Origin of the sequence: Neisseria sp. Dent CA1/247, from assembly GCF_022870825.1 — a bacterium.
Classification (GTDB): domain Bacteria; phylum Pseudomonadota; class Gammaproteobacteria; order Burkholderiales; family Neisseriaceae; genus Neisseria; species Neisseria zoodegmatis.
The window spans coordinates 1-230,686 of sequence record NZ_CP091522.1 but is presented as its reverse complement, the minus strand read 5'-3'; the positions used below and the strand labels follow the sequence as shown (position 1 = coordinate 230,686).

The window sequence follows — 230,686 nt, the reverse complement described above, 5'->3', positions numbered from 1 at the left end:
GCGTATCGTTGGCATAGGCATACTCCGCCCGCGTGTTTTTCACAAAAAACACCGTGCTGGGCAGCACCTGCAATACAGGCGCAAACATGTTCAGGCTGCGGATAAAGTCGTTTAAATCTTCCGGCTGAACCGAGGGCGGGAGAAAGGCGGGTAGCATGGCGGATTGGGTCGGGTTGCGGTTTCTTTATTGATGTTACGGGTTCAACAGCTTATGCTGAATGCGGATAAACTCGTCCAACAAAGCCTGCTGGATTTCCAAACGCTTCTGCAAGGGCGAGGCAAAGCGCACGACGATGTGATACACCTTGTCATCATGCGGCACGCGGGTGATGCGCGGTTGCGCTGCGGGCGTGATAAACAGTTTCTGCGTTTGCACTTCTTCAAGCTGGCGTTCGATGGCGGCGATGTAAGGCATGCACAACTGCTCCAGCAGCTTTTCCAAGCCGGGCACGATGGCGTCGGAATCGAGATGGATGGGCACGGGGATTTCCAGCGTGTGAATCACATACATACCCAACACGTTATCGCGCTGCACCGAATGGGAAAGCAGCAGGCTGTTGGGAAAAGAGACGGTTTTGCCGCTCAACTGCCCGACCAGCGCATGCGGGCCGATCTGCATCATCAGGGTATTGAGCAGATTGATGTCCACCACCCGCCCTTTCAAGCCGTTCACTTCAATATAATCGCCGACCGAATACTGGTTGGTCGATGCGCGCAGCAAACTGCCCGACAAGCACATAATCAGCTCTTTGGTCGCCAACACAATCGCGGCGGCCACGGCAAACATGGATAATGCCAGCGTTTGGATTTGCGCCGCCCAAATAACCGCCAGCCCGAACACGGCAAAAATCAGCGTGAAGTTGCGGCTCACCACCACCCAACGCCGTTTTTCTTCGATTTCCATCGCCGGATTTCTGCGGAAATGGGCTTGCAGAATCACGCCCCGCAAAATCAGTATGCCGACGATCATCAGCACCGATTCGAGTATTTCGGCCTTTACCGGCCCGTTTTCAATATATTGGTGTATGGTTTCCCACATAATCCATTCATTCCGTTACGCGTTTCATGCTATCAAGATAAATATCAGGCAGTATATAGCAAAGCGGCCGGGCATATCTCGGCCGTCTGAAAAATCCCCTGCGGCAAGACGTGTAAAAGTTTGCTGGCATGATTGTAAACGCTTCCGCCACCGCTGCCGAGACGGCTGCCCAAACGGCTGTCAATTTGGAATCTGCCCCGTTATCCGCTAATATCCGACTAATTTTACTGTGTTAGATTGCCCGGGCAGGCCGTCTGAAACTACCTGCACACAACATTGTCCAACCCCGGAAAGGATAGGAAAATCATGTTTAAACCCTCAATTCTCAGCCGTATGCTGGCCGTATCGATCGCCTGCGCCATGCTTCCGGCCTGCGCCGACAACAGCGGCAGCAACAGCAAAACCGAACAAAAACAAAACAGCCAAGCCGAAAAAAGCGATAAAGCCGACAGCCGCTACCACCTGCAAAACATTTACGAGCCTTCCGGCGCCATCCAGCTTTCAGACGGCCGCGTTTTGGTAGTAGAAGACGAAGCCAAACGCGCCTTCAACCTGCTCTCGTTTGAGCAAGACGGCAATGTTAAAGAAGACGAAGCCGCCGATGCCGAACTGATGGGCAGCTTCAAACACCCGCACAGCGATTTGGAAGCCCTCACCCAAGACCCGCAAGGCTGGATTTATACCGTCAGCTCGCATTCCGAAACCAAGCAAAACGAGCGCCTTACCGACCGCGAACACTTTTTGCGCTTTAAGATCAACGGCAACAAAGCCGAACAAATCAGCTACGCGCCCAATTTGAAAGACGCACTCGGCAATGCCCAATCCCTGCTGCAAAGCATCAAAAAACAAACCGGCCGCACCCTCGACTTCCACACCATGAACGTCGAAGGCATGCACTACGACCAAGCCACCAAGCGCCTGCTGCTCGGGTTCCGCGATCCTTTAAGCATGATCGTGCCGATTGAAAACCCAGACGACGTATTCGGCAAAGGCGCCGTACCGCGCTTCGGCGAACCGGTGGTTCTCAAACTGCAAGGCGGCGGCATCCGTTCTCTGACTTACGATCCCGTACTCAAAGCCTACCTGTTGGCCAACGAAGTAACCGGCGAAAACGGCAAAGGCCAATCGCAGTTGTGGACGTGGGACGGCAAAGCCCAATCCGCACCCGTGGCGCTGAACCTGCCTGAAAACGTGAAGCTGAAAAACATCGAAGCCGTAGAATCCGTAACCGTCAACGGCAAACCCCGCCTGCTGCTGATGGGCGACGAAGGCAGCGTGAAAAAACAACGCCCCGCCCGCTACCTGCTGATCGATTACGCTGATCTCAACAAATAATCCCGATGAGTGCTTTGAGGCCGTCTGAACATTTCAGACGGCCTCAATTGTTACCCGCCAAGCCAAGCGGCGCACACCCAAGCCACATAGCAAGCCCTTATAAAATTCAGTACAATACGCACCTGATTTTTAAGATTGAGACGAATAAAGAGAACATCATGATTGAAGCCGAAATCGTCAACCAACTAAACGGTATGCTCAACGACCTCGCCGCACGCAGCAAAGACATCCGCGGCTACCTCGACTACGACGGCAAAAAAGACCGTTTGGAAGAAGTAGTCGGCCTTTCCGAAGACCCCGATTTGTGGAACGACCCTAAAAAAGCCCAAGAAATCGGCAAAGAGCGCAAAGTGCTCGAAGGCATCGTACTCACGCTCGACAACATCGCCGCCGGCATCGACGACAACCGCGAGCTGCTGGAAATGGTGGTGGAAGAAAACGACGAAGAAGGTTTTGCCGCCGTGCAGGCAGACATCGCCAACCTCGAAAAACAAATGGGCGAGTTGGAGTTTAAACGTATGTTTAACCAGCCGGCCGACGTGAACAACTGCTTTATCGACATCACCGCCGGCGCGGGCGGCACCGAAGCGGAAGACTGGGCGGGCATGCTCTACCGCATGTATCTGCGCTATGCCGAGCGCAAAGGTTTCAAAGTGGACGTGCTGGAAGAAGACGAAGGCGACATCGCCGGCATCAACCGCGCCACCATCAAGCTCGAAGGCGAATACGCCTACGGCCTTTTACGCACCGAAACCGGTATCCACCGCCTCGTGCGCTACTCGCCGTTCGATTCCAACAACAAACGCCACACTTCGTTCTGCTCGGTATTCGTTTACCCCGAAGTGGATGACAGCTTTGAAGTGGAAATCAACCCCGCCGATTTGCGTATCGACACCTACCGCGCTTCCGGCGCGGGCGGCCAGCACATCAACAAAACCGATTCGGCCGTACGGATTACCCACAACCCGACCGGCATCGTGGTTCAGTGCCAAAACGACCGTTCGCAACACCGCAACCGCGACGAAGCGATGAATATGCTGAAAGCGAAGCTGTTTGAATTGGAAATGCGCAAGCGCAACGAAGAAAAACAATCGCTGGAAGACAGCAAATCCGACGTAGGTTGGGGGCATCAAATCCGCTCGTATGTGTTCGACCAATCGCGCATCAAAGATTTGCGCACTTCTTACGAAGTCGGCAACATCAAAGCCGTGATGGACGGCGATTTGGACGGCTTTATCGAAGCCAGTCTGAAACAGGGCGTTTAAACTCCACCCGCTTCTGCACCACCTCTTGCTGCCGCGCAGCCGTTATTGAACAGGCAGGCCGTCTGAAAAAAGATTTCAGACGGCCTGCAACACCGGAAAGCCGCATCATGTCTATATCTTCCAAACTCCTGCTCCCCCTGCTCCTACTGCCCTTAACCGCCCAAGCCGCCGTGAAGATTCAACGCTGGCACACCGCCGACGGCACGCAAGTATTGCTGGTCGAACGACATGAAAACCCCATCGTCGATGTCAACATCAGCTTTAAAGGCGCGGGCAGCACATCCAACCCGGCCGACAAAAGCGAAGTGGCCGAATTTACCGCCGCCATGCTGACCACCGGCACACAGCAGCTCGACGAAGAAGCCTTCCACGCCCGCATCAACGATTTGGCCGCCTCGCTCAACAGCAACAGCAGCGAAGAAGGCGCATCCGTTACCTTGCGCAGCCTCAGCAAAAACGGCAGCCTGCAACCCGCCGTTGCCCTGCTCAACCAATCGCTGACCCAACCGCGCTTTGCCGAACCCGTATTCGAACGCCTGCGCAAACAAAGCATTACCGCCCTGCAACAGCAGGAAACCGACCCCGGTTTCATCGCCAACCGCGCGCTTGCCCGCCTCAATTACGGCAACCACCCCTACGGGCGTTCGGCGCAAACCAGCGTCGAGAGCATCCGCAAAGTTACCCTCGACGACATCCGCGCCTTCCACCGCAGCCGCTACGGTAAAAACAACGCCGTCGTTGCCGTGGTCGGCGACCTCAACCGCCGCCAAACTGAAGCCTTGGTTGCAAAAGCCCTCAAAGGGCTGCCAGCACGCAGCAGCGCCGTGGAAAACGTGCCTGCTGTTCCCCGACACCAAGCCGCACTCCGCCGTATCCCGTTTGCCGGCGAACAGGCGCAAATCGTGATGGGCATGCCTTTAATCAAACGCCACGACCCCGATTATTACGCGCTGGTGGCCGGTAACTACGTGCTTGGCGGCGGCGGTTTCGACAGCCGCCTGATGAAAGATTTGCGCGACAAACACGGCTACACCTACGGCGCATACAGCAACCTCGCACCTTCAGGCGAAGCCGGCCCGTTTACCGTCAGCTTCTCCACACAAAAGCCGAACACAGACGCCGCTTTGACCTCCGCCCGCAAAGTGCTGGCCGGTTTTATCCAAGAAGGCCCGACCGAAGCCGAGTTGAAACAGGCCAAAGCCAACATCACCGGCAGCTTCCCCCTGCGCTTCGACACCAACGCCAAACTCTTGGGCTACTTGAGCCTGATCGGATTCTACAACCTACCCGACGACTACCTCGAAGCCTACCCCAAAGCCGTGTCCGCCCTTACCGCCGAACAAGTCAAATCCGCTTGGCAACGGCGCGTGAATCCTGAAAACATCAATATCGTGGTAGTCGGTGCGGACGGCGGCGGGCAAAAAGCCAAACCGTAACACGGTTGGCAGGCCGGAAAGCCCGTAACCATTATCGAGGCCGTCTGAAAAAGTTTTTCAGACGGCCTCTATTTAATCAGCACACATAAACCGGCTTCTTCTCTTGTTCCGTCATACCCGTGCTTGACCCGAGTATCTTCCAATCTTACTGAAACTTCGAGATACTCGGAGCAAGGCCGGGCATGACGTGTTTACTGCTCACATTTACTTGTTAAGCCGATCGACACCGTCAGGTTTTACAGCACTTTGCCCTGCCGCCTCTTGAACCGCCTTACCGCTTCCATTAAGCTGAGGCCGTCTGAAAAACCATACAAAGGAGAACCGCGATGACCGTAACCGCCCATACATTGGAATACCGCACCGAAAACGGCCTAACCTTGAAAAGTACCCTGTATCTGCCCGCGCAAGCCGTAAGCGGGCTTTCCGGCGTATTGGTTGCGCCCGAATGGTGGGGCATTACCGAACATGCCAAAAATGCGGCCAAACGTTTGGCCGAACAAGGCTATGCGGCATTGGCGATGGATTTATACGGTGACGCCCGCCTCACCGACGACGCGGCACAAGCCAACGAATGGATGACCGCCGTTTTGTCCGACCCCGCCGCCCTGCCCGAGCGCACCCGCTTGGGCTTTGAAGCATTGGCCGCACGCCCCGAAGTCAACCCGCACCGCATCGGCGCCGTCGGCTTCTGCTTCGGCGGCAAAGTGGTGCTTGATATGGCGCGGCGCGGCGACGATTTGAAAGCCGTTACCAGTTTCCACGGCATTCTCGCTACGGCGGTACCCGCACAAGAAGGCTTTATCAAAGGCGAGCTGCTGATCGAACACGCCGGTAAAGACGTGCTGGTCAGCGACGCCGATCTCGCCGCGTTCCGCCAAGAAATGGATGCCGCCAAAGCCCGCTACCGCATCGATGTTTTCCCCGAAGCCAAGCACGGCTTTACCAACCCGCAGGCAACCCGCAACGGCGAGAAAAACGGCGTTGATTTGGCCTACAACGAAACCGACGCCCAACAGGCTTGGCAAAATATGCTGGATTTGCTGGAACGCAATTTGTAACAGGTTGAAAGCAACCCATAGAAAAGGCTGTTGCACCACCATGCAACAGCCTGAACTTTCAGACGGCCGTCTGAAAACCGAATGCTAAAAACGCGGCAAAGCCCAAGCCACGCGGTAGGCCCACAGTCTCAACGCATAGCCGCCAAACAGCAACACATTCAACATCAAGGGGTTAATCCAACCCGCCTTATCCAGCAGATACATCGCCAAGCCGATAATCACCGACACCGTTCCGTAAAAGTCTTTACGCAGAATCATCGGAATGTCGTTCACCAGCACATCGCGCACAATGCCGCCGCCGACTGCCGTCACGAAGCCGAGCATTACCACGCCGAAAATATTCAAATCCAAAGCAAGGCCCACCTGCGCACCGGTAATGGTAAAAGCCACCAAACCCAGCGAGTCGGCCAGTAAAAAAGCCGTCGCCAACTCGCGCTTACGGCTTTTCTGCAATTTAAACAGCCACGAAAGCAGCAGCGTAATACCGATAACGATCCAAGCCGTGTTTTCGACAAACACCACGGGAATGCGCCCGATAACCGCATCACGGACAATACCGCCGCCCACCGCCGTAAGCAAAGCGGCAATCAGCACACCAAGCACATCCAAATGCTTGCGTACGCCGACCAAATAGCCCGAAACGGCAAAAGCAGCGGTGCCGATAATGTGGATAATTTCAGTAGCAGTCATGTGAATAAACTTCAAAAATAAGATGGCGGATAAAGCAAGCCTTGATGAGCAAGCTTAAGGCCGTCTGAAAGTAAACTTAACGGGTTTCTCTAAAGCAAACAAACGGTTTTTAATACGCAACAAGCCGAAAACAGTAAGCAGTACGGACTTGATTCTGTTGCCGCTTTAGCTGCTTACAAAACCGTTCTCCCCAAGCCAAGGTACGGCAACAACATAGCAAGTTAAGTTTATGTGCGATAAAACCAGCCTGCCATTCGGATTCCACCAAACCTTCTGCCGAGCAACAAACAGTTTCGTAGGGGCGGATTGTATATCCGCCCGCCGGTAGTATTTCAAACGCCTTGAGAAATAAAAAATGAAATTCAGAATCAAAACAAAGGCGGATGATTCATCCGCCTTTGTTTTGATTGCACCCTAATCAGTTTGCGATTGCATTTTGCCGAATCAGCGGCAAGACCTGCGGTTCAGTCTGCCGTAACGATCTACCACATTCTGAATGGCTTGAGCATTTTTATCGTCTACGCCGAAGAAAGTAACGTACATTTTGGCAACGCTCAGGCTTCTATCGTTACCGTTACCGCCGTTATCTCCACCGCCTTGTTCTTGGATGCGTGTGCCGCCGAATCCTGCGGTGGAAAGCCGTGAAATCAACACTTGCGCGGCCGAGCGGCTGCCGACCACACCCACGCTAATGTCACCTTCGTAAAGAGAGCCGCTGAATCCTTTCGCAGCCAGCCTGTCAAGCTGTTCAATAGCATCACCGCCGGCAGATACCAACACGCGGTAGGTTTTTTCAGACGACCCGGTAGATTTTTTACCGTTACTGCGTTTTTCTACCGTGCGCGACGCGGCGTGCGGCCATTGTTGGAGCAAGCCTTTAATGCGGTGGTAGGCATCTTCGTCCAAAGTGATGGAAGCAGTAGAAACGCACTGCCCGCTGCTGCGGCTGTGTTCTTTTTTCTCTTGAGCAAGCTGTTCGGCTTTTTCACGGGCGGCACGTTCTTTTTCCAGCTGCTCGCGTTTGGCCTTTTCTTCACGTTCTTTTTTCTCTTTAGCCGCCTCTTCTTCTTTCACTTTCTGTGCCAACGCCGCAAGCACTACTTCATCATCCAAAGGCTCCGATGCCACGGGGCGCGGCTCGTTTTTGTTGATCCAGTCGGGATAAAGAGTTTCAGGCTGTTTGTCCGGCGGGAGAGTGGAGGGCGGACTCAGCTCTTGTTGCGAACCCGCCGCAATCGGCACGGTTGGCGCAACTGCGGTTTTCTGTTTTTCTGCTACACGGCTGGCAACCATTCCCCCGAAAACAATGATGTTTAATGCCACCAGCACAGCAAATAGCCATTTCATTTTTGTTGTATCCAGTTAAGTAAGCCGTAAATCACAAGATTATCTACAATTTTAACCGTGTTGTCCAAACCAAAAACAGACGGTAGTGCTTGGACGACTTTCGGTGCACCGCCACCGGTAATGATAAGGTCGACCGGCTTGTCTTCACCCACTTTTTCTTTCAGTCTGGCGTGCATCAGCAAAATCGATCCGCATACGGCATCCATAATTCCGCTGGCCAAAGCATTGGCCGTAGTGGTAGGAAACGGGTAAATGCGCCCGAGCGGGCGGTTGAGATTGGCGGTTTTCAAAGCCATGGCTTCTTTCATCAAATGAAAGCCGGGCATGATGGTGCCGCCAAGATAATGGTTGTCGTCTGTGAGCGCATCTACTGTAACGGCCGTTCCGCAACTCACAACAACGCAGGCATTGCAGGTAAAACGACGGCTGCCGAGCGCATTAAACCAGCGGTCGGCACCGTGTTCTTCGACATTGCGGTAATGGTTGCGGATACCGAGAGCTTGAGACATGGAGGTATACCATTCCACCGGTTTCGGCAGCTGTTCTGCCACCAAAGCTTTTTTGGCTTCACCGCACACGGCACATCCTACGATACGGATATCGAGGCCGTCTGAACGCTCCCGCCACTCCTCTCCGAGCAGGCTCAAGTCGCGGTAAGGCGAACGGCCGGTATGAATAATCGCGCCGTCCTCCACCCATGCCCATTTCAATTGACTGTTGCCGCCGTCGAGCAGCAGATAACGGCAGGAAGAGGCCGTCTGAACCGGCTGCGGTCGGTTATCGGGGCGCAGACTGATTTCGCCGCTGACAATAGTCCGCTCCGTCGAGCCGGCCTGCAAACGCAAAGCACCTTCGGCCGTTACGCCCGCCATCACGCCTTCACAGACGATTTCATCATTTTGCAGCAGGCACACGGGGCGGCGGTAATCACGGTTGGCGGCAAGATAATCGTCCGCCAAGACACCGAATCCGTTTCTCTCAAACTGTGCCAATACGCTGTCCAACTCGCCCAATAAGGCCGACAACAAAGCATCTGCGCTCACAGCAGATGCAGATGAGGCCGTCTGAAAAACCGCCTGCACCGACGTTGCGTTTTCCACCTCTTTCGGCAAAACAAAATTAATGCCGATGCCAATCACCGCCACGGTTTTGCCGCCGCTACGCACGGTTTCAATCAGAATCCCGCCGAGTTTGTCGCAGCCCACCATCAAATCGTTCGGCCATTTGATTTGCGCGGGCACGCCGAGTTTGAACAAAGCATTTCGGCACGCCAAAGCCACCGCCAAGGCCAATGCACCTAACTCGTGCTGTCTCTGCTCAAACACTCTGCCGAAGCTGAACATCAAGCATTCACCCAAACGATTGTGCCATGCCCGGCCTTGTCTGCCGCGTCCTTTGCTTTGCTGATGCGCCACCACCAACAAGCCTTGAGCCTGATCCGGCACATTTTTAGCCGCGTCCAATACAATGTCGTTACTGGACGTGCATTCATGATACAAGGCCGTCTGAAAACCGTGTTCGGCACCGATTTTCTGCAAACGCGTTTCATCAAACACCGCCAAAGGCCGCACCAAACGCCACTGTCCATCATGCTGCCGCAACAATCCGCGCACATGCGGCGGCATCTGCTGCCACAAGCAATTGATTTGATGCGGCTTCAAGCCGATATTTTTGCTTAAAGCCGATACATGTTGGGGCAGGCCGTCTGAAAGAGCGGCAAGCAGCTTCCAATGCTGCTGTTTGATCGCAGTCATTTATTCTCCGCTGCTTCAACCGCGCGGATTTTCGCCAAAGTCTGCGTAGTAGAAGTTTGATGTAAAAAAGGAATCGAATACACCTTACCGCCACGGGCAAGCGTTTCCTGCGCCCCGACAATTTTCTCCACCGGCCAATCACCGCCCTTAATCAAAATATCCGGCTTCACCAACTCAATCAAAGCCGCCGGCGTATCCTCATCAAACCAAGTAACCAAATCCACGCTGGCTAAGGAAGCTGCTACTGCGGCACGGTTGGCCAAAGAATTAATCGGACGATCGCTGCCCTTACCCTGCCGTTTTACTGAAGCATCGGTATTTAAAGCCAAAATCAACGCCGCCCCGGCAGAACGCGCCTGTGCCAAATAAGTTACATGCCCCCGATGCAGAATATCGAAACAGCCATTGGTAAAAACCAACGGACGCGGTAAAGCAGCAAGGCTTTCCGCCAACCGCTCCGGCGGACAAATTTTTTGCTCAAAATCAGGTAAAGACCAGTTTTGCATAATGAACTTCCAAACGGAAAACAAGATGTCGGAATGATACCGAAGCACAAGGTTTAATGAAAGATGCGGGGGATATTAATGAATTTTTCAGACGGCATCAGATGTTGGAAAAGGTCAGGCTATTTATATTTTTTATACTAAACAGCTTTTGTTTTTTGCTGAAATGATTGTTTCGTGACTTTTGAGCATTTTCAAGAATAATGCCTTTCCGCATTCTTGACAACCCTCACAAATCCCTGAATAGATCTTCAAGCAAAAACAAAAAGTGTAAACAACGCAGGGATTTTCTATGCAAAAGAATTTCATTCATTACAGTGCTACCAAATACCCCACCAGCCACTGTATCAGTTACAACGTTCCAGGTTTCAGACAACCCATCGTCACCCCCACCTTCTATCTCTCTTCCGTCAACAGTAAGAGATTGAATGTTGGTAACGTCAGCAAGGATGAAATAAAGCCTCCTTCCCTTACAGCCACTATTGAACTACTTTGCCGGTTATGGATGGCATCAGCCACAACGCTCCGGCGGGTTTCAGACGGCCTCCCGCTTTCCCGTCTTCGCTTCAAGCGCCTTCCCCAGCACTGTCGTCCTTCTGCCGTTACTTTTTATAACGCATTAGAACCGACACCCGCTTTCTTTTCCCGCCCCAAACGAAGCGGCCGGACACTCCCGCATCCGGCCGCTCTCTATACTATGCCCACTGCCAACCAAACAACACCAATCTGCCAATTCAGTCAATAGCAAACCTAGGCTCTATCAGCGCTTCTCTTTAGCCTTCTCCTTCAGCGCCGGCACCGCCGCTTTGGCCGGCTTCTTACCGCCACCAACCGTCGCCTCATCGCGCAACTTCGCTAAAATACCCTCGCCGATACCCTTCACATTCTTCAAATCGTCAACACTCTTAAACTGACCGTTGTGCTGACGGTACTCCACAATCGCCGCCGCCTTCGACGGACCGATACCCGGCAACGCCTTCAATTCCTCCGCCGTCGCCGTATTGATATTCACCGCCGCCAGCGATACCGCCGACCACAACAGAGCCAGCGCACCCGCTAAATATTTCTTCATCTTCTAAATCCTTCTTGATGGTTTTCCGTAATGTGTCATACCTGAGGCCTCTACCAACAGGCAATATACCTCACACTGCCCGCACAGGCAGTCCGAACCATCATAAACAGATTCCCAACACCCTTCAAATACTTTTAACTCTGGTTACTATATACATAGAGAACATTGTCGCTCCCCAACAACACGCTGTCTTTCCATTACCACTCCGCCCCCCTTTGATCCGCCATATACCGGCCTTCTCGGCTTCTGTGCCTATTGCGCACAAGCCTGCCGGCAAACTAACCTTATGAGCCGTCATCCGAACCCAATAAATTTTCCTGTCCACGACCGCAATACTAAAACCCCCGATACACAAGTATCGGGGGTTCGGAATAAGTGTCTGGCAGTGACCTACTTTCACATGGGTATCCACACTATCATCGGCGCTGAGTCGTTTCACGGTCCTGTTCGGGATGGGAAGGCGTGGGACCAACTCGCTATGGCCGCCAGACGTAAACTGTACAAATCGGTAAGCCGTTATGGAAGCTCGCTTCCACTTATTTATTCTTTAATCAACGGTGATGTGTATCAGTCTCACAAGACTGATGCAAGCTTATTCAAAGAAACTATCCAAAGTCCTTCAAATGATAGAGTCAAGCCTCACGAGCAATTAGTATCGGTTAGCTCCACGCATTACTGCGCTTCCACACCCGACCTATCAACGTCCTGGTCTCGAACGACTCTTTAGTGCGGTTAAACCGCAAGGGAAGTCTCATCTTCAGGCGAGTTTCGCGCTTAGATGCTTTCAGCGCTTATCTCTTCCGAACTTAGCTACCCGGCGATGCGACTGGCGTCACAACCGGTACACCAGAGGTTCGTCCACTCCGGTCCTCTCGTACTAGGAGCAGCCCCCGTCAAACTTCCAACGCCCACTGCAGATAGGGACCAAACTGTCTCACGACGTTTTAAACCCAGCTCACGTACCACTTTAAATGGCGAACAGCCATACCCTTGGGACCGACTACAGCCCCAGGATGTGATGAGCCGACATCGAGGTGCCAAACTCCGCCGTCGATATGAACTCTTGGGCGGAATCAGCCTGTTATCCCCGGAGTACCTTTTATCCGTTGAGCGATGGCCCTTCCATTCAGAACCACCGGATCACTATGTCCTGCTTTCGCACCTGCTCGACTTGTCGGTCTCGCAGTTAAGCTACCTTTTGCCATTGCACTATCAGTCCGATTTCCGACCGGACCTAGGTAACCTTCGAACTCCTCCGTTACTCTTTGGGAGGAGACCGCCCCAGTCAAACTGCCTACCATGCACGGTCCCCGATCCGGATCACGGACCTGGGTTAGAACCTCAAAGCCACCAGGGTGGTATTTCAAGGACGGCTCCACAGAAACTGGCGTCTCTGCTTCTAAGCCTCCCACCTATCCTACACAAGTGACTTCAAAGTCCAATGCAAAGCTACAGTAAAGGTTCACGGGGTCTTTCCGTCTAGCAGCGGGGAGATTGCATCTTCACAACCATTTCAACTTCGCTGAGTCTCGGGAGGAGACAGTGTGGCCATCGTTACGCCATTCGTGCGGGTCGGAACTTACCCGACAAGGAATTTCGCTACCTTAGGACCGTTATAGTTACGGCCGCCGTTTACTGGGGCTTCGATCCGATGCTTGCACATCTTCAATTAACCTTCCAGCACCGGGCAGGCGTCACACCCTATACGTCCACTTTCGTGTTAGCAGAGTGCTGTGTTTTTAATAAACAGTCGCAGCCACCGATTCTCTGCGACCCTCCAATGCTTACAGAGCAAGTCTTTCACATCAAAGGGCATACCTTCTCCCGAAGTTACGGTATCAATTTGCCGAGTTCCTTCTCCCGAGTTCTCTCAAGCGCCTTAGAATTCTCATCCTGCCCACCTGTGTCGGTTTGCGGTACGGTTCAATTCAAACTGAAGCTTAGTGGCTTTTCCTGGAAGCGTGGTATCGGTTACTTCATGTCCGTAGACACTCGTCATCACTTCTCGGTGTTAAGAAGACCCGGATTTGCCTAAGTCTTCCACCTACCGGCTTAAACAAGCTATTCCAACAGCTTGCTAACCTAACCTTCTCCGTCCCCACATCGCATTTGAATCAAGTACGGGAATATTAACCCGTTTCCCATCGACTACGCATTTCTGCCTCGCCTTAGGGGCCGACTCACCCTACGCCGATGAACGTTGCGTAGGAAACCTTGGGCTTTCGGCGAGCGGGCTTTTCACCCGCTTTATCGCTACTCATGTCAACATTCGCACTTCTGATACCTCCAGCAACCTTCTCAAGTCACCTTCATCGGCCTACAGAACGCTCCCCTACCATGCACTAGGTGCATCCGCAGCTTCGGTTACAGATTTGAGCCCCGTTACATCTTCCGCGCAGGACGACTCGACCAGTGAGCTATTACGCTTTCTTTAAATGATGGCTGCTTCTAAGCCAACATCCTGGCTGTCTGGGCCTTCCCACTTCGTTTACCACTTAATCTGTCATTTGGGACCTTAGCTGGCGGTCTGGGTTGTTTCCCTCTCGACAACGGACGTTAGCACCCGCTGTCTGTCTCCCATGATTGCACTTTCCGGTATTCTTAGTTTGCCATGGGTTGGTAAGTCGCAATGACCCCCTAGCCATAACAGTGCTTTACCCCCGGAAGTGATACATGAGGCACTACCTAAATAGTTTTCGGGGAGAACCAGCTATCTCCGAGTTTGTTTAGCCTTTCACCCCTATCCACAGCTCATCCCCGCATTTTGCAACATGCGTGGGTTCGGACCTCCAGTACCTGTTACGGCACCTTCATCCTGGCCATGGATAGATCACTCGGTTTCGGGTCTACACCCAGCAACTCATCGCCCTATTAAGACTCGGTTTCCCTACGCCTCCCCTATCCGGTTAAGCTCGCTACTGAATGTAAGTCGTTGACCCATTATACAAAAGGTACGCAGTCACCCAATTAATAGGCTCCCACTGTTTGTATGCATCAGGTTTCAGGTTCTATTTCACTCCCCTCCCGGGGTTCTTTTCGCCTTTCCCTCACGGTACTGGTTCACTATCGGTCAATGATGAGTATTTAGCCTTGGAGGATGGTCCCCCCATATTCAGACAGGATTCCACGTGTCCCGCCCTACTTGTCGTATACCTAGTACCACTGATGAAATTTCGAATACGGGGCTATCACCCACTATGGCCAAGCTTCCCAGCTTGTTCTTCTATCTCAACAGCTATCATATACAGGCTCCTCCGCGTTCGCTCGCCACTACTTACGGAATCTCGGTTGATTTCTTTTCCTCCGGGTACTTAGATGGTTCAGTTCTCCGGGTTCGCTTCGCTTATCCTATGTATTCAGATAAGGATACCGTACAAAATACGGTGGGTTTCCCCATTCGGACATCACCGGATCATAGCTTTATTGCCAGCTCCCCGATGCTTTTCGCAGGCTTACACGTCCTTCGTCGCCTATCATCGCCAAGGCATCCACCTGATGCACTTATTCACTTGACTCTATCATTTCAAGAACCTCTCTGACTTCGTTGCTTCGGCGTTGACTACCTACGCAACTTGAAGACTCTACTTTGACAAAGCTTACTGCTTGTTGTGTACCGAACTGTGCCTTTTGTGTTTCACAATCCGGTCAATACAATCATCACCCAAATACTGCGGCTTACCTGTTACAGTAAGCCGACATTGTCTTTGTTTGTTGATTTCGGCTTTCCAATTTGTTAAAGATCAATGCGTTTATATGAAACAAACTTTTGTCTCAAACTTCGCAAATTAAAATGAGCTGCGCATTGTAGCAGCTAACTTTAATTTGTAAAGTCTTTAAATGTTTGGTGGAGGCAAACGGGATCGAACCGATGACCCCCTGCTTGCAAAGCAGGTGCTCTACCAACTGAGCTATGCCCCCATACTCTTACTCAAGTATCGATACTGCTTACTCTTGCTTTGAGAATGTCTGGTGGGTCTGGGAGGACTTGAACCTCCGACCCCACGCTTATCAAGCGTGTGCTCTAACCAGCTGAGCTACAAACCCAAGGTCTCTTTGCTTTCCAATATGCCAACAACCATCCTTCTTAATCCGAATAACCTTTTCGGTCATGCTCGGCTTAAAAGTAATTCATGCAGCACATCTTCAAGCTTAAACGCATCTTTAATATCACAGTTTACCGATAAGTGTGAGTGCCTCTCAGCCTCTTTTCTCTAGAAAGGAGGTGATCCAGCCGCAGGTTCCCCTACGGCTACCTTGTTACGACTTCACCCCAGTCATGAAGCATACCGTGGTAAGCGGGCTCCTTGCGGTTACCCTACCTACTTCTGGTATCCCCCACTCCCATGGTGTGACGGGCGGTGTGTACAAGACCCGGGAACGTATTCACCGCAGTATGCTGACCTGCGATTACTAGCGATTCCGACTTCATGCACTCGAGTTGCAGAGTGCAATCCGGACTACGATCGGTTTTGTGGGATTGGCTCCACCTCGCGGCTTGGCTACCCTCTGTACCGACCATTGTATGACGTGTGAAGCCCTGGTCATAAGGGCCATGAGGACTTGACGTCATCCCCACCTTCCTCCGGCTTGTCACCGGCAGTCTCATTAGAGTGCCCAACCAAATGATGGCAACTAATGACAAGGGTTGCGCTCGTTGCGGGACTTAACCCAACATCTCACGACACGAGCTGACGACAGCCATGCAGCACCTGTGTTACGGCTCCCGAAGGCACTCCTCCGTCTCTGGAGGATTCCGTACATGTCAAGACCAGGTAAGGTTCTTCGCGTTGCATCGAATTAATCCACATCATCCACCGCTTGTGCGGGTCCCCGTCAATTCCTTTGAGTTTTAATCTTGCGACCGTACTCCCCAGGCGGTCAATTTCACGCGTTAGCTACGCTACTAAGCAATCAAGTTGCCCAACAGCTAATTGACATCGTTTAGGGCGTGGACTACCAGGGTATCTAATCCTGTTTGCTACCCACGCTTTCGGGCATGAACGTCAGTATTATCCCAGGGGGCTGCCTTCGCCATTGGTATTCCTCCACATCTCTACGCATTTCACTGCTACACGTGGAATTCTACCCCCCTCTGACATACTCTAGTCACCCAGTTTCAAACGCAGTTCCCAGGTTGAGCCCGGGGATTTCACATCTGACTTAAGTAACCGCCTGCGCCCGCTTTACGCCCAGTAATTCCGATTAACGCTCGCACCCTACGTATTACCGCGGCTGCTGGCACGTAGTTAGCCGGTGCTTATTCTTCAGGTACCGTCATCAGTCATGGGTATTAACCACAACCTTTTCTTCCCTGACAAAAGTCCTTTACAACCCGAAGGCCTTCTTCAGACACGCGGCATGGCTGGATCAGGCTTGCGCCCATTGTCCAAAATTCCCCACTGCTGCCTCCCGTAGGAGTCTGGGCCGTGTCTCAGTCCCAGTGTGGCGGATCATCCTCTCAGACCCGCTACTGATCGTCGCCTTGGTAGGCCTTTACCCCACCAACCAGCTAATCAGACATCGGCCGCTCGAATAGCGCAAGGTCCGAAGAGCCCCTGCTTTCCTTCTCAAAGCGTATGCGGTATTAGCCATCCTTTCGGACAGTTATCCCCCACTACTCGGTACGTTCCGATGCATTACTCACCCGTTCGCCACTCGCCACCCAAGAAGCAAGCTTCTCTGTGCTGCCGTCCGACTTGCATGTGTAAAGCATGCCGCCAGCGTTCAATCTGAGCCAGGATCAAACTCTTATATTCAATCTCTAACTTTTTAACTTCTGGTCTGCTTCAAAGTAACTGACAGACAATGTATAATCTTGTCTCTCTGTTTTTTGTCGCAGTGTGAGGCCCAAAGACACTCACACTTATCGGTAATCTGTGTTGTTAAAGAACGGTTGCCGCTGTGTCAGCAGCGAAGAAGCCGAACTATACACACCCGCCCGCAGCCCCGTCAATAACCACAACGCAAAAAATTACACCCAAAATCACATATCGCTGTTTATTATGGGAATTATTTTAGACAACTTTACCCAACGCTTGCACAAAACCGCAAACTTTTAATTTAGACGCCAACACACCACCCATCAATCCAAATGCGCCAAACACTCAAAGGCCGTCTGAAAAAAGAATTTTTCAGACGGCCTCAATCTACCTAAACACTCTCATCCTTGTACGGATGAATGAATTTTAAAGTTTGCCTTCTTCACGTTGTCTTCCATAATCTGCGGCCGCAGTAAAGAGTACATCAGTAGATGAGTTCAACGCGGTTTCAGCTGAATCTTGTACTACGCCGATAATAAATCCTACTGCTACAACTTGCATGGCAATATCATTTGGGATACCGAACAAACTGCACGCTAAAGGAATTAACAGCAATGAACCGCCGGCTACGCCTGAAGCACCCGCCGCACTAACGGTAGCAACCAAACTCAACAATAAAGCTGTCGCAAAATCCACTTGAATGCCTTGAGTGTGTGCGGCTGCCATTGCTAACACGGTGATGGTGATGGCCGCGCCCGCCATGTTGATGGTCGCGCCCAAAGGAATAGAAATCGAATATGTATCTTCGTGCAAACCGAGTTTTTTGGCCAACGACATATTAACCGGGATATTGGCTGCGGAAGAGCGGGTGAAGAAAGCCGTTACACCGCTTTCGCGCAAGCAAGTCAACACAAGCGGATAGGGATTGCGGCGGATTTTCCACCACACAATCAACGGATTCGCCACCAAAGCGATAAACAGCATACAGCCTACCAATACAGCCAGTAATTTCGCGTAGCCTGCCAAAGCACCGAAACCGGTTTCGGCAATGGTGGAAGACACTAAACCGAAGATACCTAAAGGTGCAAAACGGATAACCCATTTGACAACGGTTGAAACGGCATCCGCCAAGTCTGCAATCATGAGTCTCGTTTGCTCGGACGCATGACGCAAGGCAAATCCCAACACCAAGCCCCATGCCAAAATACCGATGTAGTTTGCATTCGCAAGGGCATTAATCGGATTGGCTACCAGATTCAACAGCAAGGTTTTCATGACTTCTTTAATGCCTGAAGGAGGCGTAGTAGTAACGTCACCTGCACTTACCAATACGATTTCGGTTGGAAACAGAAAACTTGCAATCACAGCAGAAAGCGCGGCGGTAAACGTACCGATGGCATACAACACAATAATAGGTTTGATGTAAGCCTCATTGCCTTTTTGATGGCTGGCAATGGCACTCATGACCAACACAAACACCAGCACGGGTGCAACTGCTTTCAATGCACCCACAAAAAGCGTTCCCAACAGCCCAGCCGCCAAACCGGCAGAAGGCGACAGTGCCGCCAGTGCTGCACCTAACAGCAGCCCGATAATAATCTGCTGCACCAAACTAACGCGATTAACGGCATCAATAACCGGATTTCCACTTGCCACGACACATCCTTATATAAGGTTAAGAATAGCTAACATTCTAAAATAAAACGCTTTGAATGGATAGAAGCCGTTAATTAAGCTGCTAAATTTTTATAAACCTCATTTTTTAGTGTTTTATTTCAATTTAAATCAAATTTTAATATTTTATTTTTATAAAATATCTCATCACGAAGTACACCCTTTTATTCATCCGTAACATCATTTTCTTTTTCAGGCGTTTTCAGTTTGTTCGCTTTCATTTTTTAGAAAATCTGTAAAATTTGCTATAAGAATAAATGCTTACCGATAAAAAAATCTTTCTTGGTTTAATGATGCCGCCTGCTGAAAATAATAAAAAATGCTAGAATCGGCCTTCGCAGACGCTGCTATCGTTTTAAAAAATTAAAAACTGGTTTAAGAAGTTATGAAAAAACACACCGTTAAGCTTTTACTGCCCGCGCTTTCGCTTGCCTGCACACAGGCTTTCGCCTATACACCTTCGCCTGAAGACTATGTGCCTATTAAAAAAGAAAAAAAAGAACCGCAACAAGCTGAAAGCAACGGTAAAAAGCTGCCGGTAAAGTATCCGATCCGTATCAATGTGAACGATAAAGAAGTCAAAGAGATGTTGGAAGAGCATTTGCCTTTGATTTCCCAGCAAGAAGAAGAGGAATTGGATAAAGAACAGCTGGGCTTTTTAGCTGAAGAAACGCCTGACAACGTTATCACGATGTTGAAAACCAAAGGGTATTTCAACGGCAAAGTTACGGTAGAACCTTTGGGCGAAGGCTATCAAGTTAATGTTACCACCGGCCCGCGCACGAAAGTGGATAACGTCGGCGTGGCGATTGTGGGTGATGTGCTGCAAGACGGCGATTTGGCGCAATACTATAAAAGTGCTTTGGAAAACTGGGCCTTGCCGGTAGAAAATCCTTTCGACCAAAGCGGCTGGAGCAGCAGTAAAACATCGGTGCTTTCAGCGGTAACACGCAAAAAATATCCTTTGGCCCGACTATCCCATTCTCAGGCCACCATCAATCCCTACAACAATACCGCCGATTTAAATGTGGTCGTAGAGAGTAACCGGCCGATTTATTTCGGCGACATCCAAATCAGCGGCACCAAGCGCTATCCTGAAAGCGTGGTGCGTGGGATGGCCAAGTTCCAACCCGGTTCGCCTTATGATTTAGACCAGCTTCTCGATTATCAGCAGGCGCTGGAGCAAGACGGCCATTATTCCGGCGCGTCGGTACAAGCCGATTTTGACAATTTGCAGGACGACAGAGTGCCGGTCAAAGTGGCGGTATCGGAAGTCAAACGGCACAAACTCGAAGCCGGTGTACGCTATGATTCCGAATACGGCTTGGGCGGGCGCATCGGTTATGACTACTACAACCTGTTTAACCGCGGCTACATCGGTTCGTTCGTGGTGGACACCGACAAATACGAAACCACCGTGGCAGCCGGTGTGAGCCAACCGCGCAAAAGCAACGGCCATTATCTGACTTCCAACGTTTCCTACACCCGCTCCACCACTCAAAACCTTGAGAAACACGCTTTACGCAGCGGCATTTGGCGCGTGCGCGAGCGTAACAACATCGAATCGCGTATCGGCGTCGAATACCTGACCGAAAGCAGCCGCGTGCCGGACACCAATTACGATTTAGGCCGCAGCCACGCCACGATGGTAACGGCTTCGTGGAAACGGCAGGAAATGTCTACGCTGCTGCGTCCCGAAAACGGCTATTACCTCGACGGCAAAATCGGCTCTACACTCGGCTCGCTGCTGTCGTCCACCAGCATTGCACGGGCGCGGGCAAGTGCGGGTTATTACTTCACGCCGGAAAACAAAAAAATCGGCACCTTTATCGCGCGCGGACAAGTGGGCTATGTGTATGCGCGTGAAGATCAGGAAGTACCCTCTTCTTTAAGGTTCCGCACCGGCGGCGCAACCTCTATCCGCGGTTATGAATTGGACAGCATCGGCTTGGCAGGCCCCAACAATTCCGTGCTGCCCGAGCGAGCCTTAGCCGTGGCCAGCTTGGAATACCAGTATCCGATCAACAAAAGCTTTTCGGCAGCGGTATTCCACGACATGGGTGACGCAGCTTTGAACTTTAAGAAAATGTCGTTGAAGCACGGCACGGGTCTCGGCGTGCGCTGGTTCAGCCCGGTAGCGCCTTTCTCGTTTGACATTGCCTACGGCCATCACGACAAAAAAGTACGCTGGCACATCAGCTTGGGTACACGTTTTTAAACCGACCCATCAGGCCGTCTGAAAAACTTATGCTTACAGCGAACGGATCACCGATATTTTCAGACGGCCTCACACTATATATACATATACGATATACGAACCTACGGTCGGCAAGCCAGCAGCCTCCGACCTACCCCAAGATGCACAGGTTAATACAAGATGACAGACCATCAGGATAATAAAAACACCGAACAACTCCGGCAAAACGGGCATACCGAAACGCTTCCCGATACGAGGCCGTCTGAAAAGCAGCCGAAAAAAAGAAAATGGCTCAAAATCACAGCGGTATTGTTTGCCTCGCTGTTGTTTGTTTTCAGTGCGCTGGCAGGTGGCGTGGTGTGGCTCGCCGGCACCGAATCCGGTCTGCGCTACGGTCTGTATAACATTCCCTCATGGTTCGGCGTCAACATCCAATCCAAAAACCTGAAAGGCACACTTTGGAAAGGCTTTACCGGCGACGAATGGCGCATCGAAACCGAAGGCGCCGACATCGAAATCAGCGCCTTAACTTTCGACTGGCAGCCCGACGAACTGAAACAGAAAAAACTGCACATCCGCCAAATCCTCGCCGGCGACATCAGCGTCATCACCAAGCCCACCCCGCCCAACGAAAAACAGCCCCCGCAAGGCTTGCCCAAAAGCGTGAGCCTGCCTTTGGAAGTGCTGGTCGATAAATTGGAAACCGGCAAAATCAGCGTCGGCCCGCGCGCCAACAAGCAAACCGTTTACCTCAACCACCTTTCAGCCTCATACGCCTACGACCACCAGCTCCACAGCCTCAAGCTGGCCGACATCAACACCCCGTGGAACAGCGCATCGGGCAACGCCACCTTGGGCGTGAAAAGCCCGTTTTCCCTCAACGCGATTCTCAACGGCAGCGGCACGCTGGATAACGATTACATCGTAGCCGCCACCCGCCTGACCGGCAGCCTGCAAGACGTAGAAACCGACATCCGCATCGACGGCGACAACGTGCGCCTGCATGCCACCTCCGTGCTGCACCCCTTTGCCGAAAAACTGAACGACAAAATCAAGCTCGCGCAGGTTAAAGGTTTCAACATCAACCCCAGCGCTTTTTTATCTTCCCTGCCCAAAGCCAAGCTCGAGTTTGATGCCACCATCGTGCCCTCTTTCGAAAAAGGCATCGGCTTGGAAGGCTCGATAGATTTGCTCAACAGCGCCGCCGCACCCGCCGATGCACAAGGCATTCCGGTACGCAAACTGTTGTCGGACTTCACCATCAACGATGAAGGTCTGATCCGCATTCAAGATACCGAAGCCCAATTGATGAATAAAGGCACCGTAGGGCTGGCCGGCACCATCGACACCGCCAAGCAAGAGCTTGCCCTCGCCGCCTCCCTGCGCGACATCACCGCCGCCGACGTAGTCAAACAAAAACTCGACGGCAAATTAAACGGCACCATCAAAGTCGGCGGTGCCTTTAAAAACCTCGAAACCGCTTGGGAACTCGATACCGGCAACGCCCTTTCAGACGGCCTCATCCAAATGCACACCGACGCCAAAAACGGCCAGCAAACCCTGCATTTCAAACAAGCCCGGGTACGCCCGACCAACGGCGGCGAAATCAATGCCACAGGCTCGCTGGAGCTGTTTAAAAACCAAGCGCTCAAGCTCGCCGTGGTCAGCAAAAACTTCAACCCCGGCAAGCTGAACACGCAGTTCCCCGCCGGCAGCGTCAACGGCACGATTAACCTCGACGGCGAAATCGCCAACCAAAAATACAGCGGCAAAATGCAGTTCGGCCCCAGCACGCTTTCCGGCGTACCGCTGAAAGGCAGCGCCGATGTCGTTTATGAAAAAGCCCACCTCTCGCGCGCCGTGGCCGACATCCTGCTCGGCAACAACAGCATCAAAACCAACGGCAGCTTCGGCAAACAGGGCGACCGCTTGAATGTAGACATCAACGCGCCCGATTTAAGCCGCTTCGGCTTCGGACTCAGCGGCTTGATTACCGCCAAAGGCTACATTGCCGGCGACCCCGCCAAGCTGGAAGCCGATTTAGTCGGACAAGCCCGCAGCCTGCGCGTTGCCGATGCCGTGCAAATCAACGACCTCAACTTCAAACTACAAGGCTCGCCCGATTACAGCCGCCCCTTAAACGTCGAACTCAAAGGCAACCGCATCAGCATCCTCGGCGGCGGTTCACCCACCGTGATCGACAGCGTCGATTTATCCGTTAACGGCACAGGCTTGAGCCACCGCATCCGTGGCGGCGGCAACATGTCGCTCGGCGGCAAACCCTACACCCTCGCCGTCGATGCCAACGGCGGCTTAGACAACAAACAGCAATGGAAAGGCACGCTCAGCGTGCTTGACATCGGCGGCGCCTTCAACCTCAAGCTGCAAAACCGCATGAACCTCGAAGCCGGTGCCAACCGCGTAGCCATGAGTGCTGCGCGCTGGTCTGCCATGGGCGGCAGCCTGAACATGGAAAATTTCGTTTGGGACAAGAAAAACGGCATCACCACCAAAGGCAACGCCGTCAATCTGGATATGTCGCAACTGCATAATTTCTACACGCCGCCCGTGAAACACAATCTCGTTTTGGCCGGCGACTGGGATTTGTCGTACAGCCAAAACGCCCGCGGCTACCTCAACATCCGCCGCCAAAGCGGCGATGTGGAGTTGCCGTACCGCAAACAAATGCTCGGCTTGGGCGCACTTTCCCTCAATACTACCTTCCAAAACGGCCGTATCGACAGCAAACTCGACGGCGTTACCGGCTACGGCAACATTAACGGCAACGTCGTGATCAGCCAGCAGTTTGGTAACGACATCAAACTCGCACCCATCAACGGCAAAATCAGCATCGGCGCGCCCAATCTCGAAGCCTTCCGCAACTTCTTGCCCGTGGGCCAAACCCTGCGCGGCAACCTCGAAGGCATCGCCACCATCGGCGGACGCGTCGGCCAGCCCCAATTCAACGGCACGCTCAACGGCAACGACCTCTATTACCGCAACCAAGACTTAGGCTTAATCCTCGACCACGGCGTATTGCGTTCGCGCATTCAAGGCCAATCGTGGCTGATCGACAACCTGCGTTTCCACCGCGGCGGCACCGTAGAACTGAAAGGCACGGTAGGCTTAAACAACGCCGAGCCTAACGTCAACGTTGATGTTTTATTCAACAAATACAACGCGCTGGATAAAGCCAACCGCCGCCTGACCCTCAGCGGCGACGCCAAAATGCTCTACACCGAAGCCAACGGCGTTATCCTCACCGGCACGCTCAAAGCCGATTCGGGCTATTTCGGCTTCCAAAAATCCGGCATGCCCACTTTGGACGACGATGTGGTCGTGCTCGGCGAAGTGGAAAAACCCAAATCCACGCCCACGCCCATCAGCATGAATCTGGTGCTCGACCTCAACGACAACCTGCGCTTCAGCGGCGAAGGCTTGGACGTTACCCTCGGCGGCCAACTCAACCTGACTGCCAAGCCCGGAGAGGCCGTACAAGGCGTCGGCACGGTGAAAGTCATCAAAGGCCGCTACAAAGCCTACGGACAAGACCTCGACATTACCAAAGGCCAAATTTCCTTCGTCGGCCCCTTGTCCGACCCCAACCTCAACATCCGCGCCGAACGCCGCCTGTCTGCCGTCGGCGCCGGTGTAGAAGTGCTCGGCAGCCTCAACAACCCGCGCATTTCACTGGTAACCAACGAGGCCATGAGCGAGAAAGACAAACTGTCGTGGCTGATTCTCAACCGTGCCAGCAGCGGCAGCGACAGCGACGAAGCCGCCCTTTCCGCCGCAGCAGGCGCCTTCCTCGCAGGCCGCGTCAACGACAAACTCGGCTTGGTGGACGACTTCGGCTTCACCAGCAAACGCCGCCGCGACGCCCAAACCGGCGAACTGAACCCCGCCGAACAAGTGCTGACCGTCGGCAAACAGCTCACCAACAACCTCTATCTGGGCTACGAATACGGCATCAACAGCGCGAGCCAGTCGGTCAAACTGGTTTACCAGCTTACCCGCGCCATTCAGGCCGTTGCCCGCGTCGGCAACCTCTCGTGGGGCGGCGAAGTGAAATACAGCATACGTTTCGACTAACCGCCATGAGGCCGTCTGAAAGCACTTTTTCAGACGGCCTTTATCATGTTTTGAGGCCGTCTGAAAAGCCGCTTTGATGTATAATTGCCGACAATTTCACATCATTGCCGGCTGTTTTCAGACGGCCGCATATCCCCCAATCAAACAGGAATCCGCTATGATCAACCCCATTTCCGCCCTTTCCCCGCTTGACGGCCGCTACGCCAAATCCGTAGAAGCCCTGCGCCCGATTTTCTCCGAATACGGCCTGATGAAAGCCCGTGTGAAAGTTGAGCTGAGCTGGCTCAAAGCATTGGCCGCCGAACCGAAAATCGCCGAAGTGCCCGCATTCAGCGACTTCACCGTTGCCGAAATCGACCGCGTGATCGCCGAATTTTCACTGGAAGATGCCGCCGCCGTGAAAGCCATCGAAGCCACCACCAACCACGACGTGAAAGCCATCGAATACTGGTTGAAAGAGCGTTTTTCGGGCGTGCCCGAAGTTGCCGCCGCCAGCGAATTCATCCACTTCGCCTGCACCAGCGAAGACATCAACAACCTTTCCCACGCCCTGATGCTGCAAGAAGCACGCGAAGCCGTGTTGCTGCCAAAGCTGGCCGAAATCACCGCCAAACTCACCGAAATGGCGCACGACTTGGCCGCCGTGCCGATGATGAGCCGCACCCACGGCCAACCCGCCACACCTTCCACTTTGGGCAAAGAAATCGCCAACGTCGTTTACCGCCTGCAACGCCAAATCAAACAGCTTGCCGCACAAGAATTCTTAGGCAAAATCAACGGCGCGGTCGGCAACTACAACGCCCATATGGTCGCCTACCCCGACGTAGATTGGGAAGCGCACTGCCAAACATTCGTCGAGCAATCGTTGGGTCTTACCTTCAACCCCTACACCATCCAAATCGAGCCGCACGACTACATGGCCGAGTTTTTCCAAACCCTCAGCCGCATCAACACCATCTTAATCGACTTCAACCGCGACGTATGGGGCTACATCTCCCTCGGCTACTTCAAACAAAAAGTCAAAGCGGGCGAAGTAGGCAGCTCCACCATGCCGCACAAAGTCAACCCCATCGACTTCGAAAACTCCGAAGGCAACTTGGGCATGGCCAACGCCGTGTTGGGCTTCCTTTCGGAAAAACTGCCCGTTTCCCGCTGGCAGCGCGACCTCACCGACAGCACCGTGCTGCGCAACATGGGCGTAGGCGCAGGCTACACCGTGCTGGGCTTGGTCGCCCACCTGCGCGGCCTGAACAAACTGGAAGCCAACCCCGCCGCCTTAGCCGCCGACTTGGATGCCACTTGGGAACTCTTGGCCGAACCGATTCAAACCGTGATGCGCCGCTACGGTGTGGCCAATCCGTATGAAAAACTGAAAGACCTCACCCGCGGCAAAGACGGCATCACGCCCGAAGTGCTGAAAGTGTTTGTCGAATCGCTGGACATCCCCGCCGATGCCAAACAGCAGCTGCTGGCTTTAACACCTGCGCTGTATGTGGGCAAAGCCGAAGAACTGGCAAAACGCATTTAAGGCATTTGAAATGATAAGAGGCCGTCTGAAAACTTTTTTCAGACGGCCTTCTTTAATTTACAATATCATGACAAATTAATCTTTCTTTATACATGGAATAACAAACAAAGGACAATTGAAATGACCTCAAGAGCAATAATACGGGTGGGAGATAGAACTACACATGGCGGACGTGTTATGGAAGGATTTGAAAACATCATCATATACGATAAACCTGCTGCGGGAGTAGGGTACACAGGCTATTGTCCGCAATGCAAAACAATGTTCACGATTATCCAAGGCTCAAATAAGCTTTTTTATCTAGGTAAAGAAATTGCACTTGAAGGAATGAAAACTTCTTGTGGCGCTATTCTCATTGCATCACAATCTCAAGCCTATATAGATGATGAAACAAATAACATACAAATGATGTCTGCTACCCCACCAGTAGAGAACTATACAAATAAAGCTGAAGAAAAAGTCAAGCAAATAATAGAATTATATTGGTCGTATGGGGAACAGCAAGTTCGATTAGATGAGTTTTCAAAATACTATACAGATTTAAACTTACATATCATTACACGAAACTATTTAATAGGAGAACCTGTTGAAGTCACCATCAAAATAGATAATGAGGAAGATGAATTGTCAGAACAATTTACCGTTACCGGAATAATCGGTTCAGACAATTGCGCAGTAATAAAAAATATTTTCGACGGAAAAAGCATTGTTATTTAAGAAGGATATCAATATGAGCATATCTGCATCTGCACAAGGACAGACTAGTTCTGTTACTGTTAAGAGACCAAAATTTTCTGACTTATGGAATGCTTACCCGATAAATTCAACTGCGGAACAAGCATACAGGTTAGTTGGAGGTTCTCCATTAGCACATTACGAAGAAAATCCCAGAGGATATGCTAATGCGTGTGCGATCCGATTAAGCAGGTCATTTAATCATGGAAACTTTCCCCTAACGCGCCAAAGACTCTCTAAAGTCCCACGTTATTACGCATTATCAGGAGGGGACGGTAAGCCTTATTTATTAAGAGTAAACGATATAATTAAATACGTTCAGAATAATTTAGGCAACCCAGATATCGAGCTTGTAGCTGATGGAACAAATCAAAGTAGAAGATTTGCAGGAAGAAAAGGAATCATCATATTTATCATCAGCGGATGGGGAGATGCCACCGGACATGTAACATTATGGAATGATTATGAATGTGGAGATAAATGCTATTTTCAACCAGATAATGCAAAACTTATAAAAATATTATTTTGGGACTTAAAGGACTAGGAGATGAAATGAAGCAAATGTTGTCTATATTTCTGTTGTTAGCAATCTATATTTTGCCCGCCCATGCCCAACAAGATTCATTATTGGAAAGAAGAAAACTTTTGCAAAACTGGGGGTTCAGCCATTGCTTATATCATTTCGGTGAAGGTAAATGGTTGAAAGAAGACGTTGGAGCAGCCAGCGGGGTTTATTTTCAGGCTGGAGGCCACCAAGCTCCAGCTTATCAAGCAATAAAAAAATTCATCAATAATGCAATGATAAATTCAAAAGAAACCGACTCCCAAAACAATAAATTGATATTTTACAAATGCTTAAAGATTTACAACTCAAATGAATACAAAAGAATGATTAAGAAAATGGATAAATACTCGTAAAGTACAACTTCAAAAGTTAGATGTGTTTTTTACATATATCAATCAACTATCAATCAACACGCAACGATGTAAAGTGATTGATATAAAATAGAAGTTACTGCGGGTTGGCGCTGATTGACATTCTATCCAAACAAATAAGCAGCACATACTCAAGAGGCCGTCTGAAAATTTTCAGACGGCCTCAATTGCCTATTTAACAAGCAATCAAATCATAGGAACGATGGGATCGTCCGATACGGAGGCCGTGGCCGTATTTCGATAGGCGTAATCTGTTCCGGCGGCAGGCTGGGCGGCTTGGGTTGCGGTTTCGGCGGGTGTGCCGAGCGCTGCTTCCAGTTTGCTGTTGATTTTACTTTCCAGCAAATCATAGGCAACGGCTCCCGAGTCGAACACAAATGATTTAACGGATACGTTTTTTTGGTTGTCGAGCTGTTTTTCAATGGTAAGCATGTCTGCGCAGTCCTTGAAGCCGATTACCCAATCGGTCTGCATGCCTGACGGATGGGTGATTTTTTTGAGCGTTAAATCTTGCGGGGTAATGCCTTTGCTGAAACGGACGATGTTGCTGCCTTCCCAATCGCTGATTGTGTCTCTGCCGTAATCTTTTCCGAAGATATAGGTGTCGTTGCCGGCTCCGCCGTAAAGGGTGTCGTCGCCCTCGCCTCCGTTGAGGGTATCGTTGCCCCACAAGCCGTGCAGCAGGTCGTCTCCGTTGCCGCCTGTGAGCAGGTTGCCGTTTACGTCGCCGAAGAACATGCGGTCTTCGGGGTCGGGTAGGTCTTTCAGGGCGAATTTGATGGTGTGGGTGGCGTCGTCGCTGAGGGTGCGTTCGGGGTCGAACGAGTGGAATTTAAAGCGAATTTCGGCTTCGCTTGCGCCTTTGTTGGGAATGAACACCAAGTCTTCGCTGTCTGAAACGTAGAAGCGGTCTGCTTTTACCCATTGCCGTATGCTGCCGTCTGAAGACATATAAGCCAAACGGCCGCCGATGACTTTTTCGATATCGTAGCTGTGCTCGGGATGCTCGTTGCCTGCGCCGACGCCGAAAACGGCTTCGCTGAGGCGGTAGGCGTTGTTGTTGTCGATGGCAACGGTTTTGGTATTGCCTTGAATGCCGACGGCGGATTCCAAATCCCAAGGCGTATAAACGCCGGAATCAAATTCAAACCTCTGAACGGCAGCATCGTCGCCGTGTGCGTTTTGATTGCGGATGTGCAAAACGTCTTGCGTACCTTTGATACCGATTTTCCATGTATCGCCAATCCTGCCGTCTTCCCACACATCGGCCTTGATCAGCAAATCTTCGGGGCGGATGCCCGGGCCGAATTTAACGGTATTGATGCCTTCGGAATCAAACAGGGTTTCCACGCCGGGGATTCGGTAGTCGATGATGGTATCTTTGCCGTAGCCTCTGTCGAAGAAGTAGGTGTCGTCGCCTTTGCCGCCGAAGAGTGTGTCGTTGCCTTTACCGCCGTCGAGATAGTCGTTGCCGTCGTTTTTATCGCTCCAAACCTCCCAACCTGCTTGGTTGGTAACGGGACGGATATATGTGCCGCCGATCAGTCGGTCGTTTCCTTCGCCGCCGTACAGTTTGTCGCTGCCGTCGCCGCCGCGCACATCGTCGTTGCCGCCTTTGCCGCGGATAACGTCATCCCCGCCGCGGCCTTGTATGAAGTTGTTCGAAACATTGCCGGAAATGGTGTTGTTGTCGTTGTTGCCCGTGGCTTTGATGGCTTTATCGCCCACTAAAGTCAGGTTTTCGACATGCTCGGGTAAAACATAATCGGCGCTGCTGAATACGCTGTCGGTGCCTTGATTAACCAATTCGATAATTTTGTCGTTGGAGTCGTCCACTTGATAAATATCGCTGCCGGTGCCGCCGACCATCAGGTCTGCGCCTTTTCCGCCGTCTAAATAATCGTTACCGCCGTAGCCGTATAAATCGTCTTTGCCGTCGTAGCCCATCAAGCGGTTGCGGTTTTCATTGCCGACAATGGCGTTGTTCAGCTCGTTACCGGAGCCGTCGAGCGCAGCTTTGCCGACTAAAAACAGGTTTTCGACATTTTTCGGCAGGGTGTAAGGTATACTGCTGTATATGGTGTCTATGCCCCGGTTGATCTTCTCAATCACGCGGTCTTGCGGATGGGTAACGCGGAAAATATTGTCGCCGTCATCGCCGTACATCACTTGAGGAGAGCGGCTTACCTGCTCTGATTTCAAAGCCTTTGTATCGGGTTGCCCGTCTTTTGCGGCCACTACTGAAGTTTTTTTGTTGCTCATGATACTTCCTTATCAAAAAATCAAGTTGAATCTTCATTCGTGAGACAAGACGAGGCCCTTAAGGTTTGATGTAAAACATCTAATTGAAATAATATTAATATTGAATATATTTATGTTGATATTATAATGTACAAATATTTGTAATCATAAGAGATTTTTATTATTTATTTTCAAACAATAACAAAATGGCAAGCAAAAAAATTTCCTGCAAAAAGCCAATTTGAGCAGGGAAGTTTCAGCCGTTTTGAAACATGAAGGCCAACAGTTTTTTCAGATGGCCTCGAAGCAGGATTTTCCGGCTTTATTGAGCCAAAGCAATACACACATGACTTTTACGGCTTAGTCCGTTGTTAAATATCGTGCAAAACTGAGCCAGGGAAACGGGGAGTTGTGCTCCAAAAGTGAGCCACTCTCCGTTTGTTATAAACTGCTCCGCTCTATCACACAGCGGAGCCCAACCTGGATGTTATGCATGGAAACCATCGCAAAAGTGCACCGGCTTTTTCACCGACAGAAACTCTCACAACGTGAAATCGCCAAACAACTCAAACTCTCCCGCAATACAGTCGCCAAATATCTGCAGCACGCCACAGTCGAACCCCCCGTCTACCGCAGAGAACAAACCCATTACCCCAAGCTCGGTCCTTTTCTTGACGTGTTGACCCAACAGTTGCTCCAAGAAGCCCGGCTGCCCAAACAGCAACACCTTTCTGCCCGTCGACATTTCGAACGCCTCAAAGATGCCGGTTATGCCGGACAGTACAGTGCCGTTGCCGTATTTATCCGCAAATTCCGCCAACAGCACCAACCCAAGCCGGTTCCGGTCTTTATGGCTCAGGCTTTTGCTCCGGGTGATGCTTATCAGTTTGACTGGAGTATCGAAACCGTTTGTTTGGCCGGACAGACCGTTAAGGTAAATATCGCTCATTTCCGCTTATGCCACAGCAGGGCTTTTTTCGTTTGTGCTTATCCCAATCAGAAAGCTGATATGTTGATGGATGCGCACAACCGCGCATTCGCTTTCTTCGGCGGCGTACCTGCCCGCGGTATCTACGACAATATGAAGACCGCCGTTACCCGAATCGGCAAAGGTAAGGAGAGAGAGTTTAACGCACAGTTTTTACAGATGATGACCCACTTTCTCATTGAACCGGTTGCCTGTACCCCGGCCTCCGGCTGGGAGAAAGGCCAGGTCGAGCGGCAGATACGCCACCTGCGCGAAAGATTGTTCAAGCCGACTTTGGCTTTTGATTCCTTTACCTCTCTCAACGACTACCTGCAACAGCAATGCCTGCGGCTGATGCGGCAGCACAAACATCCCGAATACAGGCAGCCGGTTAACGACATATGGGAAAGGGAGAAGCATTCGTTGGCTGCTTTCCGTCCCTATCCGGCAGAACGTTTGGAGATACTCAAAGTCAGCAACCAATCTTTGGTTACCGTCGAACGCCACCGTTACAGCGTACCGGTCGAATGGGCGGGCAATACGGTTAGGGTTTATATCGGCGCACAGACCGTCCGCTTTTGTAGCGATACCGACTGTATTGCCGAACATCCGCGCAGCTTTGTGAAAGACGGCATCAGCTATAACCCTTGGCATTTTTTGCCCTATCTGCAAAAGAAACCCGGAGCGTTAAGAGACGGCAGGGCTTTTATCGGCTGGGTACTGCCGCCCGTCATAGAGCGTCTGAAAGCCTGTTTGCTTAAGCAGCCCAAAGGAGACCGGGTAATGGTCAAACTGCTGAACCTGATGGCCGAATACGATGCCGACTTGGCATTGACGGCAGCGGAATTGGCATTGGACGAAGGTATGCCGACTCCGGAGGCAGTCTTGAACATCATCAACCGTCTGAAAGAACCGCCTCCACCCCGTTTCCATATTAGGGACATCCCGCTTACCGTCCCGCCGTCAGTTGATTGCAGCCGTTATGACCGCTTACTGAGTCTGTCGGGCAAACAAACGGATACGATGAAGGAGAAGCATCATGCAGCATGAACGTCTGGCCGGACTGTTGAAAGAATTGAAACTCGGTGCGATGGCGGAGCAGTGGGATGAAATCGTAGTGGACGGCATCCGTCGCAAACGGGGTACGCTGGATATTCTGGAGCGGTTGTTGACTGCCGAACATATAGCCAAAACCGCAAGGAGTATCCAAAACCGGATTAGCCAGGCAAGGTTTCCGCAACACCGCAGTTTGGCCGACTTCGATTTTGAGCAGAGTTTGATACACCGTCCGGCATTGGAACTGCTTTTGGGCGGGGACTATATCAGACAGAAGCGTAATGTGGTGTTGGTAGGCGGACCGGGTACGGGCAAAACGCATATTGCCACAGCATTGGGTATCGAAGCGGCGACACAAGGATTTAGGGTACGTTTTTGGAATGTACTGGACTTGGTCAACAAATTGGAAGCAGACAAAGACGAAGGCCGTCTGAAACTGACCGAGCAGCAATGTCGGTACGATTTGTTGATTCTTGATGAGTTGGGGTATCTGCCGTTTAGTCAGAAAGGCGGTGCGCTGCTGTTTCATCTGATGAGCCAACTGCATGAAAGGACGAGTGTTGTCATGACAACCAATTTGGCCTTTAGCGAATGGGTGAAACTGTTTATGGATGAAAAGATGACGGGTGCTTTACTGGACCGCCTGACTTATTGCTGTGATATTTTTGAGACGGGCAATGATTCTTACCGGATGAAACACCGCTCATAGGGTGGCTCAATTTTAGACCACAACTGTGGCTCAGTTTTGGAATGGAATTGACAGTCCGTGAAGTTATACGTATTTTGCTATAAAATACCCGTACATAAAAGTAATTAACGACTCACACTATTCGGGTTAACCGACTCACAAAACCAACCGGGAAAACCGCAATTCAGCCAAGCTTTCATGCCGTTTGCGCCCGAATCCCTACGAAACCGGCCTAAAACTGTACAATGGCTCAAGTTTCACGGCAGTAAAACGCATACTGCAATCCCTATCATTCTTTTACCTACCTTTGTCCACTGGAGCGCCGCAACATGATGGCCGTCGGTTCCTTCTTTACTACCTTGCTGCTGGCTCTGCTGCCGCTCGGCTTTTTGGCCGTGATGGTGGCCGCTCCCTTGCTGGCATTGGCTGCGTATGAAAACGAAGGTATGGTATGGGCAACCTTGCAAGACAGCTACATTCAGATGCGCATCGGCTGGACAACGCTTCAAGCCGCCATCACCTGCGTCCTCACTTTACTCTTGGGCGTGCCGGTTGCGTGGACATTGGCACGTTTCGAATTTCGCGGCAGAAGATGGATTCTGCGCCTGCTGATGCTGCCTTTCGTAATGCCCACACTTGTAGCGGGTATGGGCGTTTTAGCCCTGTTCGGCCCGCGCGGATTATTGTGGCCGGGCTGGGAAGACACGCCTTATCTGCTGGTTTACGGTAACGTTTTTTTCAACCTGCCCGTACTCATACGCGCCGCCTATCAAGGTTTCCTGCAAGTGCCCGCCGCCCGCCTTCAGACGGCCCAAACACTCGGCGCCGGCAGATGGCAGCGTTTTTGGCATGTCGAGCGACCCGTACTCCAACCGTGGCTGGCCGGCGGCATGTGCTTGGTGTTTCTCTACTGCTTTTCAGGTTTCGGACTGGCCTTGCTGCTGGGCGGCAGCCGCTACGCCACCATAGAAGTGGAAATCTACCAACTGATAGCCTATGAACTCGATATGGCCACAGCGTCGATCTTGGTATGGCTGGTGTTGTTCATCACCGCATCCGCAGGCATCGCCTATGCTTGGCTGAGCCGCCGCGCCGCCTCCGGCAGAAACATCCGCCCCCTAACGCCCGAACCGCCGCGCACCCCGGTCGAAAAAACCATGCTCGCCTGCACGCTTGCCCTGCTGTGCCTGTGCTGCGCCCTGCCCCTTGTGGCCGTGTGCCTCCAAGCCGCGTCGGCAGGCTCTTCATGGCAAGTATGGCGCGAAGCCGAAACCCTGTCCGCCGCATGGAATACCTTGCGCTTCACCTTTTCCGCCATGCTGCTCGCCCTCATACTAGGCATCACCCATGCCGCACTCGCACGCCGAGCTGCATGGGTACGCGGGCTGACCTTTCTGCCGTTTATGGTGTCGCCCGTATGCGTTGCCTTCGGCCTGCTGTTGCTCTACCCTGAATGGACGGCCTCGCTGCCGCTACTCGTCTCCACCTACGCCCTGCTGGCCTACCCCTTTATCACCAAAGACATCCTCGCCGCTTGGGACGCACTCCCCCCCAACTACACCGCCGCAGCACGCAGCATGGGCGCAGGCCCTTTTCAGACGGCCATTCACGTTACCGCCCCACTACTATTGCCCTCCCTGCGCCGCGGCCTTACCCTCGCCGCCGCCACCTGCATGGGCGAATTTGCCGCCACCCTCTTTTTATCCCGCCCCGAATGGCAAACCCTCACCACCCTCATCTACCGCTACCTCGGCACCGCCGGCAGCGACAACCACGACCGCGCCATGGTACTGACCGCCATCCTGATGCTGCTCGCCTTCATCGTCTTCCTCCTGCTCGACTCCGCAGAAAAAAAAGAGAAGGCCGTCTGAAAAAAGGAAAACCTATGCTGCAACTCAAACACATAAACAAACACTACGGCAGCAAAACCGTGGCCGACAACATCACCCTCCAAGTAGAAAACGGGCAAATCCTCGCCATACTCGGCCGCTCCGGCTGCGGCAAATCCACCCTGCTCAAAACCACCGCCGGGCTAGTACAACCCGACAGCGGCGAAGTTTGGCTCAACAACCAAAACATCACCCGCACCCCGCCCGAACACCGGCACATCTCACTCGTATTCCAAGACTACGCCCTCCTGCCCCACCTCAACGTTATCCAAAACGTCGCCTTCGGCCTCAAAATGCAAGGCATCAACCAAGCAGAAGCACACCCGAAAGCACAAGCCATACTCACCGAAGTCGGCCTCGCAGACGAAGCACAACGACGCACCCACAGCCTTTCCGGCGGCGAACAACAACGCGTCGCCCTCGCCCGCGCCCTCGTAACCGACCCCAAACTCATGCTGCTCGACGAACCCTTCTCCAGCCTCGACACAGGGCTGCGCCAACAACTGCGCCAGCTCACCGCCAACCACATCCGCCACCGCAACATCCCCGCCCTCCTCGTTACCCACGACCCCGAAGAAGCCTTCGCCCTTGCCGACCAAATCGCCCTCATGCACCAAGGCAGCATCATCCAGCTCGCCCCGCCCCAAACCCTCATCAGCGCCCCCACCGACGCCCGAGCCGCCCGCCTCATCGGCGCCACCAACGTCAACGACATCCGCTACATCCCCCAACACGCCATCCACTTCAACCACCCGCAAGGACAAAACGCCAAAATCACCGCACACACCCGCCTACCCGACCGCAGCCTGCTGACACTCATCCACCCCCAACACGGCGAAATACAACTCCACCTCGACCCCGCCGAAACCAGCGGCCTCAACCTACACCCCGGCAGCGAATGGCCGCTTTGGGTGAACGCACGGAAAATTGTTTGGTTTCAGCAGGATACGGATTTTCAAACGTACTAAAAAAGCCGAGAGGCCGTCTGAAAATATTTCAGCTAATTCATTTAGTTTGTAGCTGGATTTTTAGGTATTTGGGAATAGATGATTTTTCAGACGGCCTCAGATAAATCGTCTGTTTATTTTGGGGATTTAGAACGGTAAAGTTTGAATTTTTCAATGATTAGGCGGCTGAGGGCGGCTGACGATTTTTTTCAAGTTGGCCGGCTTGTTTTTGTAGTTTCAACACACAGCCGCCCGAAGGCGGCTGATTTGCCGCGCAGATGTTCCAGTTCGGCCATCTTTGTTTCAACACACAGCCGCCCGAAGGCGGCTGATATCCCGCCGCGCCGTTGCCCTGCTCGAAAAGCTGTTTCAACACACAGACGCCCGAAGGCGGCTGATTGTAATAGTTCTCGCATCCATTTCAGCCTGTTCCTGTTTCAACACACAGCCGCCCGAAGGCGGCTGACCATGCAAAAGGCGTGGATGATTAAGGCGGGCAGTTTCAACACACAGCCGCCCGAAGGCGGCTGATTGAATTCGGTCATCAAAAATACCAAATTAGCTCAAGTTTCAACACACAGCCGCCCGAAGGCGGCTGATGTGATGGAATTAAACCAAGAATCTAAGGCTTCTGTTTCAACACACAGCCGCCCGAAGGCGGCTGACAAGACACCAAGCTGCGCGGCATGTGCAAGGCAGCAGTTTCAACACACAGCCGCCCGAAGGCGGCTGACCGTATGTGTGTTTATGGAATCGAATATGAAATACGGTTTCAACACACAGCCGCCCGAAGGCGGCTGAACGTGCATCAAGACATTCAGACGGCCTATCAGCAGTTTCAACACACAGCCGCCCGAAGGCGGCTGAGTCGCCTACCGAGTTCTTGACGCTCAATACTTCGGTTTCAACACACAGCCGCCCGAAGGCGGCTGATTACCGCGTGGCTACAAAGTTTCAGGCCATCTGAAGTTTCAACACACAGCCGCCCGAAGGCGGCTGAGTTCCCGATTGTTCTATCCGAGGACTTAAGCCGGCGTTTCAACACACAGCCGCCCGAAGGCGGCTGACCGTAGCAATAATAATGCGGACTATGAATAATTTAAGTTTCAACACACAGCCGCCCGAAGGCGGCTGATTGAGTATGCCATCCGCTTTAACACCTGCGGGCTGGTTTCAACACACAGCCGCCCGAAGGCGGCTGACTTGTATTCGTTGTCTGCATCTGCAGTAAACATGTTTCAACACACAGCCGCCCGAAGGCGGCTGACTGCCACTCCGTCAACGACCGTTCGGAAACGCCTGTTTCAACACACAGCCGCCCGAAGGCGGCTGAACCCAACATCCAAGCTTTTTAGATTCCTTCGTCCGTTTCAACACACAGCCGCCCGAAGGCGGCTGAACGTGCCGGATTAACGGCACTTTTATTTTAGAGACGTTTCAACACACAGCCGCCCGAAGGCGGCTGAGGGTGTATAGTACTATTGTACTTACTAAATATCAAGTTTCAACACACAGCCGCCCGAAGGCGGCTGATAAGAGCCTATATCAACATCTTTTTTCAAAGACCCGTTTCAACACACAGCCGCCCGAAGGCGGCTGAGGTATATCTCGTTTTTTTACCGTTATAGGTAGATGGTTTCAACACACAGCCGCCCGAAGGCGGCTGACGATGCCTCCACGGGCGGCAGCGACAACAGCGGCGGTTTCAACACACAGCCGCCCGAAGGCGGCTGACGAAGCATGAGCAGCAAACTGCCGCCGCATGTCGTTTCAACACACAGCCGCCCGAAGGCGGCTGACAAATGCTAACTAGATGAGCGTTTGCTAAGTAGTGTTTCAACACACAGCCGCCCGAAGGCGGCTGACAAAGCTTCCCCCTTGACACCTTTCCAACTCCGTGTTTCAACACACAGCCGCCCGAAGGCGGCTGATATCGGGCGGTGCGCAAAAACTTAGCGGCCTTTGTTGTTTCAACACACAGCCGCCCGAAGGCGGCTGAATTAACGCATTACGCGCTTCATCAAGGCAAAGGCGTTTCAACACACAGCCGCCCGAAGGCGGCTGACCAACGGTTATGCCCAATTGGCATCGGCCACAAAGTTTCAACACACAGCCGCCCGAAGGCGGCTGATTGCCGACGGCATGGAGAAAGTCGCCGGAGCGTCTGTTTCAACACACAGCCGCCCGAAGGCGGCTGACTACTATGATGCTTTGGTTAAAACCATAGGGGCAAGTTTCAACACACAGCCGCCCGAAGGCGGCTGAGTAAAGTTGCTGCTCGGGAATGCTCATGAGTTTAGTTTCAACACACAGCCGCCCGAAGGCGGCTGACGTTTGCCCCCGAAAACGGCTTATTCACTTATTTTGTTTCAACACACAGCCGCCCGAAGGCGGCTGAAAGCTATCAAAACAGACAACAAATTAGTAGATTTGTTTCAACACACAGCCGCCCGAAGGCGGCTGAAGCGGATGCCATTTCAACAACTCAAAAAGGGCGTGTTTCAACACACAGCCGCCCGAAGGCGGCTGACTCAAACTTGCAAAAAAACTTGCAATGTTTCACGTGTTTCAACACACAGCCGCCCGAAGGCGGCTGAGCGGTGTAAGGTTGCTTAACATTTATACTAAGCCTGTTTCAACACACAGCCGCCCGAAGGCGGCTGAGCAGCAAATTGTTCATCCGATGCGCTACCCTTGTTTCAACACACAGCCGCCCGAAGGCGGCTGAGGGTCATCCAATCCTTTTCGCAATCCTGCGATGCTGTTTCAACACACAGCCGCCCGAAGGCGGCTGACAACGATGCCGAACCTTTCCGGCTGCGAAACCGTGGTTTCAACACACAGCCGCCCGAAGGCGGCTGATTTCCTTAACCAGCTCGCCGACTTCACTCACGCCGTTTCAACACACAGCCGCCCGAAGGCGGCTGACGGGTAAACCATTCCAACCCCGCGCTTAATGCACCGTTTCAACACACAGCCGCCCGAAGGCGGCTGACACCATAGAAACAGACAGCACGGAATACCGTATCGAGTTTCAACACACAGCCGCCCGAAGGCGGCTGATTTGATATTCAAGGCAGCTCGCAGGAACTGATTAGTTTCAACACACAGCCGCCCGAAGGCGGCTGAGTGTTGAAAACGCCCGAAAAATAAAAGGTTTCGGTTTCAACACACAGCCGCCCGAAGGCGGCTGACCCGCTATATAGAGTATGTTCAAAGCATCATCGGGGTTTCAACACACAGCCGCCCGAAGGCGGCTGATTGCGAGCAGCGCGGGGGGCAGCGCTCATGAAGATGTTTCAACACACAGCCGCCCGAAGGCGGCTGACTACTGCCCTGCCCGCTATCGCTCACGCAAATGCGGTTTCAACACACAGCCGCCCGAAGGCGGCTGACACCATGCAAAGACATTTCCCAACATGCCTTATAGTTTCAACACACAGCCGCCCGAAGGCGGCTGACGGCCAAAGCATACCACGCCTTACCTATGGACTTCCTGTTTCAACACACAGCCGCCCGAAGGCGGCTGAGCGTTTCCCGATTCCCGAAGGCTGGCGTATTGATAGTTTCAACACACAGCCGCCCGAAGGCGGCTGATGAAGGTTCGAGTAGCAAAGATGAGCTGTTTGTTGTTTCAACACACAGCCGCCCGAAGGCGGCTGATTTCAGCGATACGCATTTTAGTTTCACATTGCTGTTTCAACACACAGCCGCCCGAAGGCGGCTGAGCCTCACGTTTGCCGTGCGAAGACGTGGCCGAACGTTTCAACACACAGCCGCCCGAAGGCGGCTGACGACTAAGCCGACATGGCCGCCGCCTTTGCGCTCGTTTCAACACACAGCCGCCCGAAGGCGGCTGAGCTTGCCTTTTTCGTACACGCGTACAAAACGGCTTGTTTCAACACACAGCCGCCCGAAGGCGGCTGAACTTTTTCAGACGGCCTGATAAAGAACATAGCTGGTTTCAACACACAGCCGCCCGAAGGCGGCTGAAATGCAGCAGGCGGAGCGTCGGCATACAGTGCGTTTGTTTCAACACACAGCCGCCCGAAGGCGGCTGAGCCGTTGCTTCGACGCTCAACAACTTGGTCTATCGTTTCAACACACAGCCGCCCGAAGGCGGCTGACGTGATTCTATTAACATAGCTTATTAGAAGTCAAGAGTTTCAACACACAGCCGCCCGAAGGCGGCTGAGGAAGTGGTGTTTAACGCCATTTCCGGCGCGTCTGTTTCAACACACAGCCGCCCGAAGGCGGCTGAAACGATGCCGAACCTTTCCGGCTGCGAAACCGTGGTTTCAACACACAGCCGCCCGAAGGCGGCTGACGAATTGGCTAAAAAGATTCATAAAGAGTATGCTGGTTTCAACACACAGCCGCCCGAAGGCGGCTGAGCCATAAAACGAGTTTTGTTAAAACAATCACAATGTTTCAACACACAGCCGCCCGAAGGCGGCTGACGTCTTATATCTTCACGGGTGTTTACGATTAAATGGTTTCAACACACAGCCGCCCGAAGGCGGCTGAGTGTTTCGAGTTCGGCTACATATTCAGGCACTTTTGTTTCAACACACAGCCGCCCGAAGGCGGCTGACGCCGTTGAGCCATATCTAAAAAAATATGCCGTTGTTTCAACACACAGCCGCCCGAAGGCGGCTGAATACGGGCGCAGCGAAAAAGAAGTGTTGATGCCGAGTTTCAACACACAGCCGCCCGAAGGCGGCTGATATCAACAACAGGAGCATTTAAGCATGACACCTGTTTCAACACACAGCCGCCCGAAGGCGGCTGACCGCCGTCTTTAAGCATCAGATTGGGCAGGCCATGTTTCAACACACAGCCGCCCGAAGGCGGCTGAAAGTCCCTGAGGGCAAGACTGAGGGTTGTAACAGGTTTCAACACACAGCCGCCCGAAGGCGGCTGAAAGTCCCTGAGGGCAAGACTGAGGGTTGTAACAGGTTTCAACACACAGCCGCCCGAAGGCGGCTGATGTATGGGCTATCGTGTCGGTTTCCAATGTTTTGTTTCAACACACAGCCGCCCGAAGGCGGCTGAAAAAGCAAATGATTGCGCTTGGTGCAAGATTGACTGTTTCAACACACAGCCGCCCGAAGGCGGCTGAAGCCTTCTCGGAAACCTTTATCCATCAAGGCTTGCACGGCCCTGATTCGCTAAAACTCTCCGAAAACGCGAAAAGCGAGTATAACACAGCCTTATTCCGCCACACCCGCTTTCCTAATTTCCTGATTGTTAAAGAACAATCCTGCATCGCTAACCACCCCGCATTTTCATGAGAACCACGGGTTAGCGATTCACACGATCAGCGTATCCTGAAACACATCCACCGCCGCCTTCGCGCCGTGATGTTCCACCTTTCGCCGCCATTTGCTACCCAGATGGTAAAAGCGCAGGCTGTCGGTTTCGGGCTGGTAAGTGTCGAGCAATTTGGCCTTCAGTTTTACCCACTGATCAGGCGTTACGTCGCACTCGAATACCGAATATTGCACGCGCACGCCGTAATCCAAGCAATGTTTGGCGATGCGCCGCAGCCTCGCCTGCCCTGCCGCGTCTTCCAGCGAAATATCATAAGTAATCAACATCAACACACTATTTCCCCTTATCCATTTTTCAGACAGGCATTTCAGACGGCCTCCAAGATTACCCGAAAGGCCGTCTGAAAATGCCTGTCTGAAAAACTCAACGCATCAAAAACGGCGGATACTCCGCCAAATCCCCGCGCAGATGCCGCGCCAGCAGCATCGCCTGAATATACGGCAACAGGCCGATTTCCACGTCTTCTTGCAAAAACGGATGGATAATCTTCTCCTGCTTTTTCGCCTGAAGAGCCTGAAAAACCAGTTTGCGCGCTTCGGGTTTGATATTCACCGCGCCGCTGGCCTCATGCACAAAATCCTGTGGCTTGATTTGCCCGCGGTTAATCAGGGAAAGCACCATCCTGTCCACCCACCACGCGCGGAATTCCTCCAAAATATCCTGCGCCAAACTGTCGCGTCCCGGTCGGTCGGCATGCAGAAAACCCACCTGCGGATCCAAGCCCACGCCCTGCAACGCGCCGCTGATGTCTTTGCCCAAAATGCTGTACACAAAAGACAGCAGCGCATTCACCCCATCACGCGGCGGACGGCGGTTGCGGCCGTCAAAATCAAAACCGCTTTTCTCCGCAAGCAAATGCCGGAACACCCCGAAATAACGCGCCGCCGCATCGCCCTCAATCCCGCGAACCTTGTCCAAACACTCTGCCCGCTTCAGTTGCTGCAAACTGAAATTCAACGCCGTTACCGCCGCCTGCACCTCCGCATGCTCGCCATGATTGCGCAAACGCCGCTGCAACACCCGCTTGGCCGACTGAATCTTCGCCGCAATAATATGCTGCGCAATCGGTACGGGATTTTGCTCTGACAGCCGATATTGCGCCCGCCGCAACAACACATTACCGCTCTGCCGCCCCTGCAAACGCCCCAAGAACCGCCCGTTCTCGGTAAAAAACGCCAGATTCACATTGTTTTCACCGCAAAACCCCATCAAAAAAGGCGACACCAACACGTTACCGAAACAAAAAATATGCCCGATCGCATGCACCGGCAACTGCGCCACCTTCTTGCGCTCCTGCTCCACCACCAGCGTTTCCCGCTCCTTATGCAGATAACTACCTTGGGTGGTGATGTAGAGCGTGTTTTGAAGTTTGCGCATTATAAAAACTCCTCGGATTTTGAGCGCACTCTTAGGGATTGATGCTTAGGCTACCTGAAACAGGGTAGGTCGGATTCTTGAATCCGACATTTTCAAGATTACCGCAATAATTAAAGACAACAGTAATATCAAACATTTGTCAGATATGTAAGTATATGAACTAATCTGACACTCGTAGCAACTGTGTTACCAACCCGTCGGTCAGCAACAGCAAACACAGGTAATTAAGCGCATTGCAGGTTGTTTGAATGCAGGTAATCCCTTACCCGGGCATTCAGAATACGCAGCAGTTTGTGCATACACGCATTGATGGCTACTTTGAACGGTTTTCCGCGTTGCGTTAGCCGTTCGTAAAACGCCTTAATCTTCGGTTCAAAACGGCTGGCGGTTAAGGCCGCCATATACAGCGCATTACGTACTGCCATTCTGCCGCCAATACAACCTGTCTTGGTTTTGGATTCCCCGCTTTCATTGGGTGGCGGCACCACACCTACCAGCATAGCAATGCGTTTGTGCGATAGTTTTCCCAATTCGGGCAGCATCGCCATTAAGGTGGCGCAGATATTTTTGCCCACGCCTTTAATTGAGCAGACAGTATCTCCCTTTTCATTGAAACCACCACCGTACCTGTCGATTTGTTTATCTAGATCGGTGATTAGGCGGTCAAAGTGACGGATAAGGTCTGCAACGCTCTGCTTTTGGCTCTCGTGAATCTGATGGTGGCGGTTCTTCTCCACCGCTCGCATCTCTACCAACTGGCTGCGGCGTTTGACCAAGGCTTCGAGCGTTTCTTCTTCGGTAGAAGGCGGAATATAGCGCATATCGCCCACCAATCCTTTAGTCTCGATGGCTTGGGCGAAATCGGCCAACATTTTAGCGTCTTTGGCATCGGTTTTGCCTAAAGAAAAAGATTGGGAATAGGAATGTGTTTGGCGTGGGTTGGCGATGACAACACGCAATCCTGCATGGTGCAACGCTTTGGCTAGAGGGATTTCTAACCCGCCGGTACTTTCCAGTACAACCAAATCGACATTGTGTTTGCGCAAATAGTCGACGGTATGTTGGAAACCTTTGGCATTATTGGTTTCGGTTTTGGTTTTGGCCTTACCGGTAATACCGATGACGAAGTTCTTTTTGGCTACGTCTATGCCGCCATAATTTTGGGTGCTCATCAATAAACCATCCTTGTATTCGGTTGTAGGGTCTTGCAACTGTTCGGTTGTGTTGATGATTGGCCGTCTGCTCGTTTGGCTACAATACGGGTGCGGAAGCCCAAGGGTGTGTTCGGAGGCAGACGGCCTGTTTGCTTGCCATGGTACATTAGTTTCAACATACAAGGGTGTGTGGCGCAGCCACGCACGCGTTTTGTCGTTAACGACTCTATAAGGCCGTCTGAAAAAATCAGACTCTCAAACAGTAGTAGATAAACCATCTGCACGTGCGTGTCCAAGGGCACACACCCTACGCTTGCTATTGGGAATATCAACAGTTATCAGATACAAGTATCCAACTTCCGCGAGCTTATTATCTTATCTAAACACCTATTGCCAATGAGTGGAAAATAAAATTTTCCAATTCCTTGTTACTAGAAAAAGTATAATATGTGGCCATCCTTACGATAAAAAAACCATCTACACTACGCATAGGGATCATAACTTCTACTTGATAAAATATTCCAAGCACACGGCCATGAAACTTATAATCGTTATTCTCAAACTTTTGGAACATCTTTCTAAATTCCAATTCCATCAACCCTTGCAGCATGGCAGAAAAAATTTGTTGAAAATTTCTATCTGAAAGAATATCAATCTCTTCCCGCCCAATAGCCTCATAATGCTTGATAAAAGTATCCATAACAGGGGAAAGCAATTTACGATATTCTGCAACATCAAATACATTTGATAAATTAACAGCGATAACTCCCAAGCCTTTATTTGCATTTAACTTTAATTCAAGCTGTTTATTTGCTTTTCTTATATTTTCCTCAAAAGATTTATCTGAATTTATATTTTTACATTCAACAAAAATTTCAGCATCACAGCAAGAGCTTTTAAAAATAATATCTGTATTCTCATTTAAGTTTATATCTTCAAAATCTTCTCTATTGATGAATCTTCTAGCCATATCAATTTCAAAAAAATAATCACTAGACCTATCATTTTTGCTACCCTGACCACCAGATAACATTTTTGTAATAGTATCTTTTTTGATTACATCGGATTTGTTTTTAAAAGTTTGCATTGCCCTAACATATTGTCTAAGCTGAAAAAAATACTCAAACTTATCCACGTTTTTAACGTTAGGATTACCCACACAGTCAATCCATTTTTGGATCTTGGAGCTTCTGATTTTTTTGTAGTCAAAATGTTCTTCATAAAATGAAATTAACTCTTTCATTTCTGTAACTAATTTATCTATTGCAAAACTATCTACTATTAATTGACCATTCATAAAATTGCATTCCTCTTATTCCCCAAACAACCCTGCCACATACCTTTTCGACCGATCCCTCTCCATCAATTTCGGCTGGCAAACCTCAATCAACGAACAGGCTTTGCAGCGTTTTCCGTATTCCGGCGGCGGAGTGATGCCGCTTTCCAAAAGCCCGCGCACTTGTGCGATGGTATGCAGCGTTTCCGCCCTGAGGCCGTCTGAAAATACAATCGGCACGCGGTGGCGGGTTTGCATGTACCACAAAGCTCCCTCTGCTACCGTTTGCCCGGTCATTTCCTCCAGGCACAGGGCTTGGGCGCAGAGCTGGATTTCGTCGAACGGTTCGGGCTTGGGTTTGCCGCGTTTGTATTCGACGGGTTTCAGACGGCCTGTCTGAATATCGCGCTCGACCATATCCAGCACGCCGTGCACGCCCAAATTTTCCGCCGACACATGCACGCTGCGCTCGAGGCGCACGCCCTTGCGGGTTTCCGGCTCGCCGCCATCCACCCGCTCATGCAACGCACGACCTTGTGCGGTCAAAAAATTCTCCGCCCATACTTGTTCGTTATGAATCAAAGCACACTGGCGCGGACAAAAGGCGTAGTGTTGCAGGGCGGAGAGCGGGATGGAACGCATGGTTAACCGAGTTTGCGGTATAACTTGGTGGCCGCCAGATCTTGCTCATTGACGCTTACCGTGTAGTCATCAAAACTGCGGGCAACGTTGACACCTTCTTTTTTGGCTACTTGAATACGCTTGAAGAGGCTATCGGCAGGCGCATCACCCAAGCTGCTGCTATGCTCGAAGACATACAGACCACGTGCGTTCATTTGCCCGCGCGCGGCGGAATGATCATGATCAAACATATTGATCAGCGCATCCCAAAACAGGTTTAGGTCTGCTTCGCTGAAGCCGGTTTGCTTGGCAAAATGGGCAGAGACGAAGCCGTGACAACGATAGAGGCCATAAGGCACGGTGAATTTGCGTCCCATGGTGCGGTTATCACCGGTTGCGCTGGCATCCTTTTCGTTGGTCACAGCCATGCGGGTGATGCTATGCTCCAGCGTGATAATAGGATCAATGGAGCGCGAGAAGGTAAGCTGCACAGGGCCGCGCACCTGGCCAGCATTTTTGCCGGTGGTCATTACCGCGCCAAAGGTACGGATATCGTAGTAACGCTTGCACATATATTGACGGGCAGCCTCGGTTTTTTCGCCTTTTTCTTTGCTTTTAACGTTATCTTGCTCATGCGCTTCGTCAATCAGGTTATTCAAAATCCCTTTTTCGCGGATAAAAATATCGTGCTGCTCCGGGCTTTGTGTCATTTGCACAAAATTTCTCACTTTGCGTTTCAGGCAAACATCAGTAACCAAACCCATGCCAGTTTCAGGATCGATGCGCGGCAAATTTCCTGCATCGGGGTCTCCATTGGGATTACCGTCTTGTACATCAAACAAAAAAACAAAGTCGTAACGTTTTTCAATAGTCATTTGAATCACTCCTTAGCAGATTTGGCTTGGTTGAACAGATCTTTCAAAGCATCTTTGGTAAATAAAAATTGGGTTTCATGGTAATAACCAATAGCGAACAAACCTTGTTGTTCGAGATTGAGATGGCTGGGAAAGTGTTGACATTGATCTAAAATCTGCCGAATTTCCCATTTCAGCTGCACAGCACGGCCTTCATGTTCGAGCTTGCTCAAATGGTGCGGCACCAAGCGCATCAATGTGCCGAATACTGCGACAGGCGTGCTACTGGCCGAACCAAAATAGCGGTCGCCGATGGTGGCATTCAAATTTGGATTGGCCTCCCCCTGAGCTTTCTCCAGTACGGCAAACAACCGCCCAAGTACATAACCAATATCCCCTCTTTCTCGGTCTAAACTCATTGTCAACTCCTTCATGTTTTTCAAACTACCCGCCCGGACAGCGCGGTTTAAATAAGCCTTAATCAATGATGCTCGTCCATAAGTTACTTTTTGCTCGGCCTTGTTACGGCGCAAAGCGATTTGCAACAGGCTAACTGGCAACGGACGATTACTTAAAGCGCTTTGGGTAACCTGTGCAATCAAATCCGGCGGCAAATTTTCCGCCTTGCCTTCCAATACCAAATTGCACAGCAAGCGCATTAACGGCATAAACTCGGGATAAAGTGATTTTTCGCCGCGCACCATCTGCAAATCGTCATACCAGCGGACAATATTTTCCGACAATGCTGCTACCGTGGTCTCATGCCAGAAACGTACTACAATCCGCGCCGCGTTCGGCGACAAACCCAACAGGTAAAACTTGTCCTTGGCATTCGGCTCAGTATATTTTCCGTTGAGCAAGCTCTTATAAAGCGACTTCACTTCGTCGATATGCGCGTCGGGATTGTCTTTGCCGCCGCCATTAATCATGAAAGCAACCCGACTCTCCAAAGGCGTGGGTTTTTCGCTCCAGCACACGACGGTCACATCACCAATACGAAAGCGGTTATCACTGGCGAGCAGCATATTGAGCGCAGTGGTGTATTCAAACATCGCCTGCTCGCCGACAGGAAAAATAAATCCCTGCGCCTTACCGTACGACTCAAAAGCCGCCAAATTAACCGAAGCAAAAGGAGACGGCTTGGCATTTACCCCCTTGATGGACGAATGCAGGCGAGCAATCGGCGCCTTCTGACCGGTAACCAAGCAAATTCCTTCCTGCTGGTCACTCTCCTCTCCTTCCTTCTCTGCCGCCAAGTAATTTTGCAAGGCTTTTGATTGGCAAACCAAAGCCGAAACCTCATCAACTAGACGGAAACTCAAATTACAGCCTTTGATTTTCAAGCACTCAGCCCAATTTTCCGATTGGAAAACCTTTGTTTTTTCTTCCGTCGATGCCAAAAACGTAGCCACTGCCGCAATACCAAAATCATCCGGCAACGCTTCTTTCAGCTCATCAACCTTGGCCACAAAACTTGCATGCTGGTTATCTGCCAATATACGGTTTTTTTCAGCCTCAGCCGCCGCCGCATCCGGCATTTTTTTGGCTATGCCGTCAACTTCCTTGGCTGCAGCCAACACATACCCATAGTGATCCCACAAAACATTGCTGGTTTCGTAGGATTTGGAGCCACTGCGCGCAGAAGCCTTGGGCACCAAGTAAGCACGGCCAACCTTTTTTTTACCTCTCGCTTCACGAGTATCTTCCAACTGGATGAAGCGTCCATGTCTATCGAGAACAATTACAAAGGGAATCTCTTTTTTCTCAAATCCTTCCGGAGCCACTCCACCTTCTGAAACGGCTTTACGCTGATAATAGCGAGTCAAGGCATGAAGCATCATCGCTTCACCTCCTCACTACCGGCAGGCGGCACAATAATGACGCCATGCTCGGCCTTGCATTGATAAAACATTGGCTCGGCGCGATTGGAATCGCGCGGATCGGATTTACTGTAATCCATGTCATACAGCATAAAGCCGAAATCCTGGGTAATGTCTTCACGTGGCAGTCCGTCTTCCGCTTTTTCCAATAATCTAAAATTACAAGGAAACTCCCGACATCCGAGATAAGGCTGATGAAAATATTGTCCTTTTATTGCACGGCGTTCGAACATTTCTACAAACTTTTTACGATTATCACCCTGCCCCACTTCATCGGTCATATCGAAATCGGCATGAATGCGATAGGCCACATCGCGCAACAGCATTGATGCACGCTGTTGCCTGCTATCTTCGATATACAAACCCTGACTACGCTCGCTCATTTTACTGCCCACTTCGTTACGGCGAATATTGACCCACTGAATCGGCTTCAATATTTCAATCTTCAACACCCGCCAACGGATAGCCGGTTTCCATAAGATGGCCATTAGAATATTGCGCGCAGCCGAAGGCGTAATCACCGGATAGCTGACACGCTCTACCTTGAGCTCCGGCCTGGTAAAGCAGGCAAAATCACCGCTGACTTCTAGAATAAAGCTCATTACCCTTCTCCTTTTAATTCCATGAATGTATATCATTCAAACGTAACCATACCTGTCAAACACAATTTGTGGCTTATTGATGTCACCTGTACAATGTTGATTCATTTTCCTTGCATGAAAATGTGTGTTGAAACCATGAACGTATTTTGGAATATTCCATGATAAAAAACGCCCCTTCCCAATTAGGGGCGTTTCCTTTACATAACAGAACACTCAGGAGACATCAACCAATTGTCATCCATACTTGCTCCAAGCACCTCATCATAATATCCGACGTCCAGCACCAATAACCCTGCCCGTTCCACCACAGCATTTACCGGCAGCTTTTTCAACTCGTTTTCATGTACGGTAATCGTGTGGCGCTGCAACTTGCGGTATACCCATTTGTACTTTAGTGGATCACTTTCCAAATACGATAACCATGTCTCAAACGGCTCGGGTAAAGGTGGTTTATCCGTTTTTCCGAAGTGTTCATCGAGAGTAGATGGACAGCGCCGTTTTTTTAATATGTCTTCCCACTCATCAACCGGCACCCCGTCCAGGCAATGTTTAAAAAATTCAGGCAGTTCATGTGTCTTAACGATGTTAGGGAGGTTTTCTCTTTCCTCCCAAACTAAAGGAATAAACGGCACAATCAGAGCCACGCCTTGACCATCAATCAAACGGAATTTTTCTGCGGCGGTACGGAATTTAATAGCCAATGGATTTTGTTCGCTGGGTTGCTCCATCATCAGATATGTGGAAATTCCGTGCTGATCACGCTCCCCTTTCTTATTGAAACGTCGAAAATATTCTGCAAATGCATCGGGCGATAAGGGATCGTTCAACCAACCTGCCGCCAGCATTTCCTCGGTAATGTCCTGTCCTTGTTTCAAACTGCCACTGGGCGCACCCTCCTCTGCTCGGAACACCACCACCTCTCCCAAACCCGGCAGCTTTCCTTCGCGATTGCAGCGCCCAGCCGCCTGCGCAATGCTATCCAAACCTGCCATGGCGCGATAAACCACCGGAAAGTCCAAGTCGACACCTGCCTCAATCAGCTGCGTACTGACCACCCAAAGCGGTTGCGCAAGTTTGCCATCGCCATAAAGCTGCAAATAGCGGCGAATCAGAGCAATTACTTCCGCCCGATGTGCGGCACACATATTGGCAGACAAATGCAGCTTGATGCCATCTGCAGGCAGGGCGGCAAACAACTTACGAGCATGTTTGCGCGTGTTGACCACAGCCAGCACGCAATTGCGCTCGGCAATTTCATCACCAACCTGTTGCCAGCTTTTCTTGGGATCATCTTTTTCAGGTAGCCTAATGCGAACACGCTGCAAACGCTTTGCCAATGCAGCTTTATCCGCAATGATTTCGTAAACCTGCGGCAACCCCTCCAATAAAACTCTTCCAAAAACATCGACGTCCTTACCTAACTCGGGCGGTGTAGCGGTACACAGCACAAACGTCACGCCATAATCACGCGCCAACACTCGCATCACATCTGTAATCGGTTTTTGGAATGGCCGTGGAATTTGCTGCGCCTCATCTAAAATCACCACACTGTCAGCAATATTATGGATTTTCCGGCAACGACTGGGACGAGCAGCAAAAAGGCTTTCAAACAATTGCACATTGGTGGTCACAATCAGTGGCGCATCCCAATTTTCAACAGCAAGACGATTGCGTGCCGTTTCCTTTTTTTCATCCACCTCCAGATTGCTGTGATGCTCCAGCACCACCTCATCACCCAACACCTTGCGAAATACATTGGCATTTTGTTCAATAATACTGGTAAACGGAATCGCATAAATAATGCGTCTTTTATTAAACCTCAATGCATGCTTGAGTGCAAAACCGAGGCTGGCCAAAGTCTTGCCGCCACCAGTTGGCACCGTCAAACCAAAAAATGACTCATTCCATTCAGCCGCCTGAAAACATTGCATCAAAATTTGATTGCGTTCCTGGTTGAGTACAGAAGTCTTATCAGTCGTTGCTGCCAATGCTTCCATATACGCCTGATAGCGACTATGCAACTCCGACAACTCAGGAAAACTTGGTCGCAGGCCGGCTTGCCTTGCCATCTCCGCATCCGCATAGCCATTCATAAACGCTTCGGTATCCAAGAAATCGGCATCCACCAAACAAGAAAACAAAAACCGAATCCAGACATGAAGTTCGGCTAAAATTTTGTCGTTTTCCGCAAAAAACGACTGAAAATCTGCCAACAGATCATCATCGGAAAGATTTTGGATTTCCTCATCAAATCCAGCTTCTCTTGCTCCCAGCAACGCACTCTCTAATTCCTGATCCGCCTGTTGTAAACGATGCTTTAAGCCCCCTTTATCATTCCAATCTGCCAAACCCGCATGATGTCCAGCAATCAAATACGCCAATAAGTGCCCAAAAAATGGATCAAAAGCCCCCACCGCATACTTGGCACCCGCCGTCGAGTGCGAAATCTTGGCTGCTACTCCCCTTTCCTCCAAGTTTTCTAGATGAGCATCTTCTTTCTTAAAGCCACTGACTCTTTCAATATAATCCTGAAAAGCCGCTTGAAACTTGCCTAAATCATGCAGCAGACCTGCATAGTGAGCAAAGACTCTCCCTCGCTCACCAGCAAATTGAGCGGCAAGCTTGGCTACTTTTTGCAAATGTTTTCTGACATCATGAATTTGAAACTTGTCGATATCGCTAACGCGCACATGCGCCATAAATACTTTCATCGGCATCCACCATATTCCTTACTTATCTACTACCAAAGCGATACCATAATGAGAAGCAATACATAGCCCCAGCATCTGCCCGCATAACTCCCCTCCACCCTGACGAACGCCAAACTGCTTCAAACGGCAATAAACCCATTGCGCACCGGCAGTTGAGTGATCTACTTTCACACCACCCGGCGTACTTTCTTCTTCGTCCAAGTCCGGATTAATCAAACCCGTGGCATCGTGAATGTATTTCTGGAATTTCAAAGAATACTTGCCGAAGTCATGCATTAATCCCAATAGTTCACCCGACAGATCCAAGCCTAATTTCCCAGCCAACAGCTTAGCAATCGCAGCAGTTTCGGTAAGATGGGTGGCCACAGATTGAGGCGTATTATCGGAACGGCGGACGTGGGCAATAAAATGTTCAGCCATTCATCTTCTTCCTAATTAAGTTAAATTTGCATAAAAAAGCGGCAAACCTTGACGCCATCTCTTCATAGTTAGAGAAAAGGCTTTGCAAGGTTTGCCGTTTTTGTTCAGGCCGGTTTTCGGCGGAATGGGCGTAGTAAGTTCGGATAAGCCGAGTATCCACAGACATTCTCCAATGTATTTTTATTATTTCTGCATTAACTACCAAGTGAGAAATATATCATAACGGTTTAAAATTTTGCACTCCCTTTCACTACAAAAAAGAGGCCGTCTGAAAACATCGCTTCGATCAAGTTAAAGCTGTTTTCAGACGGCCTGAGACCTTTGCAAAACCCTCAGATGTGGATGCAGTTCAAGGCGTAGCAGCGCAGCGAGTGCAGACATATCATATAGATAGGCAAACGAGCGAGCAGCGCACAACGCAGAAATGCGCCGCAGATGGGGGTTTTGCAAAGGTCTCGGCCTCTGTTGTATGAACCCTAGCAAACTAATGTTGCTGCCGGTATTGCTTTTTGGCGGCTTTCTTTGCTGCGCGGTACCAGCGTTTTTGGGTGCGCAATGTCGGGCGGTCGGCGGCGTAGAGCCAGTGTTCGTATTGTTTGAGCAGGCGGGTGAGTTCGGGGCTTTCGATGCCGTTGCTGTTGAGCAGTTTTTGCAGTTCGCCTGCGCTCACGGCGGGGGCGGTTTCGTCTTCTTCGCCCAGCAAGGCGGTTTTGAGTTGTGTGAAGCCTTCGTTTAAGTAGTCGCGTTCGCAACTGCGGTTGCCGAACCACCATTTCAGCAGGGGCAGCAACGCCAGTGCCATGCCTGCGGGCAGCACCAGCAGCAGGGTTTTCCAGTTGAATCCGCCCAAGCCGAGCAGTTCGAAGAGGTTGTTTTGTTTGCTTTGGTCGTAGTTCACCACCCATTGCTGCCAGTAAAATTGGCCGGTATCGCGCCAGCGGGCGAAGAGGCTGTGGCCGTCTGAAACCATTTTGCGTTCGGCTTCGGGCAGGGCTTGGCTGATGCCGCTTTCGGCGCGCACGGAGGAGACGGGGGCGGTGGGATCGACACGCAGCCATGCTTGTTCTTGCGGCAGCCACACTTCCGCCCATGCGTGTGCGTCTTTGGAACGGATTTGCCAGAATCCGGCTTGTTCGTTGTATTCGGCTCCTTGATAGCCGGTTACCACCCGTGCGGGCAATCCTGCGGCGCGCATCATCACGACGAAACTCTGCGCGTAGTGTTCGCAAAAGCCTTGCTGCGTGCGGAACATGAATTCGTCGATGCCGTTGCGCCCGGGCGTGCGCGGCGGTTGCAGGGTGTAGCTGAATTTTTTGCTGCGGTAGTGATGCAGCACTTTGTCGATAAACTGACGTGCGCCGGCGGATTGTTTGGCTAGGGCATCGGCAAGCAGGCGGGTTTTCGGGTTGCCTTCGGGCAGGCGGGTGTAGAAAACCCGTTCGCCTTCGGTGAGCTTGTGGGGCAGGGTGTCGCTTAACGATGCCTGCAAGGTAATGCGGCGCAAACCTTCGCGGCTGCGGTGGGTGCGTACAATCTGTCCCATGCGTTTGGTGAGGCTGTCGGGCAATGAGCCGACGGGGTAGTCTAAAGCGGGCAGCGCGCCGTTTTGGTCGCGGATAATCATTTGATATTCGACGGTGCGCGCGGGGTTGGTGGCGGTGCGGGCTTCGTCTATATAGGTGTTGTCGAGCGCGCGCCAGCGGGTGCCGTCAAAGTCGGCCATGATGATGGCGCGCCAATACATATCGCTGCGCTGCGGCTTGAGGCCGTCTGAAAAGGTAATGTTCGCCACCCATTCGTCGCTCTGCACCAGATTGCTGATGCTGCCCGGCTCCATCGAATCGGACAAACCGGTTTTGGCCTGCCCCTGCTGGGGCTGGGGAATGCGCCATAAAGGTTCGTTCAAACGCGGCACCGCCACAAACAACACGGCAGTCAGCGGCAGGGTAAGCAGCAGGGCTTGGCCGGTGTGTTTGGCCGCTTCTTTAACACTCAACCCGCACAGCACGGCGAAGCATATGCCCGCCATCGGCAAGGCGAGCAGCAGCCATATGCCGATGATCAGGCTTTGGTCGAACAGCACCGACGAGCCGATTAAAAACAGCATGGCCAGCAGCAGCACCTGCCAGTCGCGGCGGGTATTGCCTTCGAATGCCTTGAGCATCACCATCAACAGCAGAAACGACACCCCGCCGTCGCGCCCGATCACCGTGCCGAGCTGCTGCCACACCAGCGCGCCGCCGATAACCATCAGCAAAACCAATGCCGGCAGCGGCAGCTTGGCCACACCCAGCCGCAGTAAAACCAAGCGCAGCAGCCACATACCGCCGAACACGGCCACCACTGCGGCAGGCAGCGAAGACACCAGCGGCAGCGCCGCCCACAGCAAAGTAAACAGCACGGCAGACGCAACGGCGCGCGGCGGCGGTTGTTGGAGAAAGGCGGGATTGAGAATCAGCATGATAGATGAGACGTAATGTGTTTTATCGTGCGGCTGCGTTGTGTGCATCTTCGTGCCTAAGCAACCGCTGTTTATTATTGATTATTCGAGACTTCAAACCTTCGCCGACAACGGCAGCCGAAGTAATCTCTTTATTTTTTGTTTTTTATCATCAACATCGGGCAGATCGTCTGCGGCGGTGTTTGTCGGTGTTTTTAAAGCATACCGCCTTATCCGCAGCGGTATGCTTAGTGTTTGCCTGCTGTTTTCAGACGGCCTAACCGCCCTGTTTCGCCGCCCATTCTTCAGGCGTTGCAGCCGTCGTAATCGACAAAGCATGCAATTCATTGCTGGCGAGCTTGTCGGCCAAACCGTCTTTAATCAGGCGGTGGCGGGCAAGGCGGGCTTTGCCTTCAAATTCAGACGACACGATTTGGGCAAAGAAGTGGTGGCCGTCGCCTTCTACGGCAACATATTCGCAGCGGGCTACGGCTTCAATCATATTTTTTACTTGTTCGGGAGAAAGCATGGCAGAGGTTCCTTTCAAAAATCAGCTTTCAGACGGCCTCGGCAGACAAGGCCGTCTGAAAAATAAGTGTGCATTATATAGGGAGGCATAAACAAACGACAGACACAAGCCCAAACCCCGCCCCATTCCAAGCACCCAAACCGGCCGGTTTCCGGCTTAACCGCACACCTCCGCCAAGCAACTTTCTCCCGCAAGCCCCGCCCCGCCGCCAACACACGCACACATCCGTCCACCCGCCGCAAACAAACCGCACCCGCCCAAACTGCATACAGAAAACAACAAACACCCCCGCCACGCCGCTCCACAATAAAAATATTCCGTCTGCCTGAGCGCGGCTGAAGCACGGCGCATTATTCGGTATAATCTCAGCCTGAGACTTCCGCCCTTCTTTTTCAGACGGCCCATGCCGTCTGAACAGCAACTTCAACGAGAAAACCTATGATCCGTTTCGAGCAAGTTTCCAAAATCTACCCCGGCGGTTTTCAAGCCCTGAAAAACGTCAGCTTCAAAATCGACAAAGGCGAAATGATTTTCGTGGCCGGGCATTCCGGCGCCGGCAAATCCACCGTACTCAAGCTGATTTCCGGCATCACCAAGCCCACCAAAGGCAAAGTATGGATGAACAACCAAGACATCGGCAGCCTCAACGACAACCAAATCGGCTTCATGCGCCAGCACATCGGCATCGTCTTCCAAGACCACAAAATCCTGTTTGACCGCAACGTATTGCAAAACGTATTGCTGCCCCTGCGCATCATCGGCTACGACGCCAAACAAGCCGAAAAACGCGCCCGTGTCGCCATCGAAAAAGTCGGCTTGGGCGGACGCGAACTCTCCGACCCCATTACCCTGTCCGGCGGCGAACAACAACGCCTGTGCATCGCCCGCGCCGTTGTCCACCAACCCAGCCTCCTGATTGCCGACGAACCCTCCGCCAACCTCGACCGCGCCTACGCCCTCGACATTATGGAACTCTTCAAAACCTTCCACGAAGCAGGCACCACCGTGATTGTGGCCGCCCACGACGAAACCCTGATGGCAGACTACGGCCACCGCATCTTACGCTTGCAGGAAGGCAGGTTTGCATCATGAATCACTACCTATCCCTACACCTCGAATCCGCCGTCAACGCCATCAAGCAACTCTGGAAGCAGCCCGTCGGCACCCTGCTGATCCTCGTCATGCTCGCCATCGCCATGACGCTCCCGCTCACCCTCTACCTCGGCGTACAAAGCTCGCAGGCCGTATTGGGCAAACTCAACGAGTCGCCCCAAATTACCCTATACATGGAACTTAACGCCGACCAAGTCGATACCGAAGCCGTCAAATCCCTGCTGGCCAAAGACACACGCATCACCAAGAGCGAATTCGTCGGCAAACAAAAAGGCCTCGAAGAACTCCAAACCAGCATGGGCGGGCAAGACCTCGTTTCCATGCTCGATGAAAACCCCCTGCCCGACGTATTCATCGTTACCCCCGACCCCGCCACACCGCCCGCGGAAATGGAAGCCCTCAAACAAGATTTAGACCAACTGCCCATGGTAGAAAGCGCCACCCTCGACACCGAATGGATGCAAACCCTCTACCAAATCAACGACTTCCTGCACAAAATCTTCTGGTTCCTCGCCGTAACCCTCAGCGTCGCTTTCGTTTTGGTCGCACACAACACCATCCGCCTGCAGATTCTGAGCCGCAAAGAAGAAATCGAAATCACCAAACTGCTCGGCGCACCCGCATCATTTATCCGCCGCCCGTTCCTCTACCAAGCCGTATGGCAAGGCATCTTAGCCGTCGGCGTCAGCCTCGCCCTGTGCGCCTGGCTCGTCAACGCCTCACAGCCGCTGATCAACCGCATCTTCAAACCCTACGGCCTGCACATCGACTGGCGCTATTTCTACGCATGGGAAATCCTCCTCATCATCGCAGTCGTCTCAGCCCTAGGCGTCGCCGGCGCATGGCTGGCCACCCAGCAGCATTTATTGGGGTTTAAAGCGAAGAAATAAAAAGCACTTAAGTGTTTTTGAATGAAACGGAAAGGCCGTCTGAAAAATAACTTTTCAGACGGCCTTTCTTATGATTTCTTATTTAAGTTTGCTTATTTAGGCAATCCGGTTTGCGGATTCAACCCCGCCTGCTGCGCCAGTTTGCGTACCAACTCATCGGAAGGTTTCGCCGGTGCCGGGCCTTCGACAAAGCGCTGGATAGCTATTTTACCGTCCCATTTGGGTAGTTGAGCCGGTGGTAACGGTACGATTTCATCCAGATCGTGGACGTTGAGTTCGGGTTTTAGATGTGCATGACGAGTAAGGTAATCAGAAATAATTTTGTATCTTCTTGAACGCTCTTTATCTTCCGGAATACCCCATTGTTTGTAGCGGCTTTTGGGATTATCTGTATAAAAAGCTTTGCTCGCCACCTGTGCAGAAGAATCTTTCCCCGCCTTAGTACCCTGATGGGAATAAAACAAAGCTTTTTCATATTCTTTTAAATTTCTATATGCGGCTGTTGCCATCTGCGCAGCATCGTCATCAGGAAATTGTTGTGTTGCGGCACATTCTTGTAGTTTGTTGCGTATTTGTATTCTAAATTGATGACTAGCATCATCTTGAATTCTCATAATCAACTCTCGTACCGCAAACTGAGCTTTGGCATTCCCTAAATCAGCAGCCTTACGCAGATAAATCATCGCATCGTCTGAACCATGCTTAGGGCCGTAACCGACAGCAATATAGCGTGACCACCAATAATGGGCACTGGCCGGTAAAACCTTCATTAGCTTTTCGTTCCAATAAATACCTTCGCCGCGCCGTTCTGAAGTAGAAATATTAATATCTTTGCTTTTGAGCAGGATTTCCTGCAAAGTCAGATTGGCCTGCCAATGACCGTTGGCGGCAGCAATACGGTAGTAAGGCAGATAGCGATCCAACACACCCTCTTTCGGCAACCAGCGGTTTTTAAAATCGTGGTAAAGGGCATATTTATATAGTTGGTCTGCTTCCTGAGGCAACGAAGGAAACTGCTCTTTTACACAGGTAAAGTCAAGATTGTCCAACTTGGGCGAACGGCCGGGCAAAATGTCGTTTAACGACCAGGCCTGAGCATGACCTATGTAGGCCATACCTAAGCACATTGATATCAATAGGGTTTGTGATAATTTATTCATGGTTCTTTTAAGAGGCCGTCTGAAAATAACTTTTCAGACGGCCTTGATATTGGTTTGCTTATTTAGGCAATCCGGTCTGCGGATTCAATCCCGCCTGCTGTGCCAGTTTGCGTACCAACTCATCGGAAGGTTTCGCCGGTGCCGGGCCTTCTACGAAACGCTGGATGGCTATTTTACCGTCCCATTTGGGTAGTTGGGCCGGTGGTAACGGTACGATTTCATCCAGATCGTGGACGTTGAGTTCGGGTTTTAGATGTGCATGGCGGGTAACCCAATCAGCAATTTTTTGATATCTAGCAGCACGCTCTTTATCTTCTGGGATACCCCATTGTTTATAACGACTTTTCAAATTATCAGTATAAAAAGCTTTACTTATCGACCGTGCTGGGGCAGTTTTTCCTGCTTTAGCACTCAAATGGTAGAAATAAATAGCATCTTTAAACTTACTATCGTTATCATATCCAGCTCCTGCCATTTGGGCAGCATCACCATCAGGAAATTCCTGTAATGCAGCACACTCTTCCATTTTAGAAGCAATTTTGACTCTAAAGGGAAGGCTTGATTTATCCTTTATCTTCATGATTAATTCACGAACTTCAAACTGTGCCTTGGCATTTCCCAAATCAGCAGCCTTACGCAGATAAATCATCGCATCGTCCGAACCGTGCTTAGGGCCGTAACCAACGGCAATATAGCGTGACCACCAGTAATGGGCGCTGGCCGGTAAAACCTTCATCAGCTTTTCGTTCCAATAAATGCCTTCACCGCGTCGCTCTGAAGTAGAAATATTAATGTCTTTGCTTCTCAGCAGGATTTCCTGCAAAGTCAAATTGGCCTGCCAATGGCCGTTAGCAGCAGCGATACGGTAGTAAGGCAGATAGCGATCCAATACGCCCTCTTTCGGCAACCAGCGGTTTTTAAAATCGTGGTAAAGGGCATATTTATATAGTTGGTCTGCTTCCTGTGGCAATTGAGGAAATTTTTCTTTTACACAGGTAAAGTCAAGGTTGTCCAACTTATGCGAACGGCCGGGCAAAATGTCGCCTAGCGACCAGGCCTGAGCATGACCTATGTAAGCCATACCTAAGTACATTGATACTAATAGGGTTTGTGATAATTTATTCATGGTTCTTTTAAGAGGCCGTCTGAAAATAACTTTTCAGACGGCCTTGATATTGGTTTGCTTATTTAGGCAATCCGGTCTGCGGATTCAATCCCGCCTGCTGTGCTAATTTGCGTACCAACTCATCGGAAGGCTTCACCGGTGCCGGGCCTTCTACAAAACGCTGAATAGCTATTTTACCATCCCATTTGGGCAACTGCGCCGGAGGCAACGGTACGATTTCATCCAAATCGTGGACATTGAGTTCAGGTTTTAGATGCCCATGACGAACGAGAAAGTCACGAATGATGGCATATCGTTTTGCCCGCTCCCTATCTTCTGGAATACCCCATTCTTTGTGTCGATTTCTCGCATTCTCAACATAAAAAGCCCTACTAATTATCAATGCAGAAGAACTATTTCCTGCTTTGGTAGATTGGTGACTATAAAACATAGCTTTTTGATAGTCTCCTCTATTGTCATATGTGACAGCAGCCATCTGGGCAGCACTACTATCAGGAAATTGTTGAGTAGCAGCACATTCTTGCAACTTGTTACGAACTTGCAACCTAAATTGCAAGCTATCCTTATCTTTAATCTTCATAATCAATTCACGCACAGCAAACTGAGCTTTAGCATTTCCTAAATCAGCAGCCTTACGCAGATAGATCATCGCATCGTCTGAACCATGCTTAGGGCCGTAACCAACAGCAATATAGCGTGACCACCAGTAATGCGCACTGGCCGGTAAAATCTTCATCAGTTTTTCGTTCCAATAAATACCTTCGCCGCGCCGCTCTGAAGTAGAAATGCTGATATCTTTGCTTTTGAGCAGGATCTCCTGCAAAGTCAGATTGGCCTGCCAATGACCGTTGGCTGCTGCAATGCGGTAATAAGGCAGATAGCGGTCTAATACACCTTCTTTCGGCAACCAACGGTTTTTAAAATCGTGGTAAAGGGCATATTTATATAGTTGATCTACCTCTTGTGGTAGTGGCGGGAACTGTTCTTTTACGCAGGTAAAGTCAAGATTTTTTAGTTTTTCAGAACGGGATGTCATAATCATGCTTCCTGTTTTGGAATCTTTAATAATATCGCTAGTTAATTTGATAGTATTTTTGGTTAAATCACAACCAGCTAGAGTTGTAACAATAAATAACAAAGGGTACAATTTTTTCAACTTAATCATAATTCCTAATCCCAATCTACTGTAGGTACTTTATTTACATCAGTTAAATCAAATTCTAAAAGTGGCATCATTCTAAGTTGTTCGGATTCTTTCATTTCTTTATTCATTTGTAACAAATGTGTCCATATATCAAAAATCTCATTTGAAATAGCAGGATCAATCAACTGATCACTTGGATTCATTACTGGTTGCCCACCCGTATGCCAATCCCAAATATCATACCGCATCTTATGAGCAACAGGCTGACTTTCAATCGCAACATTCAACTCACTGTCTATCTGCATACTACGTGTATTGATGTTGGTAGAGCCAAGCGTTGCAAAGGTATCGTTAATCAAACATAGCTTGGAATGGATATAGATTTCTTCCCAATCTTCGGCAACCAATGTGCAAATATGTACTTTAATGCCTTCTTTTTCCAAGTCCTCTTTTAAAATCTCGCGAAGTTCATCAACATCTTTGGTTTTCTTAACTTTTTCTGCAAGCTCTCTGTTTTTCACTTCGCGCTCGTTTAAGCCTTGAATCGGTTTCAGCGGCGGAGGTGGCAAAATGTAATCGGGTAGGATTTTGCGCCAAATGCTGTCTGCTGGAAGGTTGGGAAACATACGCTGGATTTTGTTGCCGTATCCGGCTTGTTCCAAAATACGCTCCCGGGCAACGGAAGGCATCACATCTCGGCGACCCAAGGCTTCGAGCATGCGGTCGGTATTGACCACGCCGGGACCTAAACCTTCTTGCGAGGAGTTGGTCACTACAAAAACGCAGAGAGGCTGCATATGGGTGGTATCAATGCCTCTGCTGGCGGCAAATTCTTTACGTTCTTTAAATCCGTTACGCAACGCTTCTCCGAATGGCGGGAAACGGAAATACTGATTTTCAAAATAGATATAGGAAGTAGCCATTTTGAAATTCTGTTCGTAAAGCGCGTGTACATTGTCCTCTTGATATTCAGGTTGTGTGCGCAGGATTTGGGCAAACAAGGGCTCTCCGCCTTCTTTGTTTTCTTGAGGCCGGCGGGGTTTGAATTGCTCTCTCTTTACGCGTTCCGTCGGGGTAATCGGTTGGTGTTCTATTCGATAGTAGCCGTTATCTTGCAAAGCTTTGTTCCAGCCTTGTACAAAATTGGCATCAATGTCGTAAAGCACTTTTCCGGTGAGCTTGCAGGAAACGTCTTGGCGCGGCGTGCCGAAAAATGCACCGGCGCTGGGATTTCGTCCGCGCATTTGGCTTTCATCTATGTTTTCCAGCTTGGAATGTTCATCCACTTCGCCGGGGCCATCTCTGCTGGTGGTATAGGTTTTGTACTCATCCGGCAAAGCGTAGTGTTCGTTGGTATCCCAATAACGGTCGAGCATGTTATGTCCCATCACAAAACCGACCGCAGATTTCGGATCTTCGTAATCTATCATGACGGTTTTTTGATGATGGGTAGGTGTAAATTTTAAGATGTCTTTAGATAAGTCTGATAAGCCTTTATCTTTAAAAGGAAAGCTTTCGGGGAAAATCGCCGGATTGATTTCGCGGGTTACAAAAGACACTTTTTGTTTTCTGCTTTTAAAATCTCCCTGATTTCTCAAGCGCATAAAGGCTAATGTATTGGGGTATTTTTTTTCGTTTCTCAATAAAAAGTGGTAGTTCATGCAATTGACGTAATCACGCACTACATGAAAATCAAACAAGGCATCCACTACATTTTCCATATTGATTTCTATACCACCTTCCCCACCCGGTTTTTTTAAGAAAACACCTTGTTTTAATTTGGGAAGAGCAGAGCCGATAAGACCGATCGTTTTGTCTTGTGTTTGGTCGATTGGATGAATCGGTCCTGTGGCTTTAACATCTTCTGCCGCTTTTTCAAAAAGTTTATTAAATAAAGCGATACGCACTTCATCCACGGTATCCACCGAACCGTCAGGATTGATGCCCGCCAGCTTCGAACCTTTGCTGATCATATCTTTGCCCATTTTGGTGTTTCGAGCATTGTATATTTCGTGAGAAAACTTATGCACATGGTTCAAAAGCTCATAATGAATCGCTTCTTTAAGCTCGAAGCGCATATTTCTCCATTCATTTCTGAGGTCTTTGAATGATTTGGGCAGAAGATTGGTTTCAAAAAACTCTTTCAATTCGTCTATCGCAGTACCGATTTGCTTTTTGATTTTTAAAATGGTGCCGACAGTTCCCCATCCCGAACCATGAATATAGTCGTGCATTCTCTGGAATTGAGCCATTTTCCGATGAAACTCTTCATCATTTTGAATGGTGTTGTAACCCTCCACCGCATCGTACCAAGCCCAATCGAAGCGTCTTTGCTCCACAGAATGGCTACGCTTTTTCTTATAAAAACTGTGTCGTTGTTTAGAACCGACTTTGTGAAGAGCAATTTCCGGCTCTAAAAACTTTTCTTTCTCGAGTTTCTCAAAATGCTCTTCAATATTGGCGGGCTCCAAAAGAAAGTCCAAGAAATAGCCGTATGCCAAATATTCGTGCAAAAACAATAAAGTACTTCTACCCGGTGTGTTGTCTTCAAGAAATTTTTCTGTTGCAAACGGTGCTGTTTGCCAACACAGAATTTTCACATCCACATTGTCTTGAATAAAACGCTCCATGAGCAGTTCGCCGATAGGCGCACCGGCGGAATTAACCCCCCTCTTGAAATACATCGAAGGCTGAAAAGCCCAGCAGACCATTTCTACACTTTTTTTTGCTTTTTGGATCGAGTCATACAATTCCCCAAAGGCAGCTTCTCCGTTTACAAGGGGAAGAAAGGTAGCTTGCTCGGCAGACGGCACATTTTTTTTGCCCTTTCCAACAAACCAGCTTTCCGCGATTTTGCTGCGCTTTTCAGAAACCGATACCCCGCTTCTTTTTACTTTACGTTTCTTATTTGCTTCACTCATGGTCTTGATCCGTAAAAATTCCTTGAACTAATTTGGCATATTCTTCAATTTTGGGATTTGCGCTACCCGGGAAAAAGCCTTGACTGGTGTATTTGTCTTTGCCTTCATATTTTTTAACGACCGGCAATTGGAATACCCGACCATTGGCAAGCTCTATTTTGTAATTGCCTGTGGTTAGCTCGTGTTCGATTTCCAACTCCCCTTTGGCATTAAGTATGCCCTTCATTTTTTCAGCACCATCCGCATACAAAACATAAGGCATACCTGCAAACCCGCCGCTTCCATGCGCCGATTGGCCTATTTTCAACGTTAAAGGTATTTTAGGAATCGTTTTCGGCCACTCGGGATGGGTGTAATTCATAGTGGCCGGCCCCATCACCTGAAACCCCGCACACTTCACCCACACCATCTTCGGACAGCCCAGCTCAATGTTGCCGTCTTTAATCTTGATGTACGCCCCGCCACTGGTCAGCAGGATTTCGTCTTTGGCCGCCACGGTCACTTTGCCCGCGCTGCTGGTAATGGTGGCGTCTTTAAGCGCGTTGATCTGCATCTCGTCGTTCTGTGCCTGAATTTCCACCTTGCCTTGATTGGCTTGTAGCTTCGCCCCTTTGCTCTGCGCGAACAAGTTGACGCTCTTGACTGCATGGGCGGTGAAGTTTTGGCCGGCGCTGATGTCGGTGTCGCCGCCGCTAATGTGGTGGATGTGTTGGCCGGCGGTGTGCAGTTGGCTTTGCGGGGTGGCGGTAGCGATGCCGTCGGGGGCGGATTGGATGATGCCCGCGCGTTGCAGCTGTATGAGGCTGTCTTTCAGACGGCCTGCCTGTTCTTCGGCCTCGGTGGCTTCGTTTTTGGCGGTATGGGCGGCTTTGTTGAGGCTTTTGGCTAAGGAGATTGCCTGCTCGAGTTGGGCAATGGCGGCATCCATATCCAACACCTGACCCGCAGCCTGATTCTGGGCATCGGCACTGATGAATAAACCCTTACCCGCCCGTAATGCGCCCCAACTGTCGGTACGCAGCTCGAAGCCTTCGCCGTTGTCGCCGCGCTTCTGTCTTTGGCTGTCGACGATATGGCCGAGGTTGAGTTGGGTTTTACCGTATTCGGTCGCCAGTTTGATATGTTCCTGACCCTGTTTGTCTTCCATCCGCAGTTTGTTATTCGCCCAAGTACGGATGACGTTACGGGTGTTCCAGTCGGCAGGGACGTGGTCGGGGTGGGAGCTGTCGTGCATCACGCCGCTGATGTAGGGTCTGTCGGGATTACCCTGTACGAACGACAGCATCACTTCGGTGCCTTCGTGCAGCGGGAAGTGTTGGCCGTAGTCGGGGCCGGCATAGGGTTTGGCCAGACGGATGGGACGGCTTTCTCCGCCCGGGCTCCATTCGTCGAGGTCAAACGGCAGTTTGACGCGGTAACGCCCCATATTGTCGATATAGGCGTAGGTGTAGTTGCCGGGGCTGGTGACTCTGGCGGGAAGGCTGCCCTGAATCTTGGGCAACGGGGTGATGCGTTCGGGGCGGAAGATGCTGTCGGCGGGAATGGCGGTAAAAGTATGGCTGTACGCTTGGTCGCGGCTGCCGCTGTGGGTAAGCGACACTACCAACCAGCCGTTGGGTGCTTCGCTGAAGCTTGGGGCCGTCTGAAACACTTGGCCGGGGCTAAGCGCGGTGATGTTGCCGCTGCCGGAAGCAACAATACGGCGGCTGTGGTCGAGCTGTTGCAGTAAGGCCGTCTGAAGTTGGGCTTCTTCGGGTGTCTTGTGATGCAAACCCCAATGGCTGTCACTGCCGAGTAAGACGCTGCCGTCGGTCTCCGTACCCTTGGCCGTTACTGTGGACGATAAGTCGGTATCGGCATCGCGGTAGTTGTAGTCGCCGACGCGGATGGATTCGAGAATGGGATTGTGTTTTACCTGTAAGGCGAACACCGCTTCCTTGCCGACGCTCTCCAATCTGCCGTGGGGGCGGTAGGGATACGGCAGACGGTTGTCACGAAAATAATGGGCGGCATCGTCGCCGAATACCGCCACCTCGCCATATTGGGCGTTCTGCTCGAAGGCGTACCAGATGCCTTCTTCTTCGCACAACCGGTTGAGAAAGGCGAAGTCGGATTCCTGATACTGGGTCACATACTCGCGCACACCGTATTCGCGTGAGGTATTGAAACGGAAATCGACGCCGGAGAAGCCGTGGTGTTTCAGCAGTGCGGCAATAATGTCGGGAACGTTTTGGTTTTGAAACAGCCGCGAAGTACGGTGGTGCTTCAATGCGGCAATGCGCGGTTCCAATACCATGCGGTAACGGGTTTCGTCGGCCGATACCGACAGCTTCTCGCAGGAAGTGATGATGCCGCTCCATTCCTTCAACGCTTGGGGGGCGATCATACCTTCGATCAATCCCAACGCATCAGAGCTTACCGGCGTTACCGTAAACTTGGCCGCTTGGTTGATGTAGGACGACAGCGGCAAATCGGCATCGGCGCAGGTCAGTTCGATGTCGAGACGGTAGGCTGTATTCAATGCTTCGGTGGCGGTGAAGGAGACGACGGAGAGGGACGGGCTGAAGCGGGAGAAGCTGAGGTGGTAGGATTGGGTCTGCATGATTCAAAATCTGCTGAAAACAAATAAGCGCGATTTTAAACCATTTGGATATTTATATGATATATAACTGAAATAAAAGGCCGTCTGAAAGGCCAAACGGCTTTTTCAGACGGCCTTTTTGAGACAATCAACCTCACACCACGATATTCACCAAACGGCCGGGGACGACGATGATTTTCTTCGGTTCTTTGCCTTCCATGAATTTCACTGCGCCTTCGGTCGCGAGGGCGGCGGCTTCGACGGCGGCTTTGTCGGCATCGGCGGGCACGGTAACTTTGCCGCGCAGTTTGCCGTTTACCTGCACCATGATTTCTATTTCGGATTTCACCAAGGCGGCGGCATCGGCTTGCGGCCAAGCGGCTTGCCACAGCGGGGTATCGTTGCGTAACTCGCTCCACAAGGCTTCGCAGATGTGCGGCACAATCGGCCACAGCAAGCGGACAACGGCTTCCAACACTTCTTGCGCCACGGCACGGCCTTGTTCGGACGTGCAATCGGTTTTGTCGTATTGGTTGAGCAATTCCATCACGGCGGCGATGGCGGTGTTGAATTGCAGGCGGCGGCCGTAGTCGTCACTGACTTTAGCGATGGTGGCGTGCAGTTTGTGGCGCAGGTCTTTCAACTCTTTGCCCAAGCTGTCGTGGCCGTCTGAAAAGGCTTTGGCCGCGCCGCCCCGGTTGATGTATTCAAACACGGTGCGCCACAGGCGGCGCAGGAAGCGGTGTGCGCCTTCCACACCGGCATCGCTCCATTCCAGCGATTGTTCGGGCGGTGAGGCGAACATCATAAACAGGCGGGCGGTGTCGGCGCCATAAGCATCTATCAGCTCTTGCGGGTCAACGCCGTTGTTTTTCGATTTCGACATTTTTTCCACGCCGCCGATCACCACCGGCCGGCCGTCGGCTTTTAAGACGGCTGCGACGGGGCGGCCTTTGTCGTCGGTTTGCACCTCCACTTCGGCGGGGTTGAACCATTGTTTCTTGCCGCTTTCGGTTTCGCGGTAGTAAGTGGCTTGCAGCACCATGCCTTGCGTGAGCAGGCTGGCGAAGGGTTCTTTCACCGGCACGATGCCTTCTTCGTTCATCAGTTTGGTGAAGAAGCGGGCGTATAAGAGGTGCAGAATGGCGTGTTCGATGCCGCCGATGTATTGGTCGGCCTGTTGCCAGTATCGGGCGGCTTCGGGGGCAACCATGCCGTCTGAAAACTGGGGCGACATGTAACGGAACTGATACCAGCTCGATTCCATAAAGGTATCCATGGTATCGGTTTCGCGTTTGGCCGGGCTGCCGCAGTGCGGGCAGGTGGTTTCGTAGAACTCGGGCATTTTGGCTAAAGGCGAACCGCTGCCGTCGGGTACAACGTCTTCGGGCAGCACCACGGGCAACTGCTCGGCCGGCACGGGCACGTCGCCGCAGTTTTCGCAATGGATGATCGGAATCGGGCAGCCCCAGTAGCGTTGGCGCGAAATGCCCCAGTCGCGCAGGCGGTATTGGGTTTTCGGCGCGCCGGCGTTTAGGGATTGCAGTTTGGCGGAAATGGCATCAAAGGCCGTCTGAAAATCCATGCCGTCGAATTCGCCGCTGTTGACCAGGCGGGTGTTTTCTTTGTCGCCGTACCAATCCTGCCATTCGTTCGGATTGTAGGCAGGTTGTTCCAAAGTGGATTCGACAACTTGTTTAATCGGCAGTTTGTATTTGTTGGCGAACTCGAAATCGCGCTCGTCGTGACCGGGCACGGCCATTACCGCACCGTCGCCATAACCCCACAATACATAGTTGGCAATCCACACTTCCAGCTTGTCGCCACTCAGCGGATTGATCACATAGCGGCCGGTCGGCACGCCTTTTTTTCTCCATCGTCGCCATGTCGGCTTCGGCCACGCTGCCGGATTTGCATTCGGCGATAAACGCTTGCAGTTCGGGCTTGCCGGCCGCGGCGGCGGTAGCCAGCGGATGCTCGGCGGCAACGGCAACGTAAGTCGCGCCTAACAAGGTGTCGGGGCGGGTGGTGTACACCTGCAAGTATTCGGCGTAATCGCCTTCCAAACCTTGTTTGCTGCCGCTATCCAACGCAAAGCGCACTTGCACGCCGCGCGATTTGCCGATCCAGTTGCGCTGCATGGTTTTCACTTGTTCCGGCCAGTTCAGGCCGTCCAGATCGCTCAAAAGCTGCTCGGCGTAATCGGTAATTTTGAAGTAATACATCGGGATTTCGCGTTTTTCAATCAACGCGCCCGAACGCCAGCCGCGCCCGTCGATCACTTGCTCGTTGGCCAAAACGGTTTGATCGACCGGATCCCAGTTTACCGTGCCGTTTTTGCGGTAAATCACGCCTTTTTCAAACAGTTTGGTAAACAAAAGCTGCTCCCAGCGGTAATACTCGGGCGAGCAGGTAGCGAATTCGCGTTCCCAGTCAAACGCAAAACCCAAGCTCTTGAGCTGGTTGCGCATGTAGGCGATGTTTTCGTAAGTCCATTTGGCAGGGGCGACTTGGCGGTCGATGGCGGCGTTTTCGGCGGGCATACCGAAAGCGTCCCAGCCCATCGGTTGCAGCACGTTGAAGCCGTTGAGCAGTTTGTAGCGGCTCAATACGTCGCCGATGGTGTAGTTGCGCACATGCCCCATGTGCAGCTTGCCGCTGGGGTAGGGGAACATGGAGAGGCAGTAGTATTTGGGTTTGGACGCGTCTTCAGCCACGTTAAACAAACGGGCTTCATCCCATTTGGCTTGTACTGCCGGCTCGACGGCAGACGGTTGGTATTGTTCTTGCATGGTATTGTGCTTTTGAAATGCTTTTAATCAGAAAAACGTAAAGATAAGGCGGAATTATAGCAGTTTAATGCAAGGCTTTTGGGGAAATGTAGAGAGGCCGTCTGAAACCGAACAGCCAATCACGGCACGCCCCATCTTTTTTCAGACGGCCTCAACGGCACTTGCACATTTTCGCCACACCTGACAATACCGAGCGTAACCATCCGGCGGGTTTGGCGGCTTCCCATGCTAAAATGCCCACCGCTTAAAAACTTCCGTAACCACACTTCTACAAAACACAAAAAAATACAATGAACAATCACATCCAACACGCATTACACCAGCTTAATTCGCTGATTCTGGGAAAAGAAACCGTTTTAAAACAATTGATGGCCGCCATACTCGCAGGCGGGCACGTGCTGCTGGAGGATGTGCCCGGCGTGGGTAAAACCACATTGGCACACGGCTTGGCGGCGGTGTTGGGGCTGGACTACCGCCGCGTGCAGTTCACCAACGATATGCTGCCTTCGGATTTGCTCGGGGTGAATGTATTCCGCCCGAACGAAGGCCGCTTCGAGTTTCACCCCGGCCCCGTGTTCCATTCTTTTTTATTGGCCGACGAAATCAACCGCGCTTCGCCCAAGCTGCAATCCGCGCTGTTGGAGGCGATGGAAGAACATCAGGTGTCGGTGGACGGCAAAACCTATGCGCTGCCCGAGCCGTTTATCGTGGTGGCGACGCAAAATCCGGTCGAGCAGCTCGGCACGTTTCCATTGCCCGAATCTCAGCTCGACCGTTTTATGATGCGGTTGAGCATGGGTTATCCCGTGGCCGATGCCGAAAAACAGCTTTATTTTCAGGGCGACCGCCGTCAAGCGCTTCCCGCTTTGCAGGCGGTGTGCAATGCGCAGACGCTGCAACAATGGCAGCAACAGGCGGCGCAGGTAAAGTTTGCACAGGCGGCCGCTGACTACGTGTACCGTTTGGTGCAGGCTACGCGCCAGCCGGGACGGTTTGTGCTGGGACTCAGCCCGCGCGCGGGTTTGGCTGTGGTGAATGCGGCGAAAGCATGGGCGTTTATGCAGGGCAGAGGACATGTGCTGCCGGAAGACATCAAAGCGGTGTGGGTGCCGGTGGCCAACCACCGTTTGCAGCCGGTGCAGCAAGGCATGACCAGCGCACAGATTTTGGCGGATCTGCTCAATCATGTGGCCGTCGCGTAAGCACAAACTGCCCGCCGTGGCAGGGCGTTCTCCCGATTTGGCTTCACTGCATTGCCGCCCGACCCGATTGGGTGCTGGCCTGTTGGTAACGGTGTTGCTGCTGTGGCTGGTGGGGCTGAATTATCAGGTAAATTTGGCATATGCCGCCGCTTTCTGGCTGGCAGGTTTTTTGGCAGTGGCGGTGTTGCTGAATCTGCGCCAGCTTTTGGATGTGCAGATAGATGTCAACATGCCGAAAGAGGTGTTTGCGGGACATACGGCGGTGCTCGAATTAACTGCTCGGCAAAACTCGCGCCGCCGTTGGTTGTGGCTGTGCAGCGAGGATGATTTCCTCAATCCCGACCAAGCGGCGGCAAAACTCTGGCAGCCGTGGCAGATGAATTCAGACGGCCTCTCTGTGTATCACTGGCAGATTCCCGCGCTGATGCGGGGCTATTTGCGCGTACCGCCGCTGCGCACGGCTGCGGTAGCGCCGTTCGGCATGAGCATGGTGCAGTGTGTGTGGCATTGGCCGAGCGATGCGGTGGTGTTTCCCGCACCGATTCCGCACGATCTGCCCGACGGCCGTGAGCGCGGCAGCGAAACCGACCGCAAACGCCCGCCTATTCAGGGTGGCGACGATTTGTCTTATTTGCAGGCGCATCAAGAAGGCGCGTCGTTGCAGCATGTGGCATGGAAAACTTATGCGAAAACAGGCGAAATGCTGGATAAACGCTTTGAAGAGCCGCAAACCGCCGTCCGCAATACCGTGATTTCCTATCTGGATTACCCCGCCGGCACCTCCAAAGACCGCTTGGCAGGCTTGCTGTGTTTCCGCGTTTTGGAAGCCGAACGCAGCGGGCAGACGTATTCGCTGGAGCTGCCGCAGCGGGTGATTGCCCCGCAGAAAGGGCAGCGCGAAATCTGCCTGACGGCGTTGGGATTGTGGTAGCGGTGCTTCTCAAGGCCGTCTGAAAAACATATTCTGCAACCAAAGTCTGACCGCGCTTGCGGAACGGATTTGTTTGTAGCTGTTCTAATGATGCAAGAAAACTGGGCGCGATGGTCGCCCCTTTACTTTGTACCGAACAATCACAACCGCTTTGGAGTATGAATATGATGAATCTGAAAACCCGCTTGGTTAAATTGGCAGGCACATGCGCCTTGTTGGCGGCGTTGCCGTTTGCACAAGCGGAACCTGCCCCGTCTTTCAACTGGCACTCGCCCAAGCTGACCAGCAACGTTTGGAAAGTCAGCAAACCGGGGCAGCCGGATTCTTACCTGCTCGGCACACTGCATCTCGGCCTGAAAAACAAACCGTTAAGCAAGCAGGCAAAGGCTTTGCTGGCCAAAACAGACAAACTGGTTACCGAAGTGGACATGCTGCCCGATGAAAAAGCGGTTGAAGAGATGGGCGCATATATGGGGCAGCAGATGATTTCGCCAAATTCATTGCGCACCGCTTTGGGCGAAAAAGAATTTGCCAACTTGAAACGCCATTTCGAGCGCTCGGCCAAGCTGTCGGTTTTCTTGCCGGTATTGGAAAACCTGCAACCGTGGGCGGTCGTGATGCTGATGATGGAATACAATCCCAAAGGATACAGCGCCGAAAACGGCGTGGACATCCTGCTCTCGCAGGCGGCCAAGAAAGCAGGCAAACCGCGCGGCAGCCTGGAAAACGTTCAAGACGTGTTCCACCACTTTTCTTCCATTCCCAACGATCTGGCGTTGGCCATGCTGAAAAGCATGGTGAAATACCACGCGCAAGACACCGCCGACATCCGCACGTTGCACCGTCTATATGCGCAAAACCGCTTCAAAGACATTCCGGCGTTTATGGACAAAAACCTCTCGAAACCGCGCATGAAGCCGGAAGAAGTTACCGCCGCACGCAAGTGGATGGAGCAAGATCTGATCGCCGCGCGCAACCGCGCATGGATGCCGGAAATCCAAAAAAACGTCGATACTCAGAAAACATTGATTGCCGTGGGTATCGGCCACCTTGCCAGCCAAGAAGGTTTGATCGAGCAACTGCGCCGCAAAGGCTATACGGTTACGCCCGAACCTGCGCTGAAAGCATGGCATTAACCTTAACTTTAAGGCCGTCTGAAAAACGAGTTTACGGGTTTCGCTAAAGCACTCTTGTGAGCTTCGCCAAACACAACATGCCGCCGTTTCCTGCTGTTGGAAACGGCGGCATGTTTTTTATTCGCAATGCAGGAAGCTTCCCCGTTTCAAGGCGTAACGATGCGGGCGGGTTTCAGCAAAACATGTTCTGCTTGGCCGGGGCCGTCTGAAACCTGAAACCCGGCTTGCTCCCAATCGTCAGTCTGCAACTGGCGGTAGCGCAGCGTGTAAGCCCCTGCCGCCAGTTTGAACACGGTAAAGTCGGCGGCGGGCGGAATATACAGCGTGCGGATGGCGGTTTTTTTATCCGCCGGATAAATCTGCACAAACACTGGCGAGCGGTTGCCGGCGTTGTCTATCTTCACCATGCCGTTGCCGTTTTCGGCCAACACGGGATAGCCTTCCCAATATTGGGCAAACTCGGGATAAGACGCGCCCGCATCGCCGCTGCGGACGGCAGGCATATCCGATGCGGCTTGGCGCTGCTGGTCGGCCAGCCAAAACAAACCCGCCAGCACCGCAAGAAAAAACACCAGCCCCAGCCACAAGCGGTGTTTTTTGAATGTGTGTTGCGGCGGATATTCCGTTTCGGTTTCAGACGGCCTCATATTAAAAGGCTGCCCTGCCCTGCTTTCGCTTTCTGCGGCAAACGTTCTGTCTTCGCTTGCCATACCGCCGTGATGCTGCTGCGAGGCAATCCATTCATCGTGTGCGCGGCGCTGTTCGGGGTCAGACAATATGGCGTAGGAACGGTTGATCAGGCTCATGATGCGGTCGGCATCGGGATTATCGTGATTTTGGTCGGGATGATACTTTTTGCACAGCGAGCGGTAGGCTGCGCGGATTACTTCTATCGGCGCATCCTGTGAAACTTTCAGATTGTCGTAATGGGTGCGTATGCGCTTCGACATCGTATCCTGCTGAAACCGTTTGAAAAAGAGGGATTATATAGCAAAGCTCTCGAATGGAAACTTTTGCCATAAGCCAAAGGCCGTCTGAAACGCTTTTTCAGACGGCCTTTGATGTAACGCCTTTAGCCCAAATGCGTGAATGTTTACCCGCGCACGGTGAAAATTTGCAGCATATTGGTCGAGCCGGTTTCGCGCATACGCGAGCCGCTGGTGATGATGTATTGGTCGCCCGCAGCCAGCACTTGGCGCTCGACCAGCGTTTTTTCCACCTGCTCCAAAGCGGTGTCGTGGTCGGTGCTGGTCGCCAAAATCATGGGGCGGACGCCGCGGTACATGGCCATGCGGCGCTGGGCGGAAATGCTCGGCGTCAGCGCGTAAATCGGCAGCTGGATGCTGTGGCGGCTGATTTCAAACGCGGTCGAACCGCTTTCGGTGAGGGTAACAATGGCGCGCGCGTTAACGGCGCGGGCAACGTGAACCGCGCCGCCGGCAATCGCCAAATTGGTGCTTACCGCATCGTCGCTGTATTCTTCGCTCACGCCGTTGAGCGAATCCTGTTCGGCTTCGGCGGCGGCGCAAATCAAGGCCATCTGGCGCACGGTTTCAAACGGATACGCACCAATCGCGGTTTCTGCCGAACACATCACTGCGTCGGCGCCGTCCAACACGGCATTGGCCACGTCGCTCACTTCGGCGCGGGTCGGCACGGGGTTGGTAATCATACTTTCCATCATCTGCGTTGCGGTAATGCTGAAACGGCGCAGCTCGCGGGCGCGGCGGATCATGCGTTTTTGCAGAGCGGGCACGGCGGCGTTGCCGACTTCCACCGCCAAATCGCCTCGGGCAACCATGATGCCGTCTGAAGCCAAAATGATTTCATCAAGATGGGCAATCGCTTCCACCCGTTCGATTTTCGCCACCAAACCGGGGCGCACGGCGTCGCTGCCCTGCATTTCCTGCTCGACCAAACGGCGGGCGGTGTGCATATCTTCGGCGGACTTCACAAAGCTGACGGCCAAATAGTCGCAACCGATGGCCACAGCGGTTTTCAAATCGCGGAAATCTTTTTCGGTAAGCGCGCCGGCAGAGAGGCCGCCGCCCTGTTTGTTGATGCCTTTATTGCTTTTCAGCACATGGCTGTTTTGAACGGTGGTTAAAATTTCGCTGCCGCCGACGCTGTCCACAATCAAGGTAAGCAGGCCGTCGTCGAGCAATAAAATGTCTCCGGCTTTCACATCTTTGGGCAGGTCGCGGTAATCGAGGCCGACGCGTTCGCGGCTGCCCTCGCCTTCCAAGGCTGCATCGAGCAGCAGTTTTTCGCCTGCTTCGAGCTTGATGCTGCCGCCTTCGATTTTGCCCACACGGATTTTCGGGCCTTGCAGGTCGGCCATAATCGCGACTTCGCGGCCGGCCAGCCTGGCGGCTTCGCGGACGATGCGGGCGTTTTCCTGATGAAATTCGGGCGTACCGTGGCTGAAATTGAAACGGACAACGTTCAAACCGCCGATGGCAATCATGTCTTTCAGCAAACCGACATGGTTGCTGCCCGGCCCCAGCGTGGCAACGATTTTGGTGTTGTGGCGGATACGGGTTAAATCGCGTTGTGAAGCACTCATGGCAAACATCCTTTGATTTCGATACTGTTTGTCGTAACAAAAGGAATTTTAACCCGAAACCTGAAAACCTGTTGGAAAATTACAGATTTTTATGATGCTGGCCAAACTTCCTGTGCGCTGTTTTGGCAAGCATTCGGGCAACATCCGCCGTATTTTTATTTTGGTTCTTAAATGCTTAATCATGCTTTTAGGCCGTCTGAAAACATGGAGGCCGTCTGAAAGATTGTTTCAGACGGCCTCTTTAGAACCAAAGCGGTTTTAGAAGGTTTTTTGCAGTGCCAAGCCGATTTCGTTTTGCTTGTAACTGTTCAAACCGATATTGCCGTTTACTCTGCGGTGTTTCAGATTCAGCACCGGCTTCAAGCCTGCCACTTTCCAGCGGTCGGCGTTAAGGCCGAGGGTGTAAATCTGCTCGTTGTCGCGGCGGCGGTTTTCAAAGAATTTTTCATATCCGTCGTGGGTACGGCGGCGGAATGTCGCATTCAATGCGGTACTGAATCCTTGCGGGAATATTTTGACCGCGCCGATACGCGCGGAAGCTTGGCGGTAAGCAAAAACATCGTTGGCGGCTTTGCGGCGTTGATAGTCCAAACCCGCATACAGTATCACGTCGTGGCGCGGAATATACGTTAAAGTGTTGTTGGCCGAGAACATGCGGCCGTCTGAATGTTTATAGCGTTCTACATAATCCAAGCGCGTCCACTCCAGCTCGGTGTTCCACAACCAGTTGCCGCCGCTTCTTTCCCATTCGCCGCGCACGCCGTAGTTGCGGTGTTCGGTTTTACCGCCGCTGCCGTTCCACTCAAACACGGGGGCCAAAGTGAAGCTGTCACGGTGGTTTTCAAACTGGTAACCTGCGCTCAGATTGGCCGTGTGCGCACCGCGTGCTTTTTGGTTGCGGTAAACCGTTCCGTAAGCAATGCCGCGTACCGTTACACCGTGATGGCCTTTGACCTGCCAGCGGCGCACGGCAGTGGTTTCGTATCGTGCGCCGACACCATTCTCAACGGGGTCTGCCTGTAACACGCCTCCGCACTCACCGCCTACCGCGTTTACACACCACTCTTTACCCGCGCCGGGGCTTTGGTTGATGTTGCTGTTCCATACCGCACCGATTTGCGCCGAACCGCGCCATGAGTCGCGTTTGTTTAAGGCCGTCTGAAAAGATTCAACATTTTCGCGCACGCTTTCAGGCAAATCTTCCGTGCGTGCTATTTGCACAAATTGCGATGCGGCTTCGCGATTCAGATGGCCTTCGTACAACAATCTGGCCAAATCAAGGCGGCCGCGCGTGAAATCAGGTTGCCGCTCCAACAGGGTTTCGTAGTGCTGCTTCGATTGTTTCCATTTTCCGTCGGCACGGGCAAGTGCGGCACGCGCCAGCAGTGCAACGTCTTTATCGTGGTCGGCTTGCTGTTCGTATCGGCCAAGCAGGCGGCGGACGGCAGCCCAATCGCTGCGGTTAACCGCTTCGTAAAGTACGGCACCGGTATCTTGCGTTACAGCTTCCCCGCTCTGTATGGTAGCTTGGGCGGCAGCGTCTTTCTCCCACACTTCGCGCTCCTGCGCCCTATCCATCTGACGGGTGTTCTGCCACAAACGCTGCTGGATATCGTCGTCTTGTGCAAAGGCAGGCCAACTTGCCGCCATCAAACACAGCCAAACTGTTTTTTTCAACATAATCTGCACCTAAATGTTCAGATAAATAAAAATCCGCTTATTTGATATTGCAACAAATAAGCGGATGATTGGATTCAGGCGTTCAGGGAAAGTTTCCCGTGAGACCCGTTTGTTCTAACTTACTTCTTCACGCCGCCGAACGCAGTGTTCAGGCTGTGGTTGGTTTTAAACTTGGCCACACCGGCAAGGCTTGAAGCACCGTTACCGAAGAAGTTGCCGTCAACTTTACCTACATGGCCGTTGGCGTAAGCGTAGCCTTCGAATTCTGCATCTTTAGTGTCGATGTAAGAATTGATGTTCATGTTAACTGCTGAGTTTTTCAACGAACCTGCCAAAGTGCGGGCACCGAAGTCGGCTTTCAGAGTACCGGTCATCAAGTTGTTGCCTTTGTAGTTGTTGATACCTTTAACAGCGTAAGTAGCGGTACCGTAGGTAGGCATGTTTCTGGTGCGGCTGTCGCCGGAGTAGTAAACCGCACGGTTAGAACCTTTGGCAAACTCGCGACCTACCCATTCACCGTATTGTACGTTTGCACCGCCGCTGCGGATGCTGTTAAAAGTGAATTTACCGATGTTTTGGCCGGTATAGTGGTTCTTGGCAACGATGGTTTTCACGCCGTTGCGGTCAACACTCGCTCTGTGGTGATCCAAAGCTTTGTAGTGAATACCGGATTGGTATGCTGCGCTTTTCAGCAGTTTTTTGTTTACAGCTTCAGATTCAGGCTTCGGCAATCTGGCTTTGGCAGCTTTCTTAGCGGCTTTGGCAGCTTTTTTCGCAGCCTTCTCTTTTACTTTGTTATCGTAATAAGATTGATCCGGCGTCCAGTAATCATGGTAATCGGCAAAAGCGCCGGCGCTCAAAGTTGCAGCCAAGATAACAGCAGCAGTTTTTTTCAGGTTGAGTTTCATAGTCGTAGTCCTTTTCATCAAGTGACAAACAAAGTCAGCTTCTTACAGCTGGGCGCAACAATTATTGTTCATGACCGTGTATGCAGCGTTAAATCTCTTCAACCCTGTGCATCGGGTTATGCCTTATTGTTTGATTCTCATTGTATGAATCGAAACTTAGGTTAAAATTAGCCGGATTTTAATTCAGGTAAAGATTTGGGCAATGTTTGTATCTTGCTGATTGATATAAATTATTCAGCCAATTTCATCTGCATAAAAACCGGATTTTCTACACCCTGAAACAACCGTTTTTTTAACGGTTGCAAAAATGTTGATGAGGCCGTCTGAAAACACTTTTTAAGATTGAAGGAGAATGAAATGTCGCGCTGGGATGAACGCTACCAACCCGAAGAATATGTGTTCGGTACCGAACCAAACGAATTTATCGCCCGCATCCGCCCGTATCTGCCCCCGCAAGGCAAGGCGCTCGATTTGGCTACCGGCGAGGGGCGCAACGGCGTGTTCCTTGCACAATTAGGCTTGGAAACGGAAGGCGTAGATATGTCGGCACGCGGTTTGGAAAAAGCACAAAAGCTGGCTCAAAGCAAAGGCGTGGACTTTAACACCCGCCTCGACAACATCACGGAAATGGACATGCCGTCTGAACATTATTCGGTGATCACTTCGGTGTTCTGCCATTTCCCCGAGCCGGAGCGTACGCGCACCATGCAGCGCATCATCCGCTCATTAAAAAGCGGCGGCTTGTTTGCAGGCGTGTTTTACCACCCCGATCAAATTGCTTACGGCACAGGCGGCCCCAGCGATCCGGCATTGTTGGGCAACTTGGAAGAAATGCAACAGGCCTTGTCCGGCTTAGAATGGCTGATTGCCGAACACTCCGTAAGGGAAATGAACGAAGGCAGCCGCCATCAAGGTTTAAGCTCGGTCATCTGCCTGCTGGGCAAAAAACCTCAACCATAAGGAAACTAATATAAACAAGACAAGTCTCTGATATTTATCAGGGACTTTTATTTTGGCTCCAAACAGCCCATGTCGAAACATGCTTGTCCTTGCGCTTGCCTAATTTACTGTAACAATATGTTCCATATATATTTTCTATACATTTTGTTAATAAATGTTATGCATAATGGAATGTTGTAAAACTGATTGACCAACATTCACAATAACTAAGATACTTCGGAAATTTTAATTGAGCTGAATAGCAAAAATTACCTTAGAAAAAGCAAAGGCATACCATGACAGAACAAGAAAACAATAAAACCCATGCAGAAAAATCGGCGCAAAACGACGATTTGATGAACGCCGAAAACACGCATGAGCCGCACAACACAATGAGTAACTTAGCAGCACAAGAGCCGGTTTTGATGCTGGAAAACTTGGAGGACAAGGAAAACCTCCAATCGCCGACAGAAGAAGCGGCATTAAACGAATCCGAATCTGCCGACGATCCGGCGGCCGCAGCCAAAAAAGCCAAAAAGAAACTGTTGAAACAACAACGCAAAGCCAAAAAAGAAGCTACTTCAGAACCAGCGGAAGAACCCACATTGCAACTGGGCACGGCAAAAGGTGTGGAAACCATGTTCCGCAACGCGTTCCGTACGGAAATGGAATTATTGGCTTTGGCAGCAACCAAAGCCAATATCATGATTTCATTAAACGGCTTTATCGTATCCGCTTTAATGATTTCCGGTGCGTTTATTTTCTCAACTTCCCCCGATTTTCTTGTGCCGGCCGGCATCTTTATGACAACGGCCGCCGCCTCTATTGTCTTTGCTTTATTGTCGGCCTCTCCAGAGCGTATGGGTAAAATGCGTGCCACCGTCGAATGGCTGAAAGATGTGTTCAAGCGCAAGGCCTCCCTTCGCGATTTCAAAACACGGGTATATGAACCGGAAGCGCATTTTGTCGATGAATCGCCCAATATTCTGATTTACGAAGACCGCGTCAAAATATCCAAAGACCGCTACTGGGAAATGATGCAGGATATTATGGCCAACCGCGAAGAAGTATATAAAAAAATGAGTGAAGAGCTTTACTGGCTCGGCTCTTTGGCTAACAAGCAGTTCAAATACTTGAACATGTCGTATGCCGTTTTCCGCTGGGGGCTGCTCTTCTCGGTGCTGGCCTTTATCGCGATTAAAACCCTGCCCAATGTCGTGCCGTCTATGCGTGCAGACAAAGCTGCGGCAGAGCTGCGTAATCTCGGCATTAATTCATTCAAAGGGTTGTACGAACCTTCAGCCGTACAGCAGCTGCCTGACGGCCGCCTGCTGGTTATAGAAGACGAACATTCCCGCGCTGCCAGTATCGTATCGTTTAACAAAGACGGTACTTTAGATGAAAACGAATCAATCGATACCCGAATTGTCCGCGGCTTCAAACGCAAACTGAGTGATTTGGAAGGCCTGACTTTGGATAACGACGGTTATGTTTATGCCATTACCTCGCATTCCCGCAACAGGGAAGGCGTGCGCCGCCCCGACCGCGAACACTTTATCCGCTTCAAAATCCGTGGCAACGAAGTGGTGGAATTAAGTTCGTTTAACGGCTTGGTGGACATCTTGGAAACATCAGAGCAAGTAGAACAACTTATCCGCGGCAAAATCGGCACGATGTTGGATTTCAAAACCATCAATATCGAAGGTTTGGCCTACGATCCCACCAAAAACCACCTGCTGCTGGGCTTCCGTGACCCCGAGTTCAGCGATAAATCCATGATTCTCTACATCGACAATCCTAAAGAAATGTTTGAGAAAAAAGCCAAACCCAACTTTGTTGACGTTGCTTTCTTGGATATTAAAGGCGGCGGTATCCGCTCGATAAACTACGATGCAGTATTGAAATCATTTATCTTGACCAACGAAGTGAAAGATGAAAAAGGCAAGAAATTCCCGCAATTCTGGCTATGGAACGGCGAACCTACCGCCGAAGCCAAACCTATCGACTTGCCCAATATGAATCACATGACCAACGTCGAAGCTGTAGATTCTGTGAAGGTAAACGGCCAAAACCGTCTGATTTTCATGAGCGACGACGGCGACGCCACCAAAAATATCGGTGGTAAATACATGATCGTAGAATACGATAAATTCTAAAGCCTATTAAAAAATAAAAGCCTTGTTTCCAAATAGGCTTAAAATAAAAGCACTTGGCATCTCCTTGCCAAGTGCTTTTTATATAGACAACAAACTTGTTCTTATGCTCCTGAAGGCCGTCTGAAAATATCCTCCAACCTAAAGCTAAACTCAAGAATCCAGTCCAGCAAGCCCAAATTTGGAGATTACCTTGCGGAAAAACCAAATGAACAAGGCTATATTTGGTAGATCAGCTTATTTTTCTGTAAACAAAGCAATCGTGCCAACAATCTCTATCCCGTCTGCCTCGTTTAATTACACCAGATGAAATCAAATGTTAAAAATGCGATAATCTGCGCTTATCTTCCACTTTACCGAAGGAAACCGCATCATGAGCGCGCAATTGATTAATGGCAAAGAGATTTCCCAACAACGTTTAGAAATGCTCAAACAAAAAACAGCAGCCCGCCAATCAGCCGGCTTACGTGCCCCATGCTTGGCTGTCGTATTGGTAGGCGATGATCCCGCCAGTGCCGTATATGTGCGCAATAAAAAAACAGCTTGTGAAAAAGTCGGTTTCCGCTCACTCTCCTACGAACTGCCCGCAGACACCTCTCAAGACACCCTGCTCAAATTGGTAGACGATTTAAACGCTGATGCCGGCGTTGACGGCATTTTGGTACAACTGCCCTTACCCGCTCAAATCAACAGCCAAGCAGTATTGGAACGAATCTTACCTCATAAAGACGTAGACGGCTTCCATCCCTATAATGTAGGCCGTCTCGCCGTAAAAATGCCGCTCCTCCGTCCTTGCACACCCAAAGGTGTGATGACTTTATTAGAAGCTTATAACATCGACCCCAAAGGCAAAAAAGCTGTTGTCGTCGGCGCTTCAAATATTGTCGGCAGACCACAAGCATTAGAACTCTTATTAGCCCGCGCCACCGTAACCGTTTGCCACAGCGCCACCCAGAATCTGGCCGAAGAAGTAGGCGCTGCAGATATCGTGGTCGTAGGTGTAGGCATTCCTAATTTTGTAAAAGGCGAGTGGATTAAACCGGGCGCCGTTGTCATTGATGTAGGCATCAACCGCCTAGAAGACGGCAAACTGTGCGGTGATGTAGAATTTAATGCAGCCAAAGAGCGAGCATCGATGATTACCCCCGTCCCCGGAGGTGTAGGCCCAATGACAATTGCGACACTTTTAGAAAACACCCTACAAGCTGCTGAACTTCACGATGTCTGATTAATAATCGTCTGATTAATATAGTCATTCTCACCATACCATTATGGATATCGCAAAGTTAAGATTGATACAAACAGACAATCTCAATCAATCTAGGTTAAGTTCTTCACCAAAATCAACAGCCGAAGTCCGATTGCAGGATTTCGGCTGTTGGTTTATTCTAATATTCCTTTATCCTTCCTCAGATGCACGATCATTAGGCACCAACACCCTTGCCTCCATTTAAGCTGCTGCAAAAACATATAGCACTTAAGACTTTGGTTAAAAACATTTTTTGTCTAATAATAGCGTCGTAAAATCAAATTTTTTTACTTATACGGTGTTTATCCAAATCGAGAAGCACATTTAAAAGCTTCAAACTGAGACTTTGCAAAACCCTCAGATATGGATGCAGTTCAAGGCGTAGCAGCACAGCAAGTGCAGACATATCATATAGATAGGCAAACGAGCGAGCAGCGCACAACGCAGAAATGTGCGGCAGATGGGGGTTTTGCAAAGGTCTCAAACTATGTGTAAATCAAAAATCTTTCCCCCTACCCCTTACACAAAAAAGAAAAGCACAGTAAAAACTGTGCTTTTCTTGGGTAAATAAACAATCTATTTCTATTATTTATTTCTTTGCGAGCGAATATAATCCAAGGTTTTCAACTGTGCAATTGCAGCAGCCAACGCAGCATGTGCCTTAGCCAATGATTCATCATCACCAGCCTGAGAAATGCGTGCCTCAGCAGCTTTCTTAGCTTCCTCAGCTCGAGCTTGATCCATTTCTTCACTGCGTACTGCCACATCAGCCAACACAGTCAGCTTATCAGGTTGAACCTCTAAAAGCCCACCTGAAACGGCTACCAATATTTCATCAGCTGCACCAGGTACGGTCAAACGCAAAGCACCCGGGCGAACTAAACTCATGATCGGCTCATGTCTCGGGTAAATACCAAGCTCACCTGTCAGAGTCGGCACAACTACAAAGCTGGCCTCCCCTGAATAAATATTCTGCTCATTACTTACCACTTCAACTTGCATGATACTCATGCCGGCCTCCTTAGCTTACGGTTTTCGCTTTCTCTACAGCTTCTTCAATGCCGCCAACCATATAGAAAGCTTGCTCCGGCAAGTGGTCATATTCACCGCTCAAGATCGCTTTGAAGCCTGCAATGGTGTCACGCAATGAAACGTATTTGCCCGGAGAGCCTGTAAATACTTCTGCAACGTGGAACGGTTGTGACAAGAAACGCTGAATCTTACGAGCACGCATTACTGTCAGTTTATCTTCATCAGATAACTCATCCATACCCAAAATTGCAATAATATCTCTCAGCTCTTTATATTTTTGCAGAGTAGATTGAACGCCGCGTGCTACATCATAGTGTTCTTGACCCAAAACCATTGGATCCAATTGACGCGAGGTAGAATCCAACGGGTCAACTGCAGGATAAATACCCAAAGAAGCAATATCACGGCTCAACACTACTGTTGCGTCCAAGTGGGCAAAGGTGGTAGCCGGAGACGGGTCAGTCAAGTCATCCGCAGGTACATACACGGCTTGAATAGAAGTAATAGAACCTGTTTGAGTAGAAGTAATACGCTCCTGCAAGCGACCCATTTCTTCTGCCAATGTAGGCTGATAACCTACTGCAGACGGCATACGGCCTAATAATGCAGACACTTCGGTACCGGCCAAAGTATAGCGATAGATATTATCCACAAAGAACAAGACGTCACGACCTTTGCCGTTTTCATCTTTCTCGTCACGGAAATATTCGGCCATAGTCAAACCAGTCAAAGCAACGCGCAAACGGTTACCCGGAGGTTCATTCATCTGGCCATAAACCATGGCTACTTTGTCCAATACGTTGGAGTCTTTCATCTCGTGGTAGAAGTCATTACCTTCACGGGTACGCTCACCTACACCGGCGAATACAGACAAACCACTATGTGCCTTCGCGATGTTGTTGATCAACTCCATCATATTTACGGTTTTACCCACGCCGGCACCACCAAACAAACCTACTTTACCGCCTTTTGCAAACGGGCAAAGCAAGTCAATCACTTTAATACCGGTTTCCAACAATTCAGTTGTGCTGGAAAGCTCGTCGAATTTAGGTGCCTCTTGGTGAATGGCACGCTTTACATCCGCACCAACCGGACCGGCTTCATCTACCGGATTACCAAGTACATCCATAATACGACCCAGTGTAGCTTTACCTACGGGCACAGTAATCGGAGAGCCTGTATTCACTACAGACATACCGCGCTTAAGGCCGTCTGAACTACCCATTGCAATGGTACGTACTACACCATCTCCCAAAAGCTGTTGAACTTCCAAAGTCAAATCTTGGTCAACCAACTTCAGGGCATCATATACGTGCGGAATAGCATCACGAGGAAACTCAACGTCAACTACAGCACCAATGATTTGTACGATTTTGCCTTGGCTCATTATCGTATCCTATTTTAAATGAACGGCGCAGCAGCCTTAAACAGCAGCTGCACCTGCAACAATTTCTGACAACTCTGTGGTAATCGCCGCTTGACGCGACTTGTTATACACCAAACGCAATTCTTTAATGGCATTACCTGCATTATCCGTAGCAGCCTTCATTGCTACCATACGTGCGGCTTGTTCTGATGCCATATTGTCGCTTAGTGCCTGATAAACCACAGACTCTAAATAGCGGCGGACTAAATATTCCAAAACAGCAACCGGGCTTGGCTCATAACGATAATCCCAATTGTAATCGCTATTTTCGCTTACGCTTTCGATTGTGTTTTGACCTACTGGCAATAAAATCTCATTGCGCGGTTCCTGACGCATAGTATTAACAAAGCCAGAATACACCAAATGAATCACATCTAAATGCTGTTTCTCATAGCGTTGGAAAATTTCAGTCAATGCTCCCAGCAATTTTTCCATGCGTGGGGTATCGCCCAAATTAACCACACTAGCGATTACATTTAATCCGATTCGTTGGCAAGCTGCTAATCCTTTGCTGCCAAAGCACACAACATCAACTTCAATACCTTGGTCTTGATACTCTTGAACTTGTGCTAAAAATTTCTTCAATACATTAGCATTCAAGCCACCACATAAACCTTTATCGGTGGTGATCAAAATAAATCCTACGCGTTGTACGCTACGATGCGATTCAAGCAATTTGACACCATGGTCCGAATGGGTCTGTGCCAAATGGCTCATAACTAAACGCACTTTTTCAGCGTACGGACGCGCAAGACGCATCCGCTCTTGAGTCTTCCGCATTTTAGAGGTTGACACCATTTGCATCGCTTTAGTGATCTTTTGTGTATTTTGAACACTACGGATTTTGGTGAGAATCTCTTTTCCTACTGCCATTTCAGACTCCTTTCATCCTGAATTCTTAAGCTTGATAAGCGTAAGAAGATTTGAATGATTTCATAGCCTGAATCAGCACTTGCTCATTATCATCAGACATCGCACCTGAAGCGTTAATAGCATCAAGCACATCTGGATGTTGAGTGCGCACATAGCTCAGGAATTCAGCTTCAAAAGCTAAGGCTTTCGATACCGGAACATCTTCATATGAGCCGTTATTAATAGCCCACAATGTCAATGCCATTTCAGCAGTATTCAATGTACTGAATTGCTTTTGCTTCATCAACTCAGTTACCACTTCACCATGTTGAAGTTGTTTTCTTGTCGCTTCGTCAAGGTCTGAGGCAAATTGCGAGAATGCAGCCAGCTCACGATATTGAGCCAAAGCCAAACGAATACCGCCACCAAGTTTCTTAATTACTTTAGTTTGTGCTGCACCACCCACTCGAGACACCGAAATACCCGCATTAATTGCAGGGCGAATACCCGAGTTGAACAAGTCGGTTTCCAAGAAGATTTGGCCGTCTGTAATAGAAATCACGTTGGTAGGCACGAAAGCTGATACGTCACCTGCTTGGGTTTCAATAATGGGCAAGGCAGTCAATGAGCCTGTTTTGCCTTTTACTTCGCCATTTGTCAGCTTTTCTACTTCGTCTGCATTAATACGTGCAGCACGTTCCAGCAAGCGGCTGTGCAAGTAGAATACGTCTCCAGGATAAGCTTCACGACCGGGAGGACGACGCAACAGCAAAGAAATCTGACGGTAAGCAACCGCTTGCTTGGACAAGTCGTCATAAACAATTAATGCATCTTCGCCACGGTCACGGAAAAATTCACCCATTGTACAGCCTGAATAAGGTGCGATAAATTGCAAAGCTGCTGCTTCCGAAGCAGTCGCCGCAACAACAATGGTATGTTCCATTGCACCATATTCTTCCAGCTTACGTACCACGTTGGCAATTGAAGAAGCTTTTTGACCTACTGCCACGTAAATACAAACAACGCCTGTACCTTTTTGGTTAACGATTGCATCTAATGCAACTGCTGTTTTACCAGTTTGACGGTCACCGATAATCAACTCACGTTGGCCGCGACCAATAGGCACCATGGAATCAATTGATTTCAAGCCGGTTTGCATCGGCTGATCAACAGATTGACGAGCAATAACACCCGGAGCAATTTTTTCAATCGGCGCAGTCAGAGTAGTATTGATCGGGCCTTTCCCATCAATAGGATGACCCAAAGCATTAACAACACGACCAACCAATTCACGACCGATAGGCACTTCTAAAATGCGCCCGGTACACTTAACTTCGTCACCTTCTTTAATATGCTCATATTCACCCAGCACGACAGCACCTACGGAGTCGCGCTCCAAGTTCATAGCCAAACCGAACGTGTTGCCGGGGAATTCAAGCATTTCACCTTGCATAACGTCTGACAAGCCATGAATGCGTACAATACCGTCTGTAACAGAGATTACTGTGCCACGAGTACGAATTTCTGCATTAACAGATAAATTTTCTATCTTGGCTTTAATCAAATCGCTAATTTCAGCAGGATTAAGCTGCATGAAAACTCTCCTAATTTGTCATAGCCGTATACAAAGCATTCAATTTGCCTTGTAACGACAGATCCAATACTTGGTCACCAATCTCAACTTTGACCCCACCAATTAATGACTCATCTACCTGAGTAGTAGCTACTAAATTGGTACCAAAACGTTTTTGCAATTCGTTGGTCAAATCATTCAACTGCACATCATTTAAAGGATAAGCACTGTAAATAACGGCTTGTTTTGTTTGATTGAGTGCCAAAGTTAAGTCTTGAAATTGCGCATAAACTTCAGGGAGAATCTGTAAGCGTTTTTGCTCGGCAAGTACCAATACAAAATTTTTCAGATTTTGGTCGCTCAAATCAACCAGCTTTGCCAAAACATCTGCTTTTTCAGCAGCGTCTTGCTCCGGCTGTTCGATAAATGCAGCAACTTTTTCCTGTTGCACAACAGACGCCAATTCTTTTAGTCCGCCCAACCAAGACTGTATTTGGTTTTTTTCTTGTGCCAACCCAAACAATGCTTTTGCATAGGGTCTAGCAATTGTTGCGAACTCAGCCATAAGATTACAGCTCCTGTTTTAGGGCACTTAATATTTGCGCGTGCTTTTCAGCATTTACTTCACTGCGCAAGATAGATTCAGCACCTTTTACAGCCAATGCAGCAACTTGCTCACGTAACGCTTCGCGAGCACGGTTTGTTTCCTGCTCTACATCAGCTTTGGCTTGCGCTGTAATGCGGGCGGCTTCATTTGAAGCTTGTTCTTTAGCTTCTTCTACAATTTTTGCCGCTCGCTTTTCGGCGTTAGCTACCATTTCGGCAACTTGATTACGCCCATCAGCCAAGAGTTCTGCAACTTTCTTTTCTGCCTGCTCAAAATCGCTCTTACCGCGCTCGGCTGCAGCCAAGCCCTCTGCGATTTTATCGGCGCGCTCGTCCAAAGCTTTCGCAATGGGTGGCCACACAAATTTCATAGTAAACCACACCAAACCGAAAAATACGATTAACTGCGCAAATAAGGTTGCATTAATATTCACTTTACTTAACCTTCGTATTAGGGTTAATCAAACAAACAGTGTTTCGCATAGAGATCGAAACGGTTTCCTGTTCGGATTAGCCTGCAAACGGGTTAACGAAAGCAAACAGCAGGGCAATAGCCACACCGATCAAGAACGCGGCATCGATCAAGCCGGCAATCAAGAACAGTTTGGTTTGCAGCGGGCCAATCAATTCAGGTTGGCGTGCAGAAGATTCCAAATATTTAGAACCCACCATGGCAATGCCGATTGACGCACCCAGCGCACCCAATGCAACAATCAAACCACATGCGATAGCAATCAAACCCATTTTAAAACTCCTTAATTAAAAACAAAGGTTAAAAACTACGTTGAAAAAACTATTTCTTCTACTTTAAAAAGCAGACTAATCAATCTTTATCGTGTATTAAAAATCAAATTAGTGTGCGTCATGCGCTTGGCCGATATATACGAAAGCCAAAGCCATGAAGATAAATGCTTGCAAGGTAATAACCAAAATGTGGAAGATGGCCCATACCAAGCCTGCGAGAATATGGAACACAAACATAATCGGATCCATAATTCCTACGCTACCTGACACAGCCCAAGCGCCACCCAAAAGTGCGATCAACAGGAATACCAATTCACCCGCATACATATTACCGAACAACCGCATACCGTGCGACACGGTTTTCGATAAAAATTCAACAATATTCAAAATGAAATTGGCAGGGGCTAACATCGGGCCAAACGGAGCGGTAAACATTTCGTGCATCCAACCGCCAAACCCTTTGATTTTGACATTATAGAAAATACAGATCATCAATACGCCGATTGCCATAGCCAATGTGGTATTTAAATCGGCCGTAGGAACGACACGCAGCAAAGCATGATGTTCGCCGGTAGCCATCTGCCAGCCTAAAGGCAACAAATCTACGGGGAGCAAGTCCATGGCGTTCATCAGGAAAATCCATACAAATAATGTCAGGCCTAAAGGTGCGACAAATTTGCGTGATTGTTCATTGTGAACAATGCTTTTACACATATCGTCCACAAATTCAAATAGGATTTCTACTGCGGCTTGGAAACGTCCGGGCACGCCTGCAGTCGCTTTTTTTGCTCCGCGCCATAAGAAAAAGCTACCGATCACACCCAATAATACCGCAAAAAATACGGCATCCAAGTTGATGAATGAAAAGTCGGCAATATTCTTAAGGCCCTGACCTTGGGTTACGTCCTGCAAACTAGTCAAGCTTTGTAAATGGTGCTTGATGTAGTCGGCAGCAGTCATTGATTCACCTGCCATAGTCTCTAACTCTCAACAATGCTAAAAAAACCAGATGGCTGACCACAAATAACCCTGCAATATAGGGTAGAAATTTTAGTGTTTCGTGCCAAACTGCGAAGATGACAATCATCAACACTAATGCCAGCATTACTTTTAAACCTTCTCCCAGTAAGAAAATTTTTCCGGCTAAATGCGGATAAGGTTTGAAAAGTTTTAAAAGTAAAACCGCCACTGCAGAGGGCAGCAAGTAGCTCAACCCACCTGCCAAAGCAGACCAAAAGCCGCTCATCCCGCTGATTGCTGCACATAAAACTGCAACAATTGCCAATGCAGCCATCTGCACATATAAAATCTTATTCATACAAGTGACTCAAAGGCACTATTAAGCGGGGCTACTATAATCAAGATGCGTTTAAGCGTCAAGACAATTGTTAACCTTTGTCAATGAAATATCGGCTGAAGTTTTGTTTTATATAACTGAAACTTGCTTTCTTTTCACAGCCAGACTACATGATACTACACAACATTAAAAATTAAACAGCGGATTATCTGTTGATTTGTGAATAATCTGCCCTTTTTACGGCTGATTACACGCAGTTTATATTAAAGTGAAGGCCGTCTGAATTTTCAGACGGCCTTTGGCATAGGCTCTTTTACTTTAAAAACGCTCAATAGTCGTAATCCACACCTAATTGCTGTAACAGATTTTCCAGCGTTTCTGGCGTATCGAAATATAAAACAATTTTGCCTTTTTTCTGATTTCTGCTCTGCACTTCGGCATTCACGCCTAATTTATTGGTAATCGCTTCATTTAAACGGCGGATATCGGGGTTGATTTTTTTGGACGGCGCCGATTTCTGCCCTTGTTGGAGCATTTGGCTTCGGCGCTCGACTTCACGAACCGACCAGCCGTTTTTTACTGCTTTTTGAGCCAGTAATAATTGATCCACAACGGGCAAAGTCAGCAACGCTCGCGCATGCCCCATTTCCAAACGGCGTTGATACAGCATATCTTGCACAGGCTCCGGCAATCCCAACAAGCGCAGGCTATTGGAAATCGCGCTTCTGCTTTTGCCAACGGCTTTTGCAATGGTTTCGTGTGTTAGGCTGAATTCGTCAGCCAAGCGCTTCAAGCCGCGGGCTTCCTCAATGGGGTTCAAGTTTTCACGCTGCAAGTTTTCAATCAACCCCATTGCCAGCGCGGCTTCATCGCTAATGCTTTTAATCACGACCGGAATCTCGGTCAAGCCTGCCAACTGGCTGGCACGCCAGCGGCGCTCACCTGCAATCAGCTCGTATTGCGACAACCCCCGCTCCCGCACAATCACAGGTTGAATTACCCCTTGCGCTTTAATGGATTCAGCTAACTCATGCAAGGCTTCATCGTCCATTTGTACGCGCGGCTGGTAGCGGCCCGGTTGGATGTCAGATACTGCCACAGTCGTCAGACGGTCGTTTCCACCGTCGTCGATATTATTAGAAATAAGAGAGTCTAAACCGCGGCCCAAGCCGCCTTTTGGTTTTGCCATGTGAAGTATCCTTTTTTCAGACGGCCTTAATTGTATCGGATATTGAACGTCGCCGCATGCCTTGCTTTCAGACGGCCGTCTGAAAACCTCGAATCATTTCACGTTATAATAACAGCACGTTTATCAAGAAATTTGTCTTATGAAAAAGCCCATTATTATCGGCGTGGCCGGCGGATCAGGATCAGGTAAAACCACGGTATCGCAAGCGATTTACCGCGAGTTCAGCGGAAGCCCGATTACGATTATCGAACAAGATTATTATTATAAAAACCAACCTGAGCTGCCGCTTGAAGAGCGTAAAAAACAGAATTACGACCATCCTTCAGCCTACGACAACGACTTGCTGTTGAACCATATCCAACAGCTGCTCGAGCGTAAAGCCGTAGAGATTCCACAATATGATTACACAAACTACAGGCGCCATTCGCAAACCAAGCACCAAGAGCCTGTTGATGTGATTATTATCGAAGGCATTTTGGCTCTGTATGATGAGCGTATCCGCAATTTGATGGATATTAAACTGTTTGTAGATACGGACGGCGATTTGCGTTTTATCCGCAGGATGTTACGCGATATCCAAGAGCGCGGCCGTTCGGTGGAGTCTGTTGTCAAACAATATACGAAACAAGTCCGCCCGATGCACAATCAGTTTGTAGAACCTACAAAGCGCCATGCCCACATTATCATTCCTTGCGATGAACAAAATAATGTGGCCATTGACGTATTGATTGCGAAAATCCGTACCGTGTTACAAGAGCAACCCGAACTGGTTTAACAGGATTTTTAATCGCCTTTAATAGACTTTGAAAGGCAAAAACGACAAATCCATCACATATGCTTTGGGGTTAGACCAATCCACCTTAACGGTGATGCTATCTTTAAGATAAGGCTTAGGGTCTTGCCCCATGGGCGGGCTGACAAACGTATATATTTGGCCGTTATCAGGATTCGGGGCAACGGCAATGATTTCGTATTGGTCAATGTAATTACCGTCGCCCGTTTTCCTGCTCCACTCCCTCACTTCCTGCACAGCGGCTTGAACTTCCACGCCATTACTGATTGCCTGCTGCTGCCCTTGATACTTCGGCAACAGAATAAAAAACAGAATACCGCCCAAAATTAACGCGACCAACCAAGTTATCGGATGGGGAACAAAAAAACCCGCGAATAAAGCAATCACAAACAAAACGCCGGCAATTACAAGTGTAGTTAGGGAAATCACGCTGCTTCTTCTTTCATCAATCAAAATTAATCATAGCGCTTCATATAGGAGCATATTTCATATTTTCAAATAGTTATCGTTGGCAAATACAGCACCTGCTTCATATCTTATCTGACTCTACTCACTAAAATCATTCAGGCCGTCTGAATTTTTCAGACGGCCTGAAGATACTACCAATGCAATGCCATATTATCCCTGTGTATCAGCTCTTCTTCATTGATATAGCCGAGCTTGCTGATAATCTGTTCAGACGGCGTCCGCAAAATCTTACCGATTTCGCCGCTACTGTAATTAACCAAACCTCTGGCGATTTCTTTACCTTCGGTATTCAAAACGGCAACCAGCTCGCCGCGATGAAAATGCCCGTCAACTCGAACACACCCCACCGGCAGCAGACTTCGGCGGCCTTCGATTAATGCTTTGACTGCGCCGTCATCTATCACAATTTTTCCGGCTTGTTGAACATGCCCCAACAGCCATTGTTTGCGTGCTGCTACACGGCTGTGGCCACTGAAAAACAAGGTGCCGATGCTCTCGCCGTTTAGCAAACGCAGTAGAACGTCAGGTTCACGCCCGGAAGCCACGATGGTTGTCGCTCCGCTTAATGCTGCACGTTTCGCCGCCAGCACTTTGGTGTACATGCCCCCCGTACCTACCCCGCTGCCTGCTCCGCCCGCCATATTTTCCAACTCGGGATGTTCTGCTGAAATATTGCTGATAAATTGTGCATGCGAATTTTTGCGCGGATCGCTATCGTATAAACCTTTTTGATCGGTCAAAATTATCAAAGCATCGGCGTCAACAAGGTTGGCAACCAGCGCCCCTAGTGTGTCGTTATCTCCGAGCTTAATCTCTTCCGTGGTCACGGTATCGTTTTCATTGATGATAGGCACAATGCCTTTCTCAAGCAAAGTACGCAACGTACTGCGGGCATTAAGATAACGGGTACGGTTACTTAAATCTTCATGTGTTAAAAGAATTTGTGCCGTATGCACCTGATGCGGCAGAAAAGCCGTTTCATAGGCTTGCGCGATACCCATCTGCCCTACTGCCGCTGCAGCTTGTAATTCGTTTAACGCCGTCGGGCGCTTCGGCCAGCCCAAGCGTTTGATGCCTTCGGCAATCGCTCCGCTAGACACGAACACAACCTCTATGCCTTTTTTCTTCAATTCAGCAATTTGACCGGCCCATTGGTTAAGCGCCGCTTGGTCTATACCTTTCCCCTCGGCAGTGACCAAACTCGACCCTACTTTCACCACTATCAAACGCGCGTGGGAAATATTCTCTACCTGCATAACAAGCTTTCATCTAAAAAATAAACATATCAACCGGTTGGTTTTCAGACGGCCTATTCCCTATTCCGGCCATGCCAAAAATAACGCCACACAAAAGTAGGAAAGGCAAAAATCAAATACAAGCAGATTACGACTGCATAAAACTCCCAATCCTGATGATGAACCGTGCCTGCACGTGATTCAAGCATATAAGCCAAACCTGCCGTGATGCCGAATCCTATGAAAAGCTCAAACAAATGATGCCCGATGTGCTTATGCTTAAGTTTGAACACACCCAGCAAACGTTGGGTTAAAAAAGGCGCATTGGCAAAAATAAATGCCAACAACAGCAAGATATACATAGATGAAGTCATCATTACACCTTAATATTTTCAGACGGCCGTCTGAATATTTATTTAAGTTGCCATATTAACAAAAACGGCAGCTTTCGTGGCTGCCGTTTATAACTCGCTTCAATGCTGTTACAGCGTATTCTCTAATGCTTTTAAGCACCAATCCATCATACTTTGCGGCATTACACCCCATACCAGTAAAAGTGCTGCATTGATGGATAAGAAAACCTTGGTTGCAACATTACTGCCAATTGCATGGTCGCTGCTAGGCTGATCAAAATACATCACTTTAACCACTCTCAGGTAGTAGAACGCACCAATCAAGCTCATCAGCACAGCGAATACCGACAACCACACATAACCTTCGGAAAGCAATGCTTTGATTACGGCAAACTTAGCGTAGAAGCCCATCAACGGCGGAATACCTGCCATTGAGAACATCGCCAAAAGCATCAAAAGAGCATACCAAGCATTACGTTGGTTCAAACCGGCCAAATCGTTCACTTCTTCGCATTCAAACGATTCGTTTGACAACAACATCAATACACCGAAACCAACCAAACCCATAATGACGTAAGTAATGGCGTAATACAAACCTGCACTAAAGCCCACCACTCCGGCTAAAAACGCCAGCAAGATAAAGCCCATATGAGAGATGGTGGAATAGGCAAACATACGTTTGATATTGGTTTGCATGATGGCAGCCAAGTTACCCAAAATCAACGAAGCTACCGCCAAAATGGCCAGCATTTTCGTCCAATCGGCACTTTCCGTATTCAATCCTGAAACCAAAATACGGAAGGCAAAGATAACCGCGGCAATCTTCGGCACAGTACCGATAAAAGCAGCCACAGAAGTCGGTGCGCCTTGGTATACATCAGGTACCCACATATGGAACGGCACAGCACCTAATTTGAATGCAACCGCAACCACGATAAACACCACACCCAACTTCAACAGCCAGCCATGTGCATTGCCTTGAAGAACATATTCTTGAATAGCAGCAAACTCTAAAGAGCCGGTTGCTCCGTATACCATAGAAATACCGTAAAGCAGCAAACCGGAAGCCAAGGCACCAAGTACAAAATACTTCAACGCGGCTTCAGCTGCTTTTGCCGAATCACGACGCAAAGCAATCATGGCATACAGCGACAAAGACAACAGTTCAAGACCGATATACGCAGTCAAAAAATGCCCTGCGCTAACCATCACGCTCATACCTATCAAACCGAAGAGCGACAGTGTATAAAACTCTCCTTTAAAGATATTGCGCGATTCATTGTATGGCTTGCTATACACAAATAATGCAAACAAGGCTGCATACATTACCATTTTAGACAATTGCGACATACCGTCGGCAATATACATACCGCTGAAAGTAGCCACACTACCCGGAGCCCATACCGACCATTGCGTAGCCGCAACGGCCACCAATGAAGCCAGGCTTAGCAGATGCGTGATATAACGGTTTTCATCTTTCAGCCATAAATCAACCAATAAAACTATACCCAATGCCGAAAGCAAAACTATTTCAGGCATGGCGGGGATTAAATTCAAATCAGTCCAGTTCATTCACACACCTCAAATTTTGCTTTGCGCCACTTGTACAATCAAATCATTCGCAGCCTGATGGATGACCGCAATAAACGGTTCCGGCCACAGACCCATACCCAAAACCGCAAACGCCAGTACAGCTAAAATCACAAACTCACGGCAATTTACGTCTTGCATTTTTTGTACTTCAGGGTTTTTGATCTCACCGAAAATGACACGTTTATACATCCACAAAGTATAAGAAGCGCCATAAATCAGCGTAATGGCAGCCAATGCACCAATCCAAAGGTTAACTTCGACTGCACCCATGATCACCATGAATTCACCCACGAAACCTGAAGTCGCAGGCAAACCGGCATTAGCCATGCCAAACAGCATCATAAATGCTGCAAACTTAGGCATTACATTCACCACGCCACCGTAATCGGCAATATTGCGGCTGTGCAGGCGGTCATACATTACACCGATACACATAAACATGGCAGCAGATACGAAACCGTGGGAAATCATTTGGATAATCGCACCTTTCAGCGCCCAGTCGTTCAACTGGCCATACTCTGCGCCACTGAAAACACCGGCAAATGCAAACAAACCGAGCGTTACAAAACCCATATGGCTGATTGAAGAATAAGCCACCAATTTTTTCATATCGGTTTGTACCAAAGCCACCATACCGATATAAATCACTGCAATCAGGCTCAACACCACTATCGCCGGTGCAAAGTAGCGCGAAGCATCAGGCAAGATCGGCAGAATAAAACGCAAGAAACCGTACGCACCAACTTTCAAAGTAATGGCTGCAAGTACCATCGAACCACCGGTCGGCGCTTCAACGTGGGCATCAGGCAACCAAGTGTGCACAGGCCACATCGGTACTTTGACTGCAAATGAAAGGAAAAACGCAATGAAAAGTAACTGCTGCACGCCCAGCGGAATCTGCTTCAGGTTTTGGAAGTCCACGATAGAGAAACTGCCACCTGTTTGGTAAGAAAGATAAACCAAAGCAACCAACATCAGCAGCGAACCCATCAATGTATAGAGAAACAGCTTCACAGAAGCATATACGCGGCGCGGACCACCCCACATACCGATGATCAGGTACAGCGGAATCAGCATGCCTTCGAAGAACACATAAAACAGAATTGCATCTTGAGCAGCAAACGCACCATTAATCAGGCCAGACATAATTAAGAATGCAGCCATGTATTGCGCAGCACGCTTTTGGATAACTTCCCAGCCTGCCAACACCACCATCAGGGTAATAAAAGCATTCAGGATAATAAACAGCACCGAAATGCCATCCACACCCAAAGCATAATTAATGTTGAGCGCAGGAATCCATTGGTGGAATTCTTGGAACTGGTAACCGCCGTTCAAACGGTCAAACCTTGCAAACAAAGGCAGTGTTACCAAGAATCCGGCCAGCGAACCGATCAATGCAAGCACACGAGCCAGCGGCGCACGGTTGTCCGAACCCGTAGCAAGCACCAGTACGCCGGCGACAATCGGTACCCATATTGCCAAGCTGAGTAGGTTGTTGAAAAACATAGTCATAGCCTGTGGTTTATCAAAATAAAAATTGTTGTTATCGGGTAAATGAGTTTTCAAAACGACCTGAAAAGAACATCAAAACATCTGAAAACTGATTTAGCACTCTTTCGTTTGTTCAATTCTTCTCGCTTTCACATAGAAAGCGTTTGGTTGCTCTTTAAGCAAGCTTTTCAGACGGCCTTATTTAAACCATAACCCCCAGAAAAACGCTACCACTAATACCAGCACACCTGTCACCATAAAGGCTGCATATGTGTAGATGAAACCGGTTTGCATTTTGCGGACTTGAGCGGCAATAGCGCCAACCAGTTTGGCAGAACCGTTCACCAAACCATTATCAATAATGGCGGTATCGATGGCTTTCCAGAAGAAAGTGCCTAATGCACGGCTACCTTTGGCAAATACATTGAAATAAATCGTATCCAAATAGTATTTGTTATCAAGCAGTTTATAAACAGGGCTGAAAGCAGCCGCGATTTTTGCAGGTAAGTGAGGCGCTTTAACGTATAAAACGTAAGCTGCAACAACACCGGCAATCGCGAGATAGAGCACAGGCGTATGCAAACTGTGTGAAACCATTGCCAACGGACCATGGAAGGCTTCTTTCATTTGCGCCATTACCGGATGCGCTTCATGGTTCACATAAATCACATCTTTAAAGAAATCGCCGTAGAGCATAGGTTCGATAGCGATATAACCGATGACCACCGACGGAATAGCTAACAAAATCAGAGGCAAAGTAACTACCCAAGGGCTTTCATGCGGATTATCGTTCTTACCTAAGCCGTGATGATGTTCTTCATCGTGGCCGTCTGAATGGTGATCGTGATGGATTTCACGCCATTTTTCTTTGCCATGAAACACCATGAAATATTGGCGGAACGCATAAAATGCAGTAACAAACACGCTGGCCAAAACGGCAAAATAAGCGAAACCACTACCCGGCAAGTCGCTGAAATGCACAGCCTCAATAATCGAATCTTTAGAATAGAAACCGGAAAACAGAGGAGTCCCAATCAGAGAGAGATTACCGATAAGCATGGTAATCCAAGTAATCGGCATGTATTTTTTCAGATTGCCCATATGACGCATATCTTGGTCATGGTGCATACCGATAATGGCACTACCGGCAGCCAAGAACAACAGGGCTTTAAAGAAAGCGTGCGTCATTACATGGAACATCGCAATTGAATAAGCGGACACACCCAAAGCCACAGTCATATAGCCTAACTGCGACAGAGTAGAATAAGCCACCACGCGCTTAATATCGTTTTGAATTGTGCCAAGAAAGCCCATGAACAGCGCAGTAATTGCACCAATCACCATAATCACTGAAAGTGCGGTTGTGGACAATTCATAAATCGGCGACATGCGCGATACCATAAACAAGCCGGCAGTCACCATCGTTGCCGCGTGAATCAATGCAGAAATCGGCGTAGGGCCTTCCATTGAATCGGGCAGCCACACATGCAGCGGGAACTGGGCAGACTTACCCATTGCACCGACAAACAACAACAGACAGGTTACGGTAATCAAGTCCCAACCGAAAATCTGCATACCTACCACATTAGGCAGATAGGCAAATACATCAGCATAACGCAGACTGCCACCGAAATAGGCCAATACCAAACCGATGCCGAGAATAAAGCCGAAATCACCAACACGGTTTACCAGAAAGGCTTTCAAGTTGGCAAAAATTGCGCTTTCACGTTTGAAGTAAAAACCGATCAGTAAATACGACACCAAGCCCACAGCTTCCCAACCGAAGAACAGCTGGATGAAGTTATTACTCATTACCAGCATCAACATGCTGAAAGTAAACAAAGAAATATAGCTGAAAAAGCGTTGGTAACCTGTTTTCTCATCGTGCATATAACCGATGGTATAGATATGCACCATTAACGATACCGATGTTACCACCACCATCATCATGGCAGTCAGTGTGTCGACTAAAAAGCCTACAGAGAAGTCAATGCCTCCCATGGTTAACCATGTGTAAACATTTTCGTCAAACTTTGCACGGGTTCCATTAATAAAACCCCACAATACATAGCCGGACAATACTGCTGATACTGCAACGCCGAGGATGGTGACAGTATGTGCTCCTTTACGGCCGATTTGATTACCAAACAAACCGGCCAACAACGATCCGACCAAAGGAATCAGAGCAATCGCCAGATATAAGCTCATATCGTTCATTTTTCTTATTCTCCCGATTAACCCTTCAAACTGTTCAAATCTGCTACGTTAATCGTGTTACGGTTACGGAATACCAATACCATAATCGCCAAACCGATTGCAGATTCGGCTGCAGCTACAGTCAACACGAAAAACACAAAAATCTGACCGGCCGTATCACCAAGATATTGAGAGAACGCGATAAAGTTGAAATTTACCGCCAGCAACATCAGCTCTATCGACATCAACAGCACCAACACGTTTTTGCGGTTCATAAAAATGCCCATCGCGCTAATACCGAACAACAGAGCGGCCAGCACCAAATAATGCGTAATCGTAATCATGCTTTGCCCTCCTCTGTTTGGCCGTCTGAATCGCTTTCAGGTCGTGACGGTTGCTGTACCACAGCTTCCATTTTTACCATACGCATACGACCTTCTTTGGCATTCACTTTTACCTGATCGGCAGGATTAATGTATTTCGGATTAACCGTTTTACGGTGCACCAAAGCAATGGCGGCAACCATACCCAACACCAACAACACGGCAGCTAATTCGAACGGCAACAGATAAGTCGTGTAAATTTGGGTACCCAAATCACGTACGTTGCTGTAATCGGCGGGAATGTCTTTCATAGAGCCGAATGCTGCCAAATTAGTATCAGGTGCAATCAAAATCATGATTAACGCAACGGCCATCAGCACACCTACTGTGAAAGCCACCGGAGCATTACGCCAGAAACCGGCACGCATTTCTTCGATGTCGATGTTCAGCATCATTACGACGAACAGGAACAGCACCATTACGGCACCCACATACACTACCACCAACGTAATACCGAGAAACTCAGCCTGCATCAGCATCCACATCATGGCCGACATACAGAAAGTGAGCACCAAATACAAAGAAGCGTGTACAGGGTTTTTTGCAGTAACGGTTTTTACCGCACCAAATAAAATAATGGCTGCCAATACGTAGAACATAATCAGAGAAAAAGTCATTGTTCTACTCCTTTAGCGATAAGGTGCATCAGCAGCTTTGCGCTTGGCAATTTCGGCTTCGTATTTGTCGCCAATCGCCAGCAGCATGGGTTTGGTGTAGTGCAAATCGCCGCGCTTCTCACCGTGGTATTCGAGAATATGGGTTTCCACAATGGCATCAGTCGGGCAGGCTTCTTCGCAAAAGCCGCAAAAAATGCACTTGGTCAAATCGATATCGTAACGGGTGGTACGGCGGCTGCCGTCTTCGCGTTGCTCCGATTCGATATTAATCGCCATTGCCGGGCAAACCGCTTCGCACAGTTTGCAGGCAATGCAGCGCTCTTCCCCGTTCGGATAGCGACGCTGGGCATGCAGGCCGCGGAAACGCACGGATTGCGGCGTTTTTTCTTCGGGGAACATAATGGTTTCTTTGCGGGCGAAAAAGTTTTTGAGCGTAACACCCATGCCTTTTACCAATTCGCCTAGCAGGAAGGTTTTGACTAAATTTGCCATAATTACACCCTACCCTATTGTTGCGGATAGCTTTCTTTTAATTAAAAATTTATCTTGGTTAATAAAAAACTGTTTATTAAACAAATCACTTCCATAATATTTCTTCAAAAATTTTTCTGCATAAAAATTCAACCGACTGCCGTCAAATGCTTCGTTCTATTCATCGTGCCAATTTCAATATTCTAATTGCACCTAAAATTACCCATGCAAATACAATGACACCAACAATCAAATCTGGATAGGGTGATTGCCACCATAATACCAAAGCACCTGCCACAATCACTCCCAAATTTACCAATACATCATTAGAAGTAAAAATCATACTAGCCTGCATATGTTCTTCTTGACTACCATTTTGGCGCAATAAATACAAACACACTACGTTAGCCATTAAAGCCAAACATGACACCCACATCATCATTTTAAAATCAGGTAACATCTCAAAATCCCAAAATCGTTTTAACACTTCTATAAGACCCATTACAGCTAAAGTTATCTGAAACCACCCAGCCCAATACGCAATATTTTTCTTATAAATCGTACTTTTACCCACAGCCAATAAAGCCATAAAATAAACTAAGCTGTCTGCCAACATGTCCAAACTATCTGCTATCAAACCTACTGAGTGTGACCACCACCCTGCAATACTTTCAATCAGAAAGAACACAAAATTAATGACTAACACCACATACAACAACTTTTTCTGTTGTTGCTCAACAGGAATCTCTACTGAATCAACCCGCGTGTGCTCAATACATTGAATGTCCCAACCCAATGTTTGTAGATGTTCTAAAACAGATTTACCACCATCTTCATGGTACACCGTTAAAGTTTTATTTGATAAATTAAACTGAAGTTTTTTAACTTCAACCACATCATCTAATTTCATGCGAATTAACTGCTCTTCACAAGAACAATCCATTTGTGCGATACGAAAAACAGTTTTTTGTAAAACCATACTTCCTCTCCACATGATAAATGACTAATCTATCAATACACAAAAGCACCTTCAGCTTTGTTATTTTGCAATCTTTTTCAATAGAAAAAAACACACTCTCTTGTCTCAAGATACTTATTACATACGATTAACGGTAAGCTTTCAAATTTCAATGTAATCTCATCAACTACGACCATAGGCTTAGGGGCGAAATCATCCACAAGCCGAGCAATACGATGCACACAAAGGTTACCGGAATCAGCACTTTCCAGCCCAAACGCATGATTTGGTCGTAACGGTAACGCGGGAAAGTGGCACGAATCCACAAATAGCCGTAAAGGATAAAGGCCATTTTCAAGAACATCCAAAATGCGCTCGGCGTACCGATCATGCCCCAGCTTTGCGGGAACGGAGACAGCCAACCGCCTAAGAACATGATGGCGGTAAGCGCACCGATCAGAATCATGAAAATATATTCGGCAAGGAAGAACAGGGCAAATGCAAAGCCCGAATACTCCACATGGAAACCTGCCACGATTTCCGACTCGCCTTCGGCAACGTCGAACGGTGCACGGTTGGTTTCGGCTACGGCGGAAATCAGATACACGATGAATACGGGGAACAAAGCAAACCAGTTCCAAGAGAAAATCGAACCGCCGGCAATGCCTTGGGCTTGGCTGGCAACAATTTCTTTGAAATTCATGCTGCCCGAAACCATTACCACACATACCAATGCCGCACCCATGGCAATTTCATAAGAAATGGTTTGGGCTGAAGAACGCATGGCACCTAAGAACGAATATTTGGAGTTGGAAGCCCAACCCGCAATAATCACACCATATACGGACAGAGAAGTAATCATCAGAATATACAGCAAACCCGCATCCACATTGGTCAGCAGCCATTCATCAGAAAACGGAATCACCGCCCAAGCTGCAAACGCAGGCATCAGCGACATCATCGGGCCGATATAAAACAATGCCTTATTCGACAGTTTGGGGCGGGTAACTTCTTTAAACAGCAACTTCAACACGTCGGCAAACGGCTGAATCAAACCAAACGGGCCGGTTACGTTCGGGCCGACGCGCAGCTGCATATAGCCGATTACCTTACGCTCGAAGTAGGTAAGATACGCCACCGTCAAAATCAACGGGATCAAGATAATCACGATTTTCAGCACAATCGAAACGATTAAGCCGATCTCATTACCCAACAAGGCTTGGAACCATTCCTGCATGATTAACCCCGCGTCAGTTCGATAGTGTTCATCAACGCACCCGACGCAGCATTTTCAGTATGCAGCGGCAGATACACAACATTTTCAGGCAAGCCCGCATCGGCGCTTACACGCACACCAACCGTTGCGCCGCCCTGCCCTGCCTGCACGGCCTCGCCGTCTTGCAAGCCCAAAGCAGCCAAGGTGTTCGGATGAATACGGGCGGCAGGCACTTGTGCATGTGAAGTCGCTTGCAACGGAGCGGAGCGGCGCACAATCGCATCGGTATGGTAGATGCCCACACCGCCTACGCGCACCAAACCGGAGGCCGTCTGAACGGCTTCGCCTTGCCAAGTGCTGCGGTTGTTCAGTTTTTCAGGCAGGCTTTCTTTGTTTACCGCTTCTCTCAATACCTGCTCGCTGCTGTCGTATTCGAAGCCTTCCAGCTCGAACACATTGCCCAACACACGCAAAACTTTCCACAACGGACGCGAATCGGCAAAGCCTTTTACCACACCGTGGAACGATTGCAGACGGCCTTCCATGCTGATGAAGCTGCCCGATGTTTCGGTAAACGGCGCAATCGGCAACATCACATCGCACACTTCGCGCAAGGTTTCGCTTTCAAACGGCGTAAATGCCATCACGCTTTGGGCTTGCTTCAATGCAGCCACAGCTTTACCGCCGTTTGCCACATCGATTTCAGGCTCTACATTCAACAGCAACACGGCTTTTTTCGGTTGCGCCAACATTTCTTGAATGCTGTTACCGCTGTTCACACCCAAGATATCTGCGCCGACGCTGTTTGCAGCTTGCGGCAGAATACCCAAAACTGCACCGGTGGCCGCAGCCAATTCCTGAGCAGCAGCATAAATCGCCGCATAATCAGGGTGGTTTTGCACTTCAGCACCCAACACAATCGCGGCTTTCTCGGCATTTTTCAGACTGGCGGCTACACCTTGTTCCAAATCCTGCGCCAAGTTTTTCAGACGGCCTGCCCATTCATAAGGATGCACGGCTTCTTGCGCCAGCAACGGCATATGCAGCTCTTCTTTGCTGCTGGCAATAATACTCAACGCCATATAAGATTTGGCGGCGCGGCGCAAACGGGCAGTCAACAACGGCTGCTCTTTGCGCAGGTTAGCACCCACAACCAGCACGGCATCACTATTACCTAAATCTTCAATGCTTTGACCCAGCCATTGCGCGCCTTTCAGGCTACCTGAAAGACGGTTGTCTTGCTGTTGCAGGCGGGTATCGAAATGTTTGATGCCCAAGCCGTTGGCCAGTTTTTTCGCTAAGTGCAGCTCTTCTACGGTATTCATCGGGTTTGCCCAAATACCGATTTGCTCTTTGCCGTCTTCTTTGGCGATGCAGTCTAAAGTTTTGCGCACATATTCCAGCGCAGTCGGCCAATCCACTTCATGCCATTCGCCGCCATGCTTGATTTTCGGCATTTTCAGACGGCTTTCGTGATACAGGCCTTCATAAGCGAAACGGTCGCGGTCGGAAATCCAGCATTCGTTAACGGCTTCGTTTTCCAACGGCAACACACGGCGCACGGTATGGTCTTTGGTTTGCACGATTAAATTGCTGCCCAAAGCATCATGCGCAGAAATGGTTTTACGGCGGCTCAATTCCCAAGAACGGGCATCGTAGCGGAACGGTTTGCTGGTTAATGCACCCACCGGACACAAATCAATCACGTTACCGGACAGTTCGGTTTCCACCGCTTTGCCGATAAACGGCATGATTTCGGAAAACTCGCCGCGGTTTGCCATGGCAATTTCCTGCATACCGGCGATTTCTTCGGTAAAACGCACGCAACGGGTACAGTGGATACAGCGGCTCATTTCTTCCGCAGACACCAACGGCCCCATATCTTTGCCGACAACCGAACGCTTCTCTTCTTTATAGCGGCTGGACGATTTGCCGTAACCCACGGCCAAATCCTGAAGCTGGCACTCACCGCCTTGGTCGCAAATCGGGCAATCCAACGGGTGGTTGATGAGCAGAAACTCCATCACCCCTTCTTGCGCTTGCTTCGCCTTTGCAGAATTTGTGTGCACTACCATACCGTCCGTTACCGGCGTAGCGCAGGCAGGCAGCGGTTTGGGCGCTTTCTCCACCTCTACCAAGCACATGCGGCAGTTGGCAGCAATAGACAATTTTTTGTGGTAGCAGAAATGCGGGATATAAGTGCCCAGCTCGTGCGCCGCTTCCATCACGGTCGCACCCTGCTTGACTGCAATCTGTTTACCGTCGATTTCAATTTGTAACATGGTTAATGTTCCTAGTTACGGATCTATAAATTCAGATAAAGCCCTTTATCATCTAGGCCTTTTTCAGACAGGCATCATTGAAGTAACTATGCCTGTCTGAAAATATTTTTTAATTAACACCACTTATGTTCTTTAGCCGGTTTCCCATGCTCGATATAGTGTTCAAACTCATGGCGGAAGTGCTTGGTAAAGCTGCGCACGGGGAATACGGCGGCATCGGCCAAGGCGCAAATGGTGCGGCCGGCCATGTTGTTGCCGACTGAATCCAGCAAGTCCAAATCTTCGGGGCGGCCTTTTCCTTCAGCAATACGGTGGACTACACGGTATAGCCAACCGGTACCTTCGCGGCACGGCGTACATTGGCCGCAGGATTCTTCATAGTAGAAATAGCTCAAGCGCTCCAGTGCTTTCACCATGCACACGTCTTCGTCCATCACGATAATCGCGCCCGAACCCAACATGGAGCCTGCTTTGGCAATGGAATCGTAGTCCATGTTCAAGCTCATCATGATGTCGGCAGGCAATACGGGAGCAGAAGAACCACCGGGAATCACGGCTTTAAGTTTCTTGCCGTCTTTCATGCCGCCGGCCATTTCCAACAATTTGGCAAACGGTGTACCTAGAGGCACTTCGTAGTTGCCCGGGCGCTCAACGTGACCGGAAATAGAAAACAGCTTGGTACCGCCCGCGTTTTCAATGCCTTTGTCAGCAAACGCCTGACCACTGTCACGGATAATAAACGGCACGGAAGCAAAGGTTTCGGTGTTGTTGATGGTAGTAGGTTTGCCATACAAGCCAAATGAAGCCGGGAACGGCGGTTTGAAGCGCGGTTGGCCTTTTTTACCTTCCAGCGATTCCAGCAAGGCAGTTTCTTCACCGCAGATATAAGCACCATAACCGTGAGCAGCAAACAGCTCGAATGAGAAGTCAGTGCCCATGATGTTTTTGCCTAAAAAGCCGGCGTCGCGTGCTTCCTGCAAGGCGGCTTCAAAACGTTGATAGCCTTCGAAAATCTCGCCGTGGATATAGTTGTAACCCGCTTCGGCACCCATCGCGTAACCGGCAATAATCATGCCCTCGATCAAAGAATGCGGATTGAAGTTGATGATGTCGCGGTCTTTGAATGTGCCGGGCTCGCCTTCGTCGGTGTTGCAGACAACGTATTTCGCACCGGGGAAAGAACGCGGCATAAAGCTCCACTTCAAACCGGTGGGGAAGCCCGCACCGCCACGGCCGCGCAAACCCGAAGTTTTCACTTCTGAAATCACATCGTCTTGCGACATGTTTTCAGTCAGGATTTTGCGCAAAGCCTGATAACCGCCGCGCTTAACGTACTCGTCCAGCTTCCAGCAGCTCGGATTATGGGTATCGACGTTCTCAAAAATCACGCCTGATTGGAAAATAGCCATTTGCTTAGCCCTAATCGGTTAACTTCTTCAATCTTTTTACTTTACCGCCCAACTGCTGTTGTGCGTATGTACTTATTTTTTGTTTTCTTATGCCTGTCTGAAAGGTTTTTCAGACGGCCTTTCAGGTAGCCTTGAGGCCGTCTGAAAAGGAATTTTTTAAAATGTTTAAAATGCTTCGCCGTATCGGATTCAAATGCCTTTAACGTTTTGTAGGTCGGATTCTTGAATCCGACATTTGCTTTGGCTCGACAACAGTCGGATTCAAGAATCCGACCTACGACTCGCTGAAGTCAAAATATTTCTTGCGCGACCCCATAGATAATCTAGGGCCATATCTAAAACTTCCATATTTCTCAAGAAATTTCTTTAAATCTTCACGTCTTTTCCAAGCATCTTCCAACAAACTCCGCTTTCTTAATCCGGAAATAATTTCATCGATTCCACTAAGCCCTAAATCTTTTAAGGCTGATCGTATGTCTTCTTCCACAATTTCTTCCCTAAGTTTAATTTAGATGCCATAAAGCACAATAAAATTACAAGCCAAATTTCTAGGTAGCCCTTACTGCAATTCCGCCAATTTTTTCTCAATGGCTTCTTCAGTCATGAAGCTGCACATTTTATGGTTGTTTACCAGCATCACAGGGGCATCGCCACACGCGCCCATGCACTCGCCTTCCACTAAGGTGTAGAGGCCGTCTGAAGTGGTTTCGCCGAAGCCGATGCCGAGCTTCTGTTTCAGGTATTCGGCGGCATTCACACCACCTCGCAAAGCGCAAGGCAGGTTGGTGCAGACGGTAAGCTTATATTTGCCTACCGGATGCAGGTCGTACATATTGTAGAAAGTCGCCACTTCGTAGGCTGCTGCAGGTGCAATGCCGATATAGTTGGCCACAAACTCTATGGTTTCCGGCGCAAGCCAGCCTTTTTCAACTTGGGCGATACGCAACGCGGCCATGATGGCAGAACGGCGTTGGTCGGCCGGATATTTAGCCAGCTCGACATCAATTTGTTTTAAAGATTCAGCGGATAACATTATCGGTCTACCTCCCCGAATACGATGTCTTGCGTACCGATGATGGCTACCACGTCGGCCAACATATGGCCGCGTGCCATTTCGTCCATGCCTTGCAGGTGGGCGAAGCCGGGTGCGCGGATTTTCAGGCGGTAGGGTTTATTGGCGCCGTCTGAAATCATATAAATGCCGAACTCGCCTTTGGGGTGTTCGACGGCGGTATAGGTTTCACCTTCAGGAACATGCATGCCTTCGGTGAACAATTTGAAATGGTGGATCAAGTCTTCCATGCCCATTTTCATTTCGGTACGTTTGGGCGGCGCGACTTTGTGGTTATCAACAATGACAGGGCCGGGGTTGGCTTTGAGCCATTGTACGCACTGCTTGATGATGCGGTTGGACTCGCGCATTTCGTTGATACGGCACAGATAACGGTCGTAGCAGTCGCCGTTTACACCCACTGGAATATCAAAGTCCACATTTGCATATGCGTCGTACGGTGCTTTTTTGCGGATGTCCCATTCCACGCCGGAACCGCGCAGCATTACGCCGGTAAAGCCTTTTTGCAGTGCGCGCTCGGGAGACACCACGCCGATACCGACGGTACGCTGTTTCCAAATACGGTTGTCGGTGAGCAGGTTTTCGTATTCATCTACGCAAGAAGGGAAGCGCTCTGTAAAGGCTTCGATAAAGTCGAGCATCGTGCCTTCGCGCGATTCGTTCAACTTCTTCAACACTTTGGCATTGCGGAATTTGCTGGATTCATACTTAGGCATGAAGTCGGGCAAATCACGATACACGCCGCCGGGACGGAAGTAGGCCGCGTGCATACGCGCACCAGATACGGCTTCGTACAAGTCCATCAACTCTTCGCGCTCGCGGAAAGCGTACAGGAACACGGTCATGGCACCGATATCGAGAGCGTGCGAACCGATACCCATCAAGTGGTTCAGGATACGGGTTACTTCGGCAAACATCACACGGATGTATTGCGCTCGAATCGGCACTTCGATGCCGGTCAGTTTTTCTACTGCCAAACAGTATGCTTGTTCGTTTACCATCATGGAAACATAGTCCAAGCGATCCATGTAAGGCAAGGCTTGCAGATAAGTACGGGTTTCGGCCAGCTTTTCAGTACCGCGGTGCAAAAGGCCGATATGCGGGTCGGCGCGGACGATGGTTTCGCCTTCCAACTCCAAAATCATACGCAATACGCCGTGGGCAGCGGGGTGCTGTGGGCCGAAGTTGATGGTGTAGTTTCTTAATTTATTAGCCACCGTAGTTCTCCTCGCGGACGATGCGCGGGGTAATTTCGCGCGGCTCGATGGTTACGGGTTGGTAAATCACGCGTTTCTCGGCTTCGTCGTAACGCATTTCTACATAGCCTGAAATCGGGAAATCTTTGCGGAAAGGATGACCGACAAAACCATAATCCGTAAGAATGCGACGCAAGTCGGGGTGGTTATTGAACATAATACCGAACAGATCGAAGGCTTCGCGCTCGTACCAATCGGCGCTGTTGTAGATATCGGTAACGGAATCTACCACAGGGAAATCATCATCGGCCGCCCACACGCGCACACGGATACGTTGATTGTTTTTTACTGAAACAAGTTGGCTGACTACGGCAAAACGTTTGCCTTCCCACGGTTCGTTTTTGTAGGTGCTGTAATCCACACCGCACAAATCTACCAGCGACTCAAAATGCAAATCAGCGTGATCGCGCAAAGTAGTCATGATGTGCAGATAATTCTCCGGGGCGCATTCAACCGTAATTTCACCTAACGCCAAAATCACTTTACCGGCTTTATCGCCCAACACGTTTTGGACAACCGGATACAAATCGTTTACATGCATCTTGTTCTCCTAGTTACGTGCAATGGTATAAGTGCGCTTGATTTTGCCTTGGAGCTGAATCAAGCCGTAAATCAAGGCTTCGGCAGTCGGCGGGCAGCCCGGCACATACACATCTACCGGCACAATACGGTCACAACCGCGCACCACAGAATAGGAATAATGGTAGTAACCGCCACCGTTGGCACAAGAACCCATCGACAATACCCAGCGCGGCTCGGCCATTTGGTCGTACACGCGGCGCAACGCGGGTGCCATCTTGTTGCACAAAGTGCCGGCCACAATCATCAAGTCGGACTGACGCGGAGACGGACGGAAAATAATGCCGAAACGGTCAAGGTCGTAACGGGAAGCGCCCGCCTGCATCATTTCTACCGCGCAGCAGGCCAAGCCGAAAGTTACCGGCCACAGCGAACCTGTACGCACATAATTCAACACCGTATCCGCGCTGGCGGTTACGAAGCCTTTATTCAAAACGCCTTCTATTCCCATTCCAGCGCACCTTTTTTCCATTCATAGATAAAGCCCACCGTGAGCACCACGATGAACACAAACATCGACCAGAAAGCAAACTGCCCGTGCGATACCATCAAGTCTTTAAACACTACGGCCCACGGAATCATGAATGCGACTTCCAAATCAAACAAAATAAACAGAATCGCCACTAAGTAATAGCGTACGTCGAATTTCATACGCGCGTTTTCGAAAGCCTCAAAACCACACTCAAACGGCGTGTCTTTTTCGTGATAATGGCGTTTCGGGCCGAGTATGTTGCCCAGCGTTATAAACACTACACCGGCTATCAAGCCGATGATGATGAATATCAATACGGGTAAATAGTTTGCCAACATGAGTTTGCACCTAAATTTGTTAACATAAAATGCTGGTAAATACTTTCTGATTGTATCTAATTTCAAAAACCTTTAAAAGTTGAAGTGTTAAAAAATTGACTAAAAAAGCCAATAATTTCAATCAATTTGCGATAACGATTATCATTAATTAATATTTAGTTAATAACCATATTCTTTCCATTTGGTTTTTATATGTAAATTTGTTTTATGATAAATCTTGTATATTAAAAATTACATTTGATTACAGATGAGAATCAATAAGGATTTCAAAAAGATATTTCATTGGGCTTACTTGCTGTTTATGCCGCGAACTGAGAAAGGGGTAACTAAGCCGTTTATGCGTTGGGCTTGCCTGACTTGTGGCAAGCATTTCAAGTTCCATTGAGCCAAACAAACATTCAGGCCGTCTGAAAAATGTTTTTCAGACGGCCTGTAAGCTTTGCCGGATAAACAGACGGTTATTTCGAGGCTATCAGGTTTGATTCAACAAGCTGACACACAAACACACCGTTTAAGCAGCATCATGATTCAAAAACCCGCCGCTCTGGTGCGCCCACAATTTGGCATACAAACCGTTTTTCTCCAGCAGTTCGGCATGGCTGCCCTCTTCGACGATACGGCCTTTGTCGAGCACAATCAGCCTGTCCATGGCGGCAATGGTGGATAAACGGTGGGCGATGGCGATCACGGTTTTGTTTTCCATCATCTTATCCAAACTTTCCTGAATCGCCGCTTCCACTTCGGAATCCAGTGCACTGGTGGCTTCGTCGAGCAGCAGAATCGGCGCATCTTTCAGCATCACGCGGGCGATGGCGATACGCTGACGCTGGCCGCCTGAAAGTTTAACCCCGCGCTCGCCCACATGGGCATCGTATCCTTTGCGGTCTTTGGCATCGGAAAGGCTGGGAATGAAATCGGCGGCTTCGGCACGGCGGGCGGCCTGCATCATTTCTTCTTCGGTGGCATCGGGGCGGCCGTAGATGATGTTGTCGCGCACGGAGCGGTGCAGCAGGCTGGTATCTTGGGTGACCAAGCCGATTTGGACACGCAGGCTTTCTTGGGTGATGTCGGTAACGTTTTGGCCGTCGATGGTGATGCTGCCGCTTTGCGCTTCATAAAACCTGAGCAGCAAATTCACAATGGTGGACTTGCCGGCACCGGAACGCCCGATCAAACCGACTTTTTCACCGGGTTTGATGTGCAGGTTAAAGCCGTTGAGCAACGGTTTGCCTGCTTCGTAAGAAAAATCGACATGCTCGAAACGGATGTCGCCATGCGCCACTTTCAGCGGCAGGGCATTGGGCTTATCGACAATCGTATGCGGTTTGGAAAGCGTACCCATGCCGTCGCTTACCGTACCGATGTTTTCAAACAGGCGGGCGGATTCCCACATGATGTATTGCGACAAACCGTTCACGCGCAAAGCCATGGCCGTGGCGGTGGCAATCGCGCCCACGCCGACTTGGCCGTTATGCCATAACCAAATGCCCAATGCGGCGGTGGATAAAGTCAGCCCCGAGTTCACGATAAAATTACAAGTATATAAAGTGGTGGCCAAACGCATTTGCGCATGCACCGTTACCATGAATTCCTGCATGGATTGCTTGGCATAACGCGCCTCGCGCGCACCGTGCGAAAACAGCTTGACCGTCGTAATGTTGGAATAGGCATCGGTGATGCGGCCGGTCATCAGCGAACGCGCATCCGCCTGCCGCTTTGCCGTTTGCGCCAGCTTGGGAATCAGCACGCGCATCACGGCACCGAATGCGATAATCCAGCATACGAACGGCAGCAGCAGCCAGCCGTCAAACGCTGCCAGAATCACGCCCGAACTGATGAAATACACCAGCACATACACCACCATATCAGCCAGCGTCATCACCGTATCGCGCACCGCCAGTGCCGTTTGCATCACTTTGGCCGAAACCCGCCCGGCAAATTCGTCCTGATAAAAACCGAGGCTCTGCCCCAGCATCAGGCGGTGGAAATTCCAACGCAACCGCATCGGAAACACGCCTTGCAGCGTTTGCAGGCGCACGTTTGATGCAATGAAATGCCACAGCACGGCAAACGCCATCAACGCCGCCATGCCCGACAAAGCCCAGCCCTTTTCCGCCCACAAAGTTTGCGGCGTATATTGGCCCAGCCAGTCAACCACTTTGCCCATAAACTGAAACAGCAAGGCTTCCATAATGCCGATGCCGACCGTCATCAACGCCAACACCGCAATCCATCCGCGCATGCCTTCCATGCTGCTCCACAAAAAACGCCACAAGCCTTTTTCGGGCGTTTTCGGCGGCGTATCGGGATAGGGGTCGATACGGGATTCGAACCAATCAAATATTTTCTTCATCATGCTTTCACTGCTTAATCATAACGGCTTGCAACATTTTCAGACGGCCTCGGAGGGTTGCATGCCCAAAGAGGCCGTCTGAAAACTATTTCAACAAATTCTTCAAAGCCAAACGCACGCCTTCGCCCACATCGGTTCCCGCAGGAATGCCTTTCACTGCGGCTTTGGCCTCGCGCTCGTTGTAGCCCAAAGCCAGCAGCGTGCTGACCATGTCGTCGGTTTCGTCCGGCGCGGCGGCGGGGGCAAACAGGCCGGCGGCGGTTTGTTCCGACACCAGCTTGCCGCGCAGCTCCAGCACCATGCGTTCGGCGGTTTTTTTGCCGATGCCGGGCGCGGAAGAAAGCCGTTTCACATCTTCCTGCGCCACGGCCTGCGCCAATTCGTCCGAAGTCATGGCCGACAAAATACCCAATGCGGTTTTGGCCCCGATACCGCTCACCTTCACCAACTGGCGGAACGTGGCGCGTTCGGCGGCCGAGGCAAATCCGAACAGCAGATGCGCATCTTCACGCACCACAAGCTGGGTATAAAGCTGCACGGTTTCGTTGAGCGGCGGCAGCAGATAAAAAGTCTGCATCGATACATCGACTTCGTAACCCACCCCGCCGACATCAATCACGATTTGCGGAGGTGTTTTTTCGATGAGTTTGCCGGTGAGTCTGCTGATCATGGTTGCTTCCGTTGAGTATTAAGAATGGGGCTTACAATTCTTGAGGCCGTCTGAAAAGGTTTTCAGACAGCCTAGGGCGTGTCGTCAGAAGGCTTGTGAAACAGTATTTTGAGGCAAAATCCGCAGGTACAAGGCAAAAAGCACAGCAAGATTGGACATCTTGCGCGCATTTTTAACGCAGCAGATGTGGATTTTGACCAAAAATACCGCCGCAACGCTTTCTGACGACACGCCCCAGCATTATACACCGCGCAAACAAAACGGCCTGCATGATGCAGGCCGTCTGAAAAAAGCGCTGATTAAAGCGAAGTCAGCAATCTGTCTTTGGCAGTATCGGCATGGTCTTGGCGTTGGAACGGCCCCATGCGTACCACATAATTGCGGCCTTGTTTAACCATAGAAACTTTTTCGCTCATGTCGGCTGATTTCAAGTGGTTGCCGCTGCGCTTCACATAATCTTGGGCGGCGGCTTTGCTGTTGAAGCTTTTCAGGTTGACATAAATGTTTTTGGCTTCTTGTTGGGCAAAGTTTTCCGAAGCACCGCGCCCCGGCACGATTTGCTCGACACGCACTTTGGCGGTGCCTTTGTGAATAAAGCCTAATTTTTGAGCGGCGGCTTTCGATACGTCTACTACACGGCTGCCGTGAAACGGGCCGCGGTCGTTGATGCGTACCACTACGCTTTTGCCGTTACTGAGGTTGGTAACACGGGCATAGCTGGGAATAGGCAGGGTTTTGTGGGCGGCGGTCATGGCGTTCATGTTGTAACGCTCGCCGCTGGAAGTTTTACGTCCGTGAAATTGGCCGCCATACCAAGATGCGCTGCCGGTTTGGCTGAACGAAGATACAGTCTTTAACGGATGATAGCGTTTGCCGGCTACTTTGTAGCTCATATTGGCGGACTTATTGAGTTTTTCCGCTTTAACAACGGCATCGGCTTGTACAACGGAAGGCGCGGCAAGCCCTAATACGAGGGCGGCTACGGTTCCGGTAAAGAAGTTTCGTTTGGCTTGGGTCAAAACAAATTCCAATTCTCGAGTTAATGATGTTTTCAGACGGCCTGCCAAGCGGGTGTTGGGCTGTTATGCGCCGCCTTCGTAACCGTTTTGCCGCCACGCTTCAAACAGCATCACGGCTACGGTATTGGAAAGATTCATGCTTCTGCTGCCCGGCAACATCGGCAAACGGAGTTTCTGCTCTTCCGGCAAACTGTTGAGTATGTCGACCGGCAAGCCCCGGGTTTCGGGGCCGAACAAAAAAACGTCGCCCGGTTGGAATGCTGCCGCATCCGGGCGGGTGCTGCCTTTGGTGGTCAGTGCAAAAATACGCCTTCCCGACAGCGCTTTAACACAATCCTCAAAATTTTCGTGTACGGTAATTTTGGCGAACTCGTGATAATCCAGCCCTGCCCTTTTCATTTTGCTTGAGTCCAACGGAAAACCGAGCGGCTTCACCAGATGAAGGTCAGCGCCGGTATTGGCGCACAAGCGGATGATATTGCCCGTATTGGGCGGGATTTCAGGCTGGTATAAAACAACAGTAAACATATAAATCAATCAGTTAAGGTTCGGCACTATGCCCTAATCGGGCGGGTGCGTCAAAATTTTTGCACTATTTTTTCATTTGCGGACGGGCAAGCGCCCAGCAAAAAACGGCTGAAGCCCCCGCCCTTCTTAAGGTTGCGGCCAATGCTTCAAAAGTTGCGCCTGTTGTAACCACATCATCGACAAGCAGGATCTTACGATTCTTAACCTGTTGATTATTTTCATTATTTATTACAAACGCATTTTTTACGTTCTTCTTGCGTTCATCACGCCTCAGCGTACTTTGCGGCGCATGAGGCCGTCTGAAAACAACATGGCGGGATAACACCGGCAAAGAGTAATGCCTGCCGACGGCTTCGGCCAATCCGTCGGTTTGGTTGAAACCGCGAAACAGCCGTCTTTCTTTGCTCAAAGGCATAGCCAGCACCGTGTCGATTTCAGCTTCCTCCAACCACGGCGGGGCGTGGTCGAGCATCAACGCCGACAAGGGGCGCAACATGCTCAAATCGGCCTGATGTTTAAACGCATGAATCATCGCACTGACGGGCGGCTCGTAATAAACCGATGTCCACAATTTTTCAAACGGCGGCGGTTTCTGCTGGCATTGCCCGCACAACGCCGCACCCACGCTGGTTTGCGTGCAAGACGGGCAGGTATTGGCGGAATCCGCACGGCACTGCGCCAAATCCGCCGCACAGCCTGCGCACAGGCCGTCTGAAACGGCGGAAGCATGGCATAATACGCAGCGTTTGGCACGCAAACACCGACGCCACCACGAAAGAATATCCATGCAGCATACACCCAAGAAAGTTTATCTGATACACGGCTGGGCGGCAAACCGTCATATTTTCGACGACTTGATTCCGCGCCTGCCCGACGAATGGGATATCCAAGCCCTCAACCTGCCCGGCCACGGCGATGCGCCTTTTCACGGCGGTTTTGACGTTGCTGCCGCCGCCGACGCCTTCGCCGCACACATCACCGAACCGGCCTATCTGCTCGGCTGGTCGCTCGGCGGGCTGGTGTCGCTGTATATGGCCGCCCGCCATCCCGAAAAAGTGCGCGGCCTGTGCCTGACGGCCAGTTTCGCCCGCTTTCAGGCCGCACCGGATTATCCCGAAGGTTTGCAAAATCCCGCGCTGGCAAAAATGATCGAACTGTTTGAGCAAGATTATCACAAATATATGAAACAGTTTCTTCAGTTGCAATTCTTATATGCCAAAGACCAGCATTCGGTATTGGAAAAAGTGCTGCCCGATATTGTGAAACACGGCGCACCTTCGGCTCTGCAAGCGGCGCTGGACGCGGTGGCCGAAGCCGATGCGCGCGCTTTTCTTCCGCACATCAACGTGCCTTCGCTGCTGATTTTCGGTGCCAAAGATTCCATTACACCGCCGCGCATGGGCGAATATCTGCACCGCAACCTGCCGCAAAGCCGGTTGCACATCATAGAAAAAGCCGCCCATGCTCCTTTTCTCACACAGGCGGCTGAATTTGCCGAAATACTGACAGACTTTGTGGAACGGCCTGAATCCGTTTCAACATAAACAGTGCTGCAATACAGTTTCAAATATATGCTTCACCATATTTTCAGACGGCCTCAAGCACTTCCATTCCGTGCATCAGGCCGTCTGAAAACGTTTATTTCAACACCACTTTAATCCAGCGGCTTACCCACTGCTTCTGCTTTTGCTCCATCAGCACGGCGGAAGGCGTGAAGTGTTGCTCCGGCACTTGGGCGAAGTCGAACACTTTGGGCAGCGGCGTGCCTTTTACGGCAGGATAAACCCACATTTCAGACGGCAGTGCTTTCTGCACGTCGGCGCTTTGCAGATAAGCCACCAATTTGGTTGCCAACACAGGCTGTTTGGCATCACGCAATACCGCCGCGCCTTCAACCTGACGGAACACGCCGCCTTTCAAAAACAGATTGCCGGTAGGCGGCACGGTATATTTGCCTTTGCTGAAATGCACTTCGGCAGCGGGGCTGGTGGCATAGCTCACGATTAAAGGGCGCGAACCGCCGTTTTGGGTGAAATCGGTGTAGTAAGCGTCGCTCCAGCTTTTGGTAACTTTCACGCCGTTTTTGCGCATATCCGCCCACCATTTGAATGCCTGCTCTTCACCCATGCCGCCGATATTGGCCATCAGGAAAGAAAGGCCGGGGCTGGACGTGCCGGGATTCGGCGTTACCAGCAAATCTTTATAAGCCGGTTTGGTCAAGTCTTCGAGAGACTGGGGCAGCGGCAGCTTTTTCTCGTCGAACCATTTTTTATCGTAGTTCAGAGTTACGTAAGCGTAATCCACCGCCACCGCGCCGGGCAGCGAGGCATTGCCGGGCAGCGACGAAGGCTGTTTGTCGGCCAGAATATTGCTGTGAAGGGCTTTACCGATATTGGCGTTGTCCAAACCATACACGGCATCGGCAATCGGATGGGCGCGGCTCAAAATCAGCTTGTTGAGCATCTCATTGGCACTGCCCGCTTCGATAACGGTAACTTTGGCGCCGTTATCGTGCTCGAATTTCGCAATGGTTTCTTTAGGCAGGCTGAACGAAGAATGTACCGCCAGCCGTACTTCCGTTTGGGCGGCTACTTTGGCAGCCAACAATAACGCGCCCACTCCCAATAAAATACTGTGCTTTATTTTCATTTCATATTGTCCGTATCATAATGATGTGTGTTGTGAAATTATTTCAGTGCAACAGGTATGCCCCTCGTTACACTCAAAAATATCCATAAATCCGGATTCGGATATTTATTATTGATTTGATTGAGCGTTTGCCGACGATCGGGGGCATCCGTCGTTTTTTTGAGACAAAACTGCAACCGGCAGCCGGAAAGTGCGGCGAGATTGGGTATTGTGCGGGTATTCTCTGACGCAACAGATACCTCTTTCACCCTTGAAAACGCCGCCGCAACAGCAAATACCAACAAAAACTAATCTTTTTTAACGCTCGGAAAACTTTGTAAAATATTTTAAATACCATGATTTGTCAAACAGTTTGGTTGTTCGACCTCGACAATACCCTCCACCATGCCGACGCAGGAATCTTCACGCTCATCAACCGCAACATGACGGCCTATCTCGCCGAAAAGCTGGGTTTAGACGAGCAAACCGCTTCCGACGTGCGGCAAGACTACTGGCACCGCTACGGCGCCACGCTGGCAGGCTTGCAGAAACACCATCCCGAAATCTGTATTCACGACTTTCTGCGCCGCTGCCATCCGCTCGAAACCATCCTGCCGGTGTTGGTGCCGGTTGCCGATACCGCAGAAACTTTAGGCCGTCTGAAAGGTCGAAAAGCCATCTTTTCCAACGCGCCGTCGTTTTATGTGCGGGCGCTGGCCGATACCATGAATATCTCTGCCTACTTCGATGCCTTATACGGCACCGACGATTTCGGCCTGCTCTACAAACCGCACACCGATGCTTATCTCAATGTATGCAATATGCTCGACGCCGCGCCCGAATGTTGCATTATGGTTGACGACAGCGCCGACAATCTGCACGCCGCCAAAAAACTCGGTATGCACACCGTGTGGTTCGGCCGGCAGGCTCACGCGCTGCCTTTTGTCGATTTTGCCGCAGCCGATATGCCGGCACTGGCTTCGTGGGCATCGCATCTCGCCCTTTAGCCAACTATCTATTGAGTAATATTTTGATTAAAATAGCATCAGGTTTATTCATCATTATCCTTAAGGAAACATCATGCGCCATCTTGCCCTTTTCGCCGCACTCGCCATTCTGGCGGGCTGTTCTTGGGAAACTTACCAAACCGCCGACGGTCACACAGCTTTGAGACAAAAATATGAAAGCGGCACGCCCGTGGTGTATCAAGACGGCACCTATTCGCGCAATATGCGCCACAACCAATTCCGCCCCGAGCAACGCGCCGTTATCCGACACCACAGCGAACAAGATATCCGCGGCACACGTTGGCAAAAACCGCATATGCCCGAGAGCAGCGGCGAGCCGGTAAACGGTGCCACACCCGACACAGCGCAATAACCGCTATCCGAGAAGGCAGGCCGTCTGAACACGTTTTTCAGACGGCCTGCAATCCCATCATTACGATCATTTCTTTGTTTAGAGAAACACCATGAGCCAATCCTCCTTACACGTCGTTATCCTCGCGGCCGGCAAAGGCACGCGCATGTATTCCAAACTTCCCAAAGTGTTGCACGAAATCGGCGGCGAACCGATGGTGCAGCGGGTAATCGACACCGCCGGAAGCCTTAATCCGCAAAGCATCAACGTGGTGATCGGCCACGGCAAAGAGCAGGTTTTGGCGCGGGTAAAACGCGATGTGAACTGGGTGGAGCAAACCGAACAGCTCGGCACCGGCCACGCCGTCAAAATGGCCTTGCCGCACCTGCCTAAAGAAGGCCGCACCCTCGTGCTTTACGGCGACGTGCCGCTTACCGATGCCGACACCCTGCACAAACTGCTCGAAGCCGCCGGCAACGAAGTCGGCCTGCTGACCGACGTGCTGGACGATCCCACAGGCTACGGCCGCATCATCCGCGAAGGCGGAAAAGTGGTGGCGATTGTCGAAGAAAAAGATGCCGATGCCGCCCAAAAAACCGTGAAAGAAACCAACACCGGCATTCTCGTACTACCCAACGCTAAGCTCGAAGGCTGGCTGAACGCTTTGCAAAGCAACAACGCCCAAGGCGAATATTATCTGACCGACCTGATCGCACTCGCCAATTCAGACGGCATCGCCGTACACCCCGTACAGGTTGCCGCCTCTTACTTGGCAGCGGGCGTCAACAACAAAGTGCAGCTTGCCGAGCTGGAGCGCATTTTCCAAAACAATCAGGCGCAAGCCTTGCTCAAAGCCGGCGTTACCCTGCGCGACCCCGCCCGCTTCGATTTGAGAGGCCGTCTGAAACACGGCCAAGATGTCGTGATTGACGTAAACGTGGTGATTGAAGGCGATGTCGAACTGGGCGACAACGTAGAAATCGGCGCCAACTGTGTGATTAAAAATGCCAAAATCGCTTCCGGCACCCAAATCGCCCCCTTCTCGCACCTCGAAGGCTGCGAAGTCGGCGAAGATGCCCGCATCGGCCCGTTCGCCCGTTTGCGCCCCAATGCCAAACTCGCCGCCGACGTACATATCGGCAACTTCGTCGAAGTGAAAAACACCGTGATGGGCAAAGGCAGCAAAGCCAACCACCTCACCTACTTGGGCGACGCCGAAATCGGCAGCAAAACCAATATCGGCGCGGGTACGATTACCGCCAACTACGACGGTGTGAACAAACATAAAACCGAAATCGGCGACGAAGTGCGCATCGGCTCCAACGTTGTTTTGGTAGCTCCGGTGAAATTAGGCAACAAAGTCACCGTCGGCGCAGGCAGCTCAATTACCAAAAACTGCGAAGACAACGCCCTCGTCCTCGCCCGCGCGCGCCAAACCGTGATTGAAGGTTGGGTGCGGCCGGAGAAAAGCGATAAGAAAACTTCTTGAAATTTCTACGGTCTCTTTTTCAGACGGCCTCCAGTCAAGCTTGAGGCCGTCTGAAAAACACAAACCGAAATGAACCAAACAGCCATTCAAAAACCAAATGATTTGTTTGGCTTAATCTTTCCCGTCAGGCCGTCTGAACGTCAGCCGGGCTGATTTCTTCCAACCACTTGATACTAAGGAACAATTATGTGCGGTATCGTAGGCGCCATCCGCGCCAAACACAATGTAGTGGACTTTCTCACCGACGGCTTGAAACGCCTCGAATACAGGGGCTACGACTCCTCGGGCATCGCCGTTAATTCGGACAACAAAATCAAACGTGTGCGCCGCGTCGGCCGCGTCGCCCTGATGGAAGAAGCCGCCAGAGAGCGCGGCATGTTCGGCCATATCGGCATCGGTCACACCCGCTGGGCCACCCACGGCGGCGTAACCGAACCGAACGCCCACCCCCATATTTCCAGCGGCACGATTGCGGTGGTGCACAACGGCATCATCGAAAACTTTGAAGAAGAACGCGCCCGACTGCAAAAACTCGGCTATGTGTTTGAATCGCAAACCGATACCGAAGTGATTGCGCACAGCGTAACCCACGAATATCTGCAAAACGGCGACTTATTTGCCTCCGTAGAAGCCGCCTGCAAACGCTTTCACGGCGCATTTGCCATTGCCGTGATGGCACAAGACAACGCCGACCACATGGTAGTGGCGCGCATGGGCTGCCCGCTGCTGGTGGCATTCGGCGAAGACGAAACCTTTATCGCCTCCGACGTTTCCGCCGTGATCGCCTTTACCCGCAACATCGCCTACCTTGAAGACGGCGACATTGCCCTCTTGAGCGCCAAAGGCATCGAAAAACTGATTGATAAAAACGGCCAACCCGCCGAGCGCAAAGTGAAAGTATCCGAATTGTCGCTGGCTTCGCTCGAACTCGGCCCGTACAGCCACTTCATGCAAAAAGAGATCCACGAACAGCCGCGCGCGATTGCCGATACCGCCGAAGTATTCTTAGAAGGCGGTTTCGAGCCGGAAAACTTCGGCGACAAAGCGCGTGAAGTGTTCAACGAAATCGACAGCATTAAAATTTTGGCCTGCGGCACATCCTATTACTCTGCATTAACCGCCAAATACTGGCTGGAAAGTATTGCCAAAGTGGCGACCGACGTCGAAATCGCCAGCGAATACCGCTACCGCGACGTAATCGCCAACCCCAAACAACTGGTGATTACCATTTCCCAGTCGGGCGAAACCCTCGACACCATGGAAGCCTTGAAATACGCCCAATCGCTCGGCCACAAACACAGCCTTTCCATCTGCAACGTGATGGAATCCGCCCTGCCGCGTGAAAGCGAATTGGTGCTGTACACCCGCGCCGGTGCCGAAATCGGCGTAGCGTCCACCAAAGCATTCACCACCCAACTGGTGGTATTGTTCGGCTTGGCCGTTACCTTGGGCAAAATGCGCGGCCACGTTTCCGAAGCACAAGCGCAGGAATACACCGAAGAACTGCGCCAACTGCCCGGCAGCATTCAACATGTGCTCAACCTCGAACCGCAAATTACCGCATGGTCGCAAAAATTCGCTTCTAAAAACAGCGCATTGTTCCTCGGCCGCGGTATTCACTACCCGATTGCACTCGAAGGTGCGTTGAAGCTGAAAGAAATCACCTACATCCACGCCGAAGCCTACCCCGCCGGCGAACTGAAGCACGGCCCGTTGGCCTTGGTGGACGAAAACATGCCGGTGGTGGTGATTGCGCCCAACGATATGCTGCTTGATAAAGTCAAAGCCAACATGCAGGAAGTCGGCGCGCGCGGCGGCGAATTGTTTGTGTTTACCGACCTCGACAGCAACTTTAACGAAGACAAAGGCGTGCACGTTATCCGCACCCCGCGTCATGTCGGCGTGCTGTCACCCATCGTGCACACCATTCCCGTGCAGCTTCTAGCCTACCATGCCGCACTCGCACGCGGCACCGACGTAGACAAACCTCGTAACTTGGCTAAATCGGTTACGGTAGAGTAAACCGAATCGGTAAAAAGTTTGAGGCCGTCTGAAAAGAAATTTTCAGACGGCCTTTTAGGTTAAGCCAAGTCTGTTGCAGATAAACTTCATCCTTACAATGTTTAATCTTGCCGATATGCGAAAGGCCGTCTGAATTTTCAGACGGCCTTTTCATCATTGCCGATAAGTTTTATTCGGGACGCATTTGCGGGAACAGAATCACATCACGGATAGACGGCGCATCGGTGAGCAGCATCACCAAGCGGTCCAAGCCGATGCCGCTGCCGCCGGTGGGGGGCAGGCCGTATTCCATGGCGCGGATGTAGTCGGCATCGTAGTGCATGGCTTCGTCGTCGCCGGCATCTTTCTGCGCTACTTGCGCTTTAAAGCGGGCGGCTTGGTCTTCGGGGTCGTTTAGCTCCGAATAGCCGTTGGCCAACTCGCGGCCGACGATAAACAGCTCGAAACGGTCGGTCAGGCCGGGTTTGGTGTCGGATGCACGCGCCAGCGGCGACACTTCCACCGGATAGTCGATGATAAACGTCGGGTTCCACAGTTTGCTTTCCGCACAGCCTTCAAACAAGGCTAATTGCAGGCTGCCGATACCGGGCGACGGCGGGATTTTTTCGCCGTGTTTCACGATCTCTTTTTTCAGCCATTCGGCATCGTTCAACTGCTCGTCGGTGTATTGCGGATTGTATTTTTTGATGGCTTCGAGAATGGTCAAACGCTCGAACGGGCTTTCCAAATCCACTTCTTTGCCGTTGTAGCTCACTTTGGCGCTGCCGCACACTTCTTTGGCGGCATGGCGGATCACGCCTTCGGTCATTTCCATCATGCGCTCGTAAGTGCAGAACGCTTCATAGAATTCCATCATGGTGAATTCGGGGTTGTGGCGGGTGCTCATGCCTTCGTTGCGGAAGCTGCGGTTGATTTCAAACACGCGCTCCAAACCGCCCACAACCAAGCGTTTCAGATACAGCTCGGGGGCGATGCGCAGGTAAAGCGGCATGTCGAGTGCGTTGTGGTGGGTAACGAAGGGTTTGGCCGTGGCACCGCCGGGAATCGGGTGCATCATCGGGGTTTCTACTTCGAGATAACGCTCGTTGACCATGTAGTTGCGCACGGCTTGGATGATTTTGCTGCGTTTGATAAAGGTGTCGCGCGAATCTTGGTTGGTAATCAGATCGGCGTAACGCTGGCGGTATTTCTGCTCTTGGTCGGTCAGGCCTTTGTGTTTGTCGGGCAGCGGGCGCAGCGATTTGGTGAGCAGATGCAGCTTGGATGCGCGCACGGTCAACTCGCCGTGATTGGTTTTGAACAGCGTGCCTTCCACGCCGATGATGTCGCCCAAATCCCAATGTTTGAAGGCATTGTGCACGTCTTCGCCCACGCCTTGGTTGTTCACATACACTTGAATCTGGCCGCTCACGTCTTGGATGGTGGCGAAGCTGGCTTTACCCATGGCGCGTTGCAGCATCATGCGGCCGGCCACTTTAACGGGGATTTCCTGCGGGTCGAGCTCGGCTTTTTCCAGCGAACCGTATTGCGCCTGCAAATCGCCAGCAAAGGCATCGCGCTGGTATTGATTGGGGAAGGCGATGCCGTGTTTGCGCAGTTCGTTTAATTTTTCGCGGCGCAGGGCGATGATTTGGTTTTCATCGAGCTGCGGCTCGGTTTGAGGGTTGTTCTGTTCGCTCATGGTGTTGTTTTCCAAAAATAAGCAGGCCGTCTGAAAGCGAACTTAGTGATCTTCGCTAAAACGGCGGCCTGGTAAAAGTTAGCTGTTTGGGGCGGTATTTTACGCGGTTTTAGCGGTTTTTTCTATGGAAAAGGCCGTCTGAAATGTTTCAGACAGCCTTTAGTTTTGCGACCTTAAAAGTTTATTTTTCTCGTTTGGCTCCGAATGTGCCGTCAACCTCCGCTCCCGGTTGGAGAGAGCGGTACACGCCGGCGACTTCTTCTGCGTCCGGGCCGTAGAAAGCACCGTGCATGGCGTTCAACTGCGGCTTGTTGTCCGACAGAGCGTTTTCACTTTCGGTTCTAAACCGGTTGCCGATGATATCGGCTTTGAAGGTTAAAGTTTCAAACTGGTTAGAATTTGATGAAATTTCCCCGGTAATTTTTTTCGCCAGGAAATCAACTTTAAATGATGACTGCGCCGCAATATTGGCCTCAGCTTTTTGATCCCCTGCCTGCTCTTTGTCGGTAATCAATTTATTGTAAAAAGCCAAGCCTTTATAAGTTGCTTCGCCTTCATTGGGCATGACTTTTTCAGGTGTGATGTGGCCTAAGAAAAACCGGTGTTCGTTTTGAACGCCGTCTTTTTTCTCGACGTATTTGCCGTAACGGGCATAATTCAAGTTGGTGCCGATTGCACGTAACTCAGTGCTGTCCTCCAAAACCAACCTCTGGCCGGCGAATATAGCACCCTCGGGAACCAATGGGATTTTTTTGTCACCCAACACCAAAGTGGTAATGGTGCCCGGCTGTTTGTATTCGATCTCGCCGTTAATGTCGGAAGCTTCGGAAACGCCGTCTTTCTCCTTCACGGTTCTAGTCAACAGCATACCGTTTACTTCAACGTCTTTTGCGGTATCTGCTAAAAATTTACCGACATTTTTTTGAATGTTTTTAGCAGAAATGTTGGGCTTGCCGTCTCCCGCGCTGCCGCATGCAGCCAAGCTTAAAGCCAGCGTGCTCAACAACAATGATTTTTTCAACTTCATTTATTGTGTTCCTTACCTATTATTAAATACGTTTCCCGTTTTAGTGCTTGGCCAATCTTAACGATTCGCTCTTATTTGTAAATAAGTGTTTGCATTTTATTAAATAATTTCTCTTAAAACAAGCTGAATTTTAAATATTTTTTAAAATAATTGTTTTTCATGTGATTTTGTTTATACATCTCTTTACATTTCGGCCATTCAGCTTTTTCAGACGGCCTCTTCCACCTGCAAAGTAGCATAATTCCCCACCCCTCTATACAATAACGCCTTTCTCTATTACCGGAGCCGAAACCATGACTGTCCGTACCCGTTTTGCCCCCAGCCCCACCGGTTATCTGCATATCGGCGGCGTGCGCACCGCCCTGTTTTCATGGGCGTTTGCCAGAAAACACAAAGGCGAATTTTTGTTGCGTATCGAAGACACCGATTTGGAGCGTTCTACCGCCGAATCGGTCAATATCATTCTCGACGGCATGAATTGGGTCGGCCTACACTACGACAATGCCGACAATGTGGTTTATCAAACCCGCCGTTTCGACCGCTATAAAGAAGTGATTGCCGAGCTGCTCGAAAAAGGCCACGCCTACCATTGTTATTGCAGCAAAGAAGAGCTGGAAGCCATGCGCGAAAAAGCTGAAAAAGAAGGCACGGCCACTTACGACCGCCGCTGGCGGCCCGAAGCCGGCAAAACCCTGCCGCCCGTACCCGAAGGCGTGGAGCCGGTGGTGCGTTTCAAAACCCCGATTGACGGCACGACCACATGGAACGATTTGGTCAAAGGCGAAATCAGCATTCCCAACGAAGCCTTGGACGACTTAATCATCGCCCGCGCCGACGGCACGCCCACCTATAATTTCTGCGTGGTGGTGGACGATTACGATATGGGCGTTACCCACGTCATCCGCGGCGACGACCATGTGAACAATACGCCCAAGCAAATCAATATTTTAAAAGCAATGGGTGCCACCCTGCCCGAATACGCGCATTTGCCGATGATTTTGAACGAACAGGGCAAGAAAATCTCCAAGCGCAGCGGCGATACCGTGGCGATTACCGATTTCGGCGCGATGGGTATCCTGCCCGAAGCCATGCTGAACTATCTCGCCCGTTTGGGTTGGGCGCACGGAGACGACGAATTTTTTACCATGAAGCAGTTTGTCGAATGGTTTGATTTGAAAGACGTTTCCCCGTCGCCCAGCCGCATGGATTTGAAAAAGCTCTACTGGATTAACGGCGAACACATCAAAACCACACCCAATGAAGAGTTGGCAGCCTTGATTAAACCGCGTTTGGCTGTGCGCGGAGTGGACGCAGCCGACAAGCCTGCTTTGGAAGAAGTGTTGGCTTTGGTGAAAGACCGCGCCCAAGACTTGAACACTTTGGCCGACGAATGCGTTTATTTCTACCAAAAAGGCACGCCTGCCGAAGCCGACGTGCAGAAACATTGGGACGAAGACGCACTTGCCCGCATGTTGCGTTTCGCCGAAAAACTCGAAGGCTTGAGCGATTGGAATGCCGAAGCCATCCACGATTTGTTCAAACCTTTCTGCGAAGCCGAAGGCATCAAAATGGGCAAACTCGGCATGCCGCTGCGTTTGGCCGTGTGCGGCACCGCCAAAACCCCGAGCGTGGACGCGGTGTTGGCCTTAATCGGCAAAGAAGAAGTATTGAAGCGGATTCGCAGTTAATCCGCCATCTGCAAACAAGAAGGCCGTCTGAAAAGTTTTCAGACGGCCTTCTTGTTTTTTACTTAGAAATAATTAGAAACTGAAATAAAACATACTCTTCGCTAAAAACACGATCAAAATCATGTGTATCAACACGGCGGCGTGTATGTATTTCGACCAGCCCGCCGTAAGCGTGCCGCGGCGCATTTTGGTAACGGCAATCAGAAAATGCACCAACACGCCGAATGCCAACAGCACTTTCAAAGTCAACTGTGTATTAAAAGGCGCGCCGAAAGGGTCGGCAAACGCAGCGGCGTAGCGGTGCGCCATCGCCAACCCTGAAAGAAACACGCCGCCAACAATCCACGGCATCACGCGCACGGCGCGGTGGGAAATAGCCTTCTCCACTTCGCGCCTTGCCTCGCGCGACACACGTTTGCTGTGCATTACCGAAAGCACCAGCGTTTCAAAAAACACCCCGCCTACAAAAGCAACCGCACAGAATAAATGTATGATATGAGCAACAGAATAAGCGTTCATAAAATAGGCTTTCACAATCTTTCTCAGTTTTAATACTCTTTACGCCCGCAAATATACCATTATCCGCATCCTGTGCCATACTGCGCGTGCATCAACAGGAGGCTTAGCCGTTCGGCATCTGCCGCAGGCCGCAAGACTCCCGCAATACAAACGACTCTTTTTAGGAGGACATTATGAAATCAACTATCGTAAAAATGATTGCTTTGGTTGCCGTTGCCGGTTCGCTGACCGCTTGTGAAAGCATGTCGCGCACGCAACGCAACACCGCCACCGGCGCCGTAATCGGCGGCGTGGCCGGCAACCTGATTGGCGGCGACACCGGCTCGACTTTGGGCGGAGCTGCACTGGGCGGCGTAATCGGCAGCCAAATCGACCGATAAATATTGAATTTGAACAATATGTAATCAATTGGTTTCCCAGCCATGCGAAAGCCGTCTGAAAATGATTTCAGACGGCTTTTTTAATTAGGGGCTGGCACGACTGGGTGTTAAAAGCTTGAGGCCGTCTGAACCGTTTTCAGACGGCCTCTACCATACGCTCGACAATTCTGCTGCTGGCGCCTCGGTTTTGCGCCACAAACGCCTCGGCAGCCTGTGTATAAGGCAAACGCAACGACGGCTCCGACAGCCATTTCGACGCGGTGTATTGCCATTCCTGCGCGCTGAATATCTGCTTGGCCGCGCCCACTTCCACCGCGCCTTTACACGCGGCGGCAAAATTGTAGGTGGAAGGGCCAAACAGGGTGGGAATGCCGCAGGCGACGGGTTCGATAATATTCTGGCAGCCCGTATCCACCAAACTGCCGCCGACAAAAGCCACATCCGCCGCCAGATAATAGGCGAGCATTTCACCCATGCTGTCGCCAATCCACACCTGCGTATCCGGTGCGATTTCGCTTTCATCGCTGCGTTTTTGCGTTTTGAAACCTAAGCTTACCGCTGTGTCGTAAGCCGTCTGAAAACGCTCGGGATGGCGCGGCACCAACACCAGCAAAGCATCGCCGTGGTAAGCGCGCCAAGCGGAAAGCAGCAGCTCGGCCTCGTCCGTGCCCTTATATTCGCGCGTGCTGGCGCACACCACCACGGGGCGTGTGCCGATAAGACTGCGGAAAAAAGCCGCTTTTTCGTGCATCGCATCGGTGGGCGTGATGTCGTATTTGGTATTGCCGCACACATGCACGTTTGATGCACCGATCAGATGCAGGCGCTCGGCATCGGCTGCCGTTTGGGCATAACAGCCGCGCAGGGTCTGCATGGCCGGCTCAACCAATGTGCGGACTTTCAAATAGCCGTTTTGCGATTTTTCCGACAAGCGCGCATTCGCCAAAAACAGCGGCACACCCGCTTCGGCGCAACCGTGCATCAGATTCGGCCAAATTTCCGTTTCCATCAAAATCCCGAAGCGCGGGCGGTGTTCGCGTAAAAACTGCGCCACATATTCCGGCTTATCGTAAGGCAGGTAGCGGCATTGCGCGTCGGGATACAGCGCTTCTGCCGTCGCCCGACCCGTCGGCGTCATCTGCGTAATCAGCAGGGGCGCATCGGGGAAATGTTTGCGTAACTCCCGAATCAGGGGCTGGGCGGCGCGGGTTTCGCCCACCGATACCGCATGCACCCACACCGGCTGCTGCACCGGATTCACCATCGCTCCGCCGAAACGCTCGCTCCAATGCTCAAGATAAGCAGGCGCTTTCTCGCCGCGTTTGCGCAGATAATGGCGGATAAAATACGGGGCAACTTTCCAAAGCTGATTATAAAACCAACGTATATTCATAAACTTATCTTATTAACAGGTTGGATGGTTCGGCAACTGCCGACATTGTAGCGGATTTAAACGCCGCCAATAAAACAGAATGGCGGCCAAGCTCTTGTTTCGGCAATGCCCGCAGTTTTCAGACGGCCTCAAGCCCTAAAAACGGATGATGCCTCGTTCGCACACAAACGCATCCAGCCGGATATCGTGCGGCTCGTGCGGCAACGCATCGCACAGCTGGCAGGCAAAGCCCACGCCCACCGTCTGCGGCCGCGTGCGCCCCTTCAACGCCGCCAGCGACACATCATAATAGCCGCCGCCTTGCCCCAAACGGTAGCCCTGCCTGTCTATGCCCACCAACGGCACGCACAGCACATGCAAACGGTGCGCACGGATTTTTTTGCCGCAGAATTGCGGAATATTCAGTCGCGCACTGCCGCGTTTGCGCTCCGCCTGCGCCGCGTCGGCCTGATAAGGCGTAAACCACAAACGCAACGAATGCGGCTCGATATAAGGCAGATAAAGCTCCGCCCCGCGTGATAAGGCCGTCTGAATCAAACCGTCCAAACGCATTTCACTGCCCACCGGCCAATAAATCCCGATACGGCTGCCGCGACGGATAAAACTTTTTAAATAACGGTTGGCCGCACGCGTGGCCGCAATACGCTCTTTTTCAGGCAACGCCGCACGGGCGCGGCGGAACCGGCGGCGCAGCTCGGATTTCGCAACAAGGTTCGGCATTTCAGACGGCCTCTCAACAGCAAATATCAACAGCCGGAGATTTGACTACATACCCGCCTGAAATTCAAGCCGAAACCTTTGCAAAACCCTCAGATACGGATGCAGTTCAAGGCGCAGCAGCGCAGCGAGTGCAGACATATCACACGATAGGCAAACATCAGGCAGAGCACAACACAGAAATGCACCGCAGATGAGGGTTCTGCAAAGGTCTCAGGCCGTCTGTTTCAGATTAACCAAAGATTCCCGCACCCGCCACTGCGCTCGACCTATCCCGTTAAATTTGACGGCTCAAAACAACAGAAGGCCGTCTGAAAAACCCAACTTGCCCTTCCTCCGTTGACCGAAACAGCCGACGCACAAAAGCACAATCCAGTTTTCAGACGGCCTGACAAACCGCATCTCACATGCCGTATAAAGGCTGTGTTGATTCAAACGCTTATTTTCTTGCGTTAGGCTGTTTTCTGCCGCCGAAGCCGATATCCGCCGCCTTACCATCAATCAGGAAGTTTGCCTTACCTGCAATTTCATCGGTTTCATTACCCTTCTTACCAAAAAAACCCAATTGATAAGAACCGACAACCTTGTCTTTTTCAGCCACGGCTTCCCCTTTGATACCGGCTTTAGCCATAAAGCCATTATTCGGTGTAAATGCCTCAATGCGGCTTTCTTTGAGATTAATAGTGCCCGTGCTGGCTATACCGGTAATAGAACCCGAGCCAACATTCTTATCAAAATCCACATGATAGGTCAGACTGCCTTGCTCATTCTTGCCCGTAAATGCCCTTCCCGCATAGAGAAACGAACCTTTTTGCGCTTTTACCGTTTCGAGATCGTTAGCAATACCCTGCACGGCCAATACCTTGGTTGAACCCTTAGAATCGGTATCGGCACCCGTTACATTTTCCACATGAGCCGCCAAAACCACCGAATAATTGTTTTTATAAATACGCGCCGTGCCTGCTTCTTTAAACTGAACGGCGCGCCCGTCTTTCACCACCTCGCCTGTTTTTTCAAAATTCTGGTCAATTACCGTATTTTGAGGCAGCTTCACAATATCAATCTCATTGCCGGCGCGGTATTCCTTGCCACCCAGTTTCAACGTCACATTTTTTTGCGTATTCGTGCTGCTCAAATCGGGCGTAACAATGGCATGATAGTGGCCGTTTCTTTCAGACGGCTGAATAGAATCAAGCGCATCATTAATCGCCCCGCAGGCAGAAAGTGCTAAAGATGCGGCACTTGCCAAAACCAAAGTATTAAACGTTTTCATGATAATGTTTCCTTCTATTAGTTGTCTTTAAGCAGAACCGAATGCCTGTTTCTGCTCATCAATCTGCTGTATCACACACATCATTCAATGATTAATCAGTTTACAAATCCGATACCCTATATGCAAGACGGCAGGCATAAATATTGAATACATGTTGCGTATTGTCAATAAAACCTGCTATTAAAGTACACCGATGTGTAAGAAAACGCTTTTGAATGGCGTCTATTCAAGATTTGTGCCAATAAAAAGTCGGGCAAGGATGCCCGACCTACGGTTTTTAAGACGGCCTTTTGTTGGCCGGATTGGTAATTTTATCCAACAGATTGATGATCTTATCCGAACCCAAGTCTTCTTCTTTACCATCTAACGGTTGAGAATAATCTTGTCCTATCTGCTCCGACAGCAAGCGGTTGCGGATTTGGGTAAAGGTTTCCTGCACATATTCGTTGGCTTTTTGAGTATCACCCATACTCGCAGCTGCGTGTTGTGAGGCTTCGAGCAAGCCGCTGTATAGCTCGATTTGATGTTTCATGGCAGAAAAATAGCGGACTTCGTTAAGTAGGGCTTTTTGATGACGCAGTAGTGTGGTGGCAATCAACATCAAGGTAAGAATAGGGAAAGTATAGAAAACGATATGCCAATTGTTATCGGGTAATTTACCACTAAGCCAAATGTATACGGGAATGATAAATAATGCCAACGCAACAAAGGCGAGCACAACTTTGGCAATTTTTCCCAATTCTTTAGCAGATTGACGATTGCTTTGTATCTGTATATCTGTATTTTTTAATGCGTTTTCCAATGATTCTTTAGCATCGTTAATTCGGCCACTCAATTCGTTTTTTAATTGCTCATTTTGATCTTTTAACTGTTGTAACATTTTTTCAGTTTGCTGTTTGCTTAATTGCAATGATTCAATTTGTTTGTTTAATTTTTCTATTTGTTCCTTATTACTTCCGTCTGATTTTTGAACTAGTGCAAGTTCATTTTGCAAGTTTTGGATTTGTTGATCTTGGTAATGAAGGTTTTGTGTTAATAAAGATATATCATGAACAGCAGGTATCCCTAAAGAAATAGCTTCGCTTACAGAACTCCCAAAGTAAGCATCTAGAAACTTAGCAGCATTACGATTTGTTCCTTGTAAATTAGCTCCTTCGAGGTTAGCTAATTCAAAGCTTGCACCTTCAAGATTAGCTCCTCTAAGATCAGCACCCTCAAGCTTTGCGCTTCTCAGATACGCATTCCTGAGGTTGGACTCTCTCAGAGTTGCCCCTTCAAACTTCACATACCCAAGATATGAATCTTCAAGATTGGCCGACAAAAGATTAGCTCTTTCAAGAATAGCATCACCAAGATCAACTCCTTTTAAATTGGCTTTCTCAAGATTAGCCTCCATCAAATTAGTTGATATAAGAGCAGCTTTTTCCAAGTTAGCTTCTACAAGATTAACTCCTATCAAATTAGCAGATAGGCAAAGAGCCTCTTTAAGATTAACCCCTTTAAGGTTAGCACCTTCAAGATTTTTCCCAGATAAATCTGCCCGCTTTCCCTCATTTCCATCACTATCAAGCCATAGTTCATGCTCTTCAAGAATTTTCTGTATTTCTTCTGGTGTTAATTTTTCTTCCATTTCGTTTTCCTACGCGAAAGCTTTTAAAATAAATATTGCTATTAAAATCAGAACAGTATTTGCAAATATAAATTTAAAAAAACTGCCCAAATTGATTAAAGGTAAATGATAAATTTTTGAGAATAAAGAATTTTTATCATATTGCGTCGCCAATATTTTCTTTCTGTTTTCGGAATCATATAGCAAAATTATAAATAGTGAATGAGCAAAATATATCAGCAATATGATTATCCAAACTAATATCAATATTGCAGAGAAAAAGAATAAAAAGCTAACCATAAATTGACTATCCTACCCACATCAATCACATTAGAGGCCGTCTGAAAACAGCACATCAAACTCCCAAACTGCCTATATCTTTTCAGACGGCATCGAGTAGGTCGGATACTCGTATCCGACAATCTGCCCAAACTTCCCGCAACGCCCCACAACGTCGGATTCAAGAATCCGACCTACATCATTCGTATCTGAGGCCGTCTGAAAAACAGCGCATCAAACTTCCCAACTGCCTATATCTTTTTCAGACGGCATCGAGTAGGTCGGATACTCGTATCCGACAATCTGCCCAAACTTCCCGCAACTTCCCACAATGTCGGATTCAAGAATCCGACCTACATCATTCGTATCTGAGGCTGCCTGAAAAACAGCGCATCAAACTTCCCAACTGCCTATATCTCTTTCAGACGGCATCGAGTAGGTCGGATACTCGTATCCGACAATCCGCCCAAACTTCCCGCAACTCCCCACAACGTCGGATTCAAGAATCCGACCTACATCATTCGTATCTGAGGCCGTCTGAAAAACAGCGCGTCAAACTTCCCAACTGCCTATATCTCTTTCAGACGGCATTGGGTAGGTCGGATACTCGTATCCGACAATCTGCCCAAACTTCCCGCAACTTCCCACAATGTCGGATTCAAGAATCCGACCTACATCATTCGTATCTGAGGCTGCCTGAAAAACAGCGCATCAAACTTCCCAACTGCCTATATCTCTTTCAGACGGCATCGAGTAGGTCGGATACTCGTATCCGACAATCCGCCCAAACTTCCCGCAACTCCCCACAACGTCGGATTCAAGAATCCGACCTACATCATTCGTATCTGAGGCCGTCTGAAAAACAGCGCGTCAAACTTCCCAACTGCCTATATCTCTTTCAGACGGCATTGGGTAGGTCGGATACTCGTATCCGACAATCTGCCCAAACTTCCCGCAACTTCCCACAATGTCGGATTAAAGAATCCAACATTCATCATTCGTATCTGAGGCCGTCTGAAAAACAGCGCGTCAAATCTCCCAACTGCCTATATCTCTTTCAGACGGCCTTTTTTTCAGACGGCCTCGAGCTTGGCAAACTTGGTATCCAGTTCTTTAATCCCTTCTTTTCCGAAATTGACGGTAAGCCGTGCGGATTCGCCTTTGTTGACGGCCTCGATGATTACGCCGGTGCCGAATTTGGCGTGGCGCACGTTTTGGCCGATGCGGAAGCCTGCGTATTCTTGCGGCAGGTCGTAGTGTTCGACGGCTGTGCGGTTTTTGGTTTTGGGTATGTCGGTGAAGCTGTTGAAGCGTTTGGGCGGGGGCGAGAGGCGGTGCAGCACTTCTTCGGGGATTTCTTCGACGAAGCGGGAGACGATGCCGAAGTGGGTTTGGCCGTGCAGCAGGCGTTGTTGGGACATGCTGATATAGAGGCGTTTTTTGGCGCGGGTGATGGCGACGTACATGAGGCGGCGTTCTTCTTCGAGGCCGCCGCGTTCGGCGAGGCTGTATTCGCTGGGGAAGAGGCCTTCTTCCATGCCGGTGAGGAATACGGTGTCGAACTCCAGCCCTTTGGCGGCGTGCACGGTCATCATTTGCAGGGCTTCTTCGCCTTCGCCGGCTTGGTTTTCGCCGGATTCGAGGGCGGCGTTGCTTAAGAAGGCGAGGATGGGGAAGAGCGGGTTTTCGGCGGCGTTTTCGGGCAGGATTTCGAAGTTGCTTTCAGACGGCCTGAAGGCGACGGCGGCGTTGACGAGTTCGTCGAGGTTGTCGAGGCGGTCTTGGTGGTCGCCTTTTTGGGTTTGGTAGTATTCGACGAGACCGCTGTCGCGGGTGATGCCGAGCATCATTTCTTGCAGGGATACGTTGGGAGCTTGGGCTTGGAGGTTTTCTATCAGGCGCACGAAGGCGGCGACTTTGGTGGCTTTTGCGCCCATGCCGCAGGCGGCCTGCCATAGGGAGATGCCTTGTTCGGCGGCTGCGGCTTGGATGTTTTCTATGGTGCGGGTGCCGATGCCGCGCGGGGGCATGTTGATGACGCGCAGGAGGGCGTTGTCGTCGTCGGGGTTGACGGAGAGGCGCAGGTAGGCGAGCGCGTGTTTGATTTCCTGCCGTTCGTAGAAGCGCAGGCCGCCGTAGATTTTGTAGGGGATGCCGGCGCGGAACAGGGCTTGTTCGATGATGCGCGATTGGGCGTTGCTGCGGTAGAGCACGGCCATTTGGTCGAGTGTGCGGCCTTCGCGTTGCAGGGATTTGGCTTCGTCTACGATGAATTGGGCTTCGTCGGAATCTATGGGGGCGGAGTAAAAGCGGATTTTGTCGCCGGCGGCGGCATCGGTGCGCAGGTTTTTGCCGAGGCGTTCGGCGTTGTTTTCTATCACGGCGTTGGCGGCGGTGAGGATGTTGCCGTCTGAACGGTAGTTCTGCTCGAGTTTGATGGGCGCTTCGATGTGAAACTCGTGCATGAGGGCGGTCATGTTGCCGACGTGTGCGCCGCGGAAGCGGTAGATGGATTGGTCGTCGTCGCCCACGGCAAACACGGCGGCGTGGTCGCCAGCGATGAGCTTCAGCCATGCGTATTGCAGTTTGTTGGTGTCTTGGAATTCGTCCACCAATATATGGTTGAAGCGGTTTTGGTAATGGCGGCGCAGCACTTCGTTGGCTTGCAGCATTTCGTAGCTGCGCAGCATCAGTTCGGCAAAATCGACCACGCCTTCGCGGTTGCACACTTTGTCGTATTCGGCATAGCACTCGATCATGCGCTGGGTGTGCGGGTCGGGGGCTTGCAGGGCGGAGGCGCGCAGGCCGCTTTCTTTTTGGGCGTTGATAAAGCCTTGCAAGGTGCGCGGGGCGATGATTTCTTCGGCGATGTTGAGCTGCTTGAGCAGGCGTTTGATTAAGGCGAGCTGGTCGGCACTGTCGAGAATCTGAAAAGCAGAAGGCAGCCCTGCGTCTTTGTGGTGCAGGCGCAGAAAGCGGTGGCAGAGGCCGTGAAAGGTGCCGAGCCACATGGCGCGCACGTTAACGGGCAGCATCGCGCTTAAGCGGGTTTGCATTTCTTTGGCGGCTTTGTTGGTAAAGGTAACGGCCATGATGCTGTGCACGCTTGCCTGCGAGCTTTGCAACAGCCATGCGATGCGGGTGGTAAGCACGCGGGTTTTGCCGCTGCCCGCTCCGGCAAGCACGAGGGCGGATTGCGGCGGCCAAGTTACGGCGGAAAGTTGTTCGGGATTTAAGCCTTGCAGCAAGGAAGGGGCGGATTGCTCGGGAAACATAGAAGAGGCCGTCTGAAAAAATAAAACAGGCTGTATTGTAATGGATTAGGCGGCGGCGTTTGCAAGTGTCGGTGGGAAAACGGTGGTGGGGTTTGGTGGTTTTTGGCGGGTGGATATGCAATCCGCCCCTGCGTAAACTATTGGCTGTTCGGGAGGGCTTTTGCAGAAATCTACTCGGTTTTTTTCAGACGGCCTCAAGCTTTTTAAGGCTTGCCGCCGTGTGGCTGTTAGTCCGGTTTTGCACGGTGTTCGGCCTGTGTGCTTGCATGGCTTTCGGTTGGTTACCCGCATTACAGATAAAAAAACAGCCGTTTCTTACAAAAAGAAACGGCTGTTTGTAAACGAAGTGCTGCGAGCAATGCAATCTAGTATGAAAAGGATTTTTCAGACGGCCTGCTGCGGCTCGATAAATGTCACGCCGTTCAGCTGAGATGCCAAAATAGCGCTGCGCAGGGCTGAAAGGGCTTTCGGGCGGACAAAGTTGCGGCGGTAAGCCAACACCACACGGCGCTTCGGTGCTTCGCCTGCAAACGGGATAATGCTGAAAAGCATGTGGTCGTTTTCAGTCAGTGCGGTGGCCGGCAATACGCTGATGCTCAAGCCGCTGGCAACCATGTGGCGGATGGTGTTGATGGAGCTGCCCTGCAAGGTGTTGGTCAGCCCCTGTATTTTCTGCCGCGAAGCCAGTTCCGAGCAGCTTGCCAGCACTTGATCGCGCATACAGTTGCCTTCTGTGAGCAGCAATACTTGTTCTTTGCTCAACATTTCGGGCGTCACGGTATCCAACTCTTCAAAGTGATGCCCTTTAGGAACAATCACGAAGAAAGGTTCGTCGTACAGCGGCTCGGTAATGATGCCCGGCTCTTGGTAAGGCTCCGCCACAACAATGGCGTCCAAATCGCCGCGTTTGAGTGATTCGGTGAGAATTTGTGTGTAATTCTCTTCCAGCATCAAGGGCATGTGGGGCGCGGTATTGCGCAGTGACACAATCAGCTTGGGCAAAAGATAGGGGGCTACGGTAAAAATCAGGCCGAGTTTGAATGCGCCTTCCAGCTCGTTTTGCTCTTCGTTGGCAAGGTGTTTGATCAGCTCGGCTTCTTCCAACACGCGGCGGGCTTGGGCAATGATGCGCTCGCCCGCTTCGGTGGTGATGATGTCGTTGCTGCTCCGATCAAACAGCGATACGGCCAACTCTTCTTCCAGCTTTTTGATGGCAATGGAAAGAGTGGGCTGGCTCACGAAGCAGCGGCGGGCGGCGCGCCCGAAATGGCGCTCCTGAGCCACTGCAACAATGTAACGCAATTCGGTTAAGGTCATAGCTTATTCGGCCTTTTTTTGCTCCGGCAGGGTGATATTCAACTCAAGCACGTCCATACCGTTTTGTTTTTCCTGAGAAATACGGATATCGTCCAATGATACGTGAACGTATTTTGACAACACATCCAGCAGCTCTTTCTGCAAGGTAGGCAGATAGTCGGGAGCCTGCTCTTTGGCACGCTCTTGGGCAATGATGATTTGCAGGCGGTCGCGAGCTACGGCTGCAGTTTTGGGTTTTCTGCCAAACAGTAAATCGATTAGCGACATGGCTTAACCTCCGAACAAACGCTTGAAGAAGCCTTTTTTCTCGGCTGCTAAGAAGCGCATTTCGCGGTTTTCGCCAAGCAAACGCGAAACCACATCTTTATAGGCTTCGGCTGCTGCCACATCGTCTTGATGGATTACCGGCGCACCGGCGTTGGATGCCTGCAAGACGTTTTGAGATTCGGGAATCACGCCGATCAACGGAATGCGCAAAATGTCGCAAATATCCTGTACCGACAGCATTTCGCCTTTATCGACGCGCTCGGGTGAGTAGCGGGTAATCAGCAGGTGCTCTTTAACCACTTCGCCTTTCTCGGCTTTTTGGCTCTTGCTTTGCAGAATGCCCAAAATGCGGTCGGAGTCGCGCACGCTGGATACTTCGGGATTGGTGGTGATGATGGCTTCGTCGGCATAATACAGTGCCATCAGCGCACCTTGTTCGATACCTGCGGGTGAGTCGCAGATAACGTATTCGAAGTTCATGTCGTCGGTCAGCTCTTTCAGCACTTTGCCCACGCCTTCGCGGTTTAACGCGTCTTTATCGCGGGTTTGGGAAGCCGGCAGAATGTACAAATCGTCGCAATGTTTGTCTTTAATCAGCGCTTGGGTCAAAGAAGCTTCGCCTTGGATGACGTTGATCAGGTCGTACACAACGCGGCGCTCGCAGCCCATAATCAAATCGAGGTTACGCAAGCCGACGTCGAAGTCGATAACGGCGGTTTTATGGCCACGAAGCGCCAAACCGGAGGCAATGCTGGCACTGGTAGTAGTTTTGCCTACGCCGCCTTTGCCTGAAGTTACTACAATAATTTTTGCCACGATGTTTCCTTTTTAAAATCAAAAAACGGTTATTGACCGTCTATGGCGCTGATGACCAGACGGTTGTCTTGAAGCGATACCTGCACGGCTTTTTTGTTGAGGTGGTCGGGCAGGCTTTGATCAAAGTTGCGGTAAATACCGGCCACCGATACCAACTCGGCCTGCATGGAATGGATAAAGATCCGTGCGTCGCGGTTGCCGGTTGCTCCGGCCAACGCGCGTCCGCGCATGGTGCCGTACACATGGATGTTGCCGTCGGCAATAATTTCCGCACCTTCGTTAACGATGCCGGTCACAATCAAATCGGCGTTTTCGGCATACACTTGCTGACCGGTGCGGATGGGGGTGTTGATCAATACGGTGGGTTTGCTGATTACGGTAGCCTGTACGGATTCGGCTGCAGACGCTGCCGGTGCGGCAGATGCTGCGGGCTTGGCTTGGGTTTCAGCCGGTTTGCTGTCGTTGCGGCTGAATGCCAAATGATAGGCTTTGGCATGCGGCGCCCAAGCTTCGTTTTCATGGCGCAACCCGATAATCTGCAAACCATAGCGTGCAAAAAGCGACACAACGCCGGCGATACTCAATTCGCCGGGGCTGCTGAATTCTTGCAGGTCTAATAAAAACAGCATGCTGTCGAGCTCTTTATGCTGGCTCACGCGCTGCTGTAAAAAATCTTCCAATTCCCCTAAATCTGCAGTATGCAGCTGCACGGAAAGCACGTCGAGACGTGCTGATTTAACTTCAAAAGCTGGTTTCATTTTAGTAAGACAGTCATAAAAAAATTTAATGGTTATAAGTTTACCGTGTTAATCTTAGCTATTCAATCTGTTAAGGCCGTCTGAAATGAAAAAAAGCTTCCATATTATCGGTGCGGGGCGTGTAGGCCGCACTTTTGCCGCCGTACTCTCGCAAAGCGGTCAATGGCAGCCTGTTGCAATCGTTTCCCGCCGCGGGATGGTTGCTTTGGCAGACTGCAAAAGTGTCGGCATAGTTCCCCGTATCGGAGACTTGCCGCCGGCCGATGTGATATTGGTGTGCACGCCGGATAATATATTGGAGGAAGCCGCCGCAGACATCGCCGAATTAGCGTGGCTGAACCCGGAAACGGTAGTCGTACATTTCAGCGGTGCGAAAACAATAGGGGTATTGGATGCCGTTGTCAAATGCGGAGCGACAGTCGGCAGTTTACACCCCGTTTTTGCGTTTGCAGACGTGGAAAAATCGATACGCTCGTTGCGCGGAAGCTTGTGTGCGCTGGAGGCTGAAAGTAGCAAGGCGATGGCGGTACTGCATGATTTGGCGGATGCGGCGGGCCTGAAAGCATTTACGCTGCCGTCTGAACACAAAGCCCGCTACCATGCGGCTTTGTCGGCGGCATCGAATTTTTCGGTTACTTTGGCAGCTTTTGCCCAAAACCTTCTCGCACCGTTGAATTTGCCGGAACAGCTTACCCGCGACTTAGTGTGCGGATTAATGCGGCAAAGTGTGGATAATCTTTCCGGCCTGCCCGCTACGGAGGCGCTCACCGGCCCGATTGTGCGTGGCGACGACTCTACTGTTTCAGCGCATTTGCACAGCATGGATAAGCAGGAGCAAGCTCTGTATCGTGCATTGGCTTCAGCTACGCTTGAGCTGGCTACGGCGCGGTTGGATGAACAAAGCATGGTGAAGTTGGCAGCTTTATTAGGGAATCAACATCATGCCGATTAATCACCATCCCATCTGACAATGAAGCAAAGCTTAACGCGCCCATACCCTGTTCTAAAAACATTCATTCTATAAATCTTCTTTAGGATTCAGATTCACGACCTGCGTAATTTCCTGTCTGCATTACCAATCAACTGCCAATCTCAACCGCGCAACCCGCCCGATGTTCCTCCACAAAGATTTCCCTATGCTAGAATGAAAATGTCTTAATTATTTCATTACGTTAGGAATATTATGGTTGAACATCCTTCTGTCGGTACGCCCTTGTTTTACGGCGTATTTTTTGCGGCCGTATTTATTATGATTGCCATCGATATGATGTCGCTCAGAAAAAGCGGTGCGCATAAAGTCAGCGTAAAAGAGGCGCTGGCGTGGTCTGGCGTTTGGGTAGCGGTATCTTGCCTATTTGCCGGCTGGCTGTATTTCGAGCTGGCGGGGAATCCCGTTTACGGTCATGCGGTGGCCAAGCAAAAAGTGTTGGAATACTTTACCGGCTATATTTTGGAAAAATCGTTGGCGGTAGATAATATTTTTGTGTTTTTAATGATTTTTTCTTATTTCAAAGTCCAACCCCAATACCAGCACCGCGTGCTTCTTTACGGCGTTTTCGGGGCGATTGTGCTACGCATGATCATGATTTTTATCGGTGCGGTACTGGTCAGCAAGTTTGAAGCAGTACTGTATCTTTTCGGTGCTTTTCTTTTATACACGGGCATCAAAATGATCAGATCGGGCGGAGAAGACGAGCATGAAGATTTGTCGCAAAACAAAATGCTCAATTGGATCAAAGGCCATATTCCGGTCAGCCATCAATTCGACGGCGAGAAGTTTTTTACGGTTGAAAACGGCAAGCGCATTGCCACGCCGATGCTGTTGGTACTGATCATGATTGAGATGAGCGATGTGATTTTTGCGGTAGACAGTATTCCCGCCATTTTCGCTGTAACCACCGATCCGTTCATCGTGCTGACTTCGAATATTTTCGCCATACTCGGCTTGCGTGCCATGTATTTTCTGCTGGCAGACATTGCCGACCGCTTTATCTTTCTGAAATTCGGCTTGGCTTTTGTATTGAGCTTTATCGGTATCAAAATGCTGATTATGTATTTCAACATCCATATTCCTGTGGGCGTGTCGCTGGCCGTCGTATTCGGAGCATTGGGGGTGTCGATACTGATTTCTCTGATGTACAACCGCAGAAAAATGGATTAATTGGTTTTCCGCCCTTTAATCAAGTCAAAAAAGGCAGATGTTTGATACATCTGCCTTTTTTCTATAACTTGCATTGTGCTTTCTCAATAAGGCTCTACCGCAATCGTTTACCTGTGTCTGCATCGACAATACGGCTGGGCGATTTCAAACCACCGGTACGCCCGCCGACCACCCACACTTTACGCCCGAACTGCCTGCGTACTTCGCGCTCGCTTTTGCAGGGTCGGCCACCCGAACGGTTGCATGACGTAGATACCAACGGAGTTGAGAGCATGGTGCAAAGCTGCCGTGCCGGATGATGCGCCGGAACACGCACGGCCAGTTTTTTGCGCCCTTTGCCGCGCAATAATACCGGCGGCTTTCGGCAAGGAAGCAGAAAGGTTGTTGGTGCGGGCCACTCGTTATCCAGCATGGCGGCCACTTTTTCAGACGGCCTCTCCAGCAAAGGCAAAAGCTGCTGCAAATTACTGCCGATAACTATCATACCTTTGTTTTGAGGGCGTTTTTTTAATCGAATCAGCTTTTTCAATGCGGAAGGATATTGCGGCAGGCAGCCGATACCGTAGCAGGATTCGGTAGGATAGGCTATTAATCCGCCGCGCTTCAAATGCGCATTCAGCCTTTTTAGTGCTGATGCGGAAAGTATGCGGGAATATTTCATCATGTCGGGATTATCCTAGAAGCCTCTTCAGGTAAGTAAGAGGCCGTCTGAATTTTCAGACGGCCTTTCGTGTTTAAGCTGCCCAGATTGCCGTATCTGTATTGAGACAAGCATACAGAATGGCAATGCCTTCACTTATGCTCGGCTGCTGTTTGCTGCCAAGCTTTAGCGTTTGATGGCTTTGTCGGCAATATCTTGGCGGTATTGCATGCCCTCAAAACGGATAGGTTCAAGTGCTTGATATGCTTTGGCTTTTGCTGCCGCCACATCGGAACCCAAACCGACCACGCATAACACGCGCCCGCCATTGGTCACAATATTGCCTTTTCCATCTTCTGCCGTACCGGCATGAAACACTTTGCCGATTTGGTTCGCAGCGTCCAGGCCGCTGATGACGTCGCCTTTTTTCGGCGTTTCAGGATAGTTTTCCGCAGCCAACACCACGCCGACTGCCGTTTGTTCATTCCATTCCGCCACAGCGGTATCCAGTTTGCCGTCAATCGCTTGATCGACCAACGCAACCAAATCGCTGTTGAGGCGGCTCATAATCGGTTGGGTTTCAGGGTCGCCAAAGCGGCAGTTAAACTCAATGGTAAACGGAGCGCCGCTTTGGTCTATCATCAAGCCGGCATACAAAAACCCTGTAAATTCATGACCTTCTGCTTTCATACCGGCCACAGTAGGCAGGATAATTTCATTCATAGCGCGCCGGTAAACTTCCGGCGTAACAACCGGAGCCGGGCTGTATGCTCCCATGCCGCCGGTGTTAGGGCCTTGGTCATTGTCGAGCAAACGTTTGTGGTCTTGGCTGGTCGCCATCGGCAACACATTTTCTCCGTCCACCATCACAATAAAGCTGGCTTCCTCGCCTTGCAGAAAATCTTCAATCACCACGCGGGCGCCGGCATTGCCCATTTTATTGCCCAGCAACATATCATCAATCGCGGCGTGTGCTTCGTCTTCGGTCATCGCCACGATAACGCCTTTGCCGGCAGCCAAACCGTCGGCTTTAATCACAATAGGCGCGCCTTTTTCCTGCACATATTGATGGGCTTTTTGAGCATCTTCAAAGGTTTGGTAACCGGCAGTAGGAATGCCGTATTTGGCCATAAAGGCTTTGGCAAAATCTTTGGAACTTTCCAGCTGTGCTGCATAACGGGTAGGACCGAAAATCCTCAAACCGGCAGCACGAAAATCATCTACGATGCCTGCGGCCAGCGGTGCTTCGGGGCCGACCAAGGTAAAAAAGATATTTTCCCGTTTGCAAAAATCAATCAAATCGGCATGGGCGCTTAATGCCAAATTCTGCAATTTCGGTTCGGTAGCCGTACCGGCGTTGCCCGGAGCGACGAATACGGTTTCCACATTGGGGTTTTGTGCCAATTTCCACGCCAGCGCATGTTCGCGCCCGCCGCTACCGATAACGAGTAATTTCATGTTGTTTCCTTGATTAACACTTGTTTGCAGGCATAAATGAAGCATGGAATTATAGCTGATTTTGATGCAGCCCGACAGCTTAAGATGGCGATAACATCTTCATTTTCTAAGATTTATGCTGCATTCTCCCAGCCTTGAACGCAGATAGAAAATAATTGAGGTTTAGTATCTCAATCCGGCATTTGGCTCATCAAATCAAGCCGCAATATTTTGCAGGCATTTAAGACATATCTTGCGCAAGCTCAGTTTGCACATCAATAGCCCGTGTATGCTGCCAAGCGGAGACACAAGCATCGTAATGAGCCAAAGGTATCCGAATCGTTAAACGGCAATCCAACTGCAAATCTTGAGCCACAACTTCCGCGTGATGCTGCTTGGCGATTCGGATGGCGTCATTCAAATGCGGATAATCACAGCGCAGCCACACTGTTTTTTCGATATTTTTTTCAACCACTTCTGCAACTTGCAACGCTTCCGCAGCCGCAGTTTTGTAGGCATGAATCAATCCCGGCACACCCAAAAGCGTGCCGCCGAAATAACGCACCACCACAATCAACACATCGGTTAAGCCTGCCGAATCAATCTGCCCTAAAATCGGCCTTCCGGCACTACCTGAAGGTTCGCCGTCATCGTTGGCACGAAATTGATTGCCGTCGGTTCCCAAACGGTAGGCATAACACCAGTGCCGCGCCTTATGATGGGCTTCGCGCAGTGCGTCTACATGCGCTTTGATTTCTTCTGTGGTTCGCACAGGATAAGCAAATGCGATGAAGCGGCTGCCTTTATCTTTAAACTCAGCTTCTGCCGGAGCGGCAATGGTTTGATAAGTGGAAACTTCGCTCATTTCAGACGGCCTCTACGGCTTTTTTGACGGCTGCTACTAAAGCATCCACATCCGCTTTCCGAGTGTCAAAACTACACATCAGCCGCACCGTGCCTTCGTTGTCCCAATCATAGAAAACGAACTGCTCGTGCAGTTTATCAGCTACACCTTGCGGCAAACGGGCAAACACGCCGTTGGCTTCGGTAGGGCACACCAATTCTACTCCCTCGATCTGCGAGAGGCCGTCTGAAAGCCTCGCTGCCATTGCGTTGGCGTGCTGAGCAGAACGCAACCAAAGGCCGTCTGAAAGAAGGGCAATAAACTGGGCGGACAAAAAGCGCATTTTCGACGCAAGCTGCAAATTCAATTTGCGCAGATATTTGAGGCCGTCTGAAACTTTTTCAGGATTCAGCACAATCACACACTCGCCAAACATCAAGCCGTTTTTCGTACCGCCGAACGACACAATATCCACACCGGCATCCGTTGTGATTTCACGCAAAGACACACCCAACGACGCAGCTGCATTAGACAACCGCGCACCATCCATGTGCAGCACCATGCCTTTTTCACGGCAAGACTCGCTAATCGCGCTGATTTCAGACGGCCTATATACCGTCCCAAGCTCGGAAGATTGCGTGATGCTCACCGCCAATGGCTGGGCACGATGCTCAAATCCGTAACCGTATGCCTCTCGGGCAATCCATTCCGGCGTGAGCTTGCCGTCGGAAGTAGGAACCGTCCACAGCTTGAACCCACCCACAGCCTGCGGTGCCACACTTTCATCATGATGAACATGCGCCGTTTCCGCACATATCACCGATCCCCAACGGGGCAAACATGCCTGCAAAGCCAATACATTAGCTCCCGTACCGTTAAAAACCGGAAAAACCTGCGCGGTATCGCCGAAATGCTGCCGAATCAGCGTTTGCAGATGCTCGGTATAGGGATCATTGCCATAAGCCCTGACATGGCCTCCGTTTGCCGCAGCCAATGCTTCCATCACTTCAGGAAGCACGCCGGAATAATTGTCGGAAGCAAAGGAAATGTGATGAGGATGATGCAACGGTTTCATAACGGGCTTTCAATGAGATAAGGCCGTCTGAATTTATTCAAACGGCCTGTTTCACGTGAAACATTTAGTTTTTCAATGCAGCGGTTAATTGCGGCACGATCTCAAACAAATCGCCCACCAATCCATAATCTGCAATATTGAAAATGGGAGCATCGGGATCTTTGTTGATGGCAACAATCACTTTGCTGTCTTGCATACCGGCAATATGCTGAATCGCTCCGGAAATGCCGACGGCAATATAAAGCTGGGGAGCTACTACGGTACCGGTTTGCCCAACTTGAAGAGCATTCGGTGCGTATTCAGCATCCACCGCGGCGCGTGATGCACCTATGGCACCGCCGAGAGCATCAGCCAGCGGGGTAATCAACGCATTGAATTGCTCCGCACTGCCCAAGGCCCGACCTCCGGACACAACCACTTTGGCTTGGGTCAACTCTGGGCGGTCTGATTGTGCCAGTTTGCGGCTCACAAAACGGCTCAAATTTTGTGCAGGCGCAGCTTCAATATTCACAACTTCGGCGTTGCCGCCTTTTTCTGCCGCATCAAAAGCCGTAGCCCTGAAAGTCAAAACCAATTTATCCGCATCGCTTTGAACGGTTTCAAAAGCGTTACCTGCATAAATAGGGCGGACAAACGTTTTATTATCAACTACTTCTGTTAAATCCGAAACTTGAGGCACATCCAACAATGCGGCCACACGAGGCAAAAGGTTTTTGCCGAAAGCAGAAGCCGTTGCGCCAATGTGCTGGTAATTTTCAGCCAATTTCACAACCAGCGGAGCAAGTTCTTCAGCCAAACCTTCTGCGTAATGGGCTGCCTCCACCGATAAAACCTTAGCCACTCCTTGAATTTGCTTGGCTTCTTCCACTACCGAAACAGCGCCTTGGCCGGCCACCAAAAGATGCACGTCGCCAAGTTTAGAAGCAGCGGTAACTGCATAAAGGGTAACGGGATTTAATTGCTGATTGTTGTGTTCTGCAATAATCAAAATACTCATTTCACGTCTCCCCTCAGATAACTTTCGCTTCGTTTTTCAGTTTTTCAACCAGCTCGGCAACGCTGCCGACTTTGATACCGGCTTGCCGTTGTTTAGGCTCTGCCACTTTAACCACATTCAATCTCGGCTGAATATCGACATTTAAATCCGCAGGCGCAAGTTTTTCCAAAGGTTTTTTCTTTGCCGCCATGATATTAGGCAGTTTTACGAAACGCGGCTCATTCAAACGCAAATCCGTGCTAATCACAGCCGGAAGTTTTAAGGCAACGGTTTCTTCGCCGCCATCAATTTCACGGGTTACCAATACTTCGCCATCAGCCAACTCTACTTTGCATGCAAAAGTACCTTGGGGAGCATTCAATAAAGCGGCCAGCATTTGGGCAGTTTGGTTGGCATCATCATCAATGGCCTGTTTACCCAGTAACAGCAGTTGCGGTGCTTCTTTTTCTGCAACCGCTTTCAATAATTTAGCCACGGCAAGCGGCTCGAGCTTGGCTTCGGTTTCAACGTGGATGGCGCGATCCGCACCCATAGCCAAAGCTGTGCGCAAGGTTTCTTCGCATTTTTTACCGCCCAAAGAAACAGCTACGATTTCGCTGATTTTCCCGGCTTCTTTCAAACGTACCGCTTCTTCAACGGCGATTTCGTCAAACGGATTCATCGACATCTTTACGTTGCCGATGTCCACATCAGAGCCGTCGGCTTTTACACGGACTTTTACGTTGTAATCCACCACTCTTTTTACAGCCACCAAAGCTTTCATGAATACTCCTTCATCAAGCCGGATTGTTCATACGGCAAGAAAATCAATAAACGGTTTTTATAAAAAATCTTACTTGAAGCTTTCTTATAAAAACAGCCTGAACCGATTTTCTTTATAAAGTTCTCGCAAACACTTTTTGAGCATAAGCAGCCGTTTTATAACGATTTTACGTCTGCCATTATACCCGACATCCCATTTAAGCGTTTAAACCTTCTTCGCCGACCAAGCAATCTTAAATCCCGTATCGGCAATATTTTTCAGACGGCCTCATCCTTACGCTGAACACAAACACGCAAAGCTTGATACACGTCTTCCACCGAAGGAATACGGCCGGCATTTCCTAGATTAACCGCCCAATCGGAAGGTTGCACACCTGTTTTGGCAGGGTCTGTATCCGTATAAATACCAACCACAGGCTTATCCAAAGCATTGGCCAAATGCAGCAAGCCTGTATCTACGCCGATCACACCCACAGCATGTTTCAACAAATAGGCAGCCTGAAGCAGATTCAGTTTATCGCACACTTTCGCAAAAGGCAGTTTTGCAGCAATGTGTTCTGCCCGCAGCTTCTCCGTTTCATTTCCCCACGGCAGATAAACAAGAAAACCGTCATCATCGTGGAGCTTTTGCAGCAATGCTATCCAATGCTCAAGCGGCCATAGTTTACTGTCGCGGCTGGTTGCATGAAGGGCGACATAATATTGTGGCGCCAAACCTTCCAGCTTGCCTTCCGGCGGCACAACCAAGCCGAAACGCTGTTCAGACGGCATCGTATAGCCAAACGCTTGCGCAAACAAAGCACGGTTTCGCCAAACCGCATTTCGACCTTTAGGCACGGCATAGGTTTGGTTATACATCAAAGCCGCCCAGCGCTCACGGGCGCTGCCGAAATCCAACCCCTTAACAGGTGTATTGGCCCCTTTGGCAAAGACCGCACTCTTCATCAAGCCTTGACTATCCAACACAAAATCAAAGCGTTGCTGCTGAAGATCATTTTTCAGACGGCCTATTTCTTGCCAAACAGAATATTGCGTCAGCTCTTTGCGCCATTGCCGCCAGCGCATTATGTGTACGTTTTTCACAAAAGGGTGCAAGCGGGCAATATCGGCAAAACCCGCCTCGCTCAGCCAATGCAATTCCACATCAGGACGCATCCGTGACAAATCATCCACCGCAGGAAGCGTGTGGATCAAGTCACCCATACTGGACAGCCTTACCAGCAAAACTTTCATCTCTCCACCCAACCTTTAAACAGATGTTCCACGTGAAACATGACGCAATAAAATATAAGCTATTGTTTCTTAATATAATCTGAAATTGCATCTGCGTTTTCAAGCACGATCGCACCGGCATCCATCATTTCGTTCCACGCCGATTCTACGGTTTCCGGCGCAATGCCGCGACACGCAGCGGCGTTAACCACAACCTGCCAGCTGCCGCCTTCGATTAACTGTAAAACCGTTGTTTTCACACAATAATCGGTAGCCAATCCGCCAACGATTACCATCGTCGTGCCTTTACTGTGCAGCCATTCCAGCAAGCCCGTACTCAGCTTTTGGCCGATATCGTGAAAACATGCGCCATAAGGATGAAACTCAGGGTCCACGCCTTTCCACACGCAATAATCATAGTCTTTTGCAGCGGGCAGGCCGTCAAGCAATTCATAGCCTTTCGTGCCGACGATGGCGTGCGGCACCCAAGTCAAATCCGCTTCCGGCATTCCGGTCGGCTTCAGCATATCGGCCGCATCCCGCACAATCCATTTGGCAGACGGGCTGTGTGCGTCTTTCGTCATCACACGCAAATCCGCCAGTACAGCTTGGGCATTCAACTCCGCCACAATCGTATCGCCTTCCACCACAGGCAACTCATCGGGGCACAACGGGGAAAACGTTTTTTGCGCGTCAACGTCTATCGACACAATCATATTTATGCTCTCAATCCTTAAAGGCAGCCGTCATTATAACAAAGGCCGTCTGAAACCGATAACAGTGTTATCATAACTGCCTTTCAACGCCTTTCAGACGGCATCTATGCAATATACCATCACGCCCATCGCCATCGTCCGCTCCCCATACAAACAGAAATTCGGCGTCGCCCGCCAGCCCGGATTAGTGCCTGCCGCCACCGTCTGCATCGAATTAAACGACACATTTAATGCCGACAGCGTGCGCGGTTTGGAAGCATTTGATTATGTGTGGATAAGCTTTATTTTTCACGGCGTTTTGGAAGAAGGCTGGTCGCCGTTGGTACGCCCCCCGCGCTTGGGCGGCAAACAAAAAATGGGCGTCTTTGCCACACGCAGCCCGCACCGCCCCAACCATCTCGGCCTGTCGCTTCTCAAATTGGAACGCATCGAAACCGGCAAACCTGTGCGCCTGTATTGCAGCGGCGCCGACTTGCTCGACAACACCCCCGTTATCGACATCAAACCCTACATTCCCTTTGTCGAAGCCAAGCCCGATGCTGCCGGCGGTTTCGCCAATGTCAAACCCGAAGAACTCAACGTCATCTGGCATGACGACTGCCAACATTCCCTGCTGACACCCGCCGAGAAAAGCCTGATCAGCCAAAGCATCGCTCAAGACCCGCGCCCCGCCTATCAAGACATTCCCGACCGCATTTATGTAATGCAAATCGCCCGATATGAAGTGAAATTCCAAATCCAAGGCAACCAAGCAGTTGTACTTGCCGTTCTGCCTATATAGTAAGCAAAGGCCGTCTGAAATCAGTTTTCAGACGGCCTCTATCATTCAATACAATCGTAACTTTTATCTACAATTAACAGCATTAAAACGAAGATAACGGTTTAAACCGGTTTATCGATCAACGACCGCACTTCGTTTGCGCCGCTTTCAAAACCTCATCCAGTTTCTTCGCCGTGATTTCGCCCAATACCGCCTGTTTGTAGCCGCATTTCGGCGCTTCCACCACCGTAAAAGGCAGCCCGCCCACGGTATTGCCAAACTCCTTCATAAAGCCGCGGCTGTCTTTGCCGGCATAACGCCAAATAGGGTAGCTGACCGGCGTTTGCTTGAGGAACTTGCCGATATTGTCGCTGCTGTCCAGCGCAATGCCCACCATATCCACGCTGCCTTTTTTCTGTTTTTTGTACCAGGCCGACATTTCCGGCATTTCTTTGCGGCAAGGGCCACACCAAGTTGCCCACAAATTGATAATCCGCACCGGAGCTTTTAAAGAAGCCGTACTTTGCGGCGCCGTGCCGTTCCAACTCTGCAAATCAGCCGCAACCGCATGGCTGCCGGTCATAGCAGCCATCGCCAGCAAAAACGCATATACCTTTTTCATTTCTGCACCTTATCAAAATTAAACCGCCATTATTTTATGCTTTTCAGACGGCCTCAGGCACAAGACAAATTGTAAAGCTTGGTTTACAATCAGAAAACCGATGAAAATCCGAGGAACTGCCATGCAAGAAGCCGTTACACTTTACCATAACAACCGTTGCAGCAAATCGCGTGCCGCACTCGCCCTGTTACAAGTCCGCGGTTTGAAAACCAAAGTGGTCAACTATCTCGACACGCCGCCTTCATTTGAAGAATTAAAAAGCATTTTCAAACAATTAGGCGCAGACTCACCCCGCAGCATGATGCGCGTGAAAGACGCGCTCTACCAAGAATTGAATTTAAACAATCCCGACTTAACCGACGACCAACTGCTCCAAGCCATCGCCGAACATCCCGCTTTGCTGGAACGCCCCATCGCCGTTGTCGGCAACAAAGCAGCCGTAGGCCGCCCGCTTGAAAACATTGAAGCCCTATTGTAAACACCCTCCGGCCGCCAGGCAGAGGCATCCGGCAAGCAAGCCGAAAACCTTATGAGCATACCGATTTTCCGAAGCCGCAACGGCTTACGCTACCACCTGCTGCACGGCATCATGCTGAGCCTGCTGCTGGTGCTGTTTTCGTTTGCCTGCTGTATTTGGTCGGTTTACCACACCGGCAACCAAACCCTGCCCGCCGGCGTGCGCGCCGATGCCGCCGTTGTGCTCGGCGCGGCCGCATGGGACAAACGCCCCTCGCCGGTGTTCCAAGAGCGCATCAATCACGCCATCGCCCTGTATCAAAGCAAACGCGTGGAAAAACTCGTGTTCACCGGCGGCACGCCCAAAAAAGGCTTCATGACCGAAGCGGAAGTCGGCCGCCGCTACGCTATCAAACAAGGCGTGCCCGCGCACGACATCCTCTTTGAAAACACCTCGCGCAACACATACGACAACCTCTACAACATCGTTCCACTGCTGCGCGACAACGGCATCCGCACCATCATCATCGTCAGCGACCCCTACCACACCGCCCGGGCCGCCGCCATTGCCAAAGACCTCGAACTAAACGCCGCTGTGTCCGGCACACCCACCAGCCGCTACACCGCCTCGCAGAAAAAAACCAAATTTCTCTTTCAAGAAAGCTACGCCCTGTTTCTCTACTACGCAGAGCACTGGGGCAACAGCGTCTTACGCTTCTTCGGTTTGAGGTAAACGCCAAATATCAATAAAAGGCCGTCTGAAAAATCACTTTCAGACGGCCTCATACCATTAAAGCGGGCAATAGAATCAGTTCCGCGCTATATCTACTATCTGCGGCTTACTGCCTTGTATCCAAAATAAACTTATTTGCCACAGGCCAATGCAAAAAATTGAAACCGGCAAGCCAATAAACATGATTGAAGGCCGTCTGAAAATGTTCAGACGGCCTTCAATGCAACTTCATCATTTAATAACGCAATCACGAAATACGTTCGATTTTCGCGCCCACTTTGCCGAGTTTGGTTTCGATATGCTCGTAACCGCGGTCGAGGTGGTAGATGCGCTCAACGATGGTTTCGCCGTCGGCCACCAAGCCCGCCATCACCAAGCTGGCGGAAGCGCGCAGGTCGGTGGCCATCACGGTAGCGCCGGACAATCTTTCCACGCCTTTCACAATAGCGGTATTGCCTTCGGCGGTGATGTTCGCGCCCATACGGTTCAACTCGGGCACGTGCATGAAGCGGTTTTCAAAAATGGTTTCCACCACCTTGCCGGTGCCTTCGGCGATGGCATTCATCACCATAAACTGTGCCTGCATGTCGGTGGGGAAACCGGGGTGGACAACGGTGCGGATATCGACGGCTTTGGGGCGTTGCTGCATGTCGATGGAAATCCAGTCGTCGCCCGCTTCGATAACGGCACCGGCTTCCACCAGCTTATCCAGCACCACTTCCATGGTTTTCGGTGCGGCGTTGCGCAACACCACTTTGCCGCCGGTCATGGCGACGGCACACAGAAAAGTGCCTGCTTCAATGCGGTCGGGCACGACGCTGTACTCGCAGCCGTGCAATTCTTTCACGCCTTCGACGGTCATGGTCGACGTGCCGATACCACTGATTTTCGCACCCATTTTGACCAAGCATTCGGCCAAATCCACCACTTCGGGCTCGATGGCACAGTTTTCCAAAATGGTGGTGCCTTCGGCCAAAGTAGCGGCCATCAGCAGGTTTTCGGTGCCGCCCACGGTAACCACATCCATCACCACGCGCGCACCTTTCAGACGGCCTTTGGCTTTCACGTAGCCGTGTTCGATGGTGATTTCCGCGCCCATTGCTTCCAAGCCTTTCAAGTGTTGGTCGACGGGGCGCGAACCGATGGCGCAGCCGCCGGGCAAACTCACTTGGGCTTCGCCGAAACGCGCCAACGTAGGGCCGAGCACCAAAATCGAAGCGCGCATGGTTTTGACCAATTCATACGGAGCAACGGTGTTGTTGACCGTGCCGCCGTTGATTTCAAATTCGTGCACATTGTCGGTCAGCACGCGCGCACCCATGCCTTGCAGCAGTTTTTGGGTAGTTTTCACGTCGCGCAGCATGGGTACATTTTTCAGGCGCAAAGTGCCTGCGGTGAGCAAGCCTGCGCACATCAGCGGCAGGGCGGCGTTTTTTGCGCCGGATACGGTGATTTCGCCGTTTAACGGGCCGTTGGCGGAGATTTTGAGTTTATCCACAGTGGTTCTTTCGGTAATCAACACCGGCACATGCAATTTGAAAATCAGAGCCGATGCGGTCAGTGTATCAAATCAATATAAAAATAAACGTGCAATTATAAAGTATTCCGGCTGATTCAAATATGGCTCGGTAACGTTTGACAGGCAGGTTTTTGGTAAAAATATACTTGCATTAAGCAAAAGATTGCTGTTTTTATCTGTATATCTCTTTTAAATAAAAGCATCGTAAGTTTTGTATGGGTCTGCCATAAATTTTTAAACAGGCCGTCTGAAACACCAGCATTTCAGACGGCCTCATTCAAATGATTCGGAAGCGCAACAATGATTATTTCTGCTTCGGCCTAAACGCCTTGCATACGGCCTCGTCGGTTTCGATAAAGGCACCGCCGATCAGGTCTATGCAGTAGGGAATGGCGCTAAATAAGCCGTGCACTTTGATGTTGCCTTCTTCATCGCGCACGCCGCCGAGGGTTTCGGCGATGGCTTTGGGGCGGCCGGGGAGGTTGACGATCAGGCATTTGCCGCGGATGCCGGCGGTTTGGCGGGAAAGGATGGCGGTAGGCACATAGTAGAGGCTGATTTGGCGCATCTGTTCGCCGAATCCGGGCATTTCTTTGTCGATGACGGCCAATGTGGCTTCGGGCGTGATGTCGCGCGGGGCGGGGCCGGTGCCGCCGGTGGTAAAGATGATGTCGCAGCCGTCGGTATCGGCCATGCGGCATAGGGCGGCTTCGATGGCGGTTTGGTCGTCGGGAACCAGTGCTTCGGCAAAGTTAATCGGGTTGTTGACGGCGGCCTGCAACCATGTTTTGAGTGCGGGGATGCCTTCGTCTTGATATACGCCGCTGCTGGCGCGGTCGCTGGCGGACAGCAGGCCGATTCTGACGGTGTCGAGTATATGGTTCATTTTGTGAAAGCTCCTTTTCAGACGGCCTGCGGGGGTTTGTAACCCAACGTGCCTGGATATTTGTGCCTTACAAATCTACCAAAAGGCGGCGGATTTTCTCTATGGCGCTGCGGTTTTCTACACTGCATGAGTCGGCGCTGCCGCCGTTGCCGGTAAAGCAGCCGATGCCGGTAACGCCGCAGAGGTGTACATACGGCAAGCCGAGTTCGCGGGCCAATACGGCTTCGGGCATGCCGGTCATGCCGATGATGTCGGCGCCGTCTTCGCGGTAGCGGCGCACTTCGGCGCGTGTGGGCAGGCGCGGCCCTTGAATACAGGCGTAAACGGCTTTGTCGTACACCGGCGTACCGTGGCTGGCGGCGTGTTCCAATACGGCTTGGCGCAGTGCGTTGTCGTAGGGGAACGAGAAATCTATGTGCACAACCGCTTGAGATTGTCCTTCAAAAAAGGTGCTGCTGCGGTTGAAGGTGTAGTCGATCAAATCGTCGGGCACCACCAGAGAACCCGGCTCGAAGTCTTCGCTCAAGGCGGCAACGGAAGCGACGGAGATAATGCTGTCCGCACCGACGGAATGCAGCGCCCAAATATTGGCGCGGTAGTTGATTTCATGCGGGGCGAGCGAATGGCTTAAGCCGTGGCGGGCGAGGAACACGATGTCGCTGCCGCCCAGTTTGCCAAACAGCAAAGGGCTGCTGGTCAGGCCGTAGGGCGTGCGCACGATGCGGCGGTGGTTGATGTGGAGTTCGGGCAGGCGGGTCAGGCCGCTGCCGCCGATAACGGCTATCATGGCGGAATCCGTAGGTAGAAATGAAAGGGCTTTATTGTAAGGGATTAGCCTGCCGATGTGTGTGTTCGCGCCGATATATCGCCAATAAACTTGCGGTTGGTGCTACAAGCAATAAGGTCGAGACCTTTGCACCCCCCATCTGCGGCGCATTTCTGCGTTGTGCGCTGCCCGCTCGTTTGCCTATCTATATGCAAATAATGAGGCCGTCTGAATTTTTTCAGACGGCCTCAAAACGATGTTGCGCCGTTTAAGCGCGGGAATGCGTTCTCTTATGAAGCTGATACACCGCCAAGCCCAGCACCAAGCCCCAAAATGCACTGCCGATGCCAAAGAGCGTCATCCCCGAAGCAGAAGCCAACAGCGTTACCAACGCCGCCTCACGGGCAGTATCGTCTTGCCATGCGCCACTGAGATTGGCTTGCAGCGTACTGAAAATCGCAATGCCCGCCAGCGCCGCCAGCAATTCGGGCGGCAACACGTTGAACAGCGCTACCGTCATCCCGCCCGCCGCCGCAATCAGCAGATAAAGCACGCCCAACAGCACGGTAGATAAATAACGTTTGTCGGGATTTTTATCGACATCGCCGCCCATACAGATGGCGGAGCTGATGGCCGCAAGATTGATCATAAACGCGCCCAAAGGTGCGGTGAACACCGTGGCCGCAGCGCTGCTTTCCACCAGCGGGCGAGCAGGCGTTTGGTATCCGTAAGCACGCAGCACCGCCATACCCGGCACGTTTTGCGTGGCCAGCGAAGCGATAAACAGCGGCACGCTCACGCTGATAATGTGTCCCACATGCCAGCCCGGCCACACCCATTCAAGCACCGGGTTTTGCCACACCAGTTTGTCGGTAGCAAGCAACCCCGCCCAAGCCGCATAGCCGAAACCGGTAACCAACATCAGCAAAATACTGTAACGCGGCAAGCGGATTTTGCTCAAAAAATACACCGCCAACATCATCAACACCAGCACGGTTTGATGCTCCATCGCCCCAAACACCTTGCTGCCGAAGTTAATCAAAATCCCCGCCAGCATCGCCGCCACCAGCGAGGCTGGAATCATTCTGACCAAGCGGTCAAACCAGCCCGTAGCCGACACCATCCACATCGCCGCTGCCGCCGCGATAAAACCGGCCACCGCATCCTGCATCGGAATCCCCGACACACCGGCCAACACCGCCGCGCCCGGCGTGCACCACGCAATCATCACCGGCGCTTTATAACGGATACTCAAAACAATGGTGAGTATGCCGCACATCAAGCTCAAAGAAGTGAACCACGAAATAATCTGATTCTGCGACGCACCAAAAGCCGACGCCGCCTGATAAATAATCACCGCAGCGCTGCCGTAAGAAACCAGCAATGCCGCCAGCGCGGCGGAAAGGTGGGCGGCAGTAAAATCAGAAAAACGGGGCATGATGTGTCGGGTGTGATGGTTAACGGAAAGGGCTATAACATTAACATAAGCCGCTGCCTTTGCCCAATAGCGGGCAGGGGGAAATAGATTTTTAGCGAAGCTCACTAAGCTTGCTTTCAGACGGCCTTCAAGATACATGCAGGCCGGATTCTTGGATCCGACATCATTACAGGCTGCGCCCGTTTATCGATTCATATACACGGCTGCTTTCAAACTGCCCAGTTCTCCAACCTTAACCCCGCTACCCGCTCAAATTCCCGCAGATTATTGCTGACCAATATCAAACCGCGGCTGCGGGCATGGCCGGCAATCAGAACATCATAGTGTCCGATTGGCGTGCCTTTCCGGGCAAGATCAGCACGGATTTCCGCAGCATGGGCAGCAGCAGTTTCATCAAAATTCAATACTTCCAATCGTGCCGCCATACCTTCAATTAAGGCTAGAGATTTGGCCGGATTGCTTGATTTTTCAGCACCATACAGCAGCTCGGTCAGCACAATGCTGCTGATACACATATGATGCTGATGTTGTTGGAACTTTTCGCGCACTGCTGCGGGATTGTTTTTAATCGTGTAAATGCAGATATTGGTATCAAGCATATAGCGAAGCATGGTTAGAAACTCTCCCGCTCGGCTTGAAAACTAGGCTCGCGGTCAGGAAAGTCGGCTTGCGGCAATTGTGCAAACCAATCGTCCCATAAGTTTTCACTGGGCGTGAGCAGGCGCGATTTTCCCAATACGACCACCTCCACTTTTTTCACATCATCGGGAAAAGCTACTGCTTTAGGCAGACGCACGGCTTGGGTTTGATTGCTTTTAAAAAGAGTCGCTTGAGCCATGATAGATACTCCTTGTAGATACATATACGGGCAAGTGTAACACGGTTTGCTTCGTAGAATGGAGTAGTTTTTCTTAGATGTGCCTATCGGGGATGTCAATTCCATTCCAAAACTGAGCCACAGTTGTGGTCTAAAATTGAGCCACCCTATGAGCGGTGTTTCATCCGGTAAGAATCATTGCCCGTCTCAAAAATATCACAGCAATAAGTCAGGCGGTCCAGTAAAGCACCCGTCATCTTTTCATCCATAAACAGTTTCACCCATTCGCTAAAGGCCAAATTGGTTGTCATGACAACACTCGTCCTTTCATGCAGTTGGCTCATCAGATGAAACAGCAGCGCACCGCCTTTCTGACTAAACGGCAGATACCCCAACTCATCAAGAATCAACAAATCGTACCGACATTGCTGCTCGGTCAGTTTCAGACGGCCTTCGTCTTTGTCTGCTTCCAATTTGTTGACCAAGTCCAGTACATTCCAAAAACGTACCCTAAATCCTTGTGTCGCCGCTTCGATACCCAATGCTGTGGCAATATGCGTTTTGCCCGTACCCGGTCCGCCTACCAACACCACATTACGCTTCTGTCTGATATAGTCCCCGCCCAAAAGCAGTTCCAATGCCGGACGGTGTATCAAACTCTGCTCAAAATCGAAGTCGGCCAAACTGCGGTGTTGCGGAAACCTTGCCTGGCTAATCCGGTTTTGGATACTCCTTGCGGTTTTGGCTATATGTTCGGCAGTCAACAACCGCTCCAGAATATCCAGCGTACCCCGTTTGCGACGGATGCCGTCCACTACGATTTCATCCCACTGCTCCGCCATCGCACCGAGTTTCAATTCTTTCAACAGTCCGGCCAGACGTTCATGCTGCATGATGCTTCTCCTTCATCGTATCCGTTTGTTTGCCCGACAGACTCAGTAAGCGGTCATAACGGCTGCAATCAACTGACGGCGGGACGGTAAGCGGGATGTCCCTAATATGGAAACGGGGTGGAGGCGGTTCTTTCAGACGGTTGATGATGTTCAAGACTGCCTCCGGAGTCGGCATACCTTCGTCCAATGCCAATTCCGCTGCCGTCAATGCCAAGTCGGCATCGTATTCGGCCATCAGGTTCAGCAGTTTGACCATTACCCGGTCTCCTTTGGGCTGCTTAAGCAAACAGGCTTTCAGACGCTCTATGACGGGCGGCAGTACCCAGCCGATAAAAGCCCTGCCGTCTCTTAACGCTCCGGGTTTCTTTTGCAGATAGGGCAAAAAATGCCAAGGGTTATAGCTGATGCCGTCTTTCACAAAGCTGCGCGGATGTTCGGCAATACAGTCGGTATCGCTACAAAAGCGGACAGTCTGTGCGCCGATATAAACCCTAACCGTATTGCCCGCCCATTCGACCGGTACGCTGTAACGGTGGCGTTCGACGGTAACCAAAGATTGGTTGCTGACTTTGAGTATCTCCAAACGTTCTGCCGGATAGGGACGGAAAGCAGCCAACGAATGCTTCTCCCTTTCCCATATGTCGTTAACCGGCTGCCTGTATTCGGGATGTTTGTGCTGCCGCATCAGCCGCAGGCATTGCTGTTGCAGGTAGTCGTTGAGAGAGGTAAAGGAATCAAAAGCCAAAGTCGGCTTGAACAATCTTTCGCGCAGGTGGCGTATCTGCCGCTCGACCTGGCCTTTCTCCCAGCCGGAAGCCGGGGTACAGGCAACCGGTTCAATGAGAAAGTGGGTCATCATCTGTAAAAACTGTGCGTTAAACTCTCTCTCCTTGCCTTTGCCGATGCGGGTAACGGCGGTCTTCATATTGTCGTAGATACCGCGGGCAGGTACGCCGCCGAAGAAAGCGAATGCGCGGTTGTGCGCATCCATCAACATGTCGGCTTTCTGATTGGGATAAGCACAAACGAAAAAAGCCCTGCTGTGGCATAAGCGGAAATGAGCGATATTTACCTTAACGGTCTGTCCGGCCAAACAAACGGTTTCGATACTCCAGTCAAACTGATAAGCATCACCCGGAGCAAAAGCCTGAGCCATAAAGACCGGAACCGGCTTGGGTTGGTGCTGTTGGCGGAATTTGCGGATAAATACGGCAACGGCGCTGTACTGTCCGGCATAACCGGCATCTTTGAGGCGTTCGAAATGTCGACGGGCAGAAAGGTGTTGCTGTTTGGGCAGCCGGGCTTCTTGGAGCAACTGTTGGGTCAACACGTCAAGAAAAGGACCGAGCTTGGGGTAATGGGTTTGTTCTCTGCGGTAGACGGGGGGTTCGACTGTGGCGTGCTGCAGATATTTGGCGACTGTATTGCGGGAGAGTTTGAGTTGTTTGGCGATTTCACGTTGTGAGAGTTTCTGTCGGTGAAAAAGCCGGTGCACTTTTGCGATGGTTTCCATGCATAACATCCAGGTTGGGCTCCGCTGTGTGATAGAGCGGAGCAGTTTATAACAAACGGAGAGTGGCTCACTTTTGGAGCACAACTCCCCGTTTCCCTGGCTCAGTTTTGCACGATATTTAACAAGGTTGTTTGTAATTTTGAAAATGAACTTGTAAAGTTGATCTTCCTGTTCACTTGAAAGTTTATATATTTTTTGAAATATAAAATCCCGGTATTTACACACAGTATCATTTTGAACTGTACGCAAATACCGGGTTATTTTATTGCTATTTAGGCTATGTTTAAGCGGTTAGCTAGAATGAATTACACATTGCCTTTCAGTACGACGCGGCTGTTCCATGTGCCGATGTGGCATTCGTATTGGTCGCCGCCGACGGTTTTTTTGTCGAAGTAGCTGACTACGCGTACGGATTTGCTGTTATGGCGTTGGGCGGTGGATTGGAAGCGTTTTACCGCGCTCAAGAAAGCGCGTTGGCAGGTTTCTTCCGGTGTTTTGCCTACGGCATTGGCTATTTGGCGTGAAACAAGGGTTTTGCCGCCTACGTTGCCGTAGCTTACGCGGATGTTGGGGTTGAGTACTTCTTTGGCTTCGCTTGAATTCAGTGCGGCGCGTGCGGAACACATGTAAACATCGTTTTTGCCTTTGTTGTTGATTTTACGGCCTTCGCCCATGCTGCGGCACGAACCGCTGACGGCGGGGCTTTGGGCTTGTGCTTGGTTTTCGTTGGAAGGTGCGGAATGGTTGGCGCAGGCAGACAGGGCAAGGGCTGCGGCACCGGTGAGCAGCAATGCAGAAAAACGTTTGTTCATCATGATGATTCCTTTTGGTTATTTTTGGTTTAACAAGTGTAGCTCTTTCATTATACTGGTTTTTTGTAAAGGCGTATGTGTAAAAGGCTTATAAATCCAGCACCATTACCGAAACCGTTTCGCCGTTCACTTCGCGTTTGTCGGTTTCCTGCCAGCCGTAGCGGGCGTAAAGCGGCTGCATGTCGGGGGTGTAGAGATAGAGTTTGTCGATTTCCAACAGCTGCGCCGCCTGCAAACAGGTTTTTACCAATGCGCCGCCGGCACCGCAGCCGCGGTGTTCGGGCATCACGAACACGCCGCCCAGCCAGTAGCGCTCTTCGGGGTAATGCCGCAAATCGTATTCTTTCAACGAAGCCGAGCCGAGCAATGCGCCAAAGCTGTTTTCGGCCATCCACACTTTGGGCAGCGTGTCGGCTGTTAGGGCATGGCGATAGCGGTCGAGGATTTTCTGCATATCGCTCCACGGCGCGAAATCGTGCCATTCGGTGTAAAGCGCACGGGCGAGCGCGTCGATGTGGTGGGGGCATTGGTTTAGGGGTTTGATATGGATGGTCATGGCGGAGTGCTTCGGGAGGCCGTCTGAAAACATGATTATACGTTCAGCGTAATCTATTGTAATCATGACACAAATCAACCGTTCAAGTTTCGCGCCTTTACCGCTTTTGCCGCTTCCCGCATAATGCGGCTGATTGGCTTTATTTTATTCAGACAAGGAAACCGACATGGCATTTTTGAAACTGACCGAACAAAACGTACAAGGCAAAACCGTTTTAATCCGTGCCGATATGAATGTGCCGTTTAAAGACGGCAGCATCAGCGACGACACCCGTATCCGTGCATCGCTCGCGTCGATTCAATACTGCTTGGACAACGGCGCATCGGTGATTGTGATGTCGCATCTGGGCCGCCCCACCGAAGGCGAATTCAATCCGGAAGACGACGTGGCTCCGGTTGCCGCCCACTTGGGCAAATTGTTGGGCAAAGAAGTCAAAGTGTTGAACGACTGGCGCGAAAACAAACCCGTTTTGGCGGCAGGCGAAGTGGCCATGCTGCAAAACGTGCGCATCAACAAAGGCGAAAAGAAAAACGATTTGGAATTGGGTAAAGCCTATGCCGCGTTGTGCGATGTCTTTGTGAACGACGCCTTCGGCACCGCCCACCGCGCCCAAGCCTCTACCGAAGCCGTGGCCCAAGCCGCACCGGTGGCATGCGCCGGCGTGTTGATGGCAAACGAGTTGGACGCATTGAGCAAAGCCCTCAAAGAGCCCGCCCGCCCCTTGGCGGCGATTGTGGCCGGCAGCAAAGTATCGACCAAACTCACCATTCTCGAGAGCTTGGTCGATAAAGTCGACCAATTGATCGTCGGCGGCGGCATCGCCAACACCTTCCTGCTGGCTGCAGGCAAACCCATCGGCAAATCGCTGGCCGAGCATGATTTGGTGGAAGAATCGAAAAAAATCATGGAAAAAATGGCAGCCAAAGGCGGCGTGGTTCCGCTGCCGACCGACGTAGTGGTGGCCAAAGCGTTTGCCGCCGATGCCGAAGCGACGGTAAAAAATATCGACGATGTGGCCGAAGACGACATGATTCTCGACATCGGCCCGCAATCCGCCGCAGCCTTGGCCGAAGCGCTGAAAAAAGCCGGCGCGGTGGTGTGGAACGGCCCCGTGGGTGTGTTCGAGTTCGACCAATTCGCCGGCGGCACCGAAGTGCTGGCGAAAGCGATTGCCGACAGCAGCGCCTTCTCGATTGCCGGCGGCGGCGACACTTTGGCGGCGATTGCCAAGTTTGGCATCACCGATCAAATCAGCTACATTTCCACCGGCGGCGGTGCGTTCCTTGAGTTTTTGGAAGGCAAAGAGCTGCCTGCCGTAGCGGTTTTGGAAAAACGCGCTTAATCTTTCATTGAGTTTTGAGCATTATCGGGGAAAGGCTGTTGGCTTTTCCCCGATTTTTTTGATGTGTTTATCAGTAAACTATTTCAATCTGCTGATCATAAAAAAATTGGGCGTATAATCTCCGGCGCGGTAACGCTTTAATTCAAATGGTTTACAGATTGAGGACGGTTGAAAATGAAAAACGTTTTACTTTACTTGGTACTCGGCACGGCTGCGGCTTTTGCTTCCGCTTCGGAAATCCATATTGCCGAAAAAATTCCTTATCAAGACGAAAGCCGCATTAATCATCGGATTGTTTCCGAATGTACGGAAATCGGCACGGTCTTGTCTGAATCTGTCGTTAAACATGCTGCTGCCAAAGGCTTAAACGTGGTGCGCAGCGCTGCTCCCGAAAATCAGGCCGTTTACGCCAAAATCGAGATCGAATCGGCCATAAGTGCCGGTAGTGCCTTTATCGGCCATTGGAAAGGTATCTCGCTAAGCACTACCCTGTATCAAGATGGCCGGGAAACAGCCCAAAATTCGTTCAAACGGAATTCGACCGGCGGTATGTTCGGCGGTTTCAAAGGCTCATGCTCCGTGCTTTACCGCACCGCCAACGTGTTAGGTAAAGACATTGCGGGCTGGTTGGCTTCGCAAAACCGCCCCTAAGCTGCCCATATGCTCAAGGCCGTCTGAAAACAGGATTTCAGACGGCCTTCTCTATAATCAATGCTAAAATACACCTTTTCTTTTCCAGCGCTTTTCAGACGGCCTCAATGCTCACCGATTTAGAAAAAAACGCCATCCGCGACCATTACCAAAACATTGGCAAAAACCTGCCCAACTTCCGCCCGCGCGCCGCGCAGCGGGAGATGATTGCAGCCATTGCCAATGCCTTTTCGCGCACGCAAACCCGTGCCGAAGGCGAAGAAGCGCCCAAACGCGAAGGCGAGAGCATAGTCGTGATCGAAGGGCCGACCGGCGTGGGCAAAAGTTTGGCTTATCTTTTGGCCGGCGGCATCATGGCGCAAACGCGCGGCAGGCGGCTGATCGTGAGCAGTGCCACCGTTGCCCTGCAAGAGCAGTTGGTCGACCGCGATTTGCCGTTTTTGGTGGAACAAAGCGGTTTGGAATTAACTTTCGCGCTTGCCAAAGGCCGCGGACGCTACCTCTGCCCCTACAAACTCTACCAACTCACCCAAAGCAACGCCCAGCAAAACCTGCTCGGCTTCGAAGCCCCCGCCGTGCTGTGGGACAGCAAACCCAAGCCCGAAGAATTGAAGCTGCTGCGCAACATCGCCGACGAATTCGCCGCCCGCCGCTTCAACGGCGACCGCGACACTTGGCCGGAAAAAATCGACGACACCATCTGGATGAAGGTGAACAACGACAACTACGGCTGCCTCAAAGCCGCCTGCCCCAACCGCCCCGAATGCCCGTTTTACCTTGCCCGCGACACGCTGGAAAACGTCGATGTCGTCGTGGCCAACCACGATTTGCTGATGGTCGATATCAGCATGGGCGGCGGCGTGATTCTGCCCGCCCCCGAAAACAGCTTCTACTGCATCGACGAAGCGCACCACCTGCCCAAAAAAGCCCTGAGCCAGTTTGCTGCCGAGCATTCGTGGAACCAAGCGGTGTGGGCGTTGGAAAAACTGCCCGCCGTTATCGCCAAAATCGCTACCTTAACCGACAAAGCCGAGCTGGCGAACCTTGCCAACGAAGCCGCCGCCGCACTGCTTGAAAGCCTGCATGAATGGCAGTTCCACTTATCCGAAGAGCCGGAATTGAGGCCGTCTGAAAACAACGAATCCGTGTGGCTGTGGCAAGACGGCAAAATTCCCGAAGCGCTCGAATTGGCCGTATCCAACACCGCCATCGCCGCCCGCAGCCTCTACAAACACATCAACAGTCTCAACGACGCTTTGGCCTCCGCCCGCCGCGACAAAGACCAAAACAGCGCCCAAATCGACCGCCTGAGTACCGAATTCGGCGTATTCCGCGCCCGCATCGAGCAAATCACCGCCACATGGGATTTGCTTTCCACCGTACCCGCCGAAGGCGAAGAACCGCTGGCCAAATGGATAACCCGCCGTCTCGACGACAAAAACGACTACTTCTTCCACGCCAGCCCCATCAGCAGCGCATCGTATCTGGCCAACAACCTGTGGCGGCGCGCCGCCGGAGCCGTGCTCACCTCCGCCACCCTGCAATCGCTCGGCAGCTTCAGCCTGATTCTGCGCCAAACCGGCCTGCAATGGCTGCCCGAAACCACTACGCTCGCTCTGCAAAGCCCGTTTGATTTCGACGCGCAAGGCGAATTGTATATCCCGCCCGTACACGCCAGCCCGAAAGACCCCGCCGCGCACACCGCCGCCATCGTCGAATGGCTGCCCAAGCTGATTTCGCCCGCCGAAGCCATCGGCACGCTGGTGCTGTTTTCCTCGCGCAAACAAATGCAGGATGTCGCCCTGCACCTGCCCGAAGACTACCTACCACTTTTGCTCGTGCAAGGCGAATTGCCCAAAGCCGTGCTGCTGCAAAAACACTACCAAGCCATTTCAGACGGCCGCGCCAGCATCATTTTCGGTTTGGACAGCTTCGCCGAAGGACTCGACCTGCCCGGCGAAGCCTGCGTGCAGGTCATCATTGCCAAACTGCCGTTCTCCATGCCCGACAACCCCATCGAAAAAACCCAAAACCGCTGGATCGAGCAGCGCGGCGGTAATCCATTCATCGAAATCACCGTGCCCGAAGCCAGCATCAAACTGGTGCAGGCCGTCGGGCGGCTGATCCGCACCGAGCAAGACTACGGCCGCGTAACCATACTCGACAACCGCGTCAAAACCCAAAACTACGGCCGCCAAATGCTCGCCTGCCTGCCGCCGTTTAAACGGATTGGTTAGGTTGGTTTGGCGTTTAAAGCCGGAGAACCACATGAGGCCGCCTGAAAAAATTTTGCTGTTTTCAGACGGCCTTAAACCAGTATTTCAATTCACGGTATTTGCTTCACTAAAGCAGCCGAATCCGTTCGCTTAAAAATGTTACAATACCGCCTTTCTTTTACCCTCTTACCGATATGAAAAAATTTGCCGCACCCAAATCTTTTGAAGATGCGCTGAAGCGTTTAGAAACCCTCACCCAAGCCATGCAGAGCAGCGAGATGCCGTTGGAAGACGCGCTGGCCGCCTATCAGGAAGGCAACGAACTGGTGAAATACTGCCAAGCCAAGCTCGCGGAAGTGGAGCAGAAGTTGCAGGTATTGGACGCGGGCGAACTGAAGGAGCTGAACCTTGAGCAAAGCGAATGATTTGAAAGCATGGCAGCTGAAAGCACAGGCGCAGGCCGAGCTGGTGATCGAGCGCGTGATGCCGTCTGAAAACATTGTGCCGCACACCCTGCATCAAGCCATGCGTTACGTTACCCTCGGCGGCGGCAAACGCCTGCGCCCCCTGCTGGTGTTGGCCGCTTCCGAATTGGGCGATGCCGATACCGAAGCGGTGGAACGGGCAATGGCGGCAGTGGAGCTGATACACGTTTATTCGCTGGTGCACGACGATATGCCCGCAATGGACAACGACAGCCTGCGCCGCGGCAAACCTACCTGCCATATCCAATACGACGAGGCCACCGCCCTGCTGACCGGCGATGCGCTGCAAACGCTGGCTTTCGATGTGTTAAGCCAACCCACAGCCTTGCCGCCCGCGCGCCAACTGAAAATGGTGGGCGTGTTGGCACAGGCATCGGGCAGCCTCGGCATGGCGGGCGGGCAGGCGATTGATTTGGCAAATGTAGGCAAGCCGATGAACCAATGCGATTTGGAACAGATGCACAGCCTCAAAACCGGCGCCCTTATCCGCGCCGCCGTGATACTCGGCGTATTGGCCTGCCCGGATTTGAACGACGATGATTTGCAGCGTGCCGATCAATATGCCGCCAAGCTCGGTTTGGCTTTCCAAGTGATTGACGATGTGCTCGACTGCGAGGCCGACACGGCGACATTGGGTAAAACGGCGGGTAAAGATGCCGACAACGACAAACCGACGTATGTGAAGCTGATGGGGCTGGCCGAAGCCCGCCGTTATGCGGAAACGCTGGTGGCCGAAGCGGTGGACATCATTGATGTGTTTGGCGATAAGGCCGAACATTTGCGGATGTTGGCGCAGTTTGTCGTGGCGCGTAAGAATTGATGCGCAACCCAAATTTATCGGTTTGACTTTTTACGATACGTCATACTAGGGCTTGCCCCGAGTATGACGTGTATCCATTTATTCATTTTGATTTGATGGCTGTAAGGTTCAACTTGGAAAACATAATATAAAGATGCCGTCTGAAAACATTTTCAGACGGCATCTTTTATGCTTTACGGCAAATTGTTTTGCTTACGGACGGTATTCCGGCATCACGCCGTTGGGCAGCAGTTGCCACACATAGCCGGTGTGCTTCTGTTTGCCTGCCACCGCACCGGCTTCGTCGCCGTAGCCCCAGAAGTAATCCACGCGCACGGCACCTTTAATCGCGCTGCCGGTGTCTTGCGCCATAATCAGGCGGTTGAGGGCGTAGTTGCTGACGGGATGGGTGGTGGCCACAAACAGCGGTGCGCCGAGGGTGATGTAGTGGCGGTCAACCGCGCCGGCGTATTCGCCTAAAAGCGGTGTGCCGAGCGCACCGATGGGGCCGTCGTCATTGCCGGGCAGTTCGCGGAAAAACACATAGCTGGGGTTTTGGCCCAATACTTCGGCCAAACGTTGCGGGTTTTGCCGCATGTAGGCTTTGATGCCCTGCATGGTGGTTTGCGCCAAAGTCAGATAGCCCCTGTCGGCCATGTAGCGGCCGATGGATACGTAGGGATATTCGTTTTTATCGGCAAAGCCTAAGCGGATGTAGCGGCCGTCGGGCGTTTTCAAGCGGCCTGAACCTTGAATGTGCAGGAAAAACAGCTCTACGGGGTCGTCGGCATAGCCCAAAATCGGTGCTTTGCCGTCGAGCGCGCCGCCGTTGATTTGGGCGCGGGTGTAGTAAGGCACGAAGCGGTTGCCGGCAAAACGGCCTTTCAAGGCGCGGGTTCGGGCGGTGATGGGGAACTGGCTCAAGTCGGCGGTGTAGGCACCGTTGGCATCAATCGCGCCTTTGTTTTGGCCGGTAGGACGCACGCGCACGGTGGTTTTGCTGTTGCGCAGCCCGGCCGGCAATTCTACGGACACAAAGTCGTTCGGAATACCGTACACGGGGAAGCGGGCTTTGCGCGTACTGCGCACGTCGCCGTGCAGCACCGGCTCGTAATAACCGGTAACCGTGCCGCCGAGTTTGCCGTTGCCGCTTACCTGCCACGGTGTGAAATACTGCTCGAAGAAGGCTTTGGCGGCGGCATTTTGATAAGGTGTTTGGGCGGCCTGACGGCACACGTTTTGCCAATTGGACTGTGCTTGCAGCTTACCGCAGCCGAGGCGGAACGAGCGCAGGCTTTCGGAAAAATTCTGTTCGTTCCATTGCGGCATGGCGTTGTGGGGAACAACGGTGTAGCTGGCACCACCGCCCGGCGTGTGCGTGTAGCCTTGCGGAGACGGCGTGCCGGCGGGCATCGGTTCGCCCGCCGTTGCAACGGGCGGCACGGTGCGCGGCGGCTGTTTGGTAATAGACGGCGATTTTTTGGTTCCGCAGGCGGCCAATACGGCGGCGGTAATGCCCAGCAGGGCGAGACGGTAGATATTTGAACGGTTCATAACTTCGATGGTGTGGCAGGCGGCCGGCGGGCGGCCTGTATTTAATAAAAATCAAGCGGTATGAGGCGATAAACCGGTTGCTGCTGCGGCCTTGCTGTGCCTTGCATCCAAAATAAGTTTATCGGCTGTAAACCGTGCAGACAGTTTTGCGGTCGCTTTGGTTCATTTTGGCGAAGCTCACTAGGCTTGTTTTCAGACGGCCTCTGGCAAAGATGGCAAGAGGCCGTCTGAAAACAAGCCTCGCAAACTTCGCTAAAAACAGTTGCGCGCATTCTAGCACATTGTTTTGCAAAGAAACGTCGGTGCCGCTGCCTGAATCCGCTTAGGCTTTTTTCACGAATTCCGATTTCAGGTTCATGGCGCTGCCGTCGATTTTGCAGGCGATGTCGTGGTCGCCTTCCTGCAGGCGGATGCCTTTCACTTTGGTGCCTTGTTTGATCACCATCGAGCTGCCTTTGACTTTCAAATCTTTAATCAGCACGACGGTATCGCCGTCGGTCAGCGGCGTGCCGTTGGCGTCTTTCACCACCGGTGCTTCTTCGGCAGCGGCTTCGCCTTCCTGCCATTCATGGGCGCATTCGGGGCAAACGAACTGCACGCCGTCGTGGTAAGTCAATTCTGAGCCGCATTGCGGGCAGGCGGGTAAGGTCATGGCGGGTTCCTTTTTGTTTTTGTCGTTGTGGTTGGGAATCTGTATCCAGCCGCCCTCTTCTGCTTTTTTCAGCTTCGGGAAGTGCGTTTTGGGGCTTGGTACAGGTATTGTTTTGTGTAAAGCCGGCATTATAAGCGATAAGGCAAAAGGCCGTCTGAAACATCTTTTCAGACGGCCTTTTGCTATAATCGCCCCATATATTTCCCGATATTTCCGAGATAAACCCATGTCTGCACCCAGCCCCACCATAGCCGCCATTGCCACCGCCCCCGGACGCGGCGGTGTCGGCGTTGTCCGCATTTCCGGTAAAAACCTGCTGCCGTTGGCGCAGCAGATCAGCGGCGGCAAAACGCCCAAGCCGCGCGTTGCCCTTTACACCGACTTTGTGGATTCGGACGGCCAACCGATAGACAACGGCCTGCTGCTTTACTTCGCCGCGCCCGCCAGCTTCACCGGCGAAGACGTGATCGAACTGCAAGGCCACGGCGGGCCGGTGGTAATGGATATGCTGCTGCAACGCTGCCTGCAATTGGGCGCGCGCATGGCCGAGCCGGGCGAGTTTACCAAACGTGCTTTCCTCAACAACAAACTCGATTTGGCGCAGGCCGAAAGCGTGGCCGACTTGATCGACGCTTCCAGCCGTTCTGCCGCCCGCATGGCCGTGCGTTCGCTCAAAGGCGCGTTTTCCCGGCACATTCACGCATTGGTGGACGAATTGATTACCTTGCGGATGCTGGTGGAAGCCACGCTTGATTTTCCCGAAGAAGACATCGATTTTCTCGAAGCCGCCGACGCACGCGGCAAGCTGGCGGAGCTGCAAGGCCGTCTGAAAACCGTGTTGGCCGGTGCCGAACAAGGCGCGATTTTGCGTGAAGGCATGAACGTGGTGCTCGTCGGCGCGCCCAATGTAGGCAAGTCCAGCCTGCTCAACGCTTTGGCGGGCGACGACATCGCCATCGTTACCGACATCGCCGGCACCACCCGCGATACCGTGCGCGAACAAATCACCTTAGACGGCGTACCCGTTCACATCATCGACACCGCCGGCCTGCGCGAAACCGATGACGTGGTGGAAAAAATCGGCATCGAACGCAGCCACAAAGCCGTGCAGGAAGCCGATGTTGCATTGATTCTGATTGACCCGCGCGAAGGTATCAACGCCAAAACCCAAACCATTCTCGACAGCCTGCCCGACACTCTCAAGCGCATTGAAATCCACAACAAAACCGACCTTACCGGCGAACCCGCTGGTATTTTTACAGACGGCCTCGATACGCAAAGCGGTGCCGATACCTTAATCAAACTTTCCGCCAAAACCGGCGAAGGTTTGGATTTATTGAAACAAGTCCTGTTGCAGGAAATCGGCTGGCAAGGCGAAAGCGAAAGCCTGTTCCTCGCCCGCAGCCGCCACCTCACCGCACTCTCTGCCGCCGAAGCCGAATTGGAAAACGCCGCCCTGTGCGGCAACAACCAAATCGAGCTGCTGGCGGAACACCTGCGGCTGGCCCAAACCGCTTGCAACGAAATCACCGGAGAATTTACGGCGGACGATTTGTTGGGCGTGATTTTCTCGAGATTCTGTATCGGCAAGTAAACAGCATTTTTCTCTTTCCGGTAATAAGGCCGTCTGAAAATGGATTTTCAGACGGCCTTTTCAAATTTTTTACAAAAACCGTGCAGCTCGACAAATTTTCAATACTAATAGAAATAATGTAATAAGAATTGTTTGTATTTATTTTTTTATGTAAAATGCTTGTTGCAATTCAAAACCATTCTTCACTTTAATAGAGAAAAATTATTCCTACTTTCGCAAGAGAACATTATGAGCAAACAGAAAAACAGACTGGCTTTAGCCTGTGCCGGCCTTTTATTGGGGGCGTGTGCGGGAAGCGGCAGCTTCGACACCATCGAAGTGAACACTGAAGAGAAACTGCCTGAAAAAAAGAAAATCGAGCAAGTTGCCGAACCGCGCCAAAGCACGGAGGAGCAAAAGTCCTTTAAAAAACCGAGCTTGGGCTATGTGATGAAAAACGTCCGCCGAGACCGCGGCACGCACGGTGCAGACGGCCAACCGCTGCGTGACGGCAACGGACAGCCGACTGAGGTGCAGCCGCACGCCGCACTCGACCCGGCCACATTGGAAGAACTGGATACCGCCGAATTGGTTGCACCGAAAGTTGATGCTTTGCTCAACGAACCCGGCAATGGTGGTTATATTTCCACACCAATCAAACGACAAACCTTCCCAAATAACGGCTATCTAAGCAATGAGGAAGAAGCCAAAAAATACCGTTATATCCGTTTCGGCCATGTAAGCGACGATTATCCTGATGAAATCACCAAAGGCCGCATCGGCAAGGAAACCAGTTATATTTCCGGTGCCAACACCTACACTTTCTACCGAGGCATCGAAGCCTCTCCCGCTCTGCCGCAACAAGACAGCGTGAAATACAGCGGCCAGTGGAACTTTATTTCCGATGCTAAAAAAGGCCGGAAAAACATAGGCCAAGGCACATTTGACGGCGAAGGCAACGGCTATCATGAAGAAAAGGGCGACGGCGACTTGGCCAGTGCGTCTGACGAAACCTTCCAATCAACCGCCGACTGGCTGTCCGAATTCAACGTCAATTTTGCCGAAAAAAAACTGAAAGGCAGTCTGGGCTACCGTCTGAGAGCGGACAACAACACCCGCAAGCTCTATGAAATCGATGCCGACCTCAACAGCAACCGCTTTACCGGCAAAGCCAAATCGGTTGTCGCCGAAGATGCTTCGGCAATCGACAAAGAACTGTTCGGCCAAAATTCCGACCTGCTCGAAGGCGGTTTCTACGGCCCGAAAGGGGAAGAGCTGGCCGGTAAATTCCTGACCAACGACAATTCCCTGTTCGGCGTATTCGGTGCCAAACGCGACAGCAGCCAAGACGACAGCGAAGAAAACCGCAACACATTCAATACCTTGTTCGATGCCGCACATCTGTCTTATGCAAACCGCAGGGAAGACACCGAGTATCAATATGATGATGAATACACAGGTGAATTTTTGGATGAACCGCGCGAACGTCTGAGCAAAGTCGAGCCGAAATCTCTGACCAACTTCGGCTACGCAATGAAACTGCGCTTCGGCGGCAAAACCTTCGACCTGAATTCCGAAAACTGGGGCAGCGACAAAACATCAAGCAAAGCGGCAGAAGACGGTTCGGTGCATTTCTGCTGCAGCAATTTAAGCTATCTGCGCTTCGGCACATATAAAAACTTGGCGGAAAAACCGGGCGGCGAATTGCTCGGCGGGCTGTTCCTGCAAGGCGAACGTACGCCTTTGGGTGCCGTGCCGCAATCGGGCAAGGCGCAATATGTCGGTACTTGGGCAGGTTTTATCCAAATGGCCTCGCCTGAGAAAAACATCTACCGCACAAAAGAATTTTTCCAAAGTCCCGATATGTCCGGTTTGAGCAGCGACCGCCTGGCCAACCGTTCGGAATTTGATGTGGACTTCGACAACAAATCTTTGAAAGGCTCGCTGATTTCTTCCGGAAGCCTGACCGTATTCGACATCACCGCCCGCTTGCAAGGCAACGGTTTTGAAGGTACGGCGGCCACACCGAACGGCGGTTTCCCGTTTGACAGCGGCAATGCCCAAAGCTTCCGCCCCGAAATCCGCGATGCCAAAGTTACCGGCGGCTTCTACGGCCCGAACGCCCGCGAACTGGGCGGCATGCTGCACTACAACAGCGAGAAAGACGGTGCCCACGGTACCGGCATCCGCGCCGGTGCGGTATTCGGAGCGACCCGTCAGGATTAAGCAATTTCCGTTCTGCAGAAACCTATTCTGCCTTTTTCAGACGGCCTTTCCGACAACAGGCCGTCTGCAACTTCCCTTTCCAAAGGAAAGCCGCCGCGCTTTCCGCCATACAGGATACAGATTTGGTGAACCCATGAAACATCTCAAACAGAAAACCCTCGTAACCGCCTTAGCCGTCTGCTTCGCACCGCTTTATGCCCATGCCGATACCCCGAAGGCAGACACAGAAGTAGAATTGAAAGAAATCCGCGTAACCGCGCCCAAGCGCGTGAACCGTAAAACCCAAGAAGTAACCGGCTTGGGCAAAGTCGTCAAAACCGCAGAAACGCTGGAAAAAGAACAGGTTCAAGGCATCCGCGATCTCGTCCGCTACGATCCCGGAATCTCCGTAGTCGAGCAGGGGCGAGGCGGCAGTACCGGCTTCTCCATCCGAGGCGTGGACAAAAACCGTGTGCAGGTGTCGGTGGACGGCATTCCGCAACTGCAATCTTATGCCGACACCACTTCAAAAAGCGGCGGCAGCGGCTCGATGAACGAAATTGAGTTTGAAAACGTTTCCTCCGTAGAAATCAGCAAAGGCAGCAATGCAGCCGAAGCCGGCAGCGGCGCACTCGGCGGTTCGGTAAACTACTACACCAAGAACGTCGGCGATTTCATTGAAGACGGCAAAAACTGGGGGCTGACCAGCAAAAGCGCATTCAGCAGCAAAGACAAACGCTTTGCCCAAACCGTAGGCGGCGCGTTCAGCTACAACGGTTTTGAAGGCCTGCTGCAATACACCCACCGCAAAGGCAATGAAATCTCCATCCACAAAGATGCCGCCAAAGGCAAACATACTTTCTACAAACTCGGTGCCTACGAACACAAATACGATTTGCGCGGCGAACCCGGACAACTGGCTGACAATCTGTTCCGATTCGAGGATTGCACCGGCGATGAATGTCTGAAACACAAATCCTCGCTCGGTACTTATCCTGACGGCTGGACACCCGGCAGCCGCGATCCGCAAACACATCCGTACACCGCAGAAGAAGACAAACAGCGCAAAGAATTAATGTCTTACCGCAAAGAAACCCTGCCGTCTGCAGCCTACACGGGTTCCAAACGCATCCGGCCGAATCCGATGGAATACCAAAGCGGATCTTGGCTGGGACGCTTGGGCTACCGCTTTTCGCCCGAACATTACGCCGGCATTCTGACGGAGAACACCCGTCAGAAATACGACAGCCGCGATATGCGCCATGCCGCCTACTACGCACCCGGCAGCCACAATGAATTGGGAGATAAACGCAAAAACAGCGACGGCATTTGGAAAAACGACCCGAGCGAAGGTTTCGCCCTGCTTGCCTGGGCCCGCGCCCGTTTCTTCGAAGAGCAGCACAACAAACAACGCCAAGGCCTTACATACCGCTACACACCGTCTGAAAGCAGTTGGGCAGACAATCTGGAAGTCAATTTCGACCGCCAAAACATCAAAATCGACACCGCTTCGACCTATGCGGCCTGTTCGCCCTACGGCGACAACAGCACCACGCTGAACTGCAAACCGTCTGCCGACAAACCCGGTTCGTATTTGAAACGCGAAGAAATCAAATACAAAGAAAACCATCTGCTGTTCAACACCAAGTGGAACAAAACCTTCGATTGGGCTTGGAGCCGCCACAAAGTCGCAGCCGCCGTCGGTTTCGACCGTTTCGATTCCGCCTTTAACAAACAGATGCACGACAGCGAAGCTGTCAAAAACCACGAAAACGTAGGGCAGGAAACCCGCACGCTAAACGGCCGTACCTACAAAGTGGATATCTACCGCGATGCGGGCAGCGTCATGAAACAGGAAGATTTGTGTACCGAGCGAAAACTCGACCACTGCGCGCGCAAGCCGATTAAGGGCAACAATTTCTACGTTTCGTTGCGCGACAATATGTCGCTGGGCAAATATGTGGATTTGGGCTTGGGCTTCCGTCTCGACCGCCACAGCTTCAAGACGGATGACCCTGCCATCCGCAGCAAAACCTACCTGAACAAATCGTGGAATGCCGGTTTGGTAGTTAAACCGAACAATAACTGGGCTGTTTCTTACCGCGCCGCCAACGGCTTCCGAGTGCCGAGCTTCCAAGAGTTGTACGGTTATGATGTTCCGGGTTTGGGGCGCGACAACGATGCCCATTACATCGCTGATTTGAAACCTGAAAAATCATTCAACCAGGAACTCGGCCTGACCTTCAAAGGCGCGTTCGGCAATGCGGAATTGAGCGTGTTCGACAGCCGCTACCGCGATTTGATCGCCTATGCGAGTACGCACGCCAACGCACAAAACATCAAAAAAATCGGCAATTTCAATCTGCAAAATGCCGATTTGCGCGGCATCAATTTCCGTTCAACCATCGATATGAACGGCTTGTGGCACAAAATGCCGGAAGGCTTGTCGCTGAATCTGGCCTACAACCGCATCAAAGCGAAACGCCTGTTTAACAACACCCACGAGAAGTTTGACTATGCTTCGGATTATCCTTTGGAAACCATCCAGCCTTCGCGCTATGTGGTGGGCGCAAACTACGATGCACCGTCTGAAAAATGGGGTGTTACCGCCAACTGGACGCACTCTCGTGCGAAAAATCCGCAAGAACTGATCAGCAAAGTCGATCACGGCAGCGGCAAAAACCACAGCAAAGCCGCCACCAAAGCCGCCAGCCGACCTTGGACGACGGTTGACGTGAGTGGCTACTGGAAGCCTTGGAAAAAAGCCACGCTGCGCGCCGGCGTGTACAATCTGTTCAACCACCGCTACCTGATGTGGGAAACCCTGCGCCAAAGCTCTTCGAATTCTTTGGCACAGCAACAGGTGCCGGGCTCGAATTACGCACAATTCGCCGCCCCCGGCCGCAACATCACAGTAGGCTTCGAAATGAAATTCTAACCACTCCGGAGGCCGTCTGAAACTGCCTGCCGCGTGCAGCCGGTTTCAGACGGCCTTGTTTTGTTTGACGGACTCCAATCATGACAACACGTTTTTCACTCAACCCCGTCTGCCTGCTGCTGTTCGCCGCCGCATTCGCCCGGGCGGAAACCGTTAATCCCGAATACCGCCCCGAACCGCTGCCTCAGGCAATGCCCGAATTCAGACAGCCGGAAACACCTGCTGCCGTTTTGCCTTCTGCGGAAACCGGCCACATTACAGACATCGACGAAGCCGGCTTGTTGGCACAACCGCAGCTGCTCAACCGCCTGCTTGATCAGAGTGTTATGGATAACGATATCGAAGGCATACGCGTGCTGCTGCCGGTGTACCGCAAACTGCCCGATACCGTACGCGACGATATTCTGCTGCGCTTGGCAAAGAGCAAGCTGTCCATGTACGAAGGCCGCTTTGCCGAAGCCGCCTCGCTGCTGCGCGGTTTGATTGCAGAAAAACCCGAATCGGATGTGATCCGTTTCCACCTTGCGCTGGCTTTGTTTTACGACAACCAAGACCGTGCCGCACAAGACCAAATAGACAAACTGCTGGCGCAGACCGCCCTGCCCGAGCGTGAAAAAAACCTACTGGCCGCATTCCAAGAAGAATTGCAGAAACGCCACCGCTGGCGGTTTGACGGCGGCTTGAATTATACCTACGAACCAAACATCAACAACGCACCCGCCGTCAAACAGGAAGGCCGTCTGAAATCGGAAGCCGAAGCCGAAAACGTGTCCGGCATTGCCTACCGCTTCGGCGCAGAAAAAGACCGGCCGCTGACAGGCAACTGGCTGGCGAAGTTTTCAGCCGACTTATATGGCAAATACTATCCTTCCGCCAAGCATTACAACGATTTGGCCGTACAGGCCGCCGCCGGTATCGGCTACCGCAATGCCAACCGCGCATTTTCCCTGATGCCGTATGCCCAACACCGCCGTTTCGGCGAAGATGCCGAGCCGTATTCCGACAGTTTCGGTACAAAATTCGATACCGATATACGGCTCAACCCGAAATGGCGCATCATCAACCACGTCGCAGCCGAAAAAATCCGCTATGAAAACCGCACCCGCTTCAACGGCAATATCCTGCGCTTCGGCCAAACCGTCGTGTATCAAGCCGACCCGAGGCAGGCATGGTTCGGCGGTTATGAATTTGAACGTGAAAATCTGCGCGACAGAGACAACAGCAACCGCCGCCAAGCCGTGTCGTTAGGTTGGATACAGGAATGGCCGAAAGGCTTCAGCAGCCGCGCCTCAGCCACGTGGGGGAAGCGCACCTACCGCGCACCGATGCCTTGGCCGATACTCGAAACCCGCCGCGACCGCACGCTTGGCCTGAACCTCTCGCTATGGCACCGCAACATCCATTTTTGGGGCGTAACCCCGCGCCTGACCATGCGCCACACGCGCAACCGCAGCAATGTGTTTTTGTATGACTACCGTAAAAACAATCTGTTTGTAGAAATGACAAAAACTTTCTAACCGCCGGCGTTTTTCATCACACTAAATATAAGGGAACTGAGACTTTTCGATTACCGGTAAAAAAGCTTGAGGCCGTCTGAAAAATCTGTATATTTCAATACGGCTGTTATGTAAAACAGGTTTTCATCATCATTTTTGCCGCCGAACTCCCTAATAAATATGGTGTTCGAAAAACGCCTCGCAGAAAGGTCGGGGAAATTCGTACTTGCGGTTTAAACCGATTTCCTGCTTGTTAAATATCGTGCAAAACTGAGCCAGGGAAACGGGGAGTTGTGCTCCAAAAGTGAGCCACTCTCCGTTTGTTATAAACTGCTCCGCTTTATCACACAGCGGAGCCCAACCTGGATGTTATGCATGGAAACCATCGCAAAAGTGCACCGGCTTTTTCACCGACAGAAACTCTCACAACGTGAAATCGCCAAACAACTCAAACTCTCCCGCAATACAGTCGCCAAATATCTGCAGCACGCCACAGTCGAACCCCCCGTCTACCGCAGAGAACAAACCCATTACCCCAAGCTCGGTCCTTTTCTTGACGTGTTGACCCAACAGTTGCTCCAAGAAGCCCGGCTGCCCAAACAGCAACACCTTTCTGCCCGTCGACATTTCGAACGCCTCAAAGATGCCGGTTATGCCGGACAGTACAGTGCCGTTGCCGTATTTATCCGCAAATTCCGCCAACAGCACCAACCCAAGCCGGTTCCGGTCTTTATGGCTCAGGCTTTTGCTCCGGGTGATGCTTATCAGTTTGACTGGAGTATCGAAACCGTTTGTTTGGCCGGACAGACCGTTAAGGTAAATATCGCTCATTTCCGCTTATGCCACAGCAGGGCTTTTTTCGTTTGTGCTTATCCCAATCAGAAAGCCGACATGTTGATGGATGCGCACAACCGCGCATTCGCTTTCTTCGGCGGCGTACCTGCCCGCGGTATCTACGACAATATGAAGACCGCCGTTACCCGCATCGGCAAAGGCAAGGAGAGAGAGTTTAACGCACAGTTTTTACAGATGATGACCCACTTTCTCATTGAACCGGTTGCCTGTACCCCGGCTTCCGGCTGGGAGAAAGGCCAGGTCGAGCGGCAGATACGCCACCTGCGCGAAAGATTGTTCAAGCCGACTTTGGCTTTTGATTCCTTTACCTCTCTCAACGACTACCTGCAACAGCAATGCCTGCGGCTGATGCGGCAGCACAAACATCCCGAATACAGGCAGCCGGTTAACGACATATGGGAAAGGGAGAAGCATTCGTTGGCTGCTTTCCGTCCCTATCCGGCAGAACGTTTGGAGATACTCAAAGTCAGCAACCAATCTTTGGTTACCGTCGAACGCCACCGTTACAGCGTGCCGGTCGAATGGGCGGGCAATACGGTTAGGGTTTATATCGGCGCACAGACCGTCCGCTTTTGTAGCGATACCGACTGTATTGCCGAACATCCGCGCAGCTTTGTGAAAGACGGCATCAGCTATAACCCTTGGCATTTTTTGCCCTATCTGCAAAAGAAACCCGGAGCGTTAAGAGACGGCAGGGCTTTTATCGGCTGGGTACTGCCGCCCGTCATAGAGCGTCTGAAAGCCTGTTTGCTTAAGCAGCCCAAAGGAGACCGGGTGATGGTCAAACTGCTGAACCTGATGGCCGAATACGATGCCGACTTGGCATTGACGGCAGCGGAATTGGCATTGGACGAAGGTATGCCGACTCCGGAGGCAGTCTTGAACATCATCAACCGTCTGAAAGAACCGCCTCCACCCCGTTTCCATATTAGGGACATCCCGCTTACCGTCCCGCCGTCAGTTGATTGCAGCCGTTATGACCGCTTACTGAGTCTGTCGGGCAAACAAACGGATACGATGAAGGAGAAGCATCATGCAGCATGAACGTCTGGCGGGACTGTTGAAAGAATTGAAACTCGGTGCGATGGCGGAGCAGTGGGATGAAATCGTAGTGGACGGCATCCGTCGCAAACGGGGTACGCTGGATATTCTGGAGCGGTTGTTGACTGCCGAACATATAGCCAAAACCGCAAGGAGTATCCAAAACCGGATTAGCCAGGCAAGGTTTCCGCAACACCGCAGTTTGGCCGACTTCGATTTTGAGCAGAGTTTGATACACCGTCCGGCATTGGAACTGCTTTTGGGCGGGGACTATATCAGACAGAAGCGTAATGTGGTGTTGGTAGGCGGACCGGGTACGGGCAAAACGCATATTGCCACAGCATTGGGTATCGAAGCGGCGACACAAGGATTTAGGGTACGTTTTTGGAATGTACTGGACTTGGTCAACAAATTGGAAGCAGACAAAGACGAAGGCCGTCTGAAACTGACCGAGCAGCAATGTCGGTACGATTTGTTGATTCTTGATGAGTTGGGGTATCTGCCGTTTAGTCAGAAAGGCGGTGCGCTGCTGTTTCATCTGATGAGCCAACTGCATGAAAGGACGAGTGTTGTCATGACAACCAATTTGGCCTTTAGCGAATGGGTGAAACTGTTTATGGATGAAAAGATGACGGGTGCTTTACTGGACCGCCTGACTTATTGCTGTGATATTTTTGAGACGGGCAATGATTCTTACCGGATGAAACACCGCTCATAGGGTGGCTCAATTTTAGACCACAACTGTGGCTCAGTTTTGGAATGGAATTGACAACAGTCTCTGTTAAGAAAAAAAACAATCTGTTTATCATCTGTTGTTAATGTAATCTCCTTATTTTTTTCAGCATATGAATAAGATGTAAAAACTGCTAATAAAACGGATAAAATAAGATTGTTTTTCATATTTAATTTCCAAAATTATTGAAATCTTCTATTAAATCGTCTGTATTTATATCGTCAACATCTTCATCAGTATTCTCTTGATAATCTTGTTCATCCTCTGCACCGCAGCAGCATTCATCATGTAGATCACAATGTTTTTCTTCTGTTAAACGCCACTTGCCGTCTTCCGTCAACTTTCCAATAACAGCTACTTCAATTTCATCTTGTGTATCACCAAAGAATCTTGACGTTCTACCATCATGATCTAATTTTTCGAAAGTTTCTGAATTTTGGCCTCTATGAATAACTTGATAACTCAATCCCTGTTCCAAAATATCTTTAGCAAATATATGGCTGAAATCGAAACGACGACTATAGATACCTGTAGTAGGTAATAAAGGGGTTTTTACATTCAAACTACTCGGCCCCATCACCTGAAACCCCGCACACTTCACCCACACCATCTTCGGACAGCCCAACTCAATGTTGCCATCCTTAATCTTGATGTACGCCCCGCCGCTGGTAAGCAGGATTTCGTCTTTGGCCGCCACGGTCACTTTGCCGGCGCTGCTGGTAATGGTGGCGTCTTTCAGCGCATTAATCTGCATTTCATCGTTCTGTGCCTGTATCTCCACCTTGCCCTGATTGGCCTGTAACTTCGCCCCGTTGCTCTGCGCAAACAGGTTGACGCTCCCGACCGCATGGGCGGTGAAGTTGCTGCCGGCGCTGATATCGGTGTCGCCGCCGCTGATGTGGTGGATGTGTTGGCCGGCTGTGTGCAGTTGGCTTTGTGGGGTAGCAGTGGCGATACCGTCGGGGGCGGACAGTAAAATCACTTGTTGGTATAAATCTTTGATACAGTTTTTCAGACGGCCTTCCTGCTCCTCGGTTAAGGTTCCTTCCGCTTTGGCTGTGTTTGCTGCTTTATTCAAACTCTTCGCCAATGACAATGCCTGTTCCAAATTGGCGATGGCTTCGTCGCGGTTTAATACTGTTCCTTGTGCACCGCTTTGGCCGTCTGAAGAGATAAACAAACCTTTCCCCGCCCGTAATGAGCCCCAACTGTCGGTACGCAGCTCGAAGCCTTCGCCGTTGTCGCCGCGTTTTTGTCTCTGGCTGTCGACGATATGGCCGAGGTTGAGTTGGGTTTTGCCGTATTCGGTCGCCAACTTGATGTGTTCCTGCCCCTGTTTGTCTTCCATCCGCAGTTTGTTGTTCGCCCAAGTACGGATGACGTTGCGGGTGTTCCAATCGGCAGGCACGTGGTCGGGGTGGGAGCTGTCGTGCATCACGCCGCTGATGTAGGGTCTGTCGGGATTACCCTGCACGAACGACAGCATCACTTCGGTGCCTTCGTGGAGCGGGAAGTGTTGGCCGTAGTCGGGACCGGCATAGGGTTTGGCTAAGCGGATGGGACGGCTTTCTCCGCCCGGACTCCATTCGTCGAGGTCGAACGGCAGTTTGACGCGGTAACGCCCCATGTTGTCGATATAGGCGTAGGTGTAGTTGCCGGGGCTGGTGACCCGTGCCGGCAGGCTGCCTTGAATCTTCGGCAACGGGGTAAGGCGTTCGGGGCGGAAGATGCTGTCGGCGGGAATGGCGGTAAAAGTATGGCTGTATGCGCTGTCACGGCTGCCGCTGTGGGTGAGTGATACCACCAACCAGCCGTTGGGTGCTTCGCTGAAGGCCGGGGCCGTCTGAAACACTTGGCCGGGGCTGAGGGCGGTGATATTACCGCTGCCGGAAGCAACAATACGGCGGCTGTGGTCGAGCTGTTGCAGTAAGGCCGTCTGAAGTTGGGCTTCTTCGGGTGTCTTGTGATGCAAACCCCAATGGCTGTCACTGCCGAGTAAGACGCTGCCGTCGGTCTCCGTACCCTTGGCCGTTACTGTGGACGATAAGTCGGTATCGGCATCGCGGTAGTTGTAGTCGCCGACGCGGATGGATTCGAGAATGGGATTGTGTTTTACCTGTAAGGCGAACACCGCTTCCTTGCCGACGCTCTCCAATCTGCCGTGGGGGCGGTAGGGATAGGGGGAGGTATTACCGCGAAAATAATGGGCGGCATCGTCACCGAATACCGCCACCTCGCCATATTGGGCATTCTGCTCGAAGGCGTACCAGATGCCTTCTTCTTCGCACAACCGGTTGAGAAAGGCGAAGTCGGATTCCTGATACTGGGTCACATACTCGCGCACACCGTATTCGCGTGAGGTATTGAAACGGAAATCGACGCCGGAGAAGCCGTGGTGTTTCAGCAGTGCGGCAATAATGTCGGGAACGTTTTGGTTTTGAAACAGCCGCGAAGTACGGTGGTGCTTCAATGCGGCAATGCGCGGTTCCAATACCATGCGGTAACGGGTTTCGTCGGCCGATACCGACAGCTTCTCGCAGGAAGTGATGATGCCGCTCCATTCCTTCAACGCTTGGGGGGCGATCATACCTTCGATCAATCCCAACGCATCAGAGCTTACCGGCGTTACCGTAAACTTGGCCGCTTGGTTGATGTACGACGACAGCGGCAAATCGGCATCGGCGCAGGTCAGTTCGATGTCGAGACGGTAGGCGGTATTCAATGCTTCGGTGGCGGTGAAGGAGACGACGGAGAGGGACGGGCTGAAGCGGGAGAAGGTGAGGTGGTAGGATTGGGTTTGCATGATTCAAAATCTGCTGAAAACAAATAAGCGCGATTTTAAACCATTTGGATATTTATATGATATATAACTGAAATAAAAGGCCGTCTGAAAGGCCAAACGGCTTGTTTCAGACGGCCTTTTTAATCAACAGGATGTATTGATTTAATCTCCCATCACTTTACCTTCTCTACGCGGATCTGCTCCGCCTTCCAAACCGTCGGCACGGATAACGATGCCTTGTACGCCTGAATTCAAATCGCGCACTTGAACCGAGTAACCCAGTCTTTCCAAATCGGGGGCTTTGCTAGCAGCAGCTGTGTTTTGTTCCAGCTCGTAAGTGCCTGTTCGATTGAGCATATTCGGCAAATCAATGGCTTGCTGGATATCCATGCCCCAATCGAGGTGGGCGGTGAGGGTTTTGGCTACATAACCGATGATGCGGCTGCCACCGGGCGAACCGACTGCCAGATAAGGTTCGCCGTTTTTCAACACAATCGTCGGTGCCATGGAAGAACGCGGGCGCTTACCGCCGGCGACGCTGTTGGCAACGGTTTCGCCTTCTTCGTTGGCAGGTTTAAACGCAAAATCGGTCAGCTCGTTATTCAGCAGATAGCCATTGGCCATCAGGGTGGAACCGAAAGCGTTTTCAATCGATGTAGTCATCGAAACCACATTACCGTCTTTATCCACAATCACGATATGGCTGGTGGACGGCAATTCCATGCCTTCGCTTTTCCCTTGGGTGCGGGCAAATCCGCCGGGGCCGACGGCTTTTAAGGCTCCGTATTGTTCAGCAATCAATCCGGCACGCAGTTTCAGATAGGCCGGATGAAGCATGGCATCAACGGGAACCTCGGCAAATTGCGGGTCGGCCACATAATAATCACGGTCGGCAAACGCCAAACGCGAAGCATCGCCGAGCAAACGCCAACTCATCACATGGTCGGGGCCTAAAGAAGGCATATTGAAATGTTGCAGAATGCCGAAAATCTGCCCCAAAGCAATACCGCCGGAGCTGGGCGCGGACATACCGCAGATTTCGTATTCGCGGTAAGGGGCGCAAACCGGCGTGCGCTCGATCACGCGGTAGCTTTTCAAATCATTTAATGTGATGCTGCCGGGATTGTCGGCGGCAATAACGGTTTTCACAATATTGATGGCGGGGATGCCGCTGTAAAACGGTTCGCTGCCGTGTTTGGCAAACAGTCTGACGGTTTTGGCAAACTCGGGGTTTTTCAGCACCGTACCGGCTTCCAGCGGTTTGCCGCCGGGCATGAAATAGGCGGCGGTATCCGAATGGCGTTGCAGATGTTCTTGGTTTTGCTCGATGGAACGGGCCATGCGCGGCGAAACGGTAAACCCTTGTTCGGCCAGCTCAATGGGCTTATCAAACAAAGTCTTCCACGGCAGCTTGCCGTAGCGCTTGTGCACGTCTTCCAAAAGCTTGGGTACGCCCGGCACGCCGACCGAACGGCCGCCGACCACAGCCTGCATAAATTTCAAAGGCTCGCCGTTTTCGTCTAAAAACAGCTTTTCCGTTGCCGCTTCCGGTGCGGTTTCGCGGGCATCAAACGTAGTCAGCTTTTTTTCTTTATTGTCCCAATACACCAAAAACGCACCGCCGCCTAAGCCGGAAGACTGCGGCTCGGTCAGGCTTAAGGTCGTCTGAATGGCAATCATGGCATCGATCGCGCTGCCGCCGCGTTTCAAAATATCGTAGCCCGCTTCGGTAGCCAGCGGATTGGCCGATGCCGCCATAAATTCTTTCGCCTGCACCAATTGCTGCCCGGTCAGCCCCGTGCCTTGCTCCGGCGCGTGTTGTTCGGCCACAGGCTCCGAAGCGGCGGCGACAGGTTGGTCAAACGGCGCAGCCTGCGTGTGGGCAGCGAAGGTTAAAACCGCCAGCAAACTGCATAAGTTTTTCAATTTCATTACTTTCTCCCATCTGTAATTTTATTTTTGCGTATCTCCGTATTGATATTTCAGACGGCCTTAAGTTTCCCAAACCAGTGTAATTTAAGTGATAAAGCCGTCTGAATATTGTGTATAAGCGTAAAACTATCCACAGCAAGCCGATAACGCACGGATTTATCCACAATTATGCCCAAACTTCGATAATCGTTTTCCCAACACTTTTGGCTGGCACAAGTAAATGAATTTACAATTTAAAATCAGCTTATCCACAACTGACTGCATCTATCAATATCATCGTCTTTTTATTATTTAATTATTAAGTTGTAATGGTTTTAACCCTTTTCCGGTCTCAATCCAAACATTGTTTAACGGCCTCTAATCGGTTAAAGTTAAACAATACGAACTTCACAAACAAAAGGATTCCCTAAATGAAAGGCGATATCGGCGTCATCGGCTTGGCCGTTATGGGTCAAAACCTGATTCTGAATATGAACGACAAAGGTTTTAAAGTCGTTGCATTCAACCGCACTGTTTCCAAAGTAGATGATTTTCTCAACGGTGCCGCCAAAGGCACCAACATTATCGGCGCCACTTCATTGCAAGATTTGGTGGATAAACTGGAAAAACCCCGAAAAATCATGTTGATGGTGAGGGCAGGTGCGGTGGTAGATGAGTTTATCGACCAGCTCGTTCCCTTATTGGATCAAGGCGACATCATTATCGACGGCGGCAATGCCAATTTCCCCGATTCCACCCGCCGTACTAAAGATCTGGCCGAAAAAGGCATCCGTTTCGTTGGTGCGGGTGTTTCGGGCGGCGAAGAAGGTGCGCGCAACGGCCCTTCGATTATGCCCGGCGGCAATGAAGAAGCTTGGCCGCATGTAAAACCGATTTTGCAGGCGATTGCTGCCAAAACGCCGCAAGGCGAGCCGTGCTGCGATTGGGTTGGCCGCGACGGTGCCGGACATTTCGTGAAAATGGTACACAACGGCATTGAATACGGCGATATGCAGCTGATTTGCGAAGCTTATCAATTTATGAAAGACGGCTTGGGTTTGAGTTATCCGCAGATGCACGAAATTTTCGGTATTTGGAACCGCACCGAGCTGGATTCTTATCTGATTCAGATTACCGCCGACATTCTCGGTTTCAAAGATGAAAACGGCGAACCGCTGGTGGAAAAAATTCTCGATACCGCCGGCCAAAAAGGCACGGGTAAATGGACGGGTATCAATGCCCTTGATTTAGGCATTCCGCTGACCCTGATTACCGAATCGGTGTTTGCCCGCTGCGTTTCGGCTTTTAAAGATCAACGTGTCCAAACCGGAAAACTGTTTAACAAAACGATCAAACCGGTGAAAGGCGATAAAACCGAATGGGTGGAAGCTTTGCGCGAAGCTTTGTTGGCTTCAAAAATTATCTCTTATGCACAAGGCTTTATGTTGATTCGCGAGGCCAGCGAAGCAAACGATTGGGCTTTGAATTACGGTCAAACCGCTTTGCTGTGGCGCGAAGGCTGTATCATCCGCAGCGCGTTTTTGGGCAATATCCGTGATGCTTACGAAGCCGATCCCGATTTGGTTTTCTTGGGTTCGGATCCGTATTTCAAAAACATTCTTGAAAACTGCCTGCCGGCATGGCGCAAAGTGGTGGCCAAAGCCATCGAATGCGGCATCCCCATGCCGTGCATGGCCTCGGCGATTACTTTCTTAGACGGCTACACTTCCGAGCGCCTGCCTGCCAACCTGCTGCAAGCCCAGCGCGATTACTTCGGTGCGCACACTTACGAGCGTACCGACAAACCGCGCGGCGAGTTTTTCCACACCAATTGGACGGGTAAGGGCGGTGATACGGCATCGACCACTTACGATATTTGATGTTTGTTAATTCATAAAACCGGTAAGGCCGTCTGAAAAAGTTTATTTTCAGACGGCCTCAACTTTTAGCAGTCAGACCGGTTTAATTCAGGTAATAAAATTGCCCGAATACTGTGCATAAGCGCAAAACCGTCCACAGAAAGCTGATAACACATGAATTTATCCACAATCATGCCCAAGTTTCAGTAACAGTTTTCCCGACACTTTCAGCTTGCGCAAATAAATGAATTTTCAATTTAAAACCGGTTTATCCACAACCGACTGCATCCATCAATATCATCGTCTTTTTATTATTTAATTATTAAGTTGTAATGGTTTAGTCTCTTTTTGTTTTCTATTCAAATATGGTTGGACTATCTTCAAATGAAAAACACAAACCGGCTATATACAGATGCCGTCTGAAAAAACGCAAAACTTTTCAGACGGCCTTTGCAATGCTTCATAAGGTTTGATGCCGGAACAAATCGAGTGTTGTGCGGAATCGGTAACGAAAGAAGAATGAAAGCAATCGCGTAAATAGGGCTTTGAGTGTTGCACTTGAAATTCGAATCTAAGGGCCTCTTCATCATTTCAATCAAGGTTACAAACCAAACGCATCGGCATGAAACTCAATATGCACATCAATAAAGCTGGCAATAAAGTAATAGCCGTGGTCGTAGCCTTTGCGCAGGTTAAACTGCACGTTAAAGCCGTTGGCACGGGCGGCGGACACGAATGGTTCGGGCTGCAGCTGCTGAGGGTAAAACGGGTCGGCATCGCCTTGATCGATCAGCACCGGCAATGTGCGTTCGGCGTGTTTAACCAGCTCGGTGCTGTCGTACTGCGCCCATAATGCTTGATCTTCGCCCAAATAAGCCGAAAACGCCTGCCGCCCCAAAGGCGTTGCACTCGGATTAACCATCGGGGCGAAGGCAGACACGGCGGCGTAGCGGCCGGGGTTTTTCAAAGCGATTTGCAGCGCGCCGTGGCCGCCCATGCTGTGTCCGGCAATGCTGCGCTGATCGTTCACGGGGAAATGGGCTTCAATCAGCTGCGGCAGTTCGTGCGCCACATAATCATACATTTGATAATGCTGCGCCCACGGCTCTTGCACGGCGTTCAGGTAAAAGCCCGCGCCCAAGCCGATTTCGCCGTTGCCTGCGGGCACGCCTTCGCCGCGAGGGGAAGTGTCGGGAATCACCAAAGCCATGCCCCAATGGGCGGCGAAACGCTGCGCGCCGGATTTGACGGAAAAGTTTTCGTCTGTACAGGTCAGGCCGGACAGCCAATACAGCACAGGCACGCGGTAGCCTTGCAGTGCCTGCGGCGGCAGGTAAACGGAAAACGCCATGTCGGTGCCGGTGGACTGAGAACGGTGGGTGTAACGCTCGTGGCGTCCGTTGAACATTTTATGGGCGGAAATCAGTGTAGGTGCGTTCATCGTAGAATCATGTGCAAAAGGAAAAGAGGCCGAGACCTTTGCAAAACTCCCATCTGCGGCGCATTTCTGCGTTGTGCGCTGCTCGCTCGTTTGCCTATCTGTATGATATGTCTGCACTCGCTGTGCTGCTACGCCTTGAACTGCATCCACATCTCGGTGTTTTGCAAAAGTCTCAGGCCGTCTGAAATGTTCAGACGGCATCGGTAAGGCGGGTGCTTATAAGCCGAGTTCCCAAGTATTTTGCGAATCGAGCAGGCCGTCGGGGCGGTTTTCGTAGTGGGCGAAGATTGCTTCGATGATTTCGTCTTCATCGTCGATCAGGCGGATTAAATCCATGTCTTCGGGCGAAATCATGCCGTTGGCGAGCAGCTGCTCGCGGATCCAATCCAACATGCCTTGCCAGAAAGCCGTGCCCACCAGAATAATCGGGCGGTTCGGCGTTTTGCCGGTCTGCACCAGCGTGAGGCTTTCAAACAATTCGTCGAGCGTGCCGAAGCCGCCGGGCATTACCACATAAGCCACGGCATGTTTCACAAACATCACTTTGCGCGGGAAAAAATGCTGGAATTTAATCGACAGGTTTTGATAAGGGTTGGCCGTCTGCTCGTGCGGCAACACGATATTCAAGCCGACCGCGGGGCTTTTACCGGCAAACGCGCCTTTATTGGCGGCTTCCATAATGCCCGGCCCGCCGCCGGAAATCACCGAAAATCCGGCATCCGACAACTTGCGCGCCAAGCGTTCGGTCAGCAGGTAGTCGGGATGGTCGGCCGGTGTGCGCGCGCTGCCGTAAATGCTCACGGCCGGCTGGATTGCCCGCAGCTCTTCGCCCGATTCTACAAATTCGGAAATGATTTTAAGCAGATGATACGATTCCCGCGCCTGAATTTCGCGGCGGGTTTCTTCGGGCAGAATCGGTGCCGGCAGTTTTCGATAAAGGTTCATAAAGCTTTGTTGTCGGTAAAAAAGCCGTTATTTTAACCGAATATGAACAAAAAGGCCGTCTGAAAGCAACTAAATCAGCTTTCAGACGGCCTCACACACGGCCAAAAGCAAAAACGGCGGCTACGGCTGTTTCGCTGCCGCTGCTTTTTTCAAGGCCGCCACACGCTCGCGGGCGCCGGGATGGGAGTCGTAAAAACGCGAATACCATTTGTCGGACACCAAACTGGCGGCGTTGCTGCGGTAGAGCTTGGTCAAAGCCGCAATCAAATCTTGGGCGGACGCGGTTGCCGCAGCATAGCGGTCGGCTTCAAATTCATTGCGGCGCGACATCAGGCTGCCCAGCGGCGCAAACGGAAAAGTAAACACCGGCAGCACCAACAAAAACAGCAGCAAAGCCATGGCATGGCTGGGGTAATGCACGCCCAAACCCTGATAAAACGCGGCTTCGGGCATCAGTTTTCCCAACACATACAGCACCGCCAAAGCCAGCACGAAAGTAATCAGCATCTGCTTGATGATGTGCCTGTGCTTGAAATGACCCAGCTCGTGCGCCAACACCGCCTCCACTTCATCGGGCTGCATGTCTTCCAGCAAAGTATCGTAAAACACGATGCACTTGTTTGCCCCCAAGCCGGTGAAATAAGCATTGCCGTGGCCGGAGCGTTTACTGCCGTCCATCACAAAAATGCCCTTGCTCTTAAAACCCGTGCGGCCGAGCAGGTGTTCGATTTTTTCTTTCAGACGGCCTTCAGGCAAAGGTTTGAACGTATTGAACAAAGGCGCAATCCATTTGGGAAACGCCCACAGCATCAACAGCGAAAAACCCAACCACACCAGCCACACCCACAGCCACCACAGGCTGCCGGTAATGCCCATCAGATAAATCACGGCATACAGCAAAGGCACGCCGATTACCGCACCCAACAGCAAACCTTTCACACGGTCGCCGATAAACGTGCCGACGCTGCTGCGGTTGAAGCCGAAACGCGCTTCCAGCTTAAATGTCGCATACGCATCCAAGGGCAGTGAAATCAAAGTGTTGACCAAAGCAAACAAGCCGATCAGCAGCACGCCTTGAGTCATCGGGCCGTCTGAAAACTTCATGCTCAATGCCGCCAGCAGATTCAGGCCGCCGCCGAGGGTAAACACCAGCAGCAGCAACGCTTCAAACACAATACGGCAGCGCGCAAAACGCTGTTTGGCCAAAGTGTAGTCCGCCGCCTTTTGATGCTCTTCCAGCGACACCGTATCGGCAAAATCAGCAGGCACTCGGCTGCGGTGTTTCAGTACCGCACGGCTTTGGCGGATGGATAGGTAAAACTGCAAAAACGTAGTAAATGTGAGAAAACCAAGAAACAAAATATACAGTGTATGCTTATTCATTTTAGATATAAATTCAATAAAAACAATAATGTAGCGTAATATATACACCTTCGTCCCCACAGGCGGGTTTAACTGGTGTTTTACAAACCGTGTAAGTATAATAGCCGACAGCAACTTTTCATAACTGTTTATCCTTTCGGAAAAACATAATCTTCCGCCCTTGTTTCCAAGGGCTTTTTTTTATCCTGCGTTCGGGTCGGATATGGCGCAATGATGATTTACCGCTGTGAAAGAGGATTTTTAAAACCGCGCTAAGTTCTCTTAAATACACATCAGGCCGTCTGAATTTTCAGACGGCCTGATGATTGATTAATGATATTGTTATGAAGCGTAAATCTGTAAATCGGATTATTTAATCAGCTTGGCAAAGTGTTCCAACACACGGATCAGCTGGCAGGTGTAAGACATTTCGTTGTCGTACCAAGCCACGGTTTTAACCAACTGTTTGTCGCCCACCGTCATCACTTTGGTTTGGGTGGCATCAAACATCGAACCCGCTTCCAAACCGATAACGTCTGAAGACACAATCGGGTCTTCATTGTAGGCATAATAATCGCCCGCAGCCTTTTTCATTGCCGCGTTCACTTCTTCAACCGTAACCGGACGTTCCAAAACAGACACCAATTCGGTAAGCGAACCGGTGGCCACAGGCACGCGTTGGGCGGAGCCGTCCAATTTGCCTTTCAGCTCGGGAATCACCAAGCCGATGGCTTTGGCCGCGCCTGTGGTGTTCGGCACAATGTTTAAAGCGGCGGCACGGGCGCGGCGGAAATCATTTTTGCGGTGCGGCGCGTCCAAGGTGTTTTGGTCGCCGGTGTAGGCGTGGATAGTGGTCATCAAACCTTCTACGATGCCGAATTCTTTTTGCAGCACATTGGCCATCGGCGCCAAGCAGTTTGTGGTGCAGGAAGCGGCGGAAATCACGGTTTCGCTGCCGTCCAAAATATGCTGGTTCACGCCGTAAACTACGGTTTTCATATCGCCGCCCGGTGCGGAAATCACCACTTTTTTCGCGCCTGCTTTGATGTGTTTTTCGGCTTTTTCCTGCTTAGTGAAGAAACCGGTACATTCCAGCACCACATCCACACCCAGCCCGCCCCACGGCAGGTTTTCGGGATCGGGGTCGGCAAATACTTTGATTTCCTTACCGTTCACCACAATCATGTCGTCTTTCAACTCGGCTTTGCCTTGGAAACGGCCTTGGGTTGTGTCGTATTTAAACAGGTGCAGCAACATATCGGCGGGCGTTAAATCGTTTACCGCCACCACTTCAATGCCGTCGGTTTTGACGATCTGACGCAGAGCCAAACGGCCGATGCGGCCGAAACCGTTAATCGCAACTTTGATGCTCATTTATCTGCTCCTCCAATGTCGGTGTAGAAAATTATTTCAATATTTTATTTGTATCATGAAATAAAACTACTTACTAGCATTATTTTTATAAAACCGGACAAAATCTGATTTAAGTTAAGTCAGCCTGCTTAAACAGGCCGTCTGAAAAGATTAATAATATGATTTTAAAATAAAAATGATGATTTGAATGATTATTGCCCTATTTTGTGGATAATTCAGCTTTTTATAATTAAAATAACGAGATAAGTTCTGAATAAAAGCAGGGTTGAATCTGTTGCTCAAAAGTGCTTAATCGGGATGAAATTGAAATAAACTTTCATCATGCCGGCAAACCCGCTTTATCCCGAAAGAATACAAGCCCGGCCGCTCGGATTTGCAAGCGCAGGCATACTGTGTGTTTTAAGCCCGCAATAAATAAATACTATTAAAAATACTATGTTATTGATTCTGTTTTACCGTATTATCAGGCAGTAATTGATATTGAAAACAAAGGCAAAAAAGGATACCCCTATGCTGCAAAGAACATTGGCGAAATCCATCAATGTGACCGGAGTCGGCCTGCATTCCGGCGAACGTGTGGCACTCACCTTGCATCCCGCCCCTGAAAACAGCGGCATTTCTTTCCGCCGCACCGATTTGGAAGGCGTTCAGGGTGAAACCATCAAACTCAATCCTTACCTGATCAACGATACGCGCTTATCTTCCACCGTAGTTACCGAACACGGCATACGCGTCGGCACCATCGAGCACATTATGTCGGCTCTGGCCGCTTACGGTGTGGACAACACTTTGATTGAATTGAACGCACCCGAAATCCCGATTATGGACGGCTCAAGCCTGCCGTTTATTTATCTGCTGCAAGACGCGGGCATTGTCGATCAAAAAGCACAAAAACGCTTTTTAAAGATTCTGAAGCCTGTGGAAGTGAAAGAAAGCGGCAAATGGGTGCGCTTTACCCCTTACGACGGCTTCAAAGTTACGCTAACCATCGAATTCGACCATCCCGTATTCAACCGCAGCAGCCCTACATTTGAAATCGACTTCGCCGGCAAATCCTACATCGACGAAATCGCCCGCGCCCGCACCTTCGGCTTTATGCAGGAAGTGGAACTGATGCGCTCGCACAATCTCGGTTTGGGCGGCAACCTCAACAACGCCATCGTGATCGACGACACCGATGTGTTGAACCCCGAAGGTTTGCGTTATCCCGATGAATTCGTGCGCCATAAAATTCTCGATGCCATCGGCGATTTATATATCGTCGGCCACCCGATTATCGGCGCGTTTGAAGGCTACAAATCCGGCCATGCCATCAACAACGCCTTGTTGCGCGCCATTTTGGCAGACGAATCCTGCTACGAATGGGTGGAATTTCCGCATGATGAAGACTTGCCCGCCGCGTTCCACGGCCTGCCTGCGGTAGCTTGATTGAACAATATTTATAGCAAGAAACCTTTGCAAAACCCTCGGATGTGGATGCAGTTCAAGGCGTAGCAGCGCAGCGAGTGCAGACATATCATAATAGATAGGCAAACGAGCGGGCAGCGCACAACGCAGAAATGCGCCGCAGATGAGGGTTTTGCAAAGGTCTCGGCCAAACTAAAGAGGCCGTCTGAAAACATTTTCAGACGGCCTCTTTAATCAAATCAATCAAATCAAGGTTAAGGGTTTGCCGGATTTTCACTATCTTCTCTGCAAAAAAACGAATACAGCAATCCGATGGTGGCGGTAACGCGTTCGTCGGTAATGTAATACAAACGTTCGCGGTGACGGATTTCACAATCCACCAAACCTGCCTCGCGCAGCAAAGCCAACTGGCTCGACATAGCGGCTTGCGGCAGCCCGGCCATTTTGGCCAGCTCGGTTACATTACGGCGTTGGTCTTGCAAACTACATAATACGGCTAAGCGGTTGGTGTTGGCCATCAGCTTCAAAAAAGCCGTGGCCTCTTGGTATTTCGAAACCATATCTTTCATATATTTTGGTTCTCTTTAATTCGCATCAATACAATATCGGACACCATTGTATAGCGGAATAATGCCGTTTTTAAAGATTTTTCAGACGGCCTTAAATAGATTTTGCACAGTCGGTGTGCTTATTGACGGTTCCACGGCATAACCATGAGCAAGCGGGCCATACCGCAAAATCCTGTTAGCCCGGCAATAATCAGACCCAATCCGACAAACGCGCACAAGAGATAAAAAGTAGGGGAAACAAGCCAGCCGAGCACTGCGCCCGCCAAGGCCAACGAGCCGGCGGCAATCTGTACCTGCCGCATCAATTCAAGCGGTTGAGAGCGGTTGATTTCGGTGGGGAAACCGGCGGATTTCCAGCCGTCCAGCCCTTTTTCCAAAATAAACGCTTCTTTTTCACCGCAACATTGTGCCAGTGCGTCTGCGGCATTACGGGTGCGCATACCCGATTTGCAATGAAAGATCACGCAAGAAGCTTGCTTGGCGGCTTCGGGCAGGCCTTGCTGTTTGATTTGATCCAAGGGTTGTAAAACAGATTGCCCGATGTGTTCGCGGCGGTATTCGTCGGGTTGGCGGATGTCCACCAAAACCGCGCCTTGCGCCAGCTTGCTTTTAACGTGTTCGGGTGTGATGACCTTGATATTCATGGTGTGTGTTTCCTTCTATATTTCTATATTAAGTATGAGGCCGTCTGAACAATCGTTTCAGACGGCCTGATAATCCTTGCTTTATCGTTTATCGGTCGGACAAGTATTGATGCCCAGCAAAGTGTAAATCAGGCAATTCGACATCAGTCCGGTAGCCAAAGGAATAACACCCAGCCAGCCCCACCAGCCTATGGTGCCGGTAGCGGCCAAAATCATCAACGCCGCACCTACGACAATGCGGATTACTTTATCGATACCGCCTACATTGCGTTTCATATTTTTCTCCGGTTGGTGTAAATGTTTGAAATTTAATTTATATAATTTAAATTATATATGTAAAAAATGATATTTGTCAACTAAAGAAGAGGCCGTCTGAAATGTTTCAGACGGCCTCTTGGGTTGGCTACGGCTTATATCCAACAGATTTTATTCATCGGTATTGCTTGGCTGATTGATTGGCCGGCCGATGCGTTGGTAATGCACAAATTCATAAACCAAACCGTTTTCCGCCGTGCGCTTTCCTTCGCGGTTTGCCTGCCATTCGTCAGAATTAATCGCGGGGAAAAAGGCATCGCCCTCCACATTTAAATCTATTTCGGTGATGCGTAAATCGGTGGCCACAGGCAGGGCTTCCGCATAAATCTGCGCGCCGCCCATGATGATGATTTCTTCGACATCTCCGCAAAGCGCCAATGCTTTGTGCAGGCCGGAAACGGTCTCGGCGCCTTCCGCCGCGTAATCCGCCTGCCGTGTAATCACAATATTGCGACGACCGGGCAAGGGTTTTTTAGGCAGCGATTCCCATGTTTTGCGCCCCATCACCACGGGCTTGCCGGTGGTGTACGCGCGGAAAAAGGCGAAATCTTCGGGCAGATGCCACGGCATGGCATTGTTGATGCCGATGCAGTTGTTGTGGGCATGGGCGGCAATCAAGGTAATTTTTTGCATGTGGGTTTATCCGTCAATAGGATTTTCAGACGGCCTCATTGTAATCAATACAGGCCGTCTGAAACAGTATAAAAAAAGATGTGAAGATCATGATCTGATAACACGACTTCAACAACATTATTATCATAGACAAAATAAATATTACCGCTTATCATTAATTCCAACCGATTATTAATGATACGGAATCATATAATCGGCATAATACAATAAATGGTGTCATGCTTTTCCGTAGCCGAGAGCCTGCGTGAAACTGCCGCCGGCCTCTGCTGCCGCTTGATCTGCTACCAAAATGTTAATAACAACTTTAATAAGGAAATCATGATGGCGGGTTCGTATTCACTTTACCGTTGTGCCGTTTTATCCACTTCCACCGGCATGCTTGACAGCGTACTCGACCGCAACAGCCCGATCGATATTTTGCGCCTGCGGGTACACATGCACGGGCAAAGCCATGCCGACGGCTGCAATCTCAAAGCGGAGGAATTTTTCGATTGGATGCGCGAACATCCCGACGAATTGCTGACCACCTCTCCGCCCAACGAAGAATGTTTGCGCAAAACATTTCGCTATCTGAAAAAACAGGGCTATCACGAAGCCATTGTTACCACCATCAGCAGCAAACTCAGCGAAAGCTTCAACGTAATCCGCGCCGTTGCCGAAGAAATGGCCGATGACCTGACCATCCATGTATTCGACACCGGCACTACCTGTATGCCCGAAGGCTTTTTCGCCTTAGAAGCCCTGCGTCTGCTCACGGCCGGTAAAAGCAGCGCCGAAGTGCTGGATTATTTGGAACGCCTCAAACCGCGCTGCGAACTGATTTTCGGCGTCCAATCGCTCACCCAGCTCGCCCGCAGCGACGGCCTGATGCGTATGGGCGCGGCGTTTAACGACTGGCTGGGCTTGAAAACCGTGCTGCGTCTCAACGAAAAAGGCGTTTCCCATTTGTCCAGCGTAGCGGAAAACGAGCAGATGATTGAACGCATCATCGAAGCTTTGATGGTGATCACGGCCGACAAAAACCCCATCCATCTGGTGATTTCCGGCGGCTATTGCGGCAGCTACGACCTGTATCAGCAGTTTGCCGCCAAGCTCCATCAAAAAACCGGCCTGCATTTGGAAAACGGCCTGCCGGTTTCGCCTGCCATCGGCGTCTATGCAGGCTTGAATGCGGTCGGCGTCGGCATTGTCGAGCGCTTGCCCGAATAAGCCAAACAAATCAATCATATTTCATTTACAAGGCCGTCTGAAAACACATTCAGACGGCCTTTCGCTTTTTTTCATCACACTCAATGTTTCCTAATAAGAAATAAATAATCAATAAAAAGTATATTCATATGCCAATAGCGATTGATTAGAATGCACTCATTCGACAACACCGGCTGCCTTCATTCTCCAATAAGCCGATGCTGCCTCAACCCGATTACGTTAACAAAAAAAGGAATTTAATCATGAAAAAAACTGCAACCATCTTTGCCGCCCTTGCTCTTTCAGCTGCTTCATTGGTTTCTGCCCGAGACGTGGATCTGACTCCATGGAATCACGCCAACGACGCCAACTATCCTTTGGTTAATGTGCAGGAAGTTCAACATCCCGGCGTGAAAATGACTGCCAAGAAAGACGACCGCATCAAATTCGTTGCCCAAAGCCAAGCCGCTGCTCAACAAGACACTTACCAATACTTGGGCCGCAGCGAGCACCGTTAATCTTGAAGTTGCTGTCCCATAAAGCCTGTGCAAACGCTTTTCAAACAGCAACTCCCGCTCAATCCTAGTACACAACTCTTTGATTTTCTCTCTCAAACAAACAGGCCGTCTGAAAACATATTCAGACGGCCTGTTTAAGATTTTGATCACCACTGCGAATAAGGATGCTTGCTCAAATAAGCATTGGTAAATTTACCGTTGGACGTAATTTCCTCGCCCAACCAATCGGGTTTTTCAAAAGACACGCCTTCGCTTGGCAACTCCAATTCCGCCACCACCAAAGGCGCGTTGTCGCCGAAATATTCGTCCACTTCAAACGTAAAACCGCGGTATTCGATTTTATAGCGGTGTTTTTCCAGCTTAAACGGACACATCGTCTGCATCATCTGCTCCGCGTGCGCCACCGGAATTTCATATTCAAACTCACTGCGGGTGGTATCGGAAATATAGCCCTTCAACGTCAGCCACGCTTTGCGGCCGACAATCCGCACGCGGATCGTGCATTCCTTATCCACACTCAAGTAACCCTGCCGCATCATTTCCGGCTCGCCGGCTTCCTCGCGCCAGCTGTCGTTTTTTAAAAGAAAACGGCGTTCGATTTCGATAGTCATGATTCAGACGGCCTCAAAACGGTTTGAATACAACAAGATACAAAGCAGCAATCATAATCACCACCGGAATTTCGTTAAACACGCGAAACCACTTATGCGAATAGCGGTTGCGGTTATCCTCAAAATCCAGCAGCAAACGGTAGCAGTAAAAATGGTAACCCAGCAAAACCACGCCCAGCGTTACTTTCGTATGCACCCAGCCCATGCCCCACCAGCCGGTTACAAACGGAATCGCAAAGCCGGTTACCACCGCGCCCAAGCCCAGCGGCGTCATAAACTTAAACAGCCGGCGCGCCATACCGAGCAAACGCAGATATTCGCCCCGATTACCCGTTTCCACCTGCGCCAGATTCACATAAATACGCGGCAGGTAAAAAAGCCCGGCAAACCACGAAATGATAAAAAACACATGCAGCAGTTTGAACCATAAATACATTTTTCAGACGGCCTTTGGAAAATAACCGACATATTGTAGCCTCAAACACCGCCCGACGGTTAAGATTTGTAGGCAGGCCGGGCTTTTTTGCTAAAATACCGCCGCACTTTACATATAAGGGAAAACAACATGATCAAACAATTCGAAATTCACGGCGGCGTCAAAAAAGAACTTCAAGCCTATCTTGATGAGCGCAATACCGACCTGAAAACCGCGATGGACAGCGAAGAACTCAACCGCGAAGTCGCCGCCATCATCCACAACGGCCTGCCCGCGATGGTGAGAAAAATCTATTCGCTCGAAAAAATGCAGAAGTTTTTTTGGGAGAAAAAAGACCTGATGGTAGAGTTTGTTGCCGCACGCTTGAATGCTGCCGACAAGAAACCGAAAGGCAGTAAAAACACCAATCAGAAGAAACGCTGATATGTGCTAGGGCGTGCCGTGAGAAAGCATTGCGGCGGTATTTTTGGTCAAAAATCCGCTTCACAAGCCTTCTAACGACACGCCCTAAACCAAAGGCCGTCTGAAAGCTCACAAAACTCGCTTTCAGACGGCCTTTAAACATCTCTACTGCCTTACTTATCCGAATAATCCCGCTTGCCGAAAATCGCACTGCCCACCCGCACATGCGTTGCACCGCAGGCAATCGCGGCTTCCATATCCGCCGACATGCCCATCGACAGCACATCCGCCGCCACACCGGCCGCATTCAAATCGGCCAAAAGCTGCCTCATGCGGGTAAACTGATTGTGCAGGGCTTCGGCACCGGCACCTACTTCGGCCACACACATAAAACCGCGCACCTGCAAACGCGGCAGCTTCGCCGTTTCGCAGGCCAGCGCCACCGCTTCCTCCGGCGCCACACCGTGCTTGCCCGGCTCGCCCGCAATATTCACTTCGATACACACTTGCAGCGGCGGCATTTCAGACGGCCTCTGCTCGCTCAACCGCCGCGCCGTTTTCAAACGGCTCACCGTATGCACCCAATGCGCCCGTTCCGCCACGAAACGGGTTTTGTTGGACTGCACATCGCCGATCACATGCCACACGATATCGGTCAAATCGGCCAGCTCTTCGGTTTTGCCGTACCATTCCTGAATATAGTTTTCGCCGAAATCACGCGCGCCTGCCGCATACACTTCGCGGATATCGCCTGCCGGAAAGGTTTTGCTCACCGCCACCAAATGCACGCTGCCGTTTTCACGGTGCGCCGCCGCTTCCGCCTCGCGGATTTTTGCGCATACTTCACGGTAATTCTGTTGCAGGCTTGTCATGATTCTTTCCATATTCCGCAGTTTTTTTCCCGTTAGCAAAAATAATTAAATTTTTACTTGGTTTAACAACTCTATCTATTTAAAATAAATGGCTTGGTAAATCCCGCCGTCAACATTTCCATTCATACGGCTCAGAAAATTTTAACTTAAAAAGCAAGGCCACATTATGCAAATTACCGACTTACTCGCGTTTGGTGTGAAAAACAAAGCATCCGACTTACACCTCAGCTCAGACCTGCCCCCGATGATCCGCGTACACGGCGACGTGCGCCGCATCAACCTGCCCGAAATGGGCAGCGACGAAGTGGGCAACATGATCACTTCGGTGATGAACGATTACCAACGCAAAGTCTATCAGCAAAACATGGAAGTGGACTTTTCATTCGAGCTGCCCAACGTAGCGCGCTTCCGTGTCAACGCATTCATGACCAACCGCGGCCCCGCCGCCGTATTCCGTACCATTCCCAGCACCGTACTGACGCTGGAAGATTTGAAAGCCCCGCGCATTTTCCAAAAAATCGCCGACAACCCGCGCGGCCTCGTATTGGTTACCGGCCCCACCGGTTCGGGTAAGTCCACCACGCTGGCGGCCATGATCAACTACATCAACGACACCCAGCCCGCACACATCCTCACCATCGAAGACCCGATCGAGTTTGTACACACCAGCAAAAAATCCCTCATCAACCAGCGCGAACTGCACCAACACACCCACAGCTTCGCCAATGCGTTGAAATCCGCCCTGCGTGAAGACCCCGACGTGATTCTGGTAGGTGAGATGCGCGACCCCGAAACCATCGGCCTCGCCCTCACCGCCGCCGAAACCGGCCACTTGGTATTCGGTACTCTGCACACCACCGGCGCCGCCAAAACCGTTGACCGTATCGTCGACGTATTCCCGGCCGGCGAAAAAGAGATGGTGCGTTCCATGCTTTCCGAATCGCTGCGCGCCGTGATTTCGCAAACCCTGCTGAAAACCCGCGACCGCAACGGCCGCGTGGCTGCGCATGAAATTCTGGTGTCCACCCCTGCCGTGCGCAACCTGATCCGCGAAAACAAAATCGCCCAAATCAACTCCGCCCTGCAAACCGGTCAGGCACACGGCATGCAAACGCTCGACCAAGCCTTGCAAAACCTGGTGCGTCAGGGTGCCATCAGCCCGGAAACCGCGCGCAGCAAATCGCAAAACTCCGATCTGATTTTATGATGAAACAAACACATAATTAAGGGTAAAACACCATGAGCGAATCCAACCAACTGCACAATCTGCTGGCGGAAATGGTTCAGGCTTATTCAGAAAAAAACCAGCCGCCGCACATTCCCACCCCCGCCGAAATCGGCTCGCACCTGCACCCCTTGCTCGACCGCATGTGCCAAGAAGCCGAGCAGCGCACCGCCTCCGATATTTTCATCAGCGCGGGCTTTCCCCCGGCGATGAAAGTCAACGGCGTGCTGACACCGATGCCGCACAAAGCATTGAGCGGCAAAGACACCGCCGAAATCATCCAATCGACCATGAACGACGAGCAGCTCGAAACGTTCAACCGCGAATTGGAACTCAACTATTCGGTGCAATCGCGCAGCAATACCCGCTACCGTGTCAACGCTTATCACGAGCAGGGCCGCAGCGGCATGGTTTTGCGCCGCATCAACCCGCGCGTGCCTACCGTTGACGAACTCGCCCTGCCGCAAAAACTCAAAGAACTCGCCCTCACACCCCGCGGCCTGCTGATTCTTGCCGGCCCCACCGGTTCGGGTAAATCCACTTCGATGGCGGCGATGATCGACCACCGCAACCAAAAAGTGCCGGGCCACATCATTACCATCGAAGACCCGATCGAATACCTCTACCAACCGCGCCGCTGCATCATTACCCAGCGCGAAGTAGGTATTGATACCGCCGACTGGAAGCTGGCCGTACAAAACGCCATGCGTCAGGCGCCGGATGTGGTGTGTATCGGTGAGGTGCGCAGCGAAGCCAGTATGGAATACGCGCTGCAACTGGCGCAAACCGGCCACTTGTGCGTGTTCACGCTGCACGCCAACAACGCCGCGCAAGCCATCGAGCGTATCATCAACTTCTACCCCGAAGACCGCCAAGCGCAGGTATTGATGGATTTGGCTCTGAACCTGACCGCCATTATCGGCCAGCGTTTGATCCTCAAAAAAGGACGCAGCCAACGCACCGCCATCATCGACCTGCTGCTCAATACCCCCGCCATGCAGGATTTGATCTTCAAAGGCGAGCTGATGAACATCCGCGAGCTGATGGTACGCTCCGGCGTGGAAGGCATGCAGACATTCGACCAAAACCTCTTCGATCTGTATCTCAAAGACCAAATCGAATACGACGAAGCCCTGCGCCAAGCCGATTCCGCCAACGATTTGCGCCTGCGTATCCAGCTGCATGAAGAAGGCGACAACCCCGAACGCCTGTACGACCGAATCAGCGATTTGAACCTGATGTAAATTCAGGCAAGGGCTGACGAGGCCGTCTGAATCAACATCAAACCCGCCGGCTGTTCGGCTTCACATTAAAAACGCATTCGTTTCAATCAACTGAAACACACCAAAGGCCGTCTGAAAAAAGATTTCAGACGGCCTTTTTATATTCTTCATTATTACTTAATAAACTAAAAATAAAAATTATTTGCATTAGTCTTTAAAAATTATATAACATTAAACATCAAAAAATATCAAACCGATTCAGGGTATTGTTATGTTGATTGCTTTCCTGATTATGCTGCGCGAAGGCATTGAAGCCGCGCTGATTGTCGGCATTGTGGCCGGATTTTTACACCAGTCGGGCAACGGCCATTTGATGCCGAAAGTGTGGCTGGGCGTGCTTTCCGCCGCGTTGATGTGCCTGCTGTTGGGCTACGGCATCCACACCGCCACCGGCGAAATTCCGCAAAAGCAGCAGGAATTTGTGGTCGGCATCATCGGGCTGGTGGCCGTTGCCATGCTGACTTACATGATTCTGTGGATGCAGAAAGCGGCACGCTCCATGAAGCAGCATCTGCACGATTCGGTTCAGACGGCCTTAAACCGCGGCAGCGGCCAAGGCTGGGCATTGGTGGGCATGGCTTTTCTGGCGGTGGCGCGAGAAGGTTTGGAGAGCGTGTTTTTCCTGCTCGCCGTATTCCAGCAAAGCCCGAGCTGGCAAATGCCTGTGGGCGCAGTGCTGGGTTTGGCGGCGGCGGTTGTGATCGGCGCGTTGATTTATCAGGGCGGCATGCGGCTGAATTTGGCGAGATTTTTCCGCTGGACGGGCGTGTTCCTCATCATCGTCGCCGCCGGTTTGCTGGCCGGTTCGCTGCGCGCGCTGCATGAAGCGGGCGTATGGAACTATCTGCAAACCATCGTTTTCGACATTTCCCACATCCTGCACGAAGACAGCCCGCTGGGCGTGTTGCTCGGCGGCTTCTTCGGCTACACCGACCACCCGACCCAAGGCGAGGTTTTGGCGTGGCTGCTGTATTTGGTGCCCGTGATGTATTGGTTTTTACGCGGCAGCTCACCGGCTGCATCTGTTGGAAAATCCCCAGTAAATTGAGAAAGAGGTAAAACATGAAGAAACTGAATATCATCGCTTTATCCGTGCTGCTGGCACTCGGTCTTACCGCCTGCCAACCGCCCGAAGCCGAAAAAACCGCCGCGCCCGCATCCGGCGCGCCGGCCGAAGCCAAAGCGCAAGACGGCAGCTTCAATATGGCGGTCAACGATGAAAAATGCGAACCGATGGAATTAACCGTACCCAGCGGCGAAGTGGTGTTCAACATCAAAAACAACAGCAGCCGCAAGCTCGAATGGGAAATCTTAAAAGGCGTGATGGTGGTGGACGAACGTGAAAACATCGCCCCCGGCCTTGCCGACAAAATGACCGTTACCCTGCTGCCCGGCGAATACGAAATGACCTGCGGCCTGCTCAACAACCCGCGCGGCAAACTCACCGTAACCGACAGCGGCTTCAAACAGGCGGGCGGCGAAGCGGATATGGCCAAACTCGCCCAACCGCTGGCCGACTACAAAACCTACGTTCAACAGGAAGCCGACCAACTGGTCAGCAAAACCGCTGCTTTCGTTGCCGCCGTGAAAGCGGGCGAAATCGACAAAGCCAAAGCCATGTTTGCCGATACCCGCACCCACTACGAACGCATCGAGCCGATTGCCGAACTGTTTAACGAACTCGACCCCGCCATCGACGCGCGTGAAGACGACTTCAAAGCCGGCCCCAAAGACCCGGCCTTCAGCGGCTTCCACCGCATCGAACACGCCTTGTGGATTGAAAAATCGGTCGACGGCGTGAAAGACGTGGCCGACAAGCTCGAGCAAGACGTGAAAAAACTCAAACAGGAAATCGACGTGCTGACCTTCCCGCCCAACAAAGTAGTCGGCGGCGCGGCCGTATTGATTGAAGAAGTGGCCAACAGCAAAATCAGCGGCGAAGAAGACCGTTACAGCCACACCGACTTGAGCGACTTCAACGCCAACATGGAAGGCGCACAAAAAATCGTCGATCTGTTCCGCCCGCTGATTGCCGAGAAAAACAAGGCACTGCTGGATAACGTCGATGCCAACTTCAAAGCCGTCAACGACATTTTGGCGAAATACAAAACCGCCGACGGCTTTGAAACCTACGACAAACTCAGCGAAGCCGACCGCAAAACCCTGCAAGCGCCGATCAACAGCTTGGCCGAAGAATTGGCCAAACTGCGCGGCACACTCGGTTTAAGCTAACCCTTCAACAGCAATATTTCAGACGGCCTCCCAAGCATCGATTGCTTGAGGCCGTCTGAAAATACCATCACAACAAAACCACCATGAACAACGACAACCGACCCCCTATCCAACCCGAAAAACGTACCTTCCTCAAAGCCGCCGTTGCCGCAGCCGCCACCGGAGCAGCCGCAGCGGCGGGCGGTTTCACATGGGGAGAAAAAAAAGGCCGCAGCGAAGAAAAAGCCGCCAACTTGGAACATTCAACCGAAAGCTACGACTGCTACGGCAAACACCAAGCAGGCATTACCACCCCGCACCAACAATTCGGCATCATGGCCGCTTTCGACGTGCTCGCCAAAACCCCGAAAGACTTGGAAAAACTGTTCCGCATCATCACCGCCCGCACCGAATTCCTGACCAAAGGCGGCGAACTGCAAGACGGCGATGCCAAACTGCCGCCTTCCGGCAGCGGCATACTCGGCAAAACCATCCGCCCCGACGGATTAACCATCACCCTGAGCGTCGGAACCAGCCTGTTTGACCAACGTTTCGGACTCGCCGCCAAAAAACCCAAACACCTGCAGGAAATGAAAGACTTCTTCAACGACAAACTGCAAGCCGACTGGTGCGACGGCGACATCAGCCTGCAAATCTGCGCGTTCACCCCCGAAACCTGCCAAAACGCCCTGCGCGACATCATCAAAAACACCGCCCGATACGCCATCATCCGCTGGAGCATAGACGGCTTCCTGCCCAAATCCGCCCCCGGCTCCGCCCCGCGCAACCTGCTCGGCTTTCACGACGGCACCGCCAACCCCGACGTAGCCGATCCCAAAACCGCCGATCAGGTGCTATGGACGGGCATCGCCCCCAACAGCCGAGACGAACCCGCGTGGACGAAAAACGGCAGCTACCAAGCCGTGCGCATCATCCGCCACTTCGTCGAATTTTGGGACAGAACACCGCTGCAAGAACAGGAAACCATTTTCGGGCGCGAAAAATACAGCGGCGCACCGCTGGGCATGAAATACGAAAACGACACGCCCGATTACAAAAAAGACCCCGAGGGCAAAGTGATTCCCAAAGACAGCCACATACGCGTCGCCAACCCGCGCGACCCCGAATTTATGAAGAAACACCAACTTTTCAGACGGCCTTACAACTATTCGCGCGGCCTCTCCAAAGCCGGCCAGCTCGATGTCGGTTTGGTGTTCATCTGCTATCAGGCCAATCTGGAAGACGGCTTCATCTTCGTGCAAAAACTGCTCGATACCGAGCCGCTGGAAGAATACATCAGCCCCTTCGGCGGCGGCTATTTCTTCACGCTGCCGGGCGTTGAAAAAGGCGGCTTCTTCGGTCAAATTTTGCTTGCGGTCTGATGGTGATTGGTAACGTTAGGCCGTCAATAACCAATAAGGCCGTCTGAAATTTTCAGACGGCCTCTTTTTACTGATGATCGTGATAAAGGCTTAAGCGGCGTTGGGTACGACCGCTTTCAGATAGTTCAGCGCGATAAACTGCTTATCTGCATCCAGCTCGGTAACGGCCAGCAGCATTTGCGATTTGGGCAGCGCGTCGAACGGAATGCCGGTGGCGCGGGTCACCAGCGGCAGGCCGTTGATGCGCACCAAATCTTCTTTCAACAGCGTGGCATTCAGCTCTTTGATACCTTGCTGTTCGAGATACACCAAGCTCCAGTAGCTTTCCATTTTGCGTTGGAAATCGGCATAGGCGGTGTAGGCGGACTCGAAATCGCGCAGGGCGGCGAAAAGGCCGGCATCGTTGTTTTGAAACAGCGGTTCGGCGGTGTCGTCGATCAGGCTGATAAGCTGCTTTTGGTTGATGTAGTCGGCGGCGCGGCGCAGCGGCGAGGTAAACCAGCCGTAGTGCTGCACGCCCATGCCGCTGTGCGGTTCGGATTTGGTGCTCATGCGCACTTTGCTGTTGCCGGGCTGCACGCGGAACAGGCCGGGCAGGTTGTTGGCATCGAGCATTTCGGCCCATGTGCTGTTGGCGAGGATCATCATTTCGCTCACCAATGTGTCGATGGGCGCACCGCGTTCGCGGCGGGCAATGCCTACGCTGCCGTCTTCATTCAATTCGATGCTGTAATCGTATTGCGGCGCGCGTTCAGGCTCGTATTTGCCGCGTGCTTTTTGGCGGGCGACGGCGAATTGGTACAGCCAGATTAAATCTTGATGGTGGTTGAACATGGCCTGCCCTTCGGCATCCAAGCCGGTTTCGGCGTTGAAATGCGGCTCGATGGTTTGGATGCGCAGGTTTTCGGCGATGTAAACGGCTTCGATTTTGTGTTCGGGCGCGCCGACGTTGAAGTCGGCATCGATATCGAAATAAATGCTCACGGCGGGGCGGTATGCGCCTGCGTCGAGGCTGAACATGGCGATCCAGTCGTCGGGCAGCATGGTGATTTTGCCGCCGGGGAAATAGGCGGTGCTCAGGCGTTCCATGATGATTCGCTCGATGGCGCTGCCGGGTGCGACGGCCAACGACGGGGCGGCGATGTGGATGCCGACGCGTTTGCTGCCGTTGCCCAAATCGGTGAGGCTGATGGCATCGTCGACTTCGGTGGTGCTGTCGTCGTCGATGGAAAACGCCTGCACGTCGGCTTTGGGCAGGTCGGCCAAAGCGGGTATGGCGGTGTCGGGAAAGCCGATGCCTCTGGGGAAGTGCTTGATTTCAAAGCCGTCGTAAAGGTATTGCGGAATCGAAGCCACGCCGCCGGTTTGCATGGCGAGTGCCAGCGGGGTGAGTTTGAGTGCGTCGGCGGCTTTGGTGAAGGCTTTGTAGGTAAGTGCCTGTTTGTCGGGCGCGTGCAGAATGGTTTTTAAGTCGGCGGCGATTTCAGACGGCATCTGCCCTTGTTTCAAGGCTTCGGCCCAGCTTTCGATTTGCGCTTCCTGCTGCTTTTTGCGCTCGATGGCGGCCAGCGCCTGCTTGAGGGTTTCTTCGGGTGCGGCTTTGAATACGCCTTTGGCCTTTTTGTAGAAATACATCGGCGCGGCGTAGAGGGCGATTAAAGTGGCTGCCAGCTCGGTTTTGGCGGGCGCGTGGCCGAAATATTCTTCGGCGATGGCTTCGGCGGTGAATTCTTCTTCGCCGCACACTTCCCACAAGAGATCGGTGTCGATGTCGGCGGCTTCGGTTTGGGCTTTGTTGAGGAAATCGTCGGGCGGGGTGTCGAATTCGACAAATACATTGGCGGCTTTGACTTTGGTGCGTTTTCCGTGCTGGGTGTCGGCCTGATAGTTGGCATCGTTTTTCTGAACGACGGTTGCCACTTTGAATTGGCCGGATTCTTCGTAAAATATGTTCATAAATAAAATAGATTGGCGACTAAGCCTGTACCGGCAGGCCGTCTGAAAAAACGGCACGGGCAGGCTGCATGACTTATCAAATTGCTGAAAAGGCGTGATTTTAACAGGAATCACTTAGACTTGTCGGCGTTGTGGCGTTCAGACGGCCTTTTCTAAAATATTTTCCTCCTTGATAGCGGCAATCTGCCGCTGCGGTAACGGTGGCAGGCGGTTTCGCTATATACTGGCGGCTCGACACGTTGTGAAAGGAGCGGGCAATGACTATTTATTTTTTAGGCGGCGGCAATATGGCGGCGGCCATTGCAGGCGGTTTGGCGAGGCAGGGCGGATACGCCGTCCACATTGTGAACCGCGGTGCGGAAAAACGCGAACGGCTCTCGCGCGAGTTGGGCGTGCCGGTATCGGAAACCCTGCCCGAACTCCATACCGAAGACGTGCTGGTGTTGGCAGTGAAGCCGCAAGACATGCAAGCCGCCTGCTCCGGCGTGGAAACCAACGGCGCACTGGTATTGTCGGTGGCGGCCGGCTTGAGCGTCGATACTTTGAGCCGCTATCTCAACGGCACGCGCCGCATCGTGCGGATAATGCCGAATACCCCGAGCAAGGTCGGTTTGGGCGTGTCGGGGCTGTTTGCCGCCGACGGTGCGAGCGAGGCCGATAAGCAGATGGCTGCACAGATTATGTTGGCCGTCGGCCAAGTGATGGTGGTGGAAGACGAAGACCAGCTGCACGCGGTGACGGGCATTACCGGCAGCGGCCCCGCCTATGTGTTTTATTTGCTGGACGCTTTGAAAGAAGCCGCCCGAAAGCAGGGGTTCGATGCAGAAACCGCCAAGCTGCTCAGCTTGGCCACGTTTAAAGGTGCGGTCGAGTTGGCCGAACAAAGCGGCGAAGATTTCAGCGTACTCCAGCAAAACGTTACTTCCAAAGGCGGCACGACTTTCGCGGCTCTTGAAACCTTTAAAACCCGCGGCGTAGCCGGAGCAATCGGCGAAGGCGTCGATGCCTGCGTAGCGCGTTCGCGTGAAATTACCCGGCAATTCGGGGCCGTCTGAAATGTTGTCCAAACTGTTGATACTGTTTTCAGACGGCCTGGCCATCGTTTGTTTGGCGCGCTGTCTGCTGCAATGGGCGAAGCTGGATTACCGCCATCCGTTTGCGCAATTCTGCACCCATACTACCGATTGGCTGGTGAAGCCGCTGCGTAAAGCCGCCCCGCCGCTGGGCCGCTGGGATACGGCCTGCATACTGGCGTGCGTGCTGCTGTATTACGCCGCCTACACGCTGATTGCCTTGGTTTCCCTGCCCGGCGGTTTCGGCATTAAAGTGATTGCCGCCAATTTATTCTTCACGATTTTGAGCCTGTTCAAAGCAGTTGCATATGTTTTATTGTTAGGATTGGTATTGAGAATGGTGCTGAGTTTTCAAAATCCATACTCATTTTTACAAGTATCTTTGCATAAAATATTTGAACCATTGTCGCGGCCTTTTGTCTTTTTAAAATTCGGACGCTACGACTTTTCCGGCAGCGTTCTGGCATTGATGCTGTGGTTTTGGTTAAGTGCAATCCTGCCACAGTTGACCGCCAAATTGAATTTATGGCTGTTGAATTGATATATCAATAAGTTAACCGATGAAAGAGGCCGTCTGAAAGAAAACACCGGACGCGGTACAGGCTGAAAATAAGGCATATTCATAAAACCATGATATGATGCCCCCGCACAAATAAAGGTTAAATTGTCGAAAAATCAACAACAAGCCTGAAAGCGGGCTTTTATCGAAGCCTACCGTCCAACAGCGAAAGAAAGAACTACCATGGCAAAGCTTACAGAACAAGACATCCTCAATTGGAACGGCTCTGAAGACGACTACATGAATGCAGACCAACTGGCTTTTTTCCGTGAGCTGTTGGTAAAACTGCAAGACGAACTGATCGCCAATGCCAATGCCACCACCGGCCATCTGCAAGAGCACGAATCCGCTCCCGATCCCGCCGACCGCGCCACTCAGGAAGAAGAATATGCCCTCGAGCTGCGTACCCGCGACCGCGAGCGCAAGCTGTTGAGTAAAATCCAAGCTTCCATCCGCAGCATCGACGAAGGCGACTACGGTTTCTGCCGCGACACCGGCGAACCCATCGGCCTGAAACGCCTGTTGGCGCGTCCTACCGCAACCCTGTCGGTAGAAGCGCAAGAGCGCCGCGAACAGATGAAGAAACAGTTTGCCGATTGATTTATCTTAAACCGGCATCTCAGGCTGCCGAGGCCGTCTGAAAAAGTTGATTGAACCTGTTTGATTCAAACCGAAGGCCGAACCTTATCAAGGTTCGGCCTTCGGTTTTTCAGACGGCCTTACGGCTTATAGCCACAGACAAAGCATACGTTTGCTCAGGGCGCGGATTGTTTATCCATTTGCGCCTCACGTTCCAACTCGTTCGCATATGCCTGTGCCTCTTCTTCGTTAAACGGCTTGAGTACGCCGCTGTCGTTGCGCGGGTCGAGCTCCGCCATCACAGGGCCGGCAGAGGCGGGCATGTTGACGTGCATACTGCGCTTGTCTTCCGGTACGGCAGGTTGGCGGGAAGCGAATACCGCAAGCAGCCCGGCAAACACAATAAAATATCCGTAAAAACCGTAGCGTTCCGCCTGATCCATTACCACCCCCAATATCATCGGAGCAAGCAAAGACCCCATACCGTAACTAAACAGCAGGCTGCGGCTGACTTCCACCGTATTCATTTCATTGGGCAATTGGTCGTTAGCCCGTGCCACGCTCAAAGCATAGAGCGTAAACAGGCCGATACCGAAAAACACCGCCACCAAATACTGCACCCCAATAGCATCGACACCCGCCAGCATCAGCGAGATGCCGACAAGCGCACCGAGCGCCGAAACCGACGAGCAGGTAAAAATAGCGGCGCGGCGGCCGAAGCGGTCGGACAGGCGCGCCACCGGCAGCTGCACGGCAAAGCCCGTACCCATCGCAATCATCAGATAAAACGAAATCTGGCGCACATCAAAACCTTGTTTCAGCAAGAACACCGACGCCATCGTGAAAAAACCGTTCATCAGCAAACCGGCGGTAAAGCTGCCCACAATCGCCAGCGGCGCAATCGCAAACAAACGCGGCAGGCTGATACGTTGGCGCGGCGGCAGTTCCGGCGCTTTCAAGCGGGTCAGCGCCACCGGCAGCATCGCCGCCATTACCATAATCGCCGAAAGAAGAAAGATATCTTGGCTCGACAGCTTGAAACTCAGCAAGCCGATACCGACGGTAAACGATATGTAGTACACCACATTATAAAAAGCCAACACTCTGGCACGCCCCGCCGAAGTGCTGCGCTCGGCCAGCCAGCTTTCCACAATCATCAGCAGGCTGTAATAACAAAAACCGAGCAACACCCGCAGCGCGCCCCACACCCACAGATTGTCGGTCATCATATGGCCGAGCGCCGCCATGGCAAACACCGCGCCAAACACGCTGAATCCGCGGATATGCCCCACGCCCGATACCACGCGGTGCGCCGCCATCGCACTCAACGCCGCCCCCACGAAAAACGCCGCATTGAGTACACCGATGGCGGTGTTTTTCACACCCATCTGCGCAAGCTCCACACCGGCCGAGTTCAAAAACAGACCGAAGCCGGCAAACAGGAAAAATACCGAGAAAAAAAGCGAATAAAATTTATTGGGTTGTTCGGTCATCGCAACGTCTTTCAGGCGGGTGGGTCGAGAGGCGCTAGCCTGACAGATTCGCAGACAAGTGTAAACAGATAGCCGCCGCCGAAAACGTAAAAAACAAAATAGTGCGGTTTTCAACGCGCCGCATTCTTGAATACAGGCCGTCTGAAAATTTTTCAGACGGCCTGTATTCATTTTCTGATTTTATCTATTTTATAAAGCAAATATGTAAGTGGGGCTCTAACACTAATATAAATCCAAAGCTGTTTACCTATCATCATTGCCAAAAATGTAATCGGATTATTATGAAAAGATTGACTTGTACCAAAGCTGAGTCTCAAAGTAGATTCACGAAATTCTTGAGGGTTCAAGCTGGTAAAAAATGTAGCCACACCTAAAGCCAATATGCCTAAACACACCAACCAAGTATATTTATATATACGTTCAATATCGTTTCTACGCCAAATACCGGCAAATACACCTGCAACAATAGCAATAACAACCGAAAAGCTATTGGTTATTTTTGCAGCAAACGGATAATTGGGCGGAGAATAATATCCGTTCCCCAACAAATAATTATCGATAAAATGATTTAAAGCATTATCCAACTTGCTGTTTATATCCATATAAGCAGGAGAAACGACAAAGATGATTACAGTAATAAAAGGCAACGAATAAAAAATATAACTTTCGGCACGTTTTCTCTGTTCTTTATTCATAACAAAGCTCCAAAGGCCGTCTGAAACTGTATTTACTTCTTTATACGGCTGATGATATAAAACAAAAGTGTAATCGGCCCCCTCAGACCGCCGTAAATACAAACCTCTTTCATAATAATCATACCGATAAACATAGCAGGATTATTATGGAAAGATTCACTGGTGCCGAAGCTGCGTCGGGAAGTGGGTTCTACAAACTCCTGTGGATTGAGGCTTAAGGAAAATGTAGCCCAACCTATCCCCAAAAGTACCAAACCATACCACCACATACTTGGAGGAATTTCCCGCTCAACCTCATTCCGCCGCCAAACACCGATGAATATGCCTGAAACCACTGCAAATGCTACGGTAAAGTTATTGCTGACTTTAGCCGTAAACGGATAATCAGTGGCAAGGTAATAGCCGTTTCCCAGCATATATTTATCCATAAAATCGTTTAGGACAAAATGAAAGTGATTGGAAGGAAAGGCAGGTGTTACTATAAAAAGAATAACTGGCAGTAGTAAAAAAACGTATAAAAGATAGCTTTCTACTTTTTTCTTATCGATTTTCTTTATACTCATAGCAAAGCTCCAAAGGCCGTCTGGAAGTTTTCAGACGACCTCGGGTTATTTTCTGATGTTATCTATTTTATAAAGCAAATATGCCAAAGAAGATCTAATGCTGATATAAATCCATATTTGCTTTCCTATCATCATTGCAAGAAATGTAATCGGATTGTTATGAAAAGATTGGCTTGTACCAAAACTGCGCCTAAGTGTAGATTCTCTAAACTCCTGAGGATTCAAACTTAAGAAAAATGTATATATCCCCATAATAAAAATAATCAAAATTCCCAACCAAGTGTATTTAGTTATTTTATCCGGTTCAATATCATCTTTTCTCCATATTCCAACAAAAATTCCCAAAATAATAGCGAGAAGTACTGAAAAACTATTAATTACTTTAGAAGTAAAAGGATAATTGGGTGGTGAGTAGTAGCCATTTCCAAGTAAATAATTATCAATAATATCAATTAGATAGTAATCAAAATGACTGCTTGGATATGCCGGTATAACAATAAATAATAGGAAAGAAAAAACGGCTAGAGATATAGCGATATAATTTTCAGCCTTTTTCTTATCAATTTTCTTTTTGTTCATAACAAAGCTCCAAAGGCCGTCTGAAAAGTTTCAGACGGCCTGGTTGATATAAATTTAAATCAAGGGGTTTTCCTGAGATTCCGGTAGGTTAGGCAATGTTTGGTGAACGTCCGGATAAACAGGATTTTCCGTTACCGAAACCGTTGGGAGCGTACCGCCGCCGGGTTCGGATATGCCGTCAAAAAACAATTCATCATCACTCAGCAGGTCGGCGGCAATACCGATTTTGGCACGCAATTCTTTTCGGGCATCTTCGGTGGTTTCAGCATTGTTTGATGTAGGGCTGATGCGGGTGGTGCCGATATCTGCCAGGTTTGGCAATACCGGTTTCTCGGCTTGAGGAGCAGACGGTTGTGCTTGCTCCTGAACGTTGTTTTCACTTGGCGGTTGTTCCGCGGATGGGTTTTCTGCCGCCGTTTCCGCCGGAGCCGGGTTTTGCTGCGACCCCGGTTCGGGAATACGGATTTCTTCCATATATTCGGAGTGCGTTCCGTTGAGGCGGACAACGTCATCAGCTTTAAGCGTACCCGCTACCAACAGGGTTTCTGCATCTACTTCTATGGTTTCAGCATCATACTTGCCGAGCATGGTTACGTTTTTGGCGGAAAGTTTGATATTGTCGGGGTAGCCGTATCCCTTACTGCCGCCAATCAAAACCAAATCGGAATATTCGTATTCTTTTTGGCCGTTGTTGGAGTGTGAATTGCCAATGGAAAGTTCGTGCGATATTGCTCCAAAGTTGCTTTTATTAATGTAATCTAGAGCCACATATGTTGCGATACCGGCTCCGATGGCAACCCCCGCTGCAACAAAACCACCTGAGACTCCTAACGCTACAAGCCCGAAGCCAATTAGCCGCGCAGTTGCCGTTATCCCTGCAACAGCAACAGCCGAAGCAGCCATTTTCGCTACTTTTTCGGAAACGGGCGACCAATCTCCTGTTTCGTATGCGGTTTTGGATAAGCTGCCCAATTCTACCGCGTCCGTTACATGGCCTACACCGCCGAGCATTTTCATCAGGCCGCCCATCATATAGAGCTTGCCTTTGACTTCGCCGTGCTGCTCGGTTAGTTCGGCGGCGTTGGCGCGGAGTTTTTCCACGGCTTCGTTTACGGCTTCGCGGTGTTGGGCGTAATAGGCTCTGCGTTCGTCGTAGATATGGCCTTCTTCAACCTGCATGATTTGGTGCGAGAGGTTGGAGGCGAGGTCGTGTTTGAAATCAAGCTGCTGCTTGAGTTTGTCGGCCTCTTCCAAAAATTTTTTGTGCGGGTTTTTCAGGCCTGCTTCGGCAGCGGCAACGCTGTTGCCGAATATGTTTTGTGCCTGATCCTGAGGGTGGGTTGGGGTTTTCTCGGATTGGTTTTCGCTGCTTTCGTTTGTATGGGTAACCGCTGTCTGTTTTTCGGGCTGCACATCGGTTTTGCTTGCGGCGGAACGGTTGTGATCGGGCTTCTGCACGTTTGCGGCATTGCTCGGGGAAGCTGCGCCGTCTGCTTTATCTGCGGTGTTTTGCTGTTTTGCGGCCGGCGGTGTGTCGGCAGTATTGCCGTTATTTTGCGGGGCGGAGGGTTTGGTGGCCGCCGGCGGATTGTCGGCAGGTTTGGCAGGCGGGGTTGGTTGTGATGTGCTTTGAGCTTCGGATGCAGGAGGATTGCCGACCGGCGGCATAAATTCTTTGCGGGAGGCACCTAGATCACGGTGTATGTTATCCATGATGTCTTTACGGATAATCTGCTCGAACTGCTCCTTGTTTCTTTCCATGATTTCATGCCGGGTTGGGCGTTTTCCTTTCACTTCTACAGAAACTAACTCAACTTCTTCAACCCAATCATTAATTACACGCCCGTTGAGTTCATGTACATAATGCCTGCCTCGAGGAATGGCTACATAATCGCTGGCGTTGATCGGGGCAATTTCAAAGTTTCTATCCATTTCTGCTTCCTTGAGTTGGTGTGTATAAAACATTATTTCAATGGGAATAACATAGAAATAAAATTTAAAATAAAAATCATTCTTAACCAAATGCAGACCAAAGGCCGTCTGAAAAGTTTCAGACGGCCTCGATTAAGAGCGGGCCTGCCGCATAAAATCCTGTAAAATAAGCCGCTTTATATCCCGACCATCCGAAACCTATGCCGGACACCGCCCAGATTACCGCCAGCTACGGCCGCCGCTACACCGTGCGCACGCCAAGCGGTTTGATATTCGATGCCACCACCCGCAAAAAACGGGTTGATTTTGCCTGTGGCGATCGGGTGCGCATCACCCCCATCAACCAAGAGCAGGCCGTTATCGAAGACTATCTGCCGCGCGAAAGCCTGCTTTACCGCCAAGACGCTTGGAAAACCAAGCTGATTGCCGCCAATGTGGACAAGCTGTTTATCGTGACCGCCGCCGTGCCCGCGCCCAACGAAGCCCTGCTGCAACGCGCTCTGCTGGCCGCCGAAGCCGCCGATATCGAAGCCGTGATTGTCGTCAACAAAGCCGATTTGCCCGAAACCGCCGGCTGGCGTGAAAAACTGCATTTTTACGAATCGCTGGGCTACCCCGTGATAGAAACCTGCGCGCTCGACCACGCCGACGCACTCAAACCGCTGATGCAGGGTTGCACCAATATTTTTCTCGGACAAAGCGGCATGGGCAAATCCACCCTGACCAACGCCTTGCTCGGCAGCCAAACCGCACGCGTAGGCGAAATATCCACCGCGCTCGATTCGGGCAAACACACCACCACCCACGCCCGCTTATACGACATCAATGCCGAAACCAAGCTCATCGATTCGCCCGGCTTGCAGGAATTCGGCCTCTTCCACCTCGAAGCCCCGCGCCTGCTCGACTACTTCCCCGACATGCGTCATTTGGCCGGACAATGCCGTTTTCACAACTGCACCCACCGCGCCGAACCCGGCTGCGCCGTTAAAGCCGCCGTCGAAGCAGGCGAAATCCGCGAATCGCGGCTGGCATTTTTACAGCGTGTTACCGATGAACTGCTGCGCTGATTGCACTTGAAATTCGAATCCGAGGCCGTCTGAAAAATCAATATAAGCAAGTTCAAACAACTTATTATTCAGCCTATTAACCCCAAGCATTTTCAGACGGCCTCAAATCCGCGCCCGCCCAATCACACCACAACCATGCTCGAAATCCTTTACCGCGACAGCCGCTGCATCGCCGTCAACAAACCCGCCGGCATGCTGGTACACCGCAGCTGGCTCGACAGCCATGAAACCCGGTTTGTCATGCAAACCCTGCGCGACCAAATCGGCCGCCGCGTGTATCCCGTCCACCGCCTCGACCGTCCCACCTCGGGCGTGCTGCTATTTGCGCTCGATAGCGAAAGCGCCAACCACCTTACACAACAATTCACCGAAAAAACCGTCCGCAAAACCTATTGGGCAGTCGTGCGCGGCTACCTGCACGGAGAAGGGCGCATCGACTATCCGCTCAAAGAAGAAGCCGACAAAATTGCCGACCCCTTTGCCGACCCCTTTGCCGACCCCGATAAACCCGCGCAATCCGCCGTAACCGATTACCGCTGCCTCGCCCAAACCGAACAGCCCTTCTCGTCCGCCGCCCGCTACCCCACATCGCGTTATTCATGGGTGGAGCTGACACCGCACACCGGCCGCAAACACCAACTGCGCCGCCACATGAAACACATTTTCCACCCGATTGTGGGCGACACCACCCACGGCGACAACGCCCAAAACCGCGCCGTCGCCGCCCATACCGGCACCACGCGCCTCATGCTGCACGCCCGCACGCTGGCGTTCGACAGCCCCGAAAACGGCAGCCGCATCAACGTATGTGCCGACATCGACGAAGCATGGCAACAGCTTGCCTGTGCGTTCGGCTGGCAAAACCTCATATCCCCAAGCCGCCAGCGCAAATGAATATTAAAAAACAGCAGGTACGTCATACTCGGGCTTGACCGGAGTATCCCGTGCTATAATCCGCCCCGCATACAGGCTGGGCAGACAGCCGCTGCGCATTGCATCAAGCATGCGGGGAGGAAAGTCCGGGCTCCGAAGAGCAGAATGCCGGCTAACGGCCGGGCGCAGTAATGCGACGGAAAGTGGAACAGAAAGCAATACCGCCGATGGCTGCTTCGCCAGCACAGGTAAGGGTGAAAAGGTGCGGTAAGAGCGCACCGTGCACTTGGCAACAAGGCGCAGCAGGCCAAACCCCATTCGGAGCAAGACCAAACAGAACGCATTGACGCTGCTCGCCGAGCGTTCGGGTAGGTTGCTGGAGCGCATCAGCAATGGTGCGCCTAGAGGAATGGCTGTCCGACGACAGAACCCGGCTTACCGCCCGACCTGTATGCACCCTATTCAAACATTTGAGGCCGTCTGAAAAAATTTTCAGACGGCCTCAAATGTTTTTGTAATCCGCATGCCAATAACTAGGTTGAGACCTTTGCAAAACCCTCAGATGTGGATGCAGTTCAAGGCGTAGCAGCGCAGCGAGTGCAGACATATCATATAGATAGGCAAACGAGCGAGCAGCGCACAACGCAGAAATGCGCCGCAGATGGGGGTTTTGCAAAGGTCTCAGGTTAATAAATTTGAAAAGCGGATTTGAAAGTTATCGGATTTGTTCGCAATTTAAAGCTCCATTTGAAAAATATATTGAAATAGAATTTACATGGATAAATTGCGAGTGTTAATATGCTTAAAAATAATATTTATTTGATAAATATTAACAGAAATAGTCAACTACATTACGAAAGGAAGATTATAGATGTATTCCCACAGCCCTAAAGCATACATGCGCCGCCGGCTTTTTTCGCGTTGTATCATCGCAGCACTTGCCACACTTTCGGCGCAGGCATCTGCTAACACTTCGTTTTCAGGGCAGTCATCCGCTACGGAATTTCACTCTTCCCCCATCCTTGCCACCGGTGCCAGCTTTCCCCCTAATATCCTGCTTGCCCTTTCAGTAGAATTCCCCACCGCAGGCTCGGCTTATCAGGCTTCTTTGGCGGCGGGCAACACTCCTTTAATCAACAAAAACGAATTTGATGCCAATGAATACATCGGCTATTTCGATCCCCAAAAGTGCTATAGCTATACTGGCAATCCCGATATTCCCGATGATGAAAACGGATATTTCACACCCGACCGCCAAGCCGACAACCGTGGTTACTGCGGCGGTAATCTTTTCAGCGGCAAAGCGTTAAACTGGATGACGATGACTACCATCGACATCTTCCGCCAAGCAATGACCGGAGGCAACCGTGCCAAAGGCGGCACGGTAGGTACTTCTTCCAAACAATCCAACTACACTGACGCCGATACATTGAATTTCACAGCGCTGAGACGTGCCAATGTCGTGTCAAACCAAAACGGAATATATGGTTTAAGAGCGCGTTATTTGGAAAATGATGCTCTGATCAGCAACATTTTGCCGTCATATGTTGTCAGTGCCATTGACAAGCCCTCTAAAGAATTCACGATAAAGAACAACTCAGTCAATAAAAATGTTATTCAAATCAATAACAATGGTTTTAAATTGAGAATCGGCGGCAACGGTTTGGATAGAAATAATAATCCTATAGCTTCCAAAGGCAAGGCAGTAAAAACCTACAATGTGGTGGTTCAGGTATGTAAACCGGGTTTGGAAGAAAAAACTGCCGCGTTTATACCGATTCTCGCGGTAGAACCTCACTCAAGCCTACCGGGGTGATGCAGGAAAAAATCGAAGCCGCCCGTTTTGGCGTGTTCGGTTATGCCAATATTAACGGTAACAATATTGACGGCGGCGTTTTACGTTCACGGATGAAATTTCTGCGCGGAGAAACCACGCACAACAACATCGTTTTAGGTAATGAAGTCAATGAAGACGGTACTTTCAATGTAAACCCTGATCAAAGCGACGCCCAAAACACCAATGTAACCAACAGCGGCGTGATCAACTATCTCAACAAATTCGGCGATGCCGGCAAATACAAAGTCCAAGATCCGGCGGGTGAACTTTACTATGCCGGTTTACGTTATTTGAGAAACAAAGGCAATTACCGCCCGTGGACAGATTGGTTGAACACCAATTCAACATTGAAAAACAATGAAGCTGTTGATGAGAATAAAAGAAACGTTGCCATCGACGGTTTTCCGGTAATTACCGATTGGAACGATCCGCTTTTAAGCAAAGGCAATGTAATTGACGACAAACAAGTGGTTTGCCGACCCAATTACATAATGTATATCGGCGATACATTTACTCATAGTGACAATGACGTACCCAATTTCATCTACAACACCCACGCGCCGACAGACGACAATGAAATCAATACATTGGGGTCTCTTAGAGCTTTAGCGAATCAGGAAAACAATCCGTTTGATGCCGGCACAAGCGTGCTGGGCGCTTATAACTTAAAAGAAGCAGCGGCTTCCTATGGCTCGATTGCAGGTTTGGCTTACTGGGCGCGTACAAACGATATCCGCAGCGATGTCAAAGGTAACCAATACATACAGTCAATCATGATTGACGTATTGGAATACAACAACCATCATATCCACAACGGCAAAAACTATAATACTTTTTACTGGGCTGCCAAGTATGGCGGTTTCCGCAGCAATAAAGCCGAACGGGAAGGTGCCGTGCCTACCTTGACCACACAAGATAGCGACCGCATCCGTTGGACTAACGATGCCCGGGGTACAACTTCCATGAACGCTTTTTCAGACGGCGTTCCACGGAATTACGCCGCTGCCAACTCTCCCCAATCGCTGATTGAAGCCATCAATAAGGCATTCAACAATGTGGAAGCGCTTTCCGACACACCTTCACAAACTTCGTTGGCTGTGGAGCAAACTAAGGATGGTATTGTAGATTTAACTACTGCACATTCCCCTCTGTTTTTACAATCTTCGTATCGGAAAAACGATCACGGCTGGCAAGGTGATGTCATTGCCTACACCATGAGTGCCGACTCCCGACCGGGTTCGCCCGATTTTTCCAAACAATGGCAGTTAAGCACATTGCTCAAGCGCAGCAGTGCCGACAGCCGTCGAGTGTTTACCCTCAACGGTAACAGTATCGACAGCCTCGCCAATACCGCACAAGGAGCAGGTGCCGCAGCTTTGTTTGGTTTGCAAGGCAATGAGGGATATACGCCCGTTAATTTGAAAGATTATGTTTTAGGTAAGAGCGATAAGGAAAAAACCACAACCAACCCGGCAGGCGTTTTCCGCCCCCGTCCCGACGACGGCTTGCTTGGTACGGTGGTTAACTCCTCAGTTGCCATTTTGCCTCCGCCTGTTTCTGAAAACGTAGGCAGTTGCCGGTACGATAATTTTTCCTCTCTCAAAACACGCAAAACCGTTTATGCCTTCGCTGCCAATGATGGCATGCTGCATGTGATAGACAATACAGGAAGTGAAAAGCTTGCCTATATTCCTTCTACCGCATTGCCAAAATTGAAAGAATATGCCGATCCACAAGGTACGCACAGCTTTTTGAACGACGGCACGCCCGTGGTGCAGGAAGTGTGCACATCAGGGGCAGGTAAAACTGCCAAATCCGTGATTATCGGCACAACCGGCCGCGGCGGAGAGGCTGTTTACGCCATTGATGCCACTCAACTTGGCACGGGACACTCTGCGAATGCGGGCAATATTTTGTGGGAATTCAACAAAACCCACGATGAAGACTTAGGGTTGACCGTACATGCTCCTGTGCCTGTACAAGTCAAAAAAGGCAGCGACAGCATTGCCGCCGTCGTAGTTAGCGGCGGTTACAATGCTAAAAATGACAGAGGCCATATTTTTATTCTGCAAACCGACAAAAGCGGATCATGGATTCAAAACGGTAATTACTGGAAAATCCCCTTGGGTAAATCCGGCGTAGGTGCGCCCCGAGCCATTGATACCGACAGCGACGGCAATATAGACCGTATTTATGTAGGCGACCAAGCAGGTAAACTTTACCGTATTGACCAAACCGCCGGTGGCAGTTGGACAGTCAAAACCTTATTTAACGGCAGCCAGCCCATTACCGGTGCGCCCGATGTCCATTTTTCAGGCGGCCGCTATACCGTAGTTTTCAATACAGGCCAATATTTCAAACCCACCGACGGCACCAAGCCCGGTTTGCAAAATTATGCCTACGGATTGTTTGATACCGATGGCAGTACCATTGCCGAAAGCAGCTTGGTTCAGCAGCAGATTAAAACGGAGCAATCAGTGGCTTCCGTAGGCCAGCGCACTTATCTTAGTGCCACCCAAAATGCCGCCAATAACAAAGGGTGGCGCCTGCAACTGCCTGTAAGCTATATCGGCATTGACGATGCCTTTGTACGCCGTGGACGTACTGCTCAGTTTTTCGTTTTTTCAGTAAACGACAACAGCAAAATCAACACGGCAAATGCTGCCAATATTTGCGCCAACAACTCGGGCAAATCCGCCTTGATAGAAGTAGATTTGCGTAACGGCGGCCTTTACAAAAAGCCCGTTTTCGATACAGACCGCGACGGTTTGTTCAATACAAACGATACGCTTGCAGCCATGTCGGTAAACGAAAACTCATTGTCGCTCAAACGCAAAAATATCACCATAAACAACGGTATTTCAAAAGCCTACGATAGTGCCATTTCACATGGCGATAGCAATCAAACTGCTGACGAGGAACGCTTAAACCGCTTTCAAAATAAAGTCAGCCGTATCAGTTAGCGCGAAATTTTCTAAGCAGCATACAGAACAGGCCGTCTGAAAATTTTCAGACGGCCTTAAATACACGTTCATTCAAGTCAACTTCGGAGGGCGCTTTGCGTACAAAATATCGATATTGCACGCCCGATCTGTATACATATACATCATATCCAAGCACTTGAGGCCGTCTGAAAATTTTTCAGACGGCCTCAAGTGTGTTTGTTATTCCGTATGACACTATCCAAACCGCCCAACTCAAAAAAGCTGAACTTAATATGATTATTACTGGATTTATTATTTAAACTTCATTTGTAAAATATATTGAAACAGAATTTACATGCATAAATTTAGAATGTTAATATCCAAAAAAAATATTTAATCGACAAACATCAGTAGGAATCAGCAGTACAGATACTTTGCCGCTACCTGTCCACATTTGTACTTAAAAGCCACCCGGCAGCTTCTGTATAAGCTTGAAAATGTAAAAAATACTTATTGATTATTTTAATAAAATCAAAACACTAAATCGAATACTAAGAAAGAAAACGCATGAAACTCTCTGCACGGAAAAGGCTTTTCTCCGTTAAACCGTCTCATTGGGCGGTTGCATGTGCTTTGGCCTGCCCACCGGCTTTCGGCGCAGTCGAAGGCGCATATCCTGCCGTTCCATTGTCAATGACCGGCGGAAAGTCGCAAATCAAGCCTAATGTTTTACTGTTTGTCGATACGTCTGGCAGTATGAGATTTAATATTAAAACAGGGAAAGACGATCTTCCGAAAGATCAGGAAAAACATCCCGATAGGAGAGGTGAGGTTGCTAAAGAGGCAGCCTTAGAAGCGATTACGAACAACCCGCATTTACGCTGGGGCTTGGCGACGTTCACAGCAGGCGTAGGCGGGGCCACTATTGTGAAACAAATTCAAGACCCAACAGACGATCACATTGCAGACTTAAAGGAAACAATCAACAAGTTAAAATGGGGAGGGCCGACGCCAACTACGTCTGCTTATTACGAGTTGCTTCGATATTATCGTGGAGAAGAGTTACATCACTCCAACAACCAACATTTAAACAACAAATACCAATCTCCTATTGAATATAGATGTCAAAAAAATCTTTTGGTTTATATTTCAGACGGACAGCCTGATGGTTACAACAGGCAGTTTTATCATTTCAACAGCCCTTTTGTACGTGATATGCCTAATACAAGCCACGCGAACCTTGCTAGAATTTTGAGAAATGACAAGGTTTTCGGCCCCACGGCTACGGGGAGATTACGTGAATGGGAAGAGCGGGGTAATGATAAACAATGTGCTGCGGTTCCTAAAGAAGAAAGAGAGGGTTGCGAAATAGTTTCTAAGTCTAATTGTGCGGCTACTAATTCTTGTCATATGTACAGTGAGTTTGGTATTGCAGATTTTGCGTCTATTGCTCACACGCAAGATATGGTTACCAATAAATTAGATAAAGAAAAGATATCATTTGATGATCCTAAATTCAGGAAACAGACAATCGAAACGTATACTGTCGGTTTGGGTGAACAGATTCCTGTTTTGCAAAATGCCGCAAGTAATGGAGGTGGTGAATATTTCCCAGCCTTTTCCCGCGGCGAACTCAAAGATGCCTTAAATAAAATTGTGGCCAATGCCACCGTGGCATCCGTACCTTTTACCGGTGTTACTCCGAGTGTTTCGTCGCCGGCGTCAAACCGTCCGATTAATATGGCGGAAACCTTATCGTTGAATACTGAAGGTTGGTCGAGCCAACTGCGTTTCTATCGGGTAAATGAAAAAACAGGCGCCATCAGCCCCAGCCAATATACTTTGCCTACATATGATTCAAATCAGTCTGTGAGTGTGATCAGTACGGCAAGCGGCCCGCGCTATCTGCGTACAGGTAACGGTGGTACGGTACGAGATCTTAATAACGGCACATTCGGCTTAACCGATGCCGACCCGAACGCATGGCGCAAGCTGGCAAGCTGGTTGACCCGCGAAGGCACGGAGGATAATCCTGCTTGGGGCTATCGCGTACGCAACCACAGCAATCAAGACAACCAAAACCGCTACTTGGGCGATTCGTTGGGCAATTTGGTCGCGATGGGAGTGCAAGGCAACGAGCGCAAATATTTAGCGGTCGGTTCTAACGACGGTATGGTACATATCTTCAAAAAGCAGGAAGGCAATACAGCCGCCAATGCTTATACCGACGTATTCCAATATATTCCCGGCATGGCCAAGCAAGGACAAAAAACGGTTAATACCCGTTTGGTAGAAACGGCTCAAAAAGATTATGGCGGTGCGAAGCATGTTAATTTGGTTAACGGCCAAATCAGTTGGTACGAAACCTATGCGTCAAGTAAAGACCGCACGCGTGTCTTTATGACAGGCACGCTTGGCGAAGGCGGTAGAGCGGCCTATGCGTTGAATATCGCCGGTAAAACCAATGGCGGTCATGTGGTAGGTTTGGATGCGGATAGTCCTTCATGGTTGAAAGGCTCGGGAACCGGCGGCGGCACTTCCGGCCAGGCCGATTATTTCGGCGTGCCTTTGTGGGATACTTCTTCCGCCCAAATAGGCAAAGCTTATCAAGCAGATGCGGAAATCGGCCACTTGTTTGGCGAGCCGTTTAACGGACGTTTGGCACGCAAGGGCAGCACGGCCGCCAAAGCCGCTTCCTATACAGGCAAAGACGATATTTTCTATGCAACCGTATTGGGCAGCGGCTTCAATCCACCTTCAAACGGCAGCGATAGGAACGGCAATCCCACTTATCCCGCACCATCGGTTTATGTATTGGACAGCTTAGGCTTGGAAGCAGGCAAAACAGAGCCTAATAGCGTTAACAGCAATAGCGAACCCGGCAAAATCATTAAGCGCATCAGCGTAGGTGGATTAACTAAAGCAGGTAATATCAGAACCGATGCACCGCGCGGCCTGACTGCCGTAACCGGACTGGATATCGACGACGACGGCGTGTTTGACGTAGGCTATGCAGGCGATCAAAACGGCAACGTGTACCGCTTCGATTTCCGTGCCGAATCTTCCAAATGGAATGCCGAAATCATTTTTAAAGGCAATGAATCGCAGCCTATTACCGCCGCGCCGGAAGTGTACCGCAATCCGAAAAGCAAACGCGTTACCGTATTGTTCGGCACGGGCAGCGAGCTGTATGCCAGCGATTTGCAGGACAACAGTGTGCAGCGGCTGTATGGCATTCAAGATGCCTTAACCGATAAAGAAGATGTAGGCGACGAAGTAACACCGCTCACACCTTCGAGCACAGAGCTTGTCCGCCGCAACTTTACCCAAGCTACGGTAAACGGCAAAACTATCCGCACTTTGAATGAAGACAGCCGAGGCCGTCTAACAAGCGGGCAGCGCGGCTGGTTTATGGAATTAAACGGCGCGGTAACCGCCAACGGCGAACGCGTGGTTGATAAACCCGGTTTGGGCGGCAGCAGAAGCAAAGGCGGCACGGTTATCTTCAGCACAACCGTTTTCCAACCGCCCGCCCAAGAAGTACAACAAAGCTGTACGGCAACCGGTGCAACCCAAACTTCGGGTTTCATCATGACCTTGGATGCCGAATCAGGCAGCCGTCCGGTGGCTTTGCGCATCATGAGAGACAACTTAGACCACATCGGCGAATACCGCGCCGGCAGCTTGGCTTCGATCAAAGTTCAGTCCGGCGGCTTTGAGCGCAGCATCTTCGGCGGCTCGTCAAGCGGCAGAGCCACCGAACTCGGCGCACCGGTAGCAGAGCGCAGAACAAGCTGCGAAGCGCCGGTAGGCAGCAGCGAAACCGGTGTGGAAGTGTTGAAATTCTATTGCCCGAAAACCTCAGTGAAACGTATCGCATGGCGCGAGGTTTTCTAAAAGCTGCCCAATTGTAAGAGCAACAGGCCGTCTGAAAATATTTCAGACGGCCTCTTAAGTTTTCATCCCGGCATATACCCAATCATCAATAAACAAAGCAATCGCCAAGCTTGAATGCCCTTGAACGAAACAGAGGCAGAAAGCCCGAGACCTTTGCCAAACCCTCATCTGCAACGCATTTCTGCGTTGTACGCTGCTCGTTCGTTTAGCCTTCTATATGATATGTCTGCACTCGCTGTGCTGCTATCCCTTGAACTGCACTTACATTTGAGGGTTTTGCAAAAGTCTCAGCCCGATAATTCCTCCCGCTTTTATCCTACCCGTAACAATACCGCCCCAGCTTTTTCAGACGGCCTCAACCCTTCGCCCGTTTGCTACAATACGCATCTTCAAGATTCACACCACAAGGCCGTCTGAAATGACCAAACCTGCCGTTTCCCCGATGATGCAGCAATATCTCGACATCAAAGCGCACCACACCGACAAGCTGGTGTTTTACCGCATGGGCGACTTTTACGAGCTGTTTCTCGACGACGCAGTGGAAGCGGCCAAGCTGCTCGACATCACGCTGACCACGCGCGGGCAGATGAACGGCGAGCCGATCAAGATGGCGGGCGTGCCGTTTCATGCCGCCGAGCAATATCTGGCGCGGCTCGTGAAAATGGGCAAAAGCGTGGCGATTTGCGAGCAAACCGGCGAAGTGGGCGCAGGCAAAGGGCCGGTGGAGCGCAAAGTAGTGCGCATCGTTACCCCCGGCACGCTTACCGACAGCGCGTTTCTCGAAGACAAAGAAACCAACCGCATCGTAGCCGTGTGTGCCGACAAAAAGCACATCGGCTTGGCGTGGGCATCGCTGCAAAGCGGCGAATTCAAAGTCAAACTCACCACCGCCGACAAACTGCCCGACGAGCTTGCCCGCTTACAGGCCGCAGAAATTCTGCTGCCCGACGGCAAAAACGCACCGCCGCTTCAGGCAGCCAATATCACGCGGCTGAACCATTGGCAGTTTGCCGCCGATACCGCCGCCAAGCTGCTGACCGATTATTTCGGCAGCCAAGATTTGCTCGGTTTCGGCTTGAATTTGGACGACCATGCCGTCGCCATCGGTGCCGCCGGCGCGCTGCTCAACTATATCCGCCTTACCCAAAACCACTTGCCGCAGCATCTCGACGGCCTCTCGCTCGAAACCGAAAACCAGTATATCGGCATGGATGCCGCCACCCGTCGCAATCTGGAAATCACCCAAACGCTCACCGGCAAAAAATCGCCGACGCTGTTTTCCGTGCTCGACGACTGCGCCACCCATATGGGCAGCCGCCTGCTGGCTCTGTGGCTGCACCATCCGTTGCGCAACCGCGCCCATATTCAGGCGCGGCAGCAGGCGGTGTTGGAACTGCAAAACCATTATGCAGACCTGCAAGGCCGTCTGAAAAACATTGCCGACATCGAACGCATCGCCGCCCGCATCGCCGTGGGCAACGCCCGCCCGCGCGATTTGGCCGCATTGCGCGACAGTCTGTTTGTTTTGGCCGAAACCGAACTGCCCGCCGGCGGCAGCAGTTTGCTGCAAACCCTGCAAAACGTGTTCCCTGAAACCCTGCCGATTGCCGAAAAACTGCAAGCCGCGATTCTGCCCGAACCCTCGGTTTGGCTGCGCGACGGCGGCGTGATCAACGAAGGTTTCCACGCCGGATTGGACGAACTGCGCCATATCCAAAACCACGGCGACGAATTTTTGCTTGCCCTCGAAGCCCGCGAACGCGAGCGCACCGGCTTGTCCACCTTAAAAGTAGAGTTCAACCGCGTGCACGGTTTTTATATCGAACTTTCCAAAGTACAGGCCGAACAAGCGCCGGCCGATTACCAACGCCGCCAAACACTGAAAAACGCCGAGCGCTTCATCACGCCCGAACTCAAAACCTTTGAAGACAAAGTATTAACCGCGCAAGAGCAGGCGCTGGCGTTGGAAAAACAACTCTACGAAACCCTGCTGAAAGAACTTCAGACGGCCTTACCGCAGCTTCAAAAAGCCGCCAAAGCCGCCGCCTCGCTGGACGTATTGTCCACCTTCGCCAAGCACGCCGGAGAACGCGGTTACGTTTGCCCCGAATTTGCCGATTACCCCTTAATCGAAATCGACAACGGCCGCCATCCCGTCGTCGAGCAGCAAGTGCGCCACTTCACCGCCAACCACACCGCCCTCGACCACAAACACCGCCTGATGCTGCTCACCGGCCCCAATATGGGCGGTAAATCCACCTACATGCGCCAAGTTGCCTTGATTGTGCTGCTGGCACACACCGGCGCGTTCGTGCCTGCCGACGCAGCCAAAATCGGCACCATCGACCAGATTTTCACCCGCATCGGCGCGTCCGACGACTTGGCCGGCAACCGCTCGACCTTCATGGTGGAAATGAGCGAAACCGCCTACATTCTGCATCACGCCACCGAACAATCGCTGGTATTGATGGACGAAGTCGGCCGCGGCACCTCCACCTTCGACGGCCTCGCCCTCGCACAAGCCATCGCCGAACATCTGATTCAGAAAAACAAATCGTTCAGCCTGTTTGCCACCCATTATTTCGAGCTGACCCGCCTGCCCGAAGCCCATGCCACCGCCGTGAATATGCACTTGTCGGCATTGGAAGAAGGGCAGGACATCGTGTTCCTGCACCACATCGAACCCGGCCCCGCCAGCAAAAGCTACGGTATCGCCGTCGCCAAACTCGCCGGCTTGCCTGCCCGCGCGTTGAAGTCCGCCCACAAGCATTTGAACGAACTCGAAGCCCAAGCCGCCGCCAACCGCCCGCAGATGGATATTTTCAATATGATGCCGTCTGAAAACGAAGATACGGCATGGGAGGAAAACGAAACGCCCGAGCCGCCCGCCGCTCCCAATCCCGCGTTGGAAGCCTTGCAGGCGGTCAACCCCGACGAGCTGACCCCGCGCGAGGCCTTGGATTGGATATATAAATTGAAAGGAATGGCGGGGTAGAATGGATAGAGGCCGTCTGAAAACCGGATGGTCGTTATGTTGATAATGACCGAACAATGATTTAGTGTTCGACTGTATCAACAAGGAACTATTCATTTGGAACCCAGTCCTTTTATTGATAAAGCTTCTTAATAAGACTACCGCCGCTAAGTTGGCAGCCTGTGTGGTTTGGTTTTAAAACCTATGTACCTCCGGCAGTTTTTGAAGGTATCTGATATCTAGATTTCACGGCTCGTGACAAGGATTTTCATCATGAATTTGTCTTTCATTATTCCTATTTATAACGGTGGGAAGTTTATTGAAAACTTAGGCAGAAATATCAAAAATCTCTACGAAGCCATTGAAGGTGTGGAATTCGTTATTGTGAACGACGGTTCGACCGACGACACTTCTGAAAAACTGCATCATTTCCTGAATACACATCAAGAGTTAGCAGCCTGCTGCCGACTGATTGAGTGCGAAAACGGCGGAGTCAGCCGCGCACGCAATCAGGCTCTGGATCATGTCGTCGGCAGATATGTGATGTTTATGGATCACGATGACAATATCGATGCGGTCAAATTGGCCGGCTTGTTCAACAGCATATGTGTGCAAGACGCCGATGCTCTGCATTTCAACTGCCGCTATCCCGTTTCGAACCATAATCAAACGCTCGATACTGATAAATTCATGCTCGATTTCCCGTTTGTGTCTTATGTGTGGAGCTATATTTACAAGCGCAGCATTATTGAAAACAACCGCTTGCGCTTTACCGAAGGCATGAAATATCTTGAAGACGGGCTGTTTGTGCTGGCTTATCTGCTCCAAAGCAACAAAATCATGGTGAGCGACGAACAGGTTTACGATTATGTGGACAATCCCGATTCGGCCATGCGTGCGCAACGCAACAGAGCACAAAATCAAAAATTCCTCGATGATGTTGCTTTAGCAGTTAAAGGCTATACCAAGCTGGCAGAAAGCCGTCGTGATTCCGCCGTGTATAACCGCTTGAAAGAAATACGCGATTCGTTTTCGTTTATTTATATTGTCAACATGTTGAAGCTGAAAGTGGGCAAACAGGAATTTTTCAGCCGTTTGCAGGATGTGGACTACGACTTCAAAATGGCCAATTATCCGAGCAAATTCAATAACCGCATGCCGGTAAGAATGCTGTGCAGTTTGTTTAGAAACAAATCCCTGCTCAATTTGACTGTTGAAACCGGCGCGTTCAATCTCTTAAGAAAATTTGTATAGATTTTTCGCCCGTCAATTTTTAGAGGCCGTCTGAAAACTGATTTCAGACGGCCTCTAATGTTTTCGCGCGGTTTAATACAGCAGCACTCTTTTCAAACCAAATTCTGCGGACTGCCGGCCACAAACCGATTGATGTTTTCCGTCAGAATATCAAACAGGCGGTTGCGGGCCTCAATGCTGCCCCAAGCCAGATGCGGGGTCACAATCAAATGAGGCAGGCGCGCTTTCAAAAGCGGGTTGCCGTTGCGGGGCGGTTCTTCGGTTAACACATCCACCCCCGCGCCGCCGAGCTGACCGTATTTCAGCGCAGCCACTAAAGCCGTTTCGTCCACCAAACCGCCGCGTGCGCAGTTAATCAGCAGCGCGCCCGGTTTCATCTGCTGCAACTCCGTTTCCCCGATCATCCCCGCGGTTTCCTCGTTCAGCGGGCAATGCAGCGACACCGCATCGGCGCAACGCAATGCTTCGTAAAACGGCAGATAGCCGTCGCGCACGGATTGCGTATGTTTGTGTTCCCCGAACACCACGTTCATCCCGAATGCCCGCGCGTAATCCGCCAGCTTCGTGCCGATACCGCTCCGCCCGAATATGGCCAGCGTTTTACCGTTCAAATCACGCATCGGTGCACCGAAATGGCAGAAAAAAGACGATTGCTCCCAAATGCCCGCCGCCATATCGCGCTGATAAGCAGGAAGGTTACGCATCAAAGTAATCATCAGCATAAAAGCATGTTCGGCAACCGAATCATTGCCGTAATCACGAATATTGCACACCGACACCCCGGCAGCTTTGGCTGCGGCAACGTCCACATTATTAATACCCGTAGCCGATACCGCAATCAGCTTTAATTGAGGATTGTCGGCAATATGTTGCGCAGCAATCACCGTTTTATTCGTAACAACAATATCCGCCCCTGCGATACGGGCACCGACATCTTCATTTTCCGTATAAACATGCTCCTGAAGCTCGTGGGCAAAATCAAACGCAAAAGGCCGCTCTACCAACGTGCCCCGATCCAAAACGACTATTTTCAAACTAGACATGATTATCCTTTGCTATTGAAATTATACAAATGATAAAAAATAGCTAAATATGTATTGTCAGAATCAAATTCAAAACGAGTCTGCTTATCATTAAGATAGCAAAGATTACCATTTCAGACGGCCTCAAGCCATCAAACAAGGACACTATACAATGTTGAAAACCATTACCTTCGCCATTCTACACTTCGGCGTAGCATTCAGCGTGGCCTATATACTCACAGGCAGTATCGGCATTTCCGGCGCAGTAGCCCTTATCGAGCCGATTGCCAATACCTTCGTATTCTATTTCCACGAAAAAGCATGGAACCGCTATGAGCGTAAGAAAAACATCCGCTCCGAAGCCAGCCGCTTCCCGCTGCACCAATGCGTAGGCGCAGACAGATAACGAAGCAGCACACGCTTCCCGCTAATAAACAAGCAAAAGTTTTCCCCCAATCAACCCTGTGTTATTCTTTGCCTTCCCATACCAAACTCAAAAATGAAAGAAAAACATGAGCCTGATTATTGAAGACATCCAAACCGGCCACGGCAAAGAAGCCGAAAAAGGCAAAGAAATTACCGTACATTACACCGGTTGGCTGGAAGACGGCACCAAATTTGACTCCAGTCTCGACCGTCGCCAACCCCTAACAATCACTCTCGGGGTAGGCCAAGTCATCCAAGGCTGGGATGAAGGATTCGGCGGAATGAAAGAAGGCGGCAAACGCAAACTGACCATACCCCCCGAAATGGGCTACGGCGCCCACGGAGCAGGCGGAGTCATCCCGCCCAATGCCACATTGATTTTCGAAGTTGAGTTGTTGAAGGTGTACAAATAACATTAGGCAGCGTCTAAAATGCCAAAGGCCGTCTGAAAAATTCTTTTTTCAGACGGCCTTTGAGTGTTTGGCGCATTTGGATTGATGGGTGGTGTGTTGGCGTCTAAATTAAAAGTTTGCGGTTTTGTGCAAGCGTTGGGTAAAGTTGTCTAAAATAATTCCCATAATAAACAGCGA

General features: G+C 50.9%; 192 protein-coding genes, 2 tRNA genes, 3 rRNA genes, 1 other RNA gene, 3 pseudogenes and 1 CRISPR repeat array (1 of these 202 cut by a window edge). Of the genes and pseudogenes, 71 read left to right on the top strand and 130 right to left on the bottom strand.

Features of this window, described 5'->3' with window-relative positions:
* Together LVJ85_RS01010 and LVJ85_RS01005 are read right to left on the bottom strand one after the other, a co-directional pair.
* On the bottom strand, positions 1–157 hold the 5' portion of the coding sequence (locus tag LVJ85_RS01010) for an AraC family transcriptional regulator (RefSeq protein ID WP_244740684.1). The gene continues 596 nt to the left of window position 1, outside the view; only the first 157 of its 753 coding nucleotides appear in the window; it begins with the start codon at positions 155–157; its stop codon lies beyond the left edge, outside the window.
* A 36-nt stretch (positions 158–193) separates the two neighbouring features.
* Positions 194–1,039, bottom strand: coding sequence for a mechanosensitive ion channel family protein (locus tag LVJ85_RS01005; protein ID WP_244740682.1), 846 nt, complete (start codon positions 1,037–1,039; stop codon positions 194–196).
* A 306-nt stretch (positions 1,040–1,345) separates the two neighbouring features.
* On the opposite strand from LVJ85_RS01005, the gene LVJ85_RS01000 reads away from it, so the two are divergent.
* From LVJ85_RS01000 to LVJ85_RS00985, 4 genes are all read left to right on the top strand, one after another.
* Positions 1,346–2,374 (top strand): hypothetical protein, encoded by a 1,029-nt coding sequence (locus LVJ85_RS01000; RefSeq protein ID WP_244740680.1) that lies wholly within the window; start codon positions 1,346–1,348, stop codon positions 2,372–2,374.
* A gap of 161 nt (positions 2,375–2,535) precedes the next feature.
* The gene (prfB, locus tag LVJ85_RS00995; RefSeq protein ID WP_085355709.1) at positions 2,536–3,639 is read left to right on the top strand and encodes a peptide chain release factor 2; all 1,104 of its coding nucleotides are present in this window, start codon (positions 2,536–2,538) and stop codon (positions 3,637–3,639) included.
* A 113-nt stretch (positions 3,640–3,752) separates the two neighbouring features.
* Positions 3,753–5,075 carry a M16 family metallopeptidase gene (locus LVJ85_RS00990; protein ID WP_370686944.1) on the top strand — a complete coding sequence of 441 codons (1,323 nt, stop codon included), beginning with the start codon at positions 3,753–3,755 and terminating at the stop codon, positions 5,073–5,075.
* Positions 5,076–5,401: 326 nt separating this feature from the next.
* Positions 5,402–6,133, top strand: coding sequence for a dienelactone hydrolase family protein (locus LVJ85_RS00985; RefSeq protein ID WP_244740675.1), 732 nt, complete (start codon positions 5,402–5,404; stop codon positions 6,131–6,133).
* A gap of 84 nt (positions 6,134–6,217) precedes the next feature.
* Here LVJ85_RS00985 and LVJ85_RS00980 read toward each other — a convergent pair whose 3' ends face one another.
* From LVJ85_RS00980 to sstT, 11 genes are all read right to left on the bottom strand, one after another.
* Positions 6,218–6,823 (bottom strand): trimeric intracellular cation channel family protein, encoded by a 606-nt coding sequence (locus LVJ85_RS00980; protein WP_244740672.1) that lies wholly within the window; start codon positions 6,821–6,823, stop codon positions 6,218–6,220.
* Positions 6,824–7,267: 444 nt separating this feature from the next.
* Positions 7,268–8,170 (bottom strand): cell division protein, encoded by a 903-nt coding sequence (locus LVJ85_RS00975; RefSeq protein WP_244740670.1) that lies wholly within the window; start codon positions 8,168–8,170, stop codon positions 7,268–7,270.
* Complete coding sequence (locus tag LVJ85_RS00970; RefSeq protein ID WP_244740668.1) at positions 8,167–9,924, bottom strand: bifunctional biotin--[acetyl-CoA-carboxylase] ligase/type III pantothenate kinase; 1,758 nt, start codon at positions 9,922–9,924, stop codon at positions 8,167–8,169. The genes LVJ85_RS00975 and LVJ85_RS00970 overlap by 4 nt, the downstream gene beginning before the upstream one ends.
* Positions 9,921–10,430 carry an adenylyltransferase/cytidyltransferase family protein gene (locus LVJ85_RS00965; protein ID WP_244740666.1) on the bottom strand — a complete coding sequence of 170 codons (510 nt, stop codon included), beginning with the start codon at positions 10,428–10,430 and terminating at the stop codon, positions 9,921–9,923. Before LVJ85_RS00965 ends, LVJ85_RS00970 begins: the two co-directional genes overlap by 4 nt.
* 757 nt (positions 10,431–11,187) lie before the next feature.
* Complete coding sequence (locus LVJ85_RS00960; RefSeq protein ID WP_095197808.1) at positions 11,188–11,499, bottom strand: helix-hairpin-helix domain-containing protein; 312 nt, start codon at positions 11,497–11,499, stop codon at positions 11,188–11,190.
* Positions 11,500–11,876: 377 nt separating this feature from the next.
* Positions 11,877–11,989: ribosomal RNA gene (gene rrf, locus LVJ85_RS00955) — 5S ribosomal RNA — on the bottom strand.
* A 138-nt stretch (positions 11,990–12,127) separates the two neighbouring features.
* Positions 12,128–15,014, bottom strand: a 23S ribosomal RNA gene (locus LVJ85_RS00950).
* A gap of 327 nt (positions 15,015–15,341) precedes the next feature.
* Positions 15,342–15,417: transfer RNA gene (locus LVJ85_RS00945), tRNA-Ala, on the bottom strand.
* 49 nt (positions 15,418–15,466) lie between these two features.
* A tRNA-Ile gene (locus LVJ85_RS00940) sits at positions 15,467–15,543 on the bottom strand.
* 171 nt (positions 15,544–15,714) lie between these two features.
* Positions 15,715–17,255 (bottom strand): 16S ribosomal RNA (locus LVJ85_RS00935).
* The 16S, 23S and 5S rRNA genes sit together here with 2 tRNA genes alongside, the layout of an rRNA operon.
* A 429-nt stretch (positions 17,256–17,684) precedes the next feature.
* Positions 17,685–18,914 carry a serine/threonine transporter SstT gene (gene sstT / locus LVJ85_RS00930; protein ID WP_085364256.1) on the bottom strand — a complete coding sequence of 410 codons (1,230 nt, stop codon included), beginning with the start codon at positions 18,912–18,914 and terminating at the stop codon, positions 17,685–17,687.
* 403 nt (positions 18,915–19,317) lie between these two features.
* On the opposite strand from sstT, the gene LVJ85_RS00925 reads away from it, so the two are divergent.
* From LVJ85_RS00925 to LVJ85_RS00900, 6 genes are all read left to right on the top strand, one after another.
* Entirely contained in the window at positions 19,318–21,150 is a 1,833-nt protein-coding gene (locus tag LVJ85_RS00925; RefSeq protein ID WP_115134142.1) for an autotransporter assembly complex family protein, read from the top strand.
* A gap of 159 nt (positions 21,151–21,309) precedes the next feature.
* Positions 21,310–25,221, top strand: a complete 3,912-nt coding sequence (locus LVJ85_RS00920; protein WP_244740664.1) for a translocation/assembly module TamB domain-containing protein — start codon at positions 21,310–21,312, stop codon at positions 25,219–25,221.
* A gap of 157 nt (positions 25,222–25,378) precedes the next feature.
* Entirely contained in the window at positions 25,379–26,749 is a 1,371-nt protein-coding gene (purB, locus tag LVJ85_RS00915) for an adenylosuccinate lyase (RefSeq protein ID WP_244740662.1), read from the top strand.
* Positions 26,750–26,869: 120 nt separating this feature from the next.
* Complete coding sequence (locus tag LVJ85_RS00910) at positions 26,870–27,466, top strand: PAAR domain-containing protein (protein ID WP_244740659.1); 597 nt, start codon at positions 26,870–26,872, stop codon at positions 27,464–27,466.
* A gap of 13 nt (positions 27,467–27,479) precedes the next feature.
* Positions 27,480–28,028, top strand: a complete 549-nt coding sequence (locus LVJ85_RS00905) for a type VI secretion system amidase effector protein Tae4 (RefSeq protein ID WP_244740657.1) — start codon at positions 27,480–27,482, stop codon at positions 28,026–28,028.
* An 8-nt stretch (positions 28,029–28,036) separates the two neighbouring features.
* Positions 28,037–28,402, top strand: coding sequence for a type VI secretion system amidase immunity protein Tai4 (locus LVJ85_RS00900; protein WP_244740655.1), 366 nt, complete (start codon positions 28,037–28,039; stop codon positions 28,400–28,402).
* Positions 28,403–28,606: 204 nt separating this feature from the next.
* Here LVJ85_RS00900 and LVJ85_RS13400 read toward each other — a convergent pair whose 3' ends face one another.
* Positions 28,607–30,682 (bottom strand): hypothetical protein, encoded by a 2,076-nt coding sequence (locus LVJ85_RS13400; RefSeq protein WP_304653903.1) that lies wholly within the window; start codon positions 30,680–30,682, stop codon positions 28,607–28,609.
* Positions 30,683–31,145: 463 nt separating this feature from the next.
* Between LVJ85_RS13400 and istA (LVJ85_RS00885) the strand changes: the two genes are divergently transcribed.
* The 4 genes from istA (LVJ85_RS00885) to LVJ85_RS00870 all read left to right on the top strand — a co-directional run bounded on the left by istA (LVJ85_RS00885) (position 31,146) and on the right by LVJ85_RS00870 (position 36,229).
* Positions 31,146–32,678 (top strand): IS21 family transposase, encoded by a 1,533-nt coding sequence (istA, locus tag LVJ85_RS00885; RefSeq protein WP_182073206.1) that lies wholly within the window; start codon positions 31,146–31,148, stop codon positions 32,676–32,678.
* Positions 32,665–33,393 carry an IS21-like element helper ATPase IstB gene (gene istB / locus LVJ85_RS00880; protein ID WP_370686940.1) on the top strand — a complete coding sequence of 243 codons (729 nt, stop codon included), beginning with the start codon at positions 32,665–32,667 and terminating at the stop codon, positions 33,391–33,393. Before istA (LVJ85_RS00885) ends, istB (LVJ85_RS00880) begins: the two co-directional genes overlap by 14 nt.
* Before the next feature lie 311 nt (positions 33,394–33,704).
* Positions 33,705–35,243 carry an ABC transporter permease gene (locus LVJ85_RS00875; protein ID WP_370686943.1) on the top strand — a complete coding sequence of 513 codons (1,539 nt, stop codon included), beginning with the start codon at positions 33,705–33,707 and terminating at the stop codon, positions 35,241–35,243.
* A 14-nt stretch (positions 35,244–35,257) separates the two neighbouring features.
* A complete protein-coding gene (locus tag LVJ85_RS00870; RefSeq protein ID WP_244740651.1) occupies positions 35,258–36,229 on the top strand; it encodes an ABC transporter ATP-binding protein in 972 nt (323 codons plus the stop codon).
* Positions 36,230–36,366: 137 nt separating this feature from the next.
* Positions 36,367–41,330: a CRISPR direct-repeat array (repeat unit 32 nt; unit sequence GTTTCAACACACAGCCGCCCGAAGGCGGCTGA).
* 190 nt (positions 41,331–41,520) lie between these two features.
* Here LVJ85_RS00870 and cas2 read toward each other — a convergent pair.
* From cas2 to LVJ85_RS00805, 13 genes are all read right to left on the bottom strand, one after another.
* Positions 41,521–41,814: a CRISPR-associated endonuclease Cas2 gene (cas2, locus tag LVJ85_RS00865; RefSeq protein ID WP_040667137.1), complete on the bottom strand. Its 294-nt coding sequence runs from the start codon at positions 41,812–41,814 to the stop codon at positions 41,521–41,523.
* A 91-nt stretch (positions 41,815–41,905) separates the two neighbouring features.
* Entirely contained in the window at positions 41,906–42,919 is a 1,014-nt protein-coding gene (gene cas1c / locus LVJ85_RS00860) for a type I-C CRISPR-associated endonuclease Cas1c (protein WP_244740649.1), read from the bottom strand.
* A 224-nt stretch (positions 42,920–43,143) separates the two neighbouring features.
* Complete coding sequence (locus LVJ85_RS00855) at positions 43,144–44,091, bottom strand: IS110 family transposase (RefSeq protein ID WP_244739372.1); 948 nt, start codon at positions 44,089–44,091, stop codon at positions 43,144–43,146.
* Positions 44,092–44,452: 361 nt separating this feature from the next.
* Positions 44,453–45,370 (bottom strand): hypothetical protein, encoded by a 918-nt coding sequence (locus LVJ85_RS00850; protein WP_244740647.1) that lies wholly within the window; start codon positions 45,368–45,370, stop codon positions 44,453–44,455.
* A 15-nt stretch (positions 45,371–45,385) separates the two neighbouring features.
* Positions 45,386–45,991: a CRISPR-associated protein Cas4 gene (gene cas4 / locus LVJ85_RS00845; protein WP_244740644.1), complete on the bottom strand. Its 606-nt coding sequence runs from the start codon at positions 45,989–45,991 to the stop codon at positions 45,386–45,388.
* A 2-nt stretch (positions 45,992–45,993) separates the two neighbouring features.
* Positions 45,994–46,845 carry a type I-C CRISPR-associated protein Cas7/Csd2 gene (gene cas7c, locus LVJ85_RS00840; protein ID WP_244740642.1) on the bottom strand — a complete coding sequence of 284 codons (852 nt, stop codon included), beginning with the start codon at positions 46,843–46,845 and terminating at the stop codon, positions 45,994–45,996.
* Positions 46,846–46,850: 5 nt separating this feature from the next.
* Positions 46,851–48,665: a type I-C CRISPR-associated protein Cas8c/Csd1 gene (cas8c, locus tag LVJ85_RS00835; RefSeq protein WP_244740640.1), complete on the bottom strand. Its 1,815-nt coding sequence runs from the start codon at positions 48,663–48,665 to the stop codon at positions 46,851–46,853.
* Positions 48,662–49,306, bottom strand: a complete 645-nt coding sequence (cas5c, locus tag LVJ85_RS00830; RefSeq protein WP_244740638.1) for a type I-C CRISPR-associated protein Cas5c — start codon at positions 49,304–49,306, stop codon at positions 48,662–48,664. Before cas5c ends, cas8c begins: the two co-directional genes overlap by 4 nt.
* Before the next feature lie 197 nt (positions 49,307–49,503).
* Positions 49,504–52,023: a CRISPR-associated helicase Cas3' gene (cas3, locus tag LVJ85_RS00825; RefSeq protein WP_244740636.1), complete on the bottom strand. Its 2,520-nt coding sequence runs from the start codon at positions 52,021–52,023 to the stop codon at positions 49,504–49,506.
* Between the two features lie 12 nt (positions 52,024–52,035).
* The gene (locus LVJ85_RS00820; protein ID WP_244740634.1) at positions 52,036–52,437 is read right to left on the bottom strand and encodes a CRISPR-associated endonuclease Cas3''; all 402 of its coding nucleotides are present in this window, start codon (positions 52,435–52,437) and stop codon (positions 52,036–52,038) included.
* Positions 52,438–52,740: 303 nt separating this feature from the next.
* Positions 52,741–52,920 (bottom strand): lipoprotein signal peptidase, encoded by a 180-nt coding sequence (locus tag LVJ85_RS00815; protein ID WP_244740632.1) that lies wholly within the window; start codon positions 52,918–52,920, stop codon positions 52,741–52,743.
* A gap of 1 nt (position 52,921) precedes the next feature.
* Positions 52,922–54,946 carry a DUF3488 and transglutaminase-like domain-containing protein gene (locus tag LVJ85_RS00810; RefSeq protein WP_244740630.1) on the bottom strand — a complete coding sequence of 675 codons (2,025 nt, stop codon included), beginning with the start codon at positions 54,944–54,946 and terminating at the stop codon, positions 52,922–52,924.
* Between the two features lie 208 nt (positions 54,947–55,154).
* On the bottom strand, positions 55,155–55,406 hold the full coding sequence (locus LVJ85_RS00805; protein ID WP_085364198.1) for a BolA family protein: 252 nt from the start codon (positions 55,404–55,406) through the stop codon (positions 55,155–55,157).
* Between the two features lie 438 nt (positions 55,407–55,844).
* Between LVJ85_RS00805 and ftsE the strand changes: the two genes are divergently transcribed.
* Together ftsE and ftsX are read left to right on the top strand one after the other, a co-directional pair.
* Positions 55,845–56,498, top strand: coding sequence for a cell division ATP-binding protein FtsE (ftsE, locus tag LVJ85_RS00800; protein WP_085364196.1), 654 nt, complete (start codon positions 55,845–55,847; stop codon positions 56,496–56,498).
* Positions 56,495–57,409: a permease-like cell division protein FtsX gene (gene ftsX, locus LVJ85_RS00795; RefSeq protein WP_244740627.1), complete on the top strand. Its 915-nt coding sequence runs from the start codon at positions 56,495–56,497 to the stop codon at positions 57,407–57,409. The genes ftsE and ftsX overlap by 4 nt, the downstream gene beginning before the upstream one ends.
* Before the next feature lie 92 nt (positions 57,410–57,501).
* Here ftsX and LVJ85_RS00790 read toward each other — a convergent pair whose 3' ends face one another.
* The 6 genes and pseudogenes from LVJ85_RS00790 to leuS form a co-directional block, all read right to left on the bottom strand.
* Positions 57,502–58,524: a DUF6396 domain-containing protein gene (locus LVJ85_RS00790; RefSeq protein WP_370686942.1), complete on the bottom strand. Its 1,023-nt coding sequence runs from the start codon at positions 58,522–58,524 to the stop codon at positions 57,502–57,504.
* 103 nt (positions 58,525–58,627) lie between these two features.
* The gene (locus tag LVJ85_RS00785) at positions 58,628–59,695 is read right to left on the bottom strand and encodes a DUF6396 domain-containing protein (RefSeq protein ID WP_244740622.1); all 1,068 of its coding nucleotides are present in this window, start codon (positions 59,693–59,695) and stop codon (positions 58,628–58,630) included.
* Positions 59,696–59,753: 58 nt separating this feature from the next.
* On the bottom strand, positions 59,754–60,860 hold the full coding sequence (locus LVJ85_RS00780) for a DUF6396 domain-containing protein (protein ID WP_370686928.1): 1,107 nt from the start codon (positions 60,858–60,860) through the stop codon (positions 59,754–59,756).
* Between the two features lie 5 nt (positions 60,861–60,865).
* Positions 60,866–63,760, bottom strand: coding sequence for a phosphatidylserine/phosphatidylglycerophosphate/cardiolipin synthase family protein (locus LVJ85_RS00775; RefSeq protein ID WP_244740619.1), 2,895 nt, complete (start codon positions 63,758–63,760; stop codon positions 60,866–60,868).
* On the bottom strand, positions 63,753–66,362 hold the full coding sequence (locus LVJ85_RS00770; RefSeq protein ID WP_244740617.1) for a type VI secretion system Vgr family protein: 2,610 nt from the start codon (positions 66,360–66,362) through the stop codon (positions 63,753–63,755). Before LVJ85_RS00770 ends, LVJ85_RS00775 begins: the two co-directional genes overlap by 8 nt.
* 133 nt (positions 66,363–66,495) lie before the next feature.
* Positions 66,496–69,133: pseudogene (leuS, locus tag LVJ85_RS00765) on the bottom strand (leucine--tRNA ligase).
* A 290-nt stretch (positions 69,134–69,423) separates the two neighbouring features.
* Here leuS and LVJ85_RS00760 point away from each other — a divergent pair.
* From LVJ85_RS00760 to LVJ85_RS00750, 3 genes are all read left to right on the top strand, one after another.
* Complete coding sequence (locus LVJ85_RS00760; RefSeq protein WP_244740615.1) at positions 69,424–70,335, top strand: MoxR family ATPase; 912 nt, start codon at positions 69,424–69,426, stop codon at positions 70,333–70,335.
* Positions 70,319–71,266 (top strand): DUF58 domain-containing protein, encoded by a 948-nt coding sequence (locus LVJ85_RS00755; protein ID WP_244740613.1) that lies wholly within the window; start codon positions 70,319–70,321, stop codon positions 71,264–71,266. Before LVJ85_RS00760 ends, LVJ85_RS00755 begins: the two co-directional genes overlap by 17 nt.
* Positions 71,267–71,430: 164 nt before the next feature.
* Positions 71,431–72,402, top strand: a complete 972-nt coding sequence (locus LVJ85_RS00750) for a TraB/GumN family protein (RefSeq protein ID WP_244740611.1) — start codon at positions 71,431–71,433, stop codon at positions 72,400–72,402.
* 146 nt (positions 72,403–72,548) lie between these two features.
* Here the strand turns inward: LVJ85_RS00750 and LVJ85_RS00745 are convergent, their stop codons facing one another.
* Together LVJ85_RS00745 and pyk are read right to left on the bottom strand one after the other, a co-directional pair.
* A complete protein-coding gene (locus LVJ85_RS00745; RefSeq protein ID WP_244740609.1) occupies positions 72,549–73,352 on the bottom strand; it encodes a J domain-containing protein in 804 nt (267 codons plus the stop codon).
* Positions 73,353–73,495: 143 nt separating this feature from the next.
* Positions 73,496–74,968, bottom strand: a complete 1,473-nt coding sequence (gene pyk, locus LVJ85_RS00740) for a pyruvate kinase (protein ID WP_244740607.1) — start codon at positions 74,966–74,968, stop codon at positions 73,496–73,498.
* Between the two features lie 91 nt (positions 74,969–75,059).
* Here pyk and LVJ85_RS00735 point away from each other — a divergent pair, with 91 nt between their 5' ends.
* Positions 75,060–75,230 (top strand): hypothetical protein, encoded by a 171-nt coding sequence (locus LVJ85_RS00735; protein ID WP_244740605.1) that lies wholly within the window; start codon positions 75,060–75,062, stop codon positions 75,228–75,230.
* On the opposite strand, the gene LVJ85_RS00730 is transcribed toward LVJ85_RS00735, so the two are convergent.
* Together LVJ85_RS00730 and LVJ85_RS00725 are read right to left on the bottom strand one after the other, a co-directional pair.
* On the bottom strand, positions 75,227–76,648 hold the full coding sequence (locus LVJ85_RS00730) for a surface lipoprotein assembly modifier (protein ID WP_244740604.1): 1,422 nt from the start codon (positions 76,646–76,648) through the stop codon (positions 75,227–75,229). The genes LVJ85_RS00735 and LVJ85_RS00730 overlap by 4 nt on opposite strands.
* A 119-nt stretch (positions 76,649–76,767) precedes the next feature.
* Positions 76,768–77,556 (bottom strand): Slam-dependent surface lipoprotein, encoded by a 789-nt coding sequence (locus LVJ85_RS00725; RefSeq protein WP_244740602.1) that lies wholly within the window; start codon positions 77,554–77,556, stop codon positions 76,768–76,770.
* 357 nt (positions 77,557–77,913) lie between these two features.
* On the opposite strand from LVJ85_RS00725, the gene LVJ85_RS00720 reads away from it, so the two are divergent.
* From LVJ85_RS00720 to folD, 3 genes are all read left to right on the top strand, one after another.
* A complete protein-coding gene (locus LVJ85_RS00720; protein ID WP_244740600.1) occupies positions 77,914–78,516 on the top strand; it encodes a bifunctional 2-polyprenyl-6-hydroxyphenol methylase/3-demethylubiquinol 3-O-methyltransferase UbiG in 603 nt (200 codons plus the stop codon).
* A 275-nt stretch (positions 78,517–78,791) separates the two neighbouring features.
* Complete coding sequence (locus LVJ85_RS00715; protein WP_244740598.1) at positions 78,792–80,651, top strand: Pycsar system effector family protein; 1,860 nt, start codon at positions 78,792–78,794, stop codon at positions 80,649–80,651.
* A gap of 370 nt (positions 80,652–81,021) precedes the next feature.
* Positions 81,022–81,876 carry a bifunctional methylenetetrahydrofolate dehydrogenase/methenyltetrahydrofolate cyclohydrolase FolD gene (gene folD, locus LVJ85_RS00710; RefSeq protein ID WP_115134114.1) on the top strand — a complete coding sequence of 285 codons (855 nt, stop codon included), beginning with the start codon at positions 81,022–81,024 and terminating at the stop codon, positions 81,874–81,876.
* A 298-nt stretch (positions 81,877–82,174) separates the two neighbouring features.
* Here the strand turns inward: folD and LVJ85_RS00705 are convergent, their stop codons facing one another.
* From LVJ85_RS00705 to LVJ85_RS00655, 11 genes are all read right to left on the bottom strand, one after another.
* Positions 82,175–82,372, bottom strand: coding sequence for a hypothetical protein (locus LVJ85_RS00705; RefSeq protein ID WP_244740596.1), 198 nt, complete (start codon positions 82,370–82,372; stop codon positions 82,175–82,177).
* Between the two features lie 110 nt (positions 82,373–82,482).
* On the bottom strand, positions 82,483–82,908 hold the full coding sequence (locus LVJ85_RS00700; RefSeq protein ID WP_085364278.1) for a F0F1 ATP synthase subunit epsilon: 426 nt from the start codon (positions 82,906–82,908) through the stop codon (positions 82,483–82,485).
* Positions 82,909–82,918: 10 nt separating this feature from the next.
* Positions 82,919–84,316, bottom strand: coding sequence for a F0F1 ATP synthase subunit beta (atpD, locus tag LVJ85_RS00695; RefSeq protein ID WP_115134111.1), 1,398 nt, complete (start codon positions 84,314–84,316; stop codon positions 82,919–82,921).
* Positions 84,317–84,352: 36 nt separating this feature from the next.
* Positions 84,353–85,228, bottom strand: coding sequence for a F0F1 ATP synthase subunit gamma (gene atpG, locus LVJ85_RS00690; RefSeq protein WP_085364280.1), 876 nt, complete (start codon positions 85,226–85,228; stop codon positions 84,353–84,355).
* 25 nt (positions 85,229–85,253) lie between these two features.
* Positions 85,254–86,801: a F0F1 ATP synthase subunit alpha gene (atpA, locus tag LVJ85_RS00685; protein WP_244740593.1), complete on the bottom strand. Its 1,548-nt coding sequence runs from the start codon at positions 86,799–86,801 to the stop codon at positions 85,254–85,256.
* Positions 86,802–86,811: 10 nt separating this feature from the next.
* Complete coding sequence (locus LVJ85_RS00680) at positions 86,812–87,345, bottom strand: F0F1 ATP synthase subunit delta (protein WP_244740591.1); 534 nt, start codon at positions 87,343–87,345, stop codon at positions 86,812–86,814.
* 4 nt (positions 87,346–87,349) lie between these two features.
* Complete coding sequence (locus tag LVJ85_RS00675; RefSeq protein WP_085364283.1) at positions 87,350–87,820, bottom strand: F0F1 ATP synthase subunit B; 471 nt, start codon at positions 87,818–87,820, stop codon at positions 87,350–87,352.
* A 76-nt stretch (positions 87,821–87,896) separates the two neighbouring features.
* Positions 87,897–88,130 carry a F0F1 ATP synthase subunit C gene (gene atpE / locus LVJ85_RS00670; RefSeq protein WP_004284425.1) on the bottom strand — a complete coding sequence of 78 codons (234 nt, stop codon included), beginning with the start codon at positions 88,128–88,130 and terminating at the stop codon, positions 87,897–87,899.
* Between the two features lie 108 nt (positions 88,131–88,238).
* Complete coding sequence (gene atpB, locus LVJ85_RS00665; protein WP_085364284.1) at positions 88,239–89,105, bottom strand: F0F1 ATP synthase subunit A; 867 nt, start codon at positions 89,103–89,105, stop codon at positions 88,239–88,241.
* Entirely contained in the window at positions 89,095–89,448 is a 354-nt protein-coding gene (locus LVJ85_RS00660) for an ATP synthase subunit I (RefSeq protein WP_244740588.1), read from the bottom strand. The genes atpB and LVJ85_RS00660 overlap by 11 nt, the downstream gene beginning before the upstream one ends.
* A 307-nt stretch (positions 89,449–89,755) precedes the next feature.
* Positions 89,756–90,616: a ParB/RepB/Spo0J family partition protein gene (locus tag LVJ85_RS00655; RefSeq protein WP_244740585.1), complete on the bottom strand. Its 861-nt coding sequence runs from the start codon at positions 90,614–90,616 to the stop codon at positions 89,756–89,758.
* Between the two features lie 139 nt (positions 90,617–90,755).
* On the opposite strand from LVJ85_RS00655, the gene udk reads away from it, so the two are divergent.
* Positions 90,756–91,391 carry a uridine kinase gene (gene udk, locus LVJ85_RS00650; RefSeq protein WP_244740583.1) on the top strand — a complete coding sequence of 212 codons (636 nt, stop codon included), beginning with the start codon at positions 90,756–90,758 and terminating at the stop codon, positions 91,389–91,391.
* An 18-nt stretch (positions 91,392–91,409) separates the two neighbouring features.
* Here the strand turns inward: udk and LVJ85_RS00645 are convergent, their stop codons facing one another.
* The 24 genes from LVJ85_RS00645 to LVJ85_RS00530 form a co-directional block, all read right to left on the bottom strand.
* On the bottom strand, positions 91,410–91,796 hold the full coding sequence (locus tag LVJ85_RS00645; RefSeq protein ID WP_244740581.1) for a hypothetical protein: 387 nt from the start codon (positions 91,794–91,796) through the stop codon (positions 91,410–91,412).
* A gap of 212 nt (positions 91,797–92,008) precedes the next feature.
* Positions 92,009–93,133 (bottom strand): glutamate 5-kinase, encoded by a 1,125-nt coding sequence (proB, locus tag LVJ85_RS00640; protein WP_244740578.1) that lies wholly within the window; start codon positions 93,131–93,133, stop codon positions 92,009–92,011.
* Between the two features lie 53 nt (positions 93,134–93,186).
* On the bottom strand, positions 93,187–93,486 hold the full coding sequence (locus tag LVJ85_RS00635; protein WP_115134105.1) for a DUF2818 family protein: 300 nt from the start codon (positions 93,484–93,486) through the stop codon (positions 93,187–93,189).
* 108 nt (positions 93,487–93,594) lie between these two features.
* Complete coding sequence (gene nuoN / locus LVJ85_RS00630) at positions 93,595–95,037, bottom strand: NADH-quinone oxidoreductase subunit NuoN (RefSeq protein ID WP_244740575.1); 1,443 nt, start codon at positions 95,035–95,037, stop codon at positions 93,595–93,597.
* A gap of 9 nt (positions 95,038–95,046) precedes the next feature.
* Positions 95,047–96,567 carry an NADH-quinone oxidoreductase subunit M gene (locus LVJ85_RS00625; RefSeq protein WP_085364292.1) on the bottom strand — a complete coding sequence of 507 codons (1,521 nt, stop codon included), beginning with the start codon at positions 96,565–96,567 and terminating at the stop codon, positions 95,047–95,049.
* 183 nt (positions 96,568–96,750) lie between these two features.
* Positions 96,751–98,769, bottom strand: a complete 2,019-nt coding sequence (gene nuoL, locus LVJ85_RS00620; RefSeq protein WP_085364293.1) for an NADH-quinone oxidoreductase subunit L — start codon at positions 98,767–98,769, stop codon at positions 96,751–96,753.
* Between the two features lie 17 nt (positions 98,770–98,786).
* On the bottom strand, positions 98,787–99,092 hold the full coding sequence (gene nuoK / locus LVJ85_RS00615; protein WP_009115728.1) for an NADH-quinone oxidoreductase subunit NuoK: 306 nt from the start codon (positions 99,090–99,092) through the stop codon (positions 98,787–98,789).
* Positions 99,089–99,748: an NADH-quinone oxidoreductase subunit J gene (locus LVJ85_RS00610; protein ID WP_244740573.1), complete on the bottom strand. Its 660-nt coding sequence runs from the start codon at positions 99,746–99,748 to the stop codon at positions 99,089–99,091. The genes nuoK and LVJ85_RS00610 overlap by 4 nt, the downstream gene beginning before the upstream one ends.
* A 12-nt stretch (positions 99,749–99,760) precedes the next feature.
* Entirely contained in the window at positions 99,761–100,240 is a 480-nt protein-coding gene (gene nuoI, locus LVJ85_RS00605) for an NADH-quinone oxidoreductase subunit NuoI (protein ID WP_009115726.1), read from the bottom strand.
* 160 nt (positions 100,241–100,400) lie between these two features.
* The gene (locus LVJ85_RS00600; protein ID WP_085356624.1) at positions 100,401–101,198 is read right to left on the bottom strand and encodes a cation transporter; all 798 of its coding nucleotides are present in this window, start codon (positions 101,196–101,198) and stop codon (positions 100,401–100,403) included.
* Between the two features lie 166 nt (positions 101,199–101,364).
* A complete protein-coding gene (nuoH, locus tag LVJ85_RS00595; RefSeq protein WP_244740570.1) occupies positions 101,365–102,414 on the bottom strand; it encodes an NADH-quinone oxidoreductase subunit NuoH in 1,050 nt (349 codons plus the stop codon).
* 2 nt (positions 102,415–102,416) lie between these two features.
* Entirely contained in the window at positions 102,417–104,675 is a 2,259-nt protein-coding gene (gene nuoG / locus LVJ85_RS00590; RefSeq protein ID WP_244740568.1) for an NADH-quinone oxidoreductase subunit NuoG, read from the bottom strand.
* 113 nt (positions 104,676–104,788) lie between these two features.
* Complete coding sequence (nuoF, locus tag LVJ85_RS00585; RefSeq protein WP_244740564.1) at positions 104,789–106,084, bottom strand: NADH-quinone oxidoreductase subunit NuoF; 1,296 nt, start codon at positions 106,082–106,084, stop codon at positions 104,789–104,791.
* 274 nt (positions 106,085–106,358) lie between these two features.
* The gene (locus LVJ85_RS00580; protein ID WP_244740562.1) at positions 106,359–106,571 is read right to left on the bottom strand and encodes a hypothetical protein; all 213 of its coding nucleotides are present in this window, start codon (positions 106,569–106,571) and stop codon (positions 106,359–106,361) included.
* Positions 106,572–106,643: 72 nt separating this feature from the next.
* On the bottom strand, positions 106,644–107,117 hold the full coding sequence (gene nuoE, locus LVJ85_RS00575; protein ID WP_244740559.1) for an NADH-quinone oxidoreductase subunit NuoE: 474 nt from the start codon (positions 107,115–107,117) through the stop codon (positions 106,644–106,646).
* Entirely contained in the window at positions 107,117–108,373 is a 1,257-nt protein-coding gene (nuoD, locus tag LVJ85_RS00570; protein ID WP_244740557.1) for an NADH dehydrogenase (quinone) subunit D, read from the bottom strand. Before nuoD ends, nuoE begins: the two co-directional genes overlap by 1 nt.
* Complete coding sequence (locus LVJ85_RS00565; RefSeq protein WP_244740553.1) at positions 108,366–108,953, bottom strand: NADH-quinone oxidoreductase subunit C; 588 nt, start codon at positions 108,951–108,953, stop codon at positions 108,366–108,368. Before LVJ85_RS00565 ends, nuoD begins: the two co-directional genes overlap by 8 nt.
* Positions 108,954–108,962: 9 nt before the next feature.
* Positions 108,963–109,442 carry an NADH-quinone oxidoreductase subunit B family protein gene (locus tag LVJ85_RS00560; protein WP_009115715.1) on the bottom strand — a complete coding sequence of 160 codons (480 nt, stop codon included), beginning with the start codon at positions 109,440–109,442 and terminating at the stop codon, positions 108,963–108,965.
* Positions 109,433–109,801, bottom strand: coding sequence for an NADH-quinone oxidoreductase subunit A (locus LVJ85_RS00555; protein WP_115134094.1), 369 nt, complete (start codon positions 109,799–109,801; stop codon positions 109,433–109,435). The genes LVJ85_RS00560 and LVJ85_RS00555 overlap by 10 nt, the downstream gene beginning before the upstream one ends.
* A gap of 511 nt (positions 109,802–110,312) precedes the next feature.
* A complete protein-coding gene (locus LVJ85_RS00550) occupies positions 110,313–112,157 on the bottom strand; it encodes an ABC transporter ATP-binding protein (protein WP_244740551.1) in 1,845 nt (614 codons plus the stop codon).
* A gap of 82 nt (positions 112,158–112,239) precedes the next feature.
* Entirely contained in the window at positions 112,240–112,824 is a 585-nt protein-coding gene (ruvA, locus tag LVJ85_RS00545) for a Holliday junction branch migration protein RuvA (protein WP_115134092.1), read from the bottom strand.
* Positions 112,825–113,123: 299 nt separating this feature from the next.
* Positions 113,124–113,843 (bottom strand): septal ring lytic transglycosylase RlpA family protein, encoded by a 720-nt coding sequence (locus LVJ85_RS00540; protein WP_244740548.1) that lies wholly within the window; start codon positions 113,841–113,843, stop codon positions 113,124–113,126.
* 63 nt (positions 113,844–113,906) lie between these two features.
* Positions 113,907–114,371 (bottom strand): tRNA (uridine(34)/cytosine(34)/5-carboxymethylaminomethyluridine(34)-2'-O)-methyltransferase TrmL, encoded by a 465-nt coding sequence (gene trmL, locus LVJ85_RS00535; protein ID WP_244740546.1) that lies wholly within the window; start codon positions 114,369–114,371, stop codon positions 113,907–113,909.
* A gap of 64 nt (positions 114,372–114,435) precedes the next feature.
* Positions 114,436–115,158 carry a ComF family protein gene (locus tag LVJ85_RS00530; protein WP_244740544.1) on the bottom strand — a complete coding sequence of 241 codons (723 nt, stop codon included), beginning with the start codon at positions 115,156–115,158 and terminating at the stop codon, positions 114,436–114,438.
* On the opposite strand from LVJ85_RS00530, the gene bioH reads away from it, so the two are divergent.
* On the top strand, positions 115,157–115,915 hold the full coding sequence (bioH, locus tag LVJ85_RS00525) for a pimeloyl-ACP methyl ester esterase BioH (protein ID WP_244740542.1): 759 nt from the start codon (positions 115,157–115,159) through the stop codon (positions 115,913–115,915). The genes LVJ85_RS00530 and bioH overlap by 2 nt on opposite strands.
* Before the next feature lie 94 nt (positions 115,916–116,009).
* On the opposite strand, the gene LVJ85_RS00520 is transcribed toward bioH, so the two are convergent.
* A complete protein-coding gene (locus LVJ85_RS00520; RefSeq protein WP_370686941.1) occupies positions 116,010–117,014 on the bottom strand; it encodes a thiamine ABC transporter substrate binding subunit in 1,005 nt (334 codons plus the stop codon).
* A 44-nt stretch (positions 117,015–117,058) separates the two neighbouring features.
* Positions 117,059–117,304: a hypothetical protein gene (locus LVJ85_RS00515; protein WP_244740537.1), complete on the bottom strand. Its 246-nt coding sequence runs from the start codon at positions 117,302–117,304 to the stop codon at positions 117,059–117,061.
* A 51-nt stretch (positions 117,305–117,355) separates the two neighbouring features.
* Between LVJ85_RS00515 and LVJ85_RS00510 the strand changes: the two genes are divergently transcribed.
* The 4 genes from LVJ85_RS00510 (at position 117,356) to glmS (ending at position 121,869) form a co-directional block, all read left to right on the top strand.
* The gene (locus LVJ85_RS00510) at positions 117,356–118,006 is read left to right on the top strand and encodes a pyrimidine 5'-nucleotidase (RefSeq protein ID WP_244740535.1); all 651 of its coding nucleotides are present in this window, start codon (positions 117,356–117,358) and stop codon (positions 118,004–118,006) included.
* Positions 118,007–118,079: 73 nt separating this feature from the next.
* Positions 118,080–118,379, top strand: coding sequence for a spore cortex protein (locus tag LVJ85_RS00505; RefSeq protein WP_244740533.1), 300 nt, complete (start codon positions 118,080–118,082; stop codon positions 118,377–118,379).
* Positions 118,380–118,470: 91 nt separating this feature from the next.
* Positions 118,471–119,847 carry a bifunctional UDP-N-acetylglucosamine diphosphorylase/glucosamine-1-phosphate N-acetyltransferase GlmU gene (gene glmU / locus LVJ85_RS00500; protein ID WP_244740531.1) on the top strand — a complete coding sequence of 459 codons (1,377 nt, stop codon included), beginning with the start codon at positions 118,471–118,473 and terminating at the stop codon, positions 119,845–119,847.
* Positions 119,848–120,033: 186 nt separating this feature from the next.
* On the top strand, positions 120,034–121,869 hold the full coding sequence (gene glmS, locus LVJ85_RS00495; RefSeq protein ID WP_244740528.1) for a glutamine--fructose-6-phosphate transaminase (isomerizing): 1,836 nt from the start codon (positions 120,034–120,036) through the stop codon (positions 121,867–121,869).
* Between the two features lie 169 nt (positions 121,870–122,038).
* Here the strand turns inward: glmS and lysS are convergent, their stop codons facing one another.
* Both lysS and LVJ85_RS00485 read right to left on the bottom strand, forming a co-directional pair.
* Positions 122,039–123,550 (bottom strand): lysine--tRNA ligase, encoded by a 1,512-nt coding sequence (lysS, locus tag LVJ85_RS00490; RefSeq protein WP_244740526.1) that lies wholly within the window; start codon positions 123,548–123,550, stop codon positions 122,039–122,041.
* Between the two features lie 181 nt (positions 123,551–123,731).
* Positions 123,732–124,577 carry a transferrin-binding protein-like solute binding protein gene (locus tag LVJ85_RS00485; RefSeq protein ID WP_244740523.1) on the bottom strand — a complete coding sequence of 282 codons (846 nt, stop codon included), beginning with the start codon at positions 124,575–124,577 and terminating at the stop codon, positions 123,732–123,734.
* A gap of 293 nt (positions 124,578–124,870) precedes the next feature.
* Here LVJ85_RS00485 and gltX point away from each other — a divergent pair, with 293 nt between their 5' ends.
* Positions 124,871–126,265 (top strand): glutamate--tRNA ligase, encoded by a 1,395-nt coding sequence (gene gltX / locus LVJ85_RS00480; RefSeq protein ID WP_244740521.1) that lies wholly within the window; start codon positions 124,871–124,873, stop codon positions 126,263–126,265.
* A 72-nt stretch (positions 126,266–126,337) separates the two neighbouring features.
* Here gltX and LVJ85_RS00475 read toward each other — a convergent pair whose 3' ends face one another.
* Positions 126,338–126,784: a CopD family copper resistance protein gene (locus LVJ85_RS00475; RefSeq protein ID WP_244740519.1), complete on the bottom strand. Its 447-nt coding sequence runs from the start codon at positions 126,782–126,784 to the stop codon at positions 126,338–126,340.
* 173 nt (positions 126,785–126,957) lie between these two features.
* On the opposite strand from LVJ85_RS00475, the gene LVJ85_RS00470 reads away from it, so the two are divergent.
* Positions 126,958–127,164: a glycine zipper 2TM domain-containing protein gene (locus tag LVJ85_RS00470; RefSeq protein WP_085364314.1), complete on the top strand. Its 207-nt coding sequence runs from the start codon at positions 126,958–126,960 to the stop codon at positions 127,162–127,164.
* 136 nt (positions 127,165–127,300) lie between these two features.
* On the opposite strand, the gene waaA is transcribed toward LVJ85_RS00470, so the two are convergent.
* The 10 genes and pseudogenes from waaA to minC all read right to left on the bottom strand — a co-directional run bounded on the left by waaA (position 127,301) and on the right by minC (position 138,868).
* Entirely contained in the window at positions 127,301–128,557 is a 1,257-nt protein-coding gene (gene waaA, locus LVJ85_RS00465; protein ID WP_115134076.1) for a lipid IV(A) 3-deoxy-D-manno-octulosonic acid transferase, read from the bottom strand.
* Between the two features lie 135 nt (positions 128,558–128,692).
* Entirely contained in the window at positions 128,693–129,277 is a 585-nt protein-coding gene (locus LVJ85_RS00460; protein WP_244740516.1) for a 5-formyltetrahydrofolate cyclo-ligase, read from the bottom strand.
* Positions 129,278–129,322: 45 nt separating this feature from the next.
* Positions 129,323–129,482, bottom strand: a pseudogene (locus tag LVJ85_RS13420) (lipoprotein signal peptidase).
* 231 nt (positions 129,483–129,713) lie between these two features.
* A complete protein-coding gene (locus LVJ85_RS00455; RefSeq protein WP_244740514.1) occupies positions 129,714–130,547 on the bottom strand; it encodes a factor H binding family protein in 834 nt (277 codons plus the stop codon).
* 277 nt (positions 130,548–130,824) lie between these two features.
* Entirely contained in the window at positions 130,825–132,177 is a 1,353-nt protein-coding gene (locus LVJ85_RS00450) for a pentapeptide repeat-containing protein (protein WP_244740511.1), read from the bottom strand.
* 1,331 nt (positions 132,178–133,508) lie between these two features.
* The gene (locus LVJ85_RS00445; RefSeq protein ID WP_244740509.1) at positions 133,509–135,710 is read right to left on the bottom strand and encodes a UvrD-helicase domain-containing protein; all 2,202 of its coding nucleotides are present in this window, start codon (positions 135,708–135,710) and stop codon (positions 133,509–133,511) included.
* Between the two features lie 384 nt (positions 135,711–136,094).
* Positions 136,095–137,027 carry a hydrogen peroxide-inducible genes activator gene (locus tag LVJ85_RS00440; protein WP_085364467.1) on the bottom strand — a complete coding sequence of 311 codons (933 nt, stop codon included), beginning with the start codon at positions 137,025–137,027 and terminating at the stop codon, positions 136,095–136,097.
* A gap of 3 nt (positions 137,028–137,030) precedes the next feature.
* Positions 137,031–137,294, bottom strand: coding sequence for a cell division topological specificity factor MinE (gene minE / locus LVJ85_RS00435; RefSeq protein ID WP_085364468.1), 264 nt, complete (start codon positions 137,292–137,294; stop codon positions 137,031–137,033).
* Positions 137,295–137,297: 3 nt separating this feature from the next.
* The gene (gene minD / locus LVJ85_RS00430) at positions 137,298–138,110 is read right to left on the bottom strand and encodes a septum site-determining protein MinD (RefSeq protein WP_085364469.1); all 813 of its coding nucleotides are present in this window, start codon (positions 138,108–138,110) and stop codon (positions 137,298–137,300) included.
* 29 nt (positions 138,111–138,139) lie between these two features.
* Positions 138,140–138,868 carry a septum site-determining protein MinC gene (gene minC / locus LVJ85_RS00425; protein ID WP_115134071.1) on the bottom strand — a complete coding sequence of 243 codons (729 nt, stop codon included), beginning with the start codon at positions 138,866–138,868 and terminating at the stop codon, positions 138,140–138,142.
* Positions 138,869–138,953: 85 nt separating this feature from the next.
* Here minC and LVJ85_RS00420 point away from each other — a divergent pair, with 85 nt between their 5' ends.
* Positions 138,954–139,820, top strand: coding sequence for a Rossmann-like and DUF2520 domain-containing protein (locus LVJ85_RS00420; protein ID WP_244740506.1), 867 nt, complete (start codon positions 138,954–138,956; stop codon positions 139,818–139,820).
* 231 nt (positions 139,821–140,051) lie between these two features.
* Positions 140,052–141,029: a TerC family protein gene (locus tag LVJ85_RS00415; protein WP_244740504.1), complete on the top strand. Its 978-nt coding sequence runs from the start codon at positions 140,052–140,054 to the stop codon at positions 141,027–141,029.
* A 94-nt stretch (positions 141,030–141,123) separates the two neighbouring features.
* On the opposite strand, the gene LVJ85_RS00410 is transcribed toward LVJ85_RS00415, so the two are convergent.
* The 8 genes from LVJ85_RS00410 to LVJ85_RS00375 form a co-directional block, all read right to left on the bottom strand.
* Positions 141,124–141,693, bottom strand: a complete 570-nt coding sequence (locus tag LVJ85_RS00410) for an L-threonylcarbamoyladenylate synthase (protein ID WP_244740501.1) — start codon at positions 141,691–141,693, stop codon at positions 141,124–141,126.
* Positions 141,694–141,855: 162 nt separating this feature from the next.
* A complete protein-coding gene (gene purD / locus LVJ85_RS00405) occupies positions 141,856–143,127 on the bottom strand; it encodes a phosphoribosylamine--glycine ligase (RefSeq protein ID WP_244740499.1) in 1,272 nt (423 codons plus the stop codon).
* Between the two features lie 220 nt (positions 143,128–143,347).
* A complete protein-coding gene (locus tag LVJ85_RS00400) occupies positions 143,348–143,971 on the bottom strand; it encodes a YigZ family protein (RefSeq protein WP_244740497.1) in 624 nt (207 codons plus the stop codon).
* Position 143,972: 1 nt separating this feature from the next.
* Complete coding sequence (locus tag LVJ85_RS00395; RefSeq protein ID WP_244740495.1) at positions 143,973–145,025, bottom strand: low specificity L-threonine aldolase; 1,053 nt, start codon at positions 145,023–145,025, stop codon at positions 143,973–143,975.
* Between the two features lie 64 nt (positions 145,026–145,089).
* The gene (locus LVJ85_RS00390; protein ID WP_244740493.1) at positions 145,090–146,022 is read right to left on the bottom strand and encodes an electron transfer flavoprotein subunit alpha/FixB family protein; all 933 of its coding nucleotides are present in this window, start codon (positions 146,020–146,022) and stop codon (positions 145,090–145,092) included.
* A gap of 13 nt (positions 146,023–146,035) precedes the next feature.
* Positions 146,036–146,785, bottom strand: coding sequence for an electron transfer flavoprotein subunit beta/FixA family protein (locus tag LVJ85_RS00385; RefSeq protein ID WP_115134060.1), 750 nt, complete (start codon positions 146,783–146,785; stop codon positions 146,036–146,038).
* Positions 146,786–147,042: 257 nt separating this feature from the next.
* On the bottom strand, positions 147,043–148,017 hold the full coding sequence (waaC, locus tag LVJ85_RS00380; RefSeq protein ID WP_244740491.1) for a lipopolysaccharide heptosyltransferase I: 975 nt from the start codon (positions 148,015–148,017) through the stop codon (positions 147,043–147,045).
* Positions 148,018–148,076: 59 nt separating this feature from the next.
* Positions 148,077–148,712: a nicotinamidase gene (locus tag LVJ85_RS00375; protein WP_244740489.1), complete on the bottom strand. Its 636-nt coding sequence runs from the start codon at positions 148,710–148,712 to the stop codon at positions 148,077–148,079.
* Between the two features lie 106 nt (positions 148,713–148,818).
* On the opposite strand from LVJ85_RS00375, the gene tsaA reads away from it, so the two are divergent.
* Positions 148,819–149,493 (top strand): tRNA (N6-threonylcarbamoyladenosine(37)-N6)-methyltransferase TrmO, encoded by a 675-nt coding sequence (tsaA, locus tag LVJ85_RS00370; protein ID WP_244740486.1) that lies wholly within the window; start codon positions 148,819–148,821, stop codon positions 149,491–149,493.
* 118 nt (positions 149,494–149,611) lie between these two features.
* Here the strand turns inward: tsaA and LVJ85_RS00365 are convergent, their stop codons facing one another.
* Positions 149,612–150,094 carry a TlpA disulfide reductase family protein gene (locus tag LVJ85_RS00365; protein ID WP_244740484.1) on the bottom strand — a complete coding sequence of 161 codons (483 nt, stop codon included), beginning with the start codon at positions 150,092–150,094 and terminating at the stop codon, positions 149,612–149,614.
* 121 nt (positions 150,095–150,215) lie between these two features.
* Between LVJ85_RS00365 and arsC the strand changes: the two genes are divergently transcribed.
* Together arsC and LVJ85_RS00355 are read left to right on the top strand one after the other, a co-directional pair.
* A complete protein-coding gene (gene arsC / locus LVJ85_RS00360; RefSeq protein ID WP_085364483.1) occupies positions 150,216–150,572 on the top strand; it encodes an arsenate reductase (glutaredoxin) in 357 nt (118 codons plus the stop codon).
* Positions 150,573–150,623: 51 nt separating this feature from the next.
* Positions 150,624–151,283 (top strand): YdcF family protein, encoded by a 660-nt coding sequence (locus LVJ85_RS00355; protein ID WP_244740481.1) that lies wholly within the window; start codon positions 150,624–150,626, stop codon positions 151,281–151,283.
* A 247-nt stretch (positions 151,284–151,530) separates the two neighbouring features.
* Here LVJ85_RS00355 and murA read toward each other — a convergent pair whose 3' ends face one another.
* The 10 genes from murA to LVJ85_RS00305 all read right to left on the bottom strand — a co-directional run bounded on the left by murA (position 151,531) and on the right by LVJ85_RS00305 (position 160,483).
* Positions 151,531–152,781 (bottom strand): UDP-N-acetylglucosamine 1-carboxyvinyltransferase, encoded by a 1,251-nt coding sequence (gene murA / locus LVJ85_RS00350; protein WP_244740479.1) that lies wholly within the window; start codon positions 152,779–152,781, stop codon positions 151,531–151,533.
* A gap of 325 nt (positions 152,782–153,106) precedes the next feature.
* Positions 153,107–153,688, bottom strand: coding sequence for a molybdopterin adenylyltransferase (gene mog / locus LVJ85_RS00345; protein WP_244740476.1), 582 nt, complete (start codon positions 153,686–153,688; stop codon positions 153,107–153,109).
* A 67-nt stretch (positions 153,689–153,755) separates the two neighbouring features.
* Positions 153,756–154,475: an S-methyl-5'-thioinosine phosphorylase gene (locus LVJ85_RS00340; protein ID WP_244740474.1), complete on the bottom strand. Its 720-nt coding sequence runs from the start codon at positions 154,473–154,475 to the stop codon at positions 153,756–153,758.
* Positions 154,476–154,722: 247 nt separating this feature from the next.
* Positions 154,723–155,892, bottom strand: a complete 1,170-nt coding sequence (locus LVJ85_RS00335; protein WP_244740472.1) for a benzoate/H(+) symporter BenE family transporter — start codon at positions 155,890–155,892, stop codon at positions 154,723–154,725.
* A gap of 209 nt (positions 155,893–156,101) precedes the next feature.
* Positions 156,102–156,503: a tRNA(fMet)-specific endonuclease VapC gene (gene vapC / locus LVJ85_RS00330; protein WP_115134051.1), complete on the bottom strand. Its 402-nt coding sequence runs from the start codon at positions 156,501–156,503 to the stop codon at positions 156,102–156,104.
* A gap of 2 nt (positions 156,504–156,505) precedes the next feature.
* Positions 156,506–156,730: a type II toxin-antitoxin system VapB family antitoxin gene (gene vapB, locus LVJ85_RS00325; protein WP_004284447.1), complete on the bottom strand. Its 225-nt coding sequence runs from the start codon at positions 156,728–156,730 to the stop codon at positions 156,506–156,508.
* Positions 156,731–156,876: 146 nt separating this feature from the next.
* Positions 156,877–157,605: an IS21-like element helper ATPase IstB gene (gene istB / locus LVJ85_RS00320; protein ID WP_370686940.1), complete on the bottom strand. Its 729-nt coding sequence runs from the start codon at positions 157,603–157,605 to the stop codon at positions 156,877–156,879.
* Positions 157,592–159,124: an IS21 family transposase gene (gene istA / locus LVJ85_RS00315; RefSeq protein ID WP_182073206.1), complete on the bottom strand. Its 1,533-nt coding sequence runs from the start codon at positions 159,122–159,124 to the stop codon at positions 157,592–157,594. The genes istB (LVJ85_RS00320) and istA (LVJ85_RS00315) overlap by 14 nt, the downstream gene beginning before the upstream one ends.
* Positions 159,125–159,420: 296 nt before the next feature.
* On the bottom strand, positions 159,421–159,930 hold the full coding sequence (locus tag LVJ85_RS00310) for a hypothetical protein (RefSeq protein WP_244740469.1): 510 nt from the start codon (positions 159,928–159,930) through the stop codon (positions 159,421–159,423).
* A gap of 85 nt (positions 159,931–160,015) precedes the next feature.
* Positions 160,016–160,483: a GNAT family N-acetyltransferase gene (locus LVJ85_RS00305; protein WP_244740467.1), complete on the bottom strand. Its 468-nt coding sequence runs from the start codon at positions 160,481–160,483 to the stop codon at positions 160,016–160,018.
* A gap of 166 nt (positions 160,484–160,649) precedes the next feature.
* Between LVJ85_RS00305 and LVJ85_RS00300 the strand changes: the two genes are divergently transcribed.
* The 5 genes from LVJ85_RS00300 (at position 160,650) to LVJ85_RS00280 (ending at position 165,997) form a co-directional block, all read left to right on the top strand.
* Positions 160,650–161,825 (top strand): phosphoglycerate kinase, encoded by a 1,176-nt coding sequence (locus LVJ85_RS00300; RefSeq protein WP_244740465.1) that lies wholly within the window; start codon positions 160,650–160,652, stop codon positions 161,823–161,825.
* 174 nt (positions 161,826–161,999) lie between these two features.
* Positions 162,000–162,476: a hypothetical protein gene (locus tag LVJ85_RS00295; RefSeq protein ID WP_244740462.1), complete on the top strand. Its 477-nt coding sequence runs from the start codon at positions 162,000–162,002 to the stop codon at positions 162,474–162,476.
* Between the two features lie 107 nt (positions 162,477–162,583).
* A complete protein-coding gene (dinG, locus tag LVJ85_RS00290; protein WP_244740460.1) occupies positions 162,584–164,713 on the top strand; it encodes an ATP-dependent DNA helicase DinG in 2,130 nt (709 codons plus the stop codon).
* Between the two features lie 173 nt (positions 164,714–164,886).
* Positions 164,887–165,117 (top strand): exodeoxyribonuclease VII small subunit, encoded by a 231-nt coding sequence (locus LVJ85_RS00285; RefSeq protein ID WP_244740457.1) that lies wholly within the window; start codon positions 164,887–164,889, stop codon positions 165,115–165,117.
* On the top strand, positions 165,101–165,997 hold the full coding sequence (locus LVJ85_RS00280; protein WP_244740455.1) for a polyprenyl synthetase family protein: 897 nt from the start codon (positions 165,101–165,103) through the stop codon (positions 165,995–165,997). Before LVJ85_RS00285 ends, LVJ85_RS00280 begins: the two co-directional genes overlap by 17 nt.
* Positions 165,998–166,189: 192 nt before the next feature.
* Here the strand turns inward: LVJ85_RS00280 and LVJ85_RS00275 are convergent, their stop codons facing one another.
* Positions 166,190–167,530 carry a murein transglycosylase A gene (locus LVJ85_RS00275; RefSeq protein ID WP_244740453.1) on the bottom strand — a complete coding sequence of 447 codons (1,341 nt, stop codon included), beginning with the start codon at positions 167,528–167,530 and terminating at the stop codon, positions 166,190–166,192.
* 322 nt (positions 167,531–167,852) lie between these two features.
* Positions 167,853–168,182 (bottom strand): zinc ribbon domain-containing protein YjdM, encoded by a 330-nt coding sequence (locus tag LVJ85_RS00270; protein ID WP_085364517.1) that lies wholly within the window; start codon positions 168,180–168,182, stop codon positions 167,853–167,855.
* A gap of 226 nt (positions 168,183–168,408) precedes the next feature.
* Here LVJ85_RS00270 and mnmE point away from each other — a divergent pair, with 226 nt between their 5' ends.
* From mnmE to istB (LVJ85_RS00240), 6 genes are all read left to right on the top strand, one after another.
* A complete protein-coding gene (mnmE, locus tag LVJ85_RS00265; protein WP_244740451.1) occupies positions 168,409–169,776 on the top strand; it encodes a tRNA uridine-5-carboxymethylaminomethyl(34) synthesis GTPase MnmE in 1,368 nt (455 codons plus the stop codon).
* Between the two features lie 228 nt (positions 169,777–170,004).
* Positions 170,005–171,981, top strand: a complete 1,977-nt coding sequence (locus tag LVJ85_RS00260) for a transferrin-binding protein-like solute binding protein (RefSeq protein WP_244740449.1) — start codon at positions 170,005–170,007, stop codon at positions 171,979–171,981.
* A gap of 133 nt (positions 171,982–172,114) precedes the next feature.
* Complete coding sequence (locus LVJ85_RS00255) at positions 172,115–174,898, top strand: lactoferrin/transferrin family TonB-dependent receptor (RefSeq protein ID WP_244740446.1); 2,784 nt, start codon at positions 172,115–172,117, stop codon at positions 174,896–174,898.
* A gap of 80 nt (positions 174,899–174,978) precedes the next feature.
* On the top strand, positions 174,979–176,415 hold the full coding sequence (locus LVJ85_RS00250; protein WP_244740444.1) for a porin family protein: 1,437 nt from the start codon (positions 174,979–174,981) through the stop codon (positions 176,413–176,415).
* Between the two features lie 345 nt (positions 176,416–176,760).
* On the top strand, positions 176,761–178,293 hold the full coding sequence (gene istA / locus LVJ85_RS00245) for an IS21 family transposase (RefSeq protein WP_182073206.1): 1,533 nt from the start codon (positions 176,761–176,763) through the stop codon (positions 178,291–178,293).
* Positions 178,280–179,008 carry an IS21-like element helper ATPase IstB gene (gene istB / locus LVJ85_RS00240; protein ID WP_370686940.1) on the top strand — a complete coding sequence of 243 codons (729 nt, stop codon included), beginning with the start codon at positions 178,280–178,282 and terminating at the stop codon, positions 179,006–179,008. Before istA (LVJ85_RS00245) ends, istB (LVJ85_RS00240) begins: the two co-directional genes overlap by 14 nt.
* A gap of 184 nt (positions 179,009–179,192) precedes the next feature.
* Here istB (LVJ85_RS00240) and LVJ85_RS00235 read toward each other — a convergent pair whose 3' ends face one another.
* Both LVJ85_RS00235 and ggt read right to left on the bottom strand, forming a co-directional pair.
* A complete protein-coding gene (locus tag LVJ85_RS00235) occupies positions 179,193–181,826 on the bottom strand; it encodes a type VI secretion system Vgr family protein (RefSeq protein ID WP_244740441.1) in 2,634 nt (877 codons plus the stop codon).
* 141 nt (positions 181,827–181,967) lie between these two features.
* Entirely contained in the window at positions 181,968–183,737 is a 1,770-nt protein-coding gene (gene ggt / locus LVJ85_RS00230; RefSeq protein ID WP_244740439.1) for a gamma-glutamyltransferase, read from the bottom strand.
* Between the two features lie 410 nt (positions 183,738–184,147).
* Between ggt and gnd the strand changes: the two genes are divergently transcribed.
* Positions 184,148–185,596 carry a decarboxylating NADP(+)-dependent phosphogluconate dehydrogenase gene (gene gnd / locus LVJ85_RS00225; RefSeq protein ID WP_244740437.1) on the top strand — a complete coding sequence of 483 codons (1,449 nt, stop codon included), beginning with the start codon at positions 184,148–184,150 and terminating at the stop codon, positions 185,594–185,596.
* Positions 185,597–186,176: 580 nt separating this feature from the next.
* On the opposite strand, the gene fghA is transcribed toward gnd, so the two are convergent.
* Positions 186,177–187,016 carry an S-formylglutathione hydrolase gene (gene fghA, locus LVJ85_RS00220; RefSeq protein WP_244740435.1) on the bottom strand — a complete coding sequence of 280 codons (840 nt, stop codon included), beginning with the start codon at positions 187,014–187,016 and terminating at the stop codon, positions 186,177–186,179.
* Positions 187,017–187,027: 11 nt separating this feature from the next.
* On the opposite strand from fghA, the gene LVJ85_RS00215 reads away from it, so the two are divergent.
* Positions 187,028–187,201 (top strand): lipoprotein signal peptidase, encoded by a 174-nt coding sequence (locus tag LVJ85_RS00215; protein ID WP_244740433.1) that lies wholly within the window; start codon positions 187,028–187,030, stop codon positions 187,199–187,201.
* Positions 187,202–187,232: 31 nt separating this feature from the next.
* On the opposite strand, the gene LVJ85_RS00210 is transcribed toward LVJ85_RS00215, so the two are convergent.
* The 3 genes from LVJ85_RS00210 to gap form a co-directional block, all read right to left on the bottom strand.
* Complete coding sequence (locus tag LVJ85_RS00210) at positions 187,233–187,961, bottom strand: TIGR00730 family Rossman fold protein (protein ID WP_085364354.1); 729 nt, start codon at positions 187,959–187,961, stop codon at positions 187,233–187,235.
* 120 nt (positions 187,962–188,081) lie between these two features.
* Positions 188,082–189,344 (bottom strand): M48 family metallopeptidase, encoded by a 1,263-nt coding sequence (locus LVJ85_RS00205; RefSeq protein WP_244740431.1) that lies wholly within the window; start codon positions 189,342–189,344, stop codon positions 188,082–188,084.
* 348 nt (positions 189,345–189,692) lie between these two features.
* Positions 189,693–190,697: a type I glyceraldehyde-3-phosphate dehydrogenase gene (gene gap / locus LVJ85_RS00200; RefSeq protein ID WP_244740429.1), complete on the bottom strand. Its 1,005-nt coding sequence runs from the start codon at positions 190,695–190,697 to the stop codon at positions 189,693–189,695.
* 510 nt (positions 190,698–191,207) lie between these two features.
* On the opposite strand from gap, the gene lpxC reads away from it, so the two are divergent.
* A complete protein-coding gene (gene lpxC, locus LVJ85_RS00195; RefSeq protein WP_244740427.1) occupies positions 191,208–192,125 on the top strand; it encodes a UDP-3-O-acyl-N-acetylglucosamine deacetylase in 918 nt (305 codons plus the stop codon).
* A gap of 24 nt (positions 192,126–192,149) precedes the next feature.
* On the opposite strand, the pseudogene LVJ85_RS00190 reads toward lpxC, so the two are convergent.
* The 5 genes and pseudogenes from LVJ85_RS00190 to LVJ85_RS00170 all read right to left on the bottom strand — a co-directional run.
* A pseudogene (locus tag LVJ85_RS00190) lies at positions 192,150–192,282 on the bottom strand (lipoprotein signal peptidase); the annotation flags it as partial.
* A gap of 76 nt (positions 192,283–192,358) precedes the next feature.
* A complete protein-coding gene (locus LVJ85_RS00185) occupies positions 192,359–192,673 on the bottom strand; it encodes a helix-turn-helix transcriptional regulator (RefSeq protein ID WP_085364351.1) in 315 nt (104 codons plus the stop codon).
* A 119-nt stretch (positions 192,674–192,792) separates the two neighbouring features.
* A complete protein-coding gene (locus LVJ85_RS00180) occupies positions 192,793–193,317 on the bottom strand; it encodes a rhodanese family protein (RefSeq protein ID WP_085364350.1) in 525 nt (174 codons plus the stop codon).
* Between the two features lie 81 nt (positions 193,318–193,398).
* Entirely contained in the window at positions 193,399–193,593 is a 195-nt protein-coding gene (locus LVJ85_RS00175; RefSeq protein ID WP_115134037.1) for a DUF2892 domain-containing protein, read from the bottom strand.
* Between the two features lie 150 nt (positions 193,594–193,743).
* Positions 193,744–194,265, bottom strand: a complete 522-nt coding sequence (locus LVJ85_RS00170; RefSeq protein ID WP_244740425.1) for a dihydrofolate reductase — start codon at positions 194,263–194,265, stop codon at positions 193,744–193,746.
* Positions 194,266–194,475: 210 nt separating this feature from the next.
* Here LVJ85_RS00170 and LVJ85_RS00165 point away from each other — a divergent pair, with 210 nt between their 5' ends.
* Positions 194,476–195,474, top strand: coding sequence for a DegV family protein (locus LVJ85_RS00165; protein WP_244740423.1), 999 nt, complete (start codon positions 194,476–194,478; stop codon positions 195,472–195,474).
* Positions 195,475–195,716: 242 nt separating this feature from the next.
* Complete coding sequence (locus LVJ85_RS00160; protein WP_244740421.1) at positions 195,717–195,971, top strand: hypothetical protein; 255 nt, start codon at positions 195,717–195,719, stop codon at positions 195,969–195,971.
* Between the two features lie 146 nt (positions 195,972–196,117).
* Here the strand turns inward: LVJ85_RS00160 and LVJ85_RS00155 are convergent, their stop codons facing one another.
* Positions 196,118–196,582 carry a CYTH domain-containing protein gene (locus LVJ85_RS00155; protein ID WP_085364345.1) on the bottom strand — a complete coding sequence of 155 codons (465 nt, stop codon included), beginning with the start codon at positions 196,580–196,582 and terminating at the stop codon, positions 196,118–196,120.
* A gap of 13 nt (positions 196,583–196,595) precedes the next feature.
* A complete protein-coding gene (locus tag LVJ85_RS00150; protein WP_115134034.1) occupies positions 196,596–197,018 on the bottom strand; it encodes a CopD family protein in 423 nt (140 codons plus the stop codon).
* A gap of 129 nt (positions 197,019–197,147) precedes the next feature.
* Between LVJ85_RS00150 and LVJ85_RS00145 the strand changes: the two genes are divergently transcribed.
* On the top strand, positions 197,148–197,441 hold the full coding sequence (locus tag LVJ85_RS00145; protein WP_085364343.1) for a hypothetical protein: 294 nt from the start codon (positions 197,148–197,150) through the stop codon (positions 197,439–197,441).
* Positions 197,442–197,593: 152 nt separating this feature from the next.
* On the opposite strand, the gene LVJ85_RS00140 is transcribed toward LVJ85_RS00145, so the two are convergent.
* Entirely contained in the window at positions 197,594–198,292 is a 699-nt protein-coding gene (locus tag LVJ85_RS00140) for a YggS family pyridoxal phosphate-dependent enzyme (protein ID WP_244740418.1), read from the bottom strand.
* A gap of 166 nt (positions 198,293–198,458) precedes the next feature.
* Here LVJ85_RS00140 and LVJ85_RS00135 point away from each other — a divergent pair, with 166 nt between their 5' ends.
* The 5 genes from LVJ85_RS00135 (at position 198,459) to efeB (ending at position 204,393) form a co-directional block, all read left to right on the top strand.
* On the top strand, positions 198,459–199,499 hold the full coding sequence (locus LVJ85_RS00135; RefSeq protein ID WP_244740416.1) for a type IV pilus twitching motility protein PilT: 1,041 nt from the start codon (positions 198,459–198,461) through the stop codon (positions 199,497–199,499).
* Between the two features lie 32 nt (positions 199,500–199,531).
* Complete coding sequence (locus tag LVJ85_RS00130) at positions 199,532–200,761, top strand: PilT/PilU family type 4a pilus ATPase (protein ID WP_085364340.1); 1,230 nt, start codon at positions 199,532–199,534, stop codon at positions 200,759–200,761.
* A gap of 250 nt (positions 200,762–201,011) precedes the next feature.
* A complete protein-coding gene (efeU, locus tag LVJ85_RS00125; RefSeq protein ID WP_244740414.1) occupies positions 201,012–201,848 on the top strand; it encodes an iron uptake transporter permease EfeU in 837 nt (278 codons plus the stop codon).
* 14 nt (positions 201,849–201,862) lie between these two features.
* The gene (efeO, locus tag LVJ85_RS00120) at positions 201,863–203,032 is read left to right on the top strand and encodes an iron uptake system protein EfeO (RefSeq protein WP_244740412.1); all 1,170 of its coding nucleotides are present in this window, start codon (positions 201,863–201,865) and stop codon (positions 203,030–203,032) included.
* 83 nt (positions 203,033–203,115) lie between these two features.
* Positions 203,116–204,393, top strand: coding sequence for an iron uptake transporter deferrochelatase/peroxidase subunit (efeB, locus tag LVJ85_RS00115; protein ID WP_244740409.1), 1,278 nt, complete (start codon positions 203,116–203,118; stop codon positions 204,391–204,393).
* A 90-nt stretch (positions 204,394–204,483) separates the two neighbouring features.
* Here efeB and LVJ85_RS00110 read toward each other — a convergent pair whose 3' ends face one another.
* Positions 204,484–206,349: a ribonuclease catalytic domain-containing protein gene (locus LVJ85_RS00110; RefSeq protein ID WP_244740407.1), complete on the bottom strand. Its 1,866-nt coding sequence runs from the start codon at positions 206,347–206,349 to the stop codon at positions 204,484–204,486.
* Positions 206,350–206,606: 257 nt separating this feature from the next.
* Between LVJ85_RS00110 and proC the strand changes: the two genes are divergently transcribed.
* The 3 genes from proC to dksA all read left to right on the top strand — a co-directional run bounded on the left by proC (position 206,607) and on the right by dksA (position 208,581).
* Positions 206,607–207,404, top strand: a complete 798-nt coding sequence (gene proC, locus LVJ85_RS00105; protein ID WP_244740405.1) for a pyrroline-5-carboxylate reductase — start codon at positions 206,607–206,609, stop codon at positions 207,402–207,404.
* Positions 207,373–207,963 carry a YggT family protein gene (locus LVJ85_RS00100; RefSeq protein ID WP_244740402.1) on the top strand — a complete coding sequence of 197 codons (591 nt, stop codon included), beginning with the start codon at positions 207,373–207,375 and terminating at the stop codon, positions 207,961–207,963. Before proC ends, LVJ85_RS00100 begins: the two co-directional genes overlap by 32 nt.
* 201 nt (positions 207,964–208,164) lie before the next feature.
* Entirely contained in the window at positions 208,165–208,581 is a 417-nt protein-coding gene (gene dksA / locus LVJ85_RS00095) for an RNA polymerase-binding protein DksA (RefSeq protein WP_085364334.1), read from the top strand.
* Positions 208,582–208,736: 155 nt separating this feature from the next.
* Here dksA and LVJ85_RS00090 read toward each other — a convergent pair whose 3' ends face one another.
* From LVJ85_RS00090 to LVJ85_RS00070, 5 genes are all read right to left on the bottom strand, one after another.
* Positions 208,737–210,053, bottom strand: a complete 1,317-nt coding sequence (locus LVJ85_RS00090; RefSeq protein WP_244740399.1) for an MFS transporter — start codon at positions 210,051–210,053, stop codon at positions 208,737–208,739.
* A 167-nt stretch (positions 210,054–210,220) separates the two neighbouring features.
* Positions 210,221–210,748 (bottom strand): hypothetical protein, encoded by a 528-nt coding sequence (locus LVJ85_RS00085; RefSeq protein WP_244740397.1) that lies wholly within the window; start codon positions 210,746–210,748, stop codon positions 210,221–210,223.
* A gap of 32 nt (positions 210,749–210,780) precedes the next feature.
* The gene (locus tag LVJ85_RS00080) at positions 210,781–211,311 is read right to left on the bottom strand and encodes a hypothetical protein (RefSeq protein ID WP_244740395.1); all 531 of its coding nucleotides are present in this window, start codon (positions 211,309–211,311) and stop codon (positions 210,781–210,783) included.
* A 45-nt stretch (positions 211,312–211,356) separates the two neighbouring features.
* On the bottom strand, positions 211,357–211,890 hold the full coding sequence (locus tag LVJ85_RS00075; protein WP_244740392.1) for a hypothetical protein: 534 nt from the start codon (positions 211,888–211,890) through the stop codon (positions 211,357–211,359).
* 54 nt (positions 211,891–211,944) lie between these two features.
* A complete protein-coding gene (locus LVJ85_RS00070) occupies positions 211,945–213,822 on the bottom strand; it encodes a hypothetical protein (RefSeq protein WP_244740390.1) in 1,878 nt (625 codons plus the stop codon).
* Between the two features lie 200 nt (positions 213,823–214,022).
* On the opposite strand from LVJ85_RS00070, the gene rsgA reads away from it, so the two are divergent.
* The 3 genes from rsgA to rnpB all read left to right on the top strand — a co-directional run bounded on the left by rsgA (position 214,023) and on the right by rnpB (position 216,216).
* Complete coding sequence (gene rsgA / locus LVJ85_RS00065) at positions 214,023–214,889, top strand: ribosome small subunit-dependent GTPase A (RefSeq protein ID WP_244740388.1); 867 nt, start codon at positions 214,023–214,025, stop codon at positions 214,887–214,889.
* A gap of 135 nt (positions 214,890–215,024) precedes the next feature.
* On the top strand, positions 215,025–215,783 hold the full coding sequence (gene truC / locus LVJ85_RS00060; RefSeq protein WP_244740385.1) for a tRNA pseudouridine(65) synthase TruC: 759 nt from the start codon (positions 215,025–215,027) through the stop codon (positions 215,781–215,783).
* A gap of 72 nt (positions 215,784–215,855) precedes the next feature.
* Positions 215,856–216,216: RNase P RNA component class A (gene rnpB / locus LVJ85_RS00055), an RNA gene on the top strand.
* Positions 216,217–216,264: 48 nt separating this feature from the next.
* Here rnpB and LVJ85_RS00050 read toward each other — a convergent pair.
* Positions 216,265–216,453, bottom strand: a complete 189-nt coding sequence (locus LVJ85_RS00050) for a lipoprotein signal peptidase (RefSeq protein WP_244743253.1) — start codon at positions 216,451–216,453, stop codon at positions 216,265–216,267.
* Positions 216,454–216,633: 180 nt separating this feature from the next.
* Here LVJ85_RS00050 and LVJ85_RS00045 point away from each other — a divergent pair, with 180 nt between their 5' ends.
* From LVJ85_RS00045 to LVJ85_RS00020, 5 genes are all read left to right on the top strand, one after another.
* Positions 216,634–217,578 carry a hypothetical protein gene (locus tag LVJ85_RS00045; protein WP_244740383.1) on the top strand — a complete coding sequence of 315 codons (945 nt, stop codon included), beginning with the start codon at positions 216,634–216,636 and terminating at the stop codon, positions 217,576–217,578.
* Positions 217,578–220,562, top strand: a complete 2,985-nt coding sequence (locus LVJ85_RS00040) for a pilus assembly protein (protein ID WP_244740380.1) — start codon at positions 217,578–217,580, stop codon at positions 220,560–220,562. Before LVJ85_RS00045 ends, LVJ85_RS00040 begins: the two co-directional genes overlap by 1 nt.
* 1,533 nt (positions 220,563–222,095) lie before the next feature.
* Positions 222,096–224,420 (top strand): pilus assembly protein, encoded by a 2,325-nt coding sequence (locus LVJ85_RS00035; RefSeq protein ID WP_244740378.1) that lies wholly within the window; start codon positions 222,096–222,098, stop codon positions 224,418–224,420.
* 418 nt (positions 224,421–224,838) lie between these two features.
* Positions 224,839–227,415: a DNA mismatch repair protein MutS gene (gene mutS / locus LVJ85_RS00025; RefSeq protein ID WP_244740375.1), complete on the top strand. Its 2,577-nt coding sequence runs from the start codon at positions 224,839–224,841 to the stop codon at positions 227,413–227,415.
* Positions 227,416–227,667: 252 nt separating this feature from the next.
* Positions 227,668–228,648 carry a glycosyltransferase gene (locus tag LVJ85_RS00020; RefSeq protein WP_085364326.1) on the top strand — a complete coding sequence of 327 codons (981 nt, stop codon included), beginning with the start codon at positions 227,668–227,670 and terminating at the stop codon, positions 228,646–228,648.
* Between the two features lie 92 nt (positions 228,649–228,740).
* On the opposite strand, the gene LVJ85_RS00015 is transcribed toward LVJ85_RS00020, so the two are convergent.
* Entirely contained in the window at positions 228,741–229,691 is a 951-nt protein-coding gene (locus LVJ85_RS00015; protein WP_244740373.1) for a D-2-hydroxyacid dehydrogenase, read from the bottom strand.
* A 151-nt stretch (positions 229,692–229,842) separates the two neighbouring features.
* On the opposite strand from LVJ85_RS00015, the gene LVJ85_RS00010 reads away from it, so the two are divergent.
* Positions 229,843–230,076 (top strand): DUF2061 domain-containing protein, encoded by a 234-nt coding sequence (locus tag LVJ85_RS00010; RefSeq protein WP_085364324.1) that lies wholly within the window; start codon positions 229,843–229,845, stop codon positions 230,074–230,076.
* 106 nt (positions 230,077–230,182) lie between these two features.
* The gene (locus LVJ85_RS00005) at positions 230,183–230,509 is read left to right on the top strand and encodes an FKBP-type peptidyl-prolyl cis-trans isomerase (protein WP_244740371.1); all 327 of its coding nucleotides are present in this window, start codon (positions 230,183–230,185) and stop codon (positions 230,507–230,509) included.
* The last annotated feature ends 177 nt before the right edge of the window (positions 230,510–230,686 follow it).

What these genes read in the sequence shown, in the direction of transcription:
- LVJ85_RS00015 (WP_244740373.1), bottom strand. Translation starts at nt 229,691, where the DNA reads ATGTCTAGTTTGAAAATAGTCGTTTTGGATCGGGGCACGTTGGTAGAG.
- LVJ85_RS00020 (WP_085364326.1), top strand. Translation starts at nt 227,668, where the DNA reads ATGAATTTGTCTTTCATTATTCCTATTTATAACGGTGGGAAGTTTATT.
- LVJ85_RS00160 (WP_244740421.1), top strand. Translation starts at nt 195,717, where the DNA reads ATGAAAAAAACTGCAACCATCTTTGCCGCCCTTGCTCTTTCAGCTGCT.
- LVJ85_RS00335 (WP_244740472.1), bottom strand. Translation starts at nt 155,892, where the DNA reads ATGCCCCGTTTTTCTGATTTTACTGCCGCCCACCTTTCCGCCGCGCTG.
- trmL (WP_244740546.1), bottom strand. Translation starts at nt 114,371, where the DNA reads ATGTTTACTGTTGTTTTATACCAGCCTGAAATCCCGCCCAATACGGGC.
- pyk (WP_244740607.1), bottom strand. Translation starts at nt 74,968, where the DNA reads ATGAGTGCTTCACAACGCGATTTAACCCGTATCCGCCACAACACCAAA.
- nuoK (WP_009115728.1), bottom strand. Translation starts at nt 99,092, where the DNA reads ATGATTACGATTACGCATTATTTGGTGCTGGCCGCTCTGTTGTTCGGT.
- LVJ85_RS00470 (WP_085364314.1), top strand. Translation starts at nt 126,958, where the DNA reads ATGAAATCAACTATCGTAAAAATGATTGCTTTGGTTGCCGTTGCCGGT.
- purD (WP_244740499.1), bottom strand. Translation starts at nt 143,127, where the DNA reads ATGAAATTACTCGTTATCGGTAGCGGCGGGCGCGAACATGCGCTGGCG.
- mog (WP_244740476.1), bottom strand. Translation starts at nt 153,688, where the DNA reads ATGAACCATATACTCGACACCGTCAGAATCGGCCTGCTGTCCGCCAGC.
- vapB (WP_004284447.1), bottom strand. Translation starts at nt 156,730, where the DNA reads ATGGCTCAAGCGACTCTTTTTAAAAGCAATCAAACCCAAGCCGTGCGT.
- nuoN (WP_244740575.1), bottom strand. Translation starts at nt 95,037, where the DNA reads ATGAACTGGACTGATTTGAATTTAATCCCCGCCATGCCTGAAATAGTT.
- LVJ85_RS00910 (WP_244740659.1), top strand. Translation starts at nt 26,870, where the DNA reads ATGACCTCAAGAGCAATAATACGGGTGGGAGATAGAACTACACATGGC.
- LVJ85_RS00250 (WP_244740444.1), top strand. Translation starts at nt 174,979, where the DNA reads ATGACAACACGTTTTTCACTCAACCCCGTCTGCCTGCTGCTGTTCGCC.
- dksA (WP_085364334.1), top strand. Translation starts at nt 208,165, where the DNA reads ATGGCAAAGCTTACAGAACAAGACATCCTCAATTGGAACGGCTCTGAA.
- LVJ85_RS00310 (WP_244740469.1), bottom strand. Translation starts at nt 159,930, where the DNA reads ATGATGAACAAACGTTTTTCTGCATTGCTGCTCACCGGTGCCGCAGCC.
- LVJ85_RS00040 (WP_244740380.1), top strand. Translation starts at nt 217,578, where the DNA reads ATGCAGGAAAAAATCGAAGCCGCCCGTTTTGGCGTGTTCGGTTATGCC.
- LVJ85_RS00980 (WP_244740672.1), bottom strand. Translation starts at nt 6,823, where the DNA reads ATGACTGCTACTGAAATTATCCACATTATCGGCACCGCTGCTTTTGCC.
- LVJ85_RS00140 (WP_244740418.1), bottom strand. Translation starts at nt 198,292, where the DNA reads ATGACAAGCCTGCAACAGAATTACCGTGAAGTATGCGCAAAAATCCGC.
- LVJ85_RS00875 (WP_370686943.1), top strand. Translation starts at nt 33,705, where the DNA reads ATGGCCGTCGGTTCCTTCTTTACTACCTTGCTGCTGGCTCTGCTGCCG.
- LVJ85_RS00820 (WP_244740634.1), bottom strand. Translation starts at nt 52,437, where the DNA reads ATGGCTGAACATTTTATTGCCCACGTCCGCCGTTCCGATAATACGCCT.
- LVJ85_RS00530 (WP_244740544.1), bottom strand. Translation starts at nt 115,158, where the DNA reads ATGGATATTCTTTCGTGGTGGCGTCGGTGTTTGCGTGCCAAACGCTGC.
- LVJ85_RS00300 (WP_244740465.1), top strand. Translation starts at nt 160,650, where the DNA reads ATGGCATTTTTGAAACTGACCGAACAAAACGTACAAGGCAAAACCGTT.
- LVJ85_RS00450 (WP_244740511.1), bottom strand. Translation starts at nt 132,177, where the DNA reads ATGGAAGAAAAATTAACACCAGAAGAAATACAGAAAATTCTTGAAGAG.
- atpD (WP_115134111.1), bottom strand. Translation starts at nt 84,316, where the DNA reads ATGAGCCAAGGCAAAATCGTACAAATCATTGGTGCTGTAGTTGACGTT.
- LVJ85_RS00170 (WP_244740425.1), bottom strand. Translation starts at nt 194,265, where the DNA reads ATGCAAAAAATTACCTTGATTGCCGCCCATGCCCACAACAACTGCATC.
- minE (WP_085364468.1), bottom strand. Translation starts at nt 137,294, where the DNA reads ATGTCGCTAATCGATTTACTGTTTGGCAGAAAACCCAAAACTGCAGCC.
- proC (WP_244740405.1), top strand. Translation starts at nt 206,607, where the DNA reads ATGACTATTTATTTTTTAGGCGGCGGCAATATGGCGGCGGCCATTGCA.
- istA (WP_182073206.1), top strand. Translation starts at nt 176,761, where the DNA reads ATGTTATGCATGGAAACCATCGCAAAAGTGCACCGGCTTTTTCACCGA.
- LVJ85_RS00110 (WP_244740407.1), bottom strand. Translation starts at nt 206,349, where the DNA reads ATGAACATATTTTACGAAGAATCCGGCCAATTCAAAGTGGCAACCGTC.
- lysS (WP_244740526.1), bottom strand. Translation starts at nt 123,550, where the DNA reads ATGAGCGAACAGAACAACCCTCAAACCGAGCCGCAGCTCGATGAAAAC.
- LVJ85_RS00135 (WP_244740416.1), top strand. Translation starts at nt 198,459, where the DNA reads ATGCAAATTACCGACTTACTCGCGTTTGGTGTGAAAAACAAAGCATCC.
- LVJ85_RS00735 (WP_244740605.1), top strand. Translation starts at nt 75,060, where the DNA reads ATGATGCTGGCCAAACTTCCTGTGCGCTGTTTTGGCAAGCATTCGGGC.
- glmS (WP_244740528.1), top strand. Translation starts at nt 120,034, where the DNA reads ATGTGCGGTATCGTAGGCGCCATCCGCGCCAAACACAATGTAGTGGAC.
- istA (WP_182073206.1), bottom strand. Translation starts at nt 159,124, where the DNA reads ATGTTATGCATGGAAACCATCGCAAAAGTGCACCGGCTTTTTCACCGA.
- LVJ85_RS00475 (WP_244740519.1), bottom strand. Translation starts at nt 126,784, where the DNA reads ATGAACGCTTATTCTGTTGCTCATATCATACATTTATTCTGTGCGGTT.
- LVJ85_RS00150 (WP_115134034.1), bottom strand. Translation starts at nt 197,018, where the DNA reads ATGTATTTATGGTTCAAACTGCTGCATGTGTTTTTTATCATTTCGTGG.
- istA (WP_182073206.1), top strand. Translation starts at nt 31,146, where the DNA reads ATGTTATGCATGGAAACCATCGCAAAAGTGCACCGGCTTTTTCACCGA.
- LVJ85_RS00510 (WP_244740535.1), top strand. Translation starts at nt 117,356, where the DNA reads ATGATTTGTCAAACAGTTTGGTTGTTCGACCTCGACAATACCCTCCAC.
- atpG (WP_085364280.1), bottom strand. Translation starts at nt 85,228, where the DNA reads ATGGCAGTAGGAAAAGAGATTCTCACCAAAATCCGTAGTGTTCAAAAT.
- LVJ85_RS00560 (WP_009115715.1), bottom strand. Translation starts at nt 109,442, where the DNA reads ATGGGAATAGAAGGCGTTTTGAATAAAGGCTTCGTAACCGCCAGCGCG.
- LVJ85_RS00085 (WP_244740397.1), bottom strand. Translation starts at nt 210,748, where the DNA reads ATGAATAAAGAACAGAGAAAACGTGCCGAAAGTTATATTTTTTATTCG.
- dinG (WP_244740460.1), top strand. Translation starts at nt 162,584, where the DNA reads ATGCTCACCGATTTAGAAAAAAACGCCATCCGCGACCATTACCAAAAC.
- atpA (WP_244740593.1), bottom strand. Translation starts at nt 86,801, where the DNA reads ATGCAGCTTAATCCTGCTGAAATTAGCGATTTGATTAAAGCCAAGATA.
- glmU (WP_244740531.1), top strand. Translation starts at nt 118,471, where the DNA reads ATGAGCCAATCCTCCTTACACGTCGTTATCCTCGCGGCCGGCAAAGGC.
- LVJ85_RS00750 (WP_244740611.1), top strand. Translation starts at nt 71,431, where the DNA reads ATGATGAATCTGAAAACCCGCTTGGTTAAATTGGCAGGCACATGCGCC.
- udk (WP_244740583.1), top strand. Translation starts at nt 90,756, where the DNA reads ATGAAAAAGCCCATTATTATCGGCGTGGCCGGCGGATCAGGATCAGGT.
- LVJ85_RS00975 (WP_244740670.1), bottom strand. Translation starts at nt 8,170, where the DNA reads ATGAAATGGCTATTTGCTGTGCTGGTGGCATTAAACATCATTGTTTTC.
- LVJ85_RS00440 (WP_085364467.1), bottom strand. Translation starts at nt 137,027, where the DNA reads ATGACCTTAACCGAATTGCGTTACATTGTTGCAGTGGCTCAGGAGCGC.
- LVJ85_RS00655 (WP_244740585.1), bottom strand. Translation starts at nt 90,616, where the DNA reads ATGGCAAAACCAAAAGGCGGCTTGGGCCGCGGTTTAGACTCTCTTATT.
- LVJ85_RS00395 (WP_244740495.1), bottom strand. Translation starts at nt 145,025, where the DNA reads ATGAAACCGTTGCATCATCCTCATCACATTTCCTTTGCTTCCGACAAT.
- proB (WP_244740578.1), bottom strand. Translation starts at nt 93,133, where the DNA reads ATGCAGGTAGAGAATATTTCCCACGCGCGTTTGATAGTGGTGAAAGTA.
- LVJ85_RS00415 (WP_244740504.1), top strand. Translation starts at nt 140,052, where the DNA reads ATGGTTGAACATCCTTCTGTCGGTACGCCCTTGTTTTACGGCGTATTT.
- gltX (WP_244740521.1), top strand. Translation starts at nt 124,871, where the DNA reads ATGACTGTCCGTACCCGTTTTGCCCCCAGCCCCACCGGTTATCTGCAT.
- LVJ85_RS00385 (WP_115134060.1), bottom strand. Translation starts at nt 146,785, where the DNA reads ATGAAAGCTTTGGTGGCTGTAAAAAGAGTGGTGGATTACAACGTAAAA.
- cas7c (WP_244740642.1), bottom strand. Translation starts at nt 46,845, where the DNA reads ATGACTATTGAAAAACGTTACGACTTTGTTTTTTTGTTTGATGTACAA.
- LVJ85_RS00850 (WP_244740647.1), bottom strand. Translation starts at nt 45,370, where the DNA reads ATGAATGGTCAATTAATAGTAGATAGTTTTGCAATAGATAAATTAGTT.
- LVJ85_RS00635 (WP_115134105.1), bottom strand. Translation starts at nt 93,486, where the DNA reads ATGACTTCATCTATGTATATCTTGCTGTTGTTGGCATTTATTTTTGCC.
- LVJ85_RS00625 (WP_085364292.1), bottom strand. Translation starts at nt 96,567, where the DNA reads ATGTTTTTCAACAACCTACTCAGCTTGGCAATATGGGTACCGATTGTC.
- LVJ85_RS00400 (WP_244740497.1), bottom strand. Translation starts at nt 143,971, where the DNA reads ATGAGCGAAGTTTCCACTTATCAAACCATTGCCGCTCCGGCAGAAGCT.
- LVJ85_RS00810 (WP_244740630.1), bottom strand. Translation starts at nt 54,946, where the DNA reads ATGCACACAACGCAGCCGCACGATAAAACACATTACGTCTCATCTATC.
- LVJ85_RS00790 (WP_370686942.1), bottom strand. Translation starts at nt 58,524, where the DNA reads ATGGCCTACATAGGTCATGCTCAGGCCTGGTCGTTAAACGACATTTTG.
- waaA (WP_115134076.1), bottom strand. Translation starts at nt 128,557, where the DNA reads ATGAATATACGTTGGTTTTATAATCAGCTTTGGAAAGTTGCCCCGTAT.
- nuoF (WP_244740564.1), bottom strand. Translation starts at nt 106,084, where the DNA reads ATGGCTATTTTCCAATCAGGCGTGATTTTTGAGAACGTCGATACCCAT.
- fghA (WP_244740435.1), bottom strand. Translation starts at nt 187,016, where the DNA reads ATGAACGCACCTACACTGATTTCCGCCCATAAAATGTTCAACGGACGC.
- LVJ85_RS00680 (WP_244740591.1), bottom strand. Translation starts at nt 87,345, where the DNA reads ATGGCTGAGTTCGCAACAATTGCTAGACCCTATGCAAAAGCATTGTTT.
- LVJ85_RS00780 (WP_370686928.1), bottom strand. Translation starts at nt 60,860, where the DNA reads ATGATTAAGTTGAAAAAATTGTACCCTTTGTTATTTATTGTTACAACT.
- LVJ85_RS00460 (WP_244740516.1), bottom strand. Translation starts at nt 129,277, where the DNA reads ATGCCGAACCTTGTTGCGAAATCCGAGCTGCGCCGCCGGTTCCGCCGC.
- LVJ85_RS00785 (WP_244740622.1), bottom strand. Translation starts at nt 59,695, where the DNA reads ATGAATAAATTATCACAAACCCTATTAGTATCAATGTACTTAGGTATG.
- LVJ85_RS00660 (WP_244740588.1), bottom strand. Translation starts at nt 89,448, where the DNA reads ATGAATAAGATTTTATATGTGCAGATGGCTGCATTGGCAATTGTTGCA.
- LVJ85_RS00210 (WP_085364354.1), bottom strand. Translation starts at nt 187,961, where the DNA reads ATGAACCTTTATCGAAAACTGCCGGCACCGATTCTGCCCGAAGAAACC.
- LVJ85_RS00770 (WP_244740617.1), bottom strand. Translation starts at nt 66,362, where the DNA reads ATGCAGACCCAATCCTACCACCTCAGCTTCTCCCGCTTCAGCCCGTCC.
- LVJ85_RS00270 (WP_085364517.1), bottom strand. Translation starts at nt 168,182, where the DNA reads ATGACCTTACCCGCCTGCCCGCAATGCGGCTCAGAATTGACTTACCAC.
- ggt (WP_244740439.1), bottom strand. Translation starts at nt 183,737, where the DNA reads ATGAAATTGAAAAACTTATGCAGTTTGCTGGCGGTTTTAACCTTCGCT.
- LVJ85_RS00235 (WP_244740441.1), bottom strand. Translation starts at nt 181,826, where the DNA reads ATGCAAACCCAATCCTACCACCTCACCTTCTCCCGCTTCAGCCCGTCC.
- LVJ85_RS00760 (WP_244740615.1), top strand. Translation starts at nt 69,424, where the DNA reads ATGAACAATCACATCCAACACGCATTACACCAGCTTAATTCGCTGATT.
- atpB (WP_085364284.1), bottom strand. Translation starts at nt 89,105, where the DNA reads ATGGCAGGTGAATCAATGACTGCTGCCGACTACATCAAGCACCATTTA.
- LVJ85_RS00985 (WP_244740675.1), top strand. Translation starts at nt 5,402, where the DNA reads ATGACCGTAACCGCCCATACATTGGAATACCGCACCGAAAACGGCCTA.
- LVJ85_RS01005 (WP_244740682.1), bottom strand. Translation starts at nt 1,039, where the DNA reads ATGTGGGAAACCATACACCAATATATTGAAAACGGGCCGGTAAAGGCC.
- ftsE (WP_085364196.1), top strand. Translation starts at nt 55,845, where the DNA reads ATGATCCGTTTCGAGCAAGTTTCCAAAATCTACCCCGGCGGTTTTCAA.
- nuoE (WP_244740559.1), bottom strand. Translation starts at nt 107,117, where the DNA reads ATGTTATCCGCTGAATCTTTAAAACAAATTGATGTCGAGCTGGCTAAA.
- LVJ85_RS00725 (WP_244740602.1), bottom strand. Translation starts at nt 77,556, where the DNA reads ATGAAACTCAACCTGAAAAAAACTGCTGCTGTTATCTTGGCTGCAACT.
- waaC (WP_244740491.1), bottom strand. Translation starts at nt 148,017, where the DNA reads ATGAAAGTTTTGCTGGTAAGGCTGTCCAGTATGGGTGACTTGATCCAC.
- LVJ85_RS00045 (WP_244740383.1), top strand. Translation starts at nt 216,634, where the DNA reads ATGTATTCCCACAGCCCTAAAGCATACATGCGCCGCCGGCTTTTTTCG.
- LVJ85_RS00965 (WP_244740666.1), bottom strand. Translation starts at nt 10,430, where the DNA reads ATGCAAAACTGGTCTTTACCTGATTTTGAGCAAAAAATTTGTCCGCCG.
- LVJ85_RS00080 (WP_244740395.1), bottom strand. Translation starts at nt 211,311, where the DNA reads ATGAGTATAAAGAAAATCGATAAGAAAAAAGTAGAAAGCTATCTTTTA.
- bioH (WP_244740542.1), top strand. Translation starts at nt 115,157, where the DNA reads ATGCAGCATACACCCAAGAAAGTTTATCTGATACACGGCTGGGCGGCA.
- LVJ85_RS00610 (WP_244740573.1), bottom strand. Translation starts at nt 99,748, where the DNA reads ATGACTTTTTCTCTGATTATGTTCTACGTATTGGCAGCCATTATTTTA.
- LVJ85_RS00720 (WP_244740600.1), top strand. Translation starts at nt 77,914, where the DNA reads ATGTCGCGCTGGGATGAACGCTACCAACCCGAAGAATATGTGTTCGGT.
- LVJ85_RS00175 (WP_115134037.1), bottom strand. Translation starts at nt 193,593, where the DNA reads ATGAAACGCAATGTAGGCGGTATCGATAAAGTAATCCGCATTGTCGTA.
- cas8c (WP_244740640.1), bottom strand. Translation starts at nt 48,665, where the DNA reads ATGATGCTTCATGCCTTGACTCGCTATTATCAGCGTAAAGCCGTTTCA.
- LVJ85_RS00130 (WP_085364340.1), top strand. Translation starts at nt 199,532, where the DNA reads ATGAGCGAATCCAACCAACTGCACAATCTGCTGGCGGAAATGGTTCAG.
- mutS (WP_244740375.1), top strand. Translation starts at nt 224,839, where the DNA reads ATGACCAAACCTGCCGTTTCCCCGATGATGCAGCAATATCTCGACATC.
- LVJ85_RS01000 (WP_244740680.1), top strand. Translation starts at nt 1,346, where the DNA reads ATGTTTAAACCCTCAATTCTCAGCCGTATGCTGGCCGTATCGATCGCC.
- LVJ85_RS00390 (WP_244740493.1), bottom strand. Translation starts at nt 146,022, where the DNA reads ATGAGTATTTTGATTATTGCAGAACACAACAATCAGCAATTAAATCCC.
- LVJ85_RS00340 (WP_244740474.1), bottom strand. Translation starts at nt 154,475, where the DNA reads ATGATAGCCGTTATCGGCGGCAGCGGCCTGACCCGCCTGCCCGAACTC.
- rsgA (WP_244740388.1), top strand. Translation starts at nt 214,023, where the DNA reads ATGCCGGACACCGCCCAGATTACCGCCAGCTACGGCCGCCGCTACACC.
- efeB (WP_244740409.1), top strand. Translation starts at nt 203,116, where the DNA reads ATGAACAACGACAACCGACCCCCTATCCAACCCGAAAAACGTACCTTC.
- efeO (WP_244740412.1), top strand. Translation starts at nt 201,863, where the DNA reads ATGAAGAAACTGAATATCATCGCTTTATCCGTGCTGCTGGCACTCGGT.
- lpxC (WP_244740427.1), top strand. Translation starts at nt 191,208, where the DNA reads ATGCTGCAAAGAACATTGGCGAAATCCATCAATGTGACCGGAGTCGGC.
- cas5c (WP_244740638.1), bottom strand. Translation starts at nt 49,306, where the DNA reads ATGAGCTTTATTCTAGAAGTCAGCGGTGATTTTGCCTGCTTTACCAGG.
- LVJ85_RS00920 (WP_244740664.1), top strand. Translation starts at nt 21,310, where the DNA reads ATGACAGACCATCAGGATAATAAAAACACCGAACAACTCCGGCAAAAC.
- nuoH (WP_244740570.1), bottom strand. Translation starts at nt 102,414, where the DNA reads ATGCAGGAATGGTTCCAAGCCTTGTTGGGTAATGAGATCGGCTTAATC.
- LVJ85_RS00715 (WP_244740598.1), top strand. Translation starts at nt 78,792, where the DNA reads ATGACAGAACAAGAAAACAATAAAACCCATGCAGAAAAATCGGCGCAA.
- truC (WP_244740385.1), top strand. Translation starts at nt 215,025, where the DNA reads ATGCTCGAAATCCTTTACCGCGACAGCCGCTGCATCGCCGTCAACAAA.
- LVJ85_RS00420 (WP_244740506.1), top strand. Translation starts at nt 138,954, where the DNA reads ATGAAAAAAAGCTTCCATATTATCGGTGCGGGGCGTGTAGGCCGCACT.
- arsC (WP_085364483.1), top strand. Translation starts at nt 150,216, where the DNA reads ATGCAAGAAGCCGTTACACTTTACCATAACAACCGTTGCAGCAAATCG.
- nuoI (WP_009115726.1), bottom strand. Translation starts at nt 100,240, where the DNA reads ATGGCAAATTTAGTCAAAACCTTCCTGCTAGGCGAATTGGTAAAAGGC.
- LVJ85_RS00555 (WP_115134094.1), bottom strand. Translation starts at nt 109,801, where the DNA reads ATGTTGGCAAACTATTTACCCGTATTGATATTCATCATCATCGGCTTG.
- LVJ85_RS00855 (WP_244739372.1), bottom strand. Translation starts at nt 44,091, where the DNA reads ATGAGCACCCAAAATTATGGCGGCATAGACGTAGCCAAAAAGAACTTC.
- LVJ85_RS13400 (WP_304653903.1), bottom strand. Translation starts at nt 30,682, where the DNA reads ATGAGCAACAAAAAAACTTCAGTAGTGGCCGCAAAAGACGGGCAACCC.
- LVJ85_RS00285 (WP_244740457.1), top strand. Translation starts at nt 164,887, where the DNA reads ATGAAAAAATTTGCCGCACCCAAATCTTTTGAAGATGCGCTGAAGCGT.
- LVJ85_RS00775 (WP_244740619.1), bottom strand. Translation starts at nt 63,760, where the DNA reads ATGAGTGAAGCAAATAAGAAACGTAAAGTAAAAAGAAGCGGGGTATCG.
- LVJ85_RS00900 (WP_244740655.1), top strand. Translation starts at nt 28,037, where the DNA reads ATGAAGCAAATGTTGTCTATATTTCTGTTGTTAGCAATCTATATTTTG.
- minC (WP_115134071.1), bottom strand. Translation starts at nt 138,868, where the DNA reads ATGAAACCAGCTTTTGAAGTTAAATCAGCACGTCTCGACGTGCTTTCC.
- LVJ85_RS00355 (WP_244740481.1), top strand. Translation starts at nt 150,624, where the DNA reads ATGAGCATACCGATTTTCCGAAGCCGCAACGGCTTACGCTACCACCTG.
- ftsX (WP_244740627.1), top strand. Translation starts at nt 56,495, where the DNA reads ATGAATCACTACCTATCCCTACACCTCGAATCCGCCGTCAACGCCATC.
- LVJ85_RS00970 (WP_244740668.1), bottom strand. Translation starts at nt 9,924, where the DNA reads ATGACTGCGATCAAACAGCAGCATTGGAAGCTGCTTGCCGCTCTTTCA.
- LVJ85_RS00375 (WP_244740489.1), bottom strand. Translation starts at nt 148,712, where the DNA reads ATGATTGTGTCGATAGACGTTGACGCGCAAAAAACGTTTTCCCCGTTG.
- LVJ85_RS00905 (WP_244740657.1), top strand. Translation starts at nt 27,480, where the DNA reads ATGAGCATATCTGCATCTGCACAAGGACAGACTAGTTCTGTTACTGTT.
- LVJ85_RS00730 (WP_244740604.1), bottom strand. Translation starts at nt 76,648, where the DNA reads ATGTTGAAAAAAACAGTTTGGCTGTGTTTGATGGCGGCAAGTTGGCCT.
- mnmE (WP_244740451.1), top strand. Translation starts at nt 168,409, where the DNA reads ATGTCTGCACCCAGCCCCACCATAGCCGCCATTGCCACCGCCCCCGGA.
- LVJ85_RS00745 (WP_244740609.1), bottom strand. Translation starts at nt 73,352, where the DNA reads ATGTCGAAGCGCATACGCACCCATTACGACAATCTGAAAGTTTCACAG.
- LVJ85_RS00155 (WP_085364345.1), bottom strand. Translation starts at nt 196,582, where the DNA reads ATGACTATCGAAATCGAACGCCGTTTTCTTTTAAAAAACGACAGCTGG.
- folD (WP_115134114.1), top strand. Translation starts at nt 81,022, where the DNA reads ATGAGCGCGCAATTGATTAATGGCAAAGAGATTTCCCAACAACGTTTA.
- LVJ85_RS00755 (WP_244740613.1), top strand. Translation starts at nt 70,319, where the DNA reads ATGTGGCCGTCGCGTAAGCACAAACTGCCCGCCGTGGCAGGGCGTTCT.
- gap (WP_244740429.1), bottom strand. Translation starts at nt 190,697, where the DNA reads ATGAGCATCAAAGTTGCGATTAACGGTTTCGGCCGCATCGGCCGTTTG.
- LVJ85_RS00090 (WP_244740399.1), bottom strand. Translation starts at nt 210,053, where the DNA reads ATGACCGAACAACCCAATAAATTTTATTCGCTTTTTTTCTCGGTATTT.
- LVJ85_RS00365 (WP_244740484.1), bottom strand. Translation starts at nt 150,094, where the DNA reads ATGAAAAAGGTATATGCGTTTTTGCTGGCGATGGCTGCTATGACCGGC.
- LVJ85_RS00600 (WP_085356624.1), bottom strand. Translation starts at nt 101,198, where the DNA reads ATGGTTTTACAAAAAACTGTTTTTCGTATCGCACAAATGGATTGTTCT.
- LVJ85_RS00960 (WP_095197808.1), bottom strand. Translation starts at nt 11,499, where the DNA reads ATGAAGAAATATTTAGCGGGTGCGCTGGCTCTGTTGTGGTCGGCGGTA.
- LVJ85_RS00010 (WP_085364324.1), top strand. Translation starts at nt 229,843, where the DNA reads ATGTTGAAAACCATTACCTTCGCCATTCTACACTTCGGCGTAGCATTC.
- LVJ85_RS00295 (WP_244740462.1), top strand. Translation starts at nt 162,000, where the DNA reads ATGAAAAACGTTTTACTTTACTTGGTACTCGGCACGGCTGCGGCTTTT.
- LVJ85_RS00205 (WP_244740431.1), bottom strand. Translation starts at nt 189,344, where the DNA reads ATGAATAAGCATACACTGTATATTTTGTTTCTTGGTTTTCTCACATTT.
- LVJ85_RS00485 (WP_244740523.1), bottom strand. Translation starts at nt 124,577, where the DNA reads ATGAAGTTGAAAAAATCATTGTTGTTGAGCACGCTGGCTTTAAGCTTG.
- LVJ85_RS00410 (WP_244740501.1), bottom strand. Translation starts at nt 141,693, where the DNA reads ATGATGAAATATTCCCGCATACTTTCCGCATCAGCACTAAAAAGGCTG.
- LVJ85_RS00700 (WP_085364278.1), bottom strand. Translation starts at nt 82,908, where the DNA reads ATGAGTATCATGCAAGTTGAAGTGGTAAGTAATGAGCAGAATATTTAT.
- LVJ85_RS00005 (WP_244740371.1), top strand. Translation starts at nt 230,183, where the DNA reads ATGAGCCTGATTATTGAAGACATCCAAACCGGCCACGGCAAAGAAGCC.
- LVJ85_RS00455 (WP_244740514.1), bottom strand. Translation starts at nt 130,547, where the DNA reads ATGAAAACGTTTAATACTTTGGTTTTGGCAAGTGCCGCATCTTTAGCA.
- nuoL (WP_085364293.1), bottom strand. Translation starts at nt 98,769, where the DNA reads ATGAACGATATGAGCTTATATCTGGCGATTGCTCTGATTCCTTTGGTC.
- tsaA (WP_244740486.1), top strand. Translation starts at nt 148,819, where the DNA reads ATGCAATATACCATCACGCCCATCGCCATCGTCCGCTCCCCATACAAA.
- LVJ85_RS00255 (WP_244740446.1), top strand. Translation starts at nt 172,115, where the DNA reads ATGAAACATCTCAAACAGAAAACCCTCGTAACCGCCTTAGCCGTCTGC.
- LVJ85_RS00185 (WP_085364351.1), bottom strand. Translation starts at nt 192,673, where the DNA reads ATGAAAGATATGGTTTCGAAATACCAAGAGGCCACGGCTTTTTTGAAG.
- LVJ85_RS00565 (WP_244740553.1), bottom strand. Translation starts at nt 108,953, where the DNA reads ATGCATGTAAACGATTTGTATCCGGTTGTCCAAAACGTGTTGGGCGAT.
- vapC (WP_115134051.1), bottom strand. Translation starts at nt 156,503, where the DNA reads ATGCTTCGCTATATGCTTGATACCAATATCTGCATTTACACGATTAAA.
- LVJ85_RS00805 (WP_085364198.1), bottom strand. Translation starts at nt 55,406, where the DNA reads ATGCTTTCTCCCGAACAAGTAAAAAATATGATTGAAGCCGTAGCCCGC.
- ruvA (WP_115134092.1), bottom strand. Translation starts at nt 112,824, where the DNA reads ATGATCAGCAGACTCACCGGCAAACTCATCGAAAAAACACCTCCGCAA.
- LVJ85_RS00445 (WP_244740509.1), bottom strand. Translation starts at nt 135,710, where the DNA reads ATGTTTCCCGAGCAATCCGCCCCTTCCTTGCTGCAAGGCTTAAATCCC.
- LVJ85_RS00925 (WP_115134142.1), top strand. Translation starts at nt 19,318, where the DNA reads ATGAAAAAACACACCGTTAAGCTTTTACTGCCCGCGCTTTCGCTTGCC.
- LVJ85_RS00075 (WP_244740392.1), bottom strand. Translation starts at nt 211,890, where the DNA reads ATGAACAAAAAGAAAATTGATAAGAAAAAGGCTGAAAATTATATCGCT.
- LVJ85_RS00070 (WP_244740390.1), bottom strand. Translation starts at nt 213,822, where the DNA reads ATGGATAGAAACTTTGAAATTGCCCCGATCAACGCCAGCGATTATGTA.
- atpE (WP_004284425.1), bottom strand. Translation starts at nt 88,130, where the DNA reads ATGGGTTTGATTGCTATCGCATGTGGTTTGATTGTTGCATTGGGTGCG.
- LVJ85_RS00505 (WP_244740533.1), top strand. Translation starts at nt 118,080, where the DNA reads ATGCGCCATCTTGCCCTTTTCGCCGCACTCGCCATTCTGGCGGGCTGT.
- LVJ85_RS00145 (WP_085364343.1), top strand. Translation starts at nt 197,148, where the DNA reads ATGATCAAACAATTCGAAATTCACGGCGGCGTCAAAAAAGAACTTCAA.
- cas3 (WP_244740636.1), bottom strand. Translation starts at nt 52,023, where the DNA reads ATGCCGATGAAAGTATTTATGGCGCATGTGCGCGTTAGCGATATCGAC.
- LVJ85_RS00550 (WP_244740551.1), bottom strand. Translation starts at nt 112,157, where the DNA reads ATGATGAAGAAAATATTTGATTGGTTCGAATCCCGTATCGACCCCTAT.
- cas1c (WP_244740649.1), bottom strand. Translation starts at nt 42,919, where the DNA reads ATGCGCAAACTTCAAAACACGCTCTACATCACCACCCAAGGTAGTTAT.
- nuoG (WP_244740568.1), bottom strand. Translation starts at nt 104,675, where the DNA reads ATGTTACAAATTGAAATCGACGGTAAACAGATTGCAGTCAAGCAGGGT.
- LVJ85_RS00180 (WP_085364350.1), bottom strand. Translation starts at nt 193,317, where the DNA reads ATGAATATCAAGGTCATCACACCCGAACACGTTAAAAGCAAGCTGGCG.
- LVJ85_RS00165 (WP_244740423.1), top strand. Translation starts at nt 194,476, where the DNA reads ATGGTGTCATGCTTTTCCGTAGCCGAGAGCCTGCGTGAAACTGCCGCC.
- LVJ85_RS00275 (WP_244740453.1), bottom strand. Translation starts at nt 167,530, where the DNA reads ATGAACCGTTCAAATATCTACCGTCTCGCCCTGCTGGGCATTACCGCC.
- gnd (WP_244740437.1), top strand. Translation starts at nt 184,148, where the DNA reads ATGAAAGGCGATATCGGCGTCATCGGCTTGGCCGTTATGGGTCAAAAC.
- LVJ85_RS00305 (WP_244740467.1), bottom strand. Translation starts at nt 160,483, where the DNA reads ATGACCATCCATATCAAACCCCTAAACCAATGCCCCCACCACATCGAC.
- LVJ85_RS00260 (WP_244740449.1), top strand. Translation starts at nt 170,005, where the DNA reads ATGAGCAAACAGAAAAACAGACTGGCTTTAGCCTGTGCCGGCCTTTTA.
- cas4 (WP_244740644.1), bottom strand. Translation starts at nt 45,991, where the DNA reads ATGCGTTCCATCCCGCTCTCCGCCCTGCAACACTACGCCTTTTGTCCG.
- efeU (WP_244740414.1), top strand. Translation starts at nt 201,012, where the DNA reads ATGTTGATTGCTTTCCTGATTATGCTGCGCGAAGGCATTGAAGCCGCG.
- LVJ85_RS00870 (WP_244740651.1), top strand. Translation starts at nt 35,258, where the DNA reads ATGCTGCAACTCAAACACATAAACAAACACTACGGCAGCAAAACCGTG.
- purB (WP_244740662.1), top strand. Translation starts at nt 25,379, where the DNA reads ATGATCAACCCCATTTCCGCCCTTTCCCCGCTTGACGGCCGCTACGCC.